The sequence below is a fragment of the Catenulispora sp. MAP12-49 genome (genome assembly GCF_041262705.1).
Lineage (GTDB): Bacteria > Actinomycetota > Actinomycetes > Streptomycetales > Catenulisporaceae > Catenulispora.
The window spans coordinates 626,212-848,873 of the sequence record NZ_JBGCCP010000001.1 but is presented as its reverse complement, the minus strand read 5'-3'; the positions used below and the strand labels follow the sequence as shown (position 1 = coordinate 848,873).

The 222,662-nt window shown below is 71.0% G+C and carries 211 protein-coding genes, 3 tRNA genes, 1 other RNA gene, 2 pseudogenes and 2 riboswitches (2 of these 219 only partly in view); of the genes and pseudogenes, 96 read left to right on the top strand and 121 right to left on the bottom strand.

Annotation, left to right across the window (positions count from 1 at the left end):
* Positions 1–2,491: the 3' portion of a LysM peptidoglycan-binding domain-containing protein gene (locus tag ABIA35_RS03935; RefSeq protein WP_370356594.1), read on the top strand. It extends 410 nt beyond the left edge of the window; the window shows 2,491 of its 2,901 coding nt (coding positions 411–2,901); its start codon lies off the left edge, out of view; its stop codon occupies positions 2,489–2,491.
* Positions 2,492–2,584: 93 nt separating this feature from the next.
* On the opposite strand, the gene ABIA35_RS03930 is transcribed toward ABIA35_RS03935, so the two are convergent.
* Positions 2,585–3,520 carry a cyclase family protein gene (locus ABIA35_RS03930; RefSeq protein ID WP_370356592.1) on the bottom strand — a complete coding sequence of 312 codons (936 nt, stop codon included), beginning with the start codon at positions 3,518–3,520 and terminating at the stop codon, positions 2,585–2,587.
* Positions 3,521–3,660: 140 nt separating this feature from the next.
* On the opposite strand from ABIA35_RS03930, the gene ABIA35_RS03925 reads away from it, so the two are divergent.
* The 3 genes from ABIA35_RS03925 to ABIA35_RS03915 are packed head-to-tail and all read left to right on the top strand — an operon-like array spanning position 3,661 to position 7,784.
* Positions 3,661–4,623: an SDR family oxidoreductase gene (locus tag ABIA35_RS03925; protein WP_370356591.1), complete on the top strand. Its 963-nt coding sequence runs from the start codon at positions 3,661–3,663 to the stop codon at positions 4,621–4,623.
* Positions 4,620–5,699, top strand: coding sequence for a Zn-dependent alcohol dehydrogenase (locus ABIA35_RS03920; protein ID WP_370356589.1), 1,080 nt, complete (start codon positions 4,620–4,622; stop codon positions 5,697–5,699). Before ABIA35_RS03925 ends, ABIA35_RS03920 begins: the two co-directional genes overlap by 4 nt.
* Positions 5,700–5,723: 24 nt before the next feature.
* Complete coding sequence (locus ABIA35_RS03915) at positions 5,724–7,784, top strand: hypothetical protein (protein WP_370356587.1); 2,061 nt, start codon at positions 5,724–5,726, stop codon at positions 7,782–7,784.
* Positions 7,785–7,786: 2 nt separating this feature from the next.
* Here the strand turns inward: ABIA35_RS03915 and ABIA35_RS03910 are convergent, their stop codons facing one another.
* The 6 genes from ABIA35_RS03910 to ABIA35_RS03885 form a co-directional block, all read right to left on the bottom strand.
* On the bottom strand, positions 7,787–8,305 hold the full coding sequence (locus tag ABIA35_RS03910) for a flavin reductase family protein (protein ID WP_370341189.1): 519 nt from the start codon (positions 8,303–8,305) through the stop codon (positions 7,787–7,789).
* A gap of 206 nt (positions 8,306–8,511) precedes the next feature.
* The gene (locus tag ABIA35_RS03905; RefSeq protein ID WP_370356585.1) at positions 8,512–9,330 is read right to left on the bottom strand and encodes an enoyl-CoA hydratase/isomerase family protein; all 819 of its coding nucleotides are present in this window, start codon (positions 9,328–9,330) and stop codon (positions 8,512–8,514) included.
* A gap of 138 nt (positions 9,331–9,468) precedes the next feature.
* Positions 9,469–11,124: an acetate--CoA ligase family protein gene (locus tag ABIA35_RS03900; protein ID WP_370341187.1), complete on the bottom strand. Its 1,656-nt coding sequence runs from the start codon at positions 11,122–11,124 to the stop codon at positions 9,469–9,471.
* Positions 11,125–11,244: 120 nt separating this feature from the next.
* Positions 11,245–12,753: a class I adenylate-forming enzyme family protein gene (locus ABIA35_RS03895; protein WP_370356583.1), complete on the bottom strand. Its 1,509-nt coding sequence runs from the start codon at positions 12,751–12,753 to the stop codon at positions 11,245–11,247.
* Between the two features lie 102 nt (positions 12,754–12,855).
* On the bottom strand, positions 12,856–13,509 hold the full coding sequence (locus ABIA35_RS03890; protein ID WP_370341185.1) for a TetR family transcriptional regulator: 654 nt from the start codon (positions 13,507–13,509) through the stop codon (positions 12,856–12,858).
* Between the two features lie 81 nt (positions 13,510–13,590).
* The gene (locus ABIA35_RS03885; protein WP_370356581.1) at positions 13,591–14,361 is read right to left on the bottom strand and encodes an SDR family oxidoreductase; all 771 of its coding nucleotides are present in this window, start codon (positions 14,359–14,361) and stop codon (positions 13,591–13,593) included.
* A gap of 174 nt (positions 14,362–14,535) precedes the next feature.
* Here ABIA35_RS03885 and ABIA35_RS03880 point away from each other — a divergent pair, with 174 nt between their 5' ends.
* On the top strand, positions 14,536–15,156 hold the full coding sequence (locus ABIA35_RS03880) for a hypothetical protein (protein ID WP_370356579.1): 621 nt from the start codon (positions 14,536–14,538) through the stop codon (positions 15,154–15,156).
* A gap of 570 nt (positions 15,157–15,726) precedes the next feature.
* On the opposite strand, the gene ABIA35_RS03875 is transcribed toward ABIA35_RS03880, so the two are convergent.
* The 3 genes from ABIA35_RS03875 to ABIA35_RS03865 are packed head-to-tail and all read right to left on the bottom strand — an operon-like array spanning position 15,727 to position 18,123.
* Positions 15,727–16,518 carry an enoyl-CoA hydratase/isomerase family protein gene (locus ABIA35_RS03875; protein WP_370356577.1) on the bottom strand — a complete coding sequence of 264 codons (792 nt, stop codon included), beginning with the start codon at positions 16,516–16,518 and terminating at the stop codon, positions 15,727–15,729.
* A complete protein-coding gene (locus tag ABIA35_RS03870; protein ID WP_370341180.1) occupies positions 16,511–16,933 on the bottom strand; it encodes a Zn-ribbon domain-containing OB-fold protein in 423 nt (140 codons plus the stop codon). The genes ABIA35_RS03875 and ABIA35_RS03870 overlap by 8 nt, the downstream gene beginning before the upstream one ends.
* 32 nt (positions 16,934–16,965) lie before the next feature.
* On the bottom strand, positions 16,966–18,123 hold the full coding sequence (locus ABIA35_RS03865; RefSeq protein ID WP_370341179.1) for a lipid-transfer protein: 1,158 nt from the start codon (positions 18,121–18,123) through the stop codon (positions 16,966–16,968).
* Between the two features lie 78 nt (positions 18,124–18,201).
* Here ABIA35_RS03865 and ABIA35_RS03860 point away from each other — a divergent pair, with 78 nt between their 5' ends.
* On the top strand, positions 18,202–19,770 hold the full coding sequence (locus ABIA35_RS03860) for a FadD3 family acyl-CoA ligase (RefSeq protein ID WP_370356575.1): 1,569 nt from the start codon (positions 18,202–18,204) through the stop codon (positions 19,768–19,770).
* 9 nt (positions 19,771–19,779) lie between these two features.
* Here the strand turns inward: ABIA35_RS03860 and ABIA35_RS03855 are convergent, their stop codons facing one another.
* Both ABIA35_RS03855 and ABIA35_RS03850 read right to left on the bottom strand, forming a co-directional pair.
* The gene (locus ABIA35_RS03855) at positions 19,780–20,568 is read right to left on the bottom strand and encodes a hypothetical protein (protein ID WP_370356573.1); all 789 of its coding nucleotides are present in this window, start codon (positions 20,566–20,568) and stop codon (positions 19,780–19,782) included.
* Positions 20,565–21,074 carry a SigE family RNA polymerase sigma factor gene (locus ABIA35_RS03850; protein ID WP_370356571.1) on the bottom strand — a complete coding sequence of 170 codons (510 nt, stop codon included), beginning with the start codon at positions 21,072–21,074 and terminating at the stop codon, positions 20,565–20,567. The genes ABIA35_RS03855 and ABIA35_RS03850 overlap by 4 nt, the downstream gene beginning before the upstream one ends.
* A 99-nt stretch (positions 21,075–21,173) precedes the next feature.
* Here ABIA35_RS03850 and ABIA35_RS03845 point away from each other — a divergent pair, with 99 nt between their 5' ends.
* The gene (locus ABIA35_RS03845) at positions 21,174–21,785 is read left to right on the top strand and encodes a hypothetical protein (RefSeq protein ID WP_370356569.1); all 612 of its coding nucleotides are present in this window, start codon (positions 21,174–21,176) and stop codon (positions 21,783–21,785) included.
* A gap of 698 nt (positions 21,786–22,483) precedes the next feature.
* On the opposite strand, the gene ABIA35_RS03840 is transcribed toward ABIA35_RS03845, so the two are convergent.
* Genes ABIA35_RS03840 through ABIA35_RS03825 form a run of 4 tightly spaced genes read right to left on the bottom strand, consistent with a single transcriptional unit; the run spans position 22,484 to position 27,876 of the window.
* Positions 22,484–25,063: a bifunctional FO biosynthesis protein CofGH gene (locus ABIA35_RS03840; protein WP_370356567.1), complete on the bottom strand. Its 2,580-nt coding sequence runs from the start codon at positions 25,061–25,063 to the stop codon at positions 22,484–22,486.
* A 29-nt stretch (positions 25,064–25,092) separates the two neighbouring features.
* Positions 25,093–25,929, bottom strand: coding sequence for an LLM class F420-dependent oxidoreductase (locus ABIA35_RS03835; protein ID WP_370341170.1), 837 nt, complete (start codon positions 25,927–25,929; stop codon positions 25,093–25,095).
* A gap of 31 nt (positions 25,930–25,960) precedes the next feature.
* The gene (locus ABIA35_RS03830; RefSeq protein WP_370341168.1) at positions 25,961–27,088 is read right to left on the bottom strand and encodes an LLM class flavin-dependent oxidoreductase; all 1,128 of its coding nucleotides are present in this window, start codon (positions 27,086–27,088) and stop codon (positions 25,961–25,963) included.
* Between the two features lie 35 nt (positions 27,089–27,123).
* On the bottom strand, positions 27,124–27,876 hold the full coding sequence (locus ABIA35_RS03825) for a glucose 1-dehydrogenase (RefSeq protein WP_370341166.1): 753 nt from the start codon (positions 27,874–27,876) through the stop codon (positions 27,124–27,126).
* An 89-nt stretch (positions 27,877–27,965) separates the two neighbouring features.
* Here ABIA35_RS03825 and ABIA35_RS03820 point away from each other — a divergent pair, with 89 nt between their 5' ends.
* A complete protein-coding gene (locus tag ABIA35_RS03820; RefSeq protein WP_370356565.1) occupies positions 27,966–28,853 on the top strand; it encodes a TIGR03619 family F420-dependent LLM class oxidoreductase in 888 nt (295 codons plus the stop codon).
* An 81-nt stretch (positions 28,854–28,934) separates the two neighbouring features.
* Here ABIA35_RS03820 and ABIA35_RS03815 read toward each other — a convergent pair whose 3' ends face one another.
* The 3 genes from ABIA35_RS03815 to ABIA35_RS03805 form a co-directional block, all read right to left on the bottom strand.
* Entirely contained in the window at positions 28,935–30,950 is a 2,016-nt protein-coding gene (locus tag ABIA35_RS03815; RefSeq protein WP_370356563.1) for an LCP family protein, read from the bottom strand.
* Complete coding sequence (locus ABIA35_RS03810; protein ID WP_370356561.1) at positions 30,943–31,605, bottom strand: hypothetical protein; 663 nt, start codon at positions 31,603–31,605, stop codon at positions 30,943–30,945. Before ABIA35_RS03810 ends, ABIA35_RS03815 begins: the two co-directional genes overlap by 8 nt.
* A gap of 120 nt (positions 31,606–31,725) precedes the next feature.
* Positions 31,726–32,511 (bottom strand): SDR family oxidoreductase, encoded by a 786-nt coding sequence (locus tag ABIA35_RS03805; protein ID WP_370341160.1) that lies wholly within the window; start codon positions 32,509–32,511, stop codon positions 31,726–31,728.
* 153 nt (positions 32,512–32,664) lie between these two features.
* Between ABIA35_RS03805 and ABIA35_RS03800 the strand changes: the two genes are divergently transcribed.
* Both ABIA35_RS03800 and ABIA35_RS03795 read left to right on the top strand, forming a co-directional pair.
* On the top strand, positions 32,665–33,051 hold the full coding sequence (locus tag ABIA35_RS03800) for a GntR family transcriptional regulator (protein WP_370341158.1): 387 nt from the start codon (positions 32,665–32,667) through the stop codon (positions 33,049–33,051).
* Positions 33,052–33,071: 20 nt separating this feature from the next.
* Positions 33,072–34,223: a DUF1648 domain-containing protein gene (locus ABIA35_RS03795; RefSeq protein ID WP_370356559.1), complete on the top strand. Its 1,152-nt coding sequence runs from the start codon at positions 33,072–33,074 to the stop codon at positions 34,221–34,223.
* A gap of 4 nt (positions 34,224–34,227) precedes the next feature.
* Here ABIA35_RS03795 and ABIA35_RS03790 read toward each other — a convergent pair whose 3' ends face one another.
* From ABIA35_RS03790 to ABIA35_RS03780, 3 genes are all read right to left on the bottom strand, one after another.
* Positions 34,228–35,058, bottom strand: a complete 831-nt coding sequence (locus ABIA35_RS03790; RefSeq protein ID WP_370341155.1) for a sensor domain-containing protein — start codon at positions 35,056–35,058, stop codon at positions 34,228–34,230.
* Positions 35,059–35,292: 234 nt separating this feature from the next.
* Positions 35,293–35,742, bottom strand: a complete 450-nt coding sequence (locus ABIA35_RS03785; RefSeq protein ID WP_370356557.1) for a ricin-type beta-trefoil lectin domain protein — start codon at positions 35,740–35,742, stop codon at positions 35,293–35,295.
* Positions 35,743–35,834: 92 nt separating this feature from the next.
* Positions 35,835–37,655: a cell wall-binding repeat-containing protein gene (locus ABIA35_RS03780; RefSeq protein ID WP_370356555.1), complete on the bottom strand. Its 1,821-nt coding sequence runs from the start codon at positions 37,653–37,655 to the stop codon at positions 35,835–35,837.
* Between the two features lie 329 nt (positions 37,656–37,984).
* Here ABIA35_RS03780 and ABIA35_RS03775 point away from each other — a divergent pair, with 329 nt between their 5' ends.
* Complete coding sequence (locus ABIA35_RS03775; protein WP_370341151.1) at positions 37,985–38,836, top strand: hypothetical protein; 852 nt, start codon at positions 37,985–37,987, stop codon at positions 38,834–38,836.
* A 114-nt stretch (positions 38,837–38,950) separates the two neighbouring features.
* Here ABIA35_RS03775 and ABIA35_RS03770 read toward each other — a convergent pair whose 3' ends face one another.
* Together ABIA35_RS03770 and ABIA35_RS03765 are read right to left on the bottom strand one after the other, a co-directional pair.
* On the bottom strand, positions 38,951–40,204 hold the full coding sequence (locus ABIA35_RS03770; protein ID WP_370341150.1) for a hypothetical protein: 1,254 nt from the start codon (positions 40,202–40,204) through the stop codon (positions 38,951–38,953).
* A gap of 182 nt (positions 40,205–40,386) precedes the next feature.
* Entirely contained in the window at positions 40,387–41,796 is a 1,410-nt protein-coding gene (locus ABIA35_RS03765) for a transcriptional regulator (RefSeq protein ID WP_370341149.1), read from the bottom strand.
* 173 nt (positions 41,797–41,969) lie between these two features.
* On the opposite strand from ABIA35_RS03765, the gene ABIA35_RS03760 reads away from it, so the two are divergent.
* Positions 41,970–42,641, top strand: coding sequence for a bifunctional DNA primase/polymerase (locus ABIA35_RS03760; RefSeq protein WP_370341148.1), 672 nt, complete (start codon positions 41,970–41,972; stop codon positions 42,639–42,641).
* Between the two features lie 140 nt (positions 42,642–42,781).
* Here ABIA35_RS03760 and ABIA35_RS03755 read toward each other — a convergent pair whose 3' ends face one another.
* From ABIA35_RS03755 to ABIA35_RS03745, 3 genes are all read right to left on the bottom strand, one after another.
* Positions 42,782–43,888, bottom strand: a complete 1,107-nt coding sequence (locus ABIA35_RS03755) for an LPXTG cell wall anchor domain-containing protein (protein WP_370341147.1) — start codon at positions 43,886–43,888, stop codon at positions 42,782–42,784.
* Between the two features lie 175 nt (positions 43,889–44,063).
* Positions 44,064–44,750: a metal-dependent transcriptional regulator gene (locus ABIA35_RS03750; protein ID WP_370341234.1), complete on the bottom strand. Its 687-nt coding sequence runs from the start codon at positions 44,748–44,750 to the stop codon at positions 44,064–44,066.
* Between the two features lie 185 nt (positions 44,751–44,935).
* Complete coding sequence (locus ABIA35_RS03745) at positions 44,936–45,925, bottom strand: DUF5937 family protein (RefSeq protein ID WP_370341146.1); 990 nt, start codon at positions 45,923–45,925, stop codon at positions 44,936–44,938.
* 73 nt (positions 45,926–45,998) lie between these two features.
* Here ABIA35_RS03745 and ABIA35_RS03740 point away from each other — a divergent pair, with 73 nt between their 5' ends.
* Positions 45,999–47,270, top strand: a complete 1,272-nt coding sequence (locus tag ABIA35_RS03740) for an MFS transporter (RefSeq protein ID WP_370341145.1) — start codon at positions 45,999–46,001, stop codon at positions 47,268–47,270.
* Positions 47,271–47,324: 54 nt separating this feature from the next.
* On the opposite strand, the gene ABIA35_RS03735 is transcribed toward ABIA35_RS03740, so the two are convergent.
* Entirely contained in the window at positions 47,325–48,404 is a 1,080-nt protein-coding gene (locus ABIA35_RS03735) for a M48 family metallopeptidase (protein WP_370341144.1), read from the bottom strand.
* A gap of 278 nt (positions 48,405–48,682) precedes the next feature.
* Between ABIA35_RS03735 and ABIA35_RS03730 the strand changes: the two genes are divergently transcribed.
* Both ABIA35_RS03730 and ABIA35_RS03725 read left to right on the top strand, forming a co-directional pair.
* The gene (locus ABIA35_RS03730) at positions 48,683–49,351 is read left to right on the top strand and encodes a UdgX family uracil-DNA binding protein (RefSeq protein ID WP_370341143.1); all 669 of its coding nucleotides are present in this window, start codon (positions 48,683–48,685) and stop codon (positions 49,349–49,351) included.
* A gap of 13 nt (positions 49,352–49,364) precedes the next feature.
* Complete coding sequence (locus tag ABIA35_RS03725; protein ID WP_370341142.1) at positions 49,365–50,099, top strand: hypothetical protein; 735 nt, start codon at positions 49,365–49,367, stop codon at positions 50,097–50,099.
* 100 nt (positions 50,100–50,199) lie between these two features.
* Here ABIA35_RS03725 and pdxH read toward each other — a convergent pair whose 3' ends face one another.
* The gene (gene pdxH, locus ABIA35_RS03720) at positions 50,200–50,856 is read right to left on the bottom strand and encodes a pyridoxamine 5'-phosphate oxidase (protein WP_370341141.1); all 657 of its coding nucleotides are present in this window, start codon (positions 50,854–50,856) and stop codon (positions 50,200–50,202) included.
* Between the two features lie 211 nt (positions 50,857–51,067).
* Here pdxH and ABIA35_RS03715 point away from each other — a divergent pair, with 211 nt between their 5' ends.
* From ABIA35_RS03715 to serC, 4 genes are all read left to right on the top strand, one after another.
* Positions 51,068–52,204, top strand: a complete 1,137-nt coding sequence (locus ABIA35_RS03715) for a citrate synthase 2 (protein ID WP_370341140.1) — start codon at positions 51,068–51,070, stop codon at positions 52,202–52,204.
* A gap of 186 nt (positions 52,205–52,390) precedes the next feature.
* Complete coding sequence (locus ABIA35_RS03710; RefSeq protein ID WP_370341138.1) at positions 52,391–52,948, top strand: SigE family RNA polymerase sigma factor; 558 nt, start codon at positions 52,391–52,393, stop codon at positions 52,946–52,948.
* On the top strand, positions 52,945–53,826 hold the full coding sequence (locus ABIA35_RS03705) for a hypothetical protein (protein WP_370341137.1): 882 nt from the start codon (positions 52,945–52,947) through the stop codon (positions 53,824–53,826). Before ABIA35_RS03710 ends, ABIA35_RS03705 begins: the two co-directional genes overlap by 4 nt.
* 217 nt (positions 53,827–54,043) lie before the next feature.
* Positions 54,044–55,165 carry a phosphoserine transaminase gene (serC, locus tag ABIA35_RS03700; protein WP_370341136.1) on the top strand — a complete coding sequence of 374 codons (1,122 nt, stop codon included), beginning with the start codon at positions 54,044–54,046 and terminating at the stop codon, positions 55,163–55,165.
* A 118-nt stretch (positions 55,166–55,283) separates the two neighbouring features.
* Here serC and thpR read toward each other — a convergent pair whose 3' ends face one another.
* From thpR to dcd, 4 genes are all read right to left on the bottom strand, one after another.
* Positions 55,284–55,952 carry an RNA 2',3'-cyclic phosphodiesterase gene (thpR, locus tag ABIA35_RS03695; RefSeq protein WP_370341135.1) on the bottom strand — a complete coding sequence of 223 codons (669 nt, stop codon included), beginning with the start codon at positions 55,950–55,952 and terminating at the stop codon, positions 55,284–55,286.
* A gap of 189 nt (positions 55,953–56,141) precedes the next feature.
* Positions 56,142–57,404, bottom strand: a complete 1,263-nt coding sequence (locus ABIA35_RS03690; RefSeq protein WP_370341134.1) for an MFS transporter — start codon at positions 57,402–57,404, stop codon at positions 56,142–56,144.
* Between the two features lie 145 nt (positions 57,405–57,549).
* Positions 57,550–58,497, bottom strand: coding sequence for a hypothetical protein (locus ABIA35_RS03685; protein WP_370341133.1), 948 nt, complete (start codon positions 58,495–58,497; stop codon positions 57,550–57,552).
* Between the two features lie 100 nt (positions 58,498–58,597).
* Complete coding sequence (gene dcd, locus ABIA35_RS03680) at positions 58,598–59,221, bottom strand: dCTP deaminase (protein WP_370341132.1); 624 nt, start codon at positions 59,219–59,221, stop codon at positions 58,598–58,600.
* A gap of 139 nt (positions 59,222–59,360) precedes the next feature.
* On the opposite strand from dcd, the gene ABIA35_RS03675 reads away from it, so the two are divergent.
* From ABIA35_RS03675 to ABIA35_RS03665, 3 genes are all read left to right on the top strand, one after another.
* Positions 59,361–59,431: transfer RNA gene (locus ABIA35_RS03675), tRNA-Gly, on the top strand.
* Positions 59,432–59,735: 304 nt separating this feature from the next.
* A complete protein-coding gene (locus tag ABIA35_RS03670; protein WP_370341233.1) occupies positions 59,736–61,721 on the top strand; it encodes a protease pro-enzyme activation domain-containing protein in 1,986 nt (661 codons plus the stop codon).
* A gap of 78 nt (positions 61,722–61,799) precedes the next feature.
* Positions 61,800–62,762, top strand: a complete 963-nt coding sequence (locus tag ABIA35_RS03665) for a serine hydrolase domain-containing protein (RefSeq protein WP_370341131.1) — start codon at positions 61,800–61,802, stop codon at positions 62,760–62,762.
* Positions 62,763–62,766: 4 nt separating this feature from the next.
* Here the strand turns inward: ABIA35_RS03665 and ABIA35_RS03660 are convergent.
* Positions 62,767–63,852: pseudogene (locus ABIA35_RS03660) on the bottom strand (PLP-dependent aminotransferase family protein); the annotation flags it as partial.
* On the opposite strand from ABIA35_RS03660, the gene ABIA35_RS03655 reads away from it, so the two are divergent.
* Positions 63,808–64,035 carry a hypothetical protein gene (locus ABIA35_RS03655; protein WP_370341130.1) on the top strand — a complete coding sequence of 76 codons (228 nt, stop codon included), beginning with the start codon at positions 63,808–63,810 and terminating at the stop codon, positions 64,033–64,035. The pseudogene ABIA35_RS03660 and the gene ABIA35_RS03655 overlap by 45 nt on opposite strands.
* A 19-nt stretch (positions 64,036–64,054) precedes the next feature.
* Here ABIA35_RS03655 and ABIA35_RS03650 read toward each other — a convergent pair whose 3' ends face one another.
* Genes ABIA35_RS03650 through ABIA35_RS03625 form a run of 6 tightly spaced genes read right to left on the bottom strand, consistent with a single transcriptional unit; the run spans position 64,055 to position 71,777 of the window.
* A complete protein-coding gene (locus ABIA35_RS03650; protein WP_370341129.1) occupies positions 64,055–65,041 on the bottom strand; it encodes a Gfo/Idh/MocA family protein in 987 nt (328 codons plus the stop codon).
* A gap of 19 nt (positions 65,042–65,060) precedes the next feature.
* Complete coding sequence (locus tag ABIA35_RS03645; protein WP_370341128.1) at positions 65,061–66,047, bottom strand: Gfo/Idh/MocA family protein; 987 nt, start codon at positions 66,045–66,047, stop codon at positions 65,061–65,063.
* 59 nt (positions 66,048–66,106) lie between these two features.
* Positions 66,107–66,994 carry a carbohydrate ABC transporter permease gene (locus ABIA35_RS03640; RefSeq protein WP_370356553.1) on the bottom strand — a complete coding sequence of 296 codons (888 nt, stop codon included), beginning with the start codon at positions 66,992–66,994 and terminating at the stop codon, positions 66,107–66,109.
* The gene (locus ABIA35_RS03635; RefSeq protein WP_370341126.1) at positions 66,991–67,899 is read right to left on the bottom strand and encodes a carbohydrate ABC transporter permease; all 909 of its coding nucleotides are present in this window, start codon (positions 67,897–67,899) and stop codon (positions 66,991–66,993) included. The genes ABIA35_RS03640 and ABIA35_RS03635 overlap by 4 nt, the downstream gene beginning before the upstream one ends.
* Positions 67,900–67,947: 48 nt before the next feature.
* A complete protein-coding gene (locus ABIA35_RS03630) occupies positions 67,948–69,243 on the bottom strand; it encodes an ABC transporter substrate-binding protein (protein ID WP_370341125.1) in 1,296 nt (431 codons plus the stop codon).
* Between the two features lie 59 nt (positions 69,244–69,302).
* On the bottom strand, positions 69,303–71,777 hold the full coding sequence (locus tag ABIA35_RS03625; RefSeq protein WP_370356551.1) for a family 20 glycosylhydrolase: 2,475 nt from the start codon (positions 71,775–71,777) through the stop codon (positions 69,303–69,305).
* A gap of 107 nt (positions 71,778–71,884) precedes the next feature.
* Between ABIA35_RS03625 and ABIA35_RS03620 the strand changes: the two genes are divergently transcribed.
* Positions 71,885–73,069, top strand: a complete 1,185-nt coding sequence (locus tag ABIA35_RS03620) for an ROK family protein (RefSeq protein ID WP_370341123.1) — start codon at positions 71,885–71,887, stop codon at positions 73,067–73,069.
* A gap of 31 nt (positions 73,070–73,100) precedes the next feature.
* Here the strand turns inward: ABIA35_RS03620 and ABIA35_RS03615 are convergent, their stop codons facing one another.
* Both ABIA35_RS03615 and ABIA35_RS03610 read right to left on the bottom strand, forming a co-directional pair.
* A complete protein-coding gene (locus tag ABIA35_RS03615; RefSeq protein WP_370356549.1) occupies positions 73,101–74,798 on the bottom strand; it encodes a hypothetical protein in 1,698 nt (565 codons plus the stop codon).
* 104 nt (positions 74,799–74,902) lie between these two features.
* Entirely contained in the window at positions 74,903–75,445 is a 543-nt protein-coding gene (locus ABIA35_RS03610) for a hypothetical protein (RefSeq protein WP_370341121.1), read from the bottom strand.
* Between the two features lie 149 nt (positions 75,446–75,594).
* On the opposite strand from ABIA35_RS03610, the gene ABIA35_RS03605 reads away from it, so the two are divergent.
* Complete coding sequence (locus tag ABIA35_RS03605; RefSeq protein WP_370341120.1) at positions 75,595–76,290, top strand: PadR family transcriptional regulator; 696 nt, start codon at positions 75,595–75,597, stop codon at positions 76,288–76,290.
* Positions 76,291–76,308: 18 nt separating this feature from the next.
* On the opposite strand, the gene ABIA35_RS03600 is transcribed toward ABIA35_RS03605, so the two are convergent.
* Positions 76,309–77,106: a nuclease-related domain-containing protein gene (locus ABIA35_RS03600; protein ID WP_370341119.1), complete on the bottom strand. Its 798-nt coding sequence runs from the start codon at positions 77,104–77,106 to the stop codon at positions 76,309–76,311.
* Between the two features lie 140 nt (positions 77,107–77,246).
* Here ABIA35_RS03600 and ABIA35_RS03595 point away from each other — a divergent pair, with 140 nt between their 5' ends.
* Together ABIA35_RS03595 and ABIA35_RS03590 are read left to right on the top strand one after the other, a co-directional pair.
* Positions 77,247–78,140: a metallophosphoesterase family protein gene (locus ABIA35_RS03595; protein WP_370341118.1), complete on the top strand. Its 894-nt coding sequence runs from the start codon at positions 77,247–77,249 to the stop codon at positions 78,138–78,140.
* A 117-nt stretch (positions 78,141–78,257) separates the two neighbouring features.
* A complete protein-coding gene (locus ABIA35_RS03590; RefSeq protein ID WP_370341117.1) occupies positions 78,258–79,103 on the top strand; it encodes a hypothetical protein in 846 nt (281 codons plus the stop codon).
* Positions 79,104–79,220: 117 nt separating this feature from the next.
* On the opposite strand, the gene ABIA35_RS03585 is transcribed toward ABIA35_RS03590, so the two are convergent.
* The 3 genes from ABIA35_RS03585 to thiC form a co-directional block, all read right to left on the bottom strand.
* A complete protein-coding gene (locus ABIA35_RS03585) occupies positions 79,221–79,781 on the bottom strand; it encodes a hypothetical protein (protein WP_370341116.1) in 561 nt (186 codons plus the stop codon).
* A gap of 47 nt (positions 79,782–79,828) precedes the next feature.
* A complete protein-coding gene (locus ABIA35_RS03580; protein ID WP_370341115.1) occupies positions 79,829–80,371 on the bottom strand; it encodes a DinB family protein in 543 nt (180 codons plus the stop codon).
* Between the two features lie 153 nt (positions 80,372–80,524).
* Positions 80,525–82,330, bottom strand: a complete 1,806-nt coding sequence (gene thiC / locus ABIA35_RS03575; protein WP_370341114.1) for a phosphomethylpyrimidine synthase ThiC — start codon at positions 82,328–82,330, stop codon at positions 80,525–80,527.
* Positions 82,322–82,430, bottom strand: a riboswitch (TPP riboswitch). It overlaps the preceding gene by 9 nt.
* Before the next feature lie 63 nt (positions 82,431–82,493).
* Here thiC and ABIA35_RS03570 point away from each other — a divergent pair.
* From ABIA35_RS03570 to ABIA35_RS03555, 4 genes are all read left to right on the top strand, one after another.
* Positions 82,494–82,691: a hypothetical protein gene (locus ABIA35_RS03570; RefSeq protein ID WP_370341113.1), complete on the top strand. Its 198-nt coding sequence runs from the start codon at positions 82,494–82,496 to the stop codon at positions 82,689–82,691.
* A gap of 85 nt (positions 82,692–82,776) precedes the next feature.
* Positions 82,777–83,421: a hypothetical protein gene (locus ABIA35_RS03565; RefSeq protein ID WP_370341112.1), complete on the top strand. Its 645-nt coding sequence runs from the start codon at positions 82,777–82,779 to the stop codon at positions 83,419–83,421.
* Positions 83,421–83,651 (top strand): helix-turn-helix domain-containing protein, encoded by a 231-nt coding sequence (locus ABIA35_RS03560; protein ID WP_370341111.1) that lies wholly within the window; start codon positions 83,421–83,423, stop codon positions 83,649–83,651. The genes ABIA35_RS03565 and ABIA35_RS03560 overlap by 1 nt, the downstream gene beginning before the upstream one ends.
* A 216-nt stretch (positions 83,652–83,867) precedes the next feature.
* Positions 83,868–85,394, top strand: coding sequence for an SPFH domain-containing protein (locus ABIA35_RS03555; protein ID WP_370341232.1), 1,527 nt, complete (start codon positions 83,868–83,870; stop codon positions 85,392–85,394).
* 116 nt (positions 85,395–85,510) lie between these two features.
* Here ABIA35_RS03555 and ABIA35_RS03550 read toward each other — a convergent pair whose 3' ends face one another.
* Positions 85,511–86,983: a DUF2079 domain-containing protein gene (locus ABIA35_RS03550; RefSeq protein ID WP_370341110.1), complete on the bottom strand. Its 1,473-nt coding sequence runs from the start codon at positions 86,981–86,983 to the stop codon at positions 85,511–85,513.
* On the opposite strand from ABIA35_RS03550, the gene ABIA35_RS03545 reads away from it, so the two are divergent.
* Positions 86,937–88,760 (top strand): PIG-L family deacetylase, encoded by a 1,824-nt coding sequence (locus ABIA35_RS03545; RefSeq protein ID WP_370356547.1) that lies wholly within the window; start codon positions 86,937–86,939, stop codon positions 88,758–88,760. The genes ABIA35_RS03550 and ABIA35_RS03545 overlap by 47 nt on opposite strands.
* Positions 88,761–89,060: 300 nt before the next feature.
* Here ABIA35_RS03545 and ABIA35_RS03540 read toward each other — a convergent pair whose 3' ends face one another.
* Together ABIA35_RS03540 and ABIA35_RS03535 are read right to left on the bottom strand one after the other, a co-directional pair.
* Positions 89,061–89,285 (bottom strand): hypothetical protein, encoded by a 225-nt coding sequence (locus ABIA35_RS03540; RefSeq protein WP_015797355.1) that lies wholly within the window; start codon positions 89,283–89,285, stop codon positions 89,061–89,063.
* 422 nt (positions 89,286–89,707) lie between these two features.
* On the bottom strand, positions 89,708–90,322 hold the full coding sequence (locus tag ABIA35_RS03535; RefSeq protein ID WP_049871922.1) for a MarR family winged helix-turn-helix transcriptional regulator: 615 nt from the start codon (positions 90,320–90,322) through the stop codon (positions 89,708–89,710).
* Positions 90,323–90,713: 391 nt separating this feature from the next.
* Between ABIA35_RS03535 and ABIA35_RS03530 the strand changes: the two genes are divergently transcribed.
* Both ABIA35_RS03530 and ABIA35_RS03525 read left to right on the top strand, forming a co-directional pair.
* On the top strand, positions 90,714–91,112 hold the full coding sequence (locus ABIA35_RS03530) for a phage holin family protein (protein ID WP_370341108.1): 399 nt from the start codon (positions 90,714–90,716) through the stop codon (positions 91,110–91,112).
* A gap of 133 nt (positions 91,113–91,245) precedes the next feature.
* Positions 91,246–92,145 carry a fructosamine kinase family protein gene (locus ABIA35_RS03525; protein WP_370341107.1) on the top strand — a complete coding sequence of 300 codons (900 nt, stop codon included), beginning with the start codon at positions 91,246–91,248 and terminating at the stop codon, positions 92,143–92,145.
* Between the two features lie 22 nt (positions 92,146–92,167).
* Here the strand turns inward: ABIA35_RS03525 and ABIA35_RS03520 are convergent, their stop codons facing one another.
* The 6 genes from ABIA35_RS03520 to ABIA35_RS03495 all read right to left on the bottom strand — a co-directional run bounded on the left by ABIA35_RS03520 (position 92,168) and on the right by ABIA35_RS03495 (position 99,985).
* Positions 92,168–93,295 carry a hypothetical protein gene (locus ABIA35_RS03520; protein ID WP_370341106.1) on the bottom strand — a complete coding sequence of 376 codons (1,128 nt, stop codon included), beginning with the start codon at positions 93,293–93,295 and terminating at the stop codon, positions 92,168–92,170.
* On the bottom strand, positions 93,292–94,368 hold the full coding sequence (locus ABIA35_RS03515) for a hypothetical protein (RefSeq protein ID WP_370356545.1): 1,077 nt from the start codon (positions 94,366–94,368) through the stop codon (positions 93,292–93,294). The genes ABIA35_RS03520 and ABIA35_RS03515 overlap by 4 nt, the downstream gene beginning before the upstream one ends.
* A gap of 144 nt (positions 94,369–94,512) precedes the next feature.
* Complete coding sequence (locus ABIA35_RS03510) at positions 94,513–96,126, bottom strand: hypothetical protein (protein ID WP_370356543.1); 1,614 nt, start codon at positions 96,124–96,126, stop codon at positions 94,513–94,515.
* A 280-nt stretch (positions 96,127–96,406) separates the two neighbouring features.
* Positions 96,407–97,231, bottom strand: a complete 825-nt coding sequence (locus ABIA35_RS03505; RefSeq protein ID WP_370356541.1) for an LPXTG cell wall anchor domain-containing protein — start codon at positions 97,229–97,231, stop codon at positions 96,407–96,409.
* A 152-nt stretch (positions 97,232–97,383) separates the two neighbouring features.
* Positions 97,384–98,091: a class E sortase gene (locus ABIA35_RS03500; RefSeq protein ID WP_370356539.1), complete on the bottom strand. Its 708-nt coding sequence runs from the start codon at positions 98,089–98,091 to the stop codon at positions 97,384–97,386.
* Positions 98,092–98,155: 64 nt separating this feature from the next.
* A complete protein-coding gene (locus tag ABIA35_RS03495; RefSeq protein ID WP_370341101.1) occupies positions 98,156–99,985 on the bottom strand; it encodes an acyl-CoA dehydrogenase in 1,830 nt (609 codons plus the stop codon).
* 226 nt (positions 99,986–100,211) lie between these two features.
* On the opposite strand from ABIA35_RS03495, the gene ABIA35_RS03490 reads away from it, so the two are divergent.
* Positions 100,212–100,613 carry an SseB family protein gene (locus ABIA35_RS03490; RefSeq protein WP_015797365.1) on the top strand — a complete coding sequence of 134 codons (402 nt, stop codon included), beginning with the start codon at positions 100,212–100,214 and terminating at the stop codon, positions 100,611–100,613.
* Between the two features lie 212 nt (positions 100,614–100,825).
* Here ABIA35_RS03490 and ABIA35_RS03485 read toward each other — a convergent pair whose 3' ends face one another.
* The 6 genes from ABIA35_RS03485 to ABIA35_RS03460 form a co-directional block, all read right to left on the bottom strand.
* Positions 100,826–101,236, bottom strand: a complete 411-nt coding sequence (locus tag ABIA35_RS03485; RefSeq protein ID WP_370356537.1) for a Uma2 family endonuclease — start codon at positions 101,234–101,236, stop codon at positions 100,826–100,828.
* 157 nt (positions 101,237–101,393) lie between these two features.
* The gene (locus tag ABIA35_RS03480; RefSeq protein WP_370356536.1) at positions 101,394–101,864 is read right to left on the bottom strand and encodes a thioredoxin family protein; all 471 of its coding nucleotides are present in this window, start codon (positions 101,862–101,864) and stop codon (positions 101,394–101,396) included.
* A gap of 2 nt (positions 101,865–101,866) precedes the next feature.
* Positions 101,867–102,529: an ABC transporter ATP-binding protein gene (locus ABIA35_RS03475; protein WP_370356534.1), complete on the bottom strand. Its 663-nt coding sequence runs from the start codon at positions 102,527–102,529 to the stop codon at positions 101,867–101,869.
* Positions 102,529–103,302 carry an ABC transporter ATP-binding protein gene (locus ABIA35_RS03470; protein WP_370356532.1) on the bottom strand — a complete coding sequence of 258 codons (774 nt, stop codon included), beginning with the start codon at positions 103,300–103,302 and terminating at the stop codon, positions 102,529–102,531. The genes ABIA35_RS03475 and ABIA35_RS03470 overlap by 1 nt, the downstream gene beginning before the upstream one ends.
* Positions 103,299–105,242 (bottom strand): ABC transporter permease, encoded by a 1,944-nt coding sequence (locus ABIA35_RS03465; protein WP_370356530.1) that lies wholly within the window; start codon positions 105,240–105,242, stop codon positions 103,299–103,301. The genes ABIA35_RS03470 and ABIA35_RS03465 overlap by 4 nt, the downstream gene beginning before the upstream one ends.
* A 7-nt stretch (positions 105,243–105,249) precedes the next feature.
* The gene (locus ABIA35_RS03460) at positions 105,250–105,570 is read right to left on the bottom strand and encodes a hypothetical protein (protein WP_370356528.1); all 321 of its coding nucleotides are present in this window, start codon (positions 105,568–105,570) and stop codon (positions 105,250–105,252) included.
* 118 nt (positions 105,571–105,688) lie between these two features.
* Here ABIA35_RS03460 and ABIA35_RS03455 point away from each other — a divergent pair, with 118 nt between their 5' ends.
* Positions 105,689–106,288 (top strand): hypothetical protein, encoded by a 600-nt coding sequence (locus ABIA35_RS03455; protein ID WP_370341093.1) that lies wholly within the window; start codon positions 105,689–105,691, stop codon positions 106,286–106,288.
* Between the two features lie 24 nt (positions 106,289–106,312).
* Here the strand turns inward: ABIA35_RS03455 and ABIA35_RS03450 are convergent, their stop codons facing one another.
* Positions 106,313–108,724, bottom strand: a complete 2,412-nt coding sequence (locus ABIA35_RS03450; RefSeq protein ID WP_370356526.1) for an HAD-IC family P-type ATPase — start codon at positions 108,722–108,724, stop codon at positions 106,313–106,315.
* Positions 108,725–108,933: 209 nt separating this feature from the next.
* Between ABIA35_RS03450 and ABIA35_RS03445 the strand changes: the two genes are divergently transcribed.
* Both ABIA35_RS03445 and ABIA35_RS03440 read left to right on the top strand, forming a co-directional pair.
* Positions 108,934–110,976 carry a cell wall-binding repeat-containing protein gene (locus tag ABIA35_RS03445; protein WP_370341091.1) on the top strand — a complete coding sequence of 681 codons (2,043 nt, stop codon included), beginning with the start codon at positions 108,934–108,936 and terminating at the stop codon, positions 110,974–110,976.
* A 103-nt stretch (positions 110,977–111,079) separates the two neighbouring features.
* Positions 111,080–112,936 (top strand): glycoside hydrolase domain-containing protein, encoded by a 1,857-nt coding sequence (locus tag ABIA35_RS03440; RefSeq protein WP_370341090.1) that lies wholly within the window; start codon positions 111,080–111,082, stop codon positions 112,934–112,936.
* 123 nt (positions 112,937–113,059) lie between these two features.
* Here ABIA35_RS03440 and ABIA35_RS03435 read toward each other — a convergent pair whose 3' ends face one another.
* The 3 genes from ABIA35_RS03435 to ABIA35_RS03425 are packed head-to-tail and all read right to left on the bottom strand — an operon-like array spanning position 113,060 to position 117,461.
* Positions 113,060–113,548, bottom strand: a complete 489-nt coding sequence (locus ABIA35_RS03435) for a GtrA family protein (RefSeq protein WP_370356524.1) — start codon at positions 113,546–113,548, stop codon at positions 113,060–113,062.
* Positions 113,545–116,421, bottom strand: coding sequence for a YfhO family protein (locus ABIA35_RS03430; RefSeq protein ID WP_370356522.1), 2,877 nt, complete (start codon positions 116,419–116,421; stop codon positions 113,545–113,547). The genes ABIA35_RS03435 and ABIA35_RS03430 overlap by 4 nt, the downstream gene beginning before the upstream one ends.
* Complete coding sequence (locus tag ABIA35_RS03425) at positions 116,418–117,461, bottom strand: glycosyltransferase family 2 protein (protein WP_370341087.1); 1,044 nt, start codon at positions 117,459–117,461, stop codon at positions 116,418–116,420. The genes ABIA35_RS03430 and ABIA35_RS03425 overlap by 4 nt, the downstream gene beginning before the upstream one ends.
* Positions 117,462–117,702: 241 nt before the next feature.
* Here ABIA35_RS03425 and ABIA35_RS03420 point away from each other — a divergent pair, with 241 nt between their 5' ends.
* The gene (locus tag ABIA35_RS03420) at positions 117,703–119,616 is read left to right on the top strand and encodes a cell wall-binding repeat-containing protein (RefSeq protein ID WP_370356520.1); all 1,914 of its coding nucleotides are present in this window, start codon (positions 117,703–117,705) and stop codon (positions 119,614–119,616) included.
* A 136-nt stretch (positions 119,617–119,752) separates the two neighbouring features.
* Here the strand turns inward: ABIA35_RS03420 and ABIA35_RS03415 are convergent, their stop codons facing one another.
* Positions 119,753–122,068: a heavy metal translocating P-type ATPase gene (locus ABIA35_RS03415; RefSeq protein ID WP_370356518.1), complete on the bottom strand. Its 2,316-nt coding sequence runs from the start codon at positions 122,066–122,068 to the stop codon at positions 119,753–119,755.
* Between the two features lie 157 nt (positions 122,069–122,225).
* Here ABIA35_RS03415 and ABIA35_RS03410 point away from each other — a divergent pair, with 157 nt between their 5' ends.
* Positions 122,226–123,341, top strand: coding sequence for a DUF1906 domain-containing protein (locus ABIA35_RS03410; RefSeq protein WP_370356516.1), 1,116 nt, complete (start codon positions 122,226–122,228; stop codon positions 123,339–123,341).
* A gap of 82 nt (positions 123,342–123,423) precedes the next feature.
* Here the strand turns inward: ABIA35_RS03410 and ABIA35_RS03405 are convergent, their stop codons facing one another.
* The gene (locus ABIA35_RS03405; protein ID WP_370356514.1) at positions 123,424–125,118 is read right to left on the bottom strand and encodes a hypothetical protein; all 1,695 of its coding nucleotides are present in this window, start codon (positions 125,116–125,118) and stop codon (positions 123,424–123,426) included.
* A gap of 313 nt (positions 125,119–125,431) precedes the next feature.
* Here ABIA35_RS03405 and ABIA35_RS03400 point away from each other — a divergent pair, with 313 nt between their 5' ends.
* From ABIA35_RS03400 to ABIA35_RS03375, 6 genes are all read left to right on the top strand, one after another.
* Positions 125,432–126,004: a SigE family RNA polymerase sigma factor gene (locus ABIA35_RS03400; RefSeq protein ID WP_370341082.1), complete on the top strand. Its 573-nt coding sequence runs from the start codon at positions 125,432–125,434 to the stop codon at positions 126,002–126,004.
* Positions 126,005–126,047: 43 nt separating this feature from the next.
* Positions 126,048–127,673, top strand: coding sequence for a long-chain fatty acid--CoA ligase (locus tag ABIA35_RS03395; RefSeq protein WP_370356513.1), 1,626 nt, complete (start codon positions 126,048–126,050; stop codon positions 127,671–127,673).
* A 126-nt stretch (positions 127,674–127,799) separates the two neighbouring features.
* Complete coding sequence (locus ABIA35_RS03390; protein ID WP_370341080.1) at positions 127,800–128,699, top strand: hypothetical protein; 900 nt, start codon at positions 127,800–127,802, stop codon at positions 128,697–128,699.
* A gap of 109 nt (positions 128,700–128,808) precedes the next feature.
* A complete protein-coding gene (locus tag ABIA35_RS03385) occupies positions 128,809–129,303 on the top strand; it encodes a SigE family RNA polymerase sigma factor (RefSeq protein WP_370341079.1) in 495 nt (164 codons plus the stop codon).
* Positions 129,304–129,338: 35 nt separating this feature from the next.
* Positions 129,339–129,710 (top strand): hypothetical protein, encoded by a 372-nt coding sequence (locus ABIA35_RS03380; protein WP_370341078.1) that lies wholly within the window; start codon positions 129,339–129,341, stop codon positions 129,708–129,710.
* 91 nt (positions 129,711–129,801) lie between these two features.
* The gene (locus ABIA35_RS03375; RefSeq protein ID WP_370356511.1) at positions 129,802–131,172 is read left to right on the top strand and encodes an ABC transporter substrate-binding protein; all 1,371 of its coding nucleotides are present in this window, start codon (positions 129,802–129,804) and stop codon (positions 131,170–131,172) included.
* Here ABIA35_RS03375 and ABIA35_RS03370 read toward each other — a convergent pair.
* The 5 genes from ABIA35_RS03370 to ABIA35_RS03350 all read right to left on the bottom strand — a co-directional run bounded on the left by ABIA35_RS03370 (position 131,169) and on the right by ABIA35_RS03350 (position 136,630).
* Entirely contained in the window at positions 131,169–131,939 is a 771-nt protein-coding gene (locus tag ABIA35_RS03370) for an ABC transporter ATP-binding protein (RefSeq protein ID WP_370341076.1), read from the bottom strand. The genes ABIA35_RS03375 and ABIA35_RS03370 overlap by 4 nt on opposite strands.
* Entirely contained in the window at positions 131,936–133,138 is a 1,203-nt protein-coding gene (locus ABIA35_RS03365) for a FecCD family ABC transporter permease (protein WP_370341075.1), read from the bottom strand. Before ABIA35_RS03365 ends, ABIA35_RS03370 begins: the two co-directional genes overlap by 4 nt.
* 9 nt (positions 133,139–133,147) lie before the next feature.
* Positions 133,148–134,137 carry an ABC transporter substrate-binding protein gene (locus ABIA35_RS03360; RefSeq protein ID WP_370356509.1) on the bottom strand — a complete coding sequence of 330 codons (990 nt, stop codon included), beginning with the start codon at positions 134,135–134,137 and terminating at the stop codon, positions 133,148–133,150.
* Between the two features lie 105 nt (positions 134,138–134,242).
* Positions 134,243–134,368, bottom strand: a riboswitch (cobalamin riboswitch).
* Between the two features lie 156 nt (positions 134,369–134,524).
* Positions 134,525–135,355, bottom strand: a complete 831-nt coding sequence (locus ABIA35_RS03355; RefSeq protein WP_370341072.1) for an enoyl-CoA hydratase/isomerase family protein — start codon at positions 135,353–135,355, stop codon at positions 134,525–134,527.
* Positions 135,356–135,379: 24 nt separating this feature from the next.
* The gene (locus ABIA35_RS03350) at positions 135,380–136,630 is read right to left on the bottom strand and encodes a GNAT family N-acetyltransferase (RefSeq protein WP_370356507.1); all 1,251 of its coding nucleotides are present in this window, start codon (positions 136,628–136,630) and stop codon (positions 135,380–135,382) included.
* A gap of 125 nt (positions 136,631–136,755) precedes the next feature.
* On the opposite strand from ABIA35_RS03350, the gene ABIA35_RS03345 reads away from it, so the two are divergent.
* Complete coding sequence (locus ABIA35_RS03345) at positions 136,756–137,655, top strand: alpha/beta fold hydrolase (protein ID WP_370341069.1); 900 nt, start codon at positions 136,756–136,758, stop codon at positions 137,653–137,655.
* A gap of 56 nt (positions 137,656–137,711) precedes the next feature.
* On the opposite strand, the gene ABIA35_RS03340 is transcribed toward ABIA35_RS03345, so the two are convergent.
* The 4 genes from ABIA35_RS03340 to nth all read right to left on the bottom strand — a co-directional run bounded on the left by ABIA35_RS03340 (position 137,712) and on the right by nth (position 141,195).
* Positions 137,712–138,428: a metal-dependent hydrolase gene (locus tag ABIA35_RS03340; protein WP_370341068.1), complete on the bottom strand. Its 717-nt coding sequence runs from the start codon at positions 138,426–138,428 to the stop codon at positions 137,712–137,714.
* Between the two features lie 113 nt (positions 138,429–138,541).
* Positions 138,542–139,723, bottom strand: coding sequence for a MarP family serine protease (locus tag ABIA35_RS03335; RefSeq protein WP_370341067.1), 1,182 nt, complete (start codon positions 139,721–139,723; stop codon positions 138,542–138,544).
* Entirely contained in the window at positions 139,724–140,425 is a 702-nt protein-coding gene (locus ABIA35_RS03330; RefSeq protein ID WP_370341066.1) for a CoA pyrophosphatase, read from the bottom strand. It lies immediately after the preceding gene.
* 14 nt (positions 140,426–140,439) lie between these two features.
* A complete protein-coding gene (nth, locus tag ABIA35_RS03325) occupies positions 140,440–141,195 on the bottom strand; it encodes an endonuclease III (RefSeq protein WP_370341065.1) in 756 nt (251 codons plus the stop codon).
* A 37-nt stretch (positions 141,196–141,232) separates the two neighbouring features.
* Here nth and ABIA35_RS03320 point away from each other — a divergent pair.
* Positions 141,233–141,700 (top strand): annotated as a pseudogene (locus ABIA35_RS03320) (cell wall-binding repeat-containing protein); the annotation flags it as partial.
* Positions 141,701–141,776: 76 nt separating this feature from the next.
* Positions 141,777–142,145, top strand: a complete 369-nt coding sequence (locus ABIA35_RS03315) for a cell wall-binding repeat-containing protein (RefSeq protein ID WP_370356651.1) — start codon at positions 141,777–141,779, stop codon at positions 142,143–142,145.
* Positions 142,146–142,225: 80 nt separating this feature from the next.
* On the opposite strand, the gene ABIA35_RS03310 is transcribed toward ABIA35_RS03315, so the two are convergent.
* The gene (locus tag ABIA35_RS03310) at positions 142,226–142,795 is read right to left on the bottom strand and encodes a hypothetical protein (RefSeq protein WP_370356505.1); all 570 of its coding nucleotides are present in this window, start codon (positions 142,793–142,795) and stop codon (positions 142,226–142,228) included.
* A 166-nt stretch (positions 142,796–142,961) separates the two neighbouring features.
* Here ABIA35_RS03310 and ABIA35_RS03305 point away from each other — a divergent pair, with 166 nt between their 5' ends.
* Together ABIA35_RS03305 and ABIA35_RS03300 are read left to right on the top strand one after the other, a co-directional pair.
* Positions 142,962–143,810: an oxidoreductase gene (locus ABIA35_RS03305; RefSeq protein ID WP_370356503.1), complete on the top strand. Its 849-nt coding sequence runs from the start codon at positions 142,962–142,964 to the stop codon at positions 143,808–143,810.
* Positions 143,810–144,418: a TetR/AcrR family transcriptional regulator gene (locus ABIA35_RS03300; RefSeq protein ID WP_370356501.1), complete on the top strand. Its 609-nt coding sequence runs from the start codon at positions 143,810–143,812 to the stop codon at positions 144,416–144,418. Before ABIA35_RS03305 ends, ABIA35_RS03300 begins: the two co-directional genes overlap by 1 nt.
* A 41-nt stretch (positions 144,419–144,459) precedes the next feature.
* On the opposite strand, the gene ABIA35_RS03295 is transcribed toward ABIA35_RS03300, so the two are convergent.
* The gene (locus ABIA35_RS03295; RefSeq protein WP_370356499.1) at positions 144,460–145,332 is read right to left on the bottom strand and encodes an aldo/keto reductase family oxidoreductase; all 873 of its coding nucleotides are present in this window, start codon (positions 145,330–145,332) and stop codon (positions 144,460–144,462) included.
* Between the two features lie 86 nt (positions 145,333–145,418).
* Here ABIA35_RS03295 and ABIA35_RS03290 point away from each other — a divergent pair, with 86 nt between their 5' ends.
* The 3 genes from ABIA35_RS03290 (at position 145,419) to tuf (ending at position 147,384) form a co-directional block, all read left to right on the top strand.
* Positions 145,419–145,832, top strand: a complete 414-nt coding sequence (locus ABIA35_RS03290; protein ID WP_370341059.1) for a winged helix-turn-helix transcriptional regulator — start codon at positions 145,419–145,421, stop codon at positions 145,830–145,832.
* A 60-nt stretch (positions 145,833–145,892) separates the two neighbouring features.
* Positions 145,893–146,018, top strand: coding sequence for a hypothetical protein (locus ABIA35_RS03285; RefSeq protein WP_370341058.1), 126 nt, complete (start codon positions 145,893–145,895; stop codon positions 146,016–146,018).
* Between the two features lie 169 nt (positions 146,019–146,187).
* A complete protein-coding gene (gene tuf / locus ABIA35_RS03280; protein WP_370356497.1) occupies positions 146,188–147,384 on the top strand; it encodes an elongation factor Tu in 1,197 nt (398 codons plus the stop codon).
* A gap of 57 nt (positions 147,385–147,441) precedes the next feature.
* Here the strand turns inward: tuf and ABIA35_RS03275 are convergent, their stop codons facing one another.
* Positions 147,442–148,017 carry a DUF1062 domain-containing protein gene (locus ABIA35_RS03275; RefSeq protein WP_370341056.1) on the bottom strand — a complete coding sequence of 192 codons (576 nt, stop codon included), beginning with the start codon at positions 148,015–148,017 and terminating at the stop codon, positions 147,442–147,444.
* 338 nt (positions 148,018–148,355) lie between these two features.
* On the opposite strand from ABIA35_RS03275, the gene ABIA35_RS03270 reads away from it, so the two are divergent.
* On the top strand, positions 148,356–148,964 hold the full coding sequence (locus ABIA35_RS03270) for a hypothetical protein (protein ID WP_370356495.1): 609 nt from the start codon (positions 148,356–148,358) through the stop codon (positions 148,962–148,964).
* Here the strand turns inward: ABIA35_RS03270 and ABIA35_RS03265 are convergent.
* From ABIA35_RS03265 to ABIA35_RS03255, 3 genes are read right to left on the bottom strand one after another with little or no spacing between them, the layout of a single operon-like run.
* Complete coding sequence (locus ABIA35_RS03265) at positions 148,945–149,484, bottom strand: DUF6882 domain-containing protein (protein ID WP_370341053.1); 540 nt, start codon at positions 149,482–149,484, stop codon at positions 148,945–148,947. The two genes, ABIA35_RS03270 and ABIA35_RS03265, sit on opposite strands and share 20 nt — an antisense overlap.
* Positions 149,424–150,437, bottom strand: coding sequence for an LLM class flavin-dependent oxidoreductase (locus ABIA35_RS03260; protein ID WP_370356493.1), 1,014 nt, complete (start codon positions 150,435–150,437; stop codon positions 149,424–149,426). The genes ABIA35_RS03265 and ABIA35_RS03260 overlap by 61 nt, the downstream gene beginning before the upstream one ends.
* Positions 150,438–150,487: 50 nt before the next feature.
* A complete protein-coding gene (locus tag ABIA35_RS03255) occupies positions 150,488–151,369 on the bottom strand; it encodes an RNA polymerase sigma-70 factor (protein WP_370341051.1) in 882 nt (293 codons plus the stop codon).
* A 137-nt stretch (positions 151,370–151,506) separates the two neighbouring features.
* Here ABIA35_RS03255 and ABIA35_RS03250 point away from each other — a divergent pair, with 137 nt between their 5' ends.
* The 4 genes from ABIA35_RS03250 to ABIA35_RS03235 are packed head-to-tail and all read left to right on the top strand — an operon-like array spanning position 151,507 to position 154,557.
* Entirely contained in the window at positions 151,507–151,992 is a 486-nt protein-coding gene (locus ABIA35_RS03250) for a carboxymuconolactone decarboxylase family protein (RefSeq protein WP_370341050.1), read from the top strand.
* 45 nt (positions 151,993–152,037) lie between these two features.
* Positions 152,038–152,985, top strand: coding sequence for an ATP-binding cassette domain-containing protein (locus tag ABIA35_RS03245; protein ID WP_370341049.1), 948 nt, complete (start codon positions 152,038–152,040; stop codon positions 152,983–152,985).
* Positions 152,986–152,995: 10 nt separating this feature from the next.
* Positions 152,996–153,802 (top strand): ABC transporter permease, encoded by an 807-nt coding sequence (locus tag ABIA35_RS03240; protein WP_370341048.1) that lies wholly within the window; start codon positions 152,996–152,998, stop codon positions 153,800–153,802.
* A 5-nt stretch (positions 153,803–153,807) separates the two neighbouring features.
* Complete coding sequence (locus ABIA35_RS03235; RefSeq protein ID WP_370341047.1) at positions 153,808–154,557, top strand: MerR family transcriptional regulator; 750 nt, start codon at positions 153,808–153,810, stop codon at positions 154,555–154,557.
* Here ABIA35_RS03235 and ABIA35_RS03230 read toward each other — a convergent pair.
* The 4 genes from ABIA35_RS03230 to ABIA35_RS03215 form a co-directional block, all read right to left on the bottom strand.
* Complete coding sequence (locus tag ABIA35_RS03230) at positions 154,500–155,762, bottom strand: RNA polymerase sigma factor (RefSeq protein ID WP_370341046.1); 1,263 nt, start codon at positions 155,760–155,762, stop codon at positions 154,500–154,502. The two genes, ABIA35_RS03235 and ABIA35_RS03230, sit on opposite strands and share 58 nt — an antisense overlap.
* A gap of 13 nt (positions 155,763–155,775) precedes the next feature.
* Positions 155,776–156,132, bottom strand: coding sequence for a YciI family protein (locus ABIA35_RS03225; RefSeq protein ID WP_370341045.1), 357 nt, complete (start codon positions 156,130–156,132; stop codon positions 155,776–155,778).
* A gap of 40 nt (positions 156,133–156,172) precedes the next feature.
* The gene (locus ABIA35_RS03220) at positions 156,173–157,081 is read right to left on the bottom strand and encodes a S41 family peptidase (protein ID WP_370341044.1); all 909 of its coding nucleotides are present in this window, start codon (positions 157,079–157,081) and stop codon (positions 156,173–156,175) included.
* Positions 157,082–157,227: 146 nt separating this feature from the next.
* Positions 157,228–157,812, bottom strand: a complete 585-nt coding sequence (locus ABIA35_RS03215; protein ID WP_370341043.1) for a hypothetical protein — start codon at positions 157,810–157,812, stop codon at positions 157,228–157,230.
* A gap of 127 nt (positions 157,813–157,939) precedes the next feature.
* Here ABIA35_RS03215 and ABIA35_RS03210 point away from each other — a divergent pair, with 127 nt between their 5' ends.
* From ABIA35_RS03210 to ABIA35_RS03200, 3 genes are read left to right on the top strand one after another with little or no spacing between them, the layout of a single operon-like run.
* On the top strand, positions 157,940–159,025 hold the full coding sequence (locus ABIA35_RS03210; protein WP_370341042.1) for a sensor histidine kinase: 1,086 nt from the start codon (positions 157,940–157,942) through the stop codon (positions 159,023–159,025).
* Entirely contained in the window at positions 159,025–159,690 is a 666-nt protein-coding gene (locus ABIA35_RS03205) for a response regulator (protein WP_370341041.1), read from the top strand. The genes ABIA35_RS03210 and ABIA35_RS03205 overlap by 1 nt, the downstream gene beginning before the upstream one ends.
* Before the next feature lie 59 nt (positions 159,691–159,749).
* Positions 159,750–160,655, top strand: coding sequence for an LLM class flavin-dependent oxidoreductase (locus ABIA35_RS03200; RefSeq protein ID WP_370341040.1), 906 nt, complete (start codon positions 159,750–159,752; stop codon positions 160,653–160,655).
* A 12-nt stretch (positions 160,656–160,667) separates the two neighbouring features.
* On the opposite strand, the gene ABIA35_RS03195 is transcribed toward ABIA35_RS03200, so the two are convergent.
* Positions 160,668–161,321, bottom strand: a complete 654-nt coding sequence (locus tag ABIA35_RS03195) for a MerR family transcriptional regulator (RefSeq protein WP_370341039.1) — start codon at positions 161,319–161,321, stop codon at positions 160,668–160,670.
* 121 nt (positions 161,322–161,442) lie between these two features.
* On the opposite strand from ABIA35_RS03195, the gene ABIA35_RS03190 reads away from it, so the two are divergent.
* The 3 genes from ABIA35_RS03190 (at position 161,443) to ABIA35_RS03180 (ending at position 163,296) form a co-directional block, all read left to right on the top strand.
* Positions 161,443–162,000 (top strand): DUF4188 domain-containing protein, encoded by a 558-nt coding sequence (locus ABIA35_RS03190; protein WP_370341038.1) that lies wholly within the window; start codon positions 161,443–161,445, stop codon positions 161,998–162,000.
* A gap of 5 nt (positions 162,001–162,005) precedes the next feature.
* Positions 162,006–162,704 (top strand): alpha/beta fold hydrolase, encoded by a 699-nt coding sequence (locus ABIA35_RS03185; RefSeq protein WP_370341037.1) that lies wholly within the window; start codon positions 162,006–162,008, stop codon positions 162,702–162,704.
* 121 nt (positions 162,705–162,825) lie between these two features.
* On the top strand, positions 162,826–163,296 hold the full coding sequence (locus ABIA35_RS03180; RefSeq protein ID WP_370341036.1) for a carboxymuconolactone decarboxylase family protein: 471 nt from the start codon (positions 162,826–162,828) through the stop codon (positions 163,294–163,296).
* A gap of 34 nt (positions 163,297–163,330) precedes the next feature.
* On the opposite strand, the gene ABIA35_RS03175 is transcribed toward ABIA35_RS03180, so the two are convergent.
* Positions 163,331–164,233, bottom strand: coding sequence for an endo alpha-1,4 polygalactosaminidase (locus tag ABIA35_RS03175; RefSeq protein ID WP_370356649.1), 903 nt, complete (start codon positions 164,231–164,233; stop codon positions 163,331–163,333).
* Positions 164,234–164,533: 300 nt separating this feature from the next.
* Between ABIA35_RS03175 and ABIA35_RS03170 the strand changes: the two genes are divergently transcribed.
* From ABIA35_RS03170 to ABIA35_RS03155, 4 genes are all read left to right on the top strand, one after another.
* Positions 164,534–165,577 carry an NAD(P)-dependent alcohol dehydrogenase gene (locus ABIA35_RS03170; RefSeq protein ID WP_370356491.1) on the top strand — a complete coding sequence of 348 codons (1,044 nt, stop codon included), beginning with the start codon at positions 164,534–164,536 and terminating at the stop codon, positions 165,575–165,577.
* Between the two features lie 74 nt (positions 165,578–165,651).
* Positions 165,652–166,119, top strand: a complete 468-nt coding sequence (locus ABIA35_RS03165; RefSeq protein ID WP_370341033.1) for a GntR family transcriptional regulator — start codon at positions 165,652–165,654, stop codon at positions 166,117–166,119.
* Positions 166,116–166,961, top strand: coding sequence for an ABC transporter ATP-binding protein (locus ABIA35_RS03160; RefSeq protein WP_370356489.1), 846 nt, complete (start codon positions 166,116–166,118; stop codon positions 166,959–166,961). The genes ABIA35_RS03165 and ABIA35_RS03160 overlap by 4 nt, the downstream gene beginning before the upstream one ends.
* Positions 166,958–167,929, top strand: a complete 972-nt coding sequence (locus ABIA35_RS03155; protein ID WP_370356487.1) for an ABC transporter permease — start codon at positions 166,958–166,960, stop codon at positions 167,927–167,929. The genes ABIA35_RS03160 and ABIA35_RS03155 overlap by 4 nt, the downstream gene beginning before the upstream one ends.
* On the opposite strand, the gene ABIA35_RS03150 is transcribed toward ABIA35_RS03155, so the two are convergent.
* Positions 167,838–169,349 (bottom strand): PLP-dependent aminotransferase family protein, encoded by a 1,512-nt coding sequence (locus ABIA35_RS03150; RefSeq protein ID WP_370356485.1) that lies wholly within the window; start codon positions 169,347–169,349, stop codon positions 167,838–167,840. The two genes, ABIA35_RS03155 and ABIA35_RS03150, sit on opposite strands and share 92 nt — an antisense overlap.
* A 46-nt stretch (positions 169,350–169,395) precedes the next feature.
* Here ABIA35_RS03150 and ABIA35_RS03145 point away from each other — a divergent pair, with 46 nt between their 5' ends.
* Positions 169,396–170,157, top strand: coding sequence for a metallophosphoesterase (locus ABIA35_RS03145; protein ID WP_370356483.1), 762 nt, complete (start codon positions 169,396–169,398; stop codon positions 170,155–170,157).
* Positions 170,158–170,178: 21 nt separating this feature from the next.
* Here the strand turns inward: ABIA35_RS03145 and ABIA35_RS03140 are convergent, their stop codons facing one another.
* Positions 170,179–170,814 carry a TIGR03086 family metal-binding protein gene (locus ABIA35_RS03140; RefSeq protein WP_370356481.1) on the bottom strand — a complete coding sequence of 212 codons (636 nt, stop codon included), beginning with the start codon at positions 170,812–170,814 and terminating at the stop codon, positions 170,179–170,181.
* Positions 170,815–170,939: 125 nt separating this feature from the next.
* Between ABIA35_RS03140 and ABIA35_RS03135 the strand changes: the two genes are divergently transcribed.
* Positions 170,940–171,749: an arylamine N-acetyltransferase gene (locus ABIA35_RS03135; RefSeq protein WP_370356479.1), complete on the top strand. Its 810-nt coding sequence runs from the start codon at positions 170,940–170,942 to the stop codon at positions 171,747–171,749.
* 30 nt (positions 171,750–171,779) lie between these two features.
* Here ABIA35_RS03135 and ABIA35_RS03130 read toward each other — a convergent pair whose 3' ends face one another.
* Both ABIA35_RS03130 and ABIA35_RS03125 read right to left on the bottom strand, forming a co-directional pair.
* On the bottom strand, positions 171,780–172,805 hold the full coding sequence (locus tag ABIA35_RS03130; RefSeq protein WP_370356477.1) for a phosphotransferase family protein: 1,026 nt from the start codon (positions 172,803–172,805) through the stop codon (positions 171,780–171,782).
* An 11-nt stretch (positions 172,806–172,816) separates the two neighbouring features.
* Entirely contained in the window at positions 172,817–173,635 is an 819-nt protein-coding gene (locus ABIA35_RS03125; RefSeq protein WP_370356475.1) for a TetR/AcrR family transcriptional regulator, read from the bottom strand.
* A gap of 152 nt (positions 173,636–173,787) precedes the next feature.
* On the opposite strand from ABIA35_RS03125, the gene ABIA35_RS03120 reads away from it, so the two are divergent.
* The gene (locus ABIA35_RS03120) at positions 173,788–175,338 is read left to right on the top strand and encodes an MFS transporter (RefSeq protein WP_370356473.1); all 1,551 of its coding nucleotides are present in this window, start codon (positions 173,788–173,790) and stop codon (positions 175,336–175,338) included.
* A 40-nt stretch (positions 175,339–175,378) separates the two neighbouring features.
* A complete protein-coding gene (locus ABIA35_RS03115; protein ID WP_370356471.1) occupies positions 175,379–176,746 on the top strand; it encodes an MFS transporter in 1,368 nt (455 codons plus the stop codon).
* Here ABIA35_RS03115 and ABIA35_RS03110 read toward each other — a convergent pair.
* Positions 176,705–177,844 (bottom strand): epoxide hydrolase family protein, encoded by a 1,140-nt coding sequence (locus ABIA35_RS03110; RefSeq protein ID WP_370356469.1) that lies wholly within the window; start codon positions 177,842–177,844, stop codon positions 176,705–176,707. The two genes, ABIA35_RS03115 and ABIA35_RS03110, sit on opposite strands and share 42 nt — an antisense overlap.
* 94 nt (positions 177,845–177,938) lie before the next feature.
* Here ABIA35_RS03110 and ABIA35_RS03105 point away from each other — a divergent pair, with 94 nt between their 5' ends.
* The 4 genes from ABIA35_RS03105 (at position 177,939) to ABIA35_RS03090 (ending at position 181,547) form a co-directional block, all read left to right on the top strand.
* A complete protein-coding gene (locus tag ABIA35_RS03105; protein WP_370341020.1) occupies positions 177,939–178,601 on the top strand; it encodes a TetR/AcrR family transcriptional regulator in 663 nt (220 codons plus the stop codon).
* 92 nt (positions 178,602–178,693) lie between these two features.
* The gene (locus tag ABIA35_RS03100; RefSeq protein WP_370356467.1) at positions 178,694–179,524 is read left to right on the top strand and encodes a hypothetical protein; all 831 of its coding nucleotides are present in this window, start codon (positions 178,694–178,696) and stop codon (positions 179,522–179,524) included.
* A 95-nt stretch (positions 179,525–179,619) separates the two neighbouring features.
* The gene (locus ABIA35_RS03095) at positions 179,620–180,885 is read left to right on the top strand and encodes a sensor histidine kinase (protein WP_370356465.1); all 1,266 of its coding nucleotides are present in this window, start codon (positions 179,620–179,622) and stop codon (positions 180,883–180,885) included.
* Positions 180,882–181,547, top strand: coding sequence for a response regulator (locus ABIA35_RS03090; RefSeq protein WP_370356463.1), 666 nt, complete (start codon positions 180,882–180,884; stop codon positions 181,545–181,547). Before ABIA35_RS03095 ends, ABIA35_RS03090 begins: the two co-directional genes overlap by 4 nt.
* A 114-nt stretch (positions 181,548–181,661) precedes the next feature.
* Here the strand turns inward: ABIA35_RS03090 and ABIA35_RS03085 are convergent, their stop codons facing one another.
* Complete coding sequence (locus ABIA35_RS03085; protein ID WP_370341231.1) at positions 181,662–182,066, bottom strand: carboxymuconolactone decarboxylase family protein; 405 nt, start codon at positions 182,064–182,066, stop codon at positions 181,662–181,664.
* Positions 182,067–182,224: 158 nt separating this feature from the next.
* Here ABIA35_RS03085 and ABIA35_RS03080 point away from each other — a divergent pair, with 158 nt between their 5' ends.
* Both ABIA35_RS03080 and ABIA35_RS03075 read left to right on the top strand, forming a co-directional pair.
* Complete coding sequence (locus tag ABIA35_RS03080; protein WP_370356461.1) at positions 182,225–183,703, top strand: PLP-dependent aminotransferase family protein; 1,479 nt, start codon at positions 182,225–182,227, stop codon at positions 183,701–183,703.
* Between the two features lie 113 nt (positions 183,704–183,816).
* Complete coding sequence (locus ABIA35_RS03075) at positions 183,817–184,491, top strand: Crp/Fnr family transcriptional regulator (protein ID WP_370341015.1); 675 nt, start codon at positions 183,817–183,819, stop codon at positions 184,489–184,491.
* A gap of 160 nt (positions 184,492–184,651) precedes the next feature.
* Here the strand turns inward: ABIA35_RS03075 and ABIA35_RS03070 are convergent, their stop codons facing one another.
* Both ABIA35_RS03070 and ABIA35_RS03065 read right to left on the bottom strand, forming a co-directional pair.
* Entirely contained in the window at positions 184,652–185,800 is a 1,149-nt protein-coding gene (locus ABIA35_RS03070) for an ArsA family ATPase (RefSeq protein WP_370341014.1), read from the bottom strand.
* Positions 185,797–186,792, bottom strand: coding sequence for an ArsA-related P-loop ATPase (locus ABIA35_RS03065; protein ID WP_370341013.1), 996 nt, complete (start codon positions 186,790–186,792; stop codon positions 185,797–185,799). The genes ABIA35_RS03070 and ABIA35_RS03065 overlap by 4 nt, the downstream gene beginning before the upstream one ends.
* Positions 186,793–186,908: 116 nt before the next feature.
* Between ABIA35_RS03065 and ABIA35_RS03060 the strand changes: the two genes are divergently transcribed.
* From ABIA35_RS03060 to ABIA35_RS03040, 5 genes are all read left to right on the top strand, one after another.
* Entirely contained in the window at positions 186,909–188,471 is a 1,563-nt protein-coding gene (locus ABIA35_RS03060; protein ID WP_370356459.1) for a serine/threonine-protein kinase, read from the top strand.
* Positions 188,472–188,497: 26 nt separating this feature from the next.
* Positions 188,498–188,662: a DUF4177 domain-containing protein gene (locus ABIA35_RS03055; RefSeq protein ID WP_194894760.1), complete on the top strand. Its 165-nt coding sequence runs from the start codon at positions 188,498–188,500 to the stop codon at positions 188,660–188,662.
* A 3-nt stretch (positions 188,663–188,665) separates the two neighbouring features.
* Positions 188,666–189,127, top strand: coding sequence for a RidA family protein (locus ABIA35_RS03050; RefSeq protein WP_370341011.1), 462 nt, complete (start codon positions 188,666–188,668; stop codon positions 189,125–189,127).
* A 92-nt stretch (positions 189,128–189,219) separates the two neighbouring features.
* Positions 189,220–190,089: an NUDIX hydrolase gene (locus ABIA35_RS03045; protein WP_370356457.1), complete on the top strand. Its 870-nt coding sequence runs from the start codon at positions 189,220–189,222 to the stop codon at positions 190,087–190,089.
* Between the two features lie 13 nt (positions 190,090–190,102).
* Positions 190,103–190,909, top strand: coding sequence for an MBL fold metallo-hydrolase (locus ABIA35_RS03040; protein WP_370356455.1), 807 nt, complete (start codon positions 190,103–190,105; stop codon positions 190,907–190,909).
* Positions 190,910–191,150: 241 nt separating this feature from the next.
* On the opposite strand, the gene ABIA35_RS03035 is transcribed toward ABIA35_RS03040, so the two are convergent.
* Positions 191,151–191,546: a WhiB family transcriptional regulator gene (locus ABIA35_RS03035; protein ID WP_370341008.1), complete on the bottom strand. Its 396-nt coding sequence runs from the start codon at positions 191,544–191,546 to the stop codon at positions 191,151–191,153.
* Between the two features lie 420 nt (positions 191,547–191,966).
* Here ABIA35_RS03035 and ABIA35_RS03030 point away from each other — a divergent pair, with 420 nt between their 5' ends.
* Both ABIA35_RS03030 and ABIA35_RS03025 read left to right on the top strand, forming a co-directional pair.
* Positions 191,967–194,192, top strand: coding sequence for a transglycosylase domain-containing protein (locus tag ABIA35_RS03030; protein WP_370341007.1), 2,226 nt, complete (start codon positions 191,967–191,969; stop codon positions 194,190–194,192).
* A 122-nt stretch (positions 194,193–194,314) separates the two neighbouring features.
* Complete coding sequence (locus ABIA35_RS03025) at positions 194,315–195,253, top strand: hypothetical protein (protein WP_370341006.1); 939 nt, start codon at positions 194,315–194,317, stop codon at positions 195,251–195,253.
* On the opposite strand, the gene ABIA35_RS03020 is transcribed toward ABIA35_RS03025, so the two are convergent.
* Together ABIA35_RS03020 and ABIA35_RS03015 are read right to left on the bottom strand one after the other, a co-directional pair.
* A complete protein-coding gene (locus ABIA35_RS03020) occupies positions 195,186–195,953 on the bottom strand; it encodes an SDR family NAD(P)-dependent oxidoreductase (protein WP_370341005.1) in 768 nt (255 codons plus the stop codon). The two genes, ABIA35_RS03025 and ABIA35_RS03020, sit on opposite strands and share 68 nt — an antisense overlap.
* Before the next feature lie 2 nt (positions 195,954–195,955).
* On the bottom strand, positions 195,956–197,380 hold the full coding sequence (locus tag ABIA35_RS03015) for a hypothetical protein (RefSeq protein ID WP_370356453.1): 1,425 nt from the start codon (positions 197,378–197,380) through the stop codon (positions 195,956–195,958).
* 966 nt (positions 197,381–198,346) lie between these two features.
* On the opposite strand from ABIA35_RS03015, the gene ABIA35_RS03010 reads away from it, so the two are divergent.
* The 3 genes from ABIA35_RS03010 (at position 198,347) to ABIA35_RS03000 (ending at position 200,409) form a co-directional block, all read left to right on the top strand.
* Complete coding sequence (locus tag ABIA35_RS03010; protein WP_370356451.1) at positions 198,347–199,039, top strand: trypsin-like serine protease; 693 nt, start codon at positions 198,347–198,349, stop codon at positions 199,037–199,039.
* Positions 199,036–199,869 (top strand): HAD family acid phosphatase, encoded by an 834-nt coding sequence (locus tag ABIA35_RS03005; protein ID WP_370356449.1) that lies wholly within the window; start codon positions 199,036–199,038, stop codon positions 199,867–199,869. The genes ABIA35_RS03010 and ABIA35_RS03005 overlap by 4 nt, the downstream gene beginning before the upstream one ends.
* A gap of 261 nt (positions 199,870–200,130) precedes the next feature.
* Positions 200,131–200,409 carry a hypothetical protein gene (locus ABIA35_RS03000; RefSeq protein WP_370341000.1) on the top strand — a complete coding sequence of 93 codons (279 nt, stop codon included), beginning with the start codon at positions 200,131–200,133 and terminating at the stop codon, positions 200,407–200,409.
* 100 nt (positions 200,410–200,509) lie between these two features.
* On the opposite strand, the gene ABIA35_RS02995 is transcribed toward ABIA35_RS03000, so the two are convergent.
* Both ABIA35_RS02995 and ABIA35_RS02990 read right to left on the bottom strand, forming a co-directional pair.
* Positions 200,510–200,583 (bottom strand) — tRNA-Pro (locus tag ABIA35_RS02995).
* 69 nt (positions 200,584–200,652) lie between these two features.
* Positions 200,653–201,618 carry a metallophosphoesterase gene (locus ABIA35_RS02990; protein WP_370356447.1) on the bottom strand — a complete coding sequence of 322 codons (966 nt, stop codon included), beginning with the start codon at positions 201,616–201,618 and terminating at the stop codon, positions 200,653–200,655.
* An 86-nt stretch (positions 201,619–201,704) separates the two neighbouring features.
* Between ABIA35_RS02990 and ABIA35_RS02985 the strand changes: the two genes are divergently transcribed.
* A complete protein-coding gene (locus tag ABIA35_RS02985) occupies positions 201,705–202,157 on the top strand; it encodes a GatB/YqeY domain-containing protein (protein ID WP_370340998.1) in 453 nt (150 codons plus the stop codon).
* A 124-nt stretch (positions 202,158–202,281) separates the two neighbouring features.
* Positions 202,282–203,061, top strand: a complete 780-nt coding sequence (locus tag ABIA35_RS02980; RefSeq protein WP_370356446.1) for an MBL fold metallo-hydrolase — start codon at positions 202,282–202,284, stop codon at positions 203,059–203,061.
* 34 nt (positions 203,062–203,095) lie between these two features.
* Here the strand turns inward: ABIA35_RS02980 and ABIA35_RS02975 are convergent, their stop codons facing one another.
* Entirely contained in the window at positions 203,096–203,800 is a 705-nt protein-coding gene (locus ABIA35_RS02975; protein WP_370340996.1) for a phosphatase PAP2 family protein, read from the bottom strand.
* A 164-nt stretch (positions 203,801–203,964) separates the two neighbouring features.
* On the opposite strand from ABIA35_RS02975, the gene ABIA35_RS02970 reads away from it, so the two are divergent.
* Genes ABIA35_RS02970 through ABIA35_RS02955 form a run of 4 tightly spaced genes read left to right on the top strand, consistent with a single transcriptional unit; the run spans position 203,965 to position 205,935 of the window.
* Positions 203,965–204,318: a BlaI/MecI/CopY family transcriptional regulator gene (locus ABIA35_RS02970; protein ID WP_370340995.1), complete on the top strand. Its 354-nt coding sequence runs from the start codon at positions 203,965–203,967 to the stop codon at positions 204,316–204,318.
* 2 nt (positions 204,319–204,320) lie between these two features.
* Positions 204,321–205,298, top strand: a complete 978-nt coding sequence (locus ABIA35_RS02965) for a M56 family metallopeptidase (protein ID WP_370340994.1) — start codon at positions 204,321–204,323, stop codon at positions 205,296–205,298.
* Between the two features lie 9 nt (positions 205,299–205,307).
* Complete coding sequence (locus ABIA35_RS02960; protein ID WP_370340993.1) at positions 205,308–205,532, top strand: DUF2277 domain-containing protein; 225 nt, start codon at positions 205,308–205,310, stop codon at positions 205,530–205,532.
* A gap of 37 nt (positions 205,533–205,569) precedes the next feature.
* A complete protein-coding gene (locus tag ABIA35_RS02955) occupies positions 205,570–205,935 on the top strand; it encodes a YchJ family protein (RefSeq protein ID WP_370356444.1) in 366 nt (121 codons plus the stop codon).
* A 36-nt stretch (positions 205,936–205,971) separates the two neighbouring features.
* Here ABIA35_RS02955 and ABIA35_RS02950 read toward each other — a convergent pair whose 3' ends face one another.
* The 9 genes from ABIA35_RS02950 to ffs all read right to left on the bottom strand — a co-directional run bounded on the left by ABIA35_RS02950 (position 205,972) and on the right by ffs (position 214,679).
* Positions 205,972–207,102, bottom strand: coding sequence for a hypothetical protein (locus ABIA35_RS02950; protein ID WP_370356442.1), 1,131 nt, complete (start codon positions 207,100–207,102; stop codon positions 205,972–205,974).
* Entirely contained in the window at positions 207,099–207,635 is a 537-nt protein-coding gene (locus tag ABIA35_RS02945; protein ID WP_370340989.1) for a SigE family RNA polymerase sigma factor, read from the bottom strand. Before ABIA35_RS02945 ends, ABIA35_RS02950 begins: the two co-directional genes overlap by 4 nt.
* Before the next feature lie 132 nt (positions 207,636–207,767).
* Positions 207,768–208,829, bottom strand: coding sequence for an aspartate-semialdehyde dehydrogenase (locus ABIA35_RS02940; RefSeq protein WP_370340988.1), 1,062 nt, complete (start codon positions 208,827–208,829; stop codon positions 207,768–207,770).
* Positions 208,826–210,094 carry an aspartate kinase gene (locus ABIA35_RS02935; RefSeq protein ID WP_370340987.1) on the bottom strand — a complete coding sequence of 423 codons (1,269 nt, stop codon included), beginning with the start codon at positions 210,092–210,094 and terminating at the stop codon, positions 208,826–208,828. Before ABIA35_RS02935 ends, ABIA35_RS02940 begins: the two co-directional genes overlap by 4 nt.
* A gap of 187 nt (positions 210,095–210,281) precedes the next feature.
* Entirely contained in the window at positions 210,282–210,818 is a 537-nt protein-coding gene (locus ABIA35_RS02930) for a DUF5063 domain-containing protein (RefSeq protein WP_370340986.1), read from the bottom strand.
* Positions 210,811–211,410 (bottom strand): recombination mediator RecR, encoded by a 600-nt coding sequence (recR, locus tag ABIA35_RS02925; protein WP_370340985.1) that lies wholly within the window; start codon positions 211,408–211,410, stop codon positions 210,811–210,813. Before recR ends, ABIA35_RS02930 begins: the two co-directional genes overlap by 8 nt.
* A 20-nt stretch (positions 211,411–211,430) precedes the next feature.
* Positions 211,431–211,775: a YbaB/EbfC family nucleoid-associated protein gene (locus ABIA35_RS02920; RefSeq protein ID WP_370341230.1), complete on the bottom strand. Its 345-nt coding sequence runs from the start codon at positions 211,773–211,775 to the stop codon at positions 211,431–211,433.
* Positions 211,776–212,108: 333 nt separating this feature from the next.
* Positions 212,109–214,547, bottom strand: a complete 2,439-nt coding sequence (locus tag ABIA35_RS02915) for a DNA polymerase III subunit gamma and tau (RefSeq protein ID WP_370356440.1) — start codon at positions 214,545–214,547, stop codon at positions 212,109–212,111.
* 35 nt (positions 214,548–214,582) lie between these two features.
* Positions 214,583–214,679: signal recognition particle sRNA small type (ffs, locus tag ABIA35_RS02910), an RNA gene on the bottom strand.
* Positions 214,680–214,744: 65 nt separating this feature from the next.
* On the opposite strand from ffs, the gene ABIA35_RS02905 reads away from it, so the two are divergent.
* A tRNA-Ser gene (locus ABIA35_RS02905) sits at positions 214,745–214,829 on the top strand.
* 64 nt (positions 214,830–214,893) lie between these two features.
* On the opposite strand, the gene ABIA35_RS02900 is transcribed toward ABIA35_RS02905, so the two are convergent.
* From ABIA35_RS02900 to ABIA35_RS02855, 10 genes are all read right to left on the bottom strand, one after another.
* Positions 214,894–216,336: a tyrosine-type recombinase/integrase gene (locus ABIA35_RS02900; RefSeq protein WP_370356438.1), complete on the bottom strand. Its 1,443-nt coding sequence runs from the start codon at positions 216,334–216,336 to the stop codon at positions 214,894–214,896.
* Positions 216,337–216,347: 11 nt separating this feature from the next.
* Positions 216,348–216,542: an excisionase family DNA-binding protein gene (locus tag ABIA35_RS02895; RefSeq protein WP_370356436.1), complete on the bottom strand. Its 195-nt coding sequence runs from the start codon at positions 216,540–216,542 to the stop codon at positions 216,348–216,350.
* A gap of 37 nt (positions 216,543–216,579) precedes the next feature.
* Positions 216,580–217,215, bottom strand: coding sequence for a hypothetical protein (locus ABIA35_RS02890; protein ID WP_370356434.1), 636 nt, complete (start codon positions 217,213–217,215; stop codon positions 216,580–216,582).
* A 5-nt stretch (positions 217,216–217,220) separates the two neighbouring features.
* The gene (locus ABIA35_RS02885) at positions 217,221–217,970 is read right to left on the bottom strand and encodes a hypothetical protein (protein WP_370356432.1); all 750 of its coding nucleotides are present in this window, start codon (positions 217,968–217,970) and stop codon (positions 217,221–217,223) included.
* Between the two features lie 200 nt (positions 217,971–218,170).
* Positions 218,171–220,156, bottom strand: a complete 1,986-nt coding sequence (locus ABIA35_RS02880) for a DUF3987 domain-containing protein (RefSeq protein WP_370356431.1) — start codon at positions 220,154–220,156, stop codon at positions 218,171–218,173.
* A 98-nt stretch (positions 220,157–220,254) separates the two neighbouring features.
* Positions 220,255–220,533, bottom strand: a complete 279-nt coding sequence (locus tag ABIA35_RS02875) for an endonuclease (RefSeq protein WP_370356429.1) — start codon at positions 220,531–220,533, stop codon at positions 220,255–220,257.
* Positions 220,530–220,967: a helix-hairpin-helix domain-containing protein gene (locus ABIA35_RS02870; protein WP_370356427.1), complete on the bottom strand. Its 438-nt coding sequence runs from the start codon at positions 220,965–220,967 to the stop codon at positions 220,530–220,532. The genes ABIA35_RS02875 and ABIA35_RS02870 overlap by 4 nt, the downstream gene beginning before the upstream one ends.
* Positions 220,964–221,884, bottom strand: coding sequence for a hypothetical protein (locus ABIA35_RS02865; protein WP_370356425.1), 921 nt, complete (start codon positions 221,882–221,884; stop codon positions 220,964–220,966). Before ABIA35_RS02865 ends, ABIA35_RS02870 begins: the two co-directional genes overlap by 4 nt.
* Complete coding sequence (locus tag ABIA35_RS02860; RefSeq protein WP_370356423.1) at positions 221,881–222,477, bottom strand: hypothetical protein; 597 nt, start codon at positions 222,475–222,477, stop codon at positions 221,881–221,883. The genes ABIA35_RS02865 and ABIA35_RS02860 overlap by 4 nt, the downstream gene beginning before the upstream one ends.
* A 98-nt stretch (positions 222,478–222,575) precedes the next feature.
* Positions 222,576–222,662 carry the 3' end of a hypothetical protein gene (locus ABIA35_RS02855; RefSeq protein ID WP_370356421.1) on the bottom strand. It continues 291 nt past the right edge of the window, so the window shows 87 of its 378 coding nt (coding positions 292–378); its start codon lies off the right edge, out of view; its stop codon occupies positions 222,576–222,578.

Here is a 222,662-nt window from a genome sequence, read left to right as displayed (position 1 = left end):
GCTCGCGGCGGGCGTGTTGAGCGCCCTGGGCGACCGGCGGCTGCACAAGGTCATGCGGCGGCGGCCCGGGGAGCTGATCTCGATGCGGCAGCCGGGGATCTGGGAGCTGGAGCTGAGCCGGATCGACAACCCGACCGGCCAGGTCCTCGTCGACGCGGCTCTGAGGACCCTGAGCGCGAAGCTCACGAAGGCCGACCGGGGGCTGCCGGACCTCAGCATGACGGTGCTCAAGCCGCACGGCCTGGAGCTGCACCTGGTGCGTCCGCAGCCGCCGGTCGCGCCGTTCTACGCCGATCCCAGGCGTCCCGCGGTGTGGATCTGCCCGCTCGGCGCGTCGGTCGGCACGCCCCCGCGGCACGCCCCGGCGCCGTACCCGGCCCTGGTCTCGCTGGGCTTCGACGAGGACGACGACACGGTCCTGGTCGACCTGGAGGCCGCCGGCGGGGTCTCGCTGCTGGCCCCCGAGGCGGAGTCGGTGTCGGTGCTCCGGGCGATGGCCGTGGAGCTGGCGACCGGGATGGCGGCCGGGCAGGTGGAGGTGACGCTCGTCGGCTTCGGCGCGGAGCTGCCGCCGCTGTTCGCCCCGGGGACGCTGACGTACGGCGAGGACTTGGCACGCGCCGTGGAGGACCTGGCGCAGTGGTCGGCGAGGGTCGAGGCGGTCCTGGACCGGCGCGGCGTCACGGTCCGCAAGGCCCGGACCCACCCGGACGACGAACTGGCGCCTATCACCAGGACGCACGTGCTGCTCTCGGCGGTCGCCCCGGACCTGCGGCTGACGCACCGTCTGCGGCACCTGCTGTCGGGACGCCCCCGGACGTCGATCGCGGTGGTGGCGGCGGCCGAGGACCGGGACCTGGTGCTGTCGCCGTGGACGATCGGCGGCCCGATGGTCCACACGCCGCGGTCGCAGGCCGGCGCCCCGGGCATCGGCCTGCGGGTCCAGGCCCTGCGCGCGGAGCGGTACGAGGCGGCGGTGCGGGAGCTGGCGACGGCGGACTCGGACCAGGAGAAGCCGGCGCCGCGGGACGGGGCGTTCAACCTGCCGCCCACGGCACGGCGGGAGGCTTCGGGGGCGAAGACGCCGCTGCCGAAGCGCAAGCCCTCGCACCCGCGGCGGCATGTGGCGGGCAGGTCGGGGGCTGGGGCGGAATCGGGGCTTGGCGCGGCGGCCGGGGGCGGCGGCTCCGAGCCGCGCGGACCGGTGCGCGCCGAGCTGATCGCGACACCGGATCCGGTCCAGCCGAACCGGTTCCGCGTCCCGGTCGACGACCTGTTCCGGGTCGACGCGCTGCTGCCGACCGCGCTGCCGTCGACCACCGCGCCGCTGCCGACGCCGGGGACGGCGAAGGAGGCGCGGCTGGCGCTGAAGCCGGCGAACCTGCCGCAGTTCGACGCCGCGGCGGACGGGGACGAGGAGCCGCCGCCGCCTCGCGCGGAGGATCGGTTGGCGGGGATCGAGGCGCCGGGGGCGGGATCGGGGGCGGGATCAGGGGCGGCACCGGGATCAGCACCGAGGTCCTGGTCGCGATCGGATGAGCTGACTGAGCCCACTAAGCCCGCTTGGCCCACTAAGCCCATTGAGCCAGTTGAGCCCACTGAGCCCGCCGAGCCGACTGAGCGACTCGTCTGGACCGGCCGGCCCGCGCAATCGGCGCGGAGCGCGCTACCGGCGTCCCTCGCAGAGCAGGCCCAGAAGCCGGGACAGTGGCACGGCGCGTATTGGAGCCAGCGCAAGGCGGCCGCGGCGGGGATGCCGAAGCTCCGCGCCGAGGCGCCCGCCGGCTCCGAGCTGATGCCCGCGGCGCACGCGATCGACGTGCTGGGGCCGATCGTGCTGGCCGGTGTGGAGAGCTCGGCGGAGCTGGCGGAGGTCGCGGCGTACACGGTGCTGCATCCGGGGTGCTCGGTGCAGCAGCTGGCCCAGGACCTGTGGCCGGCCCGCACCGGCGCGGTGGCCATGGCCGACGCGCAGGTCATCCAGCTGCGCGAGCTGCTCGGCACCGACATCCACGGCGAGCAGCTCCTGCGCGTCACCCCCGAGAGCGTGACCCTGGCGCCGACGGTGACCTGCGACTGGCTGGAGTTCCTGCACCGCAGCCAGAACGGCGAACTGGTCGGCGCCCTCAGCCTGGTCCGCGGCCGCCCCCTGGAGGACGCCCCCCTGCGCCGCTACGGCTGGGCCGAGACCCTCCGCCACGAGATGGCCGCCCTGATCATCGACACGGCCCACTACGTCGCCGAGGCATGCCTGCGCGAACAGAGCCCCCGCAACGCCCGCAAGGCCGCCCTGCGCGGCCTGGCGGCGGCCCCCGAATCAGAGCTCTTGTACCGCGACCTCCTGGCCGCCCTGGCCGCCCTCGGCGACCTCCCCGCAGCCCGCCGGCACGCCGACACCCTGCTGGGCTACGCCGAGCGCGAGCGCCTGCCGCTCCAACCCGAGACCGCCGCCCTGCTGCGGGATGTGGCGCACGCGGCCTCGCGCAGCTGAGGAGGACGCGCCCGGCCGGCGAAACCGGGCCGCTGCCCAACCGCGCGAGACGGCGGCCGGCTGCCGGCTCCTGAATACCGCTGCCGGCCGCTCCTACTTCACCGCCACCGGAATCACCGGCGCGCCGACCGCCCGCGTGAAGGGCTCCGGCGACGCCGCCAGGAAGAACTCGTACACGCCGTCCTGCGCGCAGTCCTCCGCCAGCGCCTCCAAGTCCCAGTTCTGGCCTTGCAGCATGCCCATCTCCACCAGGTGCAGCAGGTGGACCGGCAGCTGCGCGTCCTCGCGCTCCGGCGGGTAGACCTCGAAGGCCACGTTGTCCGTCGCGACCGCCGCGGTGTCGTGGGCGTGGAACCAGGGCACGGTCTGCATCGAGGGGCCCGATGACGGGTGGCTGTACGCCAGCTTGTCGCCCGCCTTCAGTGCGGTCATGGCGCCGGTGCGGATCAGCACGATGTCGCCCGGGCGGATCCGCACCTTGCCGAACTCCGCCGCCGCGTCCAGGTCCGCCGGGGTGAGGGCGTGTCCGTGTGCTGCGTCGCCCAGGCGCGGGACGCCGAGGGCGCGCGGTACGTCGAGAAGGACGCCGCGGCCCACGATCGCGCCCGCCTTGTCGATCCCGCAGTGTGCGGCGCCGGCGGCGGTGATGTCCGCGGCGTCGAAGCCGTTGTACAGGCGTCCTTCGTAGGACACGTGGGCCAGTGCGTCCCAGTGCGTGCAGGCCTGGAGTCCCATCTCCACGCGGTCGTCCGAGGTGCGGAAGGCGTGCTGGGGGCCCATCACCTGGGCGTTCACCATGATCATGGTGCGCTTCGGGTTGTCGCGGCCCTCGATCATGCCGATCTGCGGGCCGTCCTCGTCCAGGGGGACCGCCAGGGTGAGGCGGCGGCCGGTGCGGATCAGCGCGGCGGCGTCGCGGACGCGGTCGGGGGTGATCAGGTTCAGGGTGCCGCGTTCGTCGGCGGGGCCCCAGCGGCCCCAGTTGTTGACGCGGCGGGCCAGGTCGGTGAACTGCTCGGGCAGCGGCATGGCGGTGCTCCCAGGGTTCCCAGTGAAATCTGACACAGCGTCAGAAGATGTCTGTCCACTGGCGCGAACCTTAGCTAACATGCCGTCAGATTCGAAGATGTCGCCGACTTCGCAGGCAGCACAGACGAGGAGCGAGCAACGTGGCCGACTTCCTGGCGGGCAAGGTCGTGGTGGTGACCGGTGCGGGACGCGGCATCGGGCGCGCGGTGGCCCTCGGCTGCGCCGCCGAGGGTGCCTCGGTGGTGGTCAACGACTACGGCGTCGCCGTCGACGGCAGTGCGCCGTCCAGCGAGGTCGCCGACGCGGTGGCGCAGGAGATCCGCGACGCCGGCGGGCAGGCGGTGCCCTGCGCGGACTCCGTCACCACCCTGGCCGGCGGGCAGCGCATCGTGCAGACCGCGCTGGACTCCTACGGGCGCGTGGACGGCGTGGTGTGCGTGGCGGGGATCCTGCGCGAGCGGATGCTGTTCAACATGGCCGAGGAGGAATGGGACCCGGTCATCGAGACCCACCTGAAGGGCACCTTCACCCTCTTCCGCGCGGCCAGCGCCGTGATGCGCAAGGCCGGTGGCGGCGCGCTGGTCGGCTTCACCTCCGGCAACCACGCCGGCAGCGTGTCGCAGGCCAACTACAGCGCGGCCAAGGGCGGCATCGTGAGCCTGGTCCGCAGCGCCGCGCTGGGCCTGGGCAAGTACGGCATCACCGCGAACGCCGTGGCCCCGGTGGCGCGCACCCGGATGAGCGCCAACGTCCCGTTCGACATGGCCGAGATGGGCGAGCCGCAGGACGTCGCGCCGCTGGTGGCCTACCTGCTCTCGGAAGCCGCGCGTGACGTCACCGGGCAGATCTACACCGTGGCCGGCCGCCGCATCGCGGTGTGGAACCAGCCGCAGGAGATCCGCTCGATGTACGGCGAGGAGCCCTGGACCGCGGAGTCGATCGCGAAACGGCTCCCGGAGGCGGTGGGCGTGGAGACCATGCCGATGATCGCCAAGCTCGCCGCGTACGCGAAGGCGACCGAGGAGCGCAAGGAAACCAAGGAAACCGAGGAAACCGAGGAACAGAAGCCGTCGAAGACCGGGCAGGACGGGGCGGCGTCGTGAGGGCCGCGGTCTTCGAGGGCGGCAAGCTCGAAGTCGTCGACGGTATAGAGGTACGCGGCCCGCGCACCGACGAGATCGTCGTCCGCATCGGAGCCGCCGGGCTGTGCCACTCCGACCTCAGCGTCGTCAACGGCACCATCCCCTTCCCTGGCCCGGCGGTGCTCGGGCACGAGGGCGCCGGCGTCGTGGAGGAGGTCGGCGCCGCGGTCACCCGGGTCAAGCCCGGCGACCACGTCTGCTTGACCACCATCAACCACTGTGGCGTGTGCCCGGCGTGCAGCGAAGGCCGGCCGACCATGTGCCGCGCGACGTTCGGCAAGATCAGCAAGCCGTTCACCCGCGAGAGTGCCGATGGCGGCACCGAGAAGCTGTTCTCCTTCGCCAACACCTCGGTGTTCACAGAACGCGTAGTAGTCAAGGAAGTACAGGCCGTACCGATCCCCCAGGACGTGCCGATGGCCTCGGCCGCGCTGGTCGGCTGCGGGGTGCTGACCGGCGTCGGCGCGGTGCTGAACCGCGCGAAGGTGCGCATCGGCGAGACGGTCGTGGTGATCGGCGTCGGCGGCATCGGCCTGAACGCGATCCAGGGGGCACGGATCGCGCGCGCCGGCCGGATCATCGCGGTGGACACCAACCCGCGCAAGGAGGAAGCGGCACGGCGGTTCGGGGCTACCGACTTCCTCGACCCGAGCGGCCAGGACGTGGTCGAGCTGGTCAAGGAGATGCTTCCCCGGGGCGCGGACTACGTCTTCGAGTGCGTCGGGCATCCCGCGCTGATCCGCGCCGCGACCGACATGCTGGCGTGGTCCGGGGCCGCGGTGCTGCTCGGGGTGCCGCGCAGCGACGCCGAGGGGACGTTCCTCGTTTCCGGGATGTACATGGACAAAACGATAATGGGCTGCCGGTACGGAACCTCGCACCCTCAGTTCGACGTCGAAAGGTACGTGGACCTCTATCGGAAGGGTGAGCTACTCCTGGACGAACTGGTCACAAAGACCTACCCTCTGGAGCACATCCACGAGGCGATCCACGACCTGGAGAGCGGGTCACTGGCAAGAGGAGTCCTCTTGCTCTGAGCCCTACGAGGGGAAACAAAGGCCGTGACGGAGAGCCCGGGCGGGCAGGGCGCGCCGGAGCACGACAGCGAGGCCGCAGCGCTGCTCATGGAACCGTCCACGCCTGCGGCCCCCACGGTCCCCGGGCAGCAGACCCGCGACGATGTCGGAAACGCATCCGGCACAGCCCAGGACACGGTCGCCGGCGAAGAGCTTGAAGACACAGCGCTTGAAGACGCCGCCGACGATGAACCTTCCACCCCGCCCCAGCGCTCGGACGCCTCCGAAAACGCCCGAAACCCGCTGCGGCGCATCGCCGCCCGCGTCGTCGAGGAGTTCCTCAACCCGAGCCCGGGCCTGCTGCTCTCGCTGCTCTACATCGGCCTGGCGGTGTTCCTCACCTGGAAGCTGCTCTTCCACCCGACGAACAGCCTCCTGGCCGGCAACCCCTACGACCAGTTCTACTTCGAGTGGCAGCTCACCGCCGTCGAGCACGCGATCACGCACCTGCAGAACCCGCTGTTCACGCACACGATGAACGCCCCCGACGGCATGAACCTGGTGGCGAACCCGCAGATCATCGGCCCGGCCGCGGTCCTCACGCCGATCACCGCGCTGTTCGGCGCGCCGGTCTCCTTCGCGCTGCTGACCACCTTCAACCTCGCGGCGACCGCGACCACCTGGCGCTGGTTCCTGCGCCGGCACGTGGTGCGCACCGAGACCGCGGCGTTCGTCGGCGGCCTGTTCCTGGGCTTCTCGCCCTCGATGATGTCGCACTCGCTGGCCCACCCGAACCTGGCCGGGCAGTGGCTGGTGCCGCTGATCCTGGCCGGGGTGCTGCGGCTGCGCGAGCCGGACCGGCGGCGCGTGCGCGACGGGATCGTGCTCGGCCTGCTGATCACGGCGCAGGTGTTCGTCGGCGAGGAGTTGCTGCTCCTGGCGGCGATGGGCGTCACGTTCTTCCTGGTCGCCTACATCCTGATGAAGCCGCGCCAGGCGTGGGCCGAGGCCGCGGGCTTCCTCAAGGGCGCCGGCGTGGCGATCGTGACGGCCGGCGCGCTGCTGGCCTATCCGCTGACGTTCCAGTTCGCCGGTCCGCAGTCGTTCAAGGGCATCCCGTTCGACGTCGCCTACTACTCGGCGGATCTGAAGTCCTACGCGGTGTATCCGAACCTGGAGCTGTGGGGGGACCCGGCCAAGCTGGACCCGCTGGCGCCGGGCGGCACCGAGCAGGCCGCGCTGGTGGGCTGGGTGCTGCTGCTCGTGGTGGCGCTGATGACGCTCTGGCTGATCCGCAACGCGGCGGTGCGGGCCCTGCTGATCGCCGCCCTGGTGCTGGTCGCCCTGTCCGTCGGCCCGACGCCGGTGTTCGACCACGGCACGATCGATTGGTGGCCGCTGGGGCCGACCGGCGTGTGGACGCACCTGCAGAACCTCCCGCTGTTCTCCTCAAGCCTGCCGGTGCGCGAAGCGCTCGCGGTGAGCTGGATCATCGGGATCCTGCTGGCGCTGGGGCTGGACAAGGCCGTCCTGTACCCGCAGCAGATGGTCCGCTGGGTCGTGTTCGCCGACGTGGTCCGCGGGTTCGCCTTCGCCTGTGTGATCGTCGCGCTGGTCCCGCTGATCCCGCGGGTCTTCGACACCTCCCCGCGCCACCCGATCCCGCAGTACTTCACGGCGGGGGCGTGGAAGGAATGCGTCTCGCCGGGGCACAACACGATCGTCGGCGTCCCGCTGTCCGACGGCGGCGACCGCACCAACCAGACCTGGTCGACGGCCGCGGACACGGCCTTCGACATCCCGCAGGGGCCGGTCATGGCGCCCACCTCGACCACCGACAAGCAGGTGGCGTGGGCCAAGAACAACGTGCTGTGGACCGCGCAGTGGCTGTCCTACATCTACAAGAACGGCGGCAGCGCGACGCCCCCGGTGAACCCGTCGATCACCAACCGGGTGCGCCTGGACCTGGAGACGTGGCACGCGAAGTGCGTGGTCGCCGAGGACGGGACCCAGAACCTGGCCGCCATCAAGAACTTCCTGGACCAGGCGATCGCCCCCGGGACTCTGGAGGGCGGCGTGGTCGTCTGGAAGGAGCCCACCGGCTGAGCTCAGCCGAAGGCTCCCCGGTGGAAGATCAGCGGGTCCGACTCGCCGTCGGCGTCGAGCCCGTGCACGCGCCCGACCACGATCGTGTGGTCGCCGCCGGGGTGGGTGGCCTCGATCGTGCAGTCCACCCAGCCGTGCGCGCCGTCCAGGATCGGCGAGCCCAGGCGCGAGCGGCGCCAGGAGACGCCGGCGAACTTGTCGCCGCCGCTGACCGCGAAGTCGCGGCACAACTGCTCGTGGTCGGCGGCCAGGAAGTTCACGCAGAACCGCCCCGTGGCCTCGATCCGGGGCCACGTGGTGGAGGCCAGGCCCACCGAGAACAAGACCAGTGGCGGGTCCAGGGAGAGCGCTGAGAAGGCCTGGCAGGCGAAGCCCGCCGGCCCGTCGGCGTCCTCGGACGCGACGACGGTCACGCCGGAGGGGAAGTGGCCCAGGACGCGGCGGTAGTCCGCGACGTCCACGATGGTTCCGGCATCATCGACGCTCGCCTGGTGCTCGCGTGCGGTGGCCTGTGCAGGCATGGTCCCAGCCCCTAGGAGTCACGCTGTTCGCGGCTGCGTGGTCCGGCGAGTCGTTCGCCATGTCAAAAGCGCAGCTCGGCCCAGCATACGTGGACGGACAGGGTCAGTGTGGGTGGGAACTGATGACCCGTCAAGAGAGTTGCCGTTCGACATGGCGAACGCCTTTCGCGCATCACAGGACCCTGCTGCAGCAGCCACGACAACCATCAGGACCCTGTGAATTCCGGTGCCCGGCGTTCCACGAACGCCCGCACGCCCTCCTGGCCGTCGTGCGTGGCCATGTTCAGTTCCACGGCGTCCGCCTCCTGCCTGAAGGCCGTGGCGCGGTCGACTTCGAGCGCGCGGTTGACCAGGCTCTTGGCCAGTGCCAGAGCCCGGGTGGGACCCGCTGCGAGCCTCTGGGCCCACTCGCGCGCCGCCTTCTCCATATCGGAATCCGGAACCACCCGGTTCACCAGTCCCAGCGCCAGCGCCTCGGCGGCCGGCACGTCGTCGGCGAAGAACATCAGCTCTTTGGCTTTGTGCACGCCGACGAGGCGGGTCAACAGGTGCGCGCCGCCGCCGTCGGGCACCAGACCGCGCCGCGCGAATATCTCGATGAACTTCGCCGACTCGGCGGCGATCACCAGATCGCAGGCCAGGGCCAGATGCGCGCCGATGCCGGCCGCGATGCCGTTCACCGCGCCGATGACCGGCTTCTCGCAGTCCAGGACCGCGGCGATGAGCGCCTGCGCGCCGTCGCGGATGGTGCGGGCGACCTCGCCCGGGCGCGGCTCGGCGGGCGCGGCGCCGGGCCGGGGACGCAGATCCGCGCCGGTGCAGAAGCCGCGGCCGGTCGCGGTGAGGACGACGACGCGGGTGTCGGGATCCGCGGAAGCCTGATGCAGCAAGGAGATCAGGCGGTCCCGTTGGTCGGCGGTGATGGCGTTCAGAGCCTCGGGACGGTCGAGCGTGATCCAGGCGACGCCGTCGGCCACCGAGTGCCGGACGGTCTCCTCCAGCGAACGCTCCGGTGTCACGGACATGTGTTCTCCCATCGAAGAAATCGGCGCCGGACCGTGGCCGCGCGGAGTGCGCGGCGACGTTCCGGCGCCGAACCGAATAGAGGTGGATGTGGATGTGGATGTGGATGTGGCGGTGTCTCAGGGCACGCGCAAGCTGTCTCAGGGCACGATCAACCGCGCCGAGGCGTCCAGCGCCACGGTGCCGCCCCCGCGCCCCAGCACCCGCAGCGGCGCGATATCGAAGCCCTCCAGCACGTCCCCGAGATCCAGCGCCATCCGCTGCACCCGCAGGATCGTGTCGGCCAGCGCGTCCAGGTCGCTGCCCGCGGTGGTGAGCAGCGGCAGGCAGTGCAGCTCGTCCAGCATCCGGTGGGCCTGGTGGGCGTCGAAGGGGGCGACCCGGATGGCCACGTCGCCGAGCGTCTCGGCGTAGGCGCCGCCGACGCCGACCACCACGGCCGGGCCGAAGCGGTCGTCGCGCCGGATGCCGACCATGGTGTCCACGCCGCCGGTGATCTGCTGGCCGATCAGCACGCCGTCCAGCGTCCCGTAGCCCTGGCGGCCGGCCGAGTCCATCAGGTCCTTGAAGTTCTCCCGGACCTGCGAGGCCGAGGTGATGTTCGTGCGGGTCAGGCCGGCCGCCGAGGCCGACGGCAGCCCGGCCACCGAGGCCTTCATCACCACCGGGTAGCCGATGGTGGCGGCGGCCCGGACGGCCCAGGCGGCGCTGGTGACCAGTTGTTCGCGGGGCGTGCGGATGCCGTAGGCGCGCAGCAGCTGGTGGGTCTGCGACTCGGACAGGCCCTTGGCCGGATCGGTGTCCCGCTTGCGGACCGTGCCCGGGGCGCCGCCCGTGGTCAGGATCTGCCGCGCCTTGACCCCCGCCATCGCGTTGTCCTCGACCAGCGACGGGATGCGGAAGCGGTGGTCGCAGTGGTCGTAGTAGGCCTTGGCCGCCGCGACCGCGTTGGTGAGCGTGCGGAACGTCGCGATCTCCGGCGAGGGCTGCAGGATCAGCCGGTAGCCGGTCTCGGTGCCGCCGGAGGAGCACCAGACGACGCCGATCGGGGTGGTGCTCTCCCGCGCGGCCTCGACCAGCGCGGCGGCCGTCCACTCGCCGGAGGAGCCGGTCTCGGTGACCGCGTACAGGAGCATCCCGGCGCCGGGGCGCGCCGCGAGGTCGGTGACGTCCGGGACGTGGCCCGCGTCCTCGACCTCCAGGCCGGCGCGCCGGGCGAGGTCGGCCAGCAGCGTGGCGGCGCCGCCGGAGTCGGCGGCGACCCGGACCGGCCCGGGACGCTGCGCCGGGCGCGGGAAGCGCGCGAGGGTGGCGGCGCAGTCCAACAGTTGGTCGAAGCCGTCCACCCGGACCACGCCGGCCTGCCGCAGCACCGCGTCGATCACCCGGTCGGCGCCGGTGGCCAGCACGACCAGCGGACGCCCGGCGCCGGAGGCGGCCTCGGCGGCGCGCATCAGGGCCCGGCCGTCCAGGTCGGTGCCGATCGCGTCGACGCACGCCGCGATCGCGCCGACGCCGTCTGCCTGAGCGAACGCCTCCACCGTGTCAGCGAACGTCGGACCGTCCTCGCCGGGGCCGCAGTAGGTCCAGCCGGCCACCGGGACGCCCAGCTCGTCGGCCGTCACCAGCGGGCAGCCGGTGTGCGCGCCGGTGGTGATGAGCGCGATCGCCGGCGCGCCGCGCGCGGGTTCGGGAGCCGGGGACCGGGTCGGAACGTGGTGGCGTCGGTCCTCCGAGGCAGGCCGATGCCGGGTCACCTTGGTCTGTTCCGTGGTCATGACGCTGGTGGCAGGCATCGCACCGCCCTCTCAGGAGCAAACTGACAAGTAACCTGACGCTGCGTCAGTTTAGGGCGGCGATGCGAATTAGCACAGAGGTAACAACCAAGAGATCTTGCGTTCACACGGATTTGTTCGTCAGGAGCCGACCCGCTTTCGCAATGCCGAACGATCCACCTTCTGCCCGGCGGTCAGCGGCAGGCTCGGGACGACGCGGACCTCCTCCGGGAGCTTGTGCTTGGCCAGCCGGGACCTGGCGAACAGCCGCAGTTCCTCCACCGTCGGCGGCGCGGCCGGATCGCGCGGCACCACGAAGGCCACGCCGGCCTGGCCCATCACCGCGTCGGGCCTGGGGACCACCGCGACTTCGCGGACCGCCGCGTGCTCCTGCAGGACGGCTTCCACTTCTTGGGGAAGCACGTTGTAGCCGCCGCGGATGAACATGTCGTCGCGGCGCCCGGCCAGGCGCAGGCAGCCGGCGTCGTCGAGCAGGCCCAGATCCCCGGTGCGCAGCCAGCCGTCCTGGGTGAGCGCGGCGCGGGTGGCGGCCGGGTCGTGCCAGTACTCCGACATCACCGAGGCGGAGCGGATCCAGACCTCGCCGGTCTCGCCGGCCGGGAGCTCCTTCCCGTCGTCGTCGCGCAGTGAGATCTCGGTGCCGGCGCGCGGCCTGCCGACGGTGTGGAAGAGTTCCTCGTCGGGCGCGTCCAAGGCGGTCAGGGTACCCAGACCGCCGGATTCCGTGGAGGAGTAACGGATCGAGTAGGCCGCGCCGAACGCGTCGCGTGCCTTGCGGACCAGCCCGGCCGGCGACGGTCCGCCACCGATGATCAGGGCTTTGACGGCGTCGGTCCGGCAGCCGGCGAGCTCGGGGACCCGCAGCAGCAGCGCCACCTGGGCGGCGACACCGCCGATCACCGGTATGCCCTCGTCGCAGATCAGGCCCAGCGCCTCGCGGGCCCGCCAGCGCGCCAGGATGTGCAGCCGGTTGCCGGCCAGCAGGTGCCCGGCGAGCTTGGTCATGAAGCCGACGTGGTTCAGGCCGGTGGCGACCAGCAGCGGCATCGGCGCGGTCTGCGCGCGGTTGTCCGCCTCGGATATCGCGGCGATCTGCCTCGCGCCGAACAGCGCGCCCTTCGGCGCCCCCGAGGTCCCGGAGGTGAAGACGATGGTCTCCGGATTGTCGTGCGAACGCGCGCTGGGCGCGGTCCGCACCCGCTCGCGGCCCAGCATCGGCAGCCCGGCCGCGAACTCCCGCCGGTCCTCGGCCTGCCGGACCGGGATGATCTGCGCGTCGGGGAGCCGGCCGGTCAGCAGTTCCTCGGTGCCGATGACGACATCGGGCCGGACCCGCTCCAGCATCGCCTGCCGCTCGGACGGGGAGTGGTGCGCGCCCACGCCGGCGGTCACGGCGCCGACCTTGGCCAGCGCGCAGTAGGCGACGATGTAGTCCAGGGACGCGGGCAACAGCAGCGCGGCCACCTGGCCCTGGCCGATGCCGCGCACGGCCAGGCGCGCCGCCATGGCCTCTGAGGCCGCGTTGAGCTGCTGGAAGGACAAGGAAAGCGGGCCGCGGCCGGCCACCAGAGCGGTGGCGGATCCGTGGTCCCGGGCGGCTTTGCGGACGGCGAGGGCGAGGAAGGTCATCGGAGCTCCCTGAGGGATGGGTGCCGATCTGACTCGGGGTCAGAGTTTCCCCTTCCTCAGGGAGCTAATCCCTCGGGAACGCCGGGCGAGGCCGGATCGCCGCTATACCGCGACGGGCTTCTTCTGCGTGATCCCCATGAAGACCAAGCCGATCATCGCCGCGCGCAGCTCGGCCAGCTTGATGCTCCAGGCCTCGAACACCCGCTGGTGCGCCGAGATCGAGGCCAGCATGGCCACCAGGGCGCCGGCGGTCGCGGTCGGCGGCATCACGGCGTCGGCCTTGCCCGCGGACTGCAGCTCGCTGATGGCGTCGGCCAGCGAGATGGTGACGTTGTTCAGGATCTTCATCCGGATCTTGTGGAAGCGCTTGTCGCCCTCGGCGGTGGCCAGGTCCACCACGCGCAGGATCGCCTCGTGCTCGTTCCAGAACTCCAGGAACCCGTCGACCAGTGCCTCGGCGGCCTGCATGCCGGCCTTGCCGGACCAGGTGCGGCCGTCGGCGAGCTCCTTCAGGTGCGCGCCGTCCTTGGCCATGTCGTTGGCGATCTCGATGATCGCCGACTCGATGTCCGGGAAGTACTGGTAGAACGTGGCCGGGGAGGTGCCGGCCAGCCGCGCGACGTCGATCACCGTGATGGAGCGGTACGGCTGGGAAACGAGCATCTCGCCGAGGCACTCCAGGAGCCGGGCCCGGGTGGCCTGGCCGCGCTTGCCCGCGATCCGCCCGTCGACGGTGCGCACTTGCTGAGCTGTCATGGTGTCAGTTTAGGCGGTCCGGACCCCTTACCTGGCCATACCTGGGTGATCGTCCAAGATCGGCGTTCGTTATCATGCTGGTCACTTCCGCACCGGTGCCGGCGGGGGCCCGGACGCACCGGACTCGCGGTTGAAGCGCGGCGCCTCGCCGGCGCCGTGCACGAGCAGTTCCGCGCCGGAAACCTGCGCGGCCTCCTCGGAGGCCAGATACAGGCAGGCCCCGGCGATGTCCCCGGGCTCGGCCATCCGCCCCATCGGCAGCCCCTGCCCGACCAGCGCCGCCGCTTCCGGACCGCCGTAGTACGCGGTGAGCGACTCGGTCAGCACCGGCCCCGGGACGACGCAGTTCACCCGGACCCGCGGCGCCCACTCCAGCGCCAGGCTCTTGGTGAGCGAGGCCAGGGCGGCCTTGGCGGCGCCGTAGACGGCCGTACCGGGGCTGGGCCGGGTCCCGGCCACCGAGCCGATGTTCACGATGGAGGCGCCGCCGTGCTCGGGCGTCAGGGGGTACATGCACTGCGCGGCGTACAGGACACCCAGCACGTTGAGATCGAACGCCGCCCGCGCCGCGGCCTCGGGGTAGTCCAGCGCCCGGCCCGGCCGCGCGCCGCCGGCGTTGTTGACGAGCACGTCGACGCGCCCGAACTCGGCGGCGATGGTTTTGAAGGCCGCCGCGATGGCGGCCGAGGAGGCCAGATCGGCGGCGATGAAGCGGCCGACGGCCTGCGCCGGCTCGGTGCGCGCCAGGGTCACCACGGTGGCCCCGGCCGCCTCGAAGCGCGCCGCGACGGCCCGCCCGATGCCCTTGGTCCCGCCGGTGACGACGGCGACCCGTCCGGTGAACGACGTCACACAACCGTGTGTATCAGAGGCGGGTTTAAGGGGGAAGCGCCTCGATTTCGCCCACCCGTCGCCCACCACCGCCCGTTATGGAGACGCTACGCGTCGCTGTATCACCTGTTTGGTCGATTGACCGTAACAAAACGAACCTGTCGACTCTTGCACAGTCCGGAGGAGATGACGACGATGGGCGAATCCGCCGCAGTACCCCAGCTCGACCCCGCCGAAAACGGGGACGACGAACCCTTCTTAGGCCTGGCGTGGGCCGAGGCCATCGAGGCCACGGAACTGTTGCGCTCGGCCCTGGCCGCCCTCGGGCTGGCCGGGGAGATCCCGCGCCTGCGGGGCGACGTGAACGTCTACGGCCGGCCGATGGTGACGATGGGCCGCATCAGCCCGACGGCGGCCCGGCGGCTGGCCGCCGCGCTGAGCCGCGCCGCGCAGCACCAGCCGCGGATCTACGGCCAGGCGCCGCCGCCCGCGGACGAGAGCGCCGGCTGCGCACTGGTTCCGGGCGGCTCCGCCGACCCGAGCCGCAGCCTGCGTCCGCCGCGGACCGCGACGCCGCTGAACCTGCCGGTGGCGGTTCCGATGGCGACTGTGCTGCCGGCCGCGGTGCCGATGCCGGTAGCTGTTCCGATGCCGATGCCGATGCCGGTACAGGTGCCGGTACAGGTGTCAGTACCGGGTTCGGTGCCGGTGCCGGTGCAGACCACGGCCCACACGGCCCACACGGCGCATGCAGCGCCCGCGGCCTCCGCGCCGCCGGGCATCTCGCCGGCGGACTCGATGCCGCTGCCGGCCTGAACGACGCACCACCCGCGCACAACCACGCACCACCCGTGCACCACCCAAGCACCACCCCACGGCGAAGGCGGCCGGGTCGGCGGGATGACCCGGCCGCCGTCACCGTTCAGGGGCGGTCCCGGTCTGCCGGGCGTGCGTAGAAGGTAGCGCCTTGAGGGCGCCCTTGACCATGCCTTGACTCAGGACACGTGGAAGCGGCTGGAGCCCGACACGGCTCCAGCCGCGATCCCGGCTGACCCGGGGGGATCGTCGGCCGGGATGTGGGTGCCGATCCCGCGGCCACCCACGACCTTGACTGCGGGTAGCAGATTACGAGTCAGGGCTCGAATCCAGCCAGCGTTTCGCCTGAGCGGCGAAAGGCTGGCGGCGCCGGCGGGCCCGCACCGCTGCGGAGCGCGGGGGATACGGAACGTATCCGGCGGCGAGACAGCAACCACGAAACGGCCCGGCAGCCCGGCGACCTAGCGGCCTATCGACCCGGGAGCCCAGTAGCCCGGCAGCCCGGCGACCCGGCGGCCCAGCGGCCTGGCCGTCGGCGACCACCACACCCCGGCCGACAAGCCGCGCACCTCACCGGGCCCGCCATCCGCCGCCCTTGGCCCGGGCCGCGAACAGCTCCGCCTGCCGTCCCGCGTCGAGGTTGCCCAGCTGCACCAGGTGCGGGGCCAGGCCGAGCGCCTGGCTCTTGGCCATCTCGCGGGCGGCCCACACCGCGCGCACCGTGCCCTCGATCGCGGACGGCTCGCACTCGGCGATGGTCCGCGCCGCCTGCTCGGCCGCCGCCAGCAGGGCCGCGTTGTCCGGCACCACCTCGCTGACGAAGCCGATCTCGTACGCGCGCAGCGCCGTCATCCGTTCGGCCGTGCCCAGCAGCGCCAGGCGCGCCAGTTCGCCGTGCGGCATGCGCTGTGCGAGGTGGACCGCCTCGTAGGCCATCACCATTCCGTAGGTGACGTGCGGGTCGAAGAACGTCGCGTGTTCGGCGGCGATCAGGAACTCGCACTCGCCGAGCAGGTAGAAGGCGCCGCCGCAGGCCATGCCGTTGACCGCGGCGATGACCGGCTTCCACAGGTCGGCGCTCTTGGGCCCGAGCGCGACGCCCGGGTCGTCGACCATGTACGGCGACGACGGCTGCGGGACCACCGTGTCCCGGTCGATGCCGGTGCAGAAGGCCTTGTCGCCGCTGCCGGTCAGCACCACACTGCGCACCGAGTCGCGGTGCCGCAACGTTTTCCACAGCCTGTGGAATTCGTCGGCCATCGCCAGATCGAAGGCGTTGTGCCGCTCCGGGCGGTTCAGCGTCACCCAGGCGACGCCGTCGCGCTCCTCGTACAGGAGGGTACTGAAGTCCAGATCACTCATCCGGCGTCCAGGCCGCCACGAAGAGTCCTTCGATCTGCCGGAACACCGCGCGCACCGGCTGCCCGATCTCGATCGTCGCCGGGTCGACCGAATCGATGTCCGAGTCCTGGTCGGCGACCAGGTTCCCGACCAGCCGCAGCCGCCGGTCCTCCTCCAGCTCCACGACCACCACCGGATACGGCGCGAACGCCGCGTAGTCCGGCAGCAGGGGCGGACGCGGCACCGCGAAGGACCACACGTGCCCGCGGCCGGACATCAGCTTCCATTCGAACTCAGCGCCCTGGCATCGCGGGCACATCGGCCGCGGCGGGAACAGCACCTCGCCGCAGTTCGCGCACGTCTGCATCCGCAGTTCGCCCTTGGCCGCGTACTCGAAGTACGGCGCGCCGTCGTCGTCGACAAGCGGTTTGAGCATTTCGGGTGATCCCCTCCGGCCTTCGGTGTGGTTCAGTCCCGGCGCAGCAGGACGGCCGACGTCGGTACAGCTTCGCCCGCGGTGACCAGGCATGTCGAGGCCCCGGCGACCTGGTTCGTGGAAGTGCCGCGCAGCTGCCGCACGCCCTCGTTGATCAGGTTGAAGCCGTGGACGTACGCCTCGGACAGACCGCCGCCGGAGGTGTTGATCGGCAGCCGGCCGCCCAGTTCCAGGCCGCCGTCGTCGGCGAAGGCCCCGCCCTCGCCCTTGGCGCAGAAGCCGTATCCCTCCAGGGACAACGGGATCAGCGGGGTGAAGGCGTCGTAGATCTGCGCCACGTCCACGTCGGCGGGGCCGAGGTCGGAGTGCTTCCACAGCTGTTTCGCGGCGGTCCACGACGGACCGGAGAGCGGGTCGTCGTTCCAGTAGTTGACCATGCCGTGGTGCTGGGCCGGCAGTCCCTGCCCGAAGGCGTGGACGTAGGCCGGCGTCTGCCGGCAGTCCCGGGCGCGCTCGGCCGAGACCATGACGACGGCCAGCGCCCCGTCGGTCTCCAGGCAGTTGTCGAACAGGCACAGCGGATCGGAGATCATGCGGGCATTGAGATAGTCGTCCATCGTCAGCGGGCGCTCGTACATGATCGCCGCCGGGTTGGCGTTGGCCCGGTTGCGGCAGGCGACGGCCACCGCGCCGAGCTGCTCGCGGGTGAGGCCGTACTCGTGCATGTAGCGGCGCGCCAGGACCGCGATCTCGTCGACCGGCCGCAGCAGCCCGAAGGGCCTGGTCCACTGCGCCGGCGTGGCCAGCTGGTTCACGGTGTCGGTCCACGGCCGCGGCCCGCTGCCGCGCTTGCGGGACCGCCACGCGACGCCCACGCTCGCCTGGCCGGTCGCGATCGCCATCGCGAGGTGGCCGATGGTCGCGCAGGAACCGCCGCCGCCGAAGCCCACCCGGGAGAAGAAGGTGACGTCCCCGGCGCCGACCGCCTTGGCGATCTCGACCTCGTCGGTCGCCTCCATCGTGTAGGCGGCGAACGCGTCCACCTCGTGGGCGGCGATCCCGGCGTCGTCCAGCGCCATCGCGATGGCCCGGCACGCGAGCGCCTTCTCCGAGGGCTCGAGGTGTTTGGCGAACTCGGTCTGGCCGATGCCGACGATCGCGGCCCGGTCCTTCAAAGGTGTCGGAGTCATGCAACCCCTTGTTTTGAAAATTAGACACTGTCAATCTGACGCTACGTCAGATATCTGCCTATCATGGGCCCCGGCACGGTGCCAGAGCCATCTCTTCCCGGTGAGGACACGACGGTGGAGCACGGCGAGACGACGATCCCGGACCTGGTGGCACGCGCCGCCGAAGAACACGGCGAACGCGAGGCGGTGGTCGACGGCGAACAACGGCTGACCTTCGCCGACCTCGCCTCGCGGGTGAGACAGACGGGCCGGGCGATGATCGCCTGGGGCGTGCGGCCCGGCGACCGCGTGGCGGTGTGGGCCCCGAACTCGGCGGAGTGGATCGTGACGGCGCTCGGCGCGGTCTCGGTCGGCGGGGTCCTGGTCCCGCTCAACACCCGGCTGAAGGCGGCCGAGGCCGCTCACATCCTGCGCACGTCGCGGACCAAGCTGGTCGCGGCGGCCGGCGAGTTCCTGGGCGTGGACTACGTCGGGGAGCTGAAGGCGATCCGCGACGAACTGCCGGACCTGGAGGTGATGACCGCCTTCACCGACGGCGGCCTGCCCCCGGTGGTGTCCCGCAGGCAGTTCCGGGCGCCGGGCATGAAGGTGCCGGCCTCGGTGTTCGACGAGGCGGCGGCGTCGCTGAGCCCTGATTCGCCCGGCGACCTCTTCTTCACGTCGGGCACGACCGGCGCCCCGAAGGGCGTGGAGACCACGCACGGCCAGACCACACGTGCCTTCCACCAGTGGTCGGAGATCGTCGGCCTGCGCGCCGGGGACCGCTACCTGATCGCGAACCCGTTCTCCCACACGTTCGGCTACAAGGCCGGGATCCTGACCTGCCTGATGCGCGGCGCGACGATGGTCCCGCTGCCGTCCTTCGACGCCGAGGCATTGTTCGAGACGATCGAGCGGGAGCGGATCACGGTGTTCCCGGCGGCGCCGGCGGTGTACCAGATGATGCTGGCGCATCCGGACCTGGCCAAGCACGATCTCAGCTCGCTGCGGGCGGCGGCCACCGGCGCGGCGGTGATCCCGGTGGAGCTGATCGAGCGGATGCGGGACACGCTGGGCCTGTCGACGGTGATCACCGCCTACGGCCTGACCGAGGCCACCGGAGTGGTGACGATGTGCCGCGACGGGGACGCCCCGGAGGTCGTCGCGCGCACCTCGGGCCGGGCGATCGACGGCGTCGAGGTGCGGATCGCGGAGGGCACCGGGGAGATCCTGGTGCGCGGCTACAACGTGATGCGCGGCTACTTCGAGGACGAGGCGGCCACCGCCGAGGCGGTCGACGCCGACGGCTGGCTGCGCACCGGGGACGTCGGCGACCTGGACGAGGCGGGGAACCTGCGGATCACCGACCGCATCAAGGACATGTTCATCTGCGGGGGCTTCAACGCCTATCCGGCCGAGATCGAGCAGGTGCTGCTGGCGTTCCCCGGGGTCCAGGAGGCGGCGGTCGTGGGGGTGCCGGACCAGCGGCTCGGAGAGGTGGGGAAGGCGTTCGTCATCGCGGTGCCGGGGCAGCGGGTCGAGCCGGAGGCGCTGCTCGCGTACGCGCGGGAACGCCTCGCCAACTACAAGGTGCCGCGGCACGTGGAGTTGGTCGAGGCGTTCCCGCGCAGCTCGCTGGGGAAGGTGCTCAAGCGCGAGCTGCGGTGAGGGGCGGGGTCACTGGTCGGTCGGGGCGTTGTACTCGGGCACGCAGGTCGTCTGCCGGCCGACCTTCATCCCGAACTGCGTCCCGGCCTCCCGGCCGTGCGACTGGAACTGCATGACCGTCATGTAGTCCCCGGCCGGAATGCCGGCCTTGTCGATCGTGAAGTCCCAGCCGTGGGTGAAGTCGATCTTGACGGCCCCGCCGAGCGTACCGGCGTCGACCACGCCGGGGTCCGGCTTGCACTCGATGCCCTTGGTCAGGTCCCAGCCCTGCGGGACCTGCTCGACCATGATGACCGCGGGGACACCGGCCTTCTCCAGCACGGACTGGACGATGGTCGGGTCGACGATCTGCGTGATGGACAGGTGGACCGTGCCGTCTGCTTTCTCCTCCAGGGAGAATCCGGTCTCCTGGATGTTCAGGGTCTGGACGGCGCCGGGGGTGGGGGGCGTGGGGGTGGTTTTCTCGGTGCCGGGGGTGGTGGCGGGCGTGGTGGCGGCCTTCTCGGTACCGGGGGTGACAGCCTTCTGCGGCGCCGCGTTCTGCACGGGGCCAGTGCCGGTGCTTGCCGACGGCGCCAGCACACCGATCGCCGCGACGATCGCCGCCGCGCTCGTTCCGATCCCGGCCGCCACGGCGCGGCGCCGGTTGCGGCTGCGGCGGCCGAGCGCCACCACGTCGGCGGTGCCGACGGCCAGCGTCACACCGGCCACGGACCGGTGCAGGCCGGCAAGCAGTTCCTCGTCGCCGGGGCCGATGGTGTCGCCGGGGCCGATGGTGTCGAAGTCGTCTGTGGTCATCGCGTGATGTCCTCCCGCTCGGTGGTGTCTTCGAGCTCCGCCCGCAGCGCCTTCAGCGCACGGTGGAGGTGGGCCTGGACGGTGCCGGGGGCGATGCCGAGCGCTGCGGCCGTGCCCCGGGTGTCCAGATCGAGGAAGACCCGCAGCACGACCACTTCGCGCTGCCGCGCGGGCAGCTTGCGCAAGGCGTTCCGGATACCCAGGTCGACGGCGGTCGCATCGCCGTCGGCCAGTGCGCTCCGGTCCTCGCCCGCGGCGTCCCACGCCACCTCGCGGCGGCGCCGACGCCACCAGGAGACGTGCGTGTTCAGCGCGGTACGCACCACCCAGGCCGCCGGCGCCGGGTGCTTGGCGACCTTGCGCCAGTGCCCCCACGCCCGGGCGAAGGCCTCGGCCGTCAGCTCCTCGGCCAGGTGCCGGTCTGCAACGGAGGCCAGCACGGCCCGGAAGCAGGGGTCGCGGTGGCGTTCGTAGAAAGCTGTGAAGTCCTCGGTTCCTCGGTCCACGACCCTTTCACGCTTTCGAGTGACGATCCGTTTACCAGCACCGGAGGAGCATGAATACTCTCAATCTATGTCACACCGCCATAGAACGATCCTGATCTGATGAGCACTCCGCGCCGCGCAGCCGCCCTCGCAGTCACCCTCGCCCCCGCCCTCGCCGCCGCCCTGTTCCTCGCCGTCTGCGGCGCTCCCCTGGCCGCCGCCGACGAGATCGTGGACGACCCGCCGGTACTGGTCACCGCCGCAGTCCTGGACGGCAACCCGGTGGACGGCATCCCCGCCGGAGCGATGGTCAGCGGCGGCTTCCACGTGCACTCGCACCTGACGCTGTACATCGACGGCATGGAGCAGTGGGTGCCAGCCGGTGTCGGGGTCCTGCGGCCGGTGGTCCTGGACCCGACGGAGTCCGACCCGAACATCACCGCGGCGAAGGGCTTCTACTGGCTGCACACCCACGACGAGTCCGGTGTGATCCACGAGGAGGCGCCGAAGCCGCAGGATTTCAATCTCGGCGAGTTCTTCGACCTGTGGGGACAGCCCCTGGACCGGCACGAGGTCGGACCGGCGCAGGGAGACGTGACGGTGTGGGTGGACGGGAAGCGGTACGACGGCGACCCGCGGAAGGTGGCGTTGAAGGACCACACGCAGGTGCAGCTGAATGTGGGGCGGGATGTGCCGTTCGTGGCGTATGAGTTCCCGGCGAAGTTCGGGTAGGCGGGTGGTCGGATTTGTGGCGGTCTCGGGCCATGGCGCAGCTTTTTTGTGATTTTGAAGCTATTTTTACGGCTTCGCGCATGGTTTACGGGATCCGCTGGTGGCGCAGTTCGGCTGAGGCACTCGTTTCGCGTTGGCGGCCGGCGGTTCCTGTGGACACGACCGCGCACCGGTCCGATGTCACTGTCGCAGGTTGCATTGGCGGGCGGCGGCCGTGGCTGGGCAAGAGCGCGCGCCGGTCCGAGTCACTGCGCACGCGTTTGGTCTGGCGACTGCCTGCCGCGTTTGGTGGGTGCCTAAGATCAAAGGCAGGTGCCTCCGGCGGGTGCTCTACAGCGGGGGGCGCCCCCTGCGGACCTCCTGTAGGCGGCGGCCCGCGACTGTTCGGCTTTGTTTTCGTGCGTGGGCGCGTTGTGTTGTTCGGTGGCGGTGCTGCTTGTGGTCGCCAGTGTTCCGGGTCCCCCGCCGCATCGCCGCCTGACGGAAGCAGGCCGGTCCGGTGGTGTAAAGCCGGATCGCTGCTGCTGGGGTTGCGAAACGTGCGGCTTGACACCACCGGACCGGCCAGCTTGGCTTCGCCCGTCGACGCGGCGGGGGACCCGGAACAAACCCCCCTCTATGGGATGCGGGATCCACGTGTCACACAGTGCTCGGCTGCTGCTGCACCGAGCCGCCTCCGCCGGGCCCGCACCGGCCCCCTACGCCAGCGGCAGCATCGTCCGCAGCAGCCCTTGCGAGTCGGCCTCGCGTGCGGCCTGGATTCGCTCGGGTGGGACCTCGCCGTACAGTGTCGAGCGCTGGCGGGTGGGGCGGTTCAGCGGGGCGCAGATCTCCTCCAGTTCGGCGATGCCCTTCGCGGAGCCGTATTCGCTGCCTGCCATGCGCGAGATTGTCTCCTCCATGAGGGTGCCGCCCATGTCGTTGACGCCGCCGGCGAGCATCAGGCGGCTGTTGTCCGTGCCGAGTTTCACCCATGAGGTCTGGATGTTCTTGATTCGGCCGTGGAGCATGATGCGGGCCATCGCGTGGACGGCGCGGTTGTCGCGGAGGGTGGGGCCGGGGCGGGCGATGCCGGCGAGGTAGACCGGGGCGTTGGAGTGGACGAAGGGCAGGGGTACGAACTCGGTGAAGCCGCCGGTTTCGTCCTGGATGCGGGCCAGGACGCGGAGGTGCGCGACCCAGTGTGCCGGGTTGTCGACGTGGCCGTACATCATGGTCGAGGTGGTCGGGATGCCGACCTGGTGGGCGGTGGTGATCACCTCGATCCACTGGGCGGCCGGCAGTTTGCCCTTGGTGAGGACCCAGCGGACGTCGTCGTCGAGGATCTCGGCGGCGGTGCCGGGGAGGGAGTCGACGCCGGCTTCCTTGGCCGCCGTGAGGAATTCCCGGATGGACAGGCCTGTGCGGGCGACGCCGTTGATGATCTCCATCGGCGAGTACGAGTGCAGGTGCAGTTCGGGGACCCGGCGCTTGATCTCGGCGGCCAGGTCGAAGTACGCGGTGCCCGGGAGGTCGGGGTGGATGCCGCCCTGCATGCAGATCTCGGTGGCGCCGACCTGCCAGGCGGCTTCGGCCCGGTCGCCGACTTCGGACACGGACAGCGTGTACGCGTCGGCATCAGTGCGCCGCTGGGCGAAAGCACAGAAGCGGCAGCCGGTGTAACAGACGTTGGTGAAGTTGATGTTCCGGTTGACGATGTACGTCACCTCGTCGCCGACCGCGTCCCGCCGCAGGCCGTCGGCCAGGGCGGCGAGGGCGTCCAGGGCCGGGCCGTCGGCGTGGATCAGGGCCAGGGCGTCGGTGTCCGACAGGTTCCCGGGATCGCGTTCGGCCGCCGCGAGCGCCGTCTTCACTGCCGCGTCGATGCGCTCCGGGGCACCGGCACTGTGGTCGACAGACGTGCGCGAGGCGTGCTCCCGGAGTTCGTCCCAGTCCCCGTAGACGTCTGAGAAGTCCGAGCGGCGGTCGCCGGTGCGTCCTTCGGTGTCGATGGCGGCGTGCAGGTCCGTGCGTCCGCTGGAGGCGTCCCAGCCGCCGTCGGGCTCCTGCCAGCGGATGCCGGTCGGGATGCGGCCCTCGATCGCCATGCCGGTCTCGGGGTCGGCGAGGGCCTGGACGTGCGGCATGATCCGCGGGTCCAGCCAGGGCTCGCCCCGCAGCACGTACTCGGGGTAGATCGTCAGCCGCTCCTTCAGGGTGAAGCCGGCGGTGGCGGACTGGGCGGCGAGTTCGTCGATGGCGGGCCAGGGGCGCTCGGGGTTGACGTGGTCGGCGGTCAGCGGGGACACGCCGCCCCAGTCGTCGATGCCGGCGCGGAGCATCAGCGCGTACTCGGCGTCCACGAGGTTCGGCGGTGCCTGGATGCGGACCGCGGGGCCCAGGACGACGCGCGCCGTGGCGATCGTCGCCGCGAGCTCTTCGAGGTCGGCGTCCGGTGTGTTCATCATCGCCGTGGCCGGCTTGGCCCGGAAGTTCTGGATGATGATCTCCTGGACGCCGCGGTAGGTCCGGGCGACCTTGCGCATCGCGAAGATCGAGTCGGCGCGCTCCTCCAGGGTCTCGCCGATCCCGATGAGAATTCCGGTGGTGAAGGGAACCGAAGAGCGGCCCGCGTCCTCCAATACACGGAGCCGCACCGCGGGTTCCTTGTCCGGGGACCCGTAGTGCGGTCCACCAGGCTCGGACCACAGGCGCGTGGCGGTGGTCTCCAGCATCATGCCCATCGACGGGGCCACCGGCTTGAGCCGCTGGAAGTCCGACCAGGACAGGACGCCCGGGTTGAGGTGCGGCAGCAGGCCGGTCTCCTCCAGCACCCGGATCGACATGGCCCGCACATAGTCCAGCGTGGAGTCGTACCCGTGCGCGTCCAGCCACTCCTTGGCCTGCGGCCACCGGTCCTCGGGCCGGTCGCCCAGCGTGAACAGGGCTTCCTTGCAGCCCAGGGCCGCGCCCTTGGCGGCGATGTCCAGCACCTCGTCAGGGGACAGGTACAGCGAGTCCAGGCGGCCGGGGACCGTGACGAAGGTGCAGTAGTGGCACCGGTCGCGGCACAGCCGGGTCAGGGGGATGAACACCTTGCGCGAGTAGGTGACCACCCCGGGGCGTCCGGCCGCCTCCAGGCCCTGGTCGCGCAGGCGAGAGGCGACGGCGCACAGCGCGTCCAGGTCGGCGCCGCGCGCGGCGAGCAGGACCGTCGCCTCCTCGACGCTGAGCGCGACTCCCTCACCCGCCCGGTGCAGGGCACGGCGCATCGCATTGGCGGTGGGCTGCATCGTCATTCCAGTTCCTACGCGGCGGTGAACCGGATCTATTCCCGGTCGATGTAGCGAGCGTAGTCGTCGAGCACGGGCAAGATCCGGTCTGCGGGCGCCGATGGGACGTTGAACACAATCTCCTCGATGCCCAGGGCCTGGTAGTGCTCCAGCTTCCCCGGGTTCGGCTCGGTCCCGAACGGCACGACGCGCAGCGTGTCCGGGTCCCGCCCGGCCTCCTCCGCGGCGGCGCGCAGCACCGGCAGCGCCTGCGTCAGCCCGCGTCCGCCGATCGGCATCCAGCCGTCGGCGTAGTCCACCACCGCCTTGAACAGCTTCGGCCCGGCCGCGCCGCCGATCAGCACCGGGACCGAGCCGGCCGCGGGCTTGGGCCAGGACCACGAGGGATCGAAGGAGACGTGCTCACCGTGGTAGGAGGCGACTTCGTTGCCCCACAGCTCCTTCATCGCCAGCACGGTCTCCCGCACCTTCTCCCGGCGGGTCCCGAAGTCGACGCCGTGGTCGGCCATCTCCTCCTTGTTCCACCCGAAGCCCACGCCGAGGTCGAGGTTTCCGCCGGTGACCAGGTCCAGCGTCGCGACGGTCTTGGCCAGCAGGATCGGGTCGTGCTGGGCGGCCAGGCAGATGCCGGTGCCCACGCGGATGCCCGGGGCGGCGGCCGCGACCGTGGTGAGCGCGATGAAGGGATCCAGCGTCCGTGAGTAGTAGTCCGGCAGCGGCTCGCCGAGCGGCGCCGGGGTCGCGCGGCTGATCGGGATGTGGGTGTGTTCGGGGGCGTAGTACGACTGGAAACCGCGCTCGGCGAGCGCGCGCCCGAGCTCGGCCGGACCGATGGTCTGGTCGGTCAGGAAGACCGTGACGCCGATGCGCAAGACGACTCCTTCTGGTGGGGCTTGTGGGTTCTCACTTACCCAATGCCGCGGCCGCGCTGCGGAAGCGCGTGGTCCGGTGCACCGGGTCCTTGTCTACCTTGGGGATCACGTGCCGGCCGATCAGGTCGATCGTCTCCAGCGTGTCGGCGAGCGACAGCCCGATCGGCAGCCCGAAGGTCAGCTGGTCGATCCCGGTGGCCTCATAGCGCTTGACCTGGGCCAGCACCTCGTCGGGGTCGCCACAGATCAGGAAGCCGTTGCGCAGGCGCCAGTCGACCTCCTCGACGGTCGGCTCGGGCAGCACCGCCGGCCATTCCGGCACCCAGTCCGGGCGCGGGAAAGTGTCGTGATACCGGAACACCAGGGACTGTAGGCGCCCTATGCCCATCGTGGCGGCCGCTTGCCGGGCCCGCTGTCCGTCGGCCAGGCACACCGCCGAGGACGTCACCATCACGTTGTCGTTGACGTAGGCGCCGACCGGCTCGGCCGCCGGGACCGCCTTCTTGTACGACGCCACCGCGGCCTCGGCGTCGGCCGGCGAGCCCACCGAGAAGCCCAGCACGCCCAGGCCCATGCGGGCGGCCATCTCGTAGGACGGCGGGTTCCCCGCGGCGTACCACATCGCCGGGTGCGGCTTCTTCCACGGCTTCGGCAGCACATTGCGCTCCGGCATGGAGAACCACTTGCCCTGGTGCGAATACGAGTCCTGCATCCACATCTTGGGGATCTCGCGCACCACCTCGGCCCAGATCTCCTTGGTGACGGTGGTGTCCGGCAGGCCCAGCCCCAGGACCTCCCGCGAGCCGGCGCCGCGCCCCGTGCCGAACTCGAACCGGCCGCCGGACAGGTGGTCCAGGGTCGCGACCTTCTCGGCCACCTTCACCGGGTGGTTGGCCTGCGGCAGCGGGTTGAAGATGCCGGAGCCCAGGTGGATCCGCTCGGTCGCGGCGGCCAGGTAGCCCAGGAAGACGTCGTTGCTGGCCAGGTGCGAGTACTCGTCGAGGAAGTGGTGCTCGGAGGCCCAGACGTACTTGAAACCCGCCTTGTCGGCGGCCTTGGCGATCGCGACGTCGTTCATCAGCGAGGTGTGCTCGAAGTCCGGGTCGGCGGCCAGCCGCTCGGCCGGTACGTAGCCCTGGACGAAGATGCCGAACTCCATGCGGTCTCCTCCGGTCTCCTGGTTCTGAGAAGCGGCTAGTCGAAGCGGATGCCGGCCAGCGCCCCGCCGTCGAGGACGAAGTCGGCGCCGGTGCAGTAGGACGAGTCGTCGGAGGTGAGGAACAGGGCGGCCTTGGCGATCTCGTGCGCGGTGCCCACGCGCTTGAGCGGGATCCCGGAGTAGCCGGCATCGGGGTCGAGGTCCTCGGGCATCAGCTCGGTCACCATCGGCGTGTGGACGCCGCCGGGGCAGATGCAGTTCACCCGGACGGTCGGGGCGGCCTCCAGCGCCGCCACCCGCGTCAGGCCTCTGACGGCGAACTTGGAGGACACGTACGAGCCCAGGTACGCCATGCCCGCGAGCCCGTCGATGCTCGCGGTGTTCACCACGGTCCCGCCGCCGGCCGCCCTGATCCGGGGCAGGCACACCCGCAGCCCCAGGAAGACGCCGACCTGGTTCACCGTCACGACCTTCATGTACTCCTCGAGGCTGGTCTTCTCGATCTTGTTGAAGCGCAGGATGCCGGCGTTGTTGATCAGACCGTCGAGCTTGCCGAACTCGGCCTCGGCGAAGTCCGCGGCGGCGGTCCACTGCGCCTCGTCGGTGACGTCCAGCCGGACGAAGCGCGCCGCGTCCCCGATCTCCTTGGCCACCTCCGTCCCGAGGTCCTCCAGCACGTCGGCGACCACCACCCGCGCGCCCTCGCTCGCGAACAGCCGCGCCTCCTCGGCGCCCTGACCGCGCGCCGCGCCGGTGACCAGCACCACGCGCCCATCCAGCTTCCCCATCGGCCGTCCCCTGTCCTCGCATCGCGCTTGACATCTGACTAGGTGTCAGATTGATTCCTGGAAGGCGAAAAGTGAAGGGGAGTCGGCCCATGAAGTTCTGGCTTTCACCGGCGTTCTGCGACACGGCGCACTTCACCGGGCTCGCGCGGGCCGCGGAGGAGTACGGGTTCGAAGGGATCGCCATCCCGGACCACCTGTTCCATCCGGTCGAACTGTCCTCCCCCTACCCGTATACGCCGGACGGATCCCGGTACTGGTCCAAGGAGACGCACTGGCCCGAGCCGTGGGTGGCGATCGCGGCGATGGCCACGGTCACGACCCGGCTGCGCTTCACCACCAACATCTACGTGGCCCCGGCGCGGGACCTGCTGACCGTCGCCAACCAGGTGGCGACGGCCGCCTACCTCTCGCAGGGCTCCGCCGGCGGACACCACCGGGTCGCCCTCGGCGTCGGGCCGGGCTGGAGCAAGGACGAGTTCATCGCGACCGGCCAGGCCTTCGCCAAGCGCGGGGCCCGGCTCGACGAGATGCTGGCGGCGCTGCGCGAGCTGTGGACCGGCGAGGTGGTCGAGGTCTCCGGACCGAACTACACGCTGCCGGCCTGCTCGATCACGCCGACGCCGAACGACCCGATCCCGGTCTACGTCGGCGGCGTCTCGGACATCGCGATCCGCCGCGCCGCGAACAACGACGGCTGGATCGGGATCTACCACACGGTCGAGGAGACGCACTCGATCATGGACCGGATCCGCGCGGCCCGCGAGAAGGCCGGCACCCTGGACCGGCCGTTCCGCGCGATGCTCGCGGTGCTGGCCGAACCCACGCCGGAGCTGTGCGAGCAGCTGGAGGAGTGGGGCGTCACGGACCTGCTGGGCGCCCCGTGGATGACGAACATCAAGGCCATGACCGCGCCGGGTCCCTCGCTGGCGGAGATGGTCGAGGCCGTGGAGGGGTTCGCGGAGCGCTACATCACGTGAACCCGTCACAAGGCCGCGGGCGCCGGAGAACCGAAGTCTCCGGCGCCCGCGGCGGCCTTGTGCGCGCTGGCGATCAGTGTCTCAGTACACGCAGGGGATCCCGTTCTGCGACGTGACCGCGCCGCCGGAGCTCAGCCCGGAGGAGTCGGAGGAGTTGTCGCTGGCCACGCTGGTCGGGCCGTTCGACGGCTGGTTCGAGGACTGCGTGGTCGTCGTCGCCGGCGGCGCCTTGTAGTCGTAGCCGATGGTGATGGTGATGGTGCCCTTCGCGATGGAGCTGCTGGCGATCGGCGCCTCCTTGGTGCCCAGCGTGGTCTGGATCTTCTTGGCCAGGGCCTCCTCGCCGGCACCGTAGCGGATGACCGTGTGCTGGACGTTGTCGCCGCCGTTGCCGGTCTTGCTGGTCGGGATGCTGGCGTCGAACAGCTGGCCGGAGACCTTCAGCGCCAGGCCGGTGGTCTGGGTGCCGTTCAGGACCGTGATGGTCGCCGGGGGCGTCGCGGTCGTGGTCGGCGCCGCCGGGGGCGGGGTCGAGCTGGAGGACGTGGTCGGCGGCGGGGCCACCGCGGCGTCGTTGTCGAACGTCGCGCCGATCGTCTTCTGGATCGCGGCCGGGTTCACCGTCAGCGCGCTCTCGCCGGCGATCGTGACGGTGCCGGTGGTCGGCAGGGTGATGAACTCGGTGTTCCCGCCGGTCAGGTTCGAGGCCTGCGAGGCGAAGTCCAGCACGCTCCAGCCGTTGTCGATGACGATGTCGTTCTTCACGACGTTGAACAGCTTCTGCATCGACCCGATGTCGTTCAGGACGCCGTTCTGCTTGAGCTTCTGCGTCACCGAGGACAGGAACGCCTGCTGGCGGTGCGTGCGGTCCAGGTCGCCGTTGGGCAGGTGGAAGCGCTGGCGCACGAACTGCAGCGCGGTGGCCGCGTTGATGGTGGACACGCCGGCCGGCAGGTTGATGCCGGTGCCCGCGCCGTCCTCGATCGGGTCGTAGGCCGGGGCCCTCAGGCAGACCTGGATGCTGCCGATCGCGTTCACGATGTCGTAGAACCCGACCAGGTTGACCTCGGCGAGGTGGTCGACGTGCTGGCCGGTGAGCTTCTGCACGGCCCGGATCGTGGCCTCGCGGCCCACCTCGCGGCTCTCGGCCTCCTCGGTGGCCTTGTCCACCTTCTTGCCGGAGGCGGCGATCTTGTTGTCGGCGAAGGCCTTGGCGTCGCCGTAGGCCTCCTTGATCTTGCCCATGCCCATGTCCGGCACTTCGACGCTGCCCACGCCCGGGATGGTCGCCTGGCCGCCGGGGCGCTCGACGTCGCTGTCACGCGGGATCGAGTACGCGGTGACCTTGCCGCCGTTGGCCGGGATGTGCATGAGGATCAGCACGTTGGTGTTGTAGCCGCCTATGTCGGAGGACCCGGCGTGCAGCTCGTCCTCGACCAGGGACGTCGGCAGGTTGTTGCCGTTCATGTCCTTGCGCGAGTCCAGGCCTATCAGCAGCAGGTTGACGTCGGCGCCGAGGTGCGGCGCGACGTAGCCGTCCTCGCCGGGCTTGATCTGGTTGATCGAGTCCGAGGTGTGCAGGCCGTCGGTGAGCTGCTTGTTCTCGAACCAGACGAAGCCGGTCGCCAGCACGACGACCGCGCTCATCACCGCGGCGGTGACCCGGCCGGCGATCAGCCCCGGATTACGCGCCTTTCCACCCGGACCGGGAGCGGGGGTGCCGCGGCCGCCTCCGCGTCGGCCGCCGCCCGCGCCGCCCCGACGGCCGGACTCGAGGTATTCGTCGTCGTATTCGCTGTCGTACCGGCCGCCGTCGCCGTAGCTGTCGTCGTACCGGTCGCCGTTGCCCTGCTGGGCCATGACGTTGGTCTGCTCGGCCTCGTACCAGTCGCCGCCGTGGTGCGTCGGGTCGTCCGGGCGCGGGGGCGGCTGCCGACGCTGCTGCGGCGGGGGCCCGGGACGGCGCTGCGATGCCTGCCAGGGCTGCTCGGGCGGCCCAGGCTGCTCGGGTGCCGCTCCGCGACGGCCGCCGCCGCGCTGGTCCCGCGGGTCCCTCAGGTCCCGCCGGTCCCCGTCTTCCGGATACCACTCAGACACGGCGCGCGCCTCCCCCGCTCTGTCGGCCGCGCACCACGGCGGCCACGATCACCAGGCCCATGACAGCGAGCGCGGCCAGGATCACCGGGAAGACGTTCGTGGTCGCGTGGACCATGCCGACCAGCTTCGCCTTGTTGTCCGGGTAGGCCGGGTTGTGCCAGGCCAGTTCGGCGACCGCGGCGACCAGCCAGGCCACCGGCGGCAGCGAGGTGACCACCCACCAGCGGCCGTTCGAGGTCGCCGCCGCGGCGGCCAGGGCGGCCGCCGCGATGGTCAGCACCACGAACGCCGGGCCGTGGTAGCCGCCGGCGAACTTGCCCACGATCGCGGCCAGCATCGGGCCGCCGAGCACCGCCGCGGCGGGCAGCCAGGACGGCGCCCCGGCCAGCAGCCGGTCGCCGTTGCCGTTGCCGTTGCCGTTGCCGTTGCCGCTGCCGGCGCCGGACGCCTGCCGCGCGGCGGTACGGCGACCGGCGGAGGCGGGAGCGGGAGCGGCGGGACCGCCGCGTCCGGACGGCCCCGAAGCGCGGCCGCGTGCCGGGGCCGGCGGCGGCGCGGGCCGCCCCGACCGGGGCGGCACATGGCCGCGCTCCGGACGGCCGTAACCGTCCGGAGCCGGCTGCCGACCCGGCGAGGTGCGTGCTGATGAGGACATGTCGGCGATCCTCTGTCAGCCGTTCAACCGCGCCATCCCGCTTTCGTCACAGGCTCGCTACAAGGGTCCTCAGCCATGTCCTCAGCCATGTCCCCGGCCGTGTCGCCGGCCGTGTCCCGGTCAGCGCATGAAGTCGCCGGCGTTGACGGCCAGGGACTGGCCGGTGATCCCCCCGGCATAAGGCGACACCATGTAAACGGCCGCATTCGCAACGTCGCCGTCGCTGGCGATCTCCGGCAACGCCGTGCGCGCGGTGAGCGAGGAGAGTACCTGCTCTTCGGGGATGCTCTGGGACGAGGCGGTCCACGCGACGTATCCCTGCACCATCGGCCCCCACATCCAGGACGGCACGACGGCGTTGACCCGGATGCGGCGCGGCCCGAGCTCCTTGGCCATGCCGTAGGTCGCGGACAGCAGCGCCCCCTTCGAGGCGGCGTACGCGGCCTGCATGACCTCCGTCGCCGGCACCCACATCGACTGCGACAGGATGTGCACGATCCCGGTGGCGGTGCCGGACTCGCGCGCCAGATGCGGGATCGCGGCCTTGCTCAATTGCAGGGTGCCGACGACGTTGACCTCGTAGACGGCCCGCCAGTCCGCGAAGTCGGCGTCGGCGAACCCGCCGAAGACCTGGTCCATCGCCGCGACGTTGACCAGTCCGTCCAGCGCCCCGAAGCGTTCGACCGCCAGGGCGACCAGAGCGCGGCAGTCGTCGTCGGAGGTGATGTCGGCGGCGGCGTAGGCGACCCGGGCCTGGTCGAAGCCGTCCGCGGCCTTGGCCAGCCGGGCCTCGGTCCGCGCGCCGAGCACCACGTTCGCGCCCTGGTCGTAGGCGGCCTGCGCGACCTCCAGGCCGAGGCCTTCGCCGACCCCTGACACGATCACCGTCTTGTCCTGGAGCAACATGGGGACCCTTTCGTGGGAACGCGGCGTGCGGATTCTGTATCTGATGATGCGTCAGATTAGGCCGGGCGAGGCGAGAAGGCCAGAGTCGCGCCGACCCTTGACGAGCCCATTGTTCTAGTTGTTCTATAGCAACAGAATGAAGGAGGCAGACCCTTGCTCCTCACCGTGGAGCCCGACGGCGACGTCCCGATCTACCAGCAGCTGCGCGACCAGATCGTGGTGGCGGTGGCGGCCGGAGAGCTGGCACCGGGGGATTCCCTGCCGACGACGCGGCAACTGGCCGCCGACCTCGGGATCAACATGCACACCGTGAACAAGGCCTACGACCAGTTGCGGCGCGAGGGCCTGATCCGGCTCGGCCGACGGACCGGCGCGGTGGTGGCGCGCGGGCCGGGGGACGGCCCGTCCACGGCCGAGGAGGTCGGCGACTGGGAACGGCGGGCGCGCACGCTGCTCGCCGAGGGTTTCGCCAAGGGCATGGCGCCGCCGGAGGTCCTGGAGCGCTGCCAGGCCTTGTTGGACGAGTTCACGAAGCGCTGACGGAAGACGGGGAAGATCACATGCACGCCAATGCTGTCCCAGCGGTGCTCCCGGCCCTGCTGATCGGGTTCCTCTCGCTACTCACGCCGCTACTGACGCCACGGACCGTGCAGTTCGGGGTGCGGCTGCCGGCCGAGCGCGCCGGCGATCCGGTGGTGGCGCACGCACGTCGGACGTACTGGACCGGCATCGGCGCGGTGACCGCCGTCGCGGTGTCGGCCGGGCTGTTCGTGAGGTCGGCGGGGGCCGCCGCGATCGTCGCGGATCTGGTCGAGCTCGTCGGATCGGTGGCGGCGTATCTCCTGGCGCGCTCGCACGTCGCCGACGCCAAGCGCGACGGGCACTGGTTCGAGGGCCGCAGGCAGGTCACCGTCACCGACACCACGCTGCGCACCCGGCCCGAGCCGTTCCCCTGGCTGTGGACGCTGCCCGCGGTGGCGATCACCGTGGGCACCGCCGTCGTCGGCGCGGTCCGGTACCCGCAGCTGCCGCCCCGCCTCGTCTCGCACTACGACGCCGGCGGGCATCCGACCTCGTACACCGACAAGACCTTCGTCTCGGCGTTCGGGCTGGTCATGGTGCAGATCGCGGTCACCGCGCTGATCGTGGTGCTGTCCCGGGTCACCGCTCGCGGCAAGGCGGAGCTGGACGCGCAGGACCCGCACGCCGCCGAGCGGCACCGGCGCTTCGTCACGGCCATGGCGCGCTGCCTGCTGGTGCTGGCCGCCGCCGCGGACCTGACGATGTTCTTCGCGGCGCTGGCCACGTGGAACCTGGTGGGCAGCACCGGATTCTTCCCGGTGCTGCTCATCGCGCCGATCGTGCTGGCGACCGCGGGACTGGTCGTGGTGACGGTCCGGGTGGGGCAGGGCGGGTCGCGGCTGCGGGTCGAGGGCGCCGAGGCCGCCGGTTCGGGCATCGGCTTGGGAACCGGCTCGGGCAACGGCTCGGGCGCCGGCAATCGCACCGGCAACGGCGCCGTCAACCGCGACGACGACAGCTTCTGGAAGCTGGGGATGGTCTACGTCAATCGCGAGGACCCCGCGGTGTTCGTCCAGAAGCGTTTCGGCGTGGGCTGGACGGTCAACTTCGGCCGCCCGGCCGTCGTCGGCCTGCTGGTCGGGATCCTCGCGATCGCGGTGCTGGTGCCGGTACTGGCCGGCTCGCACTGAGGACTCAGCCCAGCCCCTGAGCCTTCTTCAACCGCCCGACCTGGATGTCGGACAGGTGGCCCAGCGTGGCCCCCATCTGCTGCAGCGCCGCCGAGTCGCTGGTCACCGGACCGATCAGCGCCACCACCGAGACCGCCGAACCGACCTGCGTCAGATCGGCGGCCATCAGCACGGTCTTGCCCCCGACGGTCATGTAGTCGAGGTAGCCGGCCTGCCCCTTCTTCGTCAGCTGCGGGATGGCGGACAACGTCATGGAACCGGGACTGCCCGAGATCGTCGCGGACAGACTCTTGCAGCCCTGAAGACTCGTACTCACATCAGAGGTCATCGCCACCGCCTTGGCGGACGACGGCATCGCCAGCACCGAGGCCTCGATCGCGTGGCCCGCGGAGGCCTTGGTCAACACCCGGTTGACCTCGGCGGTGGTGCCGTACTTCGTGGACAACCCGTTCTCCGCGTCCACGAACAGCTGACAGGCACTGCCCCCGGCAGTGATGGCGTCCTGGGTGTCGGTGACGGTCGCGTCGTCCTTCGAGGCGTCGTAGGTATAGCCGGGATCGTCCTTGTCGGTGAGCAGGATCCCGCGAATCTGGTCCGTGCTGAGCGTGCCCTTAGTACCGCCGCCGGTCGGCGCGGACGAAGTCGCCGAGCTGCGAGGCGCGATGGCCGTGTTCGGTGGCGTATCAGCGGTCTTCCCCGTCGAACCGGCCGACGTAGCCGGCGCGCTCGTACTCCCCGCCGAAGCGCCGATCTGGCCGGAACTGCTACAGGCCGCCGTCGCCAGGACGGCAGCGGTGAGAACGGCTATGGAGCCGCCCTTGATCCCGAAGCGCATGTTGGTCCCCCATGTCTGCCGGGAGCCCCGCGTTCGCGGAGCTCCGGTTCGCGTTCATTATCAGACGTCGGAGGGCACGGGGGACGTGTCTTGTGAATGCGAGCAGATGCGCCGATTTCCTGGGGAGGACCGCTTGCCGTCCCGATCGCCGCCGCGACCACTTGCTCCGCGCCGCTGCCGACGATCACCACGGCCTACGGCGACAAGAGTGTCACGGCATGCGCCCGCCAGAGCCTACGCCCAGATCTGGTAGGGGTTGGTGAGTGGCGGGCTGTTGGGGATGGATGCATACACGGCGCCGGACCCGTCGCCATCGATGACGCGCTGTGTCGTCCTGTTGTATATCCCGGACGCCTGGTCGATGTCGGAAGGATAATGCGTCCACGCCTGATAGGGATTGGTGGAGCTGCACGGGGAGGTGTAGATCTGCCCGGCACCATTGCCGTCGAGGCAGCGACCGGTACCGACGCTGACCCACTGCCAGTCGTAGCCGTTGCCGGCCAGACGGGTGGTCCAATGCTGATACGGGTCGTTCTGGTTACACGGCGAGGTGTAGACGTCGCCGGCCCCGTCACCGTCCAGGCAGCGCTGGGTCCCCATGCTTCTGTACATGTCGATGTCGCCCGCGTGCGCGCTGCCCTGATTCACCACCGCGAGACTGGCGGCCAAGGCGAAGGCATCCAAGGGCTTATAGAAGCCGCGGATCAGAAAGTTCAGCGGTGGGGCGGCCGACGCGTACGACGCCAGCCGCCCCGCTGCACTTCCGGTAACTTCGGCTACGGCATCACAGTCGGATTCGTGGCGGCGTCGTACCCGGCCGGGCCGGCTATCGCCGCACCGAGCTGTGCCTCGGCCATACCGGTGACAACCTTGGTGCCGCCGAAGATCAGGGCGTGGTCCAGGCCCCCGGAGTTGGCCGAGACCCACTGGTGTTCCTGGGGTGTGAGTCCCTTCTGCGGGTCGACCAACAGAAGCGGACCGTGGTCGTGCGCCATGACCGCGCCGCCGGACAACGAGTCCGGCCAGTTCAGTGCCGTCGCCACACCGACCTGCGTGGTCTGGTCGCCGAAGAATTGGCGCGCCACCATGAACGATGTCTCGTAGCGATCGGTGCCCACGAGCGAGGTGACGACGGGGCCCGCGCCCGTATGCCACAGTGTGTCGGTGGCGGCCTTGGCCTGGCCGCCGATCGCGTACATGGTCGGCCACCCGGACGGCGACGCTGTCAGGGTCTTCAAGTAGTCCGCGGTCGCTTGCGGCATGGCCTTGTCGTTGGTGAGCACGACAACTGACGGCACCCCCGACGAGCCGGCCGCGGCCCCGGCCGACAACGCATCGGCGTAGCCGTTGCCGGTTGCGATCAGGACCTGCCAAGGGTGCGCCGAGATGGCGTTGGCGATCGCCACCGACGTCGAGTACCGGTCCGGGCCCTGCAGCCGGTCCACGTGGTATCCGAGGTCGGTGACCGCCTTCTCGACGGCGGGCGACAACGCCCGCGTCCCGCCGAGGACGTAAACGGTCTGTGGCGCGGCGGCATTCGCAGGCCCGAGCACCCGGACGATCTCATCCCGCACCGCGGGATCGAGCCCGGCGGTGTGGGTCAGCAGCAACGGGCCCTTGTTCGCGGCCAGCGCGCTGCCGCCGAGGGCGTCGGCGAACTGGTCGTCGCGGCTGAGCACCACGGCCGAGGCATGCTCTCGGGTATCACCGCTGTTCGCCGCACTGGCCCACACCGCCTGCGAGGCCGTGATCGCGGTCGCGCCCCGGTCGGCGCCCGCCAGGCGGACGACGTGGGTCTTGGCCGTGGGCCGGTAGGACAGCACACCGGGCTTCGCCCACTCGACGGTCGGAGCGCCGCCGGCCGCCGGTATCGACTCGACGTCCTTGGCGGTGTCGGGCGCGCCGGCCGAACCGGGAGTGAAGGCCTCGTAAGCGATTCTCGACCCGTCCGGGGAGAATGTCGGGTGCTGCTTGTGCACGGTATCGGTGGTCAGCACCGTCGGCGTGCGAAGGCCGTTCGACCCGGCGGCCTGGCGCAGATCGACGACCGCGATCTGACCCGACGGGTTCACGAAGGCCACGAGGTTCCCGTCCGGGGAGACCGTCGGCTGAGTGCCGTCGGCGATCTTGAAGCCCATGGGCTGCGAGCTGGGATCGGAAAGGAATATCTGGGGAGCGCCTCCGCCGGTGGCGACGTGCTGGTAGACGATGTGCTCCTGGGCTGTCCAGGTGTGGTTTCCGCTCGGCGTGAAGAACGCGTCCGGGGACGAGTTGGCGCCATCCGTGGTCGCCGGGAGGACCTGGCCGGCCGTAGATCCGTCGAAGAGGCCGCTCACGGCCTTCCCGTAGCCGTCGGCCTCGGCGGTGTTGATCGCCCCGAAGACACCGTTCACGGACTCGGCATAGGCGACGAACCCGCCGTCGCTCAACCACGTCGGGTGAGAAATCACCACGCCGCGGTCGGCGGAGGCCAGCAACCGGACGTCGCTCCCATCGGCACGGGATGAAACGAGGTTCCCGAAGCCGTCCACATAAGCCAGTCGGCTGCCGTTGGGCGACCACGTGGCATCGCTCACCGTAGTGGGAAAGGTCGTCACCTTCCCACCCACCTCTAGCGTCGAACTCCCGTCGCTGACGGTGAGCGCGCTGTTGGCCGGTCCCACGTTAACCGCGTGCGCGTCGGTCGCAGTCAGCCCGAAGGCGGATGTGAGCGAAGCGGTGACGATCGCCGACAGAGCGAGCGGCCGTCGACGGCCCGGTACTGACATGGTCTCTCCCCTAGATCATTTTCGCGTCCGTATGCGACGAACACTTTGCAGGAAGACGTGAAGCCCAGTACAGAGGTTGCGTCTTGGCGTGGCTATGGCTTCTCCCACAGAATCTGACGTATCGTCAGATCACCCGAGGACCACCACCAGGAGGCGCCGTGCCCGAGGAGCAATATCACCCGAAGCGTGAGCCCAGCCCCTACAAGAAACTCGCCTCGGAGGGACCCTACGGACCCGGCATCGGGTCCGCCCTGATCACCATGGTGGAGCCGCATCCGGGACAGGAGCACGCTTACAACCGCTGGTACGAGGACGATCACTACATCTCCGGCGCGATGTCCATGCCCTGGATGTTCGCCGGGCGGCGGTGGGTCGCCACGCGTCCGTTGCAGTTGCTGCGCTATCCGGCCGAGTCGGCGGTCGCCGAGCCGGTGACCGCGGGGGCCTACATCACCGTGTACTGGATCAATGAGGGCCGGTATCACGACCATCTGGACTGGACCGTGGCGATCAACCGGCGGTTGCTGCCGGATGGTCGGGTGTTCCAGGAGCGGACGCATGTGTTCACGTCGTTCCAGGACTACCTCGGGGTGGTCTACCGGGACGGCGATGGCGGTCCGCGCGACATCCATGCCCTGAACTACCCCTACGCGGGTCTCGTCGTCGAGGTCATCGACGCCGCACCCGATCAGGATCCGGCCGCGTTGGCGTCCTGGCTGAAGGAGAAGCACCTGCCGGGCAAGCTGGAGGGTTCGCCGGTGGCGATGGCGACGGTGTTCGAGCCGATGCCGTTGCCGGGGAAGACGCCGACGTACGTCAAGCCGGTCGAGGGCGTCGGCAAGCGGATCACCGTGCTCTACTTCACCGAATCCGACCCCGCCGAGGACTGGGAGCGGTTCGCGGGGGACGGGGCCGCGGTCGAGGCGTCCGGGCTTGGTCGGCTGGAGTTCGCGGCGCCCTTCGTCCCGACGCTGCCGGGGACGGACACGTACGTCGACCAGCTGCGGTAGGGCTGAAAACCGATCGGGGAACGAGGTTGATCGGGAAAACAAGACGGCCACCGGGAACCGGTGGCCGTCTGGGTTGTCTGGGTCGTCTGGGTCGCGTGGGTCGTCAGTGTCCTGTCACAGGTCGCTGACCTTGATGGTCTGCTCGCCGAACTTGTCGGCGAAGGCGTTCCAGTCCTTGACCGCGTCGCTCTTGGCCGTGCCGGCCTTGTCGCCGGCGCTGCTGGCGCGGTTCAGGTTGTCGTTGGAGCCGGGCTTGCCGTGGCAGGCCAGGTTGTCGTTGGCCCAGTTCGCGTAGTCACGCTCGGACTCCGCGGACAGTTGCCAGGACGTGATCAGGTCCTGCTGCAGCTTCGCGCCGCCCGGCAGCTTGTCCACGGCCAGCGCCTTCATGCCGTCGGCCTGAGCCTGCCGGGAGTTGCCGACGTCGGTGAAGGTCTGCTTGTTCTGCGCGACGTTCTGGCACGCCTGGACGTTGCTGAACGCGCCGTTGGCCTTGGAGCGCAGGTCGTGGCTCTGGGCGATGATCGCGAAGATGGCGTCGGCCTGGGCCTTGGCCGCCGGGTCCACGCCGGGGGGTGCCGACACGCTGGTGGTCGGCGGCGGGGTGTCGGTGTCGGTGGACTTGCCGGCGGTGTCCGACTTGGACTTGCCGCCCCCGCCGGAGAAGGCCACCACGGCCACCACGATCAGGACCACGAACACGCCCACCGCGACCAGCAGGGTGCGGTTGGACTGCCGGCGGTCCGGGCCGGTGGCCAGCAGCAGGTCCGGCTCGCCGGAGTTGCGGCCGCCGCCGTACATCTGCGGCTGGACCCGCGGGATCGCCTGCGTGTGCTGATGCTCGGAGTCGTACTGTCCGCCCTGCGCCTGCGCCGCGTAGCCGCCCGAGTCGTAGGCGCGGCTGGGCAGCTGCTGGCCGTAGCCGACCTGGTCCTGGGTCGGGGCCTGGTACACCGGCTGCTGACGGCCCGTGGCCTCGGCCGGGGGCAGCGCCTGCGTCGGCTGCGGGCCGTAGCCCGGATCCGGGCCCGGGCGAGGAGCCGGGCCGGGAGCCGGAGCCTGCCGGGGACCGGGTGCCGGGGCACCGGTCGCAGGATTCTGTGGATACGAAGGCCCCGAATAGCCCGCGGCTCCCGGAACGGCGACCCCTATCGTGCCCTGGTTGGGCATCAGCGAGCGGCGGTCGTCGGCCGGCGCGTCGCGGAAGAGGTGGTCGAACTCGTTCGGGATCCCGCCCTGTGCGTGCTGCACGGGGGCCGGCTGGCCCGGCAGGCGCCAGGAGAAGCCGGAGGACTCCGGGATCGGGCCCCCCGGATATCCGTCGTCCTCGGGGGGTACGGGGGAGACCGCCTGGCCAGGCATCTCCACGGGGGCGAATTGCGCGGTATGCGGCATTCCCGCCTCGGCGGTCGCGGCACCCTCCGACGGCGCTCGCCCACCCTCGGCTGTCGGCTCGCTTTCTTGCAGCGTCTCGTCCATAGGCGGGACCGAGCCTACCCGATCGGACTTTCGATGAATGACCACACCGCCAGACCTGTCACCGCCGGCGCTCAGGCGTTGATGGGCTCGCCAGGCCTGCGGGCCGCGATCAGGCCGCGGAACTCGCGGGTCGCCGCGACGGTCGCGTACGGGTCCAGGCGCCGGTCGAAATCGTGCAGCGCCTCCACCGCGCGGGCCGAACGCGCCCGCGCGGACAGCTTCACCGCCTCCGTCGCCGCCGCGCAGCCGGCCTCCACCTCCCCGCCCTGCACCCGGGCCGAGGCCAGGGTGAACAGGTTCAGCACCCGGCGCCGGGTCTTGTCCATCCCGAAGCCGGCCAGCGCGGCCGCGGCCTGTTCGGCGGCCTGGCGCGGCTGGTCCAGATCACGGTGGCAGGCGGCCGCCGCGTCGGCTATGTAGTGGTGGTCGAAGTAGGAGGACCAGACCGGCGCGTCGCCCCCGCTGCGCTCCAACTCGTCCGTGGCCCGGCCCAGCGCCTGCTCGGCCGCGCGGCGGTCGCGCATCGCGGCGTGCCCGCGCGCCTCGGCGCAGAAGAACTCCGCGCGCACGTGCGCCGACGCCATGCCCCGGGCCCCCTCGTCGGCCGAGCGCGCCAGCTGCACGGTCTCCCGGGGCGCGCCGAGGGAGTTGGCCAGGTGGCTCATCGCCGACAGGATGTGCCCGCCGTGGGCCCGGTCGCCGGCCGCCTGGGACAGCCTCAGAGCCTGGATGTAGTACCGCTGCGCCAGGCCCAGGCGGCCGGTGTCGCAGGCGAGGTAGCCGGCCAGCTCGGTGAGCGCGGCGGCGGCGCCGAACAGCTGGCGCCCGACCCGCTCGGGGTAGGTCCCGCGCAGCAGCTCGGCGACGACCCCGTCCAGATAGCGCACGGCCAGCACCCGGACGTGCCCGCCGCCGAAACGGTGGTCCAGCGCCCGGAAGGCGTCGGTGGCGGCCCGCACGGCGGCCACGTCGGACAGGCCGACGCGCAGCGGCGCGTGCCCGTTCTTGGCCGCGGCCATCCCCCGCGCCACCACCGGGTCCTCCGGCATGATCAGCCAGTCCCGGCTGGGCCCGACCATCGCCGTGACCGCGAACGAGGCCGCGCGCAACTGCTCCCGTCCGGCGGCGTCGGCGCGCCACAGCCCGGCCGCGACCGCGATCGCCTCCTGGGTGTCGGCGCCCAGCCCCAGGGCGAGCGAGGAACTCCCGTCCCGCTCGTCCACCATGCCGATCTCCTCGACGGTGACCGGCCGGCCGAGCTTGCGGCCCAGCGCCTCGGCGATCAGCGCCGGCGTGGTGGCCCGCGGCTGCTGTCCGCGCAGCCAGCGCGCCACCGAGGTCTTGTCATAGCGCAGGTCCAGGCCCAGCTCGGCGCCCGCCATATTGACCCTCCGGGCCAACCCGGCGTTCGAGCAGCCGGCCTCGGCGATCAGCTCGGCGAGTCTCCGATTCGGCTCGCGCGGCCCTCGGTGCCCCTCCATACCCCCGGTGATACCCGCCGAGCAATCGGACGAACACTGATTGTTGAACATGAATACCGATCTAGACCGCGAACGGCTATCAAGGACAACGAAATATCAGACCTCTTGCACATTCGGGCAATCAGGTGACATGCGACCCGTAACCAGACTCCTGTCACTCGCGTTATGGGCACATGACTGTGCTGTCACTCCCCGAGAGCGACCTCGCCGAGCCCGGTCCCGCCCCGCTGGGGGCGGACCCGCTGGGGCTGAAGGCCGCCGCGCTGAACTACATCGAGGAACGGCACTGGGACATCCTCCCGGGCGCGTCGGTACTGCGCGTGGACGGTGCCTGGCACTGTTCCTGCGGCAACACCGCGTGCCCGGCCCTGGGCTCGCACCCCGCGCACCGCGACTGGGCCAAGCAGATCACCGCCCAGCCCTCGCGCGTGTACGGCTGGTGGGAGGAGCACCCCGACTCGGCGATCCTGCTGCCCACCGGCCGCACCTTCGACGTCATCGACGTCCCGGAGCAGGCCGGCTGTCTGGCCCTGGCGCGGCTGGAGCGCAGCGGAGCGGCCCTGGGGCCGGTCGCGGCGACGCCGACCAGGCGCCTGTACTTCTTCGTCCTGCCGGGGACGAAGAAGAAGATCCCTGAGATGCTCATGCGGGCCGGCTGGGGCCGCGCGCAGCTGGACCTGATCTGCCATGGCGAGAAGGATTTCGTGGTGGCGCCGCCCTCGCGCATGGGCATCGGCGGCCAGGTGCAGTGGGCGCGCCCGCCGGGGGAGTCGAACCGGTGGCTGCCGGAGGCCGCGGAACTCATTCCGACGCTGGCCTACGCGTGCGGACGCGAGCGGTACTAGCGGTTGCGACACCAGCGGCACAAAAGGCACCAGAGGTCGGAACGAAGGCGGATCACCAGTAGCCACAACGGATAGCCACAAACGAAACGGCGGCCACCGATCGGTGACCGCCGTTCTGCATGTCTGCCGAGTACAGCGCCCTACTCGTTCGGCGGCAGCCCCGCGGCCTTCCTGCGCAGGAACAGCACCAGGCCGGCACCGCCCACCACCAGCACCACCGCACCGATCGCGATCGGCATGAGCGACCCGCTCGCGCCGGTGTGCGCCAGCGCTCCGGTCGTGTCCGCGTTCGCGTCCAGCGCCGCCGGGGAGGTCGTGACCGCGCCGGCCTTGGACGTCGGCGCCGCCGCGGCGGTCGTGGTCGTCCCGGCGCCCGGCGCGGAGCTCGACGCCGGCGGCTGCCCGGTCGGGTTCGCGCCGCCGGCCGCCGCCGCGCTCGGCGTCGTGCACGACGCCGACGCCAGCACGATCGCGCCGCTCACCTTCGCCAGCCCCAGCGCGTTCACGGTGACCCGCGCCTCGACGGCGGAGGAGGCGCCGGCGCCGTTCACGGTGGTGGCCGGTGCCAGGTGCACGTCGATGTCCGCGACCCCGGGGAGGTTCAGCGCCACGTCGCCGGTCAGCGGGACCGGGATGTCCCGGCCCAGCAGGTTGATCGTGGTCGGCATCTTCGCCGAGGCCACCGGCTTCTGCCCCGGCACGCAGGTCGCCTGCGCGGACACCAGGTCCACCTTCAGGATCCCGTTGTCGGCGCTGGCGCCGGGCAGGGTCAGCAGCGGCAGGAACAGCCTGAGGTTCGCGACCGTGGCGTAGGCCTGCGCGTAGCCGCCGGGGCCGTTGATGACCCGCGCGGTCCCGGACACCGCGTCGGCCTTGATCAGGTCCGCCTCGGGTCCCGGGAGGTGCAGCGTGTCGATCAGGTCGTCGCGCAGCCGGATCACGGAGTTCGTGAAGTTCGCCGAGTCGCCGTTCGCGTTCGGCGCGTCGGCCTCGCCCAGCGACAGGTTCGCCAGCGGTACGTCCAGACCGTTGGGCCCGGTGAGGTGCAGCCCGCCGAGCAGGCCCTGGAGCAGTTGCACGTCCAGGTCGACCTGGCCGGCCACGGCCTTGGCGGTCCCGGTCGAGGGGTTCGATCCGGCGCTGGAGGCAGCCGTGGCGGGCAGAGCGCCGAACGCGGTCACGGCCAGAGCCGCCGCGGAGGCGAAGAACAGGGAGGCGCGGCGCCGACGCCGGAAGGAGGAAGGCATCGAGCCGCCTAAGTCGGCATCCGGAGCGGATATCGAAGACATCGTGGCGAACCCCCAAGGATTTTGGACAGCCTCGCCATTCTTGCTCACCCTGGGCGGTCTGACTATCACAAAGCGTGGATTCACCCACACAGGGTATACGGCCCCGAATTTCCCCGTTAGTCGCGCCGAAGCCTCAGGCGGCGCGCACCGTGACGAACACGTGGCCGGCCAGATCCAGGTCCAGTTCGGCCGTCTCGCCGACCGAGCCCAGCAGCACACCGCCGGGCGAGACCGTCGCGCGGACCGTCTGGCCCGGCTGCACGCCGGCCCGGCGCAGGCGCAGCATCAGCTCGGGGTCGTTCTGCAGCGGCTCGCCGAGCCGGCGCACCACCAGGTTCTGCGCCGCGGCCGAGCGCGCGCCGCGCTCCACGACGTCGCGCAGGTTGGCCACGTCGGCGTCCAGGAACGCCTCGCCCTCGCCGACGGTGTCGTCGAGCTCGGCCAGGCCCGGGATGGGGTTGCCGTAGGGCGACTCGGTCGGGTGGTCCAGCAGCTCCAGCAGGCGCCGCTCCACCGCCTCGCTCATCACGTGCTCCCAGCGGCAGGCCTCGACGTGGACGTCCTCCCACGCCAGCCCGATCACGTCGGTCAGCAGCCGCTCGGCCAGCCGGTGCTTGCGCATCACGCGCGTGGCCTGCTCGCGGCCGGCGGAGGTGAGCTCCAGGTGGCGGTCGCCCTCGACGGTCAGGAGCCCGTCGCGCTCCATGCGGGCCACGGTCTGGCTGACGGTCGGGCCGCTCTGGCCCAGCCGCTCGGCGATCCGGGCGCGCAGCGGGACGATGCCCTCCTCCACGAGCTCGTAAATGGTCCGCAGGTACATCTCGGTGGTGTCGATGAGGTCGCTGCTCACGTTCTCAGTCCTTCCCGCGGGCCCCACGGCCGCCGTCACATGGTGCCTAGCCGCCGGTGTTCGTGGCCGGTACGCGCAGCGGTCCTCCATTGTTGCGTATTCCGCCGACAAGCATCGGCACCTCGCACGCTTTCAAGACACCCCGGGGCCGCACCTCACCCCAGGAGCGCCTCGGCGCGCTCGGTCCGCAGATGCAGCACCGCCCGGCCGTCGCGGCGCGTGGCCACCAGACCGGCCCCGCGCAGCACCCCGAGGTGCTGGGAGACCGCACCGGCGGTGACGCCGAGCCGCCCGGCCAGCTCCCCGGTGGTGCCCGGTTCGGCGAGCTGGACCAGCAGCTCGGCCCGGGTGCGGCCGAGCAGTGCGGCCAGCGCGTCCGGCGCCGGGCGGCGGGTCTCCCAGACCGTGGCCACGGCCCGCGCCGGATAGTGCAGCAGGCCGGAGGTCACCGGCTTGGTGTTCACACAGATGTCGGGCCAGCCCAGTACGCTCGGGGAGAGCACCAGCGAGCGGCCTTCGAGGACCACTTCTTTAGCAGCCAACGGCCACACGGCCTCGCTGATTCCCGGGCCGTGCATCCGCAGTTCCCCGTCCGACCAGCGGACGGCGGGGTGCAGGTCGTCGAAGACCGCGGCCACGCCGGCGTCGGCCAGCACCCGGGCCCGGTAGGCGATGTCGGCCTCCAGCACCCCGAGCATCCGCGGCCAGTGCGGGGCGACGAACACGTCGAACACCCGGCGCAGGACGTCGGCGAGCCGGGCCAGACCGGCCGGCGGGTCGTCGTAGAACTCCCTTTGGAAGCGGTCGCTCGGCGCGCCGTTGTTGTCGAAGAAACGCCGGACCCGCTCTGGATCGGCGGTCCGGATGTTCTCCAGCTCCTCTTCCAGCGGGGGCATGTGGACGTCCGGCGGCGGGACCAGGACGCCGGGCCGGACGGTCCGATCAGCGAACCCGGCAAGGATCTCCGTCCCGGGGACCTGGGCCAGCAACGGCCGCGCCCAGCGCACCCAGGGCAGGTGGACGGCGTGCTTGCCCGGCGCGTGGAGCACGTCCACGGCCTGAAGCGCCTCATAGACCGGCGAGATGGCGAAACGGACACGGGCCATCTCGTTCCCGGCGATCGGTATGCGGATCGGCCTCGCCACCGGCGCACCCCCTGGTGATTTAGCGAGGGGTAAATCGTAGCTCCGGCGCAGGCCCGTCTTCGAGTCTTTGACCATGACCCTCGTCTCTCTGCGTTCCGACTCCCCTCGCTCCGACTCCGCGGACTCCCCCGCGCCGGGCCGCCGCCGCGAGCCGCGCCCCGGCAAGCTCGGCCATGACTGGCATCTGCTGTTCACCGCCGGCGCCGTCTCCGTGCTCGGCGACGGCGTGTTCGTCGCCACCCTGCCGCTGCTCGCCGCCGGGTACACCAGGGATCCCCGGTTGATATCCGGGCTCACTGTCGCCGGGACCCTGCCCTGGCTGGTGTTCTCCTTGCAGGCCGGGGCGATCGCCGACCGGTCGGAGAGCCGGCGGTTGTCCATCCGCGCGCAGGGCTGGCAGTTGCTGTGCGTACTGGCCGTCGGGCTGCTGGCCATGGACCGCGGCGCCGGCTGGGGACTGGCGGCGCTCTACGTCCTCGCTTTCGGTCTGGGCATGGCCGCCGCCCTGGCCAAGAGCGCTTCGCAGCCCTTGATGACCTCTGTGGTCCCGCGCGAGCGCCTGATCTCGGCGAACGGACAGTTGTTCACCGCACAGTCGGTGGCCAAGGACTTCGTGGGGCCGGCGCTCGGCGCGGCGTTGTTCGCGCTGACCCCGACGCTGCCGTTCTGGGCCGACGCCGTGACGTTCGCGGTGTCCATGCTGCTGATCGCGCGGCTGCCCCGGTCCGGGGCGCCGGCCGCCGCGGTGGGCGGGCAGCGGCGGGCTCTGCGCGCCGACGTCAAGGAGGGCCTGACGTGGCTGGCGCATCACCGGCTGCTGCGCACCACGACGATGTTGTCGGCGGCGGCGAACTTCGGCACGACGATGGGAGCCGCGACGCTGGTCCTCTACGTCGGGACCCACCGGTACGGCGTGCTGCTGAGCATCGCGGCGATCGGCGGCATCGTCGGCGGGCTGTTCAGCCGGGCCGCGGTGGCCCGGCTCGGCGGACGCGTGGTGGCGCGCCTGTGCTCCTCGGTGACTCCCTTGGCGGGCATAGGGATCGGCGTGTTCGGACCGAACCTGTTCGTCGTCGGCGTGCTGCTCGGTGTCGGCAGCATGAGCGCCTCGCTGTGGAACGTGGCGGTGGTGACGCAGCGGCAGCGGCTGGTCCCGCCGCACCTGCTGGGCCGGGTGTCGAGCGCGGGGATCATGGTGGTGTGGGGGATGCAGCCGCTGGGCGCACTGGCCGGCGGGCTGATCGCGGGGTGGTTCGGGCTGGCGGTGCCCTGGGTGGTCGGCGGCGGACTGCGGATCGTCGCCTCGGTGCTGGCGATCCGGCCGCTGCGGGAGTGGCAGGACTGAACAGCGCTGAACAGGACTAAGAGAAGGGAGAGTCCGGGCGGACTCCCCCTTTTCTTAGCGGAGCATCGACCGGCCGATTTCCGCGACGTAGGGCGCGAGTTCGAGGTCGACGCCCAGCCACTCGTCCTCGGAGACCGTCACGGCAGCGGCGCGGGGCGGCCGCCCCTTGAGCAGCCGGATGCGCAGGTAGTCCGCGGGGTGCGAGGCGTCGATCTGCGTACCTCGGTACTCCGACAGCCGCGCCGCGCGGACGTACTCGTGCTCCGGAACGGTCTTGATGTAGTCCTGCAGCCCGACCCACATCTCCATCGCGTCCTCGGAGGTCGGGTTGTTGCGCGCGGTCCTGCGCCCGAACTTGGTGCGGGTCACGTAGGTCTCCACCGAGAGGCGCGCGCTCAGTTTGCGCATCAAGGCGAGCGCGGCCGTGGTGGACGCGGTCTGCGCGGCGATGTCGTCGGCGAGGAACTCGGCCCGCAGCGACACGTGGATCTGGAGCCAGCCGTAGAACATCTGCAGTCCGGTCATCAGCAGATAGAAGGGGAGGAGGATCACGGGGAGCAGAAGCTGTGCGAGCCCCGCCGCGCCGGAGCCGCGCGCCGGGCGCCTGGCGGTGGAGGGATAGAACAGCACCCGCCACTCGTGCAGGCTGCGGTGCGCGGTGGCGACCAGGACGCCCTGAGTGGTGTCGCCGTTGACCTGGTGGCCGAGTTCGTGGCCGAGCAGCGCCAACCGCTCGTCGCCGTCGAGCACCTGCCACAGCGGGACGCCGAGCATCAGCACCGGCTCATGGCGGATGCCGCGCCGCGCGGTGGCTGCGTTGTACCGGGCGTCGAGCTTGACGTACTTCGGCGTCGGGGCGCCGGTGGCCTCGCTGACCCGGTCCAGGATCGCGAACAGCCGCGGCGCTTTCTCGCGCCGCAGCCAGCCGCTGCCGGGGCGCTTGGCGAGGCGGGGCCGAAGCATCCACACCATGGCGAACCCGAGAAGCGCGAGGAGGTACAGCGGCCAGATGCCGCTGAGGAGCGCGGCCACCGCGCCGGCGAACACGGCCAGGGTGAGGGCGTGGACAGCCAGTCCGAACAAGACCGCGGCCAAGCGCGCCAGACCTCCGGGGCGGAGATCGTCCTGCTGCACCAGACGCTCTTCGAGCGCCTCCCCCCTTCGTCGCGCCTTCTCGCGCTTCCGCCGAACCCGCTTCTTCTGTGCCGCCGCCTTCTGCTGTTCATCCTTCGCGACGAGGTCATGGTCGTTCTGGATGCACCAGGGCGCGAATCTGCCGTCGAACTCCCCCGCCCACCCGCATTGCGGACAGGTGTACTGAACAGTTCGCGGCGTTTTTGTCAGTGCCACGGCGCAATAATGGACGCCTGTTAAACCGGGCAACACCCATCGGAAATCAAGGAACGATAACGATGTCGCTGCCGATTCCGCGCGGAGTCTCGATCGACGCGCTGCGCACCGCCGCCCTGGCCTGCCAGGGGTGCGAACTCCACCGGGCCATGCCCGGCTCGCTGAGCGGACCGACGCAGACGGTCTTCTCCAAGGGGAACCCCGCCGCGCGGGTCGTGTTCGTGGGCGAACAACCCGGGGACATGGAGGACCGCGCGGGCCTGCCGTTCGTCGGGCCCGCCGGGCAACTGTTCGACCGCGCGATCGCCGAGGCGGGCATCGACCCGAAGCAGGCCTATGTCACCAACAGTGTGAAGCACTTCCGCTTCATCCAGGACCGTCCAGGAGGCCGCCGCATCCACAAGACGCCGGAGACGCCGCACATCGAGGCGTGCAAGCCGTGGCTGCGGGCGGAGCTGGCCGTCGTGGACCCCGAGGTGATCGTGGCGCTGGGCGCCACCGCGGGGCGCGCGCTGATCGGCCCGCAGTTCCGGGTGACCCGCGAGCGCGGCAAGGTCCTGATGTGGCCGCCGTCCGGCGACTCCGGATTCGGCGCGGACCCCTCGCGGCGGCGCGCGGTGTCGTTCGTGGCGACGTCGCATCCGTCGGCGGTGCTGCGTGCGGACAATCAGGAGACCGCTTATAAGGAGATGGTGTCGGACCTGCTGTTGGTCGCGCGGCTGCTGGCTTGAGAGTGTGTATCCCATGCTGACAATCGCCCGACGCTTCAACGGTCCCCCGCACTCCGGCAACGGCGGCTACGTCTCCGGGATGCTGGCGCAGCTGGTGCTGGAGGAGTTCGGCCCCACACCCGGGGCGAAGGTGGAGGTGACGCTGCGCAAGCCGCCGCCGCTGGAGAAGCCCCTGACGGTGCGGCAGCCGGCGGAGAGCGAGAGCCTGCAGCTGGTGGACGGCACGACCGTGGTCGCGGCCGCCGAGCTGGTCGAGGCCGCCGGGGAGCTGATCGAGCCGGTCTCCTATGAGGAGGCCGCCGCCGCGGCCAAAGGCTATGCCGGGTTGAGCGGCCACCCGTTCCTGACCTGCTTCGTGTGCGGGCCGGACCACGAGACCGGGCTGCACGTCTTCCCGGGGCCGGTGCCGGGACGCAAGGACGTGGTCGCGGCTCCGTGGACGCCCGCGGACGACACGGTGGGACCGGAGTTCGTGTGGGCCGCGCTGGACTGCCCCGGCGGCTGGTCGGCCGGCGACCTGGCCGGGCGTCCGATGGTGCTGGGGCGGATGAGCGTGGAGATGATCGACCAGACCCCGCTCGTCCCGGGGGAGCCCTGCGTGGTGCTGGGGAGGCACCTGCGGACGGAGGGGCGCAAGACGTTCACCGTCTCGGCGCTCTACGGTCCCTCGGGGGAGCCGGTGGCGAGCGCCGAGGCGGTGTGGATCGCGGTCGATCCGTCGAAGGTGAAGCCGGCCGGCACAGACTGAGGCACCAAGACGGCGACCGAGACGGCGGCTGAACCAGCGGCCCAGGCCCGGCAAGCTCAACGCGCGGGTGCCACGGGATGAGCTGCCAGGGGCCGGATCGTCAGGGGCTCAGCCGCTCGATGCTCCAGCCCTCGGCGCCGTTCGCGTCGCGCTTGTACCGCAGCCGGTCGTGGAGCCGGTCGGGGCGGCCCTGCCAGAACTCGACCGTCTCCGGGCGGACCAGGAAGCCGCCCCAGAAGTCCGGCAGCGGCACCTCGCTGCCCTCCGGCCACTGCTCGGCCAGCTCGGCGGCCCGCTTGTCGAGCCAGTCGCGGCCCGGGATCACCGCGGACTGCTCGCTGGCCCAGGCGCCGATCTGCGAGCCGTGCGGGCGGCTGGCGAAGTACTCCGCGTCGGACTCGCGGTCCAGCTTGGTCGCCGCCCCGATCACGATCACCTGCCGGTGCAGTGTGTACCAGGGGAACAACAGCGAGCAACGAGGGTTCGCCGCGAGCTCCCCGCCCTTGCGGGAGCCGAGGTTGGTGTAGAAGATGAATCCGGTTTCGTCGAACCCCTTCAACAGCACTGACCTGCTGGAGGGCTGACCGTCGAGGTCAGTGGTAGAGACCACCATGGCATTCGGTTCGGGCAGGGAAGCCCGGACTGCGTCTTCCAGCCACCCGGCGAATTGGAGGTGGGGTGCAGCAGCCGCGTCCTGTTCACGCAGCGTTCCGATGCCGTATTCCCGGCGGAGCGCGGCGAGCGCTTCAGAGTCCACGGGCCCACGGTAACGCGTGTGACATTCCAGACACAGCACTGCCCCCGGTGCAGAGCACCCTGTGTGGCGAGTCACTATAGGAGAGACGCACTAATCACGACACCACCGTGTCGTCACGTTGGCGCCGGGTAAGGCGACACCGTGGCAAGCCAGATGGCCGCATCGAGCCACAGCACGTTGAGCGGCACACAAGGAAACAGAGGGAGTACACATGTCCGACTTCGTACCGGGCCTTGAGGGCGTCATCGCCTTCGAGTCCGAAATCGCCGAACCCGACAAGGAAGGCGGCGCTCTCCGGTACCGAGGAGTCGACATCGAAGACCTCGTCGGGCGCGTGACGTTCGGCAACGTGTGGGGCCTTCTGGTGGACGGCAAGTTCAACCCGGGTCTGCCGCCGGCGGAGCCGTACCCGGTGCCGGTGCATTCCGGCGATGTGCGCGTCGACGTGCAGTCCGCGCTCGCCATGCTGGCCCCGGTCTGGGGTCTGCAGCCGCTGCTGGACACCTCGGACGAGAAAGCCCGCGAGGACCTCGCGCGCGCCGCCGTCATGGCGCTGTCCTTCGTGGCCCAGTCCGCCCGCTCGATCGAGCACCCGGGCCAGGCCATGGTGCCGCAGAGCGAGGTCGACAAGGCCGAGACGATCGTCGAGCGCTTCATGATCCGCTGGCGCGGTGAGCCGGACCCCAAGCACGTCCAGGCCATCGACGCTTACTGGACCTCAGCGGCCGAGCACGGCATGAACGCCTCGACCTTCACTGCCCGCGTCATCGCCTCCACCGGCGCCGACGCCGCGGCGGCGCTGTCCGGCGCGGTCGGCGCGATGTCCGGCCCGCTGCACGGCGGCGCCCCGGCCCGCGTGCTGCACATGGTCGAGGCCGTCGAGGAGATCGGCGACGCCCGCAAGTACGTCAAGAGCGTCCTGGACAAGGGCGAGCGCCTGATGGGCTTCGGCCACCGCGTGTACCGCGCCGAGGACCCGCGCGCCCGCGTCCTGCGCCGCACCGCCAAGGAGCTGGACGCGCCGCGCTACGAGGTCGCCAAGGCCCTGGAGGACGCCGCCCTGGCCGAGCTGCACGAGCGCCGCCCGGACCGCGTCCTGGCCACCAACGTCGAGTTCTGGGCCGCCGTGGTCCTGGACTTCGCGCAGGTGCCGGCGAACATGTTCACCTCGATGTTCACCTGTGCCCGCACCGCCGGGTGGAGCGCGCACGTCCTGGAGCAGAAGAAGACCGGCCGCCTGATCCGCCCGTCGTCCCGCTACATCGGCCCCGGCCCGCGCAAGCCGGAGACCGTCGAGGGCTTCGAGACGATGGTGCCGCCGAGCGGCTTCCACACCTACAAGGGCTGAGCAAGCCCGACACGCAAGGGCTGATCCGGCCCGGGCCGGCTCTGATCCGACCCCGGCCGTCCGACGCCGGATAAGAAAGGGTTCCCCCGTTCGGGGGAGCCCTTTTCGGCTGTCCGGGCGAAGTCTGCAACCGATCCGGGCCGGCGTGACTCATGTGTCCCGACCGACGGTCGAGGAGGGGAAGGCATGGGCGACCAGGCCCGGATCGAGGAGTTCACCGAGTACGCGGCGGCGCGCCAGAACCATTTGTTGCGCACGGCGTACCTGCTGTGCGGCGACTGGCACGGTGCGCAGGACCTGACACAGACCGCGCTGCTGAACCTCTGCAAAGCGTGGAACCGCGCCAGGCGCGCGGACTCCGTCGACGCCTACGCGCAGAAGACCCTCATCAACGCCTTCGTCCGGGGCCGGCGCCGGCTGCGGCGGGAGCGCGAAGTACGCGCTGCCGCGCTGTCCGGCACCGAACGCCTGGCCCCGGGCACCCACCACGACCCCGACCGGCCGGAGACGCGGCTGGCCCTGCTGTCCGCCCTCGACCAGCTCCCGGCGCGCGCCCGGGCGGTGGTGGTCCTGCGGTACTGGGAGGACCTGAGCGTGGAGGCCACGGCCGCCGCGCTCGGCTGCTCGACCGGCAACGTCAAGAGCCAGTCCTCGCGAGCCCTGGCCAGGCTCCGGGTGCTGCTCGGCGATGAGTTCTCAGCCTACGGACCGCGCTCGGGCGCGGAAGGGAATGCTCTGAGATGACAACAGACGAACACTTCGACGGCGAGGTCCACGGCCTGCTCGCCGGCGCCTTCGACGACGGCGTGCCGGCGGTGAACCTGGTGCCGGGGGCCGTGGACGGCTACCGGCGGCACCGGCGGCGGGCCCGGGTGCTCGGCGCGGCCGGCGGGACGCTGGCTCTGGCGGGCGTCGTCGCGGCGGGGACGGCCCTGGCCGATACGGCGACCGGCGGTGCGAAGGGGCTCAGCGCGGCCGCCGGCACCGGCGACCGGACCAGCGACCGGACCGGCGCCGGGGTCCCGGCCGGCAGTACGAGCCCGGAATGCCAGGGCCCCTTCCACAGCTTCACGGCGCGGCCCGGCGACGGCGTCTACACCGCCGACGAAGCAGGGCTGAGGCGGGTGTGCGGAAGCGATCTGTACTTCCTCCGCGGCGCGATCCCCAACGCGCTCATCGCGCCGCAGCACGAGTCGTTCGCGCAGGCGCTGGAGCGCCATGACCTGCCGGCCGGCACGCCGCTCCCGCCCGGCGTCACGCAGGACACCCAGCTGATCGTGCCGGGATCCTACGTCATCAAGGCGGGCGGCCAGACGACCACCGTCACGCTGATGGTGGCCCACCGGCAGGGCTGGGGCTTCAACGGCTGCACGGCGTCGAGCTGCCCGCCCAACCTGACCCTGGCAGGCGGCACGCCGGCGACGGAGAACCCCGGTTCGGCCCAGGTCGGGCTCGGGGCGCTCTCGGCCCATCCGGACGCCGCTCATTGGGTCTGGTTCATGGCGACCGCGCAGGGCACGCCCAAGGCGACGCTGGGCTTCGACTTCGCGAAGGCGATCCGCTCCGAGGCCTTCGCCAAGGCCGTCGCCTACGACGTCCAGAACCTGGACGTGCTCGGCTGACGGCCCGCTGACGACCCACTGACGACACGCTGACGACCAGCCGAACCACCACGGAGCCCCCGCCGCGCCTGACACACCGGCAGGGGTTCCGTGTCTCGTTTCACGGAATGCTGCCCGGATCCCGGACACATCCCCGTTACGATACGAACAGGCCTTGGCCAACGACGCCCTGGGCCACCCGACTTCTCCCCTGTACCAACAACGCTCGGAGAACCGCGTGGCTGACATCACCATCCCTGAGAACCTGCTCCCCGCCGACGGCCGGTTCGGCTGCGGTCCGTCGAAGGTGCGGCCCGAGGCCGTCGCCAAGCTCGCCACCGAGGGTGCGGAGATCCTCGGCACCTCCCACCGCCAGGCCCCGGTGAAGAACCTGGTCGGCCGGGTGCGCGAGGGCGTGAGCGAGCTGTTCTCGCTGCCCGAGGGCTACCAGGTGGTGCTGGGCAACGGCGGTTCCACGGCGTTCTGGGACATCGCCGCGTTCGGGCTGGTGCGCGAGAAGTCGCAGCACCTGAGCTTCGGCGAGTTCTCCTCGAAGTTCGCCGGGTCGGTGAAGGCCGCGCCGTGGCTGGCCGAGCCCTCGATCGTGAAGTCCGAGCCGGGGACGCACCCGGTCGCCGTGGCCGAGGCCGGGGTCGACGTCTACGCGCTGACCCACAACGAGACCTCGACCGGCGTGGCCATGCCCATCGCGCGGCCGGCCGGGGCCGACGAGGGCTCGCTGGTGCTGGTGGACGCGACGTCGGGGGCCGGCGGGCTGCCGGTGGACGTCGCCGAGACCGACGTCTACTACTTCGCCCCGCAGAAGTGCTTCGCCTCCGACGGCGGCCTGTGGATCGGCATCTTCTCGCCTGCTGCTCTTGAGCGGGCTGCGGAGATCGCCGCGACGGACCGCTACATCCCGCCGTTCTTCAGCCTGCCGACCGCGATCGACAACTCCTCGAAGAACCAGACGTACAACACCCCGTCGGTGGCGACGCTGTTCCTGATGGCCGAGCAGCTGGACTGGCTGAACGGCAACGGCGGGCTGGCGTGGGCCACCGCGCGGACCGCCGACAGCTCCTCGCGGCTGTACGCGTGGGCCGAGCGCACGGCGTACACCACGCCGTTCGTGGCCGACCCGGCGCAGCGCTCGCAGGTGGTCGGCACCGTCGACCTGGCCGAGGGGATCAGCGCGGACAAGGTCTCGGCGGCGCTGCGGGAGAACGGGATCGTCGACACCGACGCCTACCGCAAGCTGGGCCGCAACCAGCTGCGGATCGCGATGTTCCCGGCGGTCGAGCCGGACGACGTCGACAAGCTGACGGCGAGCATCGACTACGTCGTGGAGCGCCTGGCCTGATCGGCGCGTCAGCGCAGCGCCGCGGCGATCACCACGACGGCGAGGATCGCCACCAGGACGAAGCTGACGACCCTGGAGCGGGTACGTGTGTTCACCGCTCCAGGGTAATGCGGATCGTTCAGCGTCCGGTCAGCGGCCAGTGCGCGACGCGTTCGTAGCGTTTGTAGGGGCCGGCGCCGTTGGTGCCGTTGGCACCGTTGGCACCGCTCCCGGCCGGGGCCCCGTGGGGCACCGCGGGATCCCCGCCGGACTCGGCGACCGTGAACAGCTCGACCTCGCCGGCCAGCCAGCCCGGCGAGCGGAAGGTCCGTAAGCGGTCCACGATCGGGGCCAGGTCCAACGGCCCGGTCTGGTCGTCGTGGGCGGTGCCGCGCGGCACGCCGTTGACCCGGGCCAGCGTCAGGTGCGGCCGGTAGGGACGGTCCTCGACCCGGATGTGGCACCGGCGCGCCGCGGCCCCGGCGGCCTCGGCCAGCCGGCCCAGCCGGTCGCACTGGCCCTGCACGCCGAACCACAGCGCCCGCGGCCCGAACCGCCCGGCGCCGGCCAGCGACAGCTCCATCGGCGTGGTGCGCGCCGCGACCCGGCCCAGCCGGTCGACCAGGTCGGCCGCCTTCTCCTCGGACACCTCGCCGTAGAAGGCGACCGTGATGTGCCAGGTCTCCGGCCGGGTCCAGCGCAGCAGGGCGTTGACTCCGGGGGTGTTGCCCCGCTTCAGCGCGTCGACCGCAGCCCGCACCTCCAGCAGGACCGCACGGGGTGGCGTGACCGCCACGAACAAGCGCATGCGTCTCCTTGAGGTTCCCCCAGCACGCCTGCACCGCACACGGACGCCCGCACTGCTCAGCGTGCTTCACACCTTGTGAGAGCACCCACAATACGGCGTGTGACCGGCGAGATGTCGATAAGCGACTCCGGCTTTTTCTGGCTTTTTCTCCGGGCGTCAGGCCGGGCACGCGGCGCGCTCGGCGGCCGCTCAGGCCGCCAGCCGCTCGGCCAGGCGCGGCGGGGTGTGCGCGACGACCCGCTCGCGCACCGACATGCCCTTCACCCGGGCCAGCGCGTAGGCCGCTATCACCGCGGCGACCAGCGATATCACCCCGCCGCCGCCGACCGCGTAGCGCGCCCCGAAGTGCTGCCCGACCCAGCCGACCAGCGGCGAGCCGACCGGTGTGCCGCCGAGGAAGACCACCATGTAGACGCTCATCACCCGGCCGCGCATCTCCGGCTCGACGCCGGTCTGCATGGTGGCGTTGGCCGCGGTGGTGACCATGATGGTCATGACCCCGACCGGCAGCAGCAGCGCGCCGTACAGCACCGGGTTCGGCATCAGCGAGACCACGGTCGCGGCCAGCCCGAAGCCGCAGGCCGACAGCAGCACCAGCGCCACCCCGACCCGGCGCTTGCGCGCGGTGACCAGCGCGCCGGACAGTGCGCCCAGCGCGAGCATGATGTTCAGCAGGCCGAACACGCCCTTGCCCAGGTGGAAGGTCTGGGTGGCCATCAGGGTGCTGGTGAGCTGGAAGTTCAGCCCGAAGGTGGCCAGGAAGAACATGCAGGCCAGCACGGCCACCAGGTCCGGGCGGGTGCGCAGGTAGGTGAAGGCCTCGCGGTACTGGCCCTTGGCGCGCACGATCGGCACCGGCGCGTGCAACTCCTCGCGGCGGATCAGCGCCAGCGCGGTGATGATCGCCAGCGTGGTGATCGCGTTGGTGATGAACACCCAGCCCACGTCCATGACCGCCAGCGCCAGGCTGGCCAGCGCCGGGCCGAGCATCCGCGCCAGGTTGAAGGTGGCGGCGTTCAGCGAGACCGCGTTCGGCAGGTCCTCGGGCCCGACCAGCTCGATCACGAAGGACTGGCGCGCGGGGTTGTCGAAGGCGGTGACCGTTCCGCCGATCAGCGCGATGACGTACACCTGCCACAGCTGCACCGCGTTGGAGACCACCAGCAGGCCCAGCACCAGCGCGCACAACCCGGTGAGCGCCGCGGTGAGCATCAGCAGCCGGTTCTTGCGGTACCGGTCGGCCAGCGCGCCGCCCCACAGGCTGAACACCAGGGCCGGGCCGAACTGCAGGGCGGTGACGATGCCCAGGTCGGTCCCGGAGCCGGTGAGCGAGACGACGAGCCAGTCCTGCGCGATGCGCTGCATCCAGATGCCGGTGTTCGACACCACCATGCCGCTGGCGAAAAGACGGTAGTTGCGGATCGACAGCGAGGAGAAGGTGGCTGACTTCACGGCTGGGCAGGCCCCCCAAAGGACTCTCGGTGCCCCGGGGCCCGACCGCCTCGGGTGCGAAAGTTAGCCTACCTTAGTATTAGTTTTTTGTAACCCCCATTACCCGGGGAGCGGGCATTACCCTTCTCCCGGCGTCAGGGCCGTGTCATCGGGTGGTGAACGTCCTGCTCTCCTGCGGGAAACCGTCCGCATCGAGATGGACACCGCCTGTGACCTCGGCGATCAGCGCGGCGGCGGCCCGGGCCGGATGCGCGGCCGGCGCGGAGGGCGGGCGCGGGGACGTCGGACGCGGCAGGCGGCCGGAGGTATCACATAACTCGTAGATACTGCGTGGCCACGCCTCGTCGGCGCGATCCCGAAGGGCGTGCGGCAGCCGCGTCCCGGGCCCCGCAGGGCTGACCCGGACCTCCAGCAGATCGCGGTGCCGGAGGATGTAACCGCCGCCGTCGGGGACCACCTCCCGGGTCAGGTCCGGGGCGATCGGCCGCAGGATCTCGCGCAGCACGATCCACGGCAGCATCTCGTGACCGAAGACGGCGTGGTCGGCGTCGCCGGGCAGCGGCGGGTCCTCGTACGGGGCGTGCACCGGCCCACCGGGCAGGCGCGCCACCCCGCGCAACCGCTTGGCCAGCCCGCGGACCAGGTGCCAGGCCTCGGCCTCGGCGCCGGCCGGCAGGCCCTGCGGGTAGCGCAGGCGGAGCAGGTCGGCGTGCCGGCTGTCGACGATCTTGGTGCGGGCCCGCCGGGCCTCGGCCACGTAGACCAGGTGCAGCGAGGCCGCCGTTCCGGTGGCCGGCAGGCCCGCATCGGCGCGGAGCATGCGGGTCACGCGCAGGGGGCCGTGCCAACGGATGCCTTCGGCGAGGTGCGCGGATGGGGTGGGCGTCTCGACGTCGGGGGCGGTGTCGGACTCCGCCACGTCCGCGGCGGTCCCGGCCGGCTGCCAGCCCGGGTTCCACGCCGAGATCAGCCCCGCGACCGTGCCGGGGGCCTGGAGCGCGGACAGCAGGAGCACCGGATTGTCCCGGACCAGCCGGTCCGGACGGGTGACGGCCTGCTCCGCGAGGCGGGCAAAAGGCCAACGAACTGACAAAGCGACCACATCGTCACTGTGTCAGCAGGCAGGCCCCGCTATTCGCGTCCGAGCGCAGATTCACCCGGTCGGCGGGCCGGTATCAGTCGGCGAACCGGTATCAGTCGGCGAAGTCCCCGCCGGCGGCCTCGTTCAGCTTGTCGGCCTTGACGATGTCCGTCCGGTGAAAGTTCAGGTAGCTCCGCGACGGCGTCGGCCCCCGCTGGTTCTGGTAGCGCGACTGGTTCACGGCCGACCCGTACGGATTCTCGGCGGCCGACGACAACTTGAAGAAGCACAACTGGCCGATCTTCATACCGGGCCACAGCTTGATCGGCAGCGTCGCGACATTGGAGAGCTCCAACGTCACGTGCCCGGAGAACCCGGGGTCGATGAACCCGGCGGTGGAATGCGTCAGCAACCCCAACCGCCCCAGACTCGACTTCCCCTCAAGCCGCGCGGCGAGATCCTGCGGCAGCGTCACGACCTCGTACGTCGAGGCCAACACGAACTCCCCGGGATGCAGGATGAACGGCTCATCCCCATCCGGCTCCACCAGCCGCGTCAGCTCAGGCTGCTCCTCCGCCGGATCGATGAACGGATACCGGTGGTTCTCGAACACCCGGAAGAAGCGGTCCAGCCGCACATCCACACTGGAGGGCTGCACCATCACGGGCTCGAACGGGTCCAGAACCACCCGCCGAGCATCGATTTCCGCCCGAATGTCCTTATCTGAGAGCAACACGCGCCCAACGCTACCGTGCCGCCGACACGCACAGCCGTGCGCCCTCCACCCAACCTCCGTGACGCCGTCCCGAGCGATCGGGTACAGTTGGCGCTCATACGGCGGCTCGCCGGGCGGATCCCCGCCGGCGGGTGCCTGCGCGGGCGTAGTTTAATGGTAGAACATGAGCTTCCCAAGCTCAGAGCGCGAGTTCGATTCTCGTCGCCCGCTCACTTTGCGTAGAGCCCAGGTAGACCGGCTGTCCGGTCCCTGGGCTCGATGCTTTGCCATTCCTTGATCCAGCGCCCCCTGTCGCAAGGCTCTGTTCGTCGTCAGAATCAGCCACGCAGCTGGTTGATACGCCGCTGTGCACTTCGTGGGGGCCGCCACCGTAGGCATCTGCGGGTGCTGGTTCTTACGAAGGAAGCTTAACGTGGCAAATCCCACAAATGCGACCTCTCGCCTCAAGGGACCGCGTAGGGGCCGGCGGTTCGCCGGTGCGGTGTCCGTGGCCGGGACGCTGGCTGCTGGTTCGATGTTCCTGGTGGGCGCGGGGGCTGCGCATGCTGCCAGTGCTGATGTGATTTCCGGGTCGAGGCCTGCTTGGGCTTCGGCGAGTGCTGATCGGGGGGCGGCGCCGGCTGCGGCTTCGTTGGCTGTTCGTGTCTACCTCGCGGGGCGGGATCCGGTGGGGCTGACTGCTTATGCGCGGTCGGTGGCCGATCCGAAGAGTGCTGCTTATCGGCACTTTCTGACGCCGGATCAGGTGCAGGCGCGGTTCGGGGCCAGTGCGGAGCAGGTGGCTGCGGTCGAGGCGTGGCTCGGGGGTGCCGGGCTGACGGTGACCGGGCAGACCGAGGACTACATAGCCGTGCAGGGCAGTACCGCTGCTGTGGCCGCCGCGCTGAACACCACCTTCCATGAGTACGCCACCTCCGACGGTTCGCTGCGGGCTCCGTCGCGCGATGTCAGCGTGCCGGCCGGGGTGCGGGCGGCGATCATCGGGATCACCGGGCTGGCGCAGGATCGGACCGCCAACAAGCCGAACAACTCCGACAGCGCCGGCAGCTCCAACAGCTCCGGCAACCCCGACGCGGCCGACAAGAAGACCGCGACCACCGGCTCCGGTGGCGTCCCCTACCTGGGCACCTATCCCTGCTCGGACTACAGCGGGCAGAAGGTCGCGACCGGGCTGCCCGCGTTGAACGGCAAGTCCGTGCCGTGGGCGGTCTGCGGCTACACGCCGACGCAGGTGCGCGGCGCCTATGGCGTCACCGGCAGCGGCCTGAGCGGCAAGGGTGTCACCGTCGCGGTGCTGGACGCGTATGGCCTGCCGAGCATGAAGGCCGACGCCGACGAGTACGCCACGCGGCACGGCGACAAGGCGTTCCGGCCGGGCCAGTACTCGGAGATCGTCACGCCGGGCCAGTGGACCGACCAGGACGCGTGCGGCGGGCCCGACGGGTGGGCCGGCGAGGAGGCGCTGGACGTCGAGTCGGTGCACGGCATGGCGCCGGACGCCAACGTGCTCTACATCGGCGCGAACTCCTGCTTCGACACCGCCGGGGGCGGCGTCGCGGCCAACGGCGGCCTGCTGGACTCGCTGCAGCTGGTCGTCGACCACCACCTGGCGGACATGGTGTCCAACTCCTGGGGCGAGGTGATGCACTACCTGGATCCGTCGGGCAACCCGGTGGACATGGACCCGTCGCTGATCCAGGTCTACGAGCAGACCTTCCAGAAGGGCGCCGCCGAGGGCATCGGCTTCTACTTCTCGGCCGGCGACTGCAGCGACGACAATCCGGCCAGCGGGTGCGGGGCCGACGCCGGCTCCTCGCGGTCGCAGGCCGAGTATCCGACCTCCTCGCCGTGGGTGACCTCGGTCGGCGGCACCAGCATCGCCATCGGCGCGGACAAGAAGATCCAGTTCCAGACCTCGTGGCAGACCTCGAGCTCGTCGCTGGCCACCGGCAACGCCGCGTGGACTCCCGCCTCGTACCTCTACGGCGGTGGCGGCGGCACCAGCGACGTGTTCGCCCAGCCCTGGTACCAGAGCTGGACCGTCCCGTCCTCGCTGTCCGGCACGCTGCTGAACGGCACGGCCACCTCGCCCAAGCGCGTGGTCCCGGACGTCGCGGCCTACGGCGACCCGAGCACCGGCTTCCTGCAGGGCTACACCCAGCAGCTGCCCGACGGCACCACCGGCTACGCCGAGTCCCGCATCGGCGGCACCAGCCTGGCGGCGCCGACCTTCGTCGGCATCCAGGCCGACGCGCAGCAGGCGCAGGGCGGCCCGATCGGCTTCGCGAACCCGGAGATCTACCTGCGGGCGACCTTCGGCCTGTTCACCGACGTGACCGACCACCCGCGCACCAACACGCCGCTGGCCGTGGTTCGCGGCGCGGCGACCGCCCCCTCGCTGCGCCTGTTCGGCGACGGCGTCGACCTGCACGCGACCCAGGGCTACGACAACGCCACCGGCGTGGGCAGCCCGAACGGCCGGTACCTCGCGTCGTTCTGACACCGATGGTGAGGAGCGATAGCTGCCGGGGTCCTTCGGGACCCCGGCAGTTCCCTTTGCGCCGTACAGTGATCAAGGATGAATACAACAACCGCGGGTATGGTCGTCGGGATCTCGCACAAGGGGCGGCGCACGGTCCAGACCGACGGTCCGCTCGACGCCGACGGCTCCTCGATCTTCCGCATCGCCTCACTGACCAAGCCGCTGACGGCCGCGGCGACGGTGCGCGCCTTCGCGCGGCACGGGATCCCGCTCACGACACCGGCGATCGAGCTGCTGCCGAACCTGGCCGCGGATTGGCAGGCCGACACCGCGATCACCGTGGAGCAGTTGCTCGCCCAGGTTTCCGGCCTGCGCGAATCGGTGGAAGGCGCCACCGTCGCCGCACTCGGCCAGGGCCCTGATGTCCTCACGGAAGCGGCGCGGCTGGTCGTCCGGGCCGGCAACGACCGGGCGCCCGGCGAGAGCTGGTCGTACTACAACGGCAACTACTTCCTGGTCGGCTGCCTTCTCGCGGCCGTCACCGAGAGCGGCTACGAGCAGGCTCTCGACACCGAGCTGCTCACCCCGTTGGGCCTGACCCGCACCGGATTCGAAACCCCGACGGCGGGCCTTCGGGGCGAATATGCACTGATCACCGGCTGGGACGACCAGACCCCGCTCCCGGTCGAGGACTACCCGCGCGGACGGCGCCCCAGCGGCGGCCTCTGGTCCTGCGTGGACGACTACCTCTCCTTCGCCGAGCACCTGCTCGGCGATCCGGCGCTCCTGGACGAGATCCGCCGGCCGCGAACCCGCGCCGAAGACCCGATGACCTATGGCCTGGCCTGGGTACTCGGGCCCTCCGGCCAGATGTATCTCAACGGCCGGCTGGACGGGTACCGGTCCGCCGTCCTGCTGGCCCCGGAGCACGGATACGCGAGCGTCGCGCTCGGCAACCAGACCCAGCTCCTGCCGCAGATCGGCGAGCGTCTCAGCGCCCTGCAACACGAACTCACCGGTGACGATCTGGCCGTGGAGCTCGACGCCTTCGCCGCGTAAGGCCTCAGTCCTCCGCCGCCAGCCGCCGGATCCCCTCGCTCAGTTCCGCGTGGTCCGCGGCGGCGGCGAAACCGAGCCGGACGTACGCCGCGGGCGCCTCGGCGGCGAAGTAGCCGCGGCCGGGACTCACCGCGACGCCCCGGCTGCGCGCGCCCCGCACCACGGCCAGGTCGTCCTCGCCGGGGGCGAGGCGGATCCACAGGTGCAGCCCGCCGGCCGGCACCCGCGTCACGGTCCAGTCCGGGCGCGCGATCGCCACGGCCGCGGCGGCCAGCGCGGAGCGCTCGCGCAGCGCGGCGCTCAGGGTTCTGAGGTGCCGGTCCCAGGACGGCGTGCCCAGGATCTCCAGCGCGGCCTCCTGCATCGGGCGCGCCACGAAGAAGTCGTCCAGGCGGCGCAGCGCGCGCAGCCGTTCCATCACCGGGCCGCGCGCCACGAGCGCGCCGACGCGTAGGCTCGGCGCGGCCGGCTTCGTCAGCGAGGTGAGGGACACGACCGTCCCGTCGCGGTCATCGCGGGCCAGCGGCGGCGGGACCGGCGCGCCGTGGCCGAGCAGCCGGGCGAAGTCGTCCTCGACCAGGAACGCGCCGCAGGCCCCGGCGATGTCCACGACCTGGCGGCGGCGCTCGGGGGCCAGGACTGTGCCGGTCGGGTTGTGGAACGTCGGCTGGCAGTACAACACCCGCGCGCCGGTCATGGCGAAGGCCTCGGCCAGCAGGTCCGGCCGGATCCCGTCGTCGTCCATCGGGACCGGGACGGGGCGCAGGCCGGCGGCGCGGGCGGCTTCGACGGCCACCGGGTAGGTCGGCGACTCCATCAGGATCGGACTGCCCGGCGCCGCGAGCGCACGGAACGCCAAGGACAGCGCGCTCTGTCCGCCGGAGGTGATCAGCACGTCCTGCGCCCCCACCCCGCCGCCGACTGAGCGCGCGAACATCGCCCGCAACGCCTCCAGCCCGGCGACCGGCGCGCGGTCCCAGGCATCGATGCGGCGGGCGGCGCGGGCCAGCGCCGAACCCAGCAGGCCGGTGGGCTGGAGCGAGCGGTGCAGGTAGCCGCCGTCAAGCAGGATCGTGCCCTCCGGAGCCGGATGACCGCGTGCTTCCGCATGCTGCTGTTCGGCGGCGGCGCGCTCGGCGGGCTGACCGCCGGGCTGCTGTCCGGCGCGATCGGCGACCGCAATGCCCTGATAGCGGCCGCCGTCTTCTCGGCGGCGGTCATCGTCGCGCTGGCACTCTCACCGGTGAGCCGGTTGCGTGAGCTGCCGGCTTAGCGGGTGTGCTGATCGGCGCTCACACGGTCACGACAGCGCCGCTGTCAGCCGACCGGTAGGCCGCGGTGATCAGGTCCAGCACCACCGATCCCTCGACCTCGGTGTGCGGCGGGCGTTCGCCGGTGGTGACGCAGTGCACGAAGTGCGCGATCTCCGCGGCGAAGGTGTCGACGGCGGGGAAGCGCTCGGAGCGCGAGCCGCCGTCCACCGTCTCCAGGTGCAGCCATTCGCCGCCGCCGCGCAGGGAGCCGTTCGCGCCGAAGACCGCGAACCGCTCGGTGTCCGCCGAGGGCTGGTAGGCCCAGCTGGTCGCGATGTTGCCGACGACGCCGTTGTCGAAGCGCACCAGGACCTGCGCGGAGTCCTCGGCGTCCAGGAAGCCCAGGCGGTGGTTCGCCAGCATCGCCATGACCTGCGCGGGCCGGCCGTCGGCGAGGTGCAGGAGCAGGTAGGAGGGGTGGTAGCCGGTGTCTATCAGCTCGCCGCCGCCGCTGGTCGCGGTGCTGCCGCGCCAGCCCGCGGACTCGGCGGTCAGGGTGGTGCGGAAGGCGTCGTTCGTGCGGACCTCGTAGACGTCGCCGAGTTCGCCGGCCGTGATGATCGCCTTGGCCGCGACGACCGCCGGCAGGAAGAGCTGATTGTGGGCGCACATGAGGGTGACGCCCGCTTCGCGCACGGCCTGGCGGACCCGCGCGGCTTCGTCAGGGGTCACACACAGTGGCTTCTCGCACAGGATGTGCTTTCCCGCCTGCGCCGCGGCGACGGCGGCATCGGCGTGCAGGTGGTGCGGCAGGCAGATGTCGACCGCGTCCACGGCGGACAGCATCGCGCGGTAGTCCTCGTGGGGGGTCGCGCCGAGTTTGCCGGCCAGAGCCTCGGCCGCCGCCTCGTTGACGTCACCCACGGCGGTGACGTCCACCGTCTCGGGCATCCGCGCGTAGGCCTCGGCGTGCACACCCGCGATGCCGCCGGCTCCGATGATCCCGACCCTCAACCGCTTCGCCATGATGTCCCTCCGGTTCTTCTCACTTGTGCGGGCGCGAGACGGAGCGGCCCGTCGCGGCGCTTTCGTTGGCCATGGTCACCAGCTCGGTGAGGGTGCGCGCGGCGGCCAGGTTGGCCTCGTCGAGGGTCCCCGCCGCGGCATGCTCCACCCACTGCTCGAACGGCGTCGGACCGTCCTGGTCGGCCGACTCCAGCACCCGGGACCGGCCCTCCTGCCACAGCAGGAACTCTTCGCCGGAGTAGCCGTAGAAGAGGGTCGCGCCGTTCCACTGGAGCTCGATCGTGAAGGGGCTGTGGCCCGCGGCGACGAATCCGGTCTCGGCGACCCCGATCGCGCCGTCGTCGTACTGGAAGGTGACGACCGAGTTGTCGTCGACGCCGCGGCCGCTCATCCGGCCGTACACCGCCGAGACCGCCACCGGGGGCCGGCCGAAGAAGTGGTCCAGGAGGTAGACGGGATGGCAGCCCAGATCGGTGAAGGCCCCGCCGATCGCCTCGGCCGGGTCGTAGAACCGGGCGGGCAGCCAGTCGTTGAGGGAACCGTCGTGGGCCAGGCGGACCCGGGCGTACGTCAGATCGCCGTACCCGCCGGTCTGGAGAAGACGGTCGATGGTCTGCGTATAGCGCTCGGTCAGGCGCGGCAGCGCGACCGTCAGCGCAACCCCGGCGCGGCGTGCTGCGGCGATGATGGCGTCTACCTCGCCGAGGTCCACGCCGAGCAGCTTCTCGGCGAAGATGTGCTTCCCGGCGTCCGCGGCGCGCACCATGACGTCCGCGTGCTCGACCGTCGCCGTCGTCACCACCACTCCGTCAATGCCGCCGTCGCCGGCGAGCACCGTGTCCAGGTCGCGCACGAACGGGACGCCCCACCGCTCGGCGGCCTCGGCACCGCGCACCGGATCGGGGTCCCAGACCGCTGCCAGTTCGGTGCCGGGATGGGCTCGGATCGCCTCGGCGTAGCCGGTCGCGTGGACGTGCCAGAAACCCAGGATCGCCACTTTGAGCATTGCGGATCTCACCTCTGGAGAGCTCGGAGAACGGGAAGGGATGGAGGAGTCGGGAGCGGCTATTTGAGCGCGCCCTGCGTCATGGCCTGGACGATCCGCCGGCCGGCCCACAGATAGAGCAGGATCATCGGCATCACCAGGATGACGATGCCGGCGAACAGCCCGCCCCAGTCCGACGTGTACTGCATCGTGTTGTACAGCTCCAGCAGGGTCGCGGGCAGCGTCCGCTGCTGCGGGTCGCCGACCACGATCAGCACGAACAGCGTCTCGTTCCACAGCGCCACGATGTTCAGCACCAGCGCGGTCACCAGCCCGTGCCGGGCCAGCGGCAGCATGATCGCCACGAAGGTCCGGGTGGGCCCGGCGCCGTCCACCGCGGCCGCCTCCTCGATCTCGGTGGGCAGCGAACGGAAGTACATGGTCAGCAGGTAGACCGTGAACGGCAGGGACAGGACGATGTAGATCAGCGCCAGCGAGATCCGGTCGTCCCACCAGCCGGTGACCCAGTCGGTCATGAAGGTGGACAGGTCGTCGGCCATCAGGAAGAACGGCACGACCAGCGCCTGCGCGGGGATCCCCATCCCGATGGCGAAATACGTGATGACGCGCGAGGCACTGCGCCGGTCCACCCGCGCCAGCACATACGACGCCGGGGTCGCCAGGACCATCGTGAGCAGCGCGGCGGCGGCGACCACGGTGACCGAGCTGAGCGCCGCCTGCCCGAACCCGGATACCGACCAGGCCACGCTGTAGTTCCGCCACTGCGGCGACTTCGGCAGGCCGAACGGGTCCTCGAAGACCTCCCCGTTGGTCTTGAGCGAGGACAGCACCACCCACACGGTCAGGACCACCATCATCGCGACCCACAGCCACAGCACGGCGCGCACCGCCGCGCACAGCAGCGTGTCCAGACGGTCGATCGCGCGGCGTCGGTTCACAGCCGTCACAGTTCCACCGCCTCGGACCGCAACAACCGTCGCAGGGTGATGACGAGCACCGCGGTCAGCAAGAACATCACGACGCCGATCGCCGCGGCCGAGCCGAGCTGCGGCGTCCCGGACACCCCGCCGGTCACCGACAGGTACTGCTCGACCGCCGCGCTGCGGGCCTGGATCGGCGGCGATCCGGCGGTGCCGGTGAAGGCGATCACGATCTCGAACGTCTTCACCGACCCGATCACCCACAGCACGGCGCCGGTGGACAGCGCGTCCCGGCTGAGCGGGAAGGTGATGTGGCGGAACTGCTCCAGCCGGTTCGCCCCGGCCAACTGCGCCGTCTCGTAGAGCTCGGCGGGGATCGCGTCGACGCGGGACATCAGGATCGCCACGTAGAAACCGGTGGAGATCCAGACCACCGCCGCGATGATGCATTTGAAGATGAGGTCGGGGCCGAGCCACCCGCGGGTCAGCGAGTGCAGCCCGGCGTCCGACAGCAGCCGGTTGAGCGCGCCGTCCGGATTGAGCAGGAAGCCGACCGCCGTGCCGATCGCGATCGGCGACAGGATGCTCGGCACGAACAGCATCGACCGGACGAACGCCCGGCCCCGCATCTCGCGCCCGACGACCATGGTGAGGAAGGTCAGCGCGAAGACGAACGCGCCGCCGACCACCACCAGGATCAGGGTGTTGCGGAACGAGGTCAGGAACACCGGGTTGGACAGCATCGCGCGGTAGTTGGCCAACCCGGTGAAGTGGGCCGGGGTCCCCAGGCCCTGCCACTTGGTGAAGCTGTACCAGACGGTCACGGCGGCCGGGGCGATGAACAGGACTGTGTAGATCAACAGGGCGGGGAGCAGGTAGGGGACGTAGACCCGGTCCCGTTCGCCCCGTACTCCGCCAAGGGTGCGCGCCATGGTCCTGCCTTCCCGCCCCGAGCCGTCCGGGGGATCGGGGATCGGAGGTCAGTGATAGGAGGCGGTCTGGGACTTGCCCATGCTGACGAACTGCTGGGCCGTGATCTTGCCCGAGAAGAGCTGGTCGTCCAGCGGCAGGAAGACGTCGTTCCACCAGCCGGTGTACAGGTTCGAGGCACCATCGTCAGTGGGCTGAACGCTGGTCGCGGCGATGATCGCCTTCTGCGCGGCGGCCAGCGTCGGCGGCGCCGGGACGTCGGAGCGCGAGCTCATGTTCAGCGCCTGGGTCGAGATCCGGCCCATGTACTGCTTCTGCATCAGGAAGGCCAGGAACGACTCGGCCGCGGCAACGTTCGGCGACTTGGGGTTGATGCTCCAGCCGATCGTGCCGACCTCCACCGAGTCCGAACCGCCGGGCACCGAGGGGAACTGGAACATCTGCGCCTGGAATCCGGAGACCTGGTCGGGCGAGGTCTCGCTGTTCAGCCAGGTGCCGTTGATGTTCATGGCCTCCTTGCGCTCGGCCCACTGGTTCTGGGCCGCCGGGTACTTCGTCGCCATGTAGTCCGGCTCGAACAGGTTCGCCTTCACCAGCCGCTCGACGTCCTGCGCGGCGGCGAGCACGGCGGGGTTGTCCCAGCCGGCCGGGCTCTTGCCCAGGGAGGCCAGGGTGCCGGGGCCGCCGTGCCGGTCCAGGAGCCAGTAGATCCAGTAGGCGTTGTACCCGTTGACGGTGCCGTCCTGCGCGAACGGCACTCCCCCCGCGGCCTTGATCTTCTCGGCCGCCGCGAGCAGGTCGTCGAACGTGGCCGGCGGATCGGTGGCCCACTCGGGGTGGGTGGCGGCGTCGAACCAGATGCCGCTGGAGGTGAGCGTGTACGGGATCATCGCCAGCCCGGCCGCGTCCGAGGACGCCTTCTGGACCGAGGCGGGCAGCACCGATCCGAGGGTGACGCCCTCGTTCGGGATCTTCATGCCCATCATGCCGGACAGGTCCTCGATGAGCCCGTGCGCGCGGAAGTCGGTGATGTGGTCGTCGGCGTCGTCGAAGACGTCGGGCGCCTTGCCCACGGCGCCGGCGTTCTTGACGCTGTCCCCGTAGTCCCGGCCCAGCCAGCGCACATCGACCGTGACCCCCGTGGCCTTCTCGTAGGCCGAGACGGCGTCGGCGAAGATCACCTGCTGCGGCTCGCCGACCCGCCACGAGGACCAGTAGGTGATCGTGGGATGCGCCGGGGCCTTGCTCTTGTTCTCCTTGGTCCCGCAGGCGCCGACGCCCAATGCGGCGACGAGCGCGACAGCCAGACCGGCCACGGGAATGCGTCTGCGGATGAGTCCGTGCATGGCTGAACACCTCGGTTCGATAGAACGTCCTCGGTTTCCTGGTGGTGGAAAGGCGGCAGTCACTGCTGCCAGGTGTCCTGGTGGAGCGAGTTGTCCGACTCCCGCCAGAACCAGTGGTGCACGTGCCCGGACGCGTCCAGGCCGAAGGCGTGCTGTTCGGCGTTCAGCACGTTGTACGACCACGGGTCGCCGGCCAGCGCCACCACGCCGCCCGGCGTGGCCGCGCTCAGGTCCTGCTGGCCCATGGGCAGTCCGGGCGAGCCCCAGACGTGGTCGAGGTGGCTGGAGGCCGCGTCCCGGAAGTACACGTGGTACTGGCCGCCGAAGATGAAGCCGGACGGGTTGCCGGCGATCGACAGCCCGGTCGCGGCGGTCCAGTCCTCGACGCGGGTCTGCCCGGCCGCCACGTCGAACCACCAGTGCTGGAGACGGCCCGCGGTGTCGCGGGCGAAGACGTGGAGCTGGCTCTCGGCGAAGTTCAGCGCCGTCGGCGAGGCGTCCGCGGCGAGCAGCGGACCGGCCCAGGTGTCCTGGTGGAGGTATGCGGCGTCTGACTCCTGCCACCACCAGCGGTGCAGCGTTCCGTCGGCGGCCCGGGCGAAGACGACCTGCGCGGCGCCGAACACCACGGCGGACGGGTCCCCGGTGATCGGGCCGCCCCAGTCGTTCGCGACGACCGTGTTGGTCCCGGCGTTGTAGTACCAGTGGTGCAGGTGGCCGTCGCTGCCGCGGCCGAAGACGTGCTGGTCGGGGCCGGACAGGAAGGCCGCGGGGTCGCCGGCGAGGTCCAGCGAGGCGCTTCCGGAGCCAGCGGCCTTGACGGTCCAGTCCTCCTGGTTCCAGCCGCCCGCCACCGTGCCGGTCCACCAGTGGTGGAGATGGCCGTCGGGACCGCGGCCGAAGACGTGCTGCTGGGTGGTGGAGGCCAGGGCCGTGGGCTGCCCGGCGGCCGAGCCCGCCGGCGCGACGGTCTCGGTCGTGTAGGGGCCGCCGTTGTAGTAGGAGTGCAGGATGCTGCCGTTCCCCTGGATGGTGAACGTGTTCTGCGAGGTCCCGAAGACGACCGCCTTCGAACCGGGCAGCGAGGTGACGCCGGGGTCCCCCGCGGCGGGAGTGTCGAAGAACCCCGGCGCCCGTCCGACGGCCGCGGCGGTCGACGCCATCTGGGCCCAGGTCGGGTAGAGCTTCGCCGAGCCCCAGGCGCGCTGCGCGAGGGCCCGTTGCAGGGACTGCAGATCGCGTTCGAGCAGGCCCACGTCCTCGGCGGCGGCGTCCCAGGACGACAGCTTGATCCCGGCCAGGTGCGGGTCGGTGGCGCCGCCGGGCAGGGTCTGGCCGCCCTCGAAGACCCCTGGGTCCAGGTCCTCCCAGATGATCTGGGCGGTGGTGTTCGGCCCCGGGGCGTGCTCGTCGAAGTAGAGCGTGGCCGCGCTCGCGTTGACCAGCTGGTGGCCGTCGGCGGCGAGCTGCGCCGGGGACAGGCCGCCGCCGAGCCAGTACTCGATGGTGATGTCGGCGTTCAGCGGCACGACGGAGTCGGCGAACAGGTCGTCGTTCCACATGCGCAGACTCTTGCCGTGCGCCTTGACCACCGTGTCGGTGTCGTTCATGAAGGCGCGGTAGACGTCCTCGATGGTCCCGTTCGGCCCGAACTGGCTGACGGCGTACTGCGCCAGCGTCGGCAGGGCCTGCGGGAAGTTCATCTTCTTGTTGTAGAGCGCGTATTCGTCGCCGCCGGTGTGCCAGATCGGCGCGGACAGCAGGTCCAGGTAGGGCAGCGCCTGTTCGCGGGCCCAGGCGACGGCCAGCGGGTTGGTGATGTCGAGCGCGCCGGGGATCGGGGTGCCGGTTCCGTCGGCGAGCTGGTGGCGCGTCGGTATGCCTTCGCGGGCCGAGTCCATGTGGCCCGGCATGTTGACCTGTCCCACGAGGTTGACGTGATAGCTCGCGGCGAAGGCGCTGAGCTCCCGGATCTGCTCGTCGTACAGGCCCAGCCCGGAGATGTAGACCATCAGCTCGTTGATCTTGAGATAGGAGAGCTCGCGGATCTCGTTGTGCCACAGGCCCAGCGGGAAGTACCGGCTGTTGTTGTCGAGGAGCACCGAGCGGACCGGGTACTGCGGCCAGTCCCGGGCCGTCCCGGGCGGGAGGGTCCGGCTCTGCCGGAGCATCTGCAGCAGGGTGCGGGTCGCCCAGAACACCCCGAGGGCCGCGGGTGCGCTCACCGCGAGGACCGGCGCGAGGGACAGGCTGTAGCCTTCGGTCCCAAGTTGGCCGTCGGTCGAACCCAGCGACAGGAAGATGTCGCCGGGGACGGCATCGGCGGAGGCGCCGTAGACGACTGCCGGTGCCGGTGCGTTCAGGACGAGGCCGAGGTCGGCGGCGAAGGTCTGGGCGTCCGCGGCCAGGGCCGGGGAGTCGGCCGCGGAGACCACGACCCGGCTCGCGGCCTGCCAGGCGTAGCCCGTTCCGGATCCGGAGGTCCAGGCCTGCAGGGCCGGCAGGGTGGCTGGGAGTGCTGGGAGTGTCGTCATCATGTCCTCCGAGCTTTAAATAACCAACTTTAAGTTAATATTCTGCTGACGGAGCGTCAAGAGACCGACGCGGCAGGTGACCACTTCATTCGCGAAGGAGGGGGCTGATGGGCACACAGGGCGGCGACAGGTCACTGCTGCGGCGCATCAACCTGCTGGCGACGCTGCGCAGCGCGCACGACGAACCCAGGACCATCGCCGCCCTGGCCGGCGCGACCGGCCTGTCCCGGACGGCGGCCGAATCGGTGGTGCTGGACCTGGTCGAGCTCGGCTGGCTGGCCGAGGACGGGCAGAGCGGGCATCCCGGCGCCGGACGCCCGGCCCGCCATTACCGGTTACGCGCCGAGGCCGGCACTCTGCTCGGCATCGACGTCGGACCGCACAACGTCGTGGTGACGGTCGCCGATCTGCGGGGCGAGCCCTTGGGATCGGCGTATCGGACGGTCCCGCCGACGCCGTCTCCGCGCTCGCCGCTGGACGCCGTCCACGGCGCGGTCTATCAGGCCCTTGAGGAAACCGGACGGACGTCGGCCGACGTATGGGTCGCGGCGGTCGGCGTGCCCGGCGTCGTGCACCGGGGCCGCATCGAGCAGGTGGGGAACTCCACGCACGGCCCCGAACCGGATCTGGCGGCCGGGCTCAGGACCCTGCTGGGCTGCCCGATCCTGCTGGAGAACGACTGCAACCTGGCCGCCGTCGCAGAGCACTGGCGCGGCGTCGCGCAGGACGTGGACGACATGGTGTTCGTGCACTCCGGCAACCGGACGAGCGCGGGCCTGCTGCTGGCCGGCCGCCTCTACCGCGGGCACGCCGGCGGCGCCGGCGAGATCGGCGCGCTGGCCCAGGTCGGCTGGGCGGACGCCCCGGCCCGGCTGGAGGCGCTGCGCGACGAGGGCCGCGTGGAGTCCCGGGAGGAGGTCTTCGCGCTCGCCGCCGGCGGGGACGAGCAGGCGCTGGCCGCGGTCGACGCGTTCAGCCAGGGCCTGGCCTTCGGCATCGCGGCGCTGGCGCTGGCGGTGGACCCGCGGATGGTGGTGATCGGCGGCGGCAACGTCCGCGCCGGGGAGACGCTGTTGAAGCCGCTGCGGCGCTACATCGACGAGTACACGTACTCGCGCATCCCGACGGTCAGCGTGTCCTCGCTGGGGAACCAGTCGGTCAGCCTCGGGGCGATCCGGCTGGCCCTGGACGCCATCGACGAGTTCCTGCAGAAGGCGGTGAGCACGGCCGCCGGCTTCCCGGCGCCGACGGCTTCGGCGTTCGCGGGCATCGACGCGCGCGAGGAGGGGTGAGGCGCGCGGGACGTCTCACAGGGTTCTGTCATCAGTCGCCGGCGGCCGAGGTCCTGTCTGTGAGATAAGTCTTGGCGTACTTGCGGACCGTCGACTCCGAGTAGCCGAGGTGGTCGGCGAGCTGGCGGACTGCGTCGTTGCGGGTCTGCGGGTGGTCGCTCAGCAGCGGGTGATCGCGGTCGGCACCCTGGCCGGTCAGCTGGTCGGCGACCTGGTAGTAGGCCTGTTTGGCTCCCGGCCGCCCGTTCGCCGCGGGAGGTTCGGGCACCTTGGCCGGCTCGGGCGCCTTGGCCGGCACGGGCACCTTGGCCGGCTCGGGCGCCTTGGCCGGCACGGGCACCTTGGCCGGCTCGGGCACCTTGGCCGGCTCGGGCGGTTCTTGCGTGGGCAGCTCCTCCGTCACCACCGCGCCGGGTGCCGGGCGCTGCGCCGGGATCGCCGCCGCCACGGGGCGGGAGCGCAGCTCGTCCAGGGTGCGCTCCAGCTCGGCTATTCGGCGCTTGGCGACCGCGTTCTCGTCGGCGCGCATCTGCTCGATGTGCGTGCGCTCGCGCCGCTCGATCTCGGCCTCGGCGACCAGATCGCGCCGGGACCGCTGCGTCGCCTCCAGTTCCAGGTCGGTCTCGACGGTCCGGGCCCGGACCGCCTCCAGCTCGGCGCGGAGCTTGGTCATCTCCTTGGCGAGTTCGGCGCGGTCCTTGTCCGCGGCCGAGGCCGCCGCCTTCTGGTCCGCCTTCAGTTCCTTGGTGAGCTCGTCGATCTTCGCCGCGGCCTCCTGCGCGGCGGCCGTCGCCGCGTCCCGCTCGGCCTGCAACTGCTCGGCGAGACGCTCGGCCTCGGCCGCCTGGTCCGTCGCGGCCTGCTTGGCGATGCTGAGCTCGGTCTGTGCCTCGTCGATACCGAGCCGGGACTGGGCGTCGGCCACCGCCTGGGCGCCGAGGGCGCTCATCAGGGCGCTGGGATCGGCGTGCAGGCGCGCGTGCCGCTGGAGCTTGGCCTTCGCCTTGGCCTCGCGGGCCGCGATCCGGTGGATCGCGGCGTCCTTGGCGTTGTGCTCCTTGAGGATCCTCAGCTTGTCGGAGATGCGGAGGTAGCGCTCGAAGTGCCGGTTGGCGTCCAGGTCGGACAGCGACGAGCCGTCCGCCGAGGCCAGCCCGAGCCGGATGCCGAGCTCGCGCGGGGTGAAGCGCCACCGGATCGTCTCCGGCTCCTTGCCCTCCAGCTCGGCCTTCTTCTTGCGGGCCTTGAGCCACAGGTCCAGCAGGTCCAGCGTCCACAGGACGGCGATGACCACCGCGACCAGGAGGCGGAACAGGCCCTCGCGGAACCCGGAGGAGTCGCTGGCCGACATGCCGCCGGAGGAGATGGCCAGGATCCAGAGCATCGCGGCGTAGATCAGCCAGTTGCCCGCCTCCTCGGCCTTCTCCAGCGCCTTGAGGCCGAACGCCAGGATCAGGATCTCCAGGAAGGGGAACATGACGATCTTGTACGCCAGCGACATGTGCATGACGTTGCCGAAGAAGTGCCACATGCCGGAGGCCTGGACCATGGTCGCCATCAGCGTCCCGACCGCCACCAGCCCGCGCACCCGGACCGAGCGGTCCTTGCCGCGCAGCTTCCAGGCCACCAGGCCCACCAGGGCGAGCACGACCAGGGCCGCCACCGCGCCCGCGACCAACGACGGCACCGGGTGATCGTCCGCCCAGGTCTGGACATGCTTCCAACTCATGCCGCCCCCCTGGTCCCGGAATCCGTTTTTCACGCGGCCAGCGTAGGGGGCCTCCCGCCTCCGCGGTACCCGGGTCCGGAATCAAGGGGCGAACAACAGGTCTCTCAATGTCCTTCGGGGTTCTTCGGCGCGCGGGCCGGGTCGTCGATCGTCGGCCAGGTGCCCTCGCGGCGGGCCTGCTTGGCGTCCTGGACGTACTCGCGGGTGAACATCGCCGCGAGCATCGCCACGCCGCCGCGCGCCACGCGCACCTCGCCGCTGTGGATCCGGCCGGTCAGCCGTATGCGGCGGACGCCCTCGGCCGGTACGGCGCCCTTGCGCTCGTTCTGCTGTCCGACGCCGTCCTTCACCCTGCCGCTGCCGCTCCAGACGATGTCGCCCTGGTCGACGACCGCATCGTCGGGCAGCAGCAGCTTCACCATGGCGCGGTCCAGGTCCAGGTCGACGACCAGCTCGCCGGCCGGCAGCCGCGGCGAGCGCAGGTCCAGCACGACCGAGCCGCGGCGGGCGCGGACCTCGAAGCGGTCGGCGCCGGTCCAGTTGCCCAGGCGCTTCACCGCGTTGTGGTCGGCGTGCAGGCGGACCGGCTCGGCGGCCGCGCCGGCGACGGTGCGGGTGGTGGCGGTGGTGGAGGTGGAGGTGTTCATTTCGAGTTCTCCTCGGGGTCTGCCCTCTGGTCCGTTCCGGACCTCGGTGAGGGACCGGGTTCGTGCTGACCTCTCGATAGTTGCACTGACACTAGTCACAAGTCAACTAGAGCTTTTGAAACTAGTCTCCCGGTAGCTAAGATGAGCCCATGGCAGCAGCCCAGCACTCAGCAGAAGCCCGGCACTCCGCGGCCGGCGCGACCCGCCGCTCCCCGCTGGCCCTCGCGGTCCTCGCCCTGCTCGGCTACAAGCCGCTGCACCCGTACGGCGTGCAGCGGCTGCTCAAGGAATGGGGCAAGGAGAACGTCGTCAACGTCGGGCAGCGCGCGAGCCTGTACAAGACGATGGAACGACTCACCGCCGCCGGCCTGATCGCGGTCCGCGAGACCGAGCGCGACCAGCAGTACCCGGAGCGGACCGTCTACGAGCTCACCGACGCCGGGCGCGAAGCGGCGCAGGCGTGGATCGACGACATCGTGCGCGTGCCGCGGCCGGAGTACCCGGAGTTCCCGGCGGCGCTGTCGTTCCTGATGATGCTCGGCCCGGACGCGGCGCTGGCCGCGCTGCGCGAGCGGCGGGAGGCGGTGGCGAAGTCGCTGGCGGCGGCGAGGGAGGGGATGGCGGAGGCTCAGCAGTACGGCCTGCCGAAGGTGACGCTGCTGGACGACGAGTATCTGGTCGCGATCTCCGAGGCCGAGCTGAAGTGGATCGAGGGCGCGGTGCGGGAGTTGGAGGACGGCGAGCTGACCTGGAGCCTGGCGGAGTTGCAGCCGTTCGACGAGACGGACACCGAGGCGAGCGCTGAGGCGGACACCGAAGCGAACACCGAGGCGGCCGGCGGCTGAGCCCGCGGACCGCCGTCCCTACTTGCGGACCGGCCGGTCCCCCGACCGCGCCGGCAGCACCCGGTCCAGTCTCTCGGCCAGCTTCGCGGCCTGGGTCGCGGTCATGACCTGCTTCATCTGGCCGAAGACCGAGGGGAACTGCTCCGGGAGCAGGATCGTGACCCCCTCCAGGAAGCGCGGGGTCGGCCGCAGGTCCTTGGCGTGCACCACCAGCACCGGCTCCACCTTCACCCCGCGCGGCAGGCTCGGGCGCAGGGCCGAGGTGAGGTTCTGCGCCTCCAGGTCCAGCCGCTTGAGGGTGGACTCGCGGTTGTCCATTCCCACGAAGAGCTTGTCGCCGATCATCTCGACCTTGGGGCCGGAGGCCCAGTTCTTGGAGTCCAGCAGGAACACCCCGGCCGGGCCGATCAGCAGGTGCTCGATGTCCACCGGCGGGATCCCGGGGACCGCGCCGGGGGCCAGGCGGCGGTCGTGCAGAGCGGTGAAGCCCTGGAACCTCAAAGGTTTGATCGCCTTCGCGGTGGCGGCCTCACCGGCGGCGCGGCGGCCGGCCAGGCTCACGTCGCCGGGCTTGGTGTAGGCCAGGTCTGCCAGGGCCAGCAGCACCAGTGCCGCGAAGCCCACACCGAAGTAGGCGTGGCGGGTCATCGCGGACGCGACGATGCCGCACACGACCGTGATCGGGAGGGCCCACCACAGGGAGTCCTTGATGCGTTTCCGGCGTTGAGCGGCCCAAGCCGACTGGACGCTGGTGTTGACCGCCCGAAGACTGCTCCCCGCCGAGGCCCTCGTCGGCTTCAATTCCCTGAACGCCACTGAAGACCACTCTCCTCGTCACCGACCGTACTCCGATGTGCATTCCCGGCGCAGGGGTATTCACTTACGGCGGCGCCTTGGCGAACCCACGCCGCCGCCGATGTGTACCTACAAGCCACATTGTCGTTAGCCTGGCCTGCATGACGCCGCCGCCGCCCGAAGTCGACCCCATGGCAATGACCCTGGAGATCGACGACACCATGGACCTGACCCTCGACGCAACGGTCGGGATCATCGGACCCGTGCCCGCCGGGCCGGTCTATGTCACGGGCGACGTGCACGGCTGCGCCGAGCAGTTGCAGGCCTCGTTGTTCCGCAGCGGCATCACCGACGCCGACGGCCAGTGGGCCGCCGGTTCCGCCTGGCTGTGGTTCCTGGGCGACCTGTTCGACCGGGGCCCGGACGGCATCGGCGTCATCGACACGGTGATGCGGCTGCAGAAGCAGGCCCCGGAGCACGGCGGCCGGGTCGACTGCCTGCTGGGCAACCACGAGGTCATGCTGCTGGCGTCCTACCGGCTGACCGGCCCAGGCGCGGACAAGTTCCAGGAGCGGTGGCTGGGCAACGGCGGCCAGCCCAAGGACCTGCGGGCGCTGACCGAGGAGCACGCGCAGTGGCTGGAGTCGCTGCCGGCGATGGCGCTGGTCGACGACCACCTGCTGATCCACTCCGACACGGTGACCTACCGCGAGCTCGGGGGCGACATCGCCACGGTGAACGCCACGGTGCAGGCGGTGCTGCGCGAGTACACCGACCTGGAGGCCTGGGACCGCCTGACCCACCTGGTGACGGCCCGCTTCGCCTTCGCCGACGACGGCACCAACGCCCTGGAGTTCCTGGCCGAGTTCGGCGGCTCGCAGATCGTGCACGGGCACTCGCCGATCCCGCTGGTGTTCGACATCCCGGCCGAGGACATCACCGGCCCGATGATCTACGCCGAGGGGCGCGCGGTCAACATGGACACCGGGACGTTCCTGGGCGGGCCGTGCCTGATCAGCCCGCTGCCCTCGATACCGCCGCGACCGCAGGGCTGAGCCACTCCCTCCCAGGCACTCCCGGCACGCTCGCCTCCCCACCGCGACGGTGACCTGAACCCCCGGCGGCGGCGAGTCTCCACGGCCCGGGCCGTGCGCGGCGCCAATATGGGCGGTATGCGCAGATTCCTGACATCCCGCGGGGTCCCGGCGTGCGCGGGCCTCAGCCTGACGGCTGTCGCCGCCGCCGCGTTGCTGGCCGGCTGCTCGTCCTCGTCCTCGAAGGCCGACCCCTTCAAGATCGGCGTGCTGCCCACCGCCGACGCCGTGACCAAGGGCCACACCGCCGGGCACTGGACCCGCGAGGGCAGCACGCTGGTACTGGTCGGCACGGTGACGCCGGACAGCGCGGCGCAGTTCGCCACCGCGCTGGGCTCCGGCGCGACCACCGTGCAGGCCACGGTGACCGGCGGCGATCTGGCCTCGGGCCTGGCGATCGGCCAGAGCATCCACGACCGCAAGCTCAACCTGCTGATCGACGGCGCGTGCGCGGGCCCGTGCGCGGACTACTGGTTCCCGGCCGCCGCCACCCGGCGGAGCACCGGGTCGGGCTCGTGGCTGGGCTACGTGCCGGACATGAGCGAGAACGGCACCGCCACCGCACAGCAGCGGACCGCCGAGACCAAGCTCTACACCGACTCCGGCGTGGACGTCGCGAAGTTCCACGCGGCCCTGGACGGCCAGCTCCGCGAGGTCCCCGGCGGCAGCGCGGCGCCCGGCGCCAGCATGTGGATGCCGGACCAGAGCGACCTGAAGTCCCTGGGCTACCCCCTCCAGGCGGTCAAGGACATCTGGCTGCCGCCGAACCTGGCCTCGGCCAACGCCCAGGCCCGGGCCTGGCAGCAGGTCGTGGCCTACCAGAACACGCTCGTCGGGCTGCCCTCGGCGCCGGACAAGCCCGCTCCGGCCGCGCCCGCGGCGCCGGCCGCCCCGGCTTCGCCGAAGCCGTCGAAGAAGTCCTAGCCGCCCCGGCTGTCTGATCGCCCTGATTGCCCGCCCGGCGGTGTCGATGACCCGCCGGGCTCTGAACTCTCCGACCAGATCTGAACTCTCCGACCGGATCAGCGCCCGCCGACCGGATCAGATCTTGCCGACCGCCGCCTGCGCCACCGCCTTGGCGTCGTCCGAGGCACTGGCGTAGCTGTCGGCGTGGATCACCGCGACGTTCAGGTCGAAGCCGTTCTTGTACACGTCGATCACGCCCGGCGTCTGGCTGCTGCGGTAGGCCTCGTCGCCCAGGCCCGGCACGCTGCTGACCGTGCCCGCCGGTATCGTCGCGCGGAAGGCGTCGAAGCCGGACTTGGTGACCCCGGTCAGCGAGATGGTCACCGTGTCCGGGTGCCCCGAGTTGTACGCGCAGCTGCGGCCGCCGCTGGTGGACGCTATGGCGCCGGACTTCGAGCCGTCCGGCAGGTGCGCGATCTGCACCACCTGGTCCGACGAGATCAGCCCGCAGGGGTCGGGCACGCCGGGGACCACGAAGCCCTGAGCGCTGCTCGCGTCGGCGGCCGCGCTCGAGGACCCCGACGAGACCGGCTCCAGCGGCGGCGGGGTGGAGTCCCCGCCGCACGCGGAGAGCGTGACGGACAAGGTCAGCGCGAACGCTGCGGCAGCATAGGTCGCGGGCCTGGGGCTTGGCATGGGGACCACAGTAGCGGCGGCTCCTCAGATGCTCCCCCGCCTCCCCCTCACTCCCCGGTCACCCCGTCGATCGCCTCACGCAGCAGGTCGGCGTGACCGAGATGGCGCGCGTACTCCTCGATCATGTGCAGGTAGACCCAGCGCAGCGTCAACGTGTGCCGGCGTCCCTCGAACATCTCGTCCAGACCCCGCCGGACGCACGCCTGCCGGGCCAGCTCGACCTCCTCGGCGAAGACCGCGAAGTCGGCCTCGGCGCCGTCTGCGGTGCCGTTGTCGAAGTCGCCGTCGGGATCCTGTTCGGTCGTGTAGATCTCCTCGAGCGACTTCTGGCCGAGGAACTGGATGCGGAACCACCAGCGCTCCACCAACGCCATGTGCCGGACCAGGCCCAGCAGCGACAGGCTGGTGCTGGGCAGCGGCCGCGAGGCGAGCTGCTCCCCGGTGAGCCCGCCGCACTTCCACAGCAGGGTCTCCCGGTGCCAGTCCAGGTAGCGCTCCAAGCTCTCGCGCTCGGTATCGGACGGGACGTTCTCCCGCCGCTCGAAGACCGGCGCGGTCCACTCGGCTGACGCGGTTGATGATGAAGACATGCGCACAGCGTCTCGACCTTCGGGCCGGTCTGGCAACGCCAATAGCAAACCCGTGTATGGTGGGTCACTGTCGGCACATCACAGGGCCCGCATATATCGCATCATCTCCGGTATATGCGGGCCCTGTTCGCCTACCGGCCGGTAGGCCCGCGCTCAGTCCACGACCGGCAGGTACACGTGCGCCCCGGAGGCCAGGAACTCCTCCGACTTGGCCTGCATGCCGGCGGCGATGTCGTCCTCGCCGGCCGCGGCCAGATCGTCCCCGTACTTCTCGGCGATGTCGTGGCTGATCTTCATCGAGCAGAAGTGCGGCCCGCACATCGAGCAGAAGTGCGCGGTCTTCGCCGGGGCGGCGGGCAGGGTCTCGTCGTGGTAGGCCCGGGCCGTGTCCGGGTCCAGGGCCAGGTTGAACTGGTCCTCCCAGCGGAACTCGAAGCGGGCGTCGGACAGCGCGTCGTCCCAGCGCTGCGCGCCCTCGTGGCCCTTGGCCAGGTCCGAGGCGTGCGCGGCGATCTTGTAGGCGATCAGGCCCTGCTTGACGTCGTCCCGGTCGGGCAGGCCCAGGTGCTCCTTGGGGGTGACGTAGCAGAGCATCGCGGTGCCGTACCAGCCGATCATCGCCGCGCCGATGGCGGAGGTGATGTGGTCGTAGCCGGGCGCGATGTCGGTGGTGAGCGGGCCGAGGGTGTAGAACGGCGCCTCGTCGCACAGCTCCATCTGGAGCTCCACGTTCTCCTTGATCTTGTGCATCGGGACGTGGCCCGGGCCCTCGATCATCACCTGCACCCCGAGTTCGCGCGCGATCTTCGACAGCTCGCCCAGCGTGGTCAGCTCGGCGAACTGCGCGGCGTCGTTGGCGTCGTAGATGGAGCCGGGGCGCAGGCCGTCGCCGAGGGAGTAGGTGACGTCGTACCGCGCCAGGATCTCGGTCAGCTCCCTGAAGTTGGTGTAGAGGAAGTTCTCCTCGTGGTGCGCCAGGCACCACGCGGCCATGATCGAGCCGCCCCGCGAGACGATGCCGGTCTTGCGGTTGGCGGTCAGCGGGACGTAGCGAAGCAGCACCCCGGCGTGGATCGTCATGTAGTCCACGCCCTGCTCGCACTGCTCGATCACGGTGTCCCGGAACACTTCCCAGGACAGGTCCTCGGCCTTGCCGTTGACCTTCTCCAGCGCCTGGTAGATCGGCACGGTGCCGATCGGGACCGGGCTGTTGCGCAAGATCCACTCCCGGGTGGTGTGGATGTTGCGCCCGGTGGACAGGTCCATGACGGTGTCGGCTCCCCACCTCGTGGCCCACACCATCTTGTCCACCTCCTCCTCGATCGAGGAGGCCACCGAGGAGTTGCCGATGTTGGCGTTCACCTTGGTCAGGAAGTGGCGGCCGATGATCATCGGCTCGGCCTCGGGGTGGTTCACGTTGGCCGGGATCACCGCGCGGCCGCGCGCGACCTCGTCCCGGACGAACTCGGCGCCGACGCCCTCGCGCACCGCGATGTACTCCATCTCGGCGGTGACCAGGCCCCGTCGGGCGTAGGCGAGCTGCGTCACGGCGCCGGTCCCCTCGACCCCGCGCACCGGCTTGCGGCCGCCGGAGAACACGGCGTCCAGATTGCGCAGGTCGGCGGACTTCAGCCCGTCGTCGGTCGGCTGCCAGGTCCGGCCCTGGTACTGCTCGGTGTCGCGGCGCTCGGCGATCCACGCGGCGCGCAGCGCCGGCAGGCCGAAGCGGACGTCGGTGCGCACCTCGGGGTCGGTGTAGGGGCCGGAGGTGTCGTAGAGGACGACGGTGTCGCCGTTGGTCAGCGCGATCTCGCGCATCGGCACGCGCAGGTCCGCACGCGCGGCGGAGGACAGGTACGTCTTGCTCGAAGCGGAGTTCGCGGAGTTCGCGGAGTTCTCAGAGTTCGCGGAGGAACCGGAGGATTCAGACGATGCGGACACGTCATTCACAGCCGTCATGGCGGCGCTCCCTACGTCGGCATTACCCGGACAGGTTCGGCGGTCGACGGCGCCAGCCGTCCTCTCAGCCCGGTTCGCCCGAGCTCCCGCGTGTATGTGGTTTCAGTGCGCAGCGTAGCGCGCGTACCGTGATCCGCGTCAATGCCATGGGACGGGAGCGGCGATGATCGGCAAGCAGGGCCGGGTGACGGGGCGCGTCGCGCCGGGACTGGTCGGCGAGGTGATGGTGGAGATCCGCGGCGGCAGCGAGGCGTTCCACGCGTACGCCGTGACGCCGGACACAGAGATTCCGAAGGGGGCGCTGGTGATCGTGGTGGAGTACCAGGCGCCGCGGACGGTGTACGTGGAGCCGTTGATGTAGGGCGGCGAATCAGACCCTTGCGGTTATCGAATATCGATGCCATCGTTTCTCGATACCATCGACTTTCGATACGGGGGAGACGGCCGTGGACGGTGTCGCGAAGAGAAAGACCAGCAAGCTCCGGGACCCGCTGGAACCCTTGATGACGGCCAACGGGATGGTGCTGAAGATTCTGGCTCTCGCGTTCCTGGCGGGGCTCGTGGCCATGCCGTTCGGCCACGGTGTCGTTCTGGGCTGGGGGCAGGTCCACATCTGTGTCGGCACCGATGGCGTGGGCAGTGCCGACACCACCAGGTTGCAGGGGTTCATCCGCCCCCACCCGGGTACCGACGTCGGGACGGCGGCCCTGAACCTGTGCGCCAAAACCCCGTCCGCCGGCCAGCGCTGGTGGTACAGCCTGGAGAACTTCCCGACCACCGCCACGGTCGTCGTGGTCGCTCTGGCCACCTACCTGATGCTCCGCAAAGCGCAGCAGAACGGCCTCTACGCCCCGGGCATCGCATCCCGGATCAGGTTCCTGGGATGGTTCCTGGTGGCCGACTCCGTGCTGCGGCCGCTCGTCCAGGTCTACGCCTCGCACAAGCTCTGGGCCACCATGGCGGACGGCCCCATGCCGACCATGTGGAGCCCTGTCTGGGCCTTCCTGTTCGCCGGGATAGCCTTGCTGTCGCTGGCCCGGATGATGGCCGTGGGCACCACGATGCGAGAAGACCTGGAGGGCGTCGTCTGATGCCGAAGGACTTCGGCGAGGTCCACTTCATCGGCGTGCATCTGGACCGCCTGCTGGAGCAGCGCGGCCTGACGCTCACCGAACTCGCCGACCGCGTAGGGGTCACCGTCGTGAACCTGTCGGTCCTGAAGAACGGACGGGCCAAGGCCATCCGTTTCAGCACCCTGACAGCGCTGTGCCGTGAGCTCGGATGCCAACCCGGTGACCTGCTCAGCTACCAGCCCGAGTGAGGGCGGATGCATGCGTGAGTCATGCATATTCCGGGTGTGAGCGTGCTGTGAGAAACGCAAGCGCGATGCAAACGCCGAAGCCGTTCTGACGGGCTCCCGCCGGGAGTAGAACTTCCTTGGCACTCCGCACGGTACGGAGGCCACACGGGAAGGATGTGAACGGTGTCCAGTGCCGTTCCGTACGTCATCATCGGGGGAGTCGTACTCCTCTTCGCAATGCTCGTATTCCTGTTCAAGGCCATGTGGCGGGTGGCCGAGCCGAACCAGGCGCTGATCGTCTCCGGACGGCGGCACCGCGGGGCGGGCGGGGACGGGCTGGGCTTTCGCATCGTCACCGGGGGCGGCAGCTTCGTGCTGCCGGGCGTGCAGGTGGTGCGGCGGCTGTCGCTGGATCTGAACGAGTCCGGGCTGGAGGTCGAGTGCGTCACTCGGCAGGGGATCCCGCTGCACGTCAAGGGAGTGGTGATCTTCAAGGTCGGTGACGACCACGCCTCGATCGCCAACGCCGCGCGCCGGTTCCTGGACCAGCAGGCGCAGATGGGGGTGCGGGTCCACAACATCTTCGCCGGCCACCTGCGCTCCATCGTCGGCAACCTGACCGTCGAGGAGATGATCCGCGAGCGGGAGCGGCTCACCGAGCAGACCCGCGCCACCAGCGGCACCGAGATGGAGAAGCTGGGCCTGATCATCGACTCGCTGCAGATCCAGGAGATCGACGACCCGACCGGGTACATCAAGGCCCTGTCGGCGCCGCACGCCGCGGCGGTCACCCGCGACGCCCGCATCGCGCAGGCCGCCGCCGACCAGAGCGCGACGGAGGCCGAGGCCGAGGCGAACGCCCGCAAGGCCGAGGCGATGCGCAAGGCCAGCATCCAGCAGGCCGGCTACCAGGCCGAGGTGGAGGAGGCACAGGCCCGGGCGCGGCAGGCCGGGCCGCTGGCCGACGCGCAGGCCCGCCAGGACGTCGTGGTGCAGGAGACCCGCGTCGCGGAGCTGGAGGCCCAGCGCAAGGAGCAGCAGCTGCAGGTCGAGGTCCGCAAGCCCGCCGACGCCCGGGCCTACGAGACCGTCACCGTGGCCCAGGCCGAGCGCGAGGCGAAGATCCACGAGGCCGAGGCGCACGCCAAGGAGACCGAGCTGCGGGCCGGGGCCGAGGCCACGCGGGTCAAGGCGGCGGCCGAGGCCGAGTCGCAGGCCAAGCGCGCACTGGGCCAGGCGTCCGCGGACGCCGCGCAGGCCCAGGCCCTGGCCGACGCCGAAGCCCGCCGCGCCCGCGGTCTGGCCGAAGCCGACGCCCGCAGGGCCGAGGGCCTGGCCGAGGCCGAGTCCCGCCAGGCGCGCGGCCTGGCCGACGCCGAATCCCGCCGGGCCGAGGGCATGGCCAACGCCGACGCCAAGCGCGCGGAGGGTCTGGCCGAGGCCGACGCGATCAAGGCCCGCGGCGAGGCCCTGGCCGAGCACCAGGAGGCGATCATCACCCAGCAGCTGGTCGCCCAGCTCCCGATGGTGGTCGCGGCCGGCGCGAAGTCCTTCGAGAACGTCGAGCACATGGTCCTGCTCAACGGCGCCGAGGGCGTCACCGACGTCTTCAGCAAGGCCCTGACGATGGGCGGCACCGGCCTGGGCCTGGCGCGCCAGATGCTGGCCTCGATGGGCGACCAGGCGCTGCGCCGGGAACTGCCGCAGCAGAACGGCAAGGCGGGCGGCTCGGAGACGAAGGAGTCGGTCGAGATCGCGGAGTAGCGCGGTGTAGCACGGTGCACGGTGCACTACCGAGGAACAGCGCGGGAAAACGGGGGTGGGCCCGGTGGATTCGCATCCGCCGGGTCCATTCATGTCCGCTCATGTCCGCGCCGGCACTACTGCGGCCGCTGGCCCCACACGTTGTCGATCCCCGCGGGCACCGGACCGGTCCGGTAGAGCACGTAGACGCCGTCACGGCTGAAGCGCGTCACGTACCCGTTGGCCAGATACCAGCGCCGCGCCTTCTCCACCTGGGAGCCGCTCGCCCACGGCCAGTCGATCGGCGAGGCCTTGCCCAGCACCACCCAGCGCGAGCCGTGCGGCTTGCCCGGCTCGGCCAGGATCAGGTTCCTGGTCCGCGCGCTCAGCGGCACGGCGATCGCGCTCTCGGCCTCGACCGTCGCGTCCTTCGGGATCATCGCCACCGCGGTCTTGGCCGCGGCCCGGAACGACTTCTGGGCCGGGGAGGCGGCCGCGCTCAGCGCGTCGTAGGCGTGGTACTGCAGGCCGATCACGGTCACCGCGGTGATCGCCGCCAGCCAGGTGCGCAGGAACAGCCGGGCGAGCTCGCCGGGCTGTCCCGGGCTCTGCTCCTCCATCCCGTCCAGCCACCGCATGACCTTCGCGACACCCTCGACGCCGGCGATCAGCAGGATCCCCATCAGCGGCGCGTTGTAGTGGAACTTCGGCTCCGAGTACGTCGCGGTGTCCGACAGCATGCGCAACAGCAGCGGCGGCACCGCCAGCAGCGCGATCGGCGAGAGCAGGCAGGCCCCGGCCGAGACCACGAGAAGCCACAACAGCAGGTCCTGCTTGGCGCTGGTGGACACCAGCAGGTGCACCGTCGACAGCGGGTGCTCCACCACGTGCAGCGCGGCCTGCTTCGGGTTGGCGCCGAGCGAGTCGTAGCTCCAGTACTGGTTGTGCATCCCGCCGATCCTCGGCACCAGCACCGTGATCGCGATCGCCGACCAGACCACGCCGGCGACCGCCGCGATCACTGCCAGCCTGCGCTCCCCGCGCAGCCACAACAGCAGCCCGAAGACCGCGACGATCAGGCCCATCTCCTCCTTGACGAGGAACAGGCTGCACGCCACGGCCAGGGCCTGCCCGGGCCGGCCCCGCTGGAGCCGGCGCAGCGCGAGCGGGACGACCAGGACGGCCCAGTCCAGTTCGTGGTAGCCGACCAGCGTGGCCTCCTGGATGCCCCAGGACAGCCCGAAGGCGACGCCCACGAAGTGCGCCGGGACCCGGCCCAGCGCGTCCTTCGCGTACGACCAGACGACGCCGGAGGCCGCCGCGTACAGCGCGGCCTGCAGGAGCAGCAGCATCCTGACGTCCGGCCAGATCCAGTACAGCGGCGCGGCCAGCGCGTTGACCGGCGAGAAGTGGTCGCCGAGCTGGAGGAAGTCCACGCCGGTGCCGGCGTAGGCGCCCTTCACCGGGACGTACGGCAGGTGGAACTGCGCGTAGTTGCGGACCGCCTGGTCGAAGATCGTGAGGTCGAAGGCGCCATAGCCGAGCCGGCCCCACGTTCTCGGGGTGGCGGCCGCGCTCCCGTCGTGCGCCGCGCGCAGCGGCACCCGCACCCGGCGCGTGCTCGGGTCCGGCCGCGCGCCGTCGATCCTGCAGATCGTCGCGCACCAGGACGACGACGTGCTGTTCATGAACCCGGACCTCTCCGAGGCGCTGGCCGCCGGGATCCCGACGACCACCGTCTACCTGACCGCGGGCGAGGCGATGGGCTCGCTGCACCACAGCCGGAACCGGGTGCAGTTCGCCGCCGACAAGCAGGACGCGACGCGCTCGGCCTACGCGCAGATGCTGGGGGTGTCCGGGGCCTGGGACCGGCAGACGGTCACCCTGCCCGGCGGTCAGAGCGCGGAGTCCTCCACGCCGCCGGGGATCGACCACGTGCGGTTGGTGTACCTGAACCTGCCCGAGGCCTACGACGTGGCCGCGGTACCGGACATCGCCGGGGTCCCGCGCGGCATGGCGCTGACCGGGCTGCTGTTGGGCCAGCGCACGGACGTCCCGACGATCGTCCCGGACAGCGGGCCGATCACCGAGTCGTACCGCCACACCAAGGAGTCCTTGCTCGCGGCGCTGACCGCATTCCTGCACGAGTGCCGGCCGACCGTCGTGCGCACCCTGGACCCGATGTTCGCCGAGCAGCACTGGCGCGGCAGTGCCGACATCGGTGGCGACCACCCCGATCACATCGCCACGGCACGCTGGGTCGATGTGGCGCTTCAGCAGTACCTGGCCGAAGAACCGGCATCCCGGGTGTTCATGACGAACTACGTCGGCTACGGGATGACCGCGCTGGCCGCGAACCTGTCGTCGGCGCAGAGCACGGCCAAGAGCGCCACGTTCAAGGCGTACAGCACACACGACGCCGACGCCCGGCGCTACGCGAACTCCTACCCGCCCTACCAGCACCGGCGCCACCACCGCTGGACCCCGGGAAGCCTGCGGGCGGTGCCGGCCGGCACCGGAGTCGCCGTCTTCGGCGTCGTGGACCAGCAGGCCGTGCAGTGGACGTGCGCCGATGTGACGGGGGTCTGGTCCGGGCCGTTCGCACTCGGCGGCACCGGGGTGCGGGCGCTGGAGGCGGTCACGCAGGCCGACGGCCGGATCCGGCTGTTCGCGCTCCAGGTCGACGCGATGGCCGGGGTCAGCGGGAATCTCCGGACCCTGACGGACGGCGCGGACCACTGGCTGCCGTGGACGCGGCTCGGCGGACGGTACGTGCTCGACGGCGTGTGCCCGCTGGTCGACGCCGACGGTGTGCTCCAGGCCTACGCCACGGCGATGGTCGAGCCGGCGGCCGCCGCGCAGCCCGCCGTGGCCCGGCTGGTCCGGTGGGCGCAGCCGAACGGCAAAGGCCCCCTGGCCCCGGACACCTTGTTCCCGGCGGTCCAGACCGCCGGGACCCCGGTCGCGGTCCTGGACCAGGAGGGCACGCCGCGCGTGCTGTATCAGCTCCCGGACATGGCCGGCACCGGGATGCTCACCCCGAACGCGAACGGCACCTGGGGGCCGGCCACCGAGCTGGCCGCCACCGGCGGCTCCGGTCCGATCGCCGCGGTCGCCGCGCCGGCTCCGGCAGGCCGGCGGCTGCACGTGGCGGTCGGCACCCCGGGCGGCGGGATCGGGATCTTCCAGCAGGGGACCGACGCGTCGTTCCCGGCGGCCTGGCAGGACCTCGGCGGCTGGTGGCCGGGGCCGCCGGCGCTGGCGGCGGATCCGTCCGGCCGGGTGGTGGCCGTGGCGCCGGGTCCGGACGGCCGGCTGGCGGTGGCGTGCCAGCCGCAGCCGGGTACCGGGGTCGCGTACTCGGGGTTCCGGACGGTCGGGAACTGACGCCCGGGTCGGCGATCGGCGCCGGTTGCCGGTGGTGATCGCCGGAGATCGACAACGATCACCGGTGATCGCCGGTGATCGCAGGGTCTTGTTCACCCCGCCGGAACCTCTGCGGGAGTAAAAGCCCTGCCAGGGGGAAGGAACAACAATGAGACCCGCGTCAGCGGGTCTCACCAGTTTCCCCGAGCGCGCATCGGCCTCAAGGATCGCCTTGTGTCCCGTGCGTCACACTGGGCGCACGGGACACAAGGAACGCACCTGTCCCCCGATTCGCCGCCGGCCGGTCGGCCGGCGGGCCTCCTAGTACAGGCCCTTGCGCTGCTTGTCGCGCAGCTTCTTCCGGCGGTAGGCCGGAATCTCCATCATGACCTTGTTGTAACCCCAGTACAGTGCGCCGGCCGCGACGACCACCAGGGCGAGCGTGAGCAGCGAGCCCAGGATGGCGTGGATGATCGCGGTGATCACCCAGAACGCCACGACGGCACCCGCTATGGGCAGTGCCACCCACTTGAGCCAGAAGGGCATTGCGACCCCACCTTGTCCTTGTCGTTTCTTTCAGAACCTCAGGTCCTGTACCACTCAACGTCGTGGCCTACGCTTCTAGTTCCCAGGTAACCACGCGATATGTCGCGTTGGCAAGCAGCGGGCGGTGCGGGTTCCGGGCGGCCGGCGGACCGGTGGGGCGGATGGTGCCGGTGGTGCTGAAGTGACGTGCGATGCTTTTGAGGATGTTGAGATACCCGGGGCCGGTGTGGCTCAATGTGCTGATGTGCGAACAGTGCACTGATGTGCATGGGCGGGTGGCGGCCGCCGTTCGGTGCCCACCACGCGCGCGGCGCTGCGCGGGCACGAAAAAAGACCCCTGCAAACCTTCGGGCCCGGCGCCTTCGCGCCGGGCCCTCGTAGCAGGGATCTTGCCGATTGTCGCCGTGCGTGAGCCGGGTGGCTCAGCGCGCGGTCTTCTTGGCCGTCTTCTTGGCGGTCTTCTTCGCGGCCGCCTTCTTCACGGTCTTCTTGGCCGCCGCCTTCTTGGCCGGGGCGGCCTTGGCCGCCGCGGTCTTCTTGGCCGGGGCCTTCTTCGCGGTCTTCTTCGCCGTGGTCCGCACCGCCCGCTTCACCGGCTTCGGAGCGGCCTCCTCCTTGGTGAAGGGGGCGCGCGCCTGGTCCAGCAGCTTGGCGAACGTGGCCTGGTCCTTGACCGCCATGGTGCCGGCCAGTGTCTTCTCGACGGCCAGCACCTCCTTGTCGGCCTTGGCCAGGATCCGCTTGCCGGCCGTGGTGATCGTGGTCTCCATGGCGCGACCCTGGCCGGGCACCGAGCGGCGCTCGATGTAACCCTTGAGCGTCAGGTTGCCCAGGACCGTGGTCATCGTCTGAGGGGTGACCAGACAACGCCGCGCCAGCTCCGCTCCGCTGATGCCGGGCTCGTCATTGATGACGAGCAGGGCCGTGTACTGGGGGACCGTCACGCCCATCGGCCGAAGCACGGCGTCCTTGGCCCCGCTGAGTTCCTGTTCGAGGCTCTTGACCTTGTGGCCGAGCCGCTGTTCCACCGCAGTCATGGTGTGAGCATATCCGGCAAAACCCTTCATGAACCAATTCAGGGCCGTTCGTGGGATACCGACCCTGATAGCCAGGCGTGAAACCAGCCTTCTGCATCCGCCGATCAGGCGACATCAGTGGACGATGACGGATTCCAGTCACCGTCTGCTTGCCAGAGTACGGGTACACGGGAAATTGCGCGGCACCGGTGCTCGATTTCTTAGAAAGCTGTGACCTCGGCAAGCCCGGCGAGTCCCCTCGAAGTCCTCTTACGCCACAGTCAGCACATCAAAGAACGCGGAGGGTGTCCGGCCGGGCCGGACGAAGTGGCTTTCATGTTCCGTTGTTGATGAAGAACGGCTCCGTGTCAAGCCCTCGACTCCCGATATGGGCCCGTGCGAGCATGCCGCGGTGAAGAAACTGCTGCTGAAGATCGGTATCAACGGTGTCGCGCTGTGGGTCACCACCCTGGTGGTGTCCGGCGTGAAGATCGTGGTCGACCCGAACGCCCCGGACGCCACCAAGCAGAAGGTGCTCACCATCCTGATCGTCGCGGTCGTCTTCGCCGCGGTGAACACTCTGGTGAAGCCCTTGGTGCAGATCGCCACGTTCGGGTTGTTCATCCTGACCCTGGGGCTGATCACGTTCGTGATCAACGCGCTCATGCTGTTGCTCACCTCGAAGATCTGCGACCACTACCACGTGCGCTTCCACGTGGACGGCGTCGCGGCCGCCCTGATCGGGGCGTTCGTGATCAGCGTGGTCTCCATAGCCCTGCACGCGATGCTCCCGGACGACGTCAAGCGCTAGAACCGGCGGCGCCGTCCGGGCAGGCATGACGGTGAGCCGTTTCGCCATAATCGCTGAAAACTCCTGGACACAAACCGGGGCGGTTCGGACTTACTCGTCCGGCAAAGCCGTCACCTGCGGCTACGATCGCCATATGGCGAGTACTGTCGCGGACCGCGTGGCCGCCCTGCTGAACAGGGCCGTGCTCGGCGTGGCCGCCATCGGAGGCGGCTCCTTCGGGAAGACGTACCGCATACAGTTCTTCAGCGGCGGGGCGGCGTTCGTCAAGACGTTGGAGCACGCGGAGAAGGTCGCAGGTCCCGGGTACTTCGACGCCGAGGCGGCGGGCCTGCGCTGGCTGCGCGAAGCGGTCGGCGCCGACGGCGCCTCCGGCGGTGTTCGGGTCCCCGAAGTGCTGGGCGTGGCCGAGGACATCCTGGTGACCTCGTGGGTCGCGCCGGGCCGCCCGACCCCCGACGGCGCCGAGGAGTTCGGCCGGCGCCTGGCCTCCCTGCACGCCCGCGGCGCGCACGGTTTCGGCGCCGACTGGCCGGGCTACATCGCGGTCCTGCCGCTGGACAACCGCGGGGACGAGGACTGGGCCACCTTCTACGCCGCGCGCCGGGTCCTGCCCTACGTGCGGCTGGCCCGCGACCGCGGCCACCTGGACGCCGAGGGCGCACAGGTGATCGAGGAGGTCTGCACCCGCATCGACTTCCTGGCCGGCGAGGAGGAGCGGCCCTCGCGGATCCACGGGGACGCCTGGAGCGGCAACATCCTGTGGGACGGCCGGGGCGAGGGCTGGTTCATCGACCCGGCGGCGCACGGCGGCCACCGCGAGACCGACCTGGCGATGCTGGCGCTGTTCCCGCCCCCGTATCTGGACCGGATCATCGCGGCCTACGACGAGGTGCACCCGCTGGCCGACGGCTGGCAGGAGCGGGTCCCGCTGCACCAGCTGCATCCGTTGCTGGTGCACGCGGCGCTGTACGGATCCGACTACGGGGTGCGGGCCGCGTCGGTGGCCCGGGAGCTGGCCGAGCGGCTGCGCTAGCGCGCCACAGCCGCTCCGGCGGTTATGAGGGCCCGTTCTCAGCAGTCTCAGGCGTCTCAGCCGTCGCGTTTTCGTGCCCTGGGCCGGCCGGCACGGTCCCCGGCGCCTCCGGTTCCCCGGCCGAGAACAGTTCTGAGAAGGGCCCCGGGAAGGGCTCTGGGACGCCCGCACCGCTCCTGCGGCCCTCCGCGGCGCCCAGACGTACCGGAAGACCCCTGACCGCCTTGTAGCGCCTTCTGGACGCCCTGGACGCCCTGGACACCTTGGACCCACTAGACGCCCCGGACGCCCCGGCCCCCCTGGGCCTTCCGGGCCTTCTGCGGGCCGCGAACAGGCATCCGACGCCGAAGAGCAGCGCGGCGGGCGCCACGAGCTCGCCCCAGGGCCGTACGGCCGCTGACAGGGTGCGGACGGTGATCGGCCGGCCGGTCGCGCCGTTCTCTCCGATCGCGACTCCGATCTCGTAGTCGCGGAACCAGCCGCCGGGCAGCGAAAGCTCGCAGGTCAGGGTCCGGCGCCCGCCCACCGCCAGCGGGCCGCCGGTCCAGGCCACCGGGTAGCGGCCGACCTGCTTCGAGCCGCGCGACACGGTCAGCACCACGCCGGGATCCGGGGCCGGGCCGCCCCCGAGGTTGGCGAACGTCAGCGTGACCTGCGCCGAGCCGTCCGCGCCGAGCTGGGCCAGGAACGGCGGGTCGGCGACGGCGGCGGCCGTCATCAGCTTCGCGGTGCCGGCCGCCGGCGGCGGCGCGTCCTGCGGCAGATAGCGCAGGCCGGGGATGGTGATCGGGGTGTCCACGGGGTCGGCGGCGGTGCCCGCGAACGGCGTCACGTGGACGGTGCAAGGGCACGGTGTCGGTGGTTCGACCACCGGCAGACTCTGGTGGAAGCCGCCGCGCGCGTCCGTGGTCGCGGGCACCGCCGCGGCGACGGCACAAGAGTTCGACGATCCCCCGATCCCACAGATCTCCACCTGCAGCTGAGCTCCTATGGGGAACCCGCTGCCGGTCACGCTTATGGACTCCCCCAGCTTCGCCGTGGTCTTGGACAGCACCAGCGTGGGACCGTCGACGGCCGCCCGCGTGGCAGGAGCCGTGAGACCCGCGACGAGCAGCGCCGTCGCGCCGGCGCCGGCCAGTCGGCGCATCACGGCGCGGCGACCTTCGAGGGCTCACGCCGGGGCCGGGCCGGGAGCGGGCCGTTGCGGCGCCGCCAGAACACGAGCACCGCCAGTACCGCGAGCACCACCACGGCGACGAGCAGCAGGCTGAGCCAGGGAATCAGGGTCACCGACACCGCCGCCGTCGACGTCACCGGCGGTGCGGCGGTGCCGTCGGTGACGTCCAGATGCAGAGTTCCGATCTCAAAGGGCGGCATGTTCTTCCAGACCTGTGAGAAATCGATGCTCTGTCCGGGCAGGATCTGCGGAAGCTGAACGGTCCGGTCTATCAGCGTGCCGAAGATTCCCGTCGCATGGAGATGCGCTTTAGGGGACTCCAGCAAGTTGCCGCTATTAGTAACCGTTGCAGTAACCGTCCCGTCACTGTCACTCACATAGGCCGGGAATGGTGCGGATCCCGCGACTTTCAGGTCCGTGACGGTTAGCCCGCCCACTGCCGGCCCGTCGACATGGACATAGAGCCGCGCCGCGACGACCCGCTTGATGCCGACCTGGACGTTGCCCTGCTGCTGCACGCTCTCCACCGCGGTGTCCATGCCGGAGACGCCTCCGACGTGATCGCCGGGGGAGGCATCCGGGGGAATCGCTATGGAGATCGGCACCACGGTGGAGGTATGCGCCGGGACGGTGATCGTGGGGAACGCAGTACGCACCCACGCACCGACTCCGGTCATCGGGTACCCGTGGTCCCGCAGCGCGAACTGACCGTCCCGAGGGGCGTTGTAGCCGTCAGCGCCGTAGACGTAGTAGGTGATCGGGTGGTCGGTGTAGTTGGACACCGCCAGGCCGTCCCGCAGGGTGGTGCCAGGGCGGCCCTCCAGGATGAAGTACTGACGGGCGCCGGCCGCCGCGCCGGGCTTGGGGGCCGGCTGGACCCACCAGGAGCCGTTCGTCGACGGCGGCGGCTTGGGACTCGGTGTCGGGTCCGCCATAGCGGTTCCACTACCGAAACCGACGGAGACGCCGAAAAGGAGCGCCGCGGTCATGAATACGGCCGCCGCGCGGGCGCGGGCACTGCGACGGACCACGTTGTTCTCCCCCACGACGATCTCCTCGGCAAGTCGCCCGGTGTGGTACTCATGGCTGTGGCTGCCGGTGGGGCGAATGGACCTCGCCCCACCGGCAGCCCCTTGCTTCCCTGCCGCTTCCGGCGGACTCAGCTCAGCCTCAGCTCAGCGCAGCGCCCGTCACTGCAGGGAGATGGTGACGGTGCCGGTGTAGGTGCCTTGCAGCACGTACGCCGGGACCTTCAGATTCAGCCCGGCGCCGACCAGGAAGTCGCCACCGGTGACGGTCGGCGGATTGGTCCCGCCGGCTGCCTGCGAGCACAGGGTGATCGCGGTGGTGGTACTCAGCGCGCCGCCGGAGCCGGCCGTCGGGGTCGACGGGTACGGCGTGCTCCCGGCCGGGTTGCCGGTGCAGCTCAGACCGCTCGCCGAGACGTTGCCGGCCGGGATCGGCGCGGCACCGCTGTTGGCGTACGGTCCGCCGGTGAGCGCCAGGTCGGACATGGTCGCGTTCAGGACCCAGCCGTTGGTGGTGCCGCGGAAGTCCTGGACGTCGACCTGCTGGAGCGCTCCGGCCTGGTTGTGCACGGTCCCGTTCAGGGTCACGCCCGGGAAAGACACCGCGCCGGTGTTCTCGTTCATCTGCAACGGCCCGCCGGTGACGGCCACGTTCGCGCTCTGCCCCACCGAACACGTCCCGGTCGCCGAGACGGCCGCGCCGGCCGCGTCCGCGGTGCAGGCGTTGCCAGCGAAGGTGAACGCCGCCGCCGCGCGCAGGGTCGCGCTCGGCGCGCCGCCGACCAGTTCCGCGGCGCCGATGGCGGCGATCGCGGAGCTCGGCACCGTGTAGCTGCCGGACAGGTGCCCGGAGGCGTCCGCGGTCAGCGTCGAGGGAGAGCCGACCGGGTTGTTGGACGCGTCCACGCCGCTGACCGCCACGGTCGCGCCGGGATCCCAGTTGCCGCCGGACAGGCCGACGACAGTGCCGGGGCCGCCGGAGGACGGCGACGCGCTCAGGGTCGGCGCGCCCAGCACGGTGACCGCGGTCGGGACCGCGCCGCTGGTGCTGCCGGTCAGGACCAGCGAACCGCCCCCGGTGGCCGCGGCGGCGGGAACTCCGATGGACCCGGAGATCGCGCCGCCTGCCGGGACGGTGATCGCCGTGCCGGCGGTCGCGGTGCCCGCGCTGTCGGTGAACGACGGGGTGACGCTCTCCCCGGCGATCCAGCCGGCCCCGGTGAAGCTCACCGTTCCGCCGGGCCGCACATAAGCGCTGCCCACCGACGCCGAGGCGTTGGTCGCGGTGATGGTGGCCGCCGGACTGGCCCCGCTGGCGGTGCACTGGATCACGATCCCGAAGGCCGCCACGTCCTGCTCGTTGTTCCCGGGCGTGAACGTGTACGTGCCGGCGGTGGTCGGGGTGAAGGTGGCGGTGAAGTCCGGGATCTGGAACGTCCCGCCGGTGGCGACCGGCGCCGGCGGGAACGACGCCGAGGGCCCGGCCGTGAGGGTGCTGCTCGCCGCTCCGCCCACCACGATCTGTGCCTTCGCGGTGGCCGCGTTGGCGATCGGGATGCCCGGCGCGGGCGCGGTGGACAGCGAGTAGTGCCAGGTGATGGTCACCGGCGACCCGACCGCGACGGTGCCCGCCGAGGGGGTCAGGGTGACCTGGCTGCTGTAGTCGGGCGGCGGTGCCGCGAGTCCGGGGTTGCTGCTGGTGCAGCTCCCGAAGTTCACGGTCGTCGTCCCGGCCGCGGCCACCGGGGCCAGGGCCGTCGCGGTGGCCAGGGCCACGGCGAGGGTGCCGGCCAGGGCGGCTGCCCTGCCCGTTCTGGTTCTGTGTCTGCCTTTGATGCTGTGTCTGGATCCGAACCCTTGTCTCACTAGTGGTGCCCTCTCTTCTGATGAGGGGATGACAAACCCACGGGCCGGCGGCCCGCAGGGGTGGGTTGTCGCACACCGGTTCTGATGGAGCGTCAGATATTGACGGGCAGCGCGGATGCGAAGTCAATACGCACGTTCGAACCCCGGCCGCCGGACGTCCCGGAAAGCGGGTGAATCAGTGCTTTTCGTTCTAGTCGTGGCTCCCGCGCCGGCGCCGGGTGGCGTACAGGCCCGTCCCGCCGAGCACCGCGGCCAGGACCGCCCCGCCGGCCAGCCAGCGGCCGTCGAAGCCGGTGTGCGGCAGGACGCCCGTGGTCGAGCTGCTGGACCCGGTGCCCGAGCCGGTCCCGGTGTCGGTGCCGGTGGACCCGGTGGAGCCCCCGGCGCCGGTGCTCGACGTCGAGGACCCGCCTGAAGCGCTCGAGCTGCCGGACGAGGACGGCTTGGAGCTCGAGGACGACGTGCCGCCGCCCCCGCCGGACGCCGGCGCCACCGTGATCGTCGCGGCCGGGCCGGACGCCGCGCCCTTGCACGCCACCACCAGACTGAACTGCGTGATGTCCTGCTCGTTGTCGCCGGGGGTCAGCTTGTACGTCCCGGCGGCGGTGGGCGTGAAGGTCGCCGTCATGTCAGGGATCTGAAACGTCCCGCCGGCCGCGACCGGCGCGGGCGGGAAGTTCGCCGACGACCCGGTGGTGACCGTCGAGCTCGCCGCACCGCTGATGAGGATCTTCGCCTTGGCGGTGGCCACGTTCGCCACCGGGATCCCGACCGGGCCCGGAGCGGTGGAGATGGAGTAGTGCCAGGTGATCGAGATCGCCTTGCCCACCTGGAACGAAGAACCCTGAGGTGTCAGGGTGACCTGTGAGGTGTAGTTCGGCGGCGGCGCCGAGAGCTGGGGATTGCTGCTGGTACAGGCCGTGTAGCTGACGCTCGTGGTGCCGGCGTCCGCGGCCGGTGCGAAGACCGCGAGCGCCGCGGCGGCCACCGTGACCGCCCCGCCGATCCCGGCCACGCGCCGGGTAACACGCCGGGTAACACGCTTTGTGTGCTGCTGTTGACCATCCATGAATGCCTCCTGACATCGAACGGCAGATCGAAACCGCCTAGTCATTGAGGAAGTAATCTGACGGAGTGTCAATAGCCATCTGATGGGCCGTCAGGACCTCACGGGTGCGCACCGGTGGCGATCAGATGGCCGGTCACGATCATCCGCTGGGTGGAGGACCACCAGGGATTGCAGGTCGTCAGGGTGATGAGACTCTGCGTCGGCCGGACCCCGGGCTCCCCGGGCACCGGGTCCACCACCCCCAGATCGGTGGGCTGCACGATCACCGGGTCGGCGTCGATCCGGTAGGTGTACCAGGCCTGCGCGGTCTCCACGTAGACCAGGTCGCCGGCCCGCATCTCGTCGAGGTGGCGGAACGGCTCGCCGTGCGTCTTGCGGTGGCCGGCGACCGAGAAGTTGCCGATCTGCCCCGGCAGCGCGGTGCCCGGATAGTGGCCGGTGGCCTTGTTCAGGATGTCCAGCCCGACGCCTTCCAGCACCGGGATCCCGGCGGCGCCGATCCCGGAGCCCAGGCGCGGGATGTGCAGGATCGCGACGTCGTCGCCGTTGTGCAGCACCGCGGGCGGGGGCGGCGCCACCACCGGGGCGGACTCGCCGTGCGGCGCCGCGGGCGCCGGACGCGCGGGCGGGGCGTCCGTCCACTGCCGGTGCATGGAGGCCACCTCGTGGTCCATCGCCTGCCGGCCGACCACGTTCGTGTAATAGAGCTGATACACGATGAACAGCGCCAGCAGCACCGAGAAGGTGACCAGCAGCTCGCCGACCGTCCTGACCGTGACACGCAGAATCGCCCCTGCCCTCGCCATAGTGGCGGAGAGTAGGGGCGACTCCGTGAAAAGCGAAGAGCCTTCTTGAACCCGATCAGGCTTCTTAGAAAGCCTCCTCCGGCACGTCCATCAGCGAGTTGTCGGTGGCCTCGACGATCGCGCGCTGCGCGGCCAGCAGCGGCAGGGTGTTCCGGGCGAAGAACTTCGCCGCGGCCACCTTGCCGGTGTAGAACGGCACGTCGCGGCCCGCCGCGCCGCCGTCCAGCGCCTCCAGCGCGACCGTGGCGCCGCGCAGCAGCAGCCAGGAGACGATGACGTCGCCGAGCGCGAACAGGAAGCGCACGGTGTTCTGCGCGACCACGTACAGCTGCTTGGAGTCGGACAGCGACTCGCCGGCCTTGTCCAGCATCGCCTTCAGCATCCCGCCGACCTCGGCCTGCGCGGTCGCCAGCAGCTGGCGCTCGCGGGCCAGCTCCTCACCGCCGGGGTTGATGGCCAGGAACTTCGAGATCTCCTCGTTCAGGCCGTTCAGCGCGACGCCGCCGTCCTTCACGATCTTGCGGAAGAACAGGTCCAGGGACTGGATCGCGGTCGTGCCCTCGTACAGCGAGTCGATCTTGGCGTCGCGGATGTACTGCTCCAGCGGGTACTCCTGCAGGAAGCCGGAGCCGCCGAAGATCTGCAGCGCCTGCGCCAGCTGCTCGTAGGACTTCTCCGAGCCGTAGCCCTTCACGATCGGCAGCAGCAGGTCGTTCATGCGCTCGGCGTTCTTGTCCTCGGTGCCGGCGGCGCGGGCCTGCTCGATCGCGTCCTGGAAGGACGCGGTGTACAGCACCAGGGAGCGCATGCCCTCGACGTAGGCCTTCTGCGTCATCAGCGAGCGGCGCACGTCCGGGTGGTGCGTGATGGTGACGCGCGGCGCGTCCTTGCCCGGGGTGGTCAGGTCCGCGCCCTGCACGCGCTCCTTGGCGTACTCCAGCGCGTTCAGGTAGCCGGTGGACAGGGTGGAGATGGCCTTGGTGCCGACCATCATGCGCGCGAACTCGATGATGTTGAACATCTGGGCGATGCCGTCGTGCACCTCGCCGAGCAGCCAGCCCTTGGCCGGCACGCCGGCCTGGCCGAAGGTGACCTCGCAGGTGGTGGAGGCCTTCAGGCCCATCTTGTGCTCGACGTTGGTGACGTAGGCGCCGTTGCGCTCGCCGAGCGCGCCGGTCTCCCAGTCGAAGTCGAACTTCGGCACGATGAACAGCGACAGGCCCTTGGTGCCGGGGCCGGCGCCCTCGGGGCGGGCCAGCACCAGGTGGATGATGTTCTCGCTCAGGTCGTGCTCGCCGGAGGTGATGAACCGCTTCACACCCTCGATGTGCCAGGAGCCGTCGGCCTGCTGGATCGCCTTGGTCCGGCCGGCGCCCACGTCGGAGCCGGCGTCCGGCTCGGTGAGCACCATGGTCGAGCCCCACTGGCCCTCGACCATGTGCCGGGCGACGTTGCGCTGCTCCTCGGTACCCAGGTTCCACACCACGGTCGCGAAGTCGGCGCCGGAGGAGTACATCCAGATCGCCGGGTTCGCGCCCAGCACCAGCTCGGCCACCGACCAGCGCAGCGTGCGCGGGGTCGGGGTGCCGCCGAGCTCGACCGGCAGGCCCAGGCGCCACCACTCGGCGTCCATGAACTGCTTGTAGGAGCGCTTGAAGCTCTCCGGCAGCGTGGCGGAGTAGGTCTCGGGGTGGAAGATCGGAGGGTTGCGGTCGGAGTCGAGCAGGCTCGGCGCCAGCTCGTCCACGGCCAGCCGCTCGACCTCGGCCAGGATCGACTTGGCGGTGTCGACGTCCATGTCGGCGTACTCGCCGGTCCCGTAGACCTCGCCGCGCCCGAACACCTCGAAGAGGTTGAACTCGATGTCGCGCAGGTTCGACTTGTAGTGGCTCATCGCCGTAGGCTCCCGCTGTCCCGGACCGGCTCAGGGTTTACGCTGTGTTCCTGTGTCAGCAGAGCTGAACCTGGTCGTACTGATGAGTAATAAGCTCTCCCCAGCATGCTACCCGCTGGTAACTAGCCGCAAGCCCGGAGCTTGCCCTATTCGCCACGGGCGACGGTGAGGTCGATCACGCCGGCGCCGTGCGCCGCACCTCGAGCGGCGGGTAGGCTCTCGTGACGTGTACGGCTATCCCCAGGAGCCCCCGCCGTCCCAGGTGGCCAACCCCGCCCTGAGCGACGCGATCCGCGCGTTCACCGGCGGCGTGATGGGCCCCGAGGACTTCTACACGGTGTTCAACAGCGCGAAGATCTACTGCCCGCGCGGCGAACAGCCGGGATTCCTGGCCCTGCACGACACCCCCGAGCCGGTGATCCCCATGTTCAGCTCACTCACGGAGCTGCGCGCCTACTCCGGCGAGGAGTCGCGGTACTTCACCGTGACCGGCGGCGAGGTCCTGGACCTGCTGCCGACCGGGTACGGCATCGTGCTGGACATCGAGGGGGAGCACCGCATCGTGTTCGACGCCAAGGCGATCGAGCAGATGACGGCTTACGCGATGCAGCGGTTGTACGGGGCTTAGGGGTTCGACGTGGGCCACGCCGTCCATTCGGTGGTATCGATGGTCACGCCGAACGGCTCCGGCAGGATGATCGGCTGTCCAAAACCCCAGGCGGCCGCAGACTCGTAGCGGCCCGTTCCCGGATTCGGATCGCAGTGGAGCGTCGCGCGCACGACGCGCGGGTCCCGGTCGACCAGCAGGTAGTACTCGACCCCGGCGGACGCGTAGTCGGTTCACTTGGTCATGATCCGGTTCCCGTTCCTCCGCCGATGCTGAGGGCCGGGCTCGCGGTCGTGGTCGGCGTTCGACGGCGAGGTGATCTCGATGGCCATGGCCATGTCCAACGGGGTGATCACGGCCTCATCCGCGGCGAGTGCCTCCGAGGCGCGCACCCGATCCATGATGGCCACATCGGGAATCCATCCCCTGGCCTCGGGTTCGCCGGCGCCCGTGCCGGCGATCGCCACCCAGCGAAAGGTGGGATCAGCATCTGCTGCCCGCGCCATCGCGGCGATGATGCTCGTGGCGAACCAGTTGTGGGCGAAGCGGGGAGCAGGCGACACGACGATGTCCCCCTCGATGATCTCGGCGCGGAAGCCCTCCGGCAGGCCGAGATAGCGCTCGAGCTCGCCGCGGATCCACATCTCGTACGGCGAGTCCGGGAGTGGAACTTCCACAAAGCCGACGCTCATGGGAGACCAACCTTCTGGTGGAACTCGATCTGACTCCATGAGTTCAGCGTATCCAGACGGTTACCGCAGGCGAATGCTCTTCAATCACCTGTTCGGATTAATGGCCTTGTCAGCGCCCGTACTTCAAGAAGTCCAGAAGATCCGCCGCCGTCATCTTGCGCGCCCGCGCGAACTCCCCATCGGCCGAGTCGAAGCGGATCTTGCCCTCGGGGTTGAGGACCGACACGGACGGGATGCCGCCGGCGATCGGGTTGTTGAAGTCGGTGTCGATGTCGGCGTTCTGGTCGCGCTGGCCGCGCTCCGTGCCGACGCTGACGGTCACCAGGTGGTACCCGCGGGCCAGGAGGGCGGCGACTTCGGGGTCGCGGGTCCAGTCTTCGAAGGCGGTGCAGTCCGGGCACCAGCGGGCGCCCAGGGCCAGGAGGATGTCCTTGCCGTCCTTGGCGGCGGCTTGGCGGGCCGCGGCCAGGTCGGCTCGGGGGTCGCGCGAGGGGTCGAACAGCTCGGGGCCGGACGGCTCCGGGCTCGGCGGCTCAAGGTCGGACAGCTCAGGGTCGGGCAGCTCCGCGGGCGCTTCCATGGTCACAAAATAGCCGGGTCGAAGTCGGCGGGGGAACCCGTGGCGGCGAGTTCTCCGCGTCGCAGGACGTGGACGCGGTGGGCCAGGGCGAGTGCTTCGCGGGGCTCCGGTTCGGCCAGGACCACGGCGCGGTCGCGGTGCTCGGCGGCGAGGGCGGCCAGGACCTCGTACAGGCGGGCGGTCAGGACCGGGGCCAGGCCGTGGGAGAGTTCGTCGACCAGCAGCAGGCGCCAGGGGGCCAGCAGGGCGCGGGACAGGGCCAGCATCTGCTGCTCGCCGCCGGACAGCAGGGCAGCGCGGCGGCGTGCCAGGGTGCTGAGGTCCGGGAAGGCATCCAGGGCCGGGGCGAGGTCGCGGCCGGCGGCGAACAGGTCCAGGTTCTCGCGGACGGTCAACGTGCGGAACACGCCGCCCTCGTCGGGGATCAGCATCACGCCCGCGGCCGCGCGGCGGCGTATCGGAGCCCGCGTGATGTCAATATCCTGCCAGCGAATGCGGCCGGAGGACGTACGCAGGTAGCCGGCGACCGCGCGCAGCAGGGTGGACTTGCCCGCGCCGTTGCGGCCCAACACCGCCGTCACCTCGCCCTGCACGATGGTCAGACTCACCCCGTGCAGCGCCTCCAGCGGGCCGTAGCGCACGCGCAGCGCGTCGAGCGTGAGCATCAGGAATCACCCACGTAGATCTCCCGGGCCGGCTCCGAGGCGAACACCTCGTCGGGACTGCCGGACAGCAGCACACGCCCGGCCGCCATGAGGTACGCGCGGTCGGCGACGGCCGTGACGAACCGGATGTCGTGCTCCACCAGCAGGATCGCGAGACCGTCGGCGGCCAGCGCCCGCAGCACCCCCGCCAGCCGCGCGATCTGGTGGTCGTCGAGCCCCGACGCGGGCTCGTCGAGCAGCAGCGCGGCGGGCTCGGCGGCCAGCGCGCGCCCGAGTTCGACCAGCCGCATGGTGCCGGTGGGCAACGAACCGGCGGAGACGTCGGCGAGTTCCGTGAGCCCCAGACGGTCCAGGACGGCGGCAGTGGTGGCGCGCACCGCGGCACGGCGCGGATCGGGCAGGCCCAGCAGACCGGCCAGCAACGGACGGCCGCGCCGGTTCTCGGCACCGACGCTGATGTTCTCCGCGACCGTGAGACCGGCGAAGAGTTCGATGCGCTGGAAGGTCCAGGCGACACCGGCCCGGGCCCGGGCGTGCGATGCCAGACCGCTGAGAAGCAGCGGTGACGACGCGGACTCACCGACCAGGCGCACGGTCCCCGCATCCGCCGCGTCCAGCCCGGTGACGCAGTGGAACAGCGTCGTCTTCCCGGCCCCGTTCGGCCCGATCAGCGCGGTGACCGCACCGGCCGGCACGTCCAGGTCCACGTCGTCGACCGCCGTCACGCCGCCGAAGCTGCGCCGCAGACCTCTGATCTCGAGTCCGCCGCTCATGAAGCCCGCCGCTCCCGCGCCCGCGCCGCCACAGCACGTCCGGCCGGGCTGAGCCGCCTGGCCACCGGACGCTCCGCCAGAAGCTCCGCCGGCCGCGCCAGCCAGTCCCCGCCCCGCCGCGCCGCCGCGCCGATCCCGCCCGGGAACCGCCCCAGCAGCACCGCCCCGACGCCGATCAGCAGCCCCGAGACCCCTGCCACCGTCCCGACGTCCACCGCCACCAGCGCCGCGGCTCCCACCACGGCGCCCAGCGCCGAGTCCACGCCCCACACCGCGACCGCCGCGAACCACACCAGGCCCTGCACCGGGTCGAAATCCGTGGGGTTGAACGCCTGCGCGGCGGACGTCGTCAGTGCGCCGCCGAGGCCGGCCAGCCCTGCCGCGCACGCGAACACGAACACCTTCATGCGCCGCACATCGATCCCCGCCGAGACCGCCGCCGCCTCCGAATCGCGCAGCGCCACCAGCGCGCGTCCCATCGGGCCGGTGTGCAGCGAGCGGACCAGGAACAGCGCGAGCAGCAGGCAGGCCAGTTCCAGGACGTAGAACCAGTGGTCGTCCGTGAAGCCCGGCGGCCGGGCGATCACCAGTCCGCCGACGAACACCGGCTGCGCGAAGACGAACCGCGCCACCACAGCGGCCGTGGCAAAGGTCGTCAGCGCCAAGTACAGGCCGCGCCGATGGATGGCGATGCCTTTATTGACGAACACCGCGCCGGTGAGCCAGCCCAGGGGCACCACCAGCAGCGGGCCGAGGAACAGAGCCACCAGCCACGGCACCCCAGCCCCGGCCAGCTTCGCCATGAACAGCGCCCCGAGCCCGGCGTAGCCCGCCTGTCCCAGCGAGATCTGGCCGGCGTAGCCCGTCGCGACCACCAGCGAGACGAACACCACGGCCAGCGCCGGCACCGCCAGCGAGGCCCGCAGATCGGCCGGGTCGAAGAACAACGGCAGCGCCAGCACCAACGACAGCGCGCCCAGCGGCAGCCGGCTGACCAGACCAGGGTTCGATGTCCGCCGTGCCCCCACGCGGTGCAGTCCGCCGCCGATCGACCCCGAGTCCCGGATCCCCAGGCGGGGCACCACCATCAGCGCGGCGAACAACACCAGCACGAACAGGTTCGTGTGGAAGGCATCGACCAGCCCTTGCCACCGCGCGGCCGGATGCACCGCGGTCAGCTCGGTCTGGGCGATCCCGATCGCCAGCGCCGCGAGCACCGCCGCCGGCAGCGACGTCAGCCGCGCCAGCACCGCGACGCCCATGGTCTCCAGCACGGTCAGCGTCAGGCTGTACGGGTCCAGGTGGTAGATCGGCGCCCACAGCACGCCCGCGACGCCCGCCAGGAACGACCCGAAGGCCCAGCCGCCGGCGGCGAGCCGGTCGGCGGGCACCAGGGCGGAGGCCAGATCCCGGTCGTCGACCACGGCCCGCACCATCAGCCCGACCCGAGTGGCGCGCAGCAGGACCGTCAGCAGTACGGCGACGAGCGCGACGACGCAGAGCTCGACGATGGTCGCGTAGGACAGCGACAGCGAACCGGTCAGCCGTACCGATCCGGCGGGCAGCAACGAGGGCGCGTCGACGTAGGAACGCCCGCCCCACACCAGGAAGACCACCCCGAGCTGGAGCACCAGCACGCCGAGCGTCGCCACCAGCAACCCGGACGCGCCGCTGCGCCGCAACGGCCGGTACACCAAGCGCTCCAACAACAGCCCGCCGCCCGGAGCCACGATCCCCAGCACCAGCAAGGCGGCCACGCCGACCGGCATCCGCCACACCCGCACGCACTGCCACATGACGTAGGCGCAGAACACCGCGGTGGACCCGAAGGCGATGTCGAAGACTCCGGTCACCCGGTACGTGGCCAGGAGCCCCACCGCGGCCAGCGCCGCCACGCACCCGATCGCCAGTCCGTTCAGCGCGAGACCGGCGTAGAACATCGCGCGGCTACTCCTCGGCCCCGGAAGCGTCCGCGACGGCGGCGCCGCCGTCCGTATCGACCACGGCCTCGGTGAGCAACGCGTGCAACTCGGCGATCCGGCGCGCCGTGTCAGGGTCCGTGTTCCCGGATATCGCGAAGAGGAATCCGCACACCACCAGCACCGCGCCGGGTATCGAAGCAGAGGCCAGATACGGCAGCTGCTTGGCCGCGATCGCCTCGCCCGAGATCAGATACCAGCCGACGACCAGCAGCAGCACCCCGATGAGACCGACGGCCCCGCCGAGCGCCACACGACTGTTCCGGTCCAGTTCATCGAGGCGGGACATAGGCTCCGAATACCTTCCGGCGACATCCGTGAGGCGGGTGTGTCTGTGGACCCTTACTGGAGATGATGGTATGTCAGGTGGAAGAGGCCGGGAATACTCTTCAGGAGCGTGATCCTCCGTGACATCTCGACGTACATCGCTCGTCCGAACCGGCGCCACCCTCGCCGTCGCCGCACTCCTCGCCGCGGGCTGTTCCTCCAGCAAGTCCTCGCCCTCGGCGAGCGGTAGCACCACCGCCGGCGGATCGAGCAGTTCGAGCTCGGCGGCGGGCGGCTCCAGCAGTTCCAGCTCCGCTTCCAGCGGTTCCAGCTCCAGCGCGCCGGCCGGCGGCCAGCCCACCGACGTGGCGGGCGCGACCCAGCAGGTGAAGGACGCGTACAACAAGTTCTTCGACAACAGCATCAGCACCGCCACCAAGGCCGCGATGGTGCAGAACGCCGGCCAGGTGCAGGCCCTGCTCACCGCGCTGGCCGCGGCGGCCGGCGGGGAGAAGTCCTCGATCCAGGTCAACACCGTGACCTTCGACAGCCCCACGCACGCGAACGTCGACTTCGCGATCCTGCTGAACGGCCAGCCGGCGCTGCCGCACGCCAGCGGGGACGCGGTCTACGACTCGGCCTCGGGCAACTGGCAGGTCTCCGACGCCACGTTGTGCAAACTCGCCGGGATCACTCCGGGCGTCAACCCGACCGTCCTGAAGAGCGCCGGCTGTAGCTGAGGTGCCACCGGACGGTGGCGGCGGCTAGTCGGCCTCGGCCGGCTCGGCCGCCGCCACCGTCCGGTGCGCGCTCAGATAGCGCCACAACAGTTCCAGCGCGACACAGGCCACCGCGGCGACCACCAGGCCGGTGGTCCACTGGTACCACGGACCGAAGTGCAGGTCGAAGAAGTGCCGCCCGGCCGGCAGGGCGACGCAGAGCACGAACAGGCCGGCCATCGACGCGATGAGCACAACCTTCCACCACACGATCGGCCTCGCCACCAACTGCACGATGTACAGGCTGCACGCGAACAGCGACACCATCGCGGTGGTCTGCGCTTCCCCCAGCGAGTCCTGCTCGCCGCGCGCGATCCAGTAGGCGACGAACACCTCGATCCCGGCGACCAGCCCGGCCGGGATGGCGAAGCGCAGCACCCGCCGCACGAAGCCGGGCCTGGCGCGCTCGTAGTTCGGGGCCAGCGCCAGGAAGAAGGCCGGGATCCCGATGGTCAGCGCGGCGATCAGGGTCGTGTGCCGCGGCAGGAACGGGTACTCGAGCTGGAAGATCCCGACCAGGACCACCAGCACGAAGGAGTAGACCGACTTCACCAGGAACAGGTTCGCCACCCGTTCGATGTTGCCGATCACCCGGCGCCCCTCGGCGACCACCTCGGGCAGGGTGGCGAAACGGTCGTCCAGCAGCACGATCTGCGCGACCGCCTTCGTGGCGCCGGCGCCGGAGCCCATCGCCACGCCGATGTCGGCGTCCTTCAGGGCCAGCACGTCGTTGACGCCGTCGCCGGTCATCGCCACGGTGTGGCCGCGGGACTGCAGCGCGGCGACCATCTCGCGCTTCTGCTGCGGGGTGACCCGGCCGAAGACCGAGTGGTCGGCGACGTCCTCGGCGAAGGCCTCCGCGTCGCCCTCGGGCAGGGTGCGCGCGTCCTTCGGATCGGCGGCGCCGGGCAGCTTCAGCGAGGCCGCGACCGCGCCGACCGACACCGCGTTGTCGCCGGAGATCACCTTCAGCGCGACGTGCTGCTTCTCGAAGTAGTCCAGCGTGTCGCGGGCGTCGGAGCGGATGCGCTGGCGCAGCGTGATGAGCGCGACCGGGGTGCTCTCACCGGCCGTGACGGTGTCCACCGGGCCCTCGGCGCGGGCCAGCATCAGGACCCGCAGCCCCGAGGAGCCCAGCTCCTCCGCCTGGTCGGCGGCCGGGGTGCCGCGGCCCAGGACGTCCGGCGCGCCGAGCAGCCAGGTGCCCTTGCCGTCGGCGAAGGTGACGCCGGACCACTTGCGGGCCGAGGAGAACGGCGCGACCTGGGCCGGGATCCAACCGTCCGCGTTCGGCGGGAACTTCTCCATCACCGCCTGCATCGTGGCGTTGGGCCGTTCCTCGGCCGCGCCGAGCGCCGCGAGCACCGTCGGGACATCCGTGCCCGACCCGCCGGACCCGCCGGACCCGCCGGAGCCGCCGGCCGCGCCGGGCAGTTCCTGGATCCCGTCGAAGGCCATCCCGCCCTCGGTCAGCGTCCCGGTCTTGTCCAGGCACACCGTGTCCACGCGTGCCAGGCCCTCGATCGCGGGCAGTTCCTGCACCAGGCAGTTCTTCTGGCCCAGCCGGATCACCCCGACCGCGAACGCCACCGAGGTCAGCAGCACCAGGCCCTCCGGGACCATCGGCACCAGCCCGGCGATGGTGCGGCTGATCCCCTCGCGGACGCCGCCGGAGCGGTTCAGCTGCGTCACCACCTGAAGGATCCCGGCCGGGACCATCAACATGGTCATCCACTTCAGGATGTTGTTGATGCCGGTGCGCAGCTCGGAGTTGACCAGGGTGAACTTCTGGGCCTCCTCGGCCAGCTTCGCCGCGTAGGCCTGGTGCCCGACCTTGGTGGCCCGGAACGCCCCGGAGCCGGCCACCACGAACGAGCCGGACATCACCGCGTCGCCGGTGTGCTTGAGCACCGAGTCGGACTCGCCGGTCAGCAGCGACTCGTCGACCTCCAGGGCGTCGGCGCGCACCACCTCGCCGTCCACCACGACGCGATCGCCCGGACCGAGCACGATGACGTCGCCCAGCACGATCCGCGAGGCCGCGATCTCCTGCTCGGTGCCGTCGCGCAGGACCCGGGGCCGGGACTCCCCGACCACGGCGAGGGAGTCCAGGGTCTGCTTGGCCCGCCACTCCTGGAAGATCCCGATCGCGGAGTTGGCGACGATGACGAAGCCGAACAGCGCGTCCTGGATGGGGCCGACGGCCAGCTCGATGACGAACAGCGTGCCGATGATCGCGTTGAACGGCGTGAACACGTTCGATCGCACGATCTCGGACAGCGAGCGCGAGGTCTTCGAGGGGATGTCGTTGACCTCGCCGGCCGCCTCATGCTGCGCGACCTGGGCCTGGCTGAGCCCGGAGAGCGACTCCGCCACGGCTGTCCCAGGATGCGTCATGCGTCCCATCACAACCCGAACCCCTGGTTGGCCGCAAATCGGAACATCTGTCCGGGGCGTAAAGATGAAATCGCCTACGCACCGCGTCCGGATCAGGGACCGCATTCGCTCACTTGGCCTAACCTCGTCGCTGCGGCATGCCCGCGCGTTTCGGGGAGCGCCCATATCGGGTGCGGCGCCGCGCTGACGACAGGCCAAGGAGCCACTTCATGTCTGACTCTGTTCTGCGCCGGCCGCTGGCGCTGACGGCGACGCTGGCCACCTCGGTGGCCGCCGCGGCCGGGCTCATCGCCCCGGTGGCGAACGCCACCACGGCCAGCCCGAACGGCACCGCGAACCTGACGGTCTCCGGGGGCAGCACCACGGCGCCCTCCGCGACCAGCACCGTCGCCGGCACCAAGTACGCGCTCGGGTTCGCCCCGAAGGCGCAGAACCTCGCGTGGGCGCCGACCGGCGCCCGGGCCGCGTGGATCGACCCGGCGACCAACGCGGTCGTGGCCGGGGTCCCTGGCGGCGCGTCCGAGGTGATCGCCCCCGCGCCGGGCGCCGGCATCGTCCGCTCGCACCCGGCGTGGATCGACGGCGGATCCAAGGTGGTCTGGTCGGAGACGGTCCCCGGCAAGAACTCCGTCCTGAACTGGGCCTATGGCAGCGGGATCCAGGGCGCCTACGGCAGCGGCGTGGCGGGCGGCGGCGGAGCGCCGACCGTCCAGACCCTGCAGAATGTGACGGGCAGCGACCTTTACCACCCCGACTCGGTGGGCTCGCTGCTGGTGTACCAGGTGAACACGCCGGGCAAGTCCCCGCAGATCTACCTGTGGAACCGGGCGACCGGCGCGGCGCCGGTGGCGATCGCGACCGGCTGGGACCCCTCGATCTCGGCCGACGGCACGCACGTCGCCTTCGTCGCCAACACGGCGAGCCCGGCCGGCACCAACGTCTACACGGTCGCGCTGAGCAACCCGGCCGGCACCCTGACCCAGGTCACGGCCGGCGGCGGCGGGTTCGAGAACCCGGCCTGGACGCCGAGCGGCAACGGCCTGGTCTTCGAGCAGCTCGACGGCACCGGCAAGGACGTCGACACCCTGTCGGTGGCGGCCACGGCCGTGAAGAGCGCGGCGTACACCGAGATCGTCCCGGGCACCAAGATCGTCGGCCAGCCGGCGTTCCGGCCGACCGTCCAGGACAGCGTGACCCGCATCGCCGGCACCGACCGTCTGGGCACCGCCATCAAGGTCTCCCAGTCGCACTGGTCCTCCGCGGGCGTCCCGAACTCCCCGGGCGCGGCCGCCAAGGCGGTCGTGCTCACCCGCTCCGACCAGTTCGCCGACGCCCTCGGCGGCTCGGCGCTGGCCGCGAAGGTCGGCGGCCCGCTGCTGCTGACCCAGACCGCGGGCCTGGACCCGGCGGTGAAGGCGGAGATCCAGCGCGTGCTGGGCCCCGGCGACGGCGCGAAGACCGTCTACGTGCTCGGCGGCATCCAGGCGCTGTCCCCGAACGTGGCGAACGCCCTGACCGCACTGCACTACAAGGTGCAGCGGGTCTCCGGCGGGGACCGGTTCGAGACCGCGGTGGCGATCGCGAACACCATCACCGGCCCCGGCGCCGTCCCGGACTACATCCTGGTGGCCACCGGCGAGAACTTCCCCGACGCGCTGTCCGCCGGCGCCGCGGCCGGCGCGATCGACGCGCACCAGGGCAAGAACGCGGTCGTGCTGCTGACCGACAACACGGTGATGCCGAAGCCGACGGTCCAGTACCTGGCCCCGCTGCTCGGCCGGACCAACCTGAACTCGGACCCCGGGCACACCAAGCCGGCGAACTTCATCGAGTTGGACAGCATCGGCGGACAGGCCTCGGCGGCGCTCGGATCGCACTGGATCCCCGCGGGCTCGCAGGGCGGCTCGTTCCTGGGCCTGTGGGGCAACGACCGGTACCAGACCTCGGCCTTCGTCGCGCGCTACTTCTTCGGCTCGGCGAACTCCGCGGGCCTGGCCACCGGGATGAACTGGGCCGACGCCCTGTCCGGCGGCGCCGAGATGGGCACCGAGGACGGCCCGCTGCTGCTGGTGGACCCGAAGGCCGGCGTGCCGGCCGTCGCGGCCCAGTGGCTGAACCAGGACGCCGGCCAGTTCACCCGCGCCGAGATCTTCGGTGGAAACGCCGCGGTCCCCGGAAGCGTCGACAAGGTTGTGGGCGGCCTGATCGCCGGGACCGGCGGGGTCGCCTACGCGTCGAACCCGGTGGGCTGAGGCCCGGCGGACTCAGGATTCGGACAGACGGCGCGGGCTCAAGGGGGGCCCGCGCCGCTTGTTTCACAGGAACAAAGGGTGGGGTGTGGGTTAGGTGTCGGCGTTGTTCCATAGGTGGCCCAAGCGGGTCACGGCAGCGGTCTGTGCGGCCGCCCTGGCCATGGCGGGGCTGGCCACCTGGCTGCTCACCGCGACCGCGAGTCCGCCGGTCCCGCAGGCGGTCCCCAGCACGGTGTACTCCGGCGCCGGCTTCGATCCCTGCTGGGCCCCGGACAACGCCTCGATGGACGCCTGGCTGCAATCGCCGTACCGCGCCGTCGGCATCTACATCGGAGGCCCGCGCTACGCACCGGGCTGCAAGGCGCAGAACACCGCGAACCTCACCAAGGAATGGGTGGGCCGCCAGGCCGCGATGGGCTGGCGCTTCCTACCGCTCTACGTGGGCAGCCAGGCGCAGTACAAGGACGGCAACGGCAACTACCAGAGCGACTTCACGACGCTCACCACCGCCACCGCCTTCCAGCTGGGCTCCTCCGAGGCCGACGACGCCGCGAACCAGGCCCACGCCCTGAACTTCCCGCCGGCCTCGGTCATCTACGACGACATGGAGAACTACAACTCCAGCTACACGCAGCTGGTCATCGCCTATTCGCAGGGCTGGACCCAGGAGCTGCACCGCAACGGCTTCCGCGCGGGCTGGTACTCCAGCTCCAGCAGCGGGATCAAGGACCAGTCCGCCGCGTACGGCGCCAGCTCCCCCGACGTCATCGACATCGCGGCCTGGGACAACCAGAACACCACCGACGACCCCAACGTGAAGCCGTCGCAGTGGGCGAACCACCAGCGCGTGCACCAGACGCAGGGCGGCCACGACGAGACCTACGGCGGCGTCACCATCAACATCGACACCGACTGGTTCGACGTCGGCCAGGCCAGCCGGGGTACGGTCGAGCGGCTGGCCGGATTCGACCGCGACATCACCGCCGTCCTGGCCAGCATCCGCACCTTCGACTGCCACGGCTGCGCCAACGCCGGACGCGACCAGGCCAAGGCCGCGGTGCTCAGCCGCGACGACACCTTCGCCGACGCCCTCGGCGGCTCGGCGCTGGCCGCGCAGGCCGACGGACCCCTGCTGCTGACCGGCTCCAAGGCGATGAACCCGAGCACGATGAAGGAGCTCCACAGGATCCTGACACCGGGCTCGACGGTGTACCTGCTCGGCGGCACGCAGGCCTTGTCCCCGGCTGTGCAGAACGCCATCGCCGCCAACGGATTCGTCCCACGCCGCGTCGCCGGCCCGGACCGCTTCGCCACCGCGGTGAGCATCGCGCAGACCATCTCGCCGAACACGCCGCCCTCCAGCGTCCTGGTCGCCACCGGCACCGACTTCCCCGACGCCCTGGCCGCCGGCGCAGCCGCCGGAGCACTCGGCATCTCCGCGCAGAACGCCACACCGCCCAGCGCCGGCGCGGTGGTCGTGCTCAGCAACGCCGGAGTCCTGCCGCCGGCGACCAAGGCCTACCTGTCCGGCCTGGACCCGAACACCACGAGGATGTACGGAATCGGCGGCAAGGCCGTCGCCGCGGTGCACACCTCGTTCCCGTCCTGGCACGACTGGTCGAGCTTCATCCCGCTGTTCGGCGCGGACCGCTACGGCACCGCGGCAGCCGTCGCGGCCCGGTTCTCCTACCTGCCGACCTCGGTGGTCGTGGCCTCCGGCATGAACTGGCCGGACGCCCTGTCCGGCGGCGCGATGGCCGCGCACCGCGCCGTCCCGCTGCTGCTGACCGACCCGAAGGTCCTCCCCGGCCCGACCGGCTACTACCTCGGCGGGAAGAGCAACCCGATCACCACCGCCACCCTGGTGGGCGGCACGGCGGCGATCTCGCCGGCCGCCGCGACCGCACTGGGCAACAGCTTCAGCTACCCGGGGCAGTGGGACCTGGTGACGATCAACTAGCGCGTTCCCAGAACGCGCTTGAAGAACGTTGAAGAACGTTGAAGAACATTGAAGAACATTGAGCGGGCCGTGTCGAAAACGACACGGCCCGCTCAATGTGTGGGTGTCCTCAAGACCAGGTGGTCAAGCGCTGACCTCGGAAGCCGGTGCCTCGGAAGCCGGGGCATCAGCCGCGGGCCGGGACTCGGACTCGGCCTGCCCCACCGCCTCCGGCTTGAACACCCAGTGCTTGTACAGCCAGAAGTTGTAGAGCGTGATGACCACGGTCGACAGCGGCTTGGCGATCAGGTAGTTCACCCCGGCGCCGGTCAGCGAGTACATCAGCACCTGCGTGACGCCCAGGTTCACCGAGACCAGCAGGGCGAAGCGCACGGTCTGCTTGTGCACCGCGCCCTCGCGCGCGCCGTGGTCGGCGAAGGTCAGCATCCGGTTGATGGAGAAGTTGACGCCGAACGCGATGAGGTACGCCAGACCCGTGGCCAGCCACAGCGGGAACTTCATCAGGCCGTGCGTCAGGAACAGCACGACCTCCTCGGTCACCAGCGCCGAACCGCCGCTGAAGGCGTAGCGGACGAAGGTGTTCTTCGCCAGCGTCCTGATGAGGCCGGTCATGACAGCGCTTCCTCCGTGACCTGCTCCTCGCCGCTGCCGGCGCCCACACCGGCCGCCGGGGCTCCGGCGCCCTGGCCGGCCGCGCGGCGCCGCTGGAACCACCAGACGCCGCCCAGGGCCAGCAGGCCGACGGTGCTGCCGCCGATGCCCGCGTACAGGCCCGGCGGCGTGAACGACATCGAGATGCGGTGCGTGCCGGCCGGGACCGGGACGCCGGTGAAGGAGCCGAGCAGTTCGGTGGTCTTCACCGACTTGCCGTCGACGGTGACCGACCAGCCGGGGATGGTCGGGACCGACAGGAAGACGGTCGCGGCGCTGTCGCCGGTGGTGGTGGCCGACAGGCCGGTGTCGTTCCAGTGGACGTCGGTCACGCCGCCGGTGCGCAGCTGGGACAGCTTGGCGTCGACAGCGGTCGGGTCCAGGCCGCGGACCGGGTTCGCCGGGACCGTGTAGGTGTTCTTCAGCGTCAGATGGTCGCTGGACATCGTCACCGTGAACGAGCCGGACTGGACGCTGCCGAGGTCCTGGACACCGTTGGCGAAGCCCGCCGGGTAAGGGATGTTCGCCTTGTCCGCCGACACGGCGCCGGCCTTCGGCACGGGCCGGTTCTGGCCGTCCACCCGGACATATGACAGGCCGGTGGGCATCGCGGTCGGCGCGTACAGGTACACCTGGCGCGGCCCCGAAGACTGGCACTGCCACACGATCTTGTCGCTGTAGTACGCGGCGTCGGCGGGCGCCTTGGCCGGGACCTTGATGGACGAGGTGCCGTCGCTGTTCTGCGTGACCGTCACCCCGTCGCTGGCGGTGACCGTCGGCGCGCCGCACATCGACTGGAACGCGCCCGGCAGACCGAACGCCTGCTCCTGCGCGGCGTACGGGTCGTTCAGCGGCACCGGCGCGGTGAAGCCGGCGAGGTCGGAGCCGGTGAGCCGGAAGCCGACCGGGAGCGTGTCGTCGATCTTGTAGACCGTCGTGACGTTCGTCGCGCCGTTTTCGTACGTCTTCTGCAGCGTCGTACCGAGCCGGTCGATCGTGCCGTCGGCCGTCTCGCGCGTGGTGCCGACCAGGTACTGGTAGCCGAGCAGCGCGTCGGTGAGCAGCGTGGCGCCGGTGTGCGCGGACCAGACGTCGGCATCGTGGTGCGCGAAGCCGAGGTTCTGCATCGTGGTGTGCAGCTTGCCGGAGGAGAGCGAGGAGAAGTGCGTGAAGCCGAAGTTGCCGTAACGCAGGCTGTCGTTGGTGGTGCGCAGGTTCTGGTCATAGCCCTCGGCCCGGTAGAACTCGTCGTTGTCCGGCTGCAGGGAGGACAGCGCCGTGCCGTAGGACGTGGTCGGCCCGCTCTTCCAGTTGGACGTCTTCACCGAGCCGTCGCCGTGGGGCAGGTTGCCGATCGAATTCTGGCCGACCAGTCCGGCCGAGCCCGAGACGTCCACGGCCAGCACCGCGACGGCGAGCACCGCGCCGACCTTCGGGGTGGCCAACGGCTTCGGCATCCAGGCCAGCGGCTTGGGCAGCGGCTCGCCGGCCGGCCGCACCTGGCAGCGCAGATAGAGCGCGAAGGCCAGGAGCGCGGTGCCGGCGACCAGGATCACGGCGTCGAACTTCACCACCTGCGGGGTGACGATCCGGGGGTAGCTCTGGCGCCCCCAGTACAGGATCACGAACCAGACCGCGGCGCTGACTCCGAGCCACTTGATCTGCTTCACCGAGTCGATGCCGACCCAGGCCCGGAACGCCAGGAAGGTCAACAGCGCGATGATGAGGAACGCGAAGCGGTACGGGAAGGCGTTCGGCATCTGGCCGCCGTGCATCACCAGGTACAACGGCTTGATCTTCAGGGCCAGCAGCAGGAACGCCAGGACCGCGCCGAAAGCGATCCGCTCGGCGCGCCTGATGCTCTTCACCGCGAAGAACAGCGGCACTAGCACCAGGATCAACGTCGCGGCCCCGATGTCCGGGGTGTGCTGCCCGGCATCGCTGGTACCGCCGAAGAAGCGCACGAGCAGCGACAGCACCGGCTGCTTCTGCGGGTCGACGGAGGCGTCGGCGTGGAGCTTGGTCTTCTGGGTCAGCCCGCCGAGGTAGGTGGGCAGGATGAACGCGGCGGAGATCAGGCCGCCGATCGCACCGGCGGCCGCGAACTTGCCGGCCGTGCGCAGGAAGTCGGCGCGCTCGAAGCGTTCCCGCACGCCCGCGTACCGCGCAAGCGCGTACAGGCACACGAAGACGCAGATCATCGCGCCGGTGTAGAAGTCGATGACGAGGTTCAGCCCGATGGCCAGCGCCAGGGAAGCGATGCGGCCCTTGGCCAGCAGCCGCTCCACGCCGAGCAGCGCCCACGGCAGCAGGTACAGCGCGTCCAGCCACATGATGTTGAAGGCATAGAGCAGCGACCACGCGCCGAGGGCGTAGGCCGTGGACAGCACCACGATCACAGCCTTGTCGACGGCGCCGTCCGCACCGCCCCGGAACTTGCGCAGGAACAACGCCATCCCGAGCCCGGCCGCGCCGAGCTTCAACACCGTGGCGAAGGCGATGAGCACCGGCAGCTGGTGGTCCGAGCCGAACAGCGTCAGCAGGCCGAACGGGCTGGTGAGGTAGTAGGCGACGATCGGCCAGAAGTTCATGCCGCCGTCGGCGCGCCAGGTGAACAGCAGCGACCCGTGGCCGGTGAGCGCCTGGTCGAAGTACGAGTAGAACTGGGCGTACTGGTTGTTCAGGTCGATCATGAACACCGTGTACGAGCCGTGCGGGTCGAACGGGTAGATCTGCCGGTCGGCCAATATCGCCGCGTAGATCACCGTCGGGACGACGAAGGCGAGGACCAGGTAGAGATTGCGGCGCAGGGTCCCCGAGACGGTTCTGCTCACTGGATTCCGTTCAGCTCTCGCGCCCCGGGGACGCCGTTGACCGGCTCGTTCGGCCCGCTCAGGTCGACCGTCGTGCGGTGGTCGCCGGAGATGGCCTGGAAGTCGCTCTGGTGCCGCAGCGGGCCGGCCTCGGTCTCCTTGACCAGATAGTGCGGCCGCTGCTTGACCTCGTAATAGATGCGGCCGACATACTCGCCGATCACGCCGACCATGAACATCTGCAGGCCGCCGATGCCGACGATGGCCGCGATCGTGGTGACGTAGCCGGGCGTGGTGTCGCCGCTGATCATCGTGCGCACGATGAGCCACGCCATGTAGACGAAGGAGATGCTGAAGAACAGGAAGCCGAGGTAGACCGCCATCCGCAGCGGCTTGTTGTTGAACGACAACAGCGAGTCGACGGCGTAGTTCAGCAGCCGCCGGAAGGACCACTTGGTCTCCCCGGCCTCGCGCACCGCGTTGCGGTAGTTGAAGGTGACGGAGTCGAAGCCGACCCAGGCGAACAGGCCCTTGGAGAAGCGGTTGTACTCCGGCATCTCCAGCAGCGCGTCGACCGCGCGCCGGGACAGCAGCCGGAAGTCGCCGACCCCGTTCACCAGCTCGACGTCGACCATCTTGTTGATCAGCTTGTAGTAGGTCTGCGCGACCAGGCTCCGCACCCGCTTGTCGCCCTCGCGGTCGCGCTGCGCGATGACCTGGTCGAAGCCCTGCCTGTGCAGGTCGACCATGCGGCGCAACAGCTCCGGCGGATGCTGCAGGTCGGCGTCGATGATGATCACCGCGTCCCCGCTGGCCCGCTTCAGCCCGGCCAGCATCGCCGACTCCTTGCCGAAGTTGCGGCTGAAGGAGACGTACTTGGCCTCGGGGTCCTCCGCCGAGATCTTCTTCAACAGCTCCAGGGTGCCGTCTTTGGAGCCGTCGTCGACGAAGACCAGCTCGACCGCGTCCGCTATCCCGGCGGTCTCAGCACGGACGACCTCGTGGAACCTCGCCAAAACCGCTTCTTCGTTGAAGCACGGGACGACCAGGGACAGACGCATGGGATCTCCGGTTATGGACGTGGACTGCGGGGCCAGGCTACCCGAGCACGCCGCGACGGACGGCATTACTGGTGAGGACGCGTGTGTGGAGGCGGACGGTTGCCGCAGAACACCCCACACACCCCAGGTTCCTCAAGAGTTGTGTAACGGAATCGTAACAGCGGTCAACGGATCGAGCCGCCCCACGTCGTTCCAGGTGACAAGGCTCTGAAGAGCCCACGTGTTCTGGGGAGAAACACTGATGCGTAGCTCGAACTTCAAGAAGTCCCTCGCGGCATCGGCCGTTCTGGCCAGCTCCATCGCGACCGCGGTCGGCTTCTCGGCGGCGGCCCACGCCGCGCCGGCCGGCCCGTCGAACTCGCCGCTGACGATCGGCAAGGGCGCCTGGGCCCCCGACGGCAGCCGGTACGTGCACGCGAACGCCGACGGCTCCATCGCCACGCGCAACCTGCCCGGCGGCGCGGAGATCATCGTCGACCCGGCCAAGCCGGGCGTGGCGCGCTCGAACCCGACGTTCTGGAACAACGGCACGGCGATCGTGTTCTCCGAGACCGTGAACGGGACCTCCAAGCTGGTCTCCATCCCGACCTACACCCCGGCCGGCACCCCGGTGCCGGAGACGGACCCGCTGAGCTTCCTGGCCCAGCAGCTGCCCGAGGGCACCGAGACCGCGCCGGACTCCAACGGCACGAGCCTGGTGTTCCAGCACCACAACACGGCCACGAACCACGAAGCGATCTACGTCCAGGACAACTTCGGCCGCGGCAGCGCCGGGCCCATCCTGGCCGCCGACAACGGCACCTCGCCGACCATCTCGCCCGACGGCAAGACGGTCGCCTTCCTGCGCAAGGACAGCACCGGCCACGAGCAGATCTGGACCGTCGCGTGGAACGGCCAGTCGGCCCAGCCGCCGGCCGGCACGGCGAAGCAGCTCACCACCAACGCCGAGGACCACTTCTTCCCGACCTTCTCCCCGGACAACACCCGGATCGCGTATGAAGCGCGCACCTCCACCAGCGGGGCCCTGAGCGATGTGGAGTCCGTGTCCGCGGCCGACGGCAGCGGCCTGAAGCAGGAGTCGGCGACCCCCGGCGTCCCGGACTACCAGCCGCTGGTCAAGAACACCGAGACCCGGCTGGCCGGCGCCGACCGGCTCGGCACGGCGATCGCCGCCTCCCAGGCGCAGTGGCAGGCCGGATCGGCCGAGTCGGTCGTCCTCACCCGCTCCGACCAGTTCGCCGACGCCCTCGGCGGCAGCACCCTGGCCCACTCCGAGTACGGCCCGCTGCTGCTGACCCCGAGCGGCGGGCTGGACAGCTCGGTCAAGGCCGAGATCACCCGCGTGCTCGGCAAGCCGGACGGCCACAAGACCGTGTACGTGCTCGGCGGCGAGCAGGCGCTGTCCCCGACCGTGTTCAACGCGGTGAAGAGCCTGGGCTACACCGTCACCCGGATCTCCGGCCCGGACCGCTACGCGACCTCGGTGGCCATCGCCGAGCAGATCACCCGCAACACCAGCCAGAACGGCTGGGGCCAGCCGGGCCGCGTCCTGGTCGCCACCGGGAACCTGGCGCCGGACGCGCTGTCGGCCGGCGCGGCCGCCTCGGCCGGCGAGTTCAACGGGCCGATCGACAGTGTCGTCATCCTGACGAACGACAAGCTGATGCCGGCCGTCACCAAGAACTACCTGGCCCAGGTGCAGGCGCATGACGTCAAGAACTACGCGACCCCGGTCTACGGCATCGGCGGCCAGGCCGACACCGCGCTCACCAGCGACGGCGTCAAGCACACCGGCCTGGTCGGCACCGACCGCTACATGACCTCCTACCTGGTGGCCAAGACCTTCTTCGGCGGCGCCTCGCTGGAGAACGCGAGCCCGGCCGGCATCGGCTTCGCCACCGGCGCGGACTGGCCGGACGCCCTGTCCGGCGGCGCCTTCATGGCCCGCGAGCACGGTCCGCTGCTGCTGGTGAACCCGGCGAACTGGCTGTCGTCCGACGGCCAGAACTACCTGTACGGCTGGGCTCCGGGCACCGCCAACGCCTACATCTTCGGCGGGACCAAGGCTGTCGCCGGCGGGACCACCCAGAGCAACATCGGCGGCGGGATCTCCGGCCCGGCCGGCTACAACTACGTGCTCAACCCGCACGCCTGACCCACACCCAGGGGCGCATCCGTACCTGCGTCCGGACAATCGGAAGCCCCGCAGACACCAGGGGGGTCTGCGGGGCTTCCGCCTGTCCGGCGACGGCTGCCTGTCTATCTGTCCGCCTGTCTATCTATCGGCCTGCCTACCGGAACCGCCGCAGCCGCAGGCTGTTGCTCACCACGAACACCGACGAGAAGGCCATCGCGGCCCCGGCGATCATCGGGTTCAGCAGCCCGGAGGCGGCCAGCGGCAGGGCCGCCACGTTGTAGCCGAACGCCCAGAACAGGTTCCCCTTGATGGTGGCCAGGGTGCGGCGGGACAGGCGGATCGCGGTGGCCGCGGTGCGCAGGTCGCCGCCGACCAGGGTCAGGTCGCCGGCCTCGATGGCGGCGTCGGTGCCGGTGCCCATCGCCAGGCCCAGGTCGGCCTGGGCCAGGGCGGCCGCGTCGTTCACGCCGTCGCCGACCATGGCGACCACGCGGCCTTCGGCCTGCAGCCGCTTGACCGCCTCGACCTTGCCCACCGGCAGGACCTCGGCCAGCACCTCGTCGGGGCCGATGCCGACCTCGGCGGCGACCGCGCGGGCCACGGTCTGGTTGTCGCCGGTGAGCAGCACCGGGGTCAGGCCCAGGGCGCGCAGCTCCCTGACGGCCTCGGCGCTGGTGGGCTTCACCGCGTCGGCGACCTCCAGCACGGCGCGGGCCCGGCCGTCCCAGCCGACCGCGATCGCGGTGCGGCCCGCCGCCTCGGCGGCGGCCTTGGCCGCGGCCAGCTCCGGCGTCAGGTGCTGGGCCCACTCGGCCAGCAGCTTCTCCCGGCCGGCCACCACCGCGTGGCCGTCCACCACGCCCTGCACGCCCAGGCCCTCGACGTTCTCGAAGCCCTCGACCTCCGGCAGCGCGCCGGCCTGCCCGGCCTGTTCAGCAGTAGCAGCGGCGGCCGCGGCTGCGACCGCCCGGGCGATCGGGTGCTCGCTGGCCTGCTCCAGCGCGCCGGCCAGGCGCAGCGCCTCCTGCTCGGACTCGCCCTCGGCGACGGTGACGCCGACCAGGGCCATGGCGCCGGAGGTGATGGTGCCGGTCTTGTCCAGCACGATGGTGTCCACCTTGCGGGTGTTCTCCAGCACCTCCGGGCCCTTGATCAGGACGCCGAGCTGCGCGCCGCGGCCGGTGCCGACCATCAGCGCGGTCGGCGTGGCCAGGCCCAGGGCACAGGGGCAGGCGATGATCAGGACGCTGACCGCGGCCGCGAACGCCGTGGCGACGCCGTTGCCGACCAGCAGCCAGAAGGCCAGGGTGGCCAGGGACAGCCCGATCACGGTCGGGACGAAGACCGCGGAGATCCGGTCCGCCAGCCGCTGCGCCGCGGCCTTGCCGTTCTGCGCCTCCTGGACCAGCTTCGCCATCCGGGACAGCTGGGTGTCGGCGCCGACCCGGGTCGCGCGCACCACCAGGCGGCCGGAGGTGTTCACGGTCGCGCCGGTGACGGCGTCGCCGGGGGCGACGTCCACCGGGACCGACTCGCCGGTGAGCATCGAGGCGTCGACCGCCGAGCGGCCCTGCTCCACCACGCCGTCGGTGGCCACCTTCTCCCCGGGCCGGACCACGAACAGGTCGCCGGCCGCCAGCTCCCCGATCGGGATCCGCACCTCGGCGCCGTCGCGCAGCACCGCGACGTCCTTCGCGCCGAGCGTCATCAGGGCCCGCAGCGCCGCGCCGGAGCGCCGCTTCGCCGTGTGCTCGAAGTACCGTCCGGCCAGGATGAACGCGGTCACGCCCGAGGCCGCCTCCAGGTAGATCGACCCGGAGCCGTCGGTGCGGGAGACGGCGAAGTCGAAGCCATGCTTCATCCCGGGCATCCCGGCGTCGCCGAAGAACAGAGCCCACAGCGACCACAGGAAGGCCGCTGAGACGCCGACGGACACCAAGGTGTCCATGGTGGCCGCGCGGTGCCGCAGATTGGTCCAGGCCGCCTTGTGGAACGGCCAGGCCGCGTAGGTGACCACCGGCGCGGACAGCGTCAGCGAGGCCCACTGCCAGTTGCGGAACTGCAAGGCCGGGATCATCGCCATCAGGACCACCGGGACGGACAGCACGACCGCGGTGGCCAGGCGCTGCCGCAGCGCGACCGCGCGGCGTTCGTCCTCCAGTTCGGCCGCGGTTTTGGGCGCTTCGCCCTCGGCGGACGCGGGCCCGGCGGGGGCCGGCGGCTCGGGCAGCATCGCGGTGTAGCCGGCCGCCTCGACGACGGCGACCAGATCGGCCGGCGCGTAGCCGTCCGGGAAGCGGACCTTCGCCTTCTCGGTGGCGTAGTTCACGGTCGCGGCGACGCCGTCGAGCTTGTTCAGCTTGCGCTCGATCCGCGACGCGCAGGACGCGCAGGTCATCCCGCCGATCGCCAGCTCGACGTCGGTGTGGGGGCCGGGCTCGGCCGGCGCCTCCAAAGCGGTCTCCACCATCGCTGCCTCCGCGTGTCGGAAGGGATTCAGTCTCTCACTGCGCTCAACGCTATACCCCATGGGGGTATTCCGCCAGCGGCGGTCAGCCGATATGACGATTGCGCCGCCGGGGTTCCCGGGAGTGAGCGTCACCGCGCCACCGGGTAGACGAGCGGTCATGCGTCTGTTCCCGCTCGCCGTGCTGACCGTCGTCCTGACCCTGAGCTGCGGCAACGCCGCCCAGGCGGCGGTCGGGCCGCTGTCCGGGCTCAAAGAGGTGAGCTACGCCGGCGCGACCGTCGAGGTCCCGGTGGGCTGGCCGGTGCGCGATCTGAGCGCCGATCCGCATACCTGTATCCGGTATGACCGCCACGCCGTATACCTCGGCGATCCGGGACCGAACCAGGACTGCCCAGCCGGTGCCGTGGGGCGGACCGACACGGTGCGGATCGCCTCGGACGGCACGGTGACCCGGACGCAGGGCTACCCGACAGCGCAGGACGCGGCGGACCAGGTCCCCGAAACCGCCCCGCGGACCCGCTCACAGCTCCCCGATCGGGCGGTCAAGGCTGCCGCCACCTACTCCGGCCTGGGCTTCGACACCTGCGCGGCACCTTCCGCCGACGTCATGAACACCTGGTACAGCGCCTCGCCGTACCGCGCCGTCGGCATTTACATCGGCGGCATCGACCGCGCCTGCCCGGACGGCAACCTGACCCCGGACTGGATCCAGACGGTGGCGCGGCAGGGCTGGAAGCTCTTCCCGATCTACGTCGGCCTGCAGTCCCCCTGCTGGAAGGACCCCGGCCACGGCCACCCCGCACTGATCGCCCACAACCGCCGCTGGACCCAGGGCCAGGAGGCGGCGGACGACGCGGCGGACCGGGCGGCCTTCTTCGGCATCGCCCAGGGCAGCCCGATCTACTTCGACATGGAGTACTACCCGCGCAACAACCCGGGCTGCACCCAGGACGTCCAGGCCTTCCTGAACTCGTGGACCGACGAGCTGCACACCCGCGGGTTCGTCTCAGGGATCTACAGCAGCTCCAAGGGCGCGATCGCGGACATGACGCTGGTGTACGACAGCCGGGCGGCCTACCGCCCGGACGTGGCCTGGTACGCGCACTGGGACAAGGACCCGCGGGTGTTCGGCGACCCGACGCTGGCCGACCGGTACTGGCCGGGCCCGCGCCGGATCAAGCAGTACCAGGGCGGCCACAACGAGACGTACGGCGGCAAGAAGCTGAACATCGATCTGAACGTGCTCGACGCGCCGGTCGCGGCGCTGAAGTGAGGCGACTACCCAGATCCGCCGGAAACGACTGATCGGGTCGGACCATAGTCCGACCCGATCCACATCACTCGCCTGCGCCCGCCTAGCGCTCCGAAGGCCGCCCCGGCCGCGTCGCCGGACGGCGCCCCATGGTCCCGCGCTGCTGCGGGGTGGCGGCGGCGGCGGGCCGGCGCGGCGGGACACCGTTGCGGTCGCTGGAGCGGCTCAGGTCCTGCTGCGGCTCGGCGGGCCGGCCGTAGCCGTCGCGGGGCTGCTGGGGCCGGGGGCGCGGCTGCTGCCCGGTGGCGCCGGGCACCGGCCGCGGGGCCGCGGGCTGCTGCTGCGGACGCGGCTGGTGCGAAGGGTTTCCGGCGCCCGGGCGGCGCGGCGCGGCGGCACGCGGCTCCCAGTCGGCGCCGGTGTCGCGGGGACGGTTCGCCGGCGGCAGCGCGGCCTGCTGCGTCGCGCCGCCCTGGTAGCCGCGGCCCGCACCCGCTCCGGGGGCGTTCGAGTACGGCTTGCCCGGCGCCGGCGGCGGGGGCGGTGCCGAAGGCGCGGGTGCCGGCTTGACCGGACGGCCCATGACCGGCGCGGGCGGCACGGCCGGGAACCCTCCGGTGCCGGTCCCGTCGGCGGGCTCGAACCACCCGTTGTTCGCAGCCTGCGCGCCGGTCGCGGCCGGCAGGTAGGAGGTCGGAGCCGCGTCGTACGAACCGGTGGTGGCGTACGTCCCGGAGGAGTAGCCGCTCTGGCCGAGCGGATCGGGCGATGCCGAATACGTGCTCTGACTCAACGGGTCGGGCGTGGAGGAGTACGAGGAGGGCAGAGGATCGTTCAGCGGGTCCGCGAGCGACGCGTACGAACCCGACCCCCAGCCGCCCGAAGAGCCTGAGGTACTGGTCGAGCCGTAGCCGCCCGAAGAACTCGTCGAGCTGTACCCGCCCGACGAACTGGTCGAGCTGTACCCGCCCGAAGAGCTCGTGGTGGATCCATAAGCACCCGAGCCGGAGCTGTAGGCATCGGTCGTGCCGGCCGAGGAGCCGTAGCCGCCCGACGAAGCGGTCGAGGAACCGTAGGCGTCCGTCGACGGCGAGCCCGAGCCATAAGCGCTGGAAGACCCGTAACCGCTCGTCTGGCTGCTGTAGGCGCCGGAAGAACTCGTCGAGCCATACGCGCTCGTGGAACCGTAGCCACTTGTCGCAGAGCTCGAACTCGTCCCGGTGCCGTACAAAGGGTCGGTGCTCGTCGAGCCGAACGCGGGGCCGGAACCGAAGGGATCCGAGGAGGTCGACGCGGAAGAACCCAGCGCCGGGGTCGATCCGAAGGCCGAGCCGGACGTCGAGTAGGCGCCGGATCCGCTGGGCAGCGCCGGGGCCGCGGACACCGGCGGCCCGCTCTGCGCCACCGCGGCCATCGCCATCGGCAGCAGGTCCATCGAGGTCGTCCCGAGCCCGTCGGCCGGGCACACCCGCACGAGTTCGCCGACCGTCAGCGCCAGCTCGGTGGCCAGGTCCAGGGACCGCGGCTGCATCGGGTTCTCGCGCATCCACCAGCAGGCGATCTGCACGATCGACCCGGCGGCGTGCGGGCACGTCCGGATCGCCCCGCGCAGCTGCATCGGCTGCGGGCCGGAGACTGTCAGCCGGAACCAGGTGCCCTCGCGGAAACCGAGCGCCGGGTGGCCCAGCGAGTCCTGCAGCACAACGTGGTACTGGCGCTCGAGCTCCCGGTGACCGCCGGCCCCGGACGCGCTCAAAGCCGAGCTGTTCCTCTGCTGCTCGCCGTACGCGAGGCTCATCGGCTGCCTGACCGTTCTCCGGAGTCCGAGTCCGGAACCCTGCTCTGAGTCACCATGTGTCGCCCGCCTCGGCTCAAAAGCTCGGAATGAGGCGGCCCCCGTTGCCGCTGTGTCCGCTGTGCTGTGTGTGATCAATGTCCACTGATGTGGTGGGATCGTTGCGCAAACGGTACTCAATACTGGGGCCCAGCGGTAGGGCATCTACTAAGAAGTAGCCGTGATTTCTGTGCCCTGCCCACAACACCCAGATCGGCACCACGCCGGGCCGCCTCTCGATTGTCATCCCGGCGTCCCCTCGGCATAACGTTGTGGCGTGACGGCGGACAGAGACCAAGAGTTCTCTCGCTATGTCACCGAACGGTCCGGCGCTCTGCTACGCGTCGCCTATCTGCTGACCGGCAACCGCGCCGACGCCGAAGACCTTCTGCAGACCGCGCTGGCCAAGACTTATCTGTCGTGGGGCCGCATCCAGGACAAAGGCGCACTCGACGGATACGTACGCCGCGTCCTGGTGAACACCCAGACCTCCTGGTGGCGCAAGCGCCGCGTCGAGGAGTACGCCACCGACCAGCTGCCCGAACAGGTCTGGGAGGACACGCGGCCGGCGGAGATCGAATTGCGCTCCACGGTCTGGAACTCGCTGGCGCAGCTGCCGCGCCGCCAGCGCGCGGTGGTCGTTCTGCGCTATTACGAGGATCTGTCCGAAGCCGAGACGGCCGAAGTTATGGGGATCTCAGTCGGCACGGTGAAATCCACCGCTTCCCGCGCACTTGCCAAGCTTCGGACCGATGGCGCGTTGCGCGACGCGCGCATCGCGATCCCCGCTCCGCTTAGCCCGCTTGCCGGAGAACCCCTTCCGAAATCCGCCAGGGTCGATGCAGACTGACCGGTGTACCGATCGGTAACCTCAACAACTCAGGAGGTCAGCGATGCGCTCGACCATGCAGGAGACCCCGCTTGGCATCCGGACGCTCCTGAGGTTCGCCTCGACGGTCTATTCCGGCTCCCAGGTGCACACCGTCACCGCCGAGGGCCTGCGCACCGCGTCCTTCGCCGAGGTCGGCGCCCGCGCCGCGCAGCTGGCCCACGCCCTGCACGACGACCTGGGGATCCGAGGCGACCAGCGGGTCGCGACGTTCATGTGGAACAACCAGGAGCACCTGGAGGCGTACTTCGCCGTCCCGTCCATGGGCGCCGTGCTCCACACCCTGAACATCCGGCTGTACCCGGATCAGGTCACGTACATCGCCAACCACGCCGAGGACAAGGTGGTGCTGGTCGACGGCAGCCTGATCCCGCTGCTGGCCCGGGTCCTGCCCGGGTTCCAGACCGTCGAGCACGTGGTCGTCGTCGGCGAGGGCGACCCGGCACCGTTGGAAGCCGCGGGCAAGCAGATCCACCGTTACGAGGAACTCCTGGCCGGCAAGCCAACGACCTACGACTGGCCGGACTTCGTCGAGACCGACGCCGCCGCGATGTGCTACACCTCCGGCACCACCGGCAACCCCAAGGGCGTGGTCTACAGCCACCGCTCGGTCTACCTGCACTCGATGCAGGTGACGATGCCGCAGTCGTTCCAGCTCAACGAGGCCAACCGGGTCCTGACCATCGTGCCGATGTTCCACGCGATGGCCTGGGGCATCCCGTACGCGGCGTTGATGAGCGGCGCGAGCCTGGTCATGCCCGACCGGTTCATGCAGGCCCCGGCCCTGGTGCGGGCGATCAACGAGGCGGGGGCGGACTTCGCCGGCGCGGTGCCGACGATCTGGGCCGACGTGCTGAACCACCTGGACGCCACCGGGGAGAAGATCCCGACGCTCAAGCGCGCGGTGGTCGGCGGATCGGCGGTGCCGCCGGCGCTGATGCACGCCTTCGAAGAGCGCTACGGCATGCACATCATCCACGCCTGGGGCATGACCGAGACCTCGCCGCTGGGCAGCGTCTCGCATCCGCCGGCCGGCGCCGAGGGCGAGCGGGCCTGGTCCTACCGCGTGTCCCAGGGCCGTTTCCCGGCCGGGGTGCAGGCCCGGCTGGCCGGCCCGGACGGCACGATCGTGCCCAACGACGGCGAGGCGGTCGGCGAGCTGGAAGTGCGCGGCCCCTGGATCGCCGCCTCCTACTACCGCGACGAGGACCCCGAGCGGTTCCGCGACGGCTGGCTGCGCACCGGCGACGTCGGCACCATCACCCCCGACGGCTACCTGACGCTCACCGACCGGGAGAAGGACGTCATCAAGTCCGGCGGCGAGTGGATCTCCTCGGTCGAGCTGGAGAACCACCTGATGGCGCACGCCGCCGTGGCCGAGGCCACCGTGGTCGGCGTCCCGGACCCGCGCTGGCAGGAGCGGCCGCTGGCCGCGGTGGTGCTGCGCGAGGGCGGCCAGGCCTCGCCGGCCGAGTTGCGCGAGTACCTGTCCGGACTGATCCCGAAGTGGCAGCTTCCCGAGCGGTGGACGTTCCTCAACGCCGTCCCGAAGACCTCGGTGGGCAAGTTCGACAAGAAGGAGGTGCGCCGCGCGTATGCGGCCGGTGAGCTTGAGGTCACAGAGCTGTAGGAGCGTTGTAAAAGCGTTGTAGACCAGCGCCTCAACGCGTCTTCCGTAGAAAAGTCCGCAGTGTAGAGTGCCGAGAACTTGAGCGCTGGAACATCAGTAGTACTCGGCAGGGGAGGCACCGCGGACATGCGGATATCTCGGCGGTTTTCGCGCAGCGCCGCCGCCGGCGCGGCAACGGTGCTCACCGCGCTGTCGATGACGGCGTGTTCCGGCTCCTCCTCCGGCAGCGGTTCCGCGGCATCCAGTGCCTCGGCGTCGCAGTCGCTGGCGAACGCCGATGCCAACGAGAACGACGTGCAGGTCCTCAACTCCTTGCAGATCACTACCCAGGAGTTGGACAGTGCATTCGCCACTGACAACAAGTGGCAGATATGGCAGGGTGCGGATGCCTCGAAGATCCTGCTCAAGCAGGCGTGGGCGTGCACGCAGAACATGATCGACACCAAGCAGAAGTCGCTGGAACCGGTCACCACCTACTTCCGTGCCGACGCGCTGCCCGGCGATCCGGTGGCGCCGGCGACCACGTCGAGCTCGTCCTCCTCGAGCCACGGCCACAAGGGCGGTTCCAGCAACCCGACCTCGTCGAACTCCAGCGGATCCTCCCCGACCGCCGACGGGAACCCGACGCACTGGGTCGTCAGCACCGCCATCGCCTACACGACCTCGGACGCCGCCCAGGCCGCCGTGGCCGGCATGGGCACCGTCGACCCCAACGCGCCCAACTGCGGCGGACCGGCGGACGGCGCCAAGGACCAGATCGTCGGCGGCGGCATCGGCGAGGTCGGCCCGTCCTGGGACAACTCCCAGGGGGTGTTCGTCTACACCGACACCCAGAGCCACGTCGCGATCTCGGTCGTGGCGCAGCGCCGCGGCCGCTACGTGGTCCTCACCTACACCCGGGGGAGTGCGAAGGACGACGCAGGGTATTACGACCTGGAAACCGCCTCGGACACCGACCCGGCGGCCGACGCGGCCACGGCCGTCCTCGGCCTGCTGACCACCGCGGTCGTGGGTTCGGGCGGCTGATCCGTCCCCCGCACCCCCTCAGTGCGGTCGGAAAAACCGACGACGAGGCCCAGCGCCACCTGAGCAGTCCAGGCATACCGCCGAAAACGTGTGAAGGCCACTGATACGGATGCGGTCGGGGACCGAGGATTTCCGCGAGTTCGTCAGCGCCCGCCAGGGCGCGCTGCGACGGACCGCGTATCTGCTGTGCGGCGACTGGCACCAGGCGCAGGACCTCACCCAGCAGACGCTGGCCAAACTCTTCGTCGCCTGGCCGCGGGTGCGCGCCGTGGAAGCCGTCGACTCCTACGCGCGCCAGGTCCTGGTGCGCACCTATATCGACGAGTCGCGCAAGCGCCGCAACCACGAACTCGTCACCGCCGACCTGCCCGACGCCGGCACCGAGGGCCCGGAGATCGAGACCCGGCTGGCCCTGATGGCGGCGCTCAAGCAGCTCTCCCCGCGCCAGCGTGCCGTCGTGGCACTGCGGTTCTGGGACGATATGAGCGTGGAGGCCACCGCCGAGGCGCTCGGCATGAAGGCCAACACCGTGAAGTCGGACACCGCACGCGCTCTGGCGAAACTGAAAGGTCTGCTCGACTCGTCTGTACACCAGGCGGTCTGAACGATGGGCGCGGAGCCGGCGAAGGGAGGACACGGATGAACGCGGTGGACGCGTCCGCGGGCAAGGACGCGATGCGCGGTCTGATGGAGACCGCCTTCACCGCCGGGGAGCCGGCGTTGCCGGACGTGGACGACGTGATGGCGACCGTGGCGGTCCTCGGCGGGCACATCCGCCACCGGCAGCGGGTGCGCACGGGCGTCGCGGCCGGCGTGCTGTGTGTCGCGGGGTTCGGCATGGTCGGCGGGATCGCCGCCGTGGCGCACTCGACGCACACGAGCATCACGACCGTCGTGCCCGGCGGCGGCAGCGGAGGTCCTCCCGCGCCTCCGATCAGCACCGGGACGCCGCTGAGCGGCAGCGGGCAGAGCAGCGGCACCAGTGGAGGGACGACGAGCGTCGATCCCTGACGCACGCCGAGGGGCTGAAGGGCCAAGCATCAGAAGGGCTGAGTCGCTGTAGGGCTGAGTCGCTGCGTCTCTGTAGGGCCGGGGAGGGCCGATGCCGATGCGACGGATCCAGCGGACACGGCTGGTCTTCGTGCTCGGAGCGGGTCTTCCGCTGCTCGCGGCCGCGGCCTGCGGGACCCGCCTTCCGGATTCGGCCTTCGCCTCGCAGAGCCCGGGCGCGCCCGGGACGACGGCCGCCGGATCCGCGAACCCGGCCAGCGACGTGGGAATCACCCCGGCCTCGATCAAGATCGGGATGATCGACTCGGTGGACTCGCTGCTCGGCCCGGACACCTTCTCCGGCCCGATGTACGGCGCGCAGGCGTTCTTCAAGGCGCTGAACGCCGCCGGCGGGGTCGACGGCCGCCAGATCAGCTTCGTGACGTGCGACGACCAGGGCGTCGGCGGGACCGATGTGTCGTGCGCGCACACCCTGATCGACCAGGACGAAGTCTTCGCGTTCGCCGGCAACTCGATCTTCCAGTACGACGGCGCGTCCTACGTCTCGGCCAAGGACGTGCCCGACATCGGCGGCGAGCCGATCAGCAACGCCTACGACCAGTACCCGCACCTGTACTCGATCTACGGCAGCGACTATCCGCGCGACGGCAAGAGCATCGGCTGGCAGGGGAAGCTGTATTCGTCCACCGAGGCCGAGCACTACGCGAAGACGGTGTTGAAGGCGCACGTCGCCGGGCTCGTCTCGTACAACCAGGCGGACTCGGCACGCTTCGCCTCCTACGAGGCCCAGGCGCTGCGCGCGGAGGGGTTCACGGTCGTCCCGGAGCAGTTGGACATCGCCTTGGCGGACTTCGATTCGGCGGCTCTGGACATGAAGAACAAGGGCGTGGACGTCGTCTTCGACACCATCGACACCGACGGGAACGCCAGGCTGTGCAAGGCGATCGAGGACGCCGGGGTGCCGATCAAGGCGAAGATGACGACGGTGCAGAGCTGGGACGCCACGGTCGCCACGACGTACAAGGACGCGCCGAAGTGCCGGAACCTGTTGTACGCCAACTCCTCCGACGCCAACTACGAGGACACCTCGAACCCGGCGGTGAAGGCGTTCCGGGACGCGATGGCGAAGTACTTCCCCGATCGGGAGGGGAAGCTGTCGGAGTGGGAGATCGACGGCTGGGCCTCCGCGCAGTGGCTCACCGACGCGGTGGCTTCGTGCGGGGCGGATGTGACGCGGGTGTGCGTCGAGAAGTTCATGAACTCCGGGAAGCCTTATGACGCGCACGGGATCATCACGCCGGCGGCGTTCACCGTGAAGGCACCGAGCGGGACGACGCATGCCTGCTTCAACGTGGCGCAGTGGCAGGACTCCGCGGACGGCGGGAAGGGCGGCTGGGTCACGCGGGTGCCGGACATGGACACCAACTGCTACGACGTGCCCGAGGTCTCCTATTCGCCCTAGCGGACGAGGTGGATGACCGGGCGGCCCGCGCCGTCGTCGAAGACTTTGACCCGAGCTCCATAGTGCTCCGCGATCCGTTGCTCCGTAAGGACTTCCCGCGCCGTGCCGGTGGCGACGACGGCGCCGCCGACCACGAGCGTGAGCTCGTCGGCGTACTGCGCGGCCAGGCTGAGGTCGTGCAGGGTGCTGATCACGGTCAGGCCCTCGGTCGCGCGCAGCTCGTCGACCAGGTCCAGGACCTGTTGCTGGTGGCCGAGGTCCAGGGCGGTGGTCGGCTCGTCCAGCAGCAGCACGCCGGCCTGCTGCGCCAGGGCGCGGGCCAGCACCACGCGCTGCCGCTCGCCGCCGGACATCGCCCCGAGCCGCCGGCCGGCGAATCCGGCGAGGTCCAGGCGCTCCAGCGCGCCCTCGGCCACAGCGCGGTCGCTGCGCGACTCGACACCCAGATAGCCCAGGTGCGGGGTACGGCCGAGCAGGACGTACTCGGCGACGGTCATGTCGCCGGGCAGCTGCGGCTGCTGCGGGACGTAGGCGATCAGCCGGGCCCGGTGCTTGGCGGACAGCTTCGCGACCGACTCCCCGCCGACCCGGATGTCGCCCTGGTACGCCAGGATGCCGACGATCGCCTTGAGCAGCGTGGACTTGCCCGCGCCGTTCGGACCGAGCACGGCGTGCCAGGAGCCGGAGGCCACGGCGAGGTCGACCCCGTGCAGGATCGGCTTGTGGTCCAGCCTCACCCGCACCCCGGCGGCCTTGACCGCGCTCACCGGTCCCGCTCCCGCGTCGCCCGCAGGATCACCAGGAAGAACGGCGCCCCGACGAACGAGGTCACCACCCCGATCGGCAGCTCGGCCGGCGCCAGCGCGGTCCGCGCGAGCAGGTCGGCCAGCACCAGGAACGCACCGCCCACCAGCAGGCTCATCGGCAGCAGCAGCCGGTGCCCGGGCCCGGCGACCCGCCGCACGACATGCGGCACCACCAGCCCCACGAAGCCGATGATCCCGCTGACCGCCACCGCCGTCGCGGTCGCCAGCGAGGCCGCGGCCAGCACGATCAGCCGGGTGCGCACCGGGTTCAGGCCGAGCGTGGCGGCCTCGTCATCACCGAGCGCGAGGACGTCCAGATGCCGCGCGTGCACCGTGACGATGAGGACACTGATGACGGCATACGGCAGCGCCAACCGCACCAGCGACCAGTCGGCGGAGGCGAAACTCCCGAACAGCCACGAGTACACCTGCCGCACATCGGTGGTGCTCCGCTGCATGACGAACGCCTGCACCGCCCCGACGAACGAACTGACCGCGACCCCGGCGAGGATGAGCGATGCGGTCCCGCCCCGACCCACGAGCGTGCCGAGCACATAACTGGCCAGCACCCCGCCGAGCGCCCCGACGAACGCGGCCAGCGGCACCGCACCGATCCCCGCCACGGTGTGCTCGGGCCCGCCGCCGTAGACGATGACGAGAGTCGCGGCCATCCCGGCACCGGCGGAGGCCCCGATGGTCCCGGAATCGGAGAGCGGATTGCGGAAGACACCCTGATACGCAGCCCCCGCCTGCGCGAGCAACGCCCCGACCAGCGTGGCCAGGACGACGCGCGGCAGCCGGATCTGGTCCAGCACGCTCTGCTGCACCGGCCCGAGCCCGGTGTGCAGGTCGACGAAGGGCAGCTTGTCCAGCAGCGCCTTGGCGGTGCCGGCGACCGGAAGGCCCGCGGCACCGCCGAGGCTGGAGACCAGGACGGCGAGGAAGAGGACCGCAGTCGCGGCGAGGAGCGCGATGGTCGGGCGAGCGATGGTGAAGCGGGCGAGGCGGCGGCGCGGGGGAGTCAGATCGCTGGTGGTCGCGCGGAGATCAGTCCGGCCGCCGTCGGCCGCCGCCGTCACCTGCCCAGCGTCGACCGCCGCGGCTTCGGCGCCCCCCGCCGCCGCCGCGTCGGCATCCGCGTCCGCTCCCTGCCGCCGCATCGCGGTGGCTCAGCCCTGGGCCTGGTTCACGGCCTTCGAGATCTGCTGCACCAGATCCACCAGGCGCGGGCCCCAGCGGGAGGCGATGTCGTCGTCCATGCCGACGACCGTGCCCTTCGCCGCGTTCTTCACCGCCGGGATCGCGGACCAGCCGGGGCGGGCGGCGACGGTGGCGGAGGTCTGCTGGCAGCACTTGGTGTCGGCCAGGAAGATCAGGTCGGGGGCCGCGGTGACCAGGTACTCGTCGGACAGCTGCGGGTAGCGGCCGCCGGTCTTGTCGGCCGGGTCGGCGATGTTGGTCAGGCCGAACTGGGCGAAGATCGAGCCGATGAAGGTCTTGGAGGTGGCGCTGTAGTTCCCGGGGGTGCCGACCTCGTAGTAGTACTTCAGGGGCGTGGCCGGCTTCTTCGTGGCCGCGATCGCCTCGGTGATCTGCTGCTTCATGCCGGCGACCTCGGTGGCCGCGGCGGCGGTGTGGCCGGTGGCGGCGCCGAGTCCGGTGATCTGGGTGTAGGCGTCGTCCAGAGTGTTCGGGGCGTCGAACCACAGGACCGGGACGTTCAGCTTGCCGAGCTGCTCCACGATCTGCGAGCTGTCGTCGGCGACGACCACCAGATCCGGGTTGTACTTCGCTATCGCCTCGGCGTTCGGCTTGTAGCCGGACAGCGTGGTCTTCGGAGCGCTCGCGGGGAAGTCCGACTGGTCGTCGACCGCCGTGACCTGCGAGCCGGCACCGATGGCGAACAAGTCCTCGGTGGCCGACGGCGACAGCGACACGATCTTCCTCGGCTCGGCCGCCAGCTTCACCGCGCCGTTCTTGGCGGTGATCGTGGCCGGGAAGGCGGCCGCGGACGAGGCGGCGGACGTGGCCGACGTGCTGCCGGAAGCGGCCGGGGCCGACGCCGACTTCGACGACGAACACCCGGCGGCCAGCAGCGCCGAGGCCGCGACGAGGCCGACGGCCACGCGCCGCGTCGAATTGTGCAGACGAGAATGCACGAGGTCAGCTCCTCCGGCTGATCCGCGGTCCCCGCCGCGCGCGCCGACCCAGGCAGGCGTGACGCGCACACAGCCGGACCGCCCCGAACCTCGAGGGCCGAACCTTGGCACATCGCATGAGGCGACCTGGCTCGCTCCCGGCAGGGAGCTCACAGTTGCGGGACAGCGCCGGATTTTCACCGGCTTCGCTGCACACGATGTGGACGGCGCACCGCCGTCGCCCATGACGCTAGCAAGCACTCGGGCACTCGCCTAACGACAAAAGGGGCGACGGCCGGTGATCTGCGCTACTCCAGGGCCTCTGCGCTACTCCAAGGCCTCTGCACTACTCCAAGACCTCTGCGCCGCTTCAAGGCCTCTGCGCTACTTCAGAACCCCCGCGCTGCCTCACGGCCAGACCGGCGCCCGCTTCTCCACGAACGCCCGCACGCCCTCGGCCCGGTCCGCCGAGAACGCCGTGGCCCGCCACGCCCCGTCCTCCACGTCCAGCCCGGCGGCCAGCGGCAGGTCCGCGCCGACCTTCAGCGCGTGCTTGGCGTTGCGCACCCCGATCGGCGAGTTCTTCGCGATCTGCTGCGCCAGCTCCAGCGCCGCCCCGCGGGCCGTCGAGGTCCCCGGCACCCGCCGGTCGACCATCCCGAACCGGTCGGCCTCGTCGGCGTCGATGCGGCGCGCGGTGAAGATCAGGTCCGCGGCGCGGTTCATGCCCACGCGCCGCACCAGCGTCTGCGTCCCGCCGCCGCCGGGGATCACGCCGACCGAGACCTCGGGCAGCCCGAACACCGCGCCGTCGTCGGCCACGATCAGGTCGCAGCCCAGCGCCAGCTCGCAGCCGCCGCCCAGGGCGTAGCCGGAGACCGCGGCGATGACCGGCATCGGCAGCGAGCCGAACGCGCCCCACGTCCGCCGGAACGCCGGCCGGGTGGCGACCAGCTCGGCGTCGCTCATCTGGTTGCGCTCCTTGAGGTCCACGCCGACGCAGAACGCGTGGTTCTTCCCCTCGGCCGCGGGCGGCGCCGACGACACCACGACGGCGCGCACCGCCGGGTCCTCGGCCAGCTCCGGCGCGACGTCCCGGATCGCCGCGGCCATCCCGGTCGAGATGGCGTTCATCGCCGAAGCGCGGTTCAGCACGATCTCCGCGACCACGCCGTTGCCGGACGCCGGGTGCCGCCGCAGGAGTACGCCGTTGTAATCCTTCTCCGATACCTCGTTCATGGTGCCCACAGTATGAGATGGAGGTCAGAAGCCGAACGGGAGCCACGGCGCGATATCGCTCACAAAAGCCCGCGACGCCTCGGCCAGCGCCCCCGGCCGCAGCTCCTCGACCCGACCCGCCCGGCCGAGCGCGGCCAACGCAAAGCCGCCGAGGTAGGCCGACCCGAGCTCGCGCGGCCCGAGCACCAGATCCGCCGGATCCGTGGTCCGCTCGCAGACGGCTCCGGAAGCATCACCGCTGAGCCGCCACCGTCCGGTGTTCCACGGGCAGAACGGATCCGAGACCTCGAACACCGCGTCCACCGGCGCCGCGTACCGCCGCGCCGTCAGGGCCCGGTCCACATCCACGAGCCGCACATACACATCGTCCTGCAGCCGCGGCACCGCCTGCCGGGGATCGGCGAGCAGGAACATCAGCGGGGCGTCGGTCGGCACGTCGGCATGGACCTCGCTGGTCAGGTCGATGTCCAGCAGGAAGCGCCACATCGCGACGGAGGAGGCGAGGTCGCGGCCATAGACCTCCTTCGCGCGCACCTTGCAGTCCGGGCGCGCCGGGTTGTCCCAGTCCTCCTTGATCCGGTAGCGCGCGAAGCCGGCGACCAAGCCGTCGGAGTCCTCGGCGACCACGCACCGCAGCGGGCCGGCCCCGTCGCGCGCGAAGTCGTGGTCGGCCAGCGCCGAGTCGCGCCAGGCGTCGCCGGTGCGCCCCAGCATCCCGGGACGGCCCAGGCGGTTCGCCTCGAAGACCTCCTGGCACCGCTCGTACGCCTGGACCGGATCCGCCATCCGCAGCTGGAACTTGTCGCTGCCGGGCACCGCCGACAGGCCGTTGTCGCCGCGCGGGATGGTCAGGTGGAGCTGCTGGGAGCCCAGTCCGTAGCCGAAGCGGCCGTAGATCGCGGGCTCGGACGCCTCGAGGATCGCGACCGGCGCCCCGCCGTGCTCGTGGAGGCCGGTCAACTGGTACCGCATCATCCCGGTCAGGATGCCGCGCCGCCGGTGGGTGGGCTTGACGGTGACGAACGAGACGCCGGCCGCCGCCACCGCGACCCCGCCGGGCACCGTCAGCTCCAGCGCGATGTCCCCGCCGGTGCCGACCAGCTCGGCGGCGTCGAACGCGGCCACCGTGCGCTCGGGGGGCAGCAGCCGCATCCCGATGTCGTGCGCCTCCGGGCCGGGGTTCTCGTGGAAGGCGAGGTCGAGATGCGCGGTGAAGGCCTGGACCTCTTCGTCCGTGATGGGACGGATCGGGTAGGAGGCGCGGTCGATGCTCATAATCCATGGCTAACACCGCTTCGCCCCGGTAGCGAGCAGTTATTCACCCGGCGGCGGGTCGCGCGACGCCTCACCGGGCGCCGGCGCGGCCCCCTTCGGCCTGCCCCGCGTGGCAGGCTGATCCCATGCAGGATTCCGATCCGATCCGCCTGGCCGGCCCGTGGACGCACCGCGACATCACCGCGAACGGCGCCCGCTTCCACGTCGCCGAGATGGGCGAGGGCCCGCTGGTGCTGTTCCTGCACGGTTTCCCGGAGTTCTGGTGGTCCTGGCGGCACCAGCTCCCGGCCGTGGCCGACGCGGGATTCCGCGCGGTGGCCATGGACCTGCGCGGCTACGGCGGCAGCGACAAGACCCCGCGCGGCTACGACCCGCTGACCCTGACGATGGACGTCACCGGGGTCATCCGGGCCCTGGGCCAGTCCAACGCCACCCTGGTCGGCCACGGCTGGGGCGCATTCCTGGGCTGGACCGCCGCGGTCTTCCGGCCGGGAGCGGTGAACCGCCTGGCCGTCACCGGTTCGGCCCACCCGCGCCGCCTGCGCCAGGGCCTGCTGACCGACCCCAAGCAGATCTCGGCGGCGCGCTTCATGTGGTCGGCCCAGCGGCCGTGGGCCCCGGAGAAGGCCCTGACCCGCGACGCGGCGATGCTGGTCGAGCAGCTGCTCGCGGAGTGGGGCGCCACCGGCTGGCCGGAGCTGGACGTGGCGCAGCGCTACCGCGAGGCGATGCTCGTGCCCGGCGCCGCCCACTCCTCGCTGGAGTACTACCGCTGGCTCATCAGGTCCCTGGTCCGCCCCGACGGCATGCGGTACGCGCAGCGCATGCGCACCGAGGTGAAGGTTCCGGTCCTGCACCTGCAGGGCGAGCTCGACACCGCCCTGCTGCCGCACGTCGCGCGCGGCTCGGGCCGCTACGTGACAGCCGCCTACCGCTGGCGGCTGCTGGAGGGCATCGGCCACTTCGCGCAGGAGGAGGCGCCGATGCGCTTCAACGGCGAACTGATCGACTGGCTCAAGAGCTAGACGGCAGAGCCAGACGACAGAGCTGGACGGCAGAGCTGAACGACAGAGCCAGACGGCTACGACTTCCCAGAAGTCTTTATGTAGAGCAGCACCGCGCACCCCACGGCCATCGCCGGCGCCAGGAACCAGGTCTCCATCTTGTTGCCGGTGCGCTGGATCAGCGGTATCCCGGTGCGCAGCGTGAACGGCCAGAACAGCCGGCAGCCGTGGTCGGTGAGACAGTCACCCGCCAGATGGGTCAGCGCCCCGAGGCCTATGGCGAACGGCAGCCAGCTCGGCGCGCTGGCGATCCAGCGGTCCATCAGGACCGTGCCGCCGCCGGCCAGAAGGATGCAGGGCCCGTAGGCGTGAAGCCCTTCTCCCGGCGGGCACAGGTTCAGCGCCCGGGCGGCCAGCGCCAGCATGAAGAACACCAGGCCGAGGGTGAAGTAGCGCCCGAGGTACTTCTCACCGGCCCAGGTGCCGTAGGTGACGGCGGCGACGAAGGCGAACGAGTGCGTGGCGTGCCGGTGCCCGCCGCTGATCTTCTCGATCGCCCGGCACAGGTTGTGGGTGATCGGCCCGATCGCGTGCGCGATGGTGCCGTTCGGGTGGTCGATGTCCGGCAGCAGCGCCGCGCCGGCCGTGATGAAGGTCCCGAAGATCAGGTCCTTGACCTGGATGTGCGCGGTGGAGCCGTGCATGGCCGGGTAGGCCAGGACGCTCATCGGCAGCGCCGAGGCGGCCGCCGCCCAGGCCAGTCCGCCGCTGGTCGCGTGTGAGTGCCCGAGCATGGCCGATCCGCCCCCTGGTTGTGCTTCGCCGACAGTGGCATGAACGTATCAGGAGGGCACGACGGAGGTCAGTGCGGCAGAGGGCTGAAAAACCGGCTCGCAGGCCCGGCGCCTCAGATCGCGCAGGCCTGGGTGTTGACCGGAACGTCGGTGGCGGCGCCGGCGGCCGCGTCGGAGGAGACCTCCTGCGCGGTCAGCGCGTAGCCGGTGTTCTTGTCCTCCAAGGACTTCGCGAAGACCACGCCGAGCACCCGGCCGTCGGTGGACAGCAGCGGGCCGCCGGAGTTGCCCTGCTGGACCTGCGCGTAGAGCGCGAACACCTGGCGGCGGACGTTGCCGCTGGAGTAGATGTCGGCACCGGTGGCGGTGATCTGCTCGCGGATGCGCGCGGGGTCGACGCTGAAGGGGCCGTCCTCGGGGTAGCCGACCACCAGGGCGGAGTCGTTGGCCTTGCCGGCCAGGTCGAAGTTCAGCTGCGGCGCCTTCAGGCTGGGGACGTCCAGGATCGCGATGTCGCGCTTGGGGTCGAACAGCACCACGGTGGCCGCGTACTGCCGGTTGTCGGACTGGCGCACCACCAGGGAGCGGGTGCCGCCGACCACGTGCGCGTTGGTCATCACCTTGCCGGGGGCGTACACGAAGCCGGAGCCCTCGATGTCCTTGCCACAGGAGGGGGCCTGGCCGCGGATCTTCACGATCGAGGCCCGGTCGGCGGCGATCACCGGGCTGCCCAGCAGCGACTGGTCCGGGGCCGGGACGTTCGCCGGGTCCTCGGCCTGGAAGGGCGCGAACACCTGCGGGAAGCCGTTGCGGTTCAGGATGTTGGAGAAGCCGTTGAACCACTGGTTGGCGCCCTGCGGCAGCACCTGGGTCATGCCCTTGAGGATGCTGGAGGAGCGCACCTGGTCGCTGATGGTCGGCACCGAGGATGTGAACAGCGCCAGGCCCAGGAACCAGGCCACCATCAGCACCGCGACCACCGACACCACCGCGCCGCTCACCGCGTCCACCAGCCGGGCCGGCTCCCAGGTGATGGCCTCGCGCAGCTTGCCGCCCAGCATCGAGCCCAGCACCTGCCCGACCACCGCCAGCGCCAGCACCGCGCACAGCGCTATCACCGAGGCCAGCAGGCTGGCCGAGGAGCGGTCCAGGAAGGACGGGACGATCACGAAGCCCAGCGCCAGACCACCGAGGAAGCCGGCGAAGGAGACCACTCCCACGACGAAACCCTGCCGATACCCGGAGACCGCGAACGCCGCCACGATCAGCAGCAACAGGATGTCGAGGATGTCCATCTACTTATCTTCTCCCCCCGGCGCCCCGCGGCTGCGGAACGCCAGCGCGAGCACCTCCTGCGGCAGCGGCTCGACCCGCCCGGTGTCCCACGGCTGTTCCCATCCACCGGCCTTGAGCACCCCGTCCAGGAGCGCGGCGGTGAAGCCCCAGATCAACAGCGAGCCCGCCTCGAAGGCCGGGCTCGACCGCCCCGAAGGGTTGCCGACCATCATCCGGTTGGCCGGATCGACCAGCTCTCGCACCGCGATCCGCCGCACCGAGGCGACCTCCAGGGGCTCGCGCACCCGCACCGGGCTCGGGGCACGCCACCAGCCCAGCACCGGCGTCACCAGGAAGTCCGAGGGGAAGACGTACTGATCGGGCAGGATCCCGAAGACCTGGACCCCGCTGGGATCCAGATCGGTCTCCTCGTTGGCCTCCCGCAGCGCGGTCGCCACCGGACCCTCCCCGGGATCCACGGCGCCGCCGGGGAACGCCGGCTGTCCGGGATGGTTCCGCAGCGTCTTGGCACGCTCGACGAACAACACGTCGGGCCCGGCCTCCGGGTCCTCACCGAACAGGATGAGCACGGCCGAGCGCCGGGGCTCCCCGGCCAGATCCGCGGGCCGCTTGAACCGGGGCCCCAGCCCCTCCCCGTCCTCGGCGGCGCGGGCGAGCGGAAGCAACCAGTCGGGCAGCGGATCGGCTATCGGAATGTCCATGTCGTGCGCAACGCTCACAGCGGCAGACCGCCTTCCCCCGGCTTGTACTTCAGCAGCGCGGCGGCCTTCACCGGATCCTGCTCCCCGATCCCCCGGCTGGGGCACAGCTTCGCGATCGGGCACGCCCCGCACGCCGGCTTCTTCGCATGGCACACCCGCCGGCCGTGGTAGATGGTCCGGTGCGAGAGCAGCGTCCAGTCCTTGCGCGGGAACAGCTCGCCGATGGCGTGCTCGACCTTCACCGGGTCTTCCAGATCGGTCCAGCCCCACCGGCGCACCAGCCGCCCGAAGTGGGTGTCGACCGTGATGCCGGGCACGCCGAACGCGTCACCGAGCACGACATTGGCGGTCTTGCGGCCGACCCCGGGAAGCTTCACCAGTTCGTTGAGCTTGCCCGGCACCTGCCCGCCGTGGTCGGAGACCACCGACCGCGCCATGCCCAGCAGCGACTTGGCCTTGTTGTGGAAGAAGCCGGTGGGCTTGATCAGCGCCTCCAGCTCCTCGGGATCGGCTTCGGCCAGATCGGCGGGCGTCGGGTAGCGCCGGAAGAGCGCGGGCGTGACCTTGTTCACGCCGACGTCGGTGGACTGGGCCGACAAGATGACCGCGGTGAGGAGCTGGTAGGGGTTTTCGAAGTCCAGCTCGCACTTGACGTACGGATAGACGTCGCTGAGCTCGCGATAGATCTTGCGGGCACGCCTGACCAGCGCCGTATGGCTCTCCGGCTTCGCTGATTTCACGTCGGAGACGTCGGCGGCGGCTCGGGTCATGGGCTCCACTGTAAGCCGATGAACCTAAGAGGCGGGTGTGAACTCGCGGTCGTCACCCGATGGCGGAGGGGCGGGGGCGGGTCCGGTTGTCAGTCGTCTTGCGTATCCGGCCTATACGGCCGGCGCTCTGGCCGCGCAGAAGGGCGGTCCGCTGCTCCTGACCGGCAAGACCGGCCTGGACCCGCGGGTGGCGGCCGAGCTCGGCCGGATCCTCGCCCCCGGCGCGACCGTCTACGTGCTCGGCGGCACCGAGGCGCTGAGCCCGAAGATCGAGAGCGACCTCACGGCGCTGCACCTGAGCGTCAAGCGCCTGTCCGGCCCGACCCGGTTCGACACGGCGGTCGCCGTCGCCGGCGCCATCTCCGCGCACCCGCACACCGTGATGGTCGCGACCGGCATGAACGCGCCGGACGCCCTGGCCGCGGGCGCCGCGGCGGCCCAGGACCCGGCCGGCGGCGTCGTGCTGCTGTCGCAGGACGGCACGCTCCCGGCGGCCACCAAGGCCTACCTCGCCGACGTGAACCCGGCCACCACGAAGGTCTACGGCGTCGGCGGCCAGGGCGCGGCCGCCCGTGGCCACCATGCCGGCGATCGCCGCCCACGCCACCGCGCTCAAGGGCTCCGACCGCTACCAGACGGACATCGCCGTCGCCTCCGAGACCGCGCTGTTCCCGAACCCCGCCGCGATCGGCCTGGCCACCGGCCGCACCTGGCCCGACGCTCTGGCCGGCGGCGCGTTCATCGCCACGCAGCACGGCCCGCTGCTGCTCACCGACGGCCCGAACGTCCCGGCCGAGACCACCGCCTGGGTCGCGACGCACGCCGCGCACCTCACCGGCCTGACGGTCTTCGGCGGCGAGAACGCGGTGCCCTACACCGCCGCGCGCTCCGTCGCGGTGACCGCCTGGGGTCCGACCGCTTGGGTGAACAAGCTGATCAACCTGCCGTAAGTAAGCGGACAGCAGCAAGGCCCGGCACTCAGGTGCCGGGCCTTGCTGCGCGGGGATCTCATCGCATCGACTGGCGTGCCTCACGAACGGCCGGCCGTCTCCCTCACGTACTCGCGGGTGCGGCCCTGGGACACGGTGTGGATCTGCGTCTGGGTGCCGTGGGACGACAGGGCCCAGGCGCGAACGCCGATGGTGCCCAGGCGGACGACGACCTCGCCGAAGGCCATCAGGATCAGGGCGGTGACCCAAGCCTGGCCGCTGGTGATGTCGTGGGCGACGGAGAACTTGGCCAGGTGCGCGGCGCCGGAGGGGTGGGAGGACCAGACCGCGAAGCCCAGGCGGAAGCCCATGCTGATGACCCACAGTGCGGCCGCGCCGGCGGTGGCCTTGACGTGCGGCTGGCCGTGCAGGTTGCGCACCCGGGTCAGCAGGCCGCCGAACAGGCCGAAGACGGCACCGATGCCGGCGAACAGTCCGATCAGCACCAGGTCGTTGCCGGCGGTGGGGATGCCGTGCAGGTAGGTCTTGGCCGCGAAGCTGATCATCGCGAGCGGGACGATGAAGGTGGCCTTGGTGATGCGCTCCTCGCGCAGCTGGCGGAAGACGATCAGGACGAGGGCGATGTCGATGATCCAGTCGGTTGTCGTCATGACTATGACTATGCAAGGCGACGACCTGGTGTTTCTTCCACCCGGAGGTGGGTTGGGGGTGGAAGCCGCGCCTCCACCCCAGGGTTGAGCGCCCCAGAATCAACGCTGCGATGGTAAAAATCGACGGAGTGTAGACTTCTCGGGAAGTCCGTCGATTGGAGAACCGATGCAGCAGCAGACATGGCTCATCACCGGAGTCAGCAGCGGCCTCGGCCGAGCGTTCGCGCAGGCGGCCCTGGCCGCCGGGCACACCGTGGCCGGCACCGTCCGTTCCGAGGAGGACCTGCGGGCCTTCAAAGCACTCGGCCCCGGGCGGGCACACGGCCGCGTCCTGGACGTGACCGACGACGCCGCCGTCGCGCGCACGGTCGACGAGGTCGAGGCGAGCGTCGGGCCGCTGGATGTGGTCGTCGCCAACGCCGGCTACGGCCTGGAGGGCACCTTCGAGGAGACTTCCCTGACCGAGGTGCGGCGGCAGTTCGAGGTCAACGTCTTCGGGGCGGTGGCCACGTTGCGGGCCGCGCTGCCCGCCATGCGCCGCCGCCGGCGCGGCCACCTGATGGCCGTCACCTCCATGGGCGGGCTCATGGCGGTGCCGGGGATGTCCGCCTACTGCGGCAGCAAGTTCGCCCTGGAGGGCATCCTGGAGGCGCTGGGCAAGGAGGTCGCGCAGTTCGGGATCCACGTGACCGCGATCGAGCCGGGCTCGTTCCGCACCGACTGGTCCGGCCGCTCGATGACCCGCGCCGACCGGACCGTCGAGGACTACGACGACCTGTTCGGCCCCATCCGGGAAGCCCGGCGCAAGGCCAGCGGCAACCAGTTGGGCAATCCGGCCAAGGCCGGCGAGGCCGTGGTCCACATCGCCTCGGTCGAGGCGCCGCCGGCGCACCTGCTGCTCGGCTCGGACGCGCTGCGTCTGGTCGGAGCCGCGCGCGCCGCCGTGGACGCGGACATCCGCGACTGGGAGGCGCTGTCCCGGACGACCGACTTCGCCGAGGGTGCTCAGCTCTGATGCCCGGCCACCACTCGCCGAGCCGGCGCGCCGCCGAGAGCAAGGGCGACATGCGGGAGCGCGCCATCCTCGACACCTGCGAAGTGCTGCTGACGGACAAGGGCTACGACGCCATGACCGTCAACGACATCGCCCAGGGCGCGGGCATCACCCGCGGCGCGCTCTACTTCTACTTCGGCTCCAAGCAGGAAGTGGTCACCGCGCTCGTCGCGCGCACCGTCGAGCACCTGTGGGAACGGTCCCGCGCCACCGCCGAGGCCGACGAGCCGCGCGCGGCCGTCGCGACGGCGATGCGGCGCACGGTCGAGCTGTGGAACGACCACGGCCCGGTCATGCGCACCGCGATCGACTTGTCGTTGGGCGTGCCTGAGATCGGCAGGCTGTGGAACCACACCGCCGACCTGTTCATCGCGGCCATCACCGCGGTGCTGGAACGCGCCGGCGTCGAGCCCGGCGGCGGACCCAAGCAGGCCTCGGCGATGGCGCGCGCGCTGTGCTGGATGATCGAGCGGAACTTCTACCACGCCTCGCAGGAGTCCAGAGAGAGCTTGCAGAACACCTCGGACACCTGCGAGCACATCTGGCTGATCAGCGCCGGCCTGTCCTGACGGCTGTCCTGATCGATGTCCAGATCGCTGTCCGGAGCCGTCTATCGGCCGATCTTGTCCAACTCGTCGAGGTCCTCCCCGGCGAGCACAAGTCCCGCGCCGGCGGCGTTCTCCCGCAGATGCGCCACCGACGAGGTGCCGGGGATCAGCAGGATGTTCGGCGACCGCTGCAGCAACCAGGCCAGCGCGACCGACATCGGCGTCGCGCCCAGGCGCGCGGCCACGGCCGACAGCGCCGAGGACTGCAACGGGCTGAAGCCGCCGAGCGGGAAGAAGGGCACATAGGCGATCCCCGCCACGGCGAGCGTGTCGATCAGCTCGTCGTCCTGCCGGTAGGCGAGGTTGTACAGGTTCTGCACACACACGATCGGCGCGATCCCCCGCGCCTCGGCGATCTGCTCGCGCGTCGCGTTGCTCACGCCGAGGTGCCGGATCAGGCCCTGCCGCCGCAGCTCGGCCAAGGTCTCGAAGGGCTCGGCGAGCGAGCCGGGCTGCGGCCCCTCGGCATTGCCGAGCCGGAGGTTGACCACGTCGAGCGTCTCCAGGCCGAGGGTCTCCAGGTTCTCGTGGACGGCGCGGCGCAGGGCGTCCGGCTCCCGCGCCGGCGGCCAGCCGCCGTTCGCGTCGCGGGTCGCGCCGACCTTCGTCACGATGTGCAGCGCGCCCGGATAGGGGTGCAGCGCTTCGCGGATCAGCCGGTTGGTGATGTGCGGTCCATAGGCGTCGGCGGTGTCGATGTGCGTGATGCCGAGCGCCAGGGCCTCGCGCAGGACCGCGAGGGCGCCGCCGGGGTCGGCGGGCGGTCCCATGACGCCGGGACCGGCCAGTTGCATGGCGCCGTAGCCGAACCGGGTGACGGTCAGATCGCCCAGGGACCAGGTTCCGCCGGGCAGTGAAGGGGATAGCGTGCTCATAGCGCTTCATTCTGGTTAGGCAACTTCCCATGAGGAAGTAGGCACTTCGGAGTGCGTAAGGTACCCACGGGTGTGAGGAGCGGCCGATGGCCACGAAGACGGCGGCCCAGCAGCGGGCCCAGGCCAAGACGGAGTACGACGCGTTCCTGGCGATGTGTCCCAGCCGCAAACTGCTCGACCGGATCTCCGACAAGTGGGTCACGCTGATCCTGTGCGCGCTGGGCAACTCCGGTGAGCCCCGGCCGATGCGCTACTCGGAACTGTCGCGCCTGCTGGCCGGCGTCAGCCAGAAGATGCTCACCCAGACGCTGCGCGCACTGGAGCGCGACGGGCTGATCACCCGCACCGTGACGCCGACCGTGCCGGTCACCGTCGCCTACGAGCTGACCGCGCTCGGGCATTCGTTGCACGCGATGGTGCGCGGCATCAAGGACTGGGCCGAAGCGAACATGGACGACGTGCTGGCCAACCGCGAGACCCACGACGGCCGCGAGGCCTGAGACTACTCACACGCCGGAAAACCCTTATACAAACGCCCCACCCGCGTTCATCATGAACGCATGTCCCCGACGACCTTCGCGCCGACCGCAGCAGGCATCGCCCTGCCGGTTCCGGCTGCCGTCGTCGTGGTGACCTTCGTCGCGGCATTCGCAGCAGCAGCCGCGTTCACCGGCGTCCGAAGCTGACCCTCCCCGCCTCCGGCGGGAACCGAGCGGGGAGGGTGGCTCCCCTTCCGGTTCTCCGGCCCCGCGCGCCCCGGCTGGCGCGTATCAGGGCCGTCATTCTGCCGACCCCTTCAGCGGGACCCGCGCCGATGCCGCGCGCCCGCGTCAGCTTCAGGGATCTGAGTCCACCATGTCCAAGCAGCAGTTCGCCCGCACCAAGCCGCACCTGAACATCGGCACGATGGGCCACGTCGACCACGGCAAGACCACGCTGACGGCCGCGATCACCAAGGTCCTGGCCGAGAGCTCCGGCGGGGCCGGCAGTGCCAACCACTACGTCGCCTTCGACCGGATCGACCGGGCGCCGGAGGAGATCAGTCGCGGCATCACCATCAACATCGCGCACGTCGAGTACGAGACCGCGCTGCGGCACTACGCGCACGTCGACATGCCCGGGCACGCCGACTACGTGAAGAACATGATCACCGGCGCCGCGCAGGTGGACGGAGCGATCCTGGTCGTCTCGGCGCAGGACGGCGCGATGCCGCAGACCCGCGAGCACATCCTGCTGGCCCGGCAGGTCGGCGTCCCGCACATCGTCGTCGCGCTGAACAAGGCCGACCTGGTCGACGACGAGGAGCTGCTGGACCTGGTGGAGCTGGAGATCAGGGACCTGCTGACCGCGCAGGGCTTCCCGGGCGGGGACGCGGCCGTGGTCCGGGTATCCGGGCTGCGCGCGTTGGAGGGCGACCCGGTGTGGACGCAGCGGATCCTGGACCTGCTGGCCGCGGTGGACACCACCGTCCCGGACCCGGTCCGGGACCTGGAGGCGCCGTTCCTGATGCCGGTGGAGAACGTGCTGACCATCACCGGCCGCGGCACGGTCGTCACCGGCGCGGTCGAGCGCGGCACCCTGGCCCTGGGCTCGCAGATCGAGGTGAGCGGGCACGGCGAGGCGTTCACCGCGGTGGTCACCGGCATCGAGACCTTCGGCCGGACCATGGAGACCGCGCAGGCCGGGGACAACGCCGCGCTGCTGCTGCGCGGGGTGCGCCGGGAGCAGATCCGGCGCGGCCAGGTGCTGGCGGCCCCGCGGAGCATCCGGCCGCACAGCCGCTTCCGGGCCGAGGTGTACGTGCTCTCCGCCGCCGAGGGCGGCCGGCACACCGGCTTCGGCGCGGGCTACCGTCCGCAGTTCCACTTCCGCACCACCGACGTGGTCGGGGTGGTGGACCTGGGCGCCGGCGGCGTGGCGCTGCCCGGCGACCGGGTCACGATGACGGTCGAGCTCGGCCACGGCGTGGCGATGGAGCCCGGCCTCGGGTTCGCCATCCGCGAGGGCGGCCGGACCGTCGGCGCCGGGACCGTGCTGGAGCTGGTCGACTAGAACGGATGCGGCCCGATCGGATCACCGGTCGGGCCGCATCCGTCGTGTCCCGGCTCGCTACCACCGCATGACGAAGCCGAAATCACTGGCCCTGCGACCGGTCAACTTGTCCCCGGAGGTGATCGCCCCCGTCACGATGTGCCGGGAGACCTCGGATCCGGACAGTTCCAGCCCGGTGGCGATGACCGTCGTCACCCGCAGCGGGATGCGATGCGTGAACTCGACGCGGACGTCGAGGATGTCCGCCTTCGGCAGCTCCACCGGATCCATGTCCAGCCGCCACGCCTCGCTCCAGTCCAGGGAGACGCCGTTGCGGTGCGGCAGCTGGGGATCGGTCAGCAGCCTCGCCGCGAGCGAGGCGTCGTTCTCGTGGAACCGGCTGAGCGCGTCCGGGTCGATGGTGCGGACGTGGGCCCGCTCCATCACGGTCAGCTTGATCGTCTCGCCGCACTGCGCGCACAGCGCCAGCAGCCAGACGTCGAGCAGTTTGTGGTTCGCGTTGACCCGGAACTTGCCCTGGGTCCGGTACTCCGTGGAGGGACAGGCCCGGCAGCGGCGACGGATGGTCGGCAGGGCGGTCGGGCGTACGCGCCAGCGCGTGGCGGCGCGCACCAGGAAGGTGTTTTCGTGCACCAGGAAAGGCCGATCTGCTGAGAGATCATCACTGAGACGTCGGTGCACCGCGCGCACGCGGAAGCACCGGCTCGACCTTCGGATGCCGGGGAACGGCAGCCGGAATGTCGATGACCTGTCGAGGGCACGGTCACAAGACCGGTGGCGCAACAGCGCTGACGAACCGGTCTGGCGGCGCCTGCTCGACGCGACGAATGTCTCAGCTGGTGTACAACGGCCTGCCCTTGACGCGGCGGCCCGGTTCGCCGATGTGATCGGCCCGTCCCGGATGACGCTGTGAGCGTAACTCCGGCCGGTCGAACAGGGCCAGCGATTATTCGCGGATTAGGTTGCGCCCCATGACCAGACCCGCTGTCGGCGCTGCACTGCGACGCTGTGCGGAATGCGGCGGCTACGAGTACGGCGGCGCGCCCGCATGCGATGACTGCCGTGCGCTCGTGGACGACATCGTCGAGGGCGAATGGTCAGCGTTCCTGCGGCAGTGGAACGTCGAGGCCGGCCAAGAAGCGGCACTGGCCGAGATGGTGACGAGCGAACCCGACCGCCACGACTGGCGGATCGTCGACGCCGCCTACGACCGCATGGCCTGTCCCGAATGCGGCGAGCGCCTGAGCCGGGGACCGGTGGGCTGCTCGGCGTGCGATCTCGCGCACGGATTCCGTTACGCCGCCATCGAAACGGACCGTCCCGGCGCGCAGCCGGGCAACGAGCACGGCGTTCGGGTCAACGTCTCGGTCGTGCGGCGGCCTCAGGTCACGTCGGAGGACGAACTTTTGGTGCGCCGCCTGGTCCTGCCGCTCCTGCTGATCGGTTCGCTGCCCGGTACCGACCAGGCGCAGCGTGCCAGCGCCCTGATCAAGAAGGCGCCTCGCGAAGAGCGGGCCGGCCTCGCCGAGCAGGCCGTCGAAGCCTGGATCGCCGAAGCGCTCAGCCGATCTCGACCGTGACCGTCCGCGTCGCGCCGTCGTGCGAGGTCAGCGTCACCGGCCCGAAGGTGATGATCGGGATGGCGCCGCCGTCGCCGCCCTTGTAGTAGCCGGTCGCCCGGGTGATCCGCACCGCCAGCGCGACCAGGGCGCCGGCCGTGCTCGCGTCGCCGTGCACCTTGGGCTCGGTGAGCGCGCGGTGGCCGTACGCCCGGCCCCACTCGTGCACCGCCCACGCGTCGCGGCTCATCTCCGGCAGGATGCTGTCGTTCGCCCAGGCCCATAGCCAGGATTCGGCCTCGGCGTTGAAGCTGCCGAGGATCTGCGCCGGAGCGGTCGCGGTCCGGTCCGGGAAGGTCCAGGTGATCAGCCCGGTCCGCTGGTCCAGGTCCCAGCGGTCGGCCGTGCCCAGGCCCCAGGCCTTCGCGTGCGCGGCGCCGAGCTGCTCGATCATGTCCTCGCCCTGGAGCAGCAGCGTGTTCAGGTCCGAGGTGCCGGGCGGGCCGGGGTCCGGTCCGGCGCCGCGCTCGTGTGGTCCCATGCGGCGCAGTCTGCCACTGACAGGCGATCGATCAGAGCCGCGACGCGATCGAGCTGTTCCTCCTGCGCGGCCAGGCCGATCGCGCCGAGGCGCAGCACCAGGTGCCGGGCACCGGCGGCGATGTAGGCGCCCAAGCCCGCGGCCACCTGCTCGGCGGTCCCGGTGACGACGGCCTGGATGGTCCGCAGCTCCTCCAGCGGCATGCCGTAGTTGGCGCGGGAGTAGACGTCGAGCTGGGAACGGCCGGCCACCTCGTCGGTGTCGACGCGGACCGTCACGAACAGCGCCGGGGTGACGGCCTCGGCCGGGCGGCCCGCCAGAGCCGCTGCCTCCCGGATGGTCGCCAGACCGCTGCGATAGTCGGCGGGATCCGGCGGATAGGGCAGCCAGCCGTCGTAGTGCTTGGCGGTGCGGGACAAAGCCGCGGGCGTCGCGCCGCCGAGCCAGATCGGCGGCCCGCCGGCCCGGAACGGCTTCGTGGCCGGCGGCAGGTCGTCGAAGCGGACGAGCTCGCCGTGGAACGAAGTGTCCCCCGCCCACAGCGCGCGCCACAGCGCGACCGTCTCGTCCAACCGCCGGAAGCGGCGCTCCCACGGCAGCTCGGACAGCGTGTACATGGGACGCCCGAACCGGCCGGGGAACCCGGCGCCGACCGCGACAGCGAGCCGGCCGCCGGACAGCGCGTCGATCGAGGCCAGCGACTGCGCGGCCTGCACCGGCCGCCGCAGGAAGGGCAGCAGCGCGCCGGTCCCCAGGTGCGCATGCTCGGTCGCCGGGGCCAGGGCCGCGAGCATGGTCAGCGCCTCGATCCGAGGGCTGATCAGGGAATCGTTGACGAACAAGGACGAGAACCCGATCCGCTCGGCCCGCAGCGCCAGCGCCAGCACGCCGCGCGGATCGTCCCCCGCTTCCCATTGCGCCGTGCCGGTCGGAAGCAACACACCGATGTCCATGGCCTCGATGGTCGCCCGTCCGCCGCGGCGCCTCAATTCCCTGGAGGGAATCAGCGCGCCATCGCGGTCTCCTCCTCGACCCGCGACAGCTTCTCCGGGTTGCGGACCACGTAGATGCCCTTGATCAGGCCGTTCTCGGTGTGCATCGCCACGATGGTGTCGACCGCCCCGCCGACCCGCAGGATCACCCCCAGGCCGCCGTTGACGTACGCCGTCTCCATGGTGACGAAGCCCGCCAGGTGGGACAGGCCCTCGGCCATGAAGGCGGACACCACCTCGGCGCCGTACAGCGGCCACGGCGTGGCCTGCACGACCCCGCCGCCGTCGCCGATGAACACGACGTCCGGGGCCAGCAGGTCGAACAGGCCCTGCAGATCGCCGGTGGTGACCGCCTTCTGGAACGCCTCGGTGGCGCCCCGGGCGTCGGCCGTGGACGCCGCCGCGCGCGGCCGCCGGGCCGCGACGTGGTTGCGGGCCCGGTGCGCGATCTGCCGGACCGCCGCCTGGCTCTTGTCCACCGCCTCGGCGATCTCGCCGTACTCCAGGCCGAACACCTCGCGCAGCACGAACACCGCGCGCTCGGCCGGCGTCAGCGTCTCCATCACCAGCAGCATCGCCATCGAGACGCTGTCGGCCAGCTCCACGTCCTCGGCCACGTCCGGCGTGGTCAGCAGCGGCTCGGGCAGCCACGGCCCGACGTAGGACTCCTTGCGCCGCCCGAGCTTGCGCAGCTGGGTGAGCGCCTGCCGGGTCGTGATGCGCACCAGGTACGCCCGGCGGTCGCGCACCGTGTCCAGGTCGACGGTGGTCCAGCGCAGCCAGGTCTCCTGCAGCACGTCCTCGGCGTCGGCGGCCGAGCCGAGCATCTCGTAGGCGACCGTGAACAGCAGGTTGCGGTGGGTGATGAAGGTCTCGGTCGCGGACTCGCTCATGGACGGCACCTATCTGGTCGCTTGCCAGTGCTTTCCCATGGGACTGCGCGAGCCCCGTTTCTGTGACATCCCTGAGGAGTGACCCACATCACATCCGACGGCCGTCACAGGCTTCCGGCGGCCGGCATCTGGTGTCCATGGAACCCCGATTCAGCCTTTTCGACAGCCCGACGGCCACCAAGCTGGCCAAGCGCTTCTACGCCACGGCCCAGGTCATGGAGAAGTCCGCGCTCCCCAAGCCGCTCCAGGACCTGGTCTCGCTCCGCATCAGCCAGATCAACGGCTGCGGCTGGTGCGTCGACATCCACACCAAGGAGGCCGCACTCGCCGGCGAGACGGCGCTGCGCCTGAACATGGTCGCAACCTGGCGGCACAGCACGGTCTTCACCGAGACCGAGCGCGCCGCGCTCGCCCTGGCCGAGGAGGGCACCCGGATCACCGCCCCCGGCGAGGCGGTGTCGGACGCCACCTGGGCCGCCGCCCGCGCGCAGTTCGACGACGACCAGCTCGGCACCCTGATCTGCCTGATCGCGATGATGAACGCGACCAACCGGATGTCGCTCATCCCGAACATGCTGGGCGGGGAGTACGAACCGGGGGCGTTCGCGGCCCTGGAGGAGTGAGCTGAAAAACTCCGCTTGACCCTGACGCAGGGTCAACCTCCCAGCATGGCTGTCATGACGACGACGACAGCCACCACCCCCGCGATCAGCGTCTCCGACCTGCGCAAATCCTTCGGCGCCAAGACCGTCCTGGCCGGCGTGGACCTCAGCGTCCCGGCCGGGACGGTCTTCGCCCTGCTCGGCCCGAACGGCGCCGGCAAGACCACGACCGTGCGCATCCTGTCCAGCCTGATCGCCGCCGACGGCGGCCGGATCTCGGTGGCCGGCCACGACGTCGCCGAGGCGCCGGAAGCGGTGCGCTCGGTGATCGGGGTGACCGGCCAGTTCTCCGCGGTCGACAACCTGCTGACCGCGCGCGAGAACCTGATCCTGATGGCCGACCTGTACCGGCTCGGCCGCCGCGCCGGCCGGGCCCGCGCGATCGGACTGCTCGAGTGCTTCGGGCTGACCGATGCCGCCGACCAGCCGCTGTCCACCTACTCCGGCGGCATGCGCCGGCGGCTGGACCTGGCGATGACCCTGGTCGGCGACCCGAAGGTGATCTTCCTCGACGAACCGACCACCGGTCTGGACCCGCGCAGCCGCCGCGAGCTGTGGGCGATCGTGCGCGAGCTGGTCGCCGACGGCGTCACGATCCTGCTGACCACGCAGTACCTGGAAGAGGCCGATCAGCTGGCCGACCGGATCGCGGTGCTGGACGGCGGCCGGATCGTCGCCGAGGGCACGGCCGCGGAGCTGAAGCGGCTGATTCCCGGCGGGCACATCACCCTGCGCTTCGCGAGCGCCGACAGCCTCGCCAAGGCAGCCGAGACGCTCGGCGCGGACTCGGTCGACGAGGACGCGCTCACCGTCCAGGTCACCAGCGACGGCGGCTTCGACTCGCTGCGGACGGTCCTGGATCTCCTGACGTCCGCGGGCCTTTCCGCCGAAGAGCTGTCCGTGCACACACCGGACCTCGACGACGTGTTCCTCACCCTGACCACAAGCCGCTAAGGAGTCTGCCATGACCGCTCCATCTTCTGTATCTGCCCAGCACCACACCCTCACTGACACCTTCACCCTGCTGCGCCGCAATCTGCGCCACACGATCCGGTATCCCTCGATGACCCTCGGCTCGGTGTTCGGGCCGGTCATCATGCTGCTGCTGTTCGTCGGCATCCTCGGCAGGACGCTCGGAAAGGGCCTGGCGGCCGGAGCGCACGACGGCGGCTACATCGGCTACATCGCGCCCGGCATCATCATCACGGCCGTCGCCTCCGGCAGCATGTCCACCGCGGTCGCGGTCTGCGTGGACATGACCGAGGGGATCGTCGACCGGTTCCGGACCATGCCGATATCGCGGGTCGCGATCCTGGCCGCGCACGTCATCAACAGCGTCATCACGACCGTCGTGTCGACCGGATCGGTGATCCTGGTGGCCGTGCTGTTGGGCTTCCGGCCCCACGCCTCAGCCTTCGAATGGGCGGCGGCCGGCGGACTGCTGCTGCTTCTGAGCGTCGCGCTGACCTGGATGGCGGTGGCCATGGGGCTGGTGTCCCCGACGGCCGAGGCGGCCAGCAACGCGCCGATGCTGATCGTGTTCCTGCCGTTCGTCGGCTCCGCCTTCGCCCCGGCCGCGTCGATGCCGTTCGGGGTGCGCCAGTTCGCCGAGTACCAGCCGTTCACCCCGGCCATCGAGACCGTGCGCGGCCTGCTCACCGGCGCGCCGATCGGGCACAACGCGGTGGTGTCCCTGGTGTGGTGCGCCGTGATCGCAGCCGGCGGGTACGCCTGGGCCGTGGCGTCCTTCCGCAAGCCTCGGGCACACTGATGCTGATGCTCACCATCAGCCAGCTCGCCGACTACGTCGGGGTGACAGTACGGGCCGTGCGGCACTACCACCAGCGCGGCCTGCTCCCCGAACCGGACCGCGACCACTCGGGCTACCGCCGGTACGACGCCCAGGCGGTGATCGACCTGATCCGCATCAAGACCCTGGCTGAGGCCGGGGTCCCGCTGGCCCGGATCGAGGAGCTGCTGGCCGCCGACTCCGCGCAGTTCGGCACCGCGATCACCGAGATCGACCGCTCGATGCAGGACCAGATCCGCGAGCTGAAGGAGCGGCGCCGCCGGGTGGCGCAGCTGGCCTCCGGCGAGCGCCTGTTCCTCCCGCCGGAGATCGCCGATTACATCGAGGAACTGCGGGCCGCCGGGGTCAGCGATCGCGGGGTGCTGATGGAGCGCGACGGCTGGATGATGCTGGCCGCCTCGTACCCGGAGCAGGCACCGCGCTGGGTGGCGCAGAAGCGGGCCGACTTGGAGGACCCCGAATATCGGGACTTCTACGTGACCTACGACCGGGCCCACGACTGGAAGGTCGACGATCCCCGACTCGAGGCGTTGGCCGACACCATGGCCGAACGGTTCCGCAAGCAGTTGGCCGAAGCCGGGGACCATGCCGACGAACTGCGGATGGAGAAGGTGCTCTCCCCCGAGGAGCAGAAGCTCTTCGCGGCCTACGTCAGCGACTACTCGCCTGCCTGGGTCCGCTTGAACGAGATGGTGGCCAAGCGCATCGCCAGGTAGGCGCGCTCTGATTCGTTGTCCGTGAGCAGCAGGGCTTCCTCATATGCGGTAACAGCTTCCGGCCACCGTCCCAGCCTTCTGAGGAAGTCGGCGCGAGCGGCGCTCAGATAGCGGTAGGTCGCCAAAGCGGGCTCGGCGGCCAAGGCGTCCAGAGCGGCGAGGCCGGCCCGCGGTCCGTCCCGCATTCCGAGGGCCACGGCCCGGTTGAGCTCGACGACCGGCGAAGGCCACAAGCCGAGCAGGACGTCGTAGAGCGCGACGATCTCGGCCCAGTCCGTGGCGTCGAAGGCCGGGGCCTCGGCGTGGACGGCGGCGATCGCGGCTTGGACCGCGTACCGCGTCGGCGGACCGCCGCGCAGAGCCTCGGTCAGCAGATCCGTGCCCTCGCCGATCAACTCGCGATCCCACAGGGAACGGTCCTGGTCTTCCAAAAGAATGAGAACGCCGGTGTCGGTGGTGCGGGTCGCGCGCCGGGCGTCGATCAGGAGCAGCAGCGCCAGCAGCCCGGCCGGCTCGGCGACCGGCAGCAGCCGGTGCAGGGTGCGGGCCAGACCGACCGCCGAGGCGACGAGGTCCTCGCGGATCAGCCGCTCGCCGACCGGGGCGTTGCTGCCGGTCGTGAAGACGAGGTGGACGACGTCGCAGACCGCCGAGACCCGCTCGGGCAGATCGGCGGCGGTGGGCACACGATAGGGGATGCGCGCCGCGGCGATCTTCTTCTTGGCCCGGGTGATGCGCGCGGCCATGGTGCTCTCCTGGACCAGGAAGGCCCGGGCCACCTCGGCCGTGGACAGGCCGCAGACCAGGCGCAGGGTCAGGGCGACGCGGGCTTCCCGGGAGAGCGCGGGATGGCAGCAGGTGAAGATCAGGCGCAGGGTGTCGTCGGCCACGGCCGGGGGTTCGGCCGCGTCCTGCGGGTCGGGGGCGGTGGCCGTGGCGTCCTCGACGAGCAGCGGCATCGCGCGCCGCCACACCGATTCGCGCCGCAGCAGGTCCCGGGCCCGGTTCCCGGCCACGGTGCGCAGCCAGGCGGCCGGGCGGTCGGGGATTCCGGCCGCCGGCCAGGTGCGCAAAGCCTGGGCATAGGCGTCCTGCACGCACTCCTCGGCGGTGTCCAGGTCGCGCGTGATGCGGACCGTCGCGGCCAGGACGCCGGCCCAGTGGGCGCGGTGAGCGGCCGCGACGGCCTCGCCGGGTTCACTCACCGCCGCACCCCCCTCAGCCGTGCTGGACCAGCGGCGTGATCTCCACGCCGGAGTGGTCGTGCCGGACCTCGGCCAGCTCCCGGCTCAGCGCCACCGCCTCGTCCAGGTCGGCGGCCTCCACCAGGTAGAAGCCGCCGACGACCTCCTTGGTCTCCAGGAACGGGCCGTCGGTCACCGCCGGGGCGTCGCCGCCGGCGGTGCGCACCGTGGTGGCCGTCGAGGACGGCTCCAGCTGGCCCGAGGACAGGATCCGGTCGCCGGCCCGCTTCTGGAAGGCGACGTGGCCGGCGTCGATCTCGGTCTGCTCGGTCGGGGAGAGGTTCTCCCACCGCTGCTCGTTGCCGTAGATGAGGAGCATGTACTTCGCCATCGGCGTTCCCTTCGTGGCGGGCCGGTTTCCGACCCTCTCACTACTGGTGACGATCCGCACCGGCGCCGATCGACAGCCGGGCGCGCTCGATCGCCGCGGCGAGTGCCTCCTCCTGCGCGACCGCGACGTCCGGGACGACGCCGACACCCTCCCAGTCCGTCCCGGTGAACGGGCTCTCCGAGCGGCAGTTCGGGACGGTCACGGTCACGTGCTCGGTGAGCTGGTACCAGTCCGTGGGGTGCGCGCCGCCGCGGGTCGTCGCCCCGATCAGCGTGGCCCGCTTCAGCCCCTGGAGGGTGTACGCCAGGTCCTCGCCGCCGGAGAAGGTACGGGCGCCGGTCAGGACGTAGACGGGGCGGTCGAGGTAGCGCGGTATGTCCAGGTGCCCCAGCGACCAGTACTGCCGGGTGCCCTTCACCCGGGAGTGCGAGGTGGTGAGCAGGGTGTCCGCGCCGGCGATCAGGTGGCTGCACCACAGCTGCACGCCGTCGGTGGAGCCGCCGATGGTGGAGCGCAGGTCGATGATCAGCGCCTTGGTGCCGGCGACGACCCGCATCGCGGCGCCGATGGTGGCGCCGCCGATCTCGGCCGTGGGAATCAGCGTGAGGTCCAGGTAGCCGATGCCGCCGTCCAGGATCTCGATCTTGCGCACGCCGTCGTTGTGCTCCCGGCACAGCGCGGCGAACATGGCCGCACCGGCCTCCGCGTCCTCCTCTTCCAGCGGCTCGGGCTCCGGGCTCCAGACGAGCCGCAGATGCTTGTCCCGGCAGACGTCGGCGAACACTGCGGTGACGGCCGCACAGGCCGCGGCACCGTCCAGGTCCGCGTATTCGCCGGCGGCCGCGGCGCGCCGGATCTCGGCGGCGGCGCGGGCCGCCTTGTCGGGGTCGATGTACTCGGCCTCGAAGCGGTGGAGTGCGGCTTCGAGGACCTCCGGGTCCAGGATCATGGCTGGTGATCATAGGGGTGTAACGGATTCCGATCACCTGGCGCCTTTTCTTACAAGGCGCAGGGAGAGGGCTTCAAGCCGTCACCGTGCCCGCTGGACGCGTCGCGCCGCACCCCCCGAACGGCGCGGCGCGTCCTTTTTCCTTTTCAGCTCCCGCTCGCGCGGCGCCGCCGCCGATACGCCACGGTGCAGGCCGCGACCAGGATCGGCCACAGCGGAAGCGGCAGATAGCAGGCGAGGAAGAAGACCTTCGGCCGACCGCCGATCTCCAGACGCGGGTGTGCTCCGCCCTTCGGACCCACCGCCGGCGCGAAGTGCAGGTGGAAGAAGAGCATGTTGGCGAAGAAGTAGACGCCGATCGCCGCCAGCAGCGCGGCTCCGGCGGTGGCCGGGATGACCGCCGCCTTCACCGGCACCCGGCGGCCGCCCAGCACCGGGATCCATCGCGGGACCACCTCGCCCCACGGCTTCACGAGGCCGAGTGTCAGCAGCGCGACGCCCTCCCCGATCGCCGACAGGCAAAGGATGTAGAGCCAATTGGCGAGTGTGGAGGTCTGGCCGGGATCCGAGCCCCGGACTCCGGCCACATCGGCGGCCAGCGACAGCCGCCAGAGACTCGAGGGCAGGACGACCAGCGGCACCGCGTGCGCGGCGACGCGGGCCCAGCGCGGAGTGCCGGGGACGTAGTGGGCGGTGGCGGTACGGGCAGGACCGGGGCTGAGCGTTGTCATGGCTTCAGCCTCGTTCGCGACCCCGTGACCGGAACACATGCCGTTCGGCACGGATGACGGCGGAATCGGGCGCGGGCAGTGCCGTCCGGCACAGGCGCTCGTGCGCGCGCCTCGCTAGTGTCGAAACGTGCTGATCATCGCCTTCCCCGCAGCGGTCGCCGGCCTGGCGGCGCTCGCCGTCTACGGCGGCCGGCCGCGCTCGCAGCGGTGGCTGTCGTGGCTCACCGGAGTTGCCGGGGCGGTCTCGCTGGCCGTCACGATCACGCAGCCGGCGGGGCACCGTGGGCCGGGACCGGGGCTGCTGGGCACCGGAGAAGCCTTAGCGCTGTCGGCGATCCTCGTGCCGACGGTGCGGTTCGCGGCCGTTCCCGGGGTGGTCGCCGCAGCCGTCAGCGCCCATCTGGCGGTCTCGGTGTGGCCGCTGCGCGCGGCGTCGCCACGGCTGGGCGGCACCGCGATCGGCGGGTGCCTCTTCTGGTCGCTGGCGGCCGGCGGGGCGGTCGCCGGCGGCGTCTATCTGCGGATGCTGGACACGCGCCGGATCCGCTCGGTCGCCGACGGCCGCCGCGCACAACGCCTGGATCTGGCCCGCGATCTGCACGACTTCGTGGCGCACGACGTGTCGGAGATGGTCGCGCAGGCCCAGGCCGGCCGCTACCTCGGCGAGCGGGATCCGGCGGTGGCGCTGGCCGCGCTGGAACGCGTCGAACTGGCGGGTCTGCGCGCGCTCGCGGCGATGGACCGCACCGTGACCATGCTGCACACCGACGACGAGGCCGCGGTTCCCCGCGGCGCACCGGGCATCGGCGACCTGCCGGGCCTGGTCGCCGCCTTCGGCGAGTCCTCGGGCGGACAAGCGCGGCTGGACCTGGATCCCGCGCTCGCCGGCGGCGTTTCGCGCGAGACCTCGACCACCGTCTACCGGGTCGTGGTCGAGGCGCTGACCAACGTCCGGCGCCATGCCGCCGACACAGACGTGGTCGTCACCCTTCGCAGCGAACAGGCCGCGCTCGCCGTCAGCGTGGCGAACAGCGCGCCGACCGGGACCCAGCGCCGCGCCGGCCGGCTCGGCCGCCGGGGCGGCCTGGGTCTGCCCGGGCTCGAAGAGCGCGTCGAAGCCCTCGGCGGGCGGTTCGCCGCCGGTCCCCACGACGACGGGAGCGGCTGGACGGTCCACGCCGTGCTTCCCCTGCCCCGGAAGGCGACCGCCTGATGCCCGCCACCCCGATCCGCGTCCTGCTGGCTGACGACCAGGAGAACATCCGCGCCGCATTCCGGATGATCCTCGACGCGCAGCCGGACATCCGGGTCGTCGGCGAGGCCGCGGACGGCGCCGCCGCGGCCGACCTGGCCCGGCGGCTGTCGCCGGACGTCGTACTGGCCGACATCCGCATGCCGCGGGTCGACGGGCTCGAACTCACCCGGCGGCTGCTGGCCGACCCCGGTTCCGGCGACCCGCCGAAAGTGGTCGTGGTGACGACCTTCGACCTCGACGAATACGTCCACGCGGCGCTGCGCGACGGCGCGTCCGGCTTCCTCATCAAACGCTCCGGCCCGGCGCTGCTCGTCGAGGCGGTGCGCGCCGCGGCGGCCGGCGACACCTTGATCAGCCCGCAGATCACGGTGCGGCTGCTGCGGGAACTGGCCGCCTCGCGCCCCCGGCCGTCCGGGACCGGCGGCGAGGAGCTCACCGAGCGCGAACTGGACGTCGTCAGAGCCCTGGCCCGCGGCGCCACCAACGCCGAGATCGCCGCGGAACTGTTCCTCGCGGCCGGGACGGTGAAGAACCACGTCGCGGCGATCCAGCGCAAGACCGGGGCCCGCAACCGGGTCGGCATCGCGGCGTGGGCGTGGCAGCACGGGGTGTGCCGCGCTTGAAGTTCGCACCACGAATCACTAGGTTCGTATAGCGAACTACCAACGGGACGGAGCGCATCATGGCCGAGAACACGACCCGGTTCGGCATCGGGGTGTCGAACGCGGTCCGGGACATCGCCCAGACCATGGAGATCGTCGCGGTCGCCGATCAGGCCGGCCTGGACCACTTCTCCGTCTCCGACCACCCCTACGTCGGCCGCATGCTCGACGCCTACTCGCTGATCGGCGTCGCGCTGGGCCGGACGCGGCGGATCAGCGGCATGGTCAACGTCAGCAACCTGCCGACCCGGCCCGCGCCGATGCTGGCCCGCGCCGTCACCTCGCTGTCCGCGCTGACCGGCGGCCGCGTGGTCCTGGGCCTGGGCGCCGGCGGCTCGTGGGACGACATCGCCCGCCTGGGCTTCCCCCGCCTGAGCGGCGCCGAAGCCGTCCGCGCCTTCGAGGAGGCGTTCGGGCTGATCAGGTCCCTGAGCGGAGGCGGCGAGCCGGTCAGCTTCGAGGGCGAGTTCTACCGTCTGGACCAGGTCGACCCGGCTCCGGTCGCGGTCCCGCCGATCTGGACCGGCTCGGTCGGCGCGAAGTCCCTGGCCGTCACCGGCCGCCAGGCCGACGGCTGGATCCCCGGGCACGCCGCCGACTGGCTGAGCACCCGCTACCGCGAATCCCGGCCGGTCATCGACGAGGCGGCGCGCGCGGTCGGCCGCGATCCCCGTGCCATCGCCACGGTCTACAACCTCCCCGGCCGCATCAGCCCGACACCGCTTGCCGCGACCCGCGACCCGGAAGGCCGCTGGCTCGGCGGCTCGGTGGAGCAGTGGGTGGCGGAGCTGACCGGCGCGGTGCTGGAACACGGTGCGGGCGGCTTCACCTACTTCCCGGTCGGCGATCTGCCGATCGAGCGCGCGTCGGCGCTGTGGGCGCAGGAGATCGCGCCCGGCGTGCGCGAGGCCCTGGCAAAGAGCTGACGCAGAACGGCGCTACGCCTCGGGATCCTTGTAGTGCAGCCGCGACGAGACGTCCTCGTGCGCCAACCGCCGCAACGCCAACAGCACCGGCTCGACCAGCACCGTGTAGGCGACGGTGGCCTCGATCGCCTCTTCGATCTGTTCGTACTCCGCGATCGTCGCGTACTCGTTCTCGGCCATCGGATGGATCGCCTTGGCGTACCCGCGCAAGTGCTCCACCGTCGCCTTGTAGCCGAGGCCCCGTAGCGTCACCACGGACTGCGTCAGCATGTCGAGCGCCGGAGCCTTGTCCTCGAAGCGCCATCCGAGAGCACGCAGCTCGTCGCGGATCAGCGTGCGCGTCGCGTCCCAGGTAGAGCGCTCCTCGGAGCCCTCCGCGGGGGCCTGTGCATGCGGCGGCAACATGTACTGCGCGATGCCCAGGCGCTCGTGGCGGGTGAAGGCCGGATCGTCGGCGACCGCGAGGACGTCGCGCACCTGGGCGACCGACATCTTGCCGATGGTCAGCATCGCCCGCACCAGCCGGAGCCGCCGGACGTGCTCGTCGCTGTACTCGGCCTTGCGCGCCGACAGCGGCACGCCGGCAGGCAGCAGCCCCTCGCGCAGGTAGAACTTGATGCTCGGGACCGACACACCGCTGCGTCGACTCAACTCCGCCAGGTGCACGTTCTCTCCCGCTCCGGGTCTCGACAGCCGTCGCGCCGGGTTTTACCCTGACCACTAAGGATAGTTCAACTATCCTTTCCGCCCGCACCACCCGGAGCCACATCTCAATGGGGGTCTCGCCATGCCGATCCGAAACCCGATGCCCATGCACTGGACCCGCTCCGTGCCCGGCGCGCCGAACCACCACAAGCGGATGGCCGGGCGCTTCATGGCCGACAACACCGAGCCGATCGCTGTGCTGCTGATCGGGGCGCGCATCAACAAGTGGTGGGCGGTGCACCACTGGGCCCCGGTCTTCCGCGCCATGCCGCGCATGCTCAAGGAACTGAGTGCGGACCCTGACAGCTCACTGCTGGGCTACCGCATCCTGTGGGGCCCCTGGCCCGGCCAGGTGACCGTGGTGCAGTACTGGCGCCGCGCGGGCGACATCCGCGCCTTCTCCCACGACGAGAACCGCACGCACCGCCCCGCGCAGGACCGCTTCACGGATCGCTTCACGCGCTCCAACGGAGCCGTCGGGATCTGGCACGAGATGCTGTCGGTGCGCGCCGGCTCGTATCAGTGTCTTTACGGTGATATGCCTCCCACCGGCATCGGAGCGTTCCGCGGACTCGATGAGGTCATGGCGCGCCAGGACGGTCTCGGCTACGAGAAAGTGGGTGACCCGCAGCTAGCGTAGGAAGCGTGGCTACCTACCTGCTGATCCACGGAGCGTCTTCGGACTCCTGGCTGTGGCACCGCGTCGTCCCGCTGCTGCGTGCGGCCGGCCACGACGTCGTCGCCCCCGACCTGCCGGTCGCCGATCCCGAGGCGGGGATCGACGAATACGCCGACGCGGCCGTCGCGGCCCTCGGCGACCGTGCCGGCGCCGACGACATCGTCGTCGTCGCACAGTCGTTGGGGGCCTTCACCGGAACGGTGCTCACGCACCGGATCCCGGTGAAGTTCCTGGTCTACATCTCGGCGATGGCCCCGAAGGAGGGCGAGACGGCCGGGCAGTGGTGGGAGGCGACCGACTGGAGGCAGGCCAAGCAGGACAGCGACGCGCGCCTCGGGATCGCGCAGGACGCCGACCTGAAGGTGGTGTTCTTCCACGACGTCCCGAAGGAGGTCGTGGACGAGGCCTGGGAGCGCGGCGAGGTCGGCCAGAGCGAGCGGCCTTTCGGGCCGCCGGCGATGCCCGCGCTGCCGGCAGACCTCCCCATCCGTTTCCTGGCCGGCCGGGACGACCGCTTCTTCCCCCTGGACTTCCAGCGCCGCACCGTCCAGGAGCGGTTCGGTTTCGCCCCGGACGAGATGGACGGCGGCCACCTGCTCCCGCTCGCGCACCCCGACGAGCTCGTCCGGCGGCTCGAGGAGTACCGCGCCGAGGCCGGTCTCTGACCGACGGACGCGAGTGACGCAGGTCACATCACAACGGCGGGGCGGGCTGTCACATCGCCTCGGTTCCCCGGGTCTACCTAACGAAAGCGAACGCGATAGCCAAGACCCGAGGAGCACCGCCATGGAAGCCCGCTTCAACTACTACGGCACCACCACCGGCCAGAAGTTCAGCAAGTACATCAACTCGGCGGGCAAGGCGGCCGAGGGTTCGGGAGTCCCCCACGCCACGACGCAGCTGGTCCTGCTGCGGGCCAGCCAGATCAACGGCTGCGGCATGTGCACCGACATGCACTACAAGGACGCCGTCCACGCCGGCGACCAGCCCGAGCGCCTGAACCTGGTGGCGGCCTGGCGCGAGGCCACGGTGTTCACCGACGCCGAGCGCGCCGCGCTGGAGCTGGCCGAGGAGGGCACCCGCGTCGCCGACGCCGCGGGCGGGGTGCCGGACGCGGTGTGGGAGAACGCCGCGAAGCACTTCGACGAAGAGCAGCTCGCCGGCCTGGTGTCGACGATCGCCCTGATCAACGCCTACAACCGGATGAACGTGATCGCCCGCACCCCGGCCGGGAGCTACCAGCCCGGCCAGTGGTGAGGAAGGCCGGTCCGGCCGGCGGCTCCCGACGGCGTCAGCAGGTCTTGTAGACGTAGGAGGAGCTGCCGGCCGGGCTCACGTCCTGGTCGCGCAGCACGATCGCGATCTTCCCGCCGTAGTCGCGGCAGGCGGCGGTGAAGCCGGACTCGTCGTACTCGACGTCCACGACGTGGTCGGCGTACGTGCTCGCGTAGCCGCCGCACTCGCCGTACTTCCCGCACTGTTCGGAGACCGCGAAGTCGAAGCCGACCTGGTGGGCGCGCGGCAGGAACTCCGTGGTGTTCTTCTGCGCGATGGCCAACCCCTTCGCATGGGCCAGCCGCGCCAGCTCCGTGGCCATCGCCACGTCGTCATCGGCGGTGAGCAGGCTCTGGGAGCGGGAGTAGGAGTCGAGGTTGTCGGCTTCGATCGCCTGGAATCCCTTGGCCGCGCAGGAGGCGATCCAGCCACCCTCGATCTGCGCGAGCGCCGTGCGCTTGGCATCGGTGGAGACGTCGAGCAGCTGCTCGTTCCAGTTCTGGTCGATCACCGGCGCGCCGGACGAGGTCTTCAGCAACAGGTCGGGGTGGTTGCTCTGCCACCAGCCGGTGGCGTCCGGCTGCGCCTGGAAAGCGTTGATGTAGCAGATGTTGTAGAGCCCCGGCGCCGGCGAGGCCGAGCTGTCGCGGGAGACGATCCGGACGCCGGCCGGCGGGGCGTAGGCGCCGCCGATCTGGTAGTCCCACTTCACGCCGGTCGGCGGCGGCGCGCCGGCCTTGGCCGCGGCCGGGGCCGGGGGCTGGCTCGGCGAGCTGGACTTGCTGCCCGCCGACGATGACCCCGATGAGGCTGATGACGGCGACGGCGAATGCGCGGCGGACGACGAGGAGCCGCCCGTCGGATCGGGTGTCGTCGCCGGCGAACTCGCCGCCGATGAACTCGCCGCCGAACTCGACATGGACGACCCCGCTGCAGACGAACTCGCCGCGGACGAGCCGCCCGCGTCCGCCGCGTCCGGCTTCGACCCGCCGCCACTGGAACATCCCGCGACGGCCAGAACCGCCGCCACGACCACTACACGCCCGCGCATCGCCCCACCTCTCACTCCCGACACGGCGATGCTAACCGTTGCAGCGCGTAAGGAGCTTGGTATCGGTCATCCGGCGTGACCGCTTTCCGCCAGCTCGGCGGGGGTCCGGCGGACGCTCATCGGTCCCGTGATTGGCGCAAGCCGTTGATCAGGAGGTTTGATGATCGGGTGCCCACAGTGAACGCCTTCGCCGCCGTCTCCGCGACCGCCCCGCTCCAGCCGATCACCATCGAGCGCCGCGAGGTCGGGCCCTGGGACGTGCGGATCGACATCCAGTACACCGGTATCTGCCACTCCGACATCCACGAGGTCCGCGGGGACTGGGGGCCGTGCCCCTATCCGCTGGCGCCGGGCCACGAGATCACCGGCGTGGTCGCGGAGGTCGGTGCCGAGGTGACGCGGTTCGCGGTCGGCGACCGGGTCGGCGTCGGCTGCCTGGTGAACTCCTGCGGGACCTGCAAGGCGTGCGAGCGCGGCCAGGAGCAGTTCTGCTCGGTCAAGGCGGTCTGGACCTACGGCGACACCGACGTCGACGGCACCGTCACCCAGGGCGGCTACTCCACGCAGATCGTGGTGACCGACCGCTTCGTGGTGCGCGTCCCGGACTCGCTGCCGCTGGACGCCGCCGCGCCGCTGCTGTGCGCCGGCATCACGACCTACGCGCCGATGCGGCGCTGGGGCGTCGGCCCCGGCACGAAGGTCGCGGTCGTCGGCCTCGGCGGGCTCGGCCACGTCGCGGTGAAGATCGCCCGCGCGCTCGGCGCCGAGGTGACCGTCCTGTCCCAGACCCTGTCCAAGAAGGACGCCGGCCTGGCGCTGGGCGCGAGCGACTACCGCGCGACCTCCGACCCGGCCACCTTCGAGGACCTGGCCGGCGCCTTCGACCTGATCCTGAGCACGGTCAGCGCGCCGCTGCCGATGGACTCCTACATCTCGATGCTGGCCGTCGGCGTCGGCGTGATGGTCAACGTCGGCGCGGCACCGGAGGAGAGCGGCCTGCACCTGCGGCTGCTGAACCGGCAGCGGGTCCTGACCGGCTCGCTGATCGGCGGGATCGCCGAGACCCAGGAGATGCTCGACTTCTGCGGCGAGCACGGGATCGGCGCGGAGATCGAGCTGATCGCGGCCGATCAGATCAACGAGGCTTACGAGCGAGTGCTGGCCTCCGACGTGCGCTACCGGTTCGTCATCGACATCGCCACGCTGCGCTGACCGCGTAACGGTTGACTAGTGTTCTAGTTAACCGTAACAATTCTCTCGTCCAATCCTGCGACGGGAGTCTTTTCGTGATCGATTTTCATGTCGACCGGGCCGGCAGCGTGCCGGCCTACGCGCAGCTCGTGCAACAGGTCCGCGAGGCCCTGCGGCTGGGACTGCTGCACCCCGGCGACAAGCTGCCCACGGTGCGGGAGGTCGTCACCTCCTGCGCCGTCAACGCCGCGACCGTCCTGAAGGCCTACCGCGAGCTGGAGCTCTCGGGACTGGTCGAAGCGCGGCAGGGCGCCGGCACCTACGTCTCGGGCACCCTGGGCGGCACCGCCGACCCGGCGGTGATGGGCGAGCTGCGCGAGCGGCTGACCGGCTGGGTGGGCGACGCCCGCGGCGCCGGCCTGGAGGACGACGACCTGCGGGCCCTGATGACCTCGGTGCTCGCGGAGCCGCCGGGGGAGCTGACGGCTGAGCAGCGCGCGGCCGCCGCGGCACGCTCGGAGCAGGAGTCCGGGCGCGGAACCGGATCCGGGCCGCGGCGATGACCGGCTTCGCCATCCAGACGCACGGCCTCGGGAAGCGCTACCGCAGCCTGTGGGCCCTGAAGGACTTCAGCGTCTCGCTGCCGGCCGGCAAGGTCATAGCCCTGGTCGGCGCGAACGGCGCCGGCAAGTCCACGCTGATGTCGATGGCCGCCGGGATCCTGCCGGCCACCGAGGGCGAGATCCGCGTGGCCGGCCGCGTGGTGCTGCTGTCCCAGGAGAAGCCGCTCTACCGCTCGTTCAAGGTCGCCGAGATGCTCGCCTTCGGCCGGCACCTGAACCGCACCTGGGACCAGCAGCGGGCGCTGAACTGGCTGGGCCGCTTCGAGATCCCGCTGGACCGGCCCTGCGGCAAGCTCTCCGGCGGCCAGCAGACGCAGGTCGCGATGGCTGTGGCGCTCGGCGCGCGGCCCTCGGTCCTGCTGCTGGACGAGCCGCTGGCCAACCTGGACCCGGTCGCCCGCCGGGACGTCACCGGCGAGCTGCTGGCCGAGGTGGCCGACAGCGAGATGACGGTCGTGCTGTCCACCCACGTGGTGGCCGAACTGGCCGGCGTCGGCGACCACCTGCTGCTGCTCAGCCAGGGGCACAGCAAGCTCGACGGCGACATCGAGGAGCTGCTGGGCCAGCACGCGCGGCTGACCGGCCCGCGCGCCGACGCCCCGCCGGTCGAGGGCGAGGTCGTGCAGGCCCAGCACACCGAACGGCAGTCGACGTATCTGATCCGGACGCTGCTCGGCGCGGACACTCCCGTCGCCGAACCGTGGAAGGCCCAGCCGATCGCCTTGGAGGACCTGGTGCTCGCCTATCTGAAGCCGAATCGCAGCCTCGGGGAGGAGCTGTGAGGGGCCTGATCTGGCTGACCTGGCGCCAGCACCGCTGGCCGATCGTCGTCAGCGCGGTGATCACCGCGGTGCTGGTCGTGTTGATGCTGATCACCGCATCCGATCTGAGCTCGATGGCTCACAAATGCCTGACCGTACCGGCCTACCAGTGCCAGCGGTCCAAGACCGAGCCGACGCCGTCGCACGCCGGCTACCTGATGAACACGGTCGTGTTCCTGCCGGTCCTGGTCGCGGTGTTCTGGGGGGTGCCGCTGCTGGCCCGCGAGTTCGAGCAGCGCACGCTGCCGCTGGCCTGGTCGCAGGACGTCAGCAGGCTCCGGTGGCTGGCCGGCAAGACCGCGGTGATGATCGTGCTCATCGGGGCGATGGGCACGGCGCTGGCCGCGTCGTCGATCCACCTGGCGTACGAATACCACGCCTACACCGCGGCGAGCCTGTTCGACGGCACGCAGTTCCAGGCCGGCGGCTGGCTGCCGCTGACTTTGGGCCTGGCTTGGCTGGCGGTCGGCATCGCGGCGGGCGCCGCGACCCGGCGGGTGCTCGTCGCGATCGCGGTGGTCGGCGGGCTCTGGATCGTCCGCATGGTGGAAATGGTCCAGCTGCGGCCGCGGTTCATGGCCGCCAAGACGGTGATCAAGCCGCTCGTGCTGACGATGAAGGGCGACCCGCCGCCGGCGGTCTCGTTCTCGAACGACCTGGGCATCAACAACGGCAGCGTCCCCTTCGTGGATGTCCATGGCAAAACCTATGACCCCGGGATGGTCGTCGACGGCTGGTGCGGAACCGCGGCCGATCCAAAGACCTGCATCCAGCAGCACGGCATCATCGGCACCCTGGTGAAGTTCCAGCCGGCGAGCCGGATGGGCACCTTCCACCTCATCGAGAACGGCATGAACCTCGGGCTGTTCGTGATCGCGCTGGCGGTCGCGTGGTGGTGCGTGAAGAAGACTCGGACCACGGTCGGTTAGGAGCCGTCTGGAGACCCACCGCGCGCAAAGTCCCGGCGAGCGCTTCGAGCGCCGCCGGGTACGCGCGCTCCGCGGGCCCGGCATACCCGATGAGCAGTCCTTGCCGGGCCTCATCCGGATCCTGGTACAGCTCGGCCAGGCCGCGGACCGCCACGCCGCGCGCCTCGCCCGCGGCCCGGATCTCGCTCTCCCCCGGTCCGCCGGCGGGCAGCGTCACCAGGACGTGCAGACCGGCGGGGACGCCGTGCGCGGTCAGCCCCGGGAACTCCTCAAGCACAGCCAGCAATCGCTCGCGGCGCCTGCCATAACGAAGCCTGGCCGCGCGGACGTGCCGGTCGTAGGCATGGGAGGACACGAAGTCGGCGAGCACCGCCTGCCCGACGCTCTCGCCGAAGGGCTCCGTCTCCAGCTTCGCCCGCACGAACGCCTCGACCAGCCGCGACGGCAGCGCCAGCCAGCCCAGGCACAGCCCGGGGCCGAGGGTCTTGGAGACCGACCCGCAGTAGACGACCTCGCAGGTCGCCACCGGCTGCATGGCACCGACCGGACGCCGGTCGTAGCGGAACTCGCCGTCGTAGTCGTCCTCGATGACCAGCGCTCCGCGCGCCCGGGCCCATTCGACGACCGCCCGCCGCCGCGCCGGGTCCAGCGGCACACCGGTCGGATACTGATGCGCCGGGGTGAGGAACACGGCGGACTCGTCGGTCAGGGCCTCCACCACCGCTCCGCCCTCGTCCACCGGCAGCGGCCGCACCCGCAGGGACAGACCCGCGTCGGCGACCAGCCCTCGGAAGACCGCGTGCCCCGGGTCCTCCCACGCCACCGTCTTCGCCCCCTGCGACCGCAGCACCCGCGCGACCAGCTGCACGCTGTGGTGATAACCGCTGGTGATGACGACGCGGTCGGCCGAGGTCTGCACGCCGCGGGTCCGGCCGAGGTAGTCGGCCAGCGCGGCCCGCAGCTCGAAGCGGCCCTGCGGATCGCCGGCGCCGAACAGCTCCGGCCGGGCCGCCGCGAGCACCCGCCGGGTCGCGGCGGTCCAGCCGCGCAGCGGGAACGCCGCCAGATCCGGGCTCCCCGGCCGCAGGTCGTGCTCCGGCCGCACGGCCGCGAACCGGTGCGGCGAGGCGGCCGGCGGCTTCGGGTCGCGGACGTCGGCGACCGCGGTGCCGGATCCGGGCCGCGAGGTGAGGAAGCCCTCGTCGACGAGCTGGCCGTAGGCGGAGGTCACCGTGCCGCGCGAGAGCCCGAGTTGTTCGGCTAGGCCTCGACTGGACGGCAGCGGCACGCCGGGGCGCAGGCTGCCGTCGCGGATCGCCTCGCGCAGCGCCGCCTCCAGCGCGGCGCGGCGCTTCGCCGGCCCGGCGGCGGTGAGGTCGAGATGCAGGTCGATGCGCGAACCGGTCCAAGCTTTCGCCATGGAAGTGGAGCTTAGCCGTGGACCGGTCCCTGCCTACGCTCGGAGCATGCCAGTCGTCATCGCGCACGTCAGCGACATCCACATCGACGCCGGACCCCGCGCCGCCGAGCGCACCCGCCGCGTCTTCGACCATCTCGACGCCCTGCCGGCCGACCTGGACCTGGTCGTGCTCACCGGGGACGTCGCCGACCACGGCCTGGACAGCGAGTACGAGACCGTCCGCGAAGCCACGGCCACCCGCCACCCGCTGCTGGTCTGCCCCGGGAACCACGACGACCGCGAGGCGTTCCGGCGCACGCTGCTCGGCGTGCCGCCCTCGGCCGGCCCGACCGGCCCGACCGGGCCCATCGACCAGGTCCACCGCACCGACCGGTTCGTCGTCGCCCTCTGCGACTCCTCGATCCCGCGGCAGGACGACGGCTACCTCGCCGACACGACGCTGGAGTGGCTGACCGCCGAACTGGACGCGACGCCGGAGGGCGTCCCCTTCCTGATCGGCTTCCACCACCCGCCGGTCGACCTGCACACGCCGTTCGTGGACCCGATCCGGCAGTTCGGCGAGGAGCGGCTGGCGAAGGCGGTCGCCGGGCGGCCGAACGTCGTCGCCTACCTGGCCGGGCACGCGCACACCGCCGCCGCCACCCGCTTCGCCGGGCTGCCGCTGCTGGTCGCGCCGGGCGTGGTCTCCACGGTGCCGCTGCCGTGGGAGGGCGAGCGGCCGGTCCACCTGGACCAGCCGCCGTCGCTGGCCTTCCACGTCATCGACGACCGGCACCGGATCACCACGCACTATCGCAGCGTCGTGTGATCCGGTTGCCGAGCGGCCGGCTCACCCGGCCGTGACGCCCCCGACGGCCGCACCGGCCCCGCCGGTCGTGGCGGCCGTCCACCGCGGGTCCCGGCCGAGGTAGCGCAGCAGCTCCGCCTCGGCGTCGTCGCCCTGCTCGGGCGCCAGCTCCGGCGCGTACGCCCCGAACTGGCGCAGCGGCTCGACGATCTGGCGCGCGACGACCAGCAGCTCGGCGGACAGGTCCGGGGTCAGCGGCGAAGGCTGCCCGGAGGCCATCGCGATGTCCCAGGCGTGGACCGCCGCGTCCAGGGCGCACGCCCCGGCGCCGACTCGGGCGCTCAGCTTGTTCGGCGGCACCGGGACCGCGACCTCCTCGGTCTGCGGGTCGACGGCGGCCCAGGCGCCGGCCGACCGGTTCAAAGCCTGCTCCAGGAACGCCTTCGGGTCCTGCGGCGGCGTCGCCGACGGGGTGAAGGGGTTCTCGTCCGGGCCGGCACCGCCGTCGAGGAAGGCCGCGAACCCGATCTGGTCGCCGGCCGCGTGCCGCAGCACCTGGGCGAGGGACCACTGCGAGCAGGGGGTCGGACGGTCCAGGTCGGCGTCGGCGAGCGCGGCGATCACGGTGCGCAGCGCGACGTGCGAGGCGTCCAGGGCGGCGTAACCGGTGCTGATCATGGCTGATCCCTTCGTCCGGACCCCCGGCGTTCTGCCGAGGTCGTGTCTCCACACTATCAGAACGGAATGATTCGTTCCACTGTTTGCGGCCTCCCAGTGGGACCGCTCCGAGTAGCTTGGGCGGCGTGGACTTCGACCTCGACGCGTACCTGGGCCGCATCGGCTACACCGGCGACCGCACCCCGACAGCCGCGACGCTCGCCGCACTCCAGCGCGCGCACATCCAGGGCATCCCCTTCGAGAACCTGGACCCGGTCCGCGGGGTCATCCCCGCCCTGGACCTGGGCGCGCTCATGGCGAAGCTGGTCCACGACACCACGCGCGGCGGCTACTGCTACGAGCACAACACCCTCTACGCCGCGGCCCTGCGCGCACTCGGCTACCGGGTCACGCTGCTGACCGGCCGCGTGTTGGTCGGCGCCAAGCCCGGCGACCTGCGCCCCCGCACGCACATGCTGCTGCTCGCCGAAGCCCCGGGCGACCCGCGGCGGTACCTGACCGACGTCGGCTTCGGCAGCGAGGGCGCGCTGCTGGACCCGATGCCGCTGGCCGAGGGCGAGGTCGGCGACGACCCGCGCCGCCACCGCCTGGCCGTCACCCCCGCCGACAGCCCGCTGGAGCAGTGGGTCCTGCGCGCGTTCCTGGACGGCGAGTGGCGGGATCAGTACTCGTTCACGGTCGAGCCGTTCTACGGACCCGACTTCGCGGTCATCAACTTCTTCATGGCCGGGAACCCGCGATCGCCGTTCGGCTCGCGCGTCTACGCCTGCCGGACGCTGCCGGACCGCTTGCTGAAGCTGGACGCCCGCACCTTCACCGTGTCCCACGCCGACGGGACCTCGGTCAAGCGCGAGCTCGCCGACGACGCCGAGGTCCGCACGGTGCTGGCCGAGGAGTTCGGGATCGTGGCGCCGGAGGCGTTGAAGGAGGCATAGGAGGGGGCATAGGAGGAGGCACAGAAAGCCTTACAGCCCCAGCGCATCCGCCAGCTCGACCGCCTCGTCGGCCCAGCGCGCGCAGATCGCCAGACCGGCCGCGCGCGCCTCGTAGCGCACATCGGGATCGACGGCCTCGCCGCTGCCGTAGGCGCGGTGCGAGTCGTCGAGCGCCGCTCGCAGGCACCAGGGCATCAGCCAGTCGTACTTGACCGCCGAGGCCCGGATGCCGAGGACCGCCGTCCGCGGGTCGCCGGACCAGCCGGCCGCTCGCAGGCCTTCGAGGTAGGCCTCGGTGGCCAGGTCCGGCAGGTGCTCGGCGAAGCCCGGCCGCAGCGGCCAGTCGAAGAAGCTGTCCGGCACCAGGTTCCCGGCGTCCTCGCCGACCGCGCCGTCGCCGGTGAACGCCCAGTCGAGCAGCACCACGGTGCCGTCCGGGCGCCGGATCACGTTGTTCGGCCAGACATCCAGGTGGCAGACCGTGCGCGGCAGGCGCGCCATCACCGTCAGCAGGCGTTCGCGGTTGCGGTGCAGGCGGACCAGGGCTTCGCGCAGGTCCGGTGGGAAGTGCCGGGCGATCAGCGGGAGTGCCCAGGCGCGCTCGTCCTCCAGCAGGGAGAAGTCCGCGGGCCGGGTGGTGCTGTAGTCCGCCAGGAAACCGCGGCTGAGCCAGGGCTCGGAAGGCTGCGGCTCCGCGCCCTGCGCCCGGCCCGCCGCGAAGGCGACCGCCGCGATGTCCTCCAGCGTAAGGTCGCCGCCGTGCGTCCCGGGCACGTCCTCGAGGACCAGCTCCAGATCGCCGTCGGGCAGCTCGCGCAGCTCGGCGAGCTTCGGTGCGCCCAGACCCAGCCGCTCCGGCAGGCCGCTGACGTAGACGTCCGCCTCACGCCGCCAGTAGTTCCAGAAGCGGGGTTCGGCGGACGAGGCCCACCGCGCCGGGGCGTCGGTGCGGCGATGGGTCAGGACCTTGTGGATCAGACCGTCCCGGCCGCGCCACACGCCGCGGGTGACCGCGTTGTTGCGGTTATGGGGCAACTGCAACGGCTCGTCCGACATAGCAGAGGAGCCTACTGAGACCCGGCGGCCTGTGCCTTCTCGTCAGCCACAAGCTTGGCGGTGAGCCGGACCTGCAGACTGTCCAGGATGAGGTCGAGCCCGTAGGCGAAGTTCGTCATGCGCGATTCGTCCGGGTCCTTCTTGAGCTCGTCCAGGTAGACCTCCGCCAACCCGGCGTCGCCGGCGGCCGCCGCCATCTGCGGGCCCACGGACCGGTACCACTCCTGCTCGGTCATGCCCTGCCGGCGCAGGGCCGACAGCCATCCGGCCTCGGCGGACGTGATGCCGATGACGTAGGAGGACACCGTGCTCATCGCCCGGGCGGCCTCGTGGACGTCGAAGCCCGCGGTGGTCAGGACGGCCAGGCTCCGCTGGGTCACGGCGACGACGTTGGGGCCCAGGTAGTTCAACCCCACCTGACCCAGCACGTTCATCAGCCACATGTGCCGCAGCCCGACCTCGCGCAGGCTGTGCGCGACGACGTGCAGGGCCAGCCGCCAGCTCGCGGGATCGGTGATCTCCGGGACGTCCAGCTCGCCGTAGACCTCGTCGGTCACCAGCTCGATCAGCTCGTCCTTGCTCGCCACGTGCCGGTAGAGCGAGGTCGCGCCGGCGCCGAGCCGCTGGCCCAGGGTGCGCATGCTCAGCGCCTCGATGCCCTCCTCGTCCAACAGCGCGACCGCCTCGGCGACGATGCGCTCCCGGGTGAGCTGCTCCTTCGGCCGGCGCTGGGGCCGGGTCCAGACCGAGTTCAGCGCCGGGGCCGGGGCGGTGACGTCGGAGTCGTCGGCGTCGGTGCCGGTCTCGGAGGCGTCGGTGTCGTTGTCCACGCCCTCCACGATAGCTCAGAAGTGCGCACGCTGTTCGCTGTTGCGCACGCTGTGCGCATCAGCGTACGGTGTTCCCATCGACGCGCACACTGTGCGCAGATGCGAACGGTGTACGCGCCCGGCGACGGGACCGCGTCCCAGGAGGAGGGGAAATGTCCGAGACGACAATGGGCGGCCGGCGGCGCTGGCTCATCCTGATCGTGCTGTGCCTGGCCACGCTGGTCCTCGTGGTGGACAACATGGTCCTGACGGTCGCGGTGCCGGCGCTGACCGAGTCGCTGCACGCCAGCGCGCAGAACATCCAGTGGGTGCTCGACTCCTACATCCTGGTGTTCGCCGGCCTGCTGCTGACCACCGGAAGCCTGTCCGACCGGTTCGGACGGCGCCGGGTCCTGATCATCGGGCTCACGGTGTTCGGCATCGCCTCGGCGGTGGCGACCCTGGCCAGCAACCCCGGCGAGCTGATCGCGGCCCGGGTCGCGATGGGCGTCGGCGGCGCGCTGCTGATGCCGAGCACGCTGTCGATCCTGATCACCGTGTTCACCGACGAGGCCGAGCGGCGCAAGGCGATGGCCGCCTGGACCGTGGTGGCGATGGTCGGCCTGGTCGGCGGCCCGGTGCTGGGCGGCGTGATGATCAGCCACTTCTGGTGGGGCTCGGTGTTCCTGCTGAACATCCCGATCGCGGTGCTGGCGATCATCTCCGCCGTGCTGCTGATGCCGGAGAGCAAGGGCCCGTGGCGCAAGCCCGACCCGCTGGGCACCGTCCTGTCGATCGTCGGCCTGACCTCGCTGGTGTGGGTCATCATCGAGTTCCCGAAGGGTTTCACCCGGCCCGGCACCCTGGCCGCCTCCGCGCTCGCCCTGGTCGCGCTGGTCTCCTTCGGGATCTGGGAGACCCGGATCGCCGAGCCGATGGTGCCGCTGCACCTGTTCAAGCGGCGGAACTTCTCCGGCGGCTCGTTCTCGCTGACCCTGGTGCAGATCGGCAACGGCGGCCTGCTGCTGGTGATGACGCAGTACCTGCAGTTCGTGCTCGGCTTCTCGGCGCTGAAGGCCTCGCTGTGCTTCATCCCGCTGGCCGTCGCGGCGCTGATCTTCAACACCCTGGGCGCCGGCCTGGGGATGAAGTTCGGCAACCGTCCCCTGATGGTCGTCGGCCTGCTGATCTGCGCGGCGGCCTTCGGGCTTCTGGCCGACCTGGGTGTGGACGACGGCCTGACCAAGCTGTTCGTCGGCCTGTTCCTGCTCGGCGCCGGCTCCGGCCTGGCCATGCCGGCCGCGATCACCGCGATCATGGGCTCGGTCCCGCCGGAGCACGCCGGCGTCAGCTCGGCGCTGAACGACACGGTGCAGCAGACCGGCGCGGCCCTGGGCGTGGCGATCATGGGCACCGTGGTGGCCAGCCGCTTCACCGCGGCGATGCCGGCGCAGGTCACCGGCACCGCGCGCCACTCGCTCGGCGAGGCCTACGGCATCGCCAAGAGCACCGGGAACACCGCCCTGCTGGACTCGGCTAAGCACGCCTTCACCCACGCCGCGTCCATCGCCTACATCGCCGGCGCGGTCGGCGTCATCGCCGCGGCGGTGGTGTCGTTCGCGGTGCTGCGGGACGTCAAGCCGCCGACGGCGCCGACCGACGGCGAGGGCGTGGGCCCGGTGTTGACCAGCGACACCACACCGCGCGCGACTGTGGTCATGTGAGCCATATCACAACGGAGAGTAGTGCCCCATTGTTCCCTGCATGACGGATTCCCCCACCACCTCGAGCTCGATACCCGAACGCGCCGGCGACTCCGTCTGGAGAGTCGTCGGCGCGTCCATGGTCGGCACCACCCTGGAGTGGTACGACTTCTTCCTCTACGGCACCGCGGCCGCCGTGGTCTTCCCGAAGGTCTTCTTCGTCAAGAGCGATCCGCTCACCGCGACGCTGCTGTCGTTCCTCACCTACGCGCTGGGCTTCGCCGCCCGGCCGATCGGCGGCGTGGTCTTCGGCCACATCGGCGACCGGGTCGGGCGCAAGAAGACGCTGATGGTCAGCCTGATCATCATGGGGATCGCCACCACCGGGATGGCGTTCGTCCCGAGCTACAACTCGATCGGCGTCTGGGCCCCGGTGCTGCTCACCACGCTGCGCATGGTCCAGGGCTTCGCACTCGGCGGCGAGTGGGGCGGCTCGGTGCTGATCGTGGCCGAGCGGGACCAGTCCCGGCGCGGCTTCTGGGCCTCGTGGCCGCAGGCCGGGGCGCCGCTGGGCCTGGTGCTGGGGACCGGCGTGCTCATCCTGCTGTCCCAGAACATGAGCGAGAAGTCGTTCCTGGACTGGGGCTGGCGGCTGGCCTTCGGCCTGTCGGCGATCCTGCTGCTGGTCGGCGTCTGGGTCCGCAAGTCGCTCAACGAGACCGAGGCCTTCCGGGCCGCGCAGGCCAGGAAGGCGAGCGCGCCGCCCAAGCTGCCGGTCCTGGAGGTGTTCCGCACCTCCTGGCGCGAGATCCTCATCGCCTTCGGGACGCGCATGGCCGAGAACATCTCCTTCTATCTGGTCGCCACCTTCTCGGTCACCTGGATCACCGAGCACCTGAAGCTGTCGAAGTCCTTCGGCCTGGACGCGGTGATGATCGGCGCGGCGGTCGAGACCGTGCTCATCCCGGTGTTCGGCATGCTGTCCGACCGGGTCGGGCGGCGGCCGGTGTACCTGGCCGGGGCGGTCGGGATCGGGATCTGGACGCCGATCTTCTTCACGCTGGTCGATCAGAGGTCGTACCCGCTCGCCGTGCTCGCGATCACCGTCGCCCTGGTCTTCCACGGCCTGATGTACGGCCCGCAGGCCGCCTTCTTCGCCGAGATGTTCCCGATCGGGGTCCGCTACTCGGGCGCCTCGATCGGCTACCAGGTGGCCTCGGTCGCGGCCGGGGCGCCGGCGCCGCTGATCGCAGTGGCGATCCTGCAGCACAACGGCGGCAAGACCTCCGCGTGGCTCGTGCTGTACATGGGGCTGGCGGCCGTGGTGACCATCGTCGCCCTGTACTTCGCGCGCGAGACGCGGTCGGTCTCGATGTCCGCCGCGGACTCAGCCCAGAGCGCCGAAGAACTCCACGACGTCGCGCACTAGCACCTCGGGGGCCTGGTGCGCGGTGTAGTGGCCGGGGGTCTCGTACACGTTCCACCGCACGATGTTCGCGTGGTCGCGCTCGGCGAAACGGCGGATGCCGAAGAAGTCGTTCGCCGAGCCGGCCAGCGCGGTGGGGACCGTCGTGGGGCCGTCGGGCTGCTCGGCGTCCAGGGCCATCTCGCGGTAGAAGCGCAGGGCCGAGCCTGTGGTGCCGGTCAGCCAGTAGGTGGCCACGTTCGCCAGGACGAAGTCGTCGTCGAGGTTCTCCGGCAGCAGCTGGACGTTCCAGCCGAGCAGGCCGGCCGGCGAGTCGGACAGCGCGTGCGCCAGGGTCTGCGGCTGCTGGGACTGCACCTGGTTGAAGGAGCCCATGTTCTCCCAGAACCACTGCAGCGTCTCCACCGCCTTCTTCTCTTCATCGGTCATGCCGGCCAGCTCGGCCGGGTCGCCGGACGGGAACGAGAACAGCTGCGTGACGTGCACCCCGACGCAGTGCTCGGGGTCCAGCCGGCCGACCTCGGGCGAGATCATCGAACCACCGTCGTTGCCGACCGCGCCGTAGCGCTCGTAGCCCAGCCGGGCCATCAGCTCGACCCACGCACGCGCCGTGCGGTGCAGGTTCCAGCCCCTCTCGGTGGTCGGGCCGGCGAAGCCGTATCCCGGGATAGAGGGGATCACCAGGTCGTAGCCGGCCGCGGTCAGCGGGTCGATCACGTCCAGGTACTCGGCCTGCGAACCGGGCCAGCCGTGGGTGAGCAGGAGCGCCGTGCCGTTCGGGTCGCCGGCCTTGATGTGCAGGAAGTGGATGTCCTGGCCGTCGATCTCGGTCAGGAACTGCGGGTGGGTGTTCAGCCGGGCCTCGAAGGCCCGCCAGTCGAAGCCGTTCCGCCAGTACTCGGCCAGGCGGCGCACGCGGGTGAGGGCGGTGCCGTACTCGCCGTCGGCGCCGTCGGGCACGGAGGTCCAGCGGGTCCGGTCCAGGCGTTCGCGCAGCTCGTCGAGGTCGGCCTGGGGGATCTCGACGCGGTACGGACGGACGGCGGTGCTCTGCTGCGCGGGCTGTATCTGCTGGACGGTCTGTATCTGCTGGGCGGTCATGGCTGCTCCTCGAATCCGGAACGGAATCTCTTGTTCCGTTCTAGGGTCGAGACTAGCGGAACAAAGCATTCCGTTCAAGTGCTAGCCTGGGACCATGACGACCCAGCCCGCTCCCCGGACCGGACCGCTGTCCGGCCGAAAGGCCCAGGCCAACCGCAACGACGAGGCGATCCTGCGCGCCGCGCGCGAGGTCTTCGTCGCCGATCCGTCCGCGCCGATCTCCGCGGTCGCCAAGGCGGCCGGCGTCGGGATCAGCGCCTTGTACCGGCGCTATGAGAGCAAGGAAGTGCTGCTCCAGACGCTGTGCGCGGACGGCCTCGCGACCTACATCGAGTGCGCCGAAGCGGCACTGGCGTCGACGGCCGGGCCCTGGGAGACGTTCACCGACTTCGTGCGCGCCGTGATCGACGCCGACGTGCACGCGCTGACCGTGAACCTGGCCGGGACGTTCACCCCGACCCCGGAGATGCACGGCCAGTCGGTGCGCGCCGTGGGTCTGGCCGACGAGATCCTGAAGCAGGCCCACGAGGCCGGCGTGGTCCGCCCCGACTTCGCACTGAACGACATCGCCATGCTGCTGGAGCAGCTGACCGCGATCACCGGGTCGAACCCCGCGCGGACCAGGGAGCTGCGGCACCGCTATCTGGCCATGCACTTCGATGCCCTGCGCACGCAAGGCCCGACCACCGAGATGCCAGGTCCGCCGCCGACCGACGAAGAACTCGGGGCCCGCTGGATCCCCCGGGCGAAGGCTTGAGCCGGCAGTCGGGGACGAATTTCTGCTACATCTTGTAACAGATTGCGGACAAGCTCGTTCGGCAGGCCCCGCTTCTGGGATGATCTGCCGCTATGACGACCGAACTGACCGGGCGGAGCGCGGCCGGCTCCACCCGCCGCGGCCTGGCCTCGGCCACCACGCTGAGCAAGGTCCCCGAGGTCACGCTGATCTTCTGGATCACCAAGGTCCTCACCACCGGGATGGGCGAGACCACCTCGGACTTCCTGAACCAGAAGTGGGACCCGAAGATCATGGTCTCGCTGTCCGGGCTGGTACTGGCCGGCGTGATCTGGGTGCAGTTCCGGGCCCCGCGGTACTCGGCCTGGCTGTACTGGGCCGCGGTCGTCATGGTGAGCGTGTTCGGCACCATGTGCGCCGACGTGCTGCACGTCGGCTTCGGGATCCCGTACACGGTGTCCACCGCCTTCTTCGCGGTCGCGCTCGCCGCGATCTTCGTACTCTGGTACCGGGTCGAGGGCACGCTGTCGATCCACAGCATCACCACGCCGCGCCGCGAGCTGTTCTACTGGCTGACCGTCGTGACCACGTTCGCGCTCGGCACCGCGGTCGGCGACCTGACCGCCACGACGCTGAAGCTGGGGTACTTCTCCTCCGGCGTGATGTTCGCGGTCCTGTTCGCGGTGCCGGCGGTGGCGTACAAGTTCGGGCTGAACGGGATCTTCGCGTTCTGGTTCGCCTACGTCGTGACCCGGCCGTTCGGCGCGTCGTTCGCCGACTGGATGGGCGTCTCGGTGAAGCGCGGCGGCCTGGCGTGGGGGACCGGGCCGGTGAGCCTGGTGCTGCTGGCCGTCATCGTGGTGCTGGTGGCGGTGCTGGCGGTGACGAAGATGGACGTGGCGAAGGCGGATGTCGCGCAGATGGACGCCGCGACGCAGGACTGACCCCCTACCCCGGTACTGCCTGGAGCCTGGCACTGCATGGAATGTGGCTCTCCGGTGTGACGTGCGACGGCGGCGGCGCGGCTACCGTCATCGGCATGACTTCTGTGCCGGGGGCACCACAGCGACCGCAGCGAATACGGAGACAGAGCGTCGACGGGCTCGGATTCAGCCGGACCGAGCTGCTGACGGTCGGGATCCTCGTGGCCGGGCTGGTCCTGTTCGGGTACGCCGATCTGCACGAGCGCTTCGACGCGGAGCACGGTGCGTGGCGGGCCGGCGCCGAGGACTCCTACGTGTGGCTCTTCGCCATTGTGCGCGCCCTGCCGATCCTGTGGTGCCGCCGGCATCCGATCGTCGCCTTCGCCGCGACGCTCGCCGGGTCCGCGTTCGCCGGTGCCGCTCTTGCCTCGGTCGTCGGGACGCCGCTGCCCTGGTCGGTGTGGCCGTGGTCGCCGTCGAGCCAGCTGTGCGTACTGGCCGCGCTGGTGGTCGCCGGCCTGGAGGTCGGCCGGCAGCGCAGCATCGAGATGGCCACGGCCTACTTCCTGCTGACGCTCTTCCTGCAGTCCGTCCGCCCCGGCTACAGCTTCGCGCTGAGCATCGGCTCGGTGATCGGCGGATCGGCTCTCGCGATCGGCTGCGTGGAGCTGCTACACGACCGGCGCGACGCCCGGCAGGCGCTGGCAGTTCAGGAGGAGCGCACCGAGACCGAACGCACCCGGCGCACGCTGCTTGAGGAGCGCGCACGGATAGGCCGCGAGCTGCACGACGTGGTGGCGCACCACATGTCGCTGATCGCCGTGCAGGCTGAGACCGCGCCCTTCCGGATCACCGGGCAGAGCCCTGAGACCGAGGCGGAGTTCCGGGCGATCAGCTCCGTGACCCGCGAGGCGCTGAACGACATGCGCACGCTGCTCGGGCTGCTGCGCGCGGACTCCGAGCAGGCGCCGACCGCGCCGCAGCCCCGGCTGGCCGACGTGCCGGCCCTGGTCCGGGAGGCCGGAGCCGAGTGGGACGCCTCGGGGGACCTGGACGACGTGCCGCCGCTGGTCGGGCTCACGGCGTACCGGGTGGTGCAGGAGTCGCTGTCGAACGCCCGGCGGCACGCCCGGGGCGCCGACGTCTCGGTCCGGGTCACCCGCACCGATGAGGAGGTGCGGATCGAGGTGCGCAACGAACCCTCGCCGGAGCCGCCGATGCTCGGTCCGGAGCTCGATCCCGAGCTCGGCGCGGCCGCCGGCCACGGCATCGCCGGGATGCGCGAGCGGGTCACGCTGGTCCACGGCGAGTTGGACGCGGGCCCGACCGCGAACGACGGCTTCGCCGTGACGGCCGTCCTGCCCCTGGAGACCGAAGCATGAGCATCCGGGTCCTGATCGCGGACGACCAGGCGATGGTGCGGGCCGGATTCGGCGCGCTGCTGGCGGCCCAGCCGGACATCGAGGTGGTCGGGGACGCCGCGAACGGGGTGCAGGCGGTCGCCGAGGTCGCCGCGCACGAGCCGGACGTGGTGCTGATGGACGTGCGGATGCCGGTGATGGACGGCCTGGAGGCGGTCCAGCACATCCTGGCCGGCGCCCCGGAGCGGCCCCGGGTCCTGATGCTGACCACGTTCGACCTCGACGACTACGTCTACGCCGCGCTGCGCGCCGGGGCCAGCGGCTTCCTGCTCAAGGACGCCCCGGCCGCCGAACTGGTCCACGCGGTCCGGGTGGTGGCCGCCGGGGACGCGCTGCTGGCGCCGTCGGTGACGCGCCGGCTGATCGCGGACTTCGCGGCCCGGCGGCCGGCCGAACGGCCGGAGCCGGCCGCCGTCACGGCGCTGACGCCGCGCGAGCTCGATGTCCTGCGGCTGGTCGCCCGCGGCCTGTCGAACCAGGAGATCGCCGCCGAGCTGGTCCTGGCCGAGCAGACGGTGAAGACGCACGTCTCGCGGATCCTGACCAAGACCGGCCTGCGGGACCGGGCGCAGGCGGTGGTCCTGGCCTACGAGTCGGGGCTGGTGACGGCGAACAGCCGATGAGCCCGCACCCGCGATGACCCCTTCGCAGCGGGTACGTTCCCATCGGCTGTCGGTGTCCGGCCCTGCCGTCCCGGCGGCGTCCCCCGCCGAAACGGCCGTGCGGCCGAAGGCGGTTCAGTCCTCGGCACCGCCGGACAGCTCCCACGGCCGGGCGGTCGCGCCGAGCCGGTTCCACAGATTGATGATCCCGATGTGCCAGACCAGCTCGGCCAGCTCTGTCTCGGAGAACTGGGCCGCGGCCTCCTCCCACACCGCGTCGGACACCTCGCGGTCGGCCAGCCGGGTCACGGCCTCGGTCAGCGCCAGGGCGGCACGCTCGCGGGCGGTGAAGTACGGGGCCTCGCGCCAGACCGCGACCAGGTTCAGACGGCGCCAGGTGTCGCCGCCGGCGACGGCGTCGCGCGAGTGCATGTCGACGCAGTAGACGCAGCCGTTGATCTGCGAGGCGCGCAGCTTCACCATCTCGCGCAGCGGCTTCTCCAGGCTGGACTGGCCCGCGGCGCGCTCCAGGCCGTTCATCGCCTTGGCGATCCCCGGCGCGAGGTCGTCGACGGCGAGGCGGACGGCGGGCTTCACGTATGTGGTGTTCTTGGCCTGTATTTGCTGTTCAACCGCTGTGTTCGTTGTCATGACTATGACGGTACGCGGATTGTGGACCGCTGTTAGGATCCAATCCGATGGCTGAATATTGGTCCACTTTGGATGTCGATCTGCACCTGGCGGTCGATCCGGCCTCCGGGCGCCGGGTCGGGCTGGAGCAGGCCCTGCGCGAGGCGATCCGGGACGGCCGGCTGGGCGCCGGGACCCGGCTGCCCTCGACCCGGACCCTGGCGGCGGAACTCGGGCTGGCGCGCGGGACGGTGTCCGCGGCGTACGACCAGCTGGTCGCCGAGGGGCATCTGGTCGCGACGCGTGGCTCCGGGACGCGGGTCGCCGAGCTGGGAACGCAGGGGGCGGGGAACCGGTCGCCGGCCAACGCCACGGCCACGGCCGGGGTGTCAGCCCTCGGCGAGCCGACCGGGTCCCCGCAGCGTTTGGCCCACAACCTCCGGCCGGGCACACCAGACCTGTCCCACTTCCCACGGGCCGCCTGGCTCCGTGCTGCCCGCCGCGCGGTTAATGCCGCGCCCAACGAAGCCTTCGGCTACGGGGATCCGCGCGGCCGGATCGAACTGCGGCGGGCATTGGCCGAGTATTTGGGACGGGCGCGCGGCGTCCGGACCGACGCGGAACGGATCATCATCGTGTCCGGCGCGGTGCAGGGGCTGGCGCTGCTGGCGCAGGTGCTCGGCGGCACCTTCGCGATGGAGGACCCCTACATACCGCTGTTCCACGAGGTGGTGCGGTCGCACGGCGCGCAGGTGGCGCCGCTCCCGGTGGACGACGACGGCGCCCGCGTCGACCTGCTCCGCGGGCCGGACTTCGACGGCGCCGGCACCGCGGTGGTCACCCCGAGCCACCAGTATCCGATCGGCTCGACCCTGCACCCGGCCCGCCGTCAGGCGCTGGTGGAGTGGGCCCGTGCCGGCCGGCGCGTGATCGTCGAGGACGACTACGACGGCGAGTTCCGCTACGACCGGCAGCCGGTCGGCGCGGTGCAGGGGATGGCCCCGGAGCGCACCGTCTACCTCGGCACGGCCTCGAAGACGCTGGGGCCGGCGGTCCGGCTGGCCTGGCTGGTCCTGCCCGAGCACCTGGTGGGGCCGCTGACCGAGGCCAAACGGCACGCCGACCACCAGTCGGAGTCCCTGGGCCAGCTCACGCTCGCGGAGTTCATCGCCTCCCACGACTACGACCGGCACATCCGCGCCGCGCGGCTGCGCTACCGCCGGCGCCGCGACCTGCTGGCCGAACGGCTGCACACCCGGGCCGGGCGGCCGGCCGCCGGCTTCGCGCTCGGAGGCATCGCCGCCGGGCTGCACGCGCTGGTCCGGCTGGAGCCCGCCGGGATGACCGAGGCCGAAGTGCTCAAGCGCGCAGCTGAGTTTGATCTCGACCTGGAAGGCCTCGGGGACCTGTGGCACACGCCGCCGGCGAACACTCTTGCGAGCTCCGCCGCACGTCCGCAGGGCATCGTGGTCGGTTTCGGCAGCCCCACCGAGGCCGCCTACCCCAGGGCGCTGGATGCTCTGGTGCGGACACTTTCGTGGAGATGACTACTCATACGGTCTAATGGACATCGCACGATAGCCCGACCCGGCGTGCTGCGCAGGCGCTCCCTGCGTCACACTGGTCTCGGAACAGCACTGCCTTTTAAGAGGAGAAATCCGTGGACGACGTACTACGCCGTACGCCCCTCTTCGCCACGCTCGATCAGGACGCGGCCGCGTCCCTGCGCGCCTCCATGAACGAGATCGAGCTGGCCCGAGGTGACCTCCTGTTCCACGAGGGCGACCCGGGGGACTCGCTGTACGTGGTGCTGCGCGGGAAGATCAAGCTCGGCCGCACCAGCGGCGACGGGCGCGAGAACCTGGTCGCGGTGCTCGGCCCCGGCGAGATGTTCGGCGAGCTGTCCCTGTTCGACCCGGGCCCGCGCTCGGCCGGCGCCACCGCCCTGGTGGACTCGACCCTGCTGGGCCTGAGCTCCGACGAGCTGACCCCGTGGCTGGCCGGCCGCCCCGACGTGGCCCGCGCCCTGCTGCGCGCCATCGCCCGGCGGCTGCGGCGCACCAACGACTCGATGTCCGATCTGGTGTTCTCAGACGTGCCCGGCCGCGTGGCCAAGGCCCTGCTGGACCTGTCGGCGCGCTTCGGCACCCCGGCCGAGGACGGCATCCACGTCGCCCACGACATGACGCAGGAGGAGCTGGCGCAGCTGGTCGGCGCCTCCCGCGAGACCGTGAACAAGGCGCTGGCCGACTTCGCCGGCCGCGGCTGGCTGCGCCTGGAGGCGCGCGCCGTGGTGCTGACGAACGTGGAGCGGCTGAGCCAGCGCTCGCGGTAGCACTGTTCAGACGGTTCCGGCCCGGCGCGGTGGGATGCGCGCCGGGCTGAGTGCTGCCCGGGGGCAGATCCGGTTTTCTGGTCGGTGCCAGATCCGCCTTGCTGCCCGGCGCCAGATCCGCTTTTCTGCTTTCTGATCCTGTCGGCCCGCGCCGCTCGCGTCAGGCGCCGCCGGCCAGCAGGTCCCCGGCCAGCCGCAGCCCGTCCAGGTCGTGGATGTCCCCCGGCTGCGCCGGGATCTCCGCCACCGCGACATGCGGCTGCGACGCCGTGAACCGGTCCGCGAGCCGCCGCTCGCGCGCGCTGAGCCGCATCCGCTCGGCGTGCAGCCGCAGCAGGCCCGCGGCCAGGCGCGGGTCGGGGGAGTCCGCGTCCAGCTCCTCGGCCGCCGCCAGGGCCTTCTCCGCCGACAGCTCCGGCACCGCCACCGGGTGCACCCGGTTCAGGATCAGGCCGGCCAGCGGCATGTTCTCGGCGGCCAGCCGCTCGGTGAAGTAGGCGGCCTCGCGCAGGGCGTCCGGTTCGGGCGCGGCCACGACCAGGAACGCCGTGCCCTCGGCCTGCAGCAGCCGGTACGTCTCCTCGGCGCGCTGGCGGAAGCCGCCGAACATCGATTCCAGGGAGCCGACGAAGGTCTGGACGTCGTGCAGCAGGCCCGAGCCCAGCAGCTTGTTCAGCGCCATCGTGGCGATCGAGAAGCCGGAGGCCAGCACCTTCATGGCGAAGCCCCCGCCGGCCTTGGCCGGGGCCATGAGGACCTTGATCAGGCGGCCGTCCAGGAAGCCGGCCAGCCGGTTCGGGGCGTCCAGGAAGTCCAGGGCGGAGCGGCTCGGCGGGGTGTCGACGATGATCAGGTCCCAGCTGCCGGTCTCGTCGCCCGTGCGGCGCAGCTGGCCCAGCTTCTCCATCGCCATGTACTCCTGCGTGCCGGAGAAGCCCGCGGACAGCGACTGGTAGAAGGGGTTCTGAAGGATCTGGTCGACGCGGTCCGGATCGGCGTGCTTCTCGACGATCTCGTCGAAGGTCCGCTGCATGTCGAGCATCATCGCGAACAGCCGGCCGGGGCCCTGGACGCCCTCGACCTCGCGCGGGCTGTTGTCCAGCTCGGTCAGGCCCAGGGACTGCGCCAGCCGGCGGGCCGGGTCGATGGTCAGGACCACGACCTTGCGGCCCTGCTCGGCGGCCCGCAGGGCGAGCGCCGCGGCGGTGGTGGTCTTGCCCACGCCGCCGGAGCCGCAGCACACGACGATGGAGGTGGCCGGGTCGGTGAGCAGACCGTCGACGTCCAGATGCTTCGGGGTCACGCTCATACCGCCTCCCCGGTCTCGGCCGCGGCGGTCAGGGCCGCGGCCAGTTCGTAGAGTCCGCCCAGGTCGATGCCGTCGGTGAGCAGCGGCAGCTCGACCACCGGCCGGCCCGCGCCGTCCAGGGCGCGCCGCTGGACCTCTTCCAGGGCCAGCCGCTCGGCGTGCTCGCGGCCGAGCTCGGCCAGGGCGCGGGTGTCGGCGGTGTCGATGCCGTAGGGCCGCAGCAGGGTCGCGACCCGCTTCTCGGCCGCCGCGCTGACCACCGCGCGCTTGCCGACGGCCAGGTGCGCGGTGCGGACCATGTTGACCAGGATCGTGCCGACCGGCAGTCCGGCGGCCCGCAGGTCCCCGACGCCGTCCAGCGTCTCCTGGACCGGCATGTCCTCCAGCACCGTGGTCAGGTGGACCGCGGTCTGCGGCGAGGTCAGGACCCGCATGACCGCCTCGGCCTGGTTCTTCACCGGGCCGACCCGGGCAAGGCCCGCGACCTCGGTGTTCACGTTCAGGAACCGGGTGATGCGGCCGGTGGGCGGGGCGTCCATCACCACGGCGTCGTAGGCGAAGGCGGCACCCGGACGGTCGGCGGCGGTGCGGCGGACCGCCTCGCAGGCCTTGCCGGTGAGCAGCACGTCGCGCATGCCGGGGGCCACGGTGGTCGCGAAGTCGATGGCGCCGAACTTCTTCAGCGCCTTGCCGGCCCGGCCCAGCTTGTAGAACATGTCCAGGTACTCGAGCAGCGCCTGCTCCGGATCGATGGCCAGGGCGAACACCTCGCCGCCGCCGGGAGCGATCGCGATGCTGCGCTCCTCGTAGGGCAGCGGGGCGGTGTCGAAGAGCTGCGCGATCCCCTGCCGGCCCTCGACCTCCACCAGCAGCACCCGGCCGCCGCCCTCGGCCAGGGCCAGGGCCAGCGCCGCGGCCGCCGTCGTCTTCCCGGTGCCGCCTTTTCCGGTCACGATGTGCAGGCGGCACTCCGGCGGCCAGGGTCGGCTCATGGCCCCAGCCTAACCATGCGGCGAACATTCCTGGGACGGCCTACCCCTGGCGCTAGTGTGATGAGGCGTTGTACCCGTGGTGCTTATCAGGGAACTTGGCCGAGGGGGGCCCATAGATGAGCGACGATGTCGACACCGAGCGTTTGGCGCCGAGAACCGAGCGCGTGATCGCGGAACGTTATGTCCTGCACGCCGAGCTCGGCCGCGGCGGCATGGGGATCGTGTGGCGCGCCGAGGACCGGGTGATCGGCCGGGCGGTCGCGGTGAAGGAGATGCGGCTCGGCGAGGACGTCACCGTCGCCGAGCGGGCCGAGTTCGAGCAGCGCATCCTGCGCGAGGCCCGCACCGCCGGCCGGCTGAACGACCCGGCCGTGGTGACCGTCTTCGACGTGGTCCACGACAACGGCTCCGTGTTCATCGTCATGGAGCTGGTCGAGGCGCCGACCCTGGCGCAGCTGGTCCGCCGCACCGGTCCGCTGTCCGCGCACGCCGTGGCCGACGTGGGGCGCCAGGTCCTCTCGGCCCTGGAGGCCGCCCACGAGGCCGGGATCGTGCACCGCGACGTGAAGCCCTCGAACATCATGGTCGGCGGCACCGGCCGGGCCAAGCTCACCGACTTCGGCATCGCGCAGGCCGCCGACGACCCCACCCTGACCAAGACCGGCGCGGTCATCGGCTCCCCGGCCTACCTGGCGCCCGAGCGGCTCTCCGGGCACGAGGCGAGCCCGGCCTCGGACCTGTGGTCGCTCGGGGCGGTGCTGTACTTCGCGATCGAGGGCAAGGCCGCGTTCGAGCGCGACACCACCGCCGCGACCTTCGGGGCGGTCCTGAACGAGGTCCCCTACCTGACGAACGCGCAGGGCCCGCTGGCGGCCGCGGTGTCCGGGATGCTGGCCTCCGCGCCCGCGGGCCGGTTGACCGCCTCGCAGGTCCGGACGCTGCTGGACGCGGTGATCGCCGACCCGGGCCGAGCCATGACCGCGCAGGGCACGATGCTGATGTTCCCGACCGGAGTGGCGACCGCGACGCTCGGCGCCCCCGAGGATCCGGATCCGGGCAGCCCCGCGGGAACGGCTTCACCGGTCCCGCCGAAGCGGTCCCGGGCCAAGGCCGCCGGGGCGTTCGCGGCCACGGTGCTGGTCGCGGCCGCTGTCGCGGGATTCGCCGCCTACGGCGCGGGATCGAGTTCGGGCAAGAAGACGCAGAAGAAGGCCGACGTCCCGGCCTCGGACGTCGTGAAGGTCTACACCCTCGGCGGCGCCGGGACCGACTTCCCCAGCCTGCCCATCGGCAGTGGCCAGACGTGCATGAGCGGCCCGCCGTTCATCCCCGGCACCCCGACCTACCAGGACGCGGAGTGCAAGAGCGCTCATGATCTGGAGCTCTACTACGTGAGCTCGGTCACCAACTCCTCGTACAGCCAGTACGGCACCGACGGCAACAGCCCGATCCCCTACCCGGGCGTCGCCGCATTGACGGCCCTGGGCAAGCAGCTGTGCTGGACCGACCGCCTGATCGGGCCCTGGGCGGACCCCGCGGGCAGCCACTACGACTACTACGCGCTCATCCCCAGCGAGAACCTCTGGAACGGCAAGAACCTGCCGGCCAACTGGACCGTCAACCAGAACATCTACTGCGTCATGACGAACTCGGCCGGCCAGCTGCCCGGCGACGGCTGAGCCCCCCGGCCCCTTAAGGTTGGCCTATGACCAAGTGGGAATACGCGACAGTGCCGCTGCTGGTGCACGCCACCAAGCAGATCCTCGACACCTGGGGCGAGGACGGCTGGGAGCTCGTCCAGGTCGTCCCGGGCCCGAACCCGGACCAGCTGGTCGCCTACCTGAAGCGTCCGAAGACGACGGAGTCCTAAGACATGACGACCCACCCCGAAGAGAAGCTGACCGAGCTGGGCCTGAAGCTGCCCGAGGTCGCGGCCCCGGTCGCGGCCTACATCCCGGTGCTGCGCAGCGGCAACCTCGTCTTCACCTCCGGCCAGCTGCCGATGGTCGACGGCGCGCTGCCGATGATCGGCAAGGTCGGCGACCAGGTCAGCCCGGAGGACGCCAAGGCCCTGGCGCAGCGCTGCGCGCTGAACGCGCTGGCCGCGGTGAAGTCCGAGATCGGCGACCTGGCCAAGGTCAAGCGGGTCGTGAAGGTGGTCGGCTTCGTGGCCAGCGCCCCGGACTTCACCGGGCAGCCCGGCGTCATCAACGGCGCCTCGGAGCTGCTCGGCGCGGTGTTCGGCGAGGCCGGCCGGCACGCCCGCTCGGCGGTCGGCGTGGCCGTGCTGCCGCTGGACGCGCCGGTCGAGGTCGAGCTGACCGTCGAGGTCTGAGCCGTACCTGAGAGCTGAGCCGTACCTGAGAGCTGAGCTTCACCCATCTGGTTCCCGCCGTCCGGCGGGAACCAGAACTGGAAGGGGAACGCATGTCGCAGCAAGGCGGGGACTACATAGCCCCGGCCGGCAGCCGGCTCAGCGCGCACGTGCCGGAGGGCTGGGAGGAGCAGATCGCCGCCTACGAGCGCGGCGAGTTCACCCCGGTGCCGCCGAAGCACGCCGCCACGGTCGTGCTGCTGCGCGACTGCCCGGACGGCCCGCCGGACGTCTACCTTCTCAAGCGCGCGGCCTCGATGTCCTTCGCCGGCGGCTTCTACGCCTTCCCCGGCGGCCGGGTGGACCCGCGCGACGCCGACGCCGAGATCGCCTGGGTCGGGCCGTCGGCGGCCGAGTGGGCCCGGCGGTTCGGCAGCGACGAGGCCGAGGCCCGCGCGCTGCTGTGCGCCGCGGTGCGGGAGACGTTCGAGGAGTCCGGCGTGCTGTTCGCCGGGCCCGACGAGCACTCCGTGGTCGCCGACACCACCGACGAGGAGTGGGAGGCCGACCGCCGGGCCCTGGTTTCACGGGAAACATCACTGGCGGGCTTCCTCACAAAAAGGTCCCTCGTGCTGCGTACGGACCTGCTCGGCGGCTGGTCCCGCTGGATCACCCCGGAGTTCGAGCCCCGGCGGTACGACACCGCGTTCTTCGTCGCGGCGCTGCCGGCCGGCCAGCGGACCCGCGACGTGTCGGGGGAGACCGAGTCGACCATCTGGATGCAGCCCGGGACGGCTATTGACGACCACATCGCCGGGCGGGCCCTGATGCTCCCGCCGACCGTCACCACCCTGCGCGAGGTCCACGGCTTCGCCACCGCGGCCGAGGCGGTGCGGGCCGCGGCCGAGCGGCCGCTGAAGCCGATCATGGCCACGGTCCGGCGCCACGACGACGGGTCCTGGCACCTGGAATGGGAACTGTGAGGACGCGGCGGGGATGAGCGAGCTGATGAAGCCGGGTGTCCGGCCCGAGGCCGGGACCGAGCGCGCGACGCTCATCCTGGCGCCGAACGCCGACCCGATGACCCTGGACGGCACCAACACCTGGCTGCTCGCCGAACCCGGGGCCCGCCGCGCGGTGGTCGTCGACCCCGGACCGCTGGACGAGGACCACCTGCGGCTGGTCCGGGCCACCGCCGAGGAGCGCGAGCTGCGGATCGGGCTGATCCTGCTCACGCACGGCCACTTCGACCACTCCGAGGGCGCGCCGCGGCTGGCCGAGCTGACCGGCGCACCGGTGCGCGCGCTGGACCCGCGCTTCCGGCTCGGCTCGGAAGGGCTGGCCGAGGGCGACGTGGTGGACATGGACGGACTGCGGCTGGACGTGGTCGCCACGCCCGGGCACAGCGGCGACAGCATGTGCTTCGTTCTGCCCGACGACCGTGCGCTCCTGACCGGCGACACCATCCTGGGCCGGGGCACCACCGTGGTCGCCCATCCCGACGGGCGGCTGGGGGACTACCTCGGCACGCTGCGCCGGCTGCGCGACCTAGCCGCCGCGCACGAGGTGGACACGGTGCTGCCGGGCCACGGACCGGTACCGGCCGACGCGCTCGGCGTCATCGAGTTCTACCTCGAGCACCGCCGGACCCGGCTGGAACAGGTGCGCGCGGCGCTGGCCGCCGGCGACGAGAGCGCCGCCGACGTGGTGGCCAGGGTGTACGCCGACGTGGACCCGGCGGTGCGGTTCGCCGCCGAGATGTCGGTGCGCGCCCAGTTGGAGTACCTCAACGCCGGTGCCTGAGCACTGGGCACAGACCGATAAGCGCTGACCAATAGGCACTGGGCGCTGAGCGATCTGTGCTGACCGTGCTGACAATGCTGACAATGCTGACCGAACAGCCTTGCTCCCCGCGCCCGGGCCGGACCGCCTCGGGCACGATGAGCAAGGGCACCGTCAGCGGGCCCTGACGGACCCGCTTGATCACACCTCGACGATGCGGACGATGTACCGGTCGGCGCCGGCCGGCGCCGATCCGCGCCGGTCAGGCCCGGCCGAAGGAGCCGGCCTCGCTGCGCTGGCGGGGGATGGCGGCCTGGGCCGCGGCGGCGAACCGCGGGTCGACCTCGGTGGGCAGCTCACCCCCGCCGCGCTCGGCGCCGTTGCGCTCGTAGTGCTCCTTGGCGGACTCCAGGAACTGCCGCCAGGAGCGCACCTCGGGGCGCCGGCGCAGCAGCGCACGCCGCTCGCGCTCGGTCATCCCGCCCCACACGCCGTACTCGACGCGGTTGTCCAGGGCGTCGGCCAGGCACTCGGTGCGCACCGGGCACCCCGAGCACACGGTCTTCGCCCGGTTCTGAGCTGCTCCCTGCACGAACAGCTCATCCGGATCCATGCCGCGGCACGCCGCCACAACGGTCCAGTCCTCTACCCAGCTCATCGCCGGTGCCGTCCTCTCGCAAAGATCGAGCTCCCCCAACGGCGGAGCCGACAGCGGCCCTTCCCCTCACCGACAGGCGTCCACGGACCCGGACGCGCTGTCGCGCACCGGCCCGTCGGTCGGGCCGAAACGCATCCGACCTGGTGGAAGGGTCGATCTCGGCAGCCAAACAGCACAATACGGAAGATCCCGAGGGCGCAACAGTCCCCGATGTACTCAATTCCTATGGTCCTTTGTGACTAGATCGCCGCAGATGCCGCACCCTGCTGTTCTCATACACCGGGGCCCCGCACGCCTCCCCAACCGGGCGCCGGCGAAGGTGCCGCCCCGACCCGCCGCGGCCGGTGCCGACAGGGCACGAAAGCCCCGGCCGCGCGACCCGCCCGCCCGCGCCTAGGTCGACGTCGTAGTCTGTCCCCCATGGCTTCGCACCCGCCCCGGCCCTTCCGCGGCAGCGGACCCCTGCGCGCCCTGTTCGGCCTGTTGATGATCAGCGCGCTGGCCGGCGTGCTGGTGGCCGGTATGGCACTGCCCTTCGTCGGCACCGCGGGCCTGGCCGCCAAGAGCGCCTCGGACCACTTCGAGGACATCCCGGACGACCTGAAGACCCCGGACCTGCCGCAGCGCTCGCAGATCCTGGCCTCCGACGGCTCGGTGATCGCGAACGTCTGGGGCGACTTCGGCAACCGGGTGATCGTGCCCTTCAGCGCCATCAGCCCGAACGTGTGGCAGGCGCTGGTGGCCACCGAGGACTCCCGGTTCTTCGAGCACGGCGGCATCGACATCAAGGGCACGATGCGTGCCTTCGTCTCCGACCTGGGCGGTTCCAACCAGGGCGGCTCCTCGATCGCCCAGCAGTACGTGAAGAACGTGCTGGTGCTCCAGGCCGGCAACAACAAGGCCGCGTACGCCGACGCCACCGGCGACTCGGTGGCCCGCAAGGTCCGGGAACTGAAGTACGCGATCGCGGTGGAGCAGAAGTTCTCCAAGACCGAGATCCTCGAGCGCTACCTGAACCTGGTGCCCTTCGCCGAGAACGTCTCGGGCATCGAGACCGCCGCCGACCGCTGGTTCGGGGTGCACGCCAGCCAGCTCACCATCCCGCAGGCCGCGACCCTGATCGGGATGCTGAAGAACCCGGTCGCCTACGACCCGGCCAAGCACCCGCAGGCCGCCACCGACCGGCGCAACACCGTGCTGGACCGGATGGCCGACCCGACGGTGCACTACATCACCCCGCAGCAGGCCGCCGCATTCAAGGCGATGCCGCTGGGCCTGAACCTGCAGCCGCAGCACTCCGGCTGCATCTACGCGCCGGGCAGTTCGGCCTTCTTCTGCGAGTACATCGAGCAGGAGATCCTGAACGACCCGATCTACGGCAAGACCAGCGCCGACCGCGCGGCCTTCTTCAACCGCGGCGGCCTGACCATAAAGACCACGATGGACCCGAAGACGGAGGCGGCCGCCGAGAAGGCGATCAACGACAACGTCTCGGCCACCGACATCCCGGGCGCGGCGATCGCGATGATCCAGCCCGGCACCGGGCAGATCAAGGCCATGGCCCAGAGCCGGAACATGGGCACCGGGGAGGGCCAGACCTACCTGAACCTGGCCGCCGACCCCAAGCACGGCGGCGGCAACGGGTACCAGGCCGGCTCGACCTTCAAGTCCTTCGTGGCGATGGCCGCGATGGAGAAGGGCCTGACCCCGCAGTACGTCCAGGACCTGCCGTACCAGATCGACGAGAGCCAGACCAAGTTCACGACCTGCGACACCCCGGCCGGCTTCACCCAGGACACCAAGTGGAAGCCGACCGATGAGACCCAGGCCGAACAGGGTCCGCAGACCATGACCAGCGCGCTGTGGAACTCGGTCAACAACTACTTCATCAAGCTGCAGGAGCAGACGGGCCTGTGCGAACCGGCCCGCCTGGCCGCCGCGGCCGGCCTGACCATCGACAGCGACGAGGGCGCCGGCAAGCGCCTGGAGCAGATCGGCTCGTTCACCCTGGGCACCAACCAGGTGACGCCGATCGCGATGGCCAACGCCTACGCGACCTTCGCCGCGCGCGGCATGTACTGCAAGCCCACGGCGATCGCCTCGATCACCGACACCTCCGGCAAGCAGTACCCGGTCGCCACCCCCGACTGCCACCAGACCATCGACCCCTCGCTGACCGACCAGCTGACCGGGATGCTCCAGGGCGTGGTGGACAAGGGCACCGGCTCGAAGGTCCGCGACTACTTCTCGGGCCCGGCGGCCGGCAAGACCGGTACCAACGACAGCCGCCTGATGACCTGGTTCGACGGCTACACCCCGAACCTGGCCGCCGCGGTCTGGGTCGGCGTGGTCTCGCCCAAGCCCGGCGACAAGGGCCTGGTGAACGTGAAGATCCACGGCCAGTACTACGACAAGGTCTGCGGTGGCTGTCTGGCCGCCCCGATCTGGGGCGAGGCGATCAACGGCGCCCTGGCCGGCACCTCGCCGCCCGGCTTCTCGGTGCCCGAACTGCCCGGCGACATCCCCGCGCCGACGCAGCCGCCGGCGAACCCGAACCCGCCGAACAACCCGCCCGGGCAGGCCAACGGCGGCCAGGACGGCGGCGCGAACGGCGGCTTCATCGGAGGGTTCATCGGCGGCCAATAGGCCGGCCGGGTGAAGAACACCGCGAAACTCGGCGGGGCGTGCAACCGAAAGGCTGCGCGCCCCGTCGAAGTTTTATGGCTACCCCTCGATCGACACTGCGGAAGACCCCGGGATGGATCGGCATGACGCTGGCCGCGACAGCCGTCGTCACTGGCGCGGCGGTCGGGGCGTACGCGTCGTCCTCCGGCTCGGGGCCGGGCTCCACCGGATCGGCGGTCGCGGCAGGATCGTCCTCAGCGAGTGATCCCCACGAGGTGGCGGCCCAGCGCGAGGCCGACCGGATCCTCACCACGTTCCAGGCGCCGCCGGGGTCGAGCAAGGCCACGGTGCGGCCGGATCCGGTGCCATCGGGTCTGCAAGGGCCGCCGAGTTGGTCGGCCGACCAGGACCGGGCCACCTCGATCGCCTGGTACTCCACCTCGCAGTCCCCGGCCGAGGTGCTGGCGTGGGTCCAGGCGGACCGGCCGGCCGGCTCGTCCCCGGCGGGATCGGGCAGCGGTTCCAACACGCCGAGCTTCGTGGTCTTCTCGTATCCGACCCCGCAGAGCTCACTGACCGTGACGCCGGCGAGCGGACCGGACGGCCGCACCGTCATCCGGATCGACGCCTCCGTCGGCTGGACCCCGACGCGGTCCCCCGCCAGCGAGCTCGGCTACGACACGCCGTCGGTGTCCGTGGTGACCACCGCACCGTCGGCCCAGAGCGCCCACAGCGCCCTGCCCGCCCGCGAGACGCGCACGGTCACGGCCACCGCCCCGCTGGTCGTCCACCAGATCGTCGATCTGCTCAACGCCCTGCCGCCGGAGACGCCGGGGGTCGTCAACTGCCCGATGGACGACGGCACCCGGGTCCTGATCACGCTGCCGGGCCTGGCGTCCGTCACCGCCGACCCCGTCGGATGCGAGGGGGTCACCATCACCCCGCAGGGCGGCAAACCTCAGCACTACTCCGGCGGCACCGGACTCATCACGAAGGTCTACGCGCTGTTCGGCATCACTTGGACCCGAACAGGCGTTCTCCCACCAGGTATTGAAAGGACCGGGGCATCCGGGACCCCGTGACCGTCGCGACCGACAGCACCCGGCTCGGGATGCACACCGGCTTGCCCGAGGCCACCGCCGCGAGCCCGCGCGCCACGATCGCCTCCGGCGACTGCCAGAACACGCGCGGCAGCAGGTTCACGAACCCGGCGTCGGTGAGCTCGGTCGCCGACGGGCCCGGAAGCAGGGCCGTGACATGCACGCCGGCCCTGCGGGACTCGCGGTTCAGGCTCTCGCTCAGCGAGGTGACGAACGCCTTGGTGGCGCCGTAGGTCGCGGCCCGCGGCGCGGGCGTCGCGCTGGACAGCGAGGAGACGTTGAGGATGCCGCCGTGCCGGGCCTCGGTCATCCGCGGCAGCGCGGCGTGGCACAGCCGCATCAGCGCCATGACGTTCAGCGCGACCTTGCCGGTCTCGCCCTGCGCCGACAGCTTGGCGAACTCGCCGGTGGTGCCCACGCCGGCGTTGTTCACCAGCAGGTCGACCGGCTTGGCCGCATCGCGAAGGCGGTCCTCGACCACGGCCAGCCCGGCCGGGTCGGTCAGGTCGGCGGGCAGGATCTCGATCTCGGTGCCCAGTTCGGCGGCCAGCTTCTCCAGCCGGTCGCCGCGGCGCGCCACCAGCACCAACGCCGTCCCGCGCGCGGACAGCTGCCGCGCGAACTGCTCGCCGAACCCGGACGAGGCCCCGGTCACCAGGGCTCTGGCATATGTCTGCTTCATGGTCACACCGGCTGGTCCACGTTGTCGGTACGGAAGGCGATCGCGGCACGGCCGGCCGGGTCGAACAGGTCCAGCAGGCCGGTCAGCGGCTCGTCGGGGACGTCGGGCGTCCACAGCTCCACGGCCATCTCGCCGTGGTACAGCATCGGCCAGCGCACGTAGGAGCGGGAGTCGGCGGCGTCGTTGATGGCCTGCGAGCGCCGCACGGTGGCCGCGGCGACGTCCACCATCAGGTCGGTGCCGCAGCCGAAGCCGTAGGGGTAGGCGGCGCGGTCCGGCGGGATGCTCTCGATCAGCGTCTCGTCGGCTTCGTCAACACCGACGTGCGCGTGGAGTCCACCGCGCACCGCGGGCACCTCGACGGTGCCATCCGGGTCCGGGCGCCAGATACCGCTAGCGTCCTTGCTCACCTTGATCTTCGGAGCCGCCGCCATCAGCGAGACGACTTCCCAGGCCTCCACCGAGGGGCCCTTCTGCCCGCTGCCGGCGACCTCGAGCAGCCGCAGCCGCCCGCCGTCCAGCTGGTGGTCCACGACCACCACGTCCTCGGGCCGCAGGTCCCGCTTGTCGACCTCGAAGCTGCCGGACGCGGTGACCACCAGCGCCTGCAGGTCCGGGTCGTAGACGAACATCATGCCCTCGCTGAACCCCTTGATGCCGAGGTAGCGCTGGTAGGCGGAGGCCATGGTCACCGAGACGTAGTCCGAGACCCGGTGCGGCGGGGGCAGCAGGCCCAGGCGGCCCATGCGGCGGCCGGCGGTGACAAGCACCTGCGGGGACCGGGCGGTCTCGAAAGCGGAGGTCTGCACCGAGTCCGGTATCCGGTCCAGCCGGTCGTTGACCTCGGTGGCGCAGGCCACGGCGACCAGCCGGTCACGGATGTCGCGCACTATGTCAGTGGTGACCGAGGGGTGGCCGCCCTCCATGGTGCACAGCGTGGCCTCGAGGATCTCGCCGGTCTCGGGGTCCGGATACACGAAGAGCGTCTTGGGCGCCCCGACCCGGGCCATCAGCACCCGGGCCAGCTGCACCACCTCCAGGTGCTTGGCCCCGGCCAGCGGCTCGTCGACCTCGAACACCCCGACCAGGTTCCGCACGCCCCCGCGCACGTCGCCGGTGCGCCGCAGGCTCACCATCAACGGCGGATACTGCTCGGCGACCCGGTCCAGCAACGTACCGGGCCCGGCCGGGACGGGTATGTGGACGAGCAGCACGTCCAGCTCGGCCCGCTTGCCGGCCCCGGAGACCGACGCCGGCCGCCCGACCTCGTGCCCCTGGTCGGCGAACGCCTTGGACAACTCGTCGAGGAACGACTGGACCGCGCCCTGCCCGGGGGCCACGGCGTCGACACGGCAGATCCGCCACCAGGGCAGAGCCGCCAGGTCGAAGCGCGAGGCACCTTCTGTGCCATGCAAGAGATCGAGCATGGACCGTACGCTACCCGAGCGACGGGCGTTAACCCATTGGGGTGGCCATCCCAGAGCCGCCCCGGCCGACAGGAAACCGCAGATCATGACGATCATCACGGCCAGGCACGGCAGGATGAACCGGAACTACTTGTCGTCACCGACTTTGGCTCCAGCACGGTCATCGCACTGGGGAAGGGTCTCGTGCGGTTCCCGCCCGAGTCCTGCTCGTCCTGCGCGGCCGTGCGCGTCGACAAGCGAGGCAGAGTCCTGGGACGGCTTCAATGGCTTGCAGGTCGCCGCCCTGACTGCGCCGGAACTGAAATGCATTGTGATCGTCTGCTCCACCGACGACCGCTACGCCGACGACGTTGCACCACCTCGGCGGATCGCTGGTCGCCTCCGAGGCCCTGCCATGGGGCTCGACGATGCTCTGCACGGCTCGGTGATCGAGGATCCCTCGGACAATCAAGGCGGCGGTCCTCACGGTCGGCCCCCGGGCCCATCCATATCCGCACCAGGCGAACCCCGGCCCCGCGATGGATTTCGCCGACGAATGTTTGAAATGGTTTGACCGATTCCTCCGCGAAAACGCGGACCAGGATGAAGAACTGCCCGCGCCGAGGGCCTGGATGCCCGACCCCGGCGCCGTTCGGCTCGAACGCGGACGAGCACCCGGGACGCTGGGTGGTCGAGCGGACCTGGCCGCCGCGACGGGCCCAAAACGCGGACCGGCGTGGTCTTCATACTTCCCAGTGCCGTCTCATCGGCTCGCTGACCGCCACCGGCGACGAGGCCACACCGACCGATAAGTTCGCCAACTTTATGACCAGTCAATGGCTTGCCGCGCCAACCTCGACCAGCGGCCTTACCCGCCCCTGTTCAGGCACCCCTCCAGGCCCGCTCACCAGGCCTTACGCCCCCACTCGGCCCAGAAGTACGTTCCTCCCCGCTCGGTCCATCCATTCACGAATGCGGAGGAACACAATGTCGAACCGACGGCGCGTCGCGTTGATCGGCGGTCTCACAGCCGCGGGAATCCTCATGGCCGGCGGCGCGGCGCAGGCTGCCAGCCCCCTGATCATCGGCGGATCGACGGTCAGCAACATCTCCAGCGCGCCCTGGGCGGCGCAGATCCGGTTCAACGGCGGCAGCAGCCACTGCTCCGGCGCCCTCATCGCGGCCCAGTGGGTCCTGACCGCAGGGCACTGCGCGGCCAGCGACGACTACGTCCTGCTGGGCAGCGTGACGAAGGGTCAGGGAACGCAGATCTCCACCGACAAGCAGATCAAGGGGAACGGCGAGGACATCCTGCTGCTCCACCTCACCAAGCCCTACACCACGACCTACGCGAAGATCGGCTCGCCCTCGGACCGGCCGGCCGACAAGGCCTCGGTCCAGGCCTACGGATACGGCGAGGTGGACAGCAGCGGCACGCCCTCCAACCAGCTGAAGACCTGCACCATGGTCGTGAAGGACAACAGCGCCTCCGACGACGCCAACGCGCACGTCCTGCAGCTGACGAAGGGCTCGGGCATCTCGGCGAAGGGCGACTCCGGCGGCCCGGCGTTCTACGACGGCGCCATCGTCGGCACCGACAGCAGAGGCTCCGACACGGTCAAGGACTACGCGGACATCACCGCGTACCAGAGCTGGATCCAGCAGACCATCGGGAAGTGACCGGCCCCATGCGAACCCGCCTGCTGCCGGCCCCGCTGTCGGCCCTGCGAACGGCCCGCCCCACCCTGGCCACGACCGCCGCCGCCCTCGCCCTGGCCACAGCCCTGGCCGGCGCCGGCGTGGCCGCCGCGACCACCGCCGCCCCACCGGACTACAAGCGAGTCGGCGCCGAACCGCGCAACCTCGACCAACTCAAAGCCCAGATCAACACCTACTACAACGGCTCCGCGGACGCCGCGGGCCACCACCACATCGGCCCCCACAGCCAGTGGGCCGCCGACGTGGCCACCCAGATCGGCCAGGCCAAGGCCTACCTCGCAGAACGCCTGGCCCATCACGCCCCGCGCACCCCAGCGATCATGCTGGACATCGACGACACCTCGATCTCCACCTACCCGGTCAACGCCGACTACGACTTCGGCGGCGGCGCCGACGCCTCAGCGGCGGACGCACAGGCCAACGCCGACAACACCTACCCGGTCATCCAGCCCACGCTGGAGCTGGCCCAGTGGGCCCACGCACACGGCGTGAAGGTCGTCTTCATCACCGGCCGCCACGACAACCTCACCACGGTCACCCGCAACCAGCTCACCGCCCTGGGCTTCCCGATCGACGGCCTCTACCTGCGCCCCAGGCAGGACCCCCCGCCGTACCTCCCCTGCGGGACACAGTGCACCGCGACCCCGTTCAAGTCGGCCACCCGCGAATACCTGGAACACACGATGGGCTACGACTTCATCGAGGCCATCGGCGACCAGGTCAGCGACTACGCCGGCGGCTACGACGACCGCGGCTTCAAGCTGCCGAACCCCATGTACAACATCCCGTAGCCGCCGCAACGGGAAAGGGGCCGGATCCGAAAAGCGGATCCGGCCTCTCGCACCTGGTCGGGGTGACAACACAACACGCGCCGTGTTCTGGCGATGACCCAAGGTACGTACAATCACTCAACGAGATGCCGTCCGAGCATCTCGTGATCGGTGGGGGTGTACATGTTCGGTCGGCGCCGTGATGCCAAAGCCCATGAGGAATGGTCTCGTCTCACTCCCTATACCAGGGCACCCGCGCCCGTCGGCAGACGAAGCCAGACCATGCTCGGCCGCGTTGAGCAGGTGTACCAGAAGGCGCGTCGCGGTACGAAAGTCATCGTCTGGTTCGACGGTGCCGGGCAGTGGGACACGTGGTGGGAAGGCCGCCATCCCAAGGCTGGAAGCTGGGTGCTGATCGACTGCCACCTGTGGACGCCGCCGGGAACACACTCGGGTGCGCCTGTCCTGTGGGTCGACGCTTGGCGCGGAACCTGGTCGAATCGCCTGAAGCAGCGCGCCGACCGCCACCGGCAGCGGCTTGCCTCCGCCGTGGCACGCTGACCGTCACGAAGGTGGTCGCCGGGGGGGGACGGCCTCCCGGCTTTCTGCCAGAACCACAAGAGGCCCGCCTCCCGGAAGGGAGACGAGCCTCTTGCTTGGGTCGGGGTGACAGGATTTGAACCTGCGGCCTCTACGTCCCGAACGTAGCGCGCTACCAAGCTGCGCCACACCCCGATCGTGCGTGGACAGTCTACCCAAACGTGGCCCGGAAGCGAAAACGACTTATCCGCCCAGGTCAGAGCCTCAAGATCGGGGCGTGAGGGTCAGCAGGGCGGCCTCGGGGGGGCAGCAGAAGCGGACCTGGGCGAAGCGGGAGGTGCCGCAGCCGGCTGAGACGTGCAGGTGCGACTCGCCGTAGGTGGACAGGCCGGAGGCGCGGCGGCGGTCGAGGTCGCAGTTGGTCACCAGGGCGCCGTAGAGGGGGACGCGGAGCTGGCCGCCGTGGGTGTGGCCGGCCAGGATCAGCGGCAGGCCGTCGGCGGACATGGCGTCCAGGACGCGGCGGTAGGGGGCGTGGACGACGCCGATGGTCAGGTCGGTGCCGGGCAGGGTGCGGGCGGCGCTGTGGGTGCCGCTGTGGGTGCCGGAGGCGGTGCCCTCCTCGGCGGTCAGCTCCGCGGCGGCGCCGGCGTAGTCGTCGCGGCGGATGTGCGGGTCGTCGACGCCCACCAGGCCGACCACGGGGCCGGCGGCGCCGGGCAGGGTGAGGCGGTCGGTGCGGTTGGTCAGGTCCAGCCAGCCGGCCTTGCCGAAGCCGTCGCGCAGCTTCTGCCAGTCGTTCGTCGGACCCTGGCCGCGGGTGCGCTTGCTCGGGTCGCCGCCACGCAGGTACTTCGTCGGGTTCAGGGGCTTGGCCGCCAGGTAGTCGTTGGAGCCCATGACGAAGGCGCCGGGCAGCTCCATCAGCGGCTCCAGGGCGTCCAGCACCGAGCCGATGCCCTCGGGATGGGACAGGTTGTCGCCGGTGTTGACCACGAAGTCCGGCTCCAGGGCGGCCAGCGAGCGCAGCCAGCGGACCTTGCGGTACTGCTCGGGGATCATGTGGATGTCCGAGACCTGCAGGATCCGGAACGGGCGCACCCCGCGCGGGAGCACCGGGACCTCGTACCGGCGCAGCCGGAACAGGTTGGGCTCGACCTTGTGCGCATAGGCGAGCCCGGCCGCTGCCGCGCCGGCGAGGGACAGGGGGACCGTCACGAGCTTCCGCATGGATTCCATTATCGGCATCCGGCGAAATCTCGCGGCCGGACCGGGGGAGTTGGTGACAGACTGGGGTGCATTCAGAAGGGATGATCATGACCGCGCTCAAGGAAACGCTCCGCACCGATCTCACCGCCGCCATGAAGGGCCGCGACGAGTTGGTGACCGCCACCCTGCGGATGGCCCTGACCGCCATCGGCACCGAGGAGGTGGCCGGCAAGGCGGCGCGCGAGCTGTCCGACGCCGAGGTCGTCCAGGTGCTCACGCGGGAGGCGAAGAAGCGCCGCGAGGCCGCCGAGGCGTTCGAGAACGGCGGCCGCCCCGAGCAGGCCGCTCGGGAGAAGGCCGAGGGCGAGGTCCTGGCCCGCTACCTGCCCGCCCAGCTGAGCGACGAGGAGCTGGCCGCGCTGGTCGCCCAGGCCATCGCCGAGACCGGCGCCGAGGGCCCCAAGGGCATGGGCCTGGTGATGAAGGCGCTGAACCCGAAGATCGCCGGACGCGCCGAAGGCGGCCGGGTCGCCGCCGCGGTGAAGTCCGCGCTGGCGTAAGCGACCCGGGGGTCCAGGCTCCCTACCGCAAGGCCGTCACGTTGGACGCGGCGTCGATCGCAAAGCACGACGATCGACGCCGCTGCCATGTCCGCGCCGGCGAGGGCGGCCGTAGTGTTGATCCATGGCGAATCCGGAGACCTTCACGGTCCGTTACCTCGGCGGTCCCTCGGCCCTGCTCGACTACGGCGGCGTCACGATCCTCGTGGATCCGACCTTCGACCCACCCGGCGATCACCCGGTCGGCGAGCGGGTCCTGACCAAGACCGCGGGCCCGGCCCTGACCGCCGACGAGGTCGGCGCCGTGGACGTGGTGCTGCTGTCCCACGACCAGCACCCTGACAACCTCGACGACGGCGGGCGGGACTACGTCGACACCGCCCGCCTGGTTCTGAGCACCCGCTCGGCCGAGGAGCGCCTGGGCGGCGCGGTGCTGGGCCTGCCGAACTGGGTCAGCCAGGAGTTCGACCGCCCCGGCGGCGGCACCGCCCTGGTCACCGGGGTCCCGGCGCTGCACGGTCCGGAGGGCAGCGAGCCGGTGGTCGGCGAGGTCACCGGCTTCGTCCTGACCGGCGAGGACCTGCCGACGGTCTACATCAGCGGCGACAACGCCTCGCTGGACCTGGTCCGCGAGATCGCCGACCGCTACGCCCCGGTCGACATGGCGCTGCTGTTCGCCGGCGGGGCCCGCACCCCGCTGCTGGACTACGCCTACCTGACGCTGACCAGCGCCGAGGCCGCCGAGGCCGCAGGGATCCTGCGGGCCGGCGCCGTGGTCCCGCTGCACTTCGAGCAGTGGGCGCACTTCAGCGAGGGCGGCGAGCAGCTTCGGCAGGCGTTCGCGGCCGCCGGCCTGGAGGAGAAGCTGCGGCTGCTCAAGCCGGGCGAGTCGGCTGGCTTCTGACGGATTTCGATGGATTTCGACGGAAAGCCACGGGTCAGTAGCCCGTGACGGAAACGGTCTCCGGGGCGGCCTCAGGCCCCGGGACCGGACCGAACTTGTCCAGCAGCGGCACCCGGTACAGGTTCGGCGCGATCCAGCCGTGCCACAGACCGGTCAGGAAGACGATCGCCGCGGTGCTGACCAGTACCGAGCCCAGCACGTCGAACGGGTAGTGCGCGCCGATGTACAGGCGGTCGAAGCCGATCAGCAGCGTCCAGGCGGTGCCGAGCGCCACCGCGAGCCCGAACCAGCGGGTCCGCGCGGCCAGCAGGCACAGCGCGACGGCCAGCGAGAAGGCGAACGCCGTGTGCCCCGACGGGAACGAGTTCGAGCCGGTCTCCGGGGCCAGCGAGTAGACCGTCGGCGGCCGGTGCCGGGCCACGATGATCTTCGCGATCTCCGAGCTGTTCCAGCCCACCGCGATCACCAGGAACGTGGCGGTGGCCTGCACCGGGTTGCGGCGCCACAGGAAGAACAGCGCGATGAGCACGGTGATCACCAGTCCCCCGACCGGCGAGGCGAGGTTCGCCAGGTCCAGCAGCACGCGGTTGAGCCAGCCGGTCCGCAGCTGCTGGATATGCGAGTTCCAGTCCAGCTCGGTGCTCCGCGTCAGCGAGGTGTGCGCGGCGGTCAGCCCCAGCGCCAGGGCCGCGGCGAACAGGGCCAGCGGGATCGCCAGCCAGTGGCGTACCTTCGGCATCGCGGATACTCCTACGATCGGGGGATGCGGTCCATGGGCTGTGCAGGCAAAACTGGTGAACGCCGGGTGAACGAAGCGTTCCCGTCCCGCAATCTACTACAAGCTGTAGCATCGATGCGGACGACACCGCGCCCGCGGAACCGGACGTGTGAGGAGACCCCCTGATGGCCACCGGACGCAGACCCTCCGGAGCGCTGGAGCAGGAAGTGCTGGCCGCGCTCTGGGCGGCGGGCCGCCCGCTCACCCCGGCCGCGGTGCAGGAGCAGGTGGGCGGCGGTCTGGCCTACACCACTGTGAAGACGATCCTGGACCGCCTGCACGAGAAGAAGATGCTCACCCGCGTCCGCGAGGGGAAGGCCTACGCCTATACCCCGGTCGTGGAGCAGGCCGACCTCGCTGCGGAGGCCATGCGCGCCGCGCTGGAGGGCAGCAGCGACCGCCCGGCCGTGCTGTCGAAGTTCCTCGGCGAGATCTCCCCGGACGACGCGGCGATGATCCGCGAGCTGCTGGGCGACTAGCCATGAACGTCAACGTCTACCTCCCGCTGCTGGCCGCGCTCGCGCTCGGCGCCGCAGGCCCGGCCCTGGGGCGCCGCCTGCCGCCGGCGGTGGCCACCGTGCTGCTCACCGCCGCGGCGCTGGTCTCCGCTCTCACCTCGGTGGCCTCGCTGGCCCTGCTGACCAGCGTCGCCCTGCTGCGGATTCCGGAGTTCGCCGCCGAGGGCCGGCTCTCGGACGCGGTCCTCGTGCACGGCCCGGTGAGCCCGCTGGCCGGCGCTGCCGCGGGCGCCGCGCTCCTGGCCCTGGTCCCCTTCGCGGTCCGCGGCGCCATCCGCCTGTGGCGCGAGTCGGCCCGCACGTACCGTCTGGCCAAGGCCTTCTCGGCCCACCCGGCGAGCATCGCGGTGATCGAGGACCCCCGCGCCCAGGCCTTCGCCGTACCCGGGATCCCGTCGCTGCCAGGCCACGCCGCGATCCCGACCCGCATCGTCGCCACCGACTCGCTGCTGCGCACCCTCGACGAGGACCAGCGCCGCGCGATGTTCGCCCATGAGCAGGCCCACCTGTGCCGCCGGCACCACCTGTACCTGCTCCTGACCAACCTCGCCGCGGTCGCGAACCCGTTGCTGTGGCGGCTGCCGGACGCGGTCACCGAAGCCACCGAGCGGTGGGCCGACGAGGACGCCGCGATCGCGGTCGGCGACCGCGAGATCCTGGCGCGGGCGCTCGGCCGGGCCGCCCTGTCGAACCTCCCCCGCACCGTCCCGGCGATGGCGCAGGCGCATGTGGGCAAACGCGTCCGCGCGCTGATGGCGCCGCCGCCTCCGCGCCGCCGCGTACTCGCGGTCCTAGTGGGGATCGCCATCGCGGCGACCGTATGCGCTTCGGTCGACTCGGCCCGGGAGACCGATCAGTTCTTCGACGCCGCGCACACCGCCTGGCACGTCGCGCACCAGCAAAGCCTGGAACGTCCGCATCTCGTCGGCGCCCGGGATTAGCCTGAAGGCATGTGCCGAAGCATCAAGACCCTCCGCGAGCCCTACGTGGCCGACCCCACCGCCGAGGACGTCCGCGCCGCAGCGCTCCAGTACGTCCGCAAGATCAGCGGTTTCCGCGCGCCGAGCAAGACCAACACCGAGGCCTTCGAGCAGGCCGTGGACGCCATCGCGGCGGCGACCCAGGAACTCCTGGACCATCTCGAAATCCGTAAGCAGGCGCCTAGTGCCGCGTAAAGAACGTCGGGGCGGAAACGCTAAAGCGATTCCCGCTATGTGTCCCTGCGGTACAGGGAAGCCGTACGCCGACTGTTGTGGCCCACTGCACTCTGGACACGCGACCGCCACGACAGCGGAACAGCTCATGCGCTCCCGCTATAGCGCCTTCGCTGTACAGGACGGCGCGTACTTGTTGAAGACCCACCACCCCTCGACGCGCCCCACGACACTCGACTTCGAGCCGAAGCTCCGCTGGACCGGCCTGGAGATCCTCGGCACCACCGGCGGCACGGCGTTCCACACCGACGGCACCGTCGAATTCATCGCGCACTACACGGAATCCGGCCGCACCGGCTCCATGCGGGAGAACAGCACCTTCGTCCGCGAGGACGGGAACTGGGTCTACCTGAGCGCGCTATAGGCGGACAACGCTTAGCAGCAATCGCATAGCGCGCGCTCAGTGCGCCGAATCGGAGCCCGACGTCGGCTGTCCCACCTGCCGCTGCCCCGACACCGCGAAGTAGTTCGTGACGTAGACCGCGGCCCCGCACTCGGCCCGGAAACTCACGCTCTGCGCCGGCTGCGACCCGGACACCGCATAGACCACCGAATACAGCGCCGAGCCCGGCGCGGACGACGACGGCGGCCCGGACGGCGTCGTCGGGCTCGACGGCGGCGAACTCGGCCCGCTCGGCGTCGGTCCGGCCGAGGACAGGGCCGCGCTCTGCGTCGGGCTTCCGGCCGTGGACGGCACGGACGTCGGCGGGACCGTCGGCGGGGGATTCGTCGGGCAGGTCCAGGGGACCCAGGCGAGCTGGAACTCGAACCGCTCGCCGGGCTGCAGCACCAGCGCCTGGCCGGCCGGGACACTCGGCAGCAGCGGCGCGACGCTCAGATCCGCCGCGGACACCGAGATCTTCACCGGTGTGCCGCCGGAGCCGGTCACGGTCAGACCCGGCAGTCCCTGCAGTGTGCAGGCCGCCTTCGCGGTCCCCTCGAAGGTCTCGTAGGTGACCCCCGCGCTCGTGCCGTTCGCGGTGGCGACCAGCGCGGTCACCGAAGAGTTCTGACACAGCGCGACCAACGGGCTCCCGGACACCGGGGCCGATGGCGCGGTCGCGGACTGCGGCGGCTTCGCGCTTCCCGGCGCCGAGCCCGCCGAGGACGGCGCCTCGGTGCCGACCGCTCCGTCGGTGGTCCGGTCCGGGCCGCCGGGGGACGAGGGACCGTGGCCGGAACCGCCGCCCGGCGCGTCGTTCGTCCCCGTGGACATCAGATTGCCGACGGCGGTGCCGCCGGCCTGGGAGGATCCGGACTCGAAGGATCCGCGGGCGGCCAGCGTCGCCCCGGCGCTCACCGCGAACACCGACACGGCCGTCGCGGCCAGCGCCGCGTGCCGCCGGCGGCGCCGCGCCGGAACCGCGCGCCGAAGATAGTCCAGCGTCCCGGGCCCCGGTTCCAAGCCCGAGACCGCCTGCTGGAAACGCTCGCGCAGAGCGCTGCCGACGTCGTCGAAGCCGTCGGAACTGTAGGAACCGTCGATGTCGTCGTCCGGCACCCCGGAATCCCCGTGGTCGGGCCCGCTCACCGGAACGCCTCCATCCGTACCCGAAGGGCCTCGATCCCCCGAGACCCATAAGCCTTGACCGACCCGATCGAGATCCCGAGCAGATCCGCCACCTGCGCCTCGGTCAGGTCCGAGAAGTAGCGGAGCACCAGCACCTCGCGCTGGCGCCGCTGGATGCCCCGCAGGGCCTGGATCAGGGCGTCCTTCTCCAGCAGTTCGTAGGCGCCCTCCTCGGCGCTGGCCATGTCCGGCATCGGCTTGGGCGCCAGGCGCATGCCGATCAGCCGCCGGCGCAGCGCCGAGCGCGAGAGGTTCACCACGGTCTGGCGCAGATAGGCCAGCACCTTCTCGGAGTCCCGCACCCGCGTGCGCGCGCTGTGCACCCGGATGAACGCCTCCTGGACCACGTCCTCGCAGGAGGCCAGGTCGTCCAGCAGAAGGGCGGCCAGCTTCAGCAGGGAGCCGTAGTGGTCGCGGTACGTCTGCGTGAGCAGGTCGACGGTGACGTCGCCGGCTTCTCGGTCAGACGTCACCACTGCCCCACCCGTGGGCATCGCGGACGTCAACACTCCAGCGGTCACGATGGTTAGACACGGAACACCCCCGTAAAGTTGTACCGCCTACGGGGGTGTTCTGACAGGCACATGCCTATATTCCTACCCGAATGGGCCGGGCAATAAGAACCCTTAGACCTTCCCGGACAGCTCCGCAGCCACCACCTCGGCGATCTGCGCGGTGTTCAGCGCAGCGCCCTTGCGCAGGTTGTCGCCGCAGACGAACAGCTCCAGCGACTTCGGGTCGTCCAGCGAACGCCGGATGCGCCCCACCCACGTCGGGTCGGTGCCGACCACGTCCGCCGGGGTCGGGAACTCCCCGGCCGCCGGGTCGTCGAGCACGACGACGCCCGGGGCGGCCCGCAGTATCTCGTGCGCGCCGGCCACGGTGACCTCGTCCTCGAAGCTGGCGTGCACGGACACCGAGTGCGTGGTGACCACCGGGACGCGCACACAGGTCGCCGACACCCGCAGGTCCGGCAGGCCCAGGATCTTGCGCGACTCGTTGCGGATCTTCAGCTCCTCGGAGGACCAGCCGTCCTCCTTCAGCGAGCCGGCCCACGGCACCACGTTCAGCGCCAGCGGCGCCGGGAACGGGCCCAGGTCGCCGACCACGCCGCGCAGGTCGCCGGGGTGGGTGCCGAGGTTGGTGCCGGACACCTTCTCCATCTGCGCGCGCAGCGTGTCGATGCCGGGCTGGCCGGCACCGGAGGCCGCCTGGTAGGACGCGGCCACCACCGAGGCCAGGCCGTAGCGCTGGTGCAGGGCGCCGAGCACCACGATCATCGACAGCGTCGTGCAGTTCGGGTTGGCGATGATGCCCTTGGGCCGGTTGCGCGCGGCGGAGGCGTTGACCTCCGGCACCACCAGCGGCACCTCCGGGTCCATCCGGAACGCGCCGGAGTTGTCCACGGCCACCGCCCCAAGGCCTGCGGCGATCGGCGCCCACTGCGCCGAGACCTCGTCGGGCACGTCGAACATCGCCACGTCGACGCCCTCGAAGGCCTCCTCGGACAGCGCCACGACCTCCAACTGCTCGCCGCGGCAGGCCAGCTTGCGCCCGGCGCTGCGCGCCGAGGCGATCAAACGGATCTCGCCCCAGACGTCCTCGCGGGTGGACAGCAGGTCGAGCATCACGGTGCCGACCGCTCCGGTCGCCCCCACGACCGCCAGGGTGGGCTTCTTTCCAGTCATCGGCCGGTGCCTCCGTAAACCACGGCTTCGTTGCCATCGGCGTCCAGGCCGAAGGCGGTGTGCAGCGCGGCGACGGCGTCCTTGACGACGTCGGCGCGGCAGACCACGGAGATGCGGATCTCCGAGGTCGAGATCATCTCGGCGTTCACGCCGACGTTGGACAGGGCCTCGAAGAACACCGCGGTCACCCCGGGGTGCGACTTCATGCCCGCGCCGACCAGCGACACCTTGGCGATCTGGTCGTCGAACAGCAGCGACTCGAAGGCGATCGCGGGCTGCACCTTCTGCAGCGCGGTGATCGCCCTGCGGCCGTCGGCGACCGGCAGCGTGAAGGAGATGTCGGTGCGGCCGGTCGCGGCGGCGGAGATGTTCTGCACCACCATGTCGATGTTCAGCTCGGCGTCGGCGATGGTGCGGAAGATCTGGGCGGCCACGCCGGGCTTGTCGGGCACGCCGACCACCGTGACCTTCGCCTCGCTGGTGTCATGCGCGACCCCGGCGATGATGGCTTGCTCCACGGTTTCTCCTTCTTCTCTGGCGCGGACCCAGGTGCCCTCATGCTGGGAGAACGACGAACGGACATGGATCGGGACGTTGAAACGGCGCGCGTACTCCACGCTGCGCAGGTGCAGGATCTTCGCGCCGGACGCGGCGAGCTCCAGCATCTCCTCATAGGCGACCCGGTTCAGCTTGCGGGCCTTGGGCACCAGGCGCGGGTCGGCGGAGAACACGCCGTCCACGTCGGTGTAGATCTCGCAGACGTCGGCGCCCAGGGCCGCGGCCAGCGCGACCGCGGTGGTGTCCGAGCCGCCTCGGCCCAGCGTGGTGATGTCCTTCGTGGTCTCCGAGACGCCCTGGAAGCCGGCCACGATCGTGATCGCGCCCTCGTCCAGCGCCGTGCGCAGCCGGCCCGGGGTCACCGAGGTGATGCGGGCCTTGTTGAAGGACTGGTCGGTGATCACGCCGGCCTGCGAGCCGGTGAAGCTGCGCGCGTCGCCGCCCATGGAGTTGATGGCCATGGCCACCAGCGACATCGAGATGCGCTCGCCGGCGGTGAGCAGCATGTCGTACTCGCGGCCCTCCAGGATCGGCGAGACCTGCTTGGCCAGGTCGATCAGCTCGTCCGTGGTGTCGCCCATCGCCGAGACCACGACGCACACCTCGTGGCCGGCCCGGCGCGTCTCCATGATCCGTTTGGCGACACGCTTGATGCTCTCGGCGTCGGCAACGGAGCTGCCCCCGTACTTCTGGACGATGAGGCCCACGCGGTGTCTCCCTGGAGGTGAGGCGGTGTGCGGTGCGGTACAAAGGGCCGCCCGCAGGCGGCCCGGCGCCTTCGAGTCTAATCGGGACCGCTGAGACGTCCCTGGGCTTTCACCATGTGGGACCGGCCGCCGCCGCAGGTCAGGCGGCCGGTCGCGGAAACGTCTGGAGGAAACGGACGCGACCGGCTCAGCCGGTGGTCGCGCCGAGCCGGGAGCGGGCCACCACCGACAGCAGCGCCCGCTGCACCGCCGAGGCCGCCGGGCCCCAGCTGGACAGGTAGGAGAACTGCCACCACCACAGCGCCTCGGTGACCCGCTCGGCCTTGTAGTGGGCCAGGCCGTGCGCCAGGTCGGCGCAGACCAGGGCCAGGTCGTCGGAGATCCGGCGGGTCTCGATCTCGGACTTGGGGGCCAGCGGGTCGAACACCTCCTTGTAGGTGTTCACCGGCTTGAGCAGCGCGTTCAGCTTGTCGCGCAGCTCGTCCAGGTCCGGGTCGGGACCGGCGTCGGTCTCGAAGCGCTCGTCGGGCACCACGTCCCGGATGGCGCCCAGGCGCCCGCCGGCCAGCAGCAGCTGCGAGGTCTCCAACAGCAGGATCGGCACGCTGCTGTCCGGAGCGTCGCCCCGGGCCACCGCGCGCACCGAGAGCAGGAAGGAGGTGACCTGGTCGTGGATCTCGATCGCGAAGTCCGACAAATCGTCGGAGGTCATCGGTTCAGACATCGAGCTGCCTTCTCCCCTCGAACGCCCGGCCGAGGGTGACCTCGTCGGCGTATTCCAGATCCCCGCCCACCGGCAGGCCTGATGCCAGCCGGGTCACCCGCAGCCCCAGGGGTTTGATCAGCCGCGCCAGGTACGTGGCGGTGGCCTCCCCCTCCAGGTTCGGGTCGGTGGCCAGGATCACCTCGGTGATCACACCGTCGGCCAGCCGTTTGAGCAGTTCCTTGACCCGCAGGTCGTCCGGGCCCACGCCGTCGATCGGCGAGATGGCCCCGCCCAGCACGTGGTACCGGCCCCGGAACTCCCGGGTCTTCTCGACGGCGACGACGTCCTTGGACTCCTCCACCACGCACAGGCTGCCCGGGTCGCGCCGGGGGTCCCGGCAGATCTTGCACTCCTGCTGCTCGGCGACGTTGAAGCAGACCACACAGAACCGCACCTGCTCCTTGGCCCGGATCAGGACCTCGGCGAGCCTGCGGACCTCGGCCGGATCGGCCTGCAGCAGGTGGAAGGCGATGCGTTGTGCGGACTTGGGCCCGATGTTGGGCAGATGGCCGAGCTCGTCGATCAGGTCCTGGACCACACCCTCGTACACGACAGAATCCCCGACCCGCCTCAGCCGAACAGGTTGCCGAGGCTGCCCAGGTCCGGCATGCCGCCGCCGGCCAGCGGGCCCATCTTGTCCGAGGCCAGCTTGTCGGCCGCCGCGCGTGCGTCACGCACCGCGGCGATCACCAGGTCGGCCAGCGTCTCTGTGTCCTCCGGGTCGGCGGCCTCGGGCTTGATGTCCAGGCCCACCAGGTCTCCGGTGCCGGTCACCTTGGCGGTCACCAGGCCGCCGCCGGCACTGCCTGAGACGATGGTGTTCTCCAGCTCCTGCTGCGCCTGGACCATCTGCTGCTGCATCTGCATGGCCTGGCCGAGCATGCCCTGCAGGTCCATGCCGCCGAAGTCCGGCATCCCGCCATCGGGCCCGGTCGCATCGGGGAAAGCCACTGTGCGTGCTCCTGTTCCTGCCGTGTTGGCGCCGCTATGTGAAGTCGTACTCGACCATACGCGCTCCGACACCAAGGCGGCCAATACCGCGTGTCCCGGTCGAGAACGGCTGGCCGGGCCGGATGACGTGGGACGCCCGGCTTCCGCTGGAGAACGGTTCGCGCGCGGCCCTGGTTCCGGTCCCGCGCTGAACCCTCGGTGAACCGGCGGTGATCTTCGCCGCGCGATCTCCACCGCTCGATGTTCGCCGCCGGCGCCGGCGCCGCCGCGTCCGCGGGGCGGCCCGGCGCGCACCGGTCAGTCCTCGCCGTCCAGCCGCTGCGCACCGAGTTCCCGGACGACGAGTTCGTGGGCCGAGGCGTTGTCCTCGGCCAGCACCTCGTCGTCGTCGGAGACCACGTCGTCCTCGGGCCGGACCACCGGGGTCGGCGGCGGGGGCGGCGCCGAGGGAGCCGGGGACGCAGCCTGCGCCTGCTGCGCCGGACGCGGCGGCGCCGGGGCCGCGCGCGGCGGCTCGGGCTCGCGCTGCGGCGACGGTGGCGGCGGCGAGGGTTGAGCCTCGGCTTGAGCCTGCGGGGGCTGATACGAGCTCGGCGGCGCGGGCATCTGCGCCGGGGGCGGCGGGGTCATGGAGACGCCCGGGCTGATCTGCGTGCCGGGGGTCTGCGACGGGTCCACGATCGCGTCGACCTGCCACTGGAAACCGAACAGGTCGTGCACGGCCTGGCGCAGCGTGTCGGAGGTGCCGCGCCCCACGAAGCGGTCGCGCGCGCCGGCGTTCACGAAGGCGACCTGCAAGCGGTCGCCGTCCACGCCGAGGACCTGCGCGTTCTGGCTCAGGAGCATCCAGCTCACCCGGCCGTCCCGGCGCTTGACCTCCTCGACCAGGTCCGGCCACATGCGGCGGATGTCGACGCCGGCGAGTGCCCCACCCGACGAGGCCTGCGGCTGTGGCGCCGGGGCGGCCTGCGGCGGCGCGCTCGACTCCGCCGCGGCGGGAGCCGGTGACGGTGTGGGTGCCGAAGCCGGTGTCGAAGCCGGGACCGGAACCGATGTGGCCTCGGCGGCCCAGGACGGCGCGGCGTCCGCGGCGGGCGCCTGCTGCCCGGCGTCGGCCGGGGCCCCGGTACTCGCGGTATCCGCAGCCGCCTGCCCTCCGGAGCCCTGGGGCTGCCGGTCCCAAGGCGGGGTTCCCAGCGCGCCTCCGGTTGCCGGGGCCGGCGCCGAAGCCTGCGTCGCTGCCGGCGCGGGCCCGGACGCGCCCTGCTGCGCACCGCCGCCGCCCTGCTCCCACGGCGGCGTGCCGAGGCTGCCGCCGCTCGCGGGCGGCTGCGGGCTGCCGGCGGCACCGCGCGGGTCCGCGCCGCCGGGACCTGTCGCGCCGGCTCCAGCTCCGGCACCAGGACCGGGACCGGGACCGGCATGGGCCACGGCGCCCGGACCCTGATTGCCCGGCCCGGCCGGCCGACGCGCCGGCGGCTCGTCGAACTCGTCCTCCACCACCCGCGGCCCGCCGCCCGTCGGAGCCGTCTGCGCCATCGGCGCCATCGGCGCGGGGGCGGCGGCACCCATCACCACCCCGCGGCGCTCCAGCCGGTCCACGCGGGCGACCAGGCCCTGCTCGGCGTCGTCGGCGCCGGGCAGCAGCACCCGGGCGCACACCAGCTCCAGCTGCAGGCGGGGGGCGGTGGCCCCGCGCATCTCGGTCAGGCCGGTGTTCACCAGGTCGGCCGCGCGCGAGAGCTCCGCGGCGCCGAAGGTCCGGGCCTGCGCCGCCATCGCCTCGAACTGGTCGTCGGGCACGTCGATGAGCGCCCGGGCGGCGGCCGGATCGGCCACCGCGTTCAGGACCACCAGGTCGCGGAAGCGCTCCAGCAGGTCGGTCAGGAACCGCCGCGGGTCGTGGCCGCTCTCGACCACCTGGTCGACCAGGCCGAACACGCCGGCGCCGTCGTGCCCGGCGAAGGCCTCGATCAGCCGGTCCAGCAGCGCGGCGTCGGTGTAGCCGAGCAGGCCAGTGGCCATCGCGTAGCTGACGCCGTTCTCATCGGACCCGGCCAGCAGCTGGTCCAGCACCGACATCGCGTCCCGCGCCGAGCCGGCGCCGGCCCGCACCACCAGCGGCAGCACCTCCGGCTCCACCTTGATGCCCTCGCGCGCGGTGATGTCGGCCAGGTGCTCGCGCAGCGCCCCCGGCGCGATCAGCCGGAACGGATAGTGGTGGGTCCGGGACCGGATGGTCCCGATCACCTTCTCCGGCTCGGTGGTGGCGAAGATGAACTTCAGGTGCGGCGGCGGCTCCTCCACCACCTTCAACAGCGCGTTGAAGCCCGCCGAGGTCACCATGTGCGCCTCGTCGATGATGTAGATCTTGAACCGGGACGCCGCCGGCGCGAAGAACGCCCGCTCCCGCAGATCGCGCGCGTCGTCGACACCGCCGTGCGAGGCCGCGTCGATCTCGATCACGTCGATCGACCCCGACCCGCCGTTGGCCAGCTCCACACACGACCGGCAGGTCCCGCACGGCGTCGGCGTGGGCCCCTGCTCGCAGTTCAGACAGCGCGCCAGGATCCGCGCACTGGTGGTCTTGCCGCACCCCCGCGGCCCGCTGAACAGGTAGGCATGGTTCACCCGACCGTTCCGGAGGGCCTGCTGCAAGGGCAGCGTCACGTGCTCCTGGCCGACGACCTCCTCGAAGGTGTCGGGCCGATAGCGGCGATAGAGCGCGAGAGACACGTAGCCAAGGTATCTGCTGACACCGACACCGGGACAAAAAAGAACTCCCATGCACCCGCCAGAGCACACCGACCCTTGCTGCCGTCAAGCCCTGGGGGAGTTGAGTGTGATGACGCCGCATGGGAGTCCGGGGTCAAGCATATAGGAGTGCGGATACCTGTGCGGACCCATCCCCGGAGTCGGGTATGCTTCTCGGCGGAGGATTCGCCTAGTGGCCTAGGGCGCACGCTTGGAAAGCGTGTTGGGGGCAACCCCTCGCGAGTTCGAATCTCGCATTCTCCGCTTGTAGGACAAGCCCCGACCAGTGGGAACACTGGTCGGGGCTTGTTTCGTCTCCAGGCGCAGGTCAACCGCTCTGATCTTCAGTTGCAGTTCCAGTTGCATTCGGGTCTTCCGGCGGATCCTCGGCCGGAGTCTTCGGGTCCTCAGCCGCAGCCTTCTGGTCCGACGGTTCCTTGTCGTCAGGCTTCCAGATGAGGTCGCCGAGCTGCACAGCAACGTCCTTGCGGATCTCGCCGGTGACGTGTTGATAACGCTCGGCCATCGAACTGGACGACCAGCCCATGAGCTTCATCACAGTCGCGTCTGGAATCTTGAGGAGCAGCAGTGCGGTCGCGGCGGTGTGACGTGCGTCATGAAGTCGGCCGTCCCGGATGCCCGCTGTTTTCAGGAGCGCCTTCCAACGGTCGTAGTCCGTGCTCGGGTTCAGAGGCTCCCCCACCTCCGAGGTGAACACATACCCCTTCTCATGCCAGAGGTTGCCCGCGTTGGCCCGTTCCTTCTGTTGCTCCTCGCGATGGGCGCGCAGGAGGACGATCAGCGGATCGGGAAGTCCGACCGTACGCTTACCGGCTTTCGACTTCGTGTCGCCGGTCTCGTCCCGCACCGGGACCTTCTGCTTGCAGTAGCCGGCCTTCCGGCCGCAGTCCCCTCCGCACCCGTGTTCGTACTTCGGCCGGAGCCGACCGCGACGAACCCGGACGGAGCCCACATCGAGGTCGACGTCAGCCCACTTCATGCCGAGAACCTCGCCTTGCCTGAACCCGAGGGCGAGAGCGATGGCCCACCGTGCGCTGTTCCTGGCGGCGCTCGCCGCCGTGAGGATCGCGCGGACCTCGTCCACGGTGTACGGCTCCACCTCCACCTCGTCGATGCGCGGCGGGGAGGCAAGGGCCACGACGTTTTCACTGATGTACCCGCGCTTCTGCGCGATCGCGAAGGCACGTCGCGCAGTTCGGTGAACCTGATGTGCTGTCGCCGCCGAGCGATCAGAGGCCATCATCTTCGCGTAGAACTTCTCGAAGTGCTCGGGCCGAATCTTGTCGAGCCGGTGGGCTCCGAGCCCAGGCACCAGGTGGACGCGGACGGCGACCTCGTAAGCGGCGAGCCCGTTGCCGTTCTTGCCCGTGGTTGACGGCGCGATGTGTGTGATCCAGTAGTTCAGCCACTTCCCGACCGTCCAGGCCGGGCCGGCCGGGCGCGTCTTGCCAGAGTCCCGTTCCTTCTCCAGATCACGGACCTTCCGCTGGATCTCACGCTCAGCCTTGGCCTGCTCAGCCTTCGTCTTGCCGCCCCTCACCATGCGGTGCCGGCGGTCGGCTCGGCCGTTGTCCTTGATGCCGACCGTCACCCAGCCGTGCCAGTAGCCGTCCTTCTCGCTGAAGTAGACAGAGGACTCGCCGTTCGGCGCGCGCGTCCCGTCGCCCTGGCTCCTGGCGGAGTCTTCGGCATTCCCGTTCGCGGTGCCGTTTTCGTCTTCGTTGGGCTCCTCAGCCATCGCCGTCATCATGGTCTGCCTCCTCAGCGGCTAGGGTTCTGCTCGGCCATCAGCCGTGCCTTGTACGCCTCGATCGCGTCGACCGGGACTCGGCGGAGTCGGCCAACGCGGACGGACTCGATGTCGCCCAGCTTCAGCAGGCCGAACATCGTTGTGCGGCCGATGCCGATGGATTCCGCGGCCTGCTCGACGGTGAGCATGATCCGGGTCTGGTTCATGAACTTCTCCTTGGTGTGACCGGGTCGTTTGGGTTGCTCAGGCCAGCAGAGAGTTGCTGCCGGCCGTCTTCCAGTGCGGGTTCAGCTCGGCGAAGCGCGTGCTGAAGTTCGGGTCCGGGCTCAGGGTGCTGTTGTCGTGGTACTGGCCGGTTTCGGGGTCGGCCACGCCCCAGTTGCCGGGCACGGAGGCGTCGCCGAGAAGTACCGTCCACAGAACTGCGTCGGTCGCCACGACCTCGTGGAACTCGTGGTGGGCCATGGTGTGGTCGCCGCCGGGCAGCTGGGTGTAGGGCTGCATCGTCAGGGCGCCGTCGTCGGCGAATCGCCACAGTTCAGCGCTGTACGCGGCGCTGCTGTCGTGGTGGAGGGCGATGGAGCGCATGCTGGCCCAGCGGTGGTTGTGCGGCCAGCGCCGGTCGAGATCGCGGATGTCGGGGGCGTGCCAGGCGTTGATTTTGATGGTGCGCCCTGGGGTGCTGATGAGGGTGATCTCCAGTTTGGAGACCTCGCCGCGGACGTTGGGGACCAGGCAGATCCCGCGTCGGCTGGCCAGCGCGGCCGGCGTCAGCTCCGGCAGGTCCGGCGCATGAGTGCGCAGGGCAGCCCTGGCCTGCTCCAACACGGTGTCGGGCATGGTGTAGCCGGGCAGCAGCGGGTGGTTGGTGGTGGGCATTGTGGTCAGCCTTCTTCCTTGTTGGTTGCGGTTGGCGGGGCCAGCACGATGACGGTGGCGTCGTCGCGGTACCCGTTCTCACCGACTTCCGGAGCGGCGACCAAGGCCTCGGCCAAGGCCTGCGGATCGTCGCCGTGAGCGCGAGCGATCTCAGTCATGCGCTCGGGTCCGAGGGCGTCGTGTACGCCGTCGCTGGTGAGGATGACGGTGAGCCCTGCGTCGATCCGGGCCTGCCGGATCGTTGCGGCCGAGGCGGTGGCCAGCGAGACGCGCATGAAGTCGGTACCGAAGTCCATGAGGTCGGCCGAGATCTGCATGCCGGTGTGTTCGGTGCCGCACGCTGCGAGCCAGGCAGCCATGGTCTGGTCGGTGGTGACCTGGGTCAGCGTCTGCCTGTCCCAGGACCAGCCTCGGGCATCGCCGACCCACCCGATCGAAGTCCCGGCGTCCCACATCACGGCCACGACCGCGACCGCGTCGGAGTTGGCGTCGTCGTCGGTCTGCGGGAAGGCGACCAGCTCGCCGGCGGCGGACAGCCCAGAGAAGACGGTGCGGCGCGCGGCCATGCGCGCGGCGACTTCGGCGAGCAGCCGTGCGGTGTGGCCGATCTTTTCCGAGGATCCGGGGGCGTCTGTGACGCAGGCCGCGGTCACGTCATCGGGCTCGTATCGGTAGACGAACAAGCCGTCGCAGCACCACTGGCGGGTACCGCCGCGCTGTGCCGTGCCGACCCGGGGGACGTACCTGGTGTTCATGTGATCCTGCTCCTTCGGTTGGCACCCCTTACATTTCGGGGTGTGGGCGGGGGTTTTTCGGGGGCTGATTGGCCGCCGCGCCGCCGCAGAATCCGCAGAAATGTTTCTGCGGATTCTGCGGCGCTGCGGCGGGGGTTCGGCTCCGCTTTCTCAGGCTCCGCAGTCCCTCATCCGTCACGGTGTGTGACGGATGTAAGGGGTCAGGTTCCGATGTCGGGGTGGGCTTCGTAGGTGGGCGCCGTGGGCCGTCCGCGCCCGGCGGCGGGGGCGTCGGGAAGCCGGCGGATGTAGCCGTGGCGTTCCAGGACTGCCAACGCCGCGTCCATGTCCGTGATCTTCGGAAAGCGGCTCCGGGACATGGAGCTGAAGGGATCCCGGGCGGTGAACCTGTCGGCGCCGGTGCGCTGGATCCAGTCCAGGACGGCGCGGGCTCGCACGATCGTTTCGTCGGTGCTCATGACGTCGAACGCGGCCAGGGCATGGGCGGTGTAGTAGTCCATGATGGCCAGCGCAGCCTCGATAGTGGCGCGGTTGATCGGCTTGCCCCAGCCGTCGCGCAGGTGCTCGGCCAGGTGCAGCAGACCGGCGATGCGAGCGCCGGCGCCGACAGCTTTGCCGGACCACTCACGGATGCCGGACAGCGCCTCGCCGTCGCGCATCCTCTCCTCGTAGTCCTTACCCGCGGCATCGAGGAGTTTCTCGGCCTCGGCGTCCAGGACGAGTTCGGCTGCGGTGGTGCGCTGAAACATGGTGAGGATCAGCGAGGTCATGGTGGCGTCGTACTCGGCGCCGATGGCGGGGTCGGCCGGGGCCGGCTTGGTGTTGCGGTACCCGATCGCGACCTCGGGAATGGTGAACAGCCACCGGGCCAACAGGCCGCGGCCAGCCGCGCCGGGGATCGCGGCCAGCGCCGACAGGGCGACCGGCTGGGTGCACACGCCGATGGTCAGCGCGGGCTCGTCGACCATGTCGGAGGTGCGGGTGGTGCGGTTGACCTTCAGCTCGGATCCGGCGTGGCCTTTGAGGAACACGTTCATGGCCGGGGCGCCGGAGGTGTGCCGTCCGGCCATGATGTCGAAGATCTCTGACTCGTCGGACAGGATCGCGAACCGGCCGCCGTTCTGTGCCAGCAGCGTGGCCAGGTTCGCCGGCGACACGTCGTCGGTCATCAGCTGCGGATCGTGCGGCTCCGGCGTCTCGGCCAGCTCGCGGGCGGCCTCGCGGGCGTCGGCCTCGGCGCCGGCGCGGTCGGCCAGGCTGGCTTTGGCCGCGGCGGTGGCGGTGCGCGCGGCGCGCTCCTCAGCGATCTGCCGCATCGCGCGCTGCTCGGCGTTGCGGGGCCGGGCGGAGGCGACCAGGTCCTTCTCGGCCTTCTTCAGCGGCCGGATCATCGCGTTGAACACAGCGGTCTTGCGGGTTCCCGGCGGCAGCGCACTGATCGTGTACAGGTTCACCGGCTCGGTCCATTCGCCTTTGCGCACCACGACCTTTGCCCGCCCGCCGCAGGCGGCCGACAGCGCCGACAACGCGACAGTGCCGGCCAGGTCCATCGGCGTCTGCGTGTACTCCGACACCGAGGCGACCTGCATGGCCAGCCACTTGGGCAGTACCTGGCCGGGGAACTCCGGCAGCTTGGCCGCCGCAGCTCCCAACGGCGCGGGTTGGTCCCAGCCGCGCTTCTCGGTCTCGACCAGGGCGGCGTATTCGGTGCGGACGCGGGTGCGCAGCGGGTCGTCGATCTCTGCCGAGCGGCCGATCTGCACCAGCCGGGTGCCGGCCTCGATGACGCGGCGGGCGTAGGCCTTGTCCAGAACGATCTGCGCCCACCACCCGGCTGATCCGGTGGTCGGCACCGCAGCCATGCAGGTGTGCAGGTACGGCGCGCCGCCGATCCGCTGCAGCTCGCCGCCGAGGGCCTGGGCGACCACCAGCGGGTCGGCGGGCCGTCCGGCGTCCGCGAGCTCGGTGATGGCGTTGAAGATCTGTTCGTGGGCGGGCCGGTAGAAGTCGGCGCCGGTGAGCATCGGCCGCACTTCAGCCAGGGCGGCCGGGGAGAGCATCATCGCCCCGAGGACGGCCCGCTCGGCCTCCTCGTCTTTGGGCAGGGCCCATTGCTCGGGTCCAGGGTCACCACCGACGTCACCGTGCCAGGGCTCGGCGCCGGCGTGCTGTGCGGTGTCGGTCATGATGGGGGTGGTCCCTTTCTCGGCGGTTCATGTGCTGGAACAGGGGCGCCGGTGCGCGGCGTGTCTTGACGGGTAAGGCGCCGCGCACCGGGCGGGGATCAGGAGGAGCGGCGGGGCTGTATGCCACAGACAGGGCAGCGGCGGGAGGCCCCGCCCTGGCGCTTCAGGGCGCGCTCGCGGCCGCGGTCGCCGGTCCAGGTACGGGCCAGGACCCAGCCGATGCCGGCGGTTTTGGCGACGGCCAGTAGGCGCGCGCCGCGGCCGGCGGCGTGCTCGGCGAGGCGGTGTTCGAGGTCTGCGGTCCAGCCGGTGTAGTGGGCGGCGTGCTTGAGTGGCCGGTCGAAGTGCAGCAGGTAGACGGTTCCGGTGGAGTTCATGCCGGTTCACCGTCCGCAGTCCGTCCGGAGGCGCCACCGGCCATGGTGAACAGGGTCAGGTGATGGGCATGGCAGCCCTCACAAGTGGGCCCGAGCCGGTGGCCGATGTGGCTGGCGCGGCCGGTCCAGTCGGTGGCGACGTGGCGGCGGTCATCGGCGCGCGGGTTGCCGCACTCCGGGCAACGACGGCAGGTCTTGCATCCGGAGCCCGCCTTGCGCTGTTCGAACGGCTGCCCGTAGACCAGGCGGTGTGCGGCCATGACCGTGTCGATGTCCGCCAGGCGGGCGGCGCCCATGCCGCGCAGCGCGGCGATGGCATCGCGGGTCTGGGCGAGCAACTGCTCGACAGTGGTGACACCGGCGGCGGCGAGCGTCTTGGGGGCCTGGGTGGTGAATCCGAGCTCGGCCAGCGGGCTTTGCGCCTCGATGCTCACTTGTCCTCCCCCGGGCGGTCGGCGCCGACAGCCATGCGGCGGATCAGCAGCGCGAGCCGGTCCGGCCGCCCCGGGCTGGTGGCGCCACGGAGTCGGCCGCTGCGCACGTCCAGGTCCCCGCGCCAGTCGGTGACGCGGGTCTGCGCGTCCTGGCCCAGGGCGATGTGACGGCCACTGTTTGGGGCCAGGATCGGGCGCAGCGGCTCCATGTCCTCAGCCAGCCAGCCGATCAGGGTCCTGCCGTCGATCGCGGCGCGCAGCTTGGCCGCGCCGGGCTCAGGGTCCAGCTGACCCTTCACCTTCGCGCCGGTCTTGACCGGGCGTCGCAGCACCATGGCGTCGAAGACTTTGCGGCCGTCCGCAATGTCGAAGGCGAGCACGGCGATTCCGGTGATCGGATACCGCTTCCCGGACGCCGTGGTGCCCTCGGGACGTACCTCGGCGGCGTGCACCGCGAGCGCCGCGCCGGACGCGGCCATCTTCGCCGCCCACCGCGCCGCGGCGGCGCGGCGCGCGCCGTAGTGGGCCTGGTAGCCGGTCAGCCGGGTGATGTGCCGACAGCACCGACACAGGTACCGGGGCGTGATGTTCTTGAGCAGCTGGTCGTCGAGCGGGTAGTAGGGCAGGGCTTGTTCGCTGAACGCGCCGCATTCCTCGCAGCGGTACACGCGGTTCCGGGTGCGCTTGGCGTCGGCGGCCTCCAGCTGCGCCGCGCTGGCGGTCGACGGCAGGGATTCGGCGAGCCGGTACAGCCGGAAGGCGTCGTCGCGGCCGTGCGCGTGCCAGTTCTCGGCGTGCACGATCCCGGCGGCCTCGCCGCCGGGGATGCGCGGCAGGTCCATTGCGGCGAGCTGGGAGGCCAGCAGCAGCCCGTCGGGTACTTCCCACCAGCCCTCGTACACTGTCGGGGCGTTCACCGGGCGCTCCGCAGTGCCTCGACGACCGGGCTGGCCTGCCGGTTGACGATGTCGGCGACGGCCCGCACCGAGGCCTTGGCGTTGGCGAGCGACACGACGTCGGCCGGGGTGTCCGGGTCGGGTGTCGGCAGCATTGTGTCGGTGAGCGGGATCAGCAGCCGGGTGGTGGTGAGCAGCGCGGCCCGGGTGTACTTGGGGTCCCAGAATCCCTTGTGGTCGCTGAACGGCGAGCCCTCGCGGTACCAGTCGCCGAGGGCGGGCAGGCCCAGGTGGGCCGGGAACATCGACTTCAGCGCGCGGTGCTCTAGGGGGATGGTGACCTCGATGGCGTAGTCGCCTTCGCCGGACTCGCCGGCGGTGATGCGGATGCCGTTGATGTCGGCGCGGATCTCGGCGTAGCCGGGGCCCATGATCGGACCGGTGGCGTTGCGCCACGCCGCGGCGGCGAACTGGATCGGGTCGGCCACCGCGCCGTCCCAGCAGCTGCGGAACTCTTCGGCGCTGTTGCGCAGGTAGGCGCCGTACCGGGAGATGCCGTCGGAGGCGCGTGAGCGGTCGGAGGCGTCGTCGATGGTCACGAGCAGTTCGGTCATGATGGGTGGTGTCCCTTCCTGAAGGGTTGATCGATGGATCGGGATGCCGGTGCGCGGCGGTGTGTCTTGGCGGATTCAGGCGCCGCGCACCGGGCGGATCAGGAGTTGTGGGTTTCGGCGATGTGGGTCCAGATCTCGACCTGGGTGTGGCCGGCGAGGGTGCCGTGGGCGGACAGCTGCCGCCG

Excerpts from the sequence above, each read along its gene's own strand:
- ABIA35_RS03350 (WP_370356507.1), bottom strand. The coding sequence starts at position 136,630 with ATGAGCATCGACCGCGCCTCCTACCCGATCCGTCCCATCACGGACGAA.
- ABIA35_RS02990 (WP_370356447.1), bottom strand. The coding sequence starts at position 201,618 with ATGCGGAAGCTCGTGACGGTCCCCCTGTCCCTCGCCGGCGCGGCAGCG.
- ABIA35_RS03395 (WP_370356513.1), top strand. The coding sequence starts at position 126,048 with ATGCGCTCGACCATGCAGGAGACCCCGCTTGGCATCCGGACGCTCCTG.
- ABIA35_RS03715 (WP_370341140.1), top strand. The coding sequence starts at position 51,068 with ATGTCCGACTTCGTACCGGGCCTTGAGGGCGTCATCGCCTTCGAGTCC.
- ABIA35_RS02860 (WP_370356423.1), bottom strand. The coding sequence starts at position 222,477 with ATGACCGAACTGCTCGTGACCATCGACGACGCCTCCGACCGCTCACGC.
- ABIA35_RS03305 (WP_370356503.1), top strand. The coding sequence starts at position 142,962 with ATGCAGCAGCAGACATGGCTCATCACCGGAGTCAGCAGCGGCCTCGGC.
- ABIA35_RS03465 (WP_370356530.1), bottom strand. The coding sequence starts at position 105,242 with ATGTTCTACGCCGGTCTCGCGCTGAACGGACTGGCGATCGGGTGCGTG.
- ABIA35_RS03035 (WP_370341008.1), bottom strand. The coding sequence starts at position 191,546 with ATGAGCTGGGTAGAGGACTGGACCGTTGTGGCGGCGTGCCGCGGCATG.
- ABIA35_RS02945 (WP_370340989.1), bottom strand. The coding sequence starts at position 207,635 with ATGCCCACGGGTGGGGCAGTGGTGACGTCTGACCGAGAAGCCGGCGAC.
- ABIA35_RS03190 (WP_370341038.1), top strand. The coding sequence starts at position 161,443 with ATGCCGATCCGAAACCCGATGCCCATGCACTGGACCCGCTCCGTGCCC.
- ABIA35_RS03500 (WP_370356539.1), bottom strand. The coding sequence starts at position 98,091 with ATGGCGAGGGCAGGGGCGATTCTGCGTGTCACGGTCAGGACGGTCGGC.
- ABIA35_RS02960 (WP_370340993.1), top strand. The coding sequence starts at position 205,308 with ATGTGCCGAAGCATCAAGACCCTCCGCGAGCCCTACGTGGCCGACCCC.
- nth (WP_370341065.1), bottom strand. The coding sequence starts at position 141,195 with ATGACCCGAGCCGCCGCCGACGTCTCCGACGTGAAATCAGCGAAGCCG.
- ABIA35_RS03805 (WP_370341160.1), bottom strand. The coding sequence starts at position 32,511 with ATGTTGCTCCAGGACAAGACGGTGATCGTGTCAGGGGTCGGCGAAGGC.
- ABIA35_RS03900 (WP_370341187.1), bottom strand. The coding sequence starts at position 11,124 with ATGCCTGCCACCAGCGTCATGACCACGGAACAGACCAAGGTGACCCGG.
- ABIA35_RS03645 (WP_370341128.1), bottom strand. The coding sequence starts at position 66,047 with ATGCTCAAAGTGGCGATCCTGGGTTTCTGGCACGTCCACGCGACCGGC.
- ABIA35_RS03270 (WP_370356495.1), top strand. The coding sequence starts at position 148,356 with ATGACCAGACCCGCTGTCGGCGCTGCACTGCGACGCTGTGCGGAATGC.
- ABIA35_RS03540 (WP_015797355.1), bottom strand. The coding sequence starts at position 89,285 with ATGCCCTTCTGGCTCAAGTGGGTGGCACTGCCCATAGCGGGTGCCGTC.
- ABIA35_RS03040 (WP_370356455.1), top strand. The coding sequence starts at position 190,103 with ATGAGCGAGCTGATGAAGCCGGGTGTCCGGCCCGAGGCCGGGACCGAG.
- ABIA35_RS03390 (WP_370341080.1), top strand. The coding sequence starts at position 127,800 with ATGCGGATATCTCGGCGGTTTTCGCGCAGCGCCGCCGCCGGCGCGGCA.
- ABIA35_RS03025 (WP_370341006.1), top strand. The coding sequence starts at position 194,315 with ATGACGCTGGCCGCGACAGCCGTCGTCACTGGCGCGGCGGTCGGGGCG.
- ABIA35_RS03570 (WP_370341113.1), top strand. The coding sequence starts at position 82,494 with ATGATCGGCAAGCAGGGCCGGGTGACGGGGCGCGTCGCGCCGGGACTG.
- ABIA35_RS03330 (WP_370341066.1), bottom strand. The coding sequence starts at position 140,425 with ATGGACATTCCGATAGCCGATCCGCTGCCCGACTGGTTGCTTCCGCTC.
- ABIA35_RS03765 (WP_370341149.1), bottom strand. The coding sequence starts at position 41,796 with ATGGAGGGGCACCGAGGGCCGCGCGAGCCGAATCGGAGACTCGCCGAG.
- ABIA35_RS03340 (WP_370341068.1), bottom strand. The coding sequence starts at position 138,428 with ATGCTCGGGCACTCACACGCGACCAGCGGCGGACTGGCCTGGGCGGCG.
- ABIA35_RS03220 (WP_370341044.1), bottom strand. The coding sequence starts at position 157,081 with ATGATCCTGGACCCGGAGGTCCTCGAAGCCGCACTCCACCGCTTCGAG.
- ABIA35_RS03930 (WP_370356592.1), bottom strand. The coding sequence starts at position 3,520 with ATGCCGCTGCCCGAGCAGTTCACCGACCTGGCCCGCCGCGTCAACAAC.
- ABIA35_RS03175 (WP_370356649.1), bottom strand. The coding sequence starts at position 164,233 with ATGTCGAGTTCGGCGGCGAGTTCATCGGCGGCGAGTTCGCCGGCGACG.
- ABIA35_RS03875 (WP_370356577.1), bottom strand. The coding sequence starts at position 16,518 with ATGAGTGATCTGGACTTCAGTACCCTCCTGTACGAGGAGCGCGACGGC.
- ABIA35_RS03255 (WP_370341051.1), bottom strand. The coding sequence starts at position 151,369 with ATGAGCGAGTCCGCGACCGAGACCTTCATCACCCACCGCAACCTGCTG.
- ABIA35_RS03225 (WP_370341045.1), bottom strand. The coding sequence starts at position 156,132 with ATGGCGAAGTACATGCTCCTCATCTACGGCAACGAGCAGCGGTGGGAG.
- ABIA35_RS03825 (WP_370341166.1), bottom strand. The coding sequence starts at position 27,876 with ATGGGGAAGCTGGATGGGCGCGTGGTGCTGGTCACCGGCGCGGCGCGC.
- ABIA35_RS03290 (WP_370341059.1), top strand. The coding sequence starts at position 145,419 with ATGGCCACGAAGACGGCGGCCCAGCAGCGGGCCCAGGCCAAGACGGAG.
- ABIA35_RS03385 (WP_370341079.1), top strand. The coding sequence starts at position 128,809 with ATGCGGTCGGGGACCGAGGATTTCCGCGAGTTCGTCAGCGCCCGCCAG.
- ABIA35_RS02930 (WP_370340986.1), bottom strand. The coding sequence starts at position 210,818 with ATGTCTGAACCGATGACCTCCGACGATTTGTCGGACTTCGCGATCGAG.
- ABIA35_RS03150 (WP_370356485.1), bottom strand. The coding sequence starts at position 169,349 with ATGGCGAAAGCTTGGACCGGTTCGCGCATCGACCTGCATCTCGACCTC.
- ABIA35_RS03665 (WP_370341131.1), top strand. The coding sequence starts at position 61,800 with ATGAATACAACAACCGCGGGTATGGTCGTCGGGATCTCGCACAAGGGG.
- tuf (WP_370356497.1), top strand. The coding sequence starts at position 146,188 with ATGTCCAAGCAGCAGTTCGCCCGCACCAAGCCGCACCTGAACATCGGC.
- ABIA35_RS03830 (WP_370341168.1), bottom strand. The coding sequence starts at position 27,088 with ATGGAGTTCGGCATCTTCGTCCAGGGCTACGTACCGGCCGAGCGGCTG.
- ABIA35_RS03865 (WP_370341179.1), bottom strand. The coding sequence starts at position 18,123 with ATGACTCCGACACCTTTGAAGGACCGGGCCGCGATCGTCGGCATCGGC.
- ABIA35_RS03235 (WP_370341047.1), top strand. The coding sequence starts at position 153,808 with ATGCTCACCATCAGCCAGCTCGCCGACTACGTCGGGGTGACAGTACGG.
- ABIA35_RS03295 (WP_370356499.1), bottom strand. The coding sequence starts at position 145,332 with ATGAGCACGCTATCCCCTTCACTGCCCGGCGGAACCTGGTCCCTGGGC.
- ABIA35_RS03525 (WP_370341107.1), top strand. The coding sequence starts at position 91,246 with ATGGCGAGTACTGTCGCGGACCGCGTGGCCGCCCTGCTGAACAGGGCC.
- ABIA35_RS03405 (WP_370356514.1), bottom strand. The coding sequence starts at position 125,118 with ATGAGCCTCGCGTACGGCGAGCAGCAGAGGAACAGCTCGGCTTTGAGC.
- ABIA35_RS03445 (WP_370341091.1), top strand. The coding sequence starts at position 108,934 with ATGTCTGACTCTGTTCTGCGCCGGCCGCTGGCGCTGACGGCGACGCTG.
- ABIA35_RS03085 (WP_370341231.1), bottom strand. The coding sequence starts at position 182,066 with ATGAACGGCCTGGAGCGCGCCGCGGGCCAGTCCAGCCTGGAGAAGCCG.
- ABIA35_RS03020 (WP_370341005.1), bottom strand. The coding sequence starts at position 195,953 with ATGAAGCAGACATATGCCAGAGCCCTGGTGACCGGGGCCTCGTCCGGG.
- ABIA35_RS03145 (WP_370356483.1), top strand. The coding sequence starts at position 169,396 with ATGCCAGTCGTCATCGCGCACGTCAGCGACATCCACATCGACGCCGGA.
- ABIA35_RS03670 (WP_370341233.1), top strand. The coding sequence starts at position 59,736 with ATGTTCCTGGTGGGCGCGGGGGCTGCGCATGCTGCCAGTGCTGATGTG.
- ABIA35_RS03435 (WP_370356524.1), bottom strand. The coding sequence starts at position 113,548 with ATGACCGGCCTCATCAGGACGCTGGCGAAGAACACCTTCGTCCGCTAC.
- ABIA35_RS03050 (WP_370341011.1), top strand. The coding sequence starts at position 188,666 with ATGACGACCCACCCCGAAGAGAAGCTGACCGAGCTGGGCCTGAAGCTG.
- ABIA35_RS02940 (WP_370340988.1), bottom strand. The coding sequence starts at position 208,829 with ATGACTGGAAAGAAGCCCACCCTGGCGGTCGTGGGGGCGACCGGAGCG.
- ABIA35_RS03595 (WP_370341118.1), top strand. The coding sequence starts at position 77,247 with ATGACGCCGCCGCCGCCCGAAGTCGACCCCATGGCAATGACCCTGGAG.
- ABIA35_RS03725 (WP_370341142.1), top strand. The coding sequence starts at position 49,365 with ATGCTGACAATCGCCCGACGCTTCAACGGTCCCCCGCACTCCGGCAAC.
- ABIA35_RS03380 (WP_370341078.1), top strand. The coding sequence starts at position 129,339 with ATGAACGCGGTGGACGCGTCCGCGGGCAAGGACGCGATGCGCGGTCTG.
- ABIA35_RS03425 (WP_370341087.1), bottom strand. The coding sequence starts at position 117,461 with ATGCGTCTGTCCCTGGTCGTCCCGTGCTTCAACGAAGAAGCGGTTTTG.
- ABIA35_RS03620 (WP_370341123.1), top strand. The coding sequence starts at position 71,885 with ATGGGCACACAGGGCGGCGACAGGTCACTGCTGCGGCGCATCAACCTG.
- ABIA35_RS03010 (WP_370356451.1), top strand. The coding sequence starts at position 198,347 with ATGTCGAACCGACGGCGCGTCGCGTTGATCGGCGGTCTCACAGCCGCG.
- ABIA35_RS02955 (WP_370356444.1), top strand. The coding sequence starts at position 205,570 with ATGTGTCCCTGCGGTACAGGGAAGCCGTACGCCGACTGTTGTGGCCCA.
- ABIA35_RS02985 (WP_370340998.1), top strand. The coding sequence starts at position 201,705 with ATGACCGCGCTCAAGGAAACGCTCCGCACCGATCTCACCGCCGCCATG.
- ABIA35_RS03760 (WP_370341148.1), top strand. The coding sequence starts at position 41,970 with ATGACTGTGCTGTCACTCCCCGAGAGCGACCTCGCCGAGCCCGGTCCC.
- ABIA35_RS03030 (WP_370341007.1), top strand. The coding sequence starts at position 191,967 with ATGGCTTCGCACCCGCCCCGGCCCTTCCGCGGCAGCGGACCCCTGCGC.
- ABIA35_RS03205 (WP_370341041.1), top strand. The coding sequence starts at position 159,025 with ATGCCCGCCACCCCGATCCGCGTCCTGCTGGCTGACGACCAGGAGAAC.
- ABIA35_RS02875 (WP_370356429.1), bottom strand. The coding sequence starts at position 220,533 with ATGAACTCCACCGGAACCGTCTACCTGCTGCACTTCGACCGGCCACTC.
- ABIA35_RS03250 (WP_370341050.1), top strand. The coding sequence starts at position 151,507 with ATGGAACCCCGATTCAGCCTTTTCGACAGCCCGACGGCCACCAAGCTG.
- thiC (WP_370341114.1), bottom strand. The coding sequence starts at position 82,330 with ATGACGGCTGTGAATGACGTGTCCGCATCGTCTGAATCCTCCGGTTCC.
- ABIA35_RS02890 (WP_370356434.1), bottom strand. The coding sequence starts at position 217,215 with ATGCCCACCACCAACCACCCGCTGCTGCCCGGCTACACCATGCCCGAC.
- ABIA35_RS03790 (WP_370341155.1), bottom strand. The coding sequence starts at position 35,058 with ATGCGCTTCGGGATCAAGGGCGGCTCCATAGCCGTTCTCACCGCTGCC.
- ABIA35_RS03730 (WP_370341143.1), top strand. The coding sequence starts at position 48,683 with ATGTCGCTGCCGATTCCGCGCGGAGTCTCGATCGACGCGCTGCGCACC.
- ABIA35_RS03560 (WP_370341111.1), top strand. The coding sequence starts at position 83,421 with ATGCCGAAGGACTTCGGCGAGGTCCACTTCATCGGCGTGCATCTGGAC.
- ABIA35_RS03365 (WP_370341075.1), bottom strand. The coding sequence starts at position 133,138 with ATGCGGCGGCAGGGAGCGGACGCGGATGCCGACGCGGCGGCGGCGGGG.
- ABIA35_RS03110 (WP_370356469.1), bottom strand. The coding sequence starts at position 177,844 with ATGACCGCCCAGCAGATACAGACCGTCCAGCAGATACAGCCCGCGCAG.
- ABIA35_RS03065 (WP_370341013.1), bottom strand. The coding sequence starts at position 186,792 with ATGAGCCGACCCTGGCCGCCGGAGTGCCGCCTGCACATCGTGACCGGA.
- ABIA35_RS03345 (WP_370341069.1), top strand. The coding sequence starts at position 136,756 with ATGCAGGATTCCGATCCGATCCGCCTGGCCGGCCCGTGGACGCACCGC.
- ABIA35_RS03095 (WP_370356465.1), top strand. The coding sequence starts at position 179,620 with ATGACTTCTGTGCCGGGGGCACCACAGCGACCGCAGCGAATACGGAGA.
- ABIA35_RS03635 (WP_370341126.1), bottom strand. The coding sequence starts at position 67,899 with ATGGCGCGCACCCTTGGCGGAGTACGGGGCGAACGGGACCGGGTCTAC.
- ABIA35_RS03495 (WP_370341101.1), bottom strand. The coding sequence starts at position 99,985 with ATGAGCCACTACAAGTCGAACCTGCGCGACATCGAGTTCAACCTCTTC.
- ABIA35_RS03615 (WP_370356549.1), bottom strand. The coding sequence starts at position 74,798 with ATGAGTTGGAAGCATGTCCAGACCTGGGCGGACGATCACCCGGTGCCG.
- ABIA35_RS03300 (WP_370356501.1), top strand. The coding sequence starts at position 143,810 with ATGCCCGGCCACCACTCGCCGAGCCGGCGCGCCGCCGAGAGCAAGGGC.
- ABIA35_RS03090 (WP_370356463.1), top strand. The coding sequence starts at position 180,882 with ATGAGCATCCGGGTCCTGATCGCGGACGACCAGGCGATGGTGCGGGCC.
- ABIA35_RS03315 (WP_370356651.1), top strand. The coding sequence starts at position 141,777 with ATGCCGGCGATCGCCGCCCACGCCACCGCGCTCAAGGGCTCCGACCGC.
- ABIA35_RS03880 (WP_370356579.1), top strand. The coding sequence starts at position 14,536 with ATGGGCGAATCCGCCGCAGTACCCCAGCTCGACCCCGCCGAAAACGGG.
- ABIA35_RS03895 (WP_370356583.1), bottom strand. The coding sequence starts at position 12,753 with ATGACCTTCCTCGCCCTCGCCGTCCGCAAAGCCGCCCGGGACCACGGA.
- ABIA35_RS03795 (WP_370356559.1), top strand. The coding sequence starts at position 33,072 with ATGCACGCCAATGCTGTCCCAGCGGTGCTCCCGGCCCTGCTGATCGGG.
- ABIA35_RS03310 (WP_370356505.1), bottom strand. The coding sequence starts at position 142,795 with ATGACGACAACCGACTGGATCATCGACATCGCCCTCGTCCTGATCGTC.
- ABIA35_RS03375 (WP_370356511.1), top strand. The coding sequence starts at position 129,802 with ATGCCGATGCGACGGATCCAGCGGACACGGCTGGTCTTCGTGCTCGGA.
- ABIA35_RS03200 (WP_370341040.1), top strand. The coding sequence starts at position 159,750 with ATGGCCGAGAACACGACCCGGTTCGGCATCGGGGTGTCGAACGCGGTC.
- ABIA35_RS02980 (WP_370356446.1), top strand. The coding sequence starts at position 202,282 with ATGGCGAATCCGGAGACCTTCACGGTCCGTTACCTCGGCGGTCCCTCG.
- ABIA35_RS03070 (WP_370341014.1), bottom strand. The coding sequence starts at position 185,800 with ATGAGCGTGACCCCGAAGCATCTGGACGTCGACGGTCTGCTCACCGAC.
- ABIA35_RS03160 (WP_370356489.1), top strand. The coding sequence starts at position 166,116 with ATGACCGGCTTCGCCATCCAGACGCACGGCCTCGGGAAGCGCTACCGC.
- ABIA35_RS03910 (WP_370341189.1), bottom strand. The coding sequence starts at position 8,305 with ATGCCTGCACAGGCCACCGCACGCGAGCACCAGGCGAGCGTCGATGAT.
- ABIA35_RS03740 (WP_370341145.1), top strand. The coding sequence starts at position 45,999 with ATGACCCTCGTCTCTCTGCGTTCCGACTCCCCTCGCTCCGACTCCGCG.
- ABIA35_RS03470 (WP_370356532.1), bottom strand. The coding sequence starts at position 103,302 with ATGAGCGGCGGACTCGAGATCAGAGGTCTGCGGCGCAGCTTCGGCGGC.
- ABIA35_RS03755 (WP_370341147.1), bottom strand. The coding sequence starts at position 43,888 with ATGCCTTCCTCCTTCCGGCGTCGGCGCCGCGCCTCCCTGTTCTTCGCC.
- ABIA35_RS02880 (WP_370356431.1), bottom strand. The coding sequence starts at position 220,156 with ATGACCGACACCGCACAGCACGCCGGCGCCGAGCCCTGGCACGGTGAC.
- ABIA35_RS03905 (WP_370356585.1), bottom strand. The coding sequence starts at position 9,330 with ATGTCCGTGACACCGGAGCGTTCGCTGGAGGAGACCGTCCGGCACTCG.
- ABIA35_RS03265 (WP_370341053.1), bottom strand. The coding sequence starts at position 149,484 with ATGGGACCACACGAGCGCGGCGCCGGACCGGACCCCGGCCCGCCCGGC.
- ABIA35_RS03710 (WP_370341138.1), top strand. The coding sequence starts at position 52,391 with ATGGGCGACCAGGCCCGGATCGAGGAGTTCACCGAGTACGCGGCGGCG.
- ABIA35_RS03585 (WP_370341116.1), bottom strand. The coding sequence starts at position 79,781 with ATGCCAAGCCCCAGGCCCGCGACCTATGCTGCCGCAGCGTTCGCGCTG.
- ABIA35_RS03100 (WP_370356467.1), top strand. The coding sequence starts at position 178,694 with ATGACGACCGAACTGACCGGGCGGAGCGCGGCCGGCTCCACCCGCCGC.
- ABIA35_RS03000 (WP_370341000.1), top strand. The coding sequence starts at position 200,131 with ATGCTCGGCCGCGTTGAGCAGGTGTACCAGAAGGCGCGTCGCGGTACG.
- ABIA35_RS03260 (WP_370356493.1), bottom strand. The coding sequence starts at position 150,437 with ATGGACATCGGTGTGTTGCTTCCGACCGGCACGGCGCAATGGGAAGCG.
- ABIA35_RS03890 (WP_370341185.1), bottom strand. The coding sequence starts at position 13,509 with ATGACAGCTCAGCAAGTGCGCACCGTCGACGGGCGGATCGCGGGCAAG.
- ABIA35_RS03180 (WP_370341036.1), top strand. The coding sequence starts at position 162,826 with ATGGAAGCCCGCTTCAACTACTACGGCACCACCACCGGCCAGAAGTTC.
- ABIA35_RS03215 (WP_370341043.1), bottom strand. The coding sequence starts at position 157,812 with ATGACAACGCTCAGCCCCGGTCCTGCCCGTACCGCCACCGCCCACTAC.
- ABIA35_RS02975 (WP_370340996.1), bottom strand. The coding sequence starts at position 203,800 with ATGCCGAAGGTACGCCACTGGCTGGCGATCCCGCTGGCCCTGTTCGCC.
- ABIA35_RS03610 (WP_370341121.1), bottom strand. The coding sequence starts at position 75,445 with ATGAACACCTCCACCTCCACCACCGCCACCACCCGCACCGTCGCCGGC.
- ABIA35_RS03810 (WP_370356561.1), bottom strand. The coding sequence starts at position 31,605 with ATGTCCTCATCAGCACGCACCTCGCCGGGTCGGCAGCCGGCTCCGGAC.
- ABIA35_RS03120 (WP_370356473.1), top strand. The coding sequence starts at position 173,788 with ATGTCCGAGACGACAATGGGCGGCCGGCGGCGCTGGCTCATCCTGATC.
- ABIA35_RS02900 (WP_370356438.1), bottom strand. The coding sequence starts at position 216,336 with ATGATGACGGCGATGGCTGAGGAGCCCAACGAAGACGAAAACGGCACC.
- ABIA35_RS03630 (WP_370341125.1), bottom strand. The coding sequence starts at position 69,243 with ATGCACGGACTCATCCGCAGACGCATTCCCGTGGCCGGTCTGGCTGTC.
- ABIA35_RS03535 (WP_049871922.1), bottom strand. The coding sequence starts at position 90,322 with ATGACTGCGGTGGAACAGCGGCTCGGCCACAAGGTCAAGAGCCTCGAA.
- ABIA35_RS03460 (WP_370356528.1), bottom strand. The coding sequence starts at position 105,570 with ATGTCCCGCCTCGATGAACTGGACCGGAACAGTCGTGTGGCGCTCGGC.
- ABIA35_RS03870 (WP_370341180.1), bottom strand. The coding sequence starts at position 16,933 with ATGCTCAAACCGCTTGTCGACGACGACGGCGCGCCGTACTTCGAGTAC.
- ABIA35_RS02895 (WP_370356436.1), bottom strand. The coding sequence starts at position 216,542 with ATGAACCAGACCCGGATCATGCTCACCGTCGAGCAGGCCGCGGAATCC.
- ABIA35_RS03410 (WP_370356516.1), top strand. The coding sequence starts at position 122,226 with ATGCGTCTGTTCCCGCTCGCCGTGCTGACCGTCGTCCTGACCCTGAGC.
- ABIA35_RS03115 (WP_370356471.1), top strand. The coding sequence starts at position 175,379 with ATGACGGATTCCCCCACCACCTCGAGCTCGATACCCGAACGCGCCGGC.
- ABIA35_RS03555 (WP_370341232.1), top strand. The coding sequence starts at position 83,868 with ATGCTCGTATTCCTGTTCAAGGCCATGTGGCGGGTGGCCGAGCCGAAC.
- ABIA35_RS02885 (WP_370356432.1), bottom strand. The coding sequence starts at position 217,970 with ATGAACACCAGGTACGTCCCCCGGGTCGGCACGGCACAGCGCGGCGGT.
- ABIA35_RS03080 (WP_370356461.1), top strand. The coding sequence starts at position 182,225 with ATGGCTGAATATTGGTCCACTTTGGATGTCGATCTGCACCTGGCGGTC.
- ABIA35_RS03420 (WP_370356520.1), top strand. The coding sequence starts at position 117,703 with ATGCGTAGCTCGAACTTCAAGAAGTCCCTCGCGGCATCGGCCGTTCTG.
- ABIA35_RS03475 (WP_370356534.1), bottom strand. The coding sequence starts at position 102,529 with ATGCTCACGCTCGACGCGCTGCGCGTGCGCTACGGCCCGCTGGAGGCG.
- ABIA35_RS03705 (WP_370341137.1), top strand. The coding sequence starts at position 52,945 with ATGACAACAGACGAACACTTCGACGGCGAGGTCCACGGCCTGCTCGCC.
- ABIA35_RS03285 (WP_370341058.1), top strand. The coding sequence starts at position 145,893 with ATGTCCCCGACGACCTTCGCGCCGACCGCAGCAGGCATCGCCCTGCCG.
- ABIA35_RS03140 (WP_370356481.1), bottom strand. The coding sequence starts at position 170,814 with ATGATCAGCACCGGTTACGCCGCCCTGGACGCCTCGCACGTCGCGCTG.
- ABIA35_RS03855 (WP_370356573.1), bottom strand. The coding sequence starts at position 20,568 with ATGACCACAGACGACTTCGACACCATCGGCCCCGGCGACACCATCGGC.
- ABIA35_RS03415 (WP_370356518.1), bottom strand. The coding sequence starts at position 122,068 with ATGGTGGAGACCGCTTTGGAGGCGCCGGCCGAGCCCGGCCCCCACACC.
- ABIA35_RS03650 (WP_370341129.1), bottom strand. The coding sequence starts at position 65,041 with ATGGCGAAGCGGTTGAGGGTCGGGATCATCGGAGCCGGCGGCATCGCG.
- ABIA35_RS03335 (WP_370341067.1), bottom strand. The coding sequence starts at position 139,723 with ATGGACATCCTCGACATCCTGTTGCTGCTGATCGTGGCGGCGTTCGCG.
- ABIA35_RS03245 (WP_370341049.1), top strand. The coding sequence starts at position 152,038 with ATGGCTGTCATGACGACGACGACAGCCACCACCCCCGCGATCAGCGTC.
- ABIA35_RS03820 (WP_370356565.1), top strand. The coding sequence starts at position 27,966 with ATGAAGTTCTGGCTTTCACCGGCGTTCTGCGACACGGCGCACTTCACC.
- ABIA35_RS03105 (WP_370341020.1), top strand. The coding sequence starts at position 177,939 with ATGACGACCCAGCCCGCTCCCCGGACCGGACCGCTGTCCGGCCGAAAG.
- ABIA35_RS03750 (WP_370341234.1), bottom strand. The coding sequence starts at position 44,750 with ATGTACCTGCGGACCATTTACGAGCTCGTGGAGGAGGGCATCGTCCCG.
- ABIA35_RS03060 (WP_370356459.1), top strand. The coding sequence starts at position 186,909 with ATGAGCGACGATGTCGACACCGAGCGTTTGGCGCCGAGAACCGAGCGC.
- ABIA35_RS03015 (WP_370356453.1), bottom strand. The coding sequence starts at position 197,380 with ATGCTCGATCTCTTGCATGGCACAGAAGGTGCCTCGCGCTTCGACCTG.
- ABIA35_RS03055 (WP_194894760.1), top strand. The coding sequence starts at position 188,498 with ATGACCAAGTGGGAATACGCGACAGTGCCGCTGCTGGTGCACGCCACC.
- ABIA35_RS02920 (WP_370341230.1), bottom strand. The coding sequence starts at position 211,775 with ATGCCGGACTTCGGCGGCATGGACCTGCAGGGCATGCTCGGCCAGGCC.
- ABIA35_RS03355 (WP_370341072.1), bottom strand. The coding sequence starts at position 135,355 with ATGAACGAGGTATCGGAGAAGGATTACAACGGCGTACTCCTGCGGCGG.
- ABIA35_RS03130 (WP_370356477.1), bottom strand. The coding sequence starts at position 172,805 with ATGTCGGACGAGCCGTTGCAGTTGCCCCATAACCGCAACAACGCGGTC.
- ABIA35_RS03605 (WP_370341120.1), top strand. The coding sequence starts at position 75,595 with ATGGCAGCAGCCCAGCACTCAGCAGAAGCCCGGCACTCCGCGGCCGGC.
- ABIA35_RS03485 (WP_370356537.1), bottom strand. The coding sequence starts at position 101,236 with ATGTGGATCCGCGGCGAGCTCGAGCGCTATCTCGGCCTGCCGGAGGGC.
- ABIA35_RS03240 (WP_370341048.1), top strand. The coding sequence starts at position 152,996 with ATGACCGCTCCATCTTCTGTATCTGCCCAGCACCACACCCTCACTGAC.
- thpR (WP_370341135.1), bottom strand. The coding sequence starts at position 55,952 with ATGCGCTTGTTCGTGGCGGTCACGCCACCCCGTGCGGTCCTGCTGGAG.
- ABIA35_RS03045 (WP_370356457.1), top strand. The coding sequence starts at position 189,220 with ATGTCGCAGCAAGGCGGGGACTACATAGCCCCGGCCGGCAGCCGGCTC.
- ABIA35_RS02970 (WP_370340995.1), top strand. The coding sequence starts at position 203,965 with ATGGCCACCGGACGCAGACCCTCCGGAGCGCTGGAGCAGGAAGTGCTG.
- ABIA35_RS02965 (WP_370340994.1), top strand. The coding sequence starts at position 204,321 with ATGAACGTCAACGTCTACCTCCCGCTGCTGGCCGCGCTCGCGCTCGGC.
- ABIA35_RS03845 (WP_370356569.1), top strand. The coding sequence starts at position 21,174 with ATGAGCACTCCGCGCCGCGCAGCCGCCCTCGCAGTCACCCTCGCCCCC.
- ABIA35_RS03450 (WP_370356526.1), bottom strand. The coding sequence starts at position 108,724 with ATGACGCATCCTGGGACAGCCGTGGCGGAGTCGCTCTCCGGGCTCAGC.
- ABIA35_RS03840 (WP_370356567.1), bottom strand. The coding sequence starts at position 25,063 with ATGACGATGCAGCCCACCGCCAATGCGATGCGCCGTGCCCTGCACCGG.
- ABIA35_RS03590 (WP_370341117.1), top strand. The coding sequence starts at position 78,258 with ATGCGCAGATTCCTGACATCCCGCGGGGTCCCGGCGTGCGCGGGCCTC.
- ABIA35_RS03580 (WP_370341115.1), bottom strand. The coding sequence starts at position 80,371 with ATGTCTTCATCATCAACCGCGTCAGCCGAGTGGACCGCGCCGGTCTTC.
- ABIA35_RS03625 (WP_370356551.1), bottom strand. The coding sequence starts at position 71,777 with ATGACGACACTCCCAGCACTCCCAGCCACCCTGCCGGCCCTGCAGGCC.
- ABIA35_RS03480 (WP_370356536.1), bottom strand. The coding sequence starts at position 101,864 with ATGGAAGCGCCCGCGGAGCTGCCCGACCCTGAGCTGTCCGACCTTGAG.